Annotated in this window: 188 protein-coding genes, 4 pseudogenes and 1 other annotated feature (2 of these 193 only partly in view); of the genes and pseudogenes, 79 read left to right on the forward strand and 113 right to left on the reverse strand. The window is 53.8% G+C overall.

Annotated features, from left to right (window positions below):
- Positions 1 to 1133, reverse strand: partial view of a hypothetical protein gene (locus J9880_RS03620; protein ID WP_232770095.1) — the 5' portion only. 160 nt of this gene lie to the left of the window's left edge; only the first 1133 of its 1293 coding nucleotides appear in the window; the start codon lies at positions 1131 to 1133; its stop codon lies off the left edge, out of view.
- Between the two features lie 141 nt (positions 1134 to 1274).
- Between J9880_RS03620 and J9880_RS03625 the strand changes: the two genes are divergently transcribed.
- The 4 genes from J9880_RS03625 (at position 1275) to J9880_RS03640 (ending at position 4901) form a co-directional block, all read left to right on the forward strand.
- A complete protein-coding gene (locus J9880_RS03625; protein WP_095924740.1) occupies positions 1275 to 1934 on the forward strand; it encodes a DUF1345 domain-containing protein in 660 nt (219 codons plus the stop codon).
- 161 nt (positions 1935 to 2095) lie between these two features.
- Complete coding sequence (locus J9880_RS03630) at positions 2096 to 2914, forward strand: transporter substrate-binding domain-containing protein (RefSeq protein ID WP_119827004.1); 819 nt, start codon at positions 2096 to 2098, stop codon at positions 2912 to 2914.
- Positions 2914 to 3738 (forward strand): amino acid ABC transporter permease, encoded by an 825-nt coding sequence (locus J9880_RS03635; RefSeq protein ID WP_095924738.1) that lies wholly within the window; start codon positions 2914 to 2916, stop codon positions 3736 to 3738. Before J9880_RS03630 ends, J9880_RS03635 begins: the two co-directional genes overlap by 1 nt.
- Positions 3739 to 3764: 26 nt before the next feature.
- Positions 3765 to 4901 carry a pyridoxal phosphate-dependent aminotransferase gene (locus J9880_RS03640; RefSeq protein ID WP_232770096.1) on the forward strand — a complete coding sequence of 379 codons (1137 nt, stop codon included), beginning with the start codon at positions 3765 to 3767 and terminating at the stop codon, positions 4899 to 4901.
- Between the two features lie 93 nt (positions 4902 to 4994).
- Here the strand turns inward: J9880_RS03640 and J9880_RS03645 are convergent, their stop codons facing one another.
- The 4 genes from J9880_RS03645 to J9880_RS03660 form a co-directional block, all read right to left on the reverse strand.
- Positions 4995 to 6782 carry a chitinase gene (locus tag J9880_RS03645; RefSeq protein ID WP_232770097.1) on the reverse strand — a complete coding sequence of 596 codons (1788 nt, stop codon included), beginning with the start codon at positions 6780 to 6782 and terminating at the stop codon, positions 4995 to 4997.
- Between the two features lie 819 nt (positions 6783 to 7601).
- Positions 7602 to 8546, reverse strand: coding sequence for a LysR family transcriptional regulator (locus J9880_RS03650; protein ID WP_232770098.1), 945 nt, complete (start codon positions 8544 to 8546; stop codon positions 7602 to 7604).
- 137 nt (positions 8547 to 8683) lie between these two features.
- Complete coding sequence (locus J9880_RS03655) at positions 8684 to 9226, reverse strand: glycoside hydrolase family 108 protein (RefSeq protein WP_119827012.1); 543 nt, start codon at positions 9224 to 9226, stop codon at positions 8684 to 8686.
- A 21-nt stretch (positions 9227 to 9247) separates the two neighbouring features.
- Entirely contained in the window at positions 9248 to 9694 is a 447-nt protein-coding gene (locus J9880_RS03660; RefSeq protein ID WP_095924734.1) for a winged helix-turn-helix domain-containing protein, read from the reverse strand.
- Between the two features lie 448 nt (positions 9695 to 10142).
- On the opposite strand from J9880_RS03660, the gene J9880_RS03665 reads away from it, so the two are divergent.
- Positions 10143 to 12242, forward strand: coding sequence for a glycosyl hydrolase family 18 protein (locus J9880_RS03665; protein WP_131694414.1), 2100 nt, complete (start codon positions 10143 to 10145; stop codon positions 12240 to 12242).
- Between the two features lie 110 nt (positions 12243 to 12352).
- On the opposite strand, the gene J9880_RS03670 is transcribed toward J9880_RS03665, so the two are convergent.
- The gene (locus tag J9880_RS03670) at positions 12353 to 13231 is read right to left on the reverse strand and encodes a LysR substrate-binding domain-containing protein (RefSeq protein WP_232770099.1); all 879 of its coding nucleotides are present in this window, start codon (positions 13229 to 13231) and stop codon (positions 12353 to 12355) included.
- A gap of 116 nt (positions 13232 to 13347) precedes the next feature.
- On the opposite strand from J9880_RS03670, the gene J9880_RS03675 reads away from it, so the two are divergent.
- Positions 13348 to 14904: an MFS transporter gene (locus J9880_RS03675; RefSeq protein WP_095924731.1), complete on the forward strand. Its 1557-nt coding sequence runs from the start codon at positions 13348 to 13350 to the stop codon at positions 14902 to 14904.
- On the opposite strand, the gene J9880_RS03680 is transcribed toward J9880_RS03675, so the two are convergent.
- On the reverse strand, positions 14883 to 15659 hold the full coding sequence (locus tag J9880_RS03680) for a YdcF family protein (protein WP_232770100.1): 777 nt from the start codon (positions 15657 to 15659) through the stop codon (positions 14883 to 14885). The two genes, J9880_RS03675 and J9880_RS03680, sit on opposite strands and share 22 nt — an antisense overlap.
- Before the next feature lie 420 nt (positions 15660 to 16079).
- On the opposite strand from J9880_RS03680, the gene J9880_RS03685 reads away from it, so the two are divergent.
- From J9880_RS03685 to J9880_RS03710, 6 genes are all read left to right on the forward strand, one after another.
- Positions 16080 to 16625: a Csu type fimbrial protein gene (locus tag J9880_RS03685; RefSeq protein ID WP_095924729.1), complete on the forward strand. Its 546-nt coding sequence runs from the start codon at positions 16080 to 16082 to the stop codon at positions 16623 to 16625.
- A gap of 63 nt (positions 16626 to 16688) precedes the next feature.
- Complete coding sequence (locus J9880_RS03690) at positions 16689 to 17207, forward strand: Csu type fimbrial protein (RefSeq protein WP_095924728.1); 519 nt, start codon at positions 16689 to 16691, stop codon at positions 17205 to 17207.
- 8 nt (positions 17208 to 17215) lie between these two features.
- The gene (locus J9880_RS03695; RefSeq protein WP_095924727.1) at positions 17216 to 17758 is read left to right on the forward strand and encodes a Csu type fimbrial protein; all 543 of its coding nucleotides are present in this window, start codon (positions 17216 to 17218) and stop codon (positions 17756 to 17758) included.
- A gap of 19 nt (positions 17759 to 17777) precedes the next feature.
- Positions 17778 to 18590 (forward strand): fimbrial biogenesis chaperone, encoded by an 813-nt coding sequence (locus J9880_RS03700; RefSeq protein ID WP_095924726.1) that lies wholly within the window; start codon positions 17778 to 17780, stop codon positions 18588 to 18590.
- An 18-nt stretch (positions 18591 to 18608) separates the two neighbouring features.
- Complete coding sequence (locus J9880_RS03705; protein ID WP_232770101.1) at positions 18609 to 21143, forward strand: fimbria/pilus outer membrane usher protein; 2535 nt, start codon at positions 18609 to 18611, stop codon at positions 21141 to 21143.
- Positions 21140 to 22108, forward strand: coding sequence for a Csu type fimbrial protein (locus J9880_RS03710; RefSeq protein ID WP_095924724.1), 969 nt, complete (start codon positions 21140 to 21142; stop codon positions 22106 to 22108). The genes J9880_RS03705 and J9880_RS03710 overlap by 4 nt, the downstream gene beginning before the upstream one ends.
- Positions 22109 to 22163: 55 nt before the next feature.
- Here the strand turns inward: J9880_RS03710 and J9880_RS03715 are convergent, their stop codons facing one another.
- Together J9880_RS03715 and alkB are read right to left on the reverse strand one after the other, a co-directional pair.
- Positions 22164 to 22643: a cold shock domain-containing protein gene (locus tag J9880_RS03715; RefSeq protein WP_095924723.1), complete on the reverse strand. Its 480-nt coding sequence runs from the start codon at positions 22641 to 22643 to the stop codon at positions 22164 to 22166.
- Between the two features lie 108 nt (positions 22644 to 22751).
- Positions 22752 to 23405 carry a DNA oxidative demethylase AlkB gene (gene alkB, locus J9880_RS03720; protein WP_095924722.1) on the reverse strand — a complete coding sequence of 218 codons (654 nt, stop codon included), beginning with the start codon at positions 23403 to 23405 and terminating at the stop codon, positions 22752 to 22754.
- Positions 23406 to 23528: 123 nt separating this feature from the next.
- Here alkB and J9880_RS03725 point away from each other — a divergent pair, with 123 nt between their 5' ends.
- Positions 23529 to 24347, forward strand: a complete 819-nt coding sequence (locus J9880_RS03725; RefSeq protein ID WP_095924721.1) for a shikimate 5-dehydrogenase — start codon at positions 23529 to 23531, stop codon at positions 24345 to 24347.
- Between the two features lie 69 nt (positions 24348 to 24416).
- Here J9880_RS03725 and gudD read toward each other — a convergent pair whose 3' ends face one another.
- From gudD to dgt, 6 genes are all read right to left on the reverse strand, one after another.
- Complete coding sequence (gene gudD / locus J9880_RS03730; RefSeq protein ID WP_095924720.1) at positions 24417 to 25754, reverse strand: glucarate dehydratase; 1338 nt, start codon at positions 25752 to 25754, stop codon at positions 24417 to 24419.
- 28 nt (positions 25755 to 25782) lie between these two features.
- Positions 25783 to 27123 (reverse strand): enolase C-terminal domain-like protein, encoded by a 1341-nt coding sequence (locus J9880_RS03735; protein WP_408637216.1) that lies wholly within the window; start codon positions 27121 to 27123, stop codon positions 25783 to 25785.
- Complete coding sequence (locus J9880_RS03740) at positions 27123 to 28496, reverse strand: MFS transporter (protein WP_119827032.1); 1374 nt, start codon at positions 28494 to 28496, stop codon at positions 27123 to 27125. The genes J9880_RS03735 and J9880_RS03740 overlap by 1 nt, the downstream gene beginning before the upstream one ends.
- A gap of 226 nt (positions 28497 to 28722) precedes the next feature.
- Complete coding sequence (locus J9880_RS03745) at positions 28723 to 29883, reverse strand: CdaR family transcriptional regulator (RefSeq protein ID WP_095924717.1); 1161 nt, start codon at positions 29881 to 29883, stop codon at positions 28723 to 28725.
- Positions 29884 to 30122: 239 nt separating this feature from the next.
- A complete protein-coding gene (gene degP / locus J9880_RS03750; RefSeq protein ID WP_232770102.1) occupies positions 30123 to 31568 on the reverse strand; it encodes a serine endoprotease DegP in 1446 nt (481 codons plus the stop codon).
- A 206-nt stretch (positions 31569 to 31774) separates the two neighbouring features.
- Positions 31775 to 33289 (reverse strand): dGTPase, encoded by a 1515-nt coding sequence (gene dgt / locus J9880_RS03755; RefSeq protein WP_232770103.1) that lies wholly within the window; start codon positions 33287 to 33289, stop codon positions 31775 to 31777.
- A 182-nt stretch (positions 33290 to 33471) separates the two neighbouring features.
- Between dgt and mtnN the strand changes: the two genes are divergently transcribed.
- From mtnN to J9880_RS03770, 3 genes are all read left to right on the forward strand, one after another.
- Entirely contained in the window at positions 33472 to 34176 is a 705-nt protein-coding gene (gene mtnN / locus J9880_RS03760) for a 5'-methylthioadenosine/S-adenosylhomocysteine nucleosidase (protein WP_131694406.1), read from the forward strand.
- A gap of 10 nt (positions 34177 to 34186) precedes the next feature.
- Positions 34187 to 34999 (forward strand): vitamin B12 ABC transporter substrate-binding protein BtuF, encoded by an 813-nt coding sequence (gene btuF, locus J9880_RS03765; protein WP_232770439.1) that lies wholly within the window; start codon positions 34187 to 34189, stop codon positions 34997 to 34999.
- A gap of 325 nt (positions 35000 to 35324) precedes the next feature.
- Positions 35325 to 35570: a hypothetical protein gene (locus J9880_RS03770; RefSeq protein WP_095924713.1), complete on the forward strand. Its 246-nt coding sequence runs from the start codon at positions 35325 to 35327 to the stop codon at positions 35568 to 35570.
- A 138-nt stretch (positions 35571 to 35708) separates the two neighbouring features.
- Here J9880_RS03770 and erpA read toward each other — a convergent pair whose 3' ends face one another.
- Positions 35709 to 36068: an iron-sulfur cluster insertion protein ErpA gene (gene erpA / locus J9880_RS03775; RefSeq protein WP_013576932.1), complete on the reverse strand. Its 360-nt coding sequence runs from the start codon at positions 36066 to 36068 to the stop codon at positions 35709 to 35711.
- Between the two features lie 88 nt (positions 36069 to 36156).
- Entirely contained in the window at positions 36157 to 37620 is a 1464-nt protein-coding gene (clcA, locus tag J9880_RS03780; RefSeq protein WP_232770440.1) for a H(+)/Cl(-) exchange transporter ClcA, read from the reverse strand.
- Positions 37621 to 37806: 186 nt separating this feature from the next.
- On the opposite strand from clcA, the gene hemL reads away from it, so the two are divergent.
- Both hemL and J9880_RS03790 read left to right on the forward strand, forming a co-directional pair.
- Positions 37807 to 39087 carry a glutamate-1-semialdehyde 2,1-aminomutase gene (gene hemL, locus J9880_RS03785; protein ID WP_095924711.1) on the forward strand — a complete coding sequence of 427 codons (1281 nt, stop codon included), beginning with the start codon at positions 37807 to 37809 and terminating at the stop codon, positions 39085 to 39087.
- Between the two features lie 498 nt (positions 39088 to 39585).
- Positions 39586 to 40959, forward strand: a complete 1374-nt coding sequence (locus J9880_RS03790) for an IS4 family transposase (RefSeq protein ID WP_119822411.1) — start codon at positions 39586 to 39588, stop codon at positions 40957 to 40959.
- 167 nt (positions 40960 to 41126) lie between these two features.
- Here the strand turns inward: J9880_RS03790 and fhuB are convergent, their stop codons facing one another.
- The 6 genes from fhuB to hrpB all read right to left on the reverse strand — a co-directional run bounded on the left by fhuB (position 41127) and on the right by hrpB (position 52843).
- A complete protein-coding gene (fhuB, locus tag J9880_RS03795) occupies positions 41127 to 43115 on the reverse strand; it encodes a Fe(3+)-hydroxamate ABC transporter permease FhuB (RefSeq protein ID WP_131693865.1) in 1989 nt (662 codons plus the stop codon).
- Complete coding sequence (gene fhuD / locus J9880_RS03800) at positions 43112 to 44014, reverse strand: Fe(3+)-hydroxamate ABC transporter substrate-binding protein FhuD (RefSeq protein WP_095924709.1); 903 nt, start codon at positions 44012 to 44014, stop codon at positions 43112 to 43114. The genes fhuB and fhuD overlap by 4 nt, the downstream gene beginning before the upstream one ends.
- A 1-nt stretch (position 44015) precedes the next feature.
- On the reverse strand, positions 44016 to 44828 hold the full coding sequence (gene fhuC / locus J9880_RS03805; RefSeq protein ID WP_095924708.1) for a Fe3+-hydroxamate ABC transporter ATP-binding protein FhuC: 813 nt from the start codon (positions 44826 to 44828) through the stop codon (positions 44016 to 44018).
- Positions 44829 to 45036: 208 nt separating this feature from the next.
- Positions 45037 to 47265, reverse strand: a complete 2229-nt coding sequence (fhuA, locus tag J9880_RS03810) for a ferrichrome porin FhuA (RefSeq protein WP_232770104.1) — start codon at positions 47263 to 47265, stop codon at positions 45037 to 45039.
- A 293-nt stretch (positions 47266 to 47558) separates the two neighbouring features.
- Positions 47559 to 50192 carry a bifunctional glycosyl transferase/transpeptidase gene (mrcB, locus tag J9880_RS03815; RefSeq protein WP_119827045.1) on the reverse strand — a complete coding sequence of 878 codons (2634 nt, stop codon included), beginning with the start codon at positions 50190 to 50192 and terminating at the stop codon, positions 47559 to 47561.
- Positions 50193 to 50398: 206 nt separating this feature from the next.
- Positions 50399 to 52843, reverse strand: coding sequence for an ATP-dependent helicase HrpB (gene hrpB, locus J9880_RS03820; RefSeq protein WP_232770441.1), 2445 nt, complete (start codon positions 52841 to 52843; stop codon positions 50399 to 50401).
- Between the two features lie 96 nt (positions 52844 to 52939).
- Between hrpB and thpR the strand changes: the two genes are divergently transcribed.
- The 6 genes from thpR to folK all read left to right on the forward strand — a co-directional run bounded on the left by thpR (position 52940) and on the right by folK (position 58197).
- Complete coding sequence (gene thpR, locus J9880_RS03825; protein WP_131693868.1) at positions 52940 to 53482, forward strand: RNA 2',3'-cyclic phosphodiesterase; 543 nt, start codon at positions 52940 to 52942, stop codon at positions 53480 to 53482.
- A 41-nt stretch (positions 53483 to 53523) separates the two neighbouring features.
- Entirely contained in the window at positions 53524 to 54243 is a 720-nt protein-coding gene (gene sfsA / locus J9880_RS03830) for a DNA/RNA nuclease SfsA (protein WP_232770105.1), read from the forward strand.
- 229 nt (positions 54244 to 54472) lie between these two features.
- Positions 54473 to 54928: an RNA polymerase-binding protein DksA gene (dksA, locus tag J9880_RS03835; RefSeq protein ID WP_095924702.1), complete on the forward strand. Its 456-nt coding sequence runs from the start codon at positions 54473 to 54475 to the stop codon at positions 54926 to 54928.
- Positions 54929 to 54991: 63 nt separating this feature from the next.
- Positions 54992 to 55876 carry a tRNA glutamyl-Q(34) synthetase GluQRS gene (gene gluQRS, locus J9880_RS03840; protein ID WP_232770106.1) on the forward strand — a complete coding sequence of 295 codons (885 nt, stop codon included), beginning with the start codon at positions 54992 to 54994 and terminating at the stop codon, positions 55874 to 55876.
- A 519-nt stretch (positions 55877 to 56395) separates the two neighbouring features.
- Complete coding sequence (gene pcnB, locus J9880_RS03845) at positions 56396 to 57721, forward strand: polynucleotide adenylyltransferase PcnB (RefSeq protein ID WP_205948428.1); 1326 nt, start codon at positions 56396 to 56398, stop codon at positions 57719 to 57721.
- Positions 57718 to 58197 carry a 2-amino-4-hydroxy-6-hydroxymethyldihydropteridine diphosphokinase gene (folK, locus tag J9880_RS03850; protein ID WP_095924700.1) on the forward strand — a complete coding sequence of 160 codons (480 nt, stop codon included), beginning with the start codon at positions 57718 to 57720 and terminating at the stop codon, positions 58195 to 58197. Before pcnB ends, folK begins: the two co-directional genes overlap by 4 nt.
- Positions 58198 to 58202: 5 nt before the next feature.
- Here the strand turns inward: folK and qseC are convergent, their stop codons facing one another.
- Both qseC and qseB read right to left on the reverse strand, forming a co-directional pair.
- Complete coding sequence (qseC, locus tag J9880_RS03855; RefSeq protein ID WP_165497968.1) at positions 58203 to 59561, reverse strand: quorum sensing histidine kinase QseC; 1359 nt, start codon at positions 59559 to 59561, stop codon at positions 58203 to 58205.
- Between the two features lie 5 nt (positions 59562 to 59566).
- Positions 59567 to 60244, reverse strand: coding sequence for a quorum sensing response regulator transcription factor QseB (gene qseB / locus J9880_RS03860; protein WP_133823174.1), 678 nt, complete (start codon positions 60242 to 60244; stop codon positions 59567 to 59569).
- Positions 60245 to 60401: 157 nt separating this feature from the next.
- Here qseB and panB point away from each other — a divergent pair, with 157 nt between their 5' ends.
- The 3 genes from panB (at position 60402) to panD (ending at position 62554) form a co-directional block, all read left to right on the forward strand.
- Positions 60402 to 61196, forward strand: a complete 795-nt coding sequence (gene panB, locus J9880_RS03865) for a 3-methyl-2-oxobutanoate hydroxymethyltransferase (protein ID WP_119827057.1) — start codon at positions 60402 to 60404, stop codon at positions 61194 to 61196.
- Between the two features lie 14 nt (positions 61197 to 61210).
- Positions 61211 to 62065, forward strand: coding sequence for a pantoate--beta-alanine ligase (panC, locus tag J9880_RS03870; RefSeq protein ID WP_095924697.1), 855 nt, complete (start codon positions 61211 to 61213; stop codon positions 62063 to 62065).
- 108 nt (positions 62066 to 62173) lie between these two features.
- The gene (panD, locus tag J9880_RS03875) at positions 62174 to 62554 is read left to right on the forward strand and encodes an aspartate 1-decarboxylase (protein WP_015698614.1); all 381 of its coding nucleotides are present in this window, start codon (positions 62174 to 62176) and stop codon (positions 62552 to 62554) included.
- Positions 62555 to 62597: 43 nt separating this feature from the next.
- On the opposite strand, the gene J9880_RS03880 is transcribed toward panD, so the two are convergent.
- Entirely contained in the window at positions 62598 to 63368 is a 771-nt protein-coding gene (locus tag J9880_RS03880; protein WP_095924696.1) for an ABC transporter permease, read from the reverse strand.
- Positions 63368 to 64291, reverse strand: coding sequence for an ABC transporter ATP-binding protein (locus tag J9880_RS03885; RefSeq protein ID WP_095924695.1), 924 nt, complete (start codon positions 64289 to 64291; stop codon positions 63368 to 63370). Before J9880_RS03885 ends, J9880_RS03880 begins: the two co-directional genes overlap by 1 nt.
- 135 nt (positions 64292 to 64426) lie before the next feature.
- Between J9880_RS03885 and can the strand changes: the two genes are divergently transcribed.
- On the forward strand, positions 64427 to 65083 hold the full coding sequence (gene can, locus J9880_RS03890) for a carbonate dehydratase (protein WP_095924694.1): 657 nt from the start codon (positions 64427 to 64429) through the stop codon (positions 65081 to 65083).
- A 148-nt stretch (positions 65084 to 65231) separates the two neighbouring features.
- On the opposite strand, the pseudogene J9880_RS03895 reads toward can, so the two are convergent.
- Positions 65232 to 65357: pseudogene (locus J9880_RS03895) on the reverse strand (phage integrase); the annotation flags it as partial.
- On the opposite strand from J9880_RS03895, the pseudogene J9880_RS03900 reads away from it, so the two are divergent.
- The 3 genes and pseudogenes from J9880_RS03900 to J9880_RS03910 all read left to right on the forward strand — a co-directional run.
- Positions 65348 to 65880: pseudogene (locus J9880_RS03900) on the forward strand (replication endonuclease); the annotation flags it as partial. The pseudogenes J9880_RS03895 and J9880_RS03900 overlap by 10 nt on opposite strands.
- 453 nt (positions 65881 to 66333) lie before the next feature.
- Positions 66334 to 68502, forward strand: a complete 2169-nt coding sequence (locus tag J9880_RS03905) for an AAA family ATPase (protein WP_232770107.1) — start codon at positions 66334 to 66336, stop codon at positions 68500 to 68502.
- A gap of 241 nt (positions 68503 to 68743) precedes the next feature.
- Entirely contained in the window at positions 68744 to 68980 is a 237-nt protein-coding gene (locus tag J9880_RS03910; RefSeq protein ID WP_232770108.1) for a hypothetical protein, read from the forward strand.
- Positions 68981 to 69027: 47 nt separating this feature from the next.
- On the opposite strand, the gene J9880_RS03915 is transcribed toward J9880_RS03910, so the two are convergent.
- The 14 genes and pseudogenes from J9880_RS03915 to cueO form a co-directional block, all read right to left on the reverse strand.
- Positions 69028 to 69828, reverse strand: coding sequence for a hypothetical protein (locus J9880_RS03915; protein ID WP_232770109.1), 801 nt, complete (start codon positions 69826 to 69828; stop codon positions 69028 to 69030).
- A gap of 237 nt (positions 69829 to 70065) precedes the next feature.
- A pseudogene (locus J9880_RS03920) lies at positions 70066 to 71086 on the reverse strand (phage portal protein).
- A gap of 173 nt (positions 71087 to 71259) precedes the next feature.
- Positions 71260 to 71745 carry an Hcp family type VI secretion system effector gene (locus J9880_RS03925; RefSeq protein WP_232770110.1) on the reverse strand — a complete coding sequence of 162 codons (486 nt, stop codon included), beginning with the start codon at positions 71743 to 71745 and terminating at the stop codon, positions 71260 to 71262.
- 18 nt (positions 71746 to 71763) lie between these two features.
- Positions 71764 to 72120: a DUF1493 family protein gene (locus J9880_RS03930; protein WP_232770111.1), complete on the reverse strand. Its 357-nt coding sequence runs from the start codon at positions 72118 to 72120 to the stop codon at positions 71764 to 71766.
- A 5-nt stretch (positions 72121 to 72125) separates the two neighbouring features.
- Positions 72126 to 72284, reverse strand: a pseudogene (locus tag J9880_RS25175) (STM2901 family protein); the annotation flags it as partial.
- 355 nt (positions 72285 to 72639) lie between these two features.
- Positions 72640 to 73176, reverse strand: a complete 537-nt coding sequence (gene hpt / locus J9880_RS03935) for a hypoxanthine phosphoribosyltransferase (RefSeq protein ID WP_095924691.1) — start codon at positions 73174 to 73176, stop codon at positions 72640 to 72642.
- Positions 73177 to 73287: 111 nt separating this feature from the next.
- Positions 73288 to 74253 carry an arabinose-5-phosphate isomerase GutQ gene (gene gutQ / locus J9880_RS03940; RefSeq protein WP_119827059.1) on the reverse strand — a complete coding sequence of 322 codons (966 nt, stop codon included), beginning with the start codon at positions 74251 to 74253 and terminating at the stop codon, positions 73288 to 73290.
- Positions 74246 to 75019, reverse strand: a complete 774-nt coding sequence (gene srlR, locus J9880_RS03945) for a glucitol operon DNA-binding transcriptional repressor SrlR (protein ID WP_095924689.1) — start codon at positions 75017 to 75019, stop codon at positions 74246 to 74248. Before srlR ends, gutQ begins: the two co-directional genes overlap by 8 nt.
- Positions 75020 to 75097: 78 nt before the next feature.
- Positions 75098 to 75460 carry a transcriptional regulator GutM gene (gutM, locus tag J9880_RS03950; protein WP_095924688.1) on the reverse strand — a complete coding sequence of 121 codons (363 nt, stop codon included), beginning with the start codon at positions 75458 to 75460 and terminating at the stop codon, positions 75098 to 75100.
- Between the two features lie 69 nt (positions 75461 to 75529).
- Positions 75530 to 76309 (reverse strand): sorbitol-6-phosphate dehydrogenase, encoded by a 780-nt coding sequence (gene srlD, locus J9880_RS03955; protein WP_232770112.1) that lies wholly within the window; start codon positions 76307 to 76309, stop codon positions 75530 to 75532.
- A 22-nt stretch (positions 76310 to 76331) separates the two neighbouring features.
- Positions 76332 to 76694 (reverse strand): PTS glucitol/sorbitol transporter subunit IIA, encoded by a 363-nt coding sequence (gene srlB / locus J9880_RS03960; protein WP_232770113.1) that lies wholly within the window; start codon positions 76692 to 76694, stop codon positions 76332 to 76334.
- Between the two features lie 9 nt (positions 76695 to 76703).
- A complete protein-coding gene (gene srlE, locus J9880_RS03965) occupies positions 76704 to 77687 on the reverse strand; it encodes a PTS glucitol/sorbitol transporter subunit IIB (RefSeq protein WP_195816654.1) in 984 nt (327 codons plus the stop codon).
- Positions 77688 to 77718: 31 nt separating this feature from the next.
- A complete protein-coding gene (gene srlA, locus J9880_RS03970; protein ID WP_095924684.1) occupies positions 77719 to 78267 on the reverse strand; it encodes a PTS glucitol/sorbitol transporter subunit IIC in 549 nt (182 codons plus the stop codon).
- 253 nt (positions 78268 to 78520) lie between these two features.
- Positions 78521 to 80125: a multicopper oxidase CueO gene (gene cueO, locus J9880_RS03975; protein ID WP_232770114.1), complete on the reverse strand. Its 1605-nt coding sequence runs from the start codon at positions 80123 to 80125 to the stop codon at positions 78521 to 78523.
- A 213-nt stretch (positions 80126 to 80338) separates the two neighbouring features.
- Here cueO and J9880_RS03980 point away from each other — a divergent pair, with 213 nt between their 5' ends.
- The 5 genes from J9880_RS03980 to yddG all read left to right on the forward strand — a co-directional run bounded on the left by J9880_RS03980 (position 80339) and on the right by yddG (position 84879).
- Positions 80339 to 80686 carry a YacC family pilotin-like protein gene (locus J9880_RS03980; protein ID WP_095924682.1) on the forward strand — a complete coding sequence of 116 codons (348 nt, stop codon included), beginning with the start codon at positions 80339 to 80341 and terminating at the stop codon, positions 80684 to 80686.
- Between the two features lie 205 nt (positions 80687 to 80891).
- Entirely contained in the window at positions 80892 to 81767 is an 876-nt protein-coding gene (speE, locus tag J9880_RS03985; protein WP_095924681.1) for a polyamine aminopropyltransferase, read from the forward strand.
- Positions 81768 to 81795: 28 nt separating this feature from the next.
- Positions 81796 to 82590 carry an adenosylmethionine decarboxylase gene (gene speD, locus J9880_RS03990; protein ID WP_119827065.1) on the forward strand — a complete coding sequence of 265 codons (795 nt, stop codon included), beginning with the start codon at positions 81796 to 81798 and terminating at the stop codon, positions 82588 to 82590.
- 437 nt (positions 82591 to 83027) lie between these two features.
- A complete protein-coding gene (locus J9880_RS03995; protein WP_229920923.1) occupies positions 83028 to 83897 on the forward strand; it encodes a hypothetical protein in 870 nt (289 codons plus the stop codon).
- 103 nt (positions 83898 to 84000) lie between these two features.
- Complete coding sequence (gene yddG, locus J9880_RS04000; RefSeq protein ID WP_095924678.1) at positions 84001 to 84879, forward strand: aromatic amino acid DMT transporter YddG; 879 nt, start codon at positions 84001 to 84003, stop codon at positions 84877 to 84879.
- Positions 84880 to 84882: 3 nt separating this feature from the next.
- Here yddG and yacL read toward each other — a convergent pair whose 3' ends face one another.
- The 10 genes from yacL to pdhR all read right to left on the reverse strand — a co-directional run bounded on the left by yacL (position 84883) and on the right by pdhR (position 101071).
- Positions 84883 to 85248: a protein YacL gene (gene yacL / locus J9880_RS04005; protein WP_095924677.1), complete on the reverse strand. Its 366-nt coding sequence runs from the start codon at positions 85246 to 85248 to the stop codon at positions 84883 to 84885.
- Between the two features lie 77 nt (positions 85249 to 85325).
- Positions 85326 to 87923, reverse strand: coding sequence for a bifunctional aconitate hydratase 2/2-methylisocitrate dehydratase (gene acnB, locus J9880_RS04010; protein ID WP_119827069.1), 2598 nt, complete (start codon positions 87921 to 87923; stop codon positions 85326 to 85328).
- An 873-nt stretch (positions 87924 to 88796) separates the two neighbouring features.
- Positions 88797 to 89780 carry a fimbrial protein gene (locus J9880_RS04015; RefSeq protein ID WP_229920922.1) on the reverse strand — a complete coding sequence of 328 codons (984 nt, stop codon included), beginning with the start codon at positions 89778 to 89780 and terminating at the stop codon, positions 88797 to 88799.
- 8 nt (positions 89781 to 89788) lie between these two features.
- Complete coding sequence (locus J9880_RS04020; RefSeq protein ID WP_232770115.1) at positions 89789 to 92302, reverse strand: fimbria/pilus outer membrane usher protein; 2514 nt, start codon at positions 92300 to 92302, stop codon at positions 89789 to 89791.
- An 8-nt stretch (positions 92303 to 92310) separates the two neighbouring features.
- The gene (locus J9880_RS04025; RefSeq protein WP_095924674.1) at positions 92311 to 93009 is read right to left on the reverse strand and encodes a fimbrial biogenesis chaperone; all 699 of its coding nucleotides are present in this window, start codon (positions 93007 to 93009) and stop codon (positions 92311 to 92313) included.
- A gap of 123 nt (positions 93010 to 93132) precedes the next feature.
- On the reverse strand, positions 93133 to 93657 hold the full coding sequence (locus tag J9880_RS04030) for a fimbrial protein (protein ID WP_095924673.1): 525 nt from the start codon (positions 93655 to 93657) through the stop codon (positions 93133 to 93135).
- Positions 93658 to 93916: 259 nt separating this feature from the next.
- Entirely contained in the window at positions 93917 to 95341 is a 1425-nt protein-coding gene (gene lpdA / locus J9880_RS04035; RefSeq protein ID WP_162928680.1) for a dihydrolipoyl dehydrogenase, read from the reverse strand.
- A gap of 212 nt (positions 95342 to 95553) precedes the next feature.
- Complete coding sequence (aceF, locus tag J9880_RS04040; protein WP_119827072.1) at positions 95554 to 97461, reverse strand: pyruvate dehydrogenase complex dihydrolipoyllysine-residue acetyltransferase; 1908 nt, start codon at positions 97459 to 97461, stop codon at positions 95554 to 95556.
- A 13-nt stretch (positions 97462 to 97474) separates the two neighbouring features.
- Positions 97475 to 100138 carry a pyruvate dehydrogenase (acetyl-transferring), homodimeric type gene (gene aceE, locus J9880_RS04045; RefSeq protein ID WP_095924670.1) on the reverse strand — a complete coding sequence of 888 codons (2664 nt, stop codon included), beginning with the start codon at positions 100136 to 100138 and terminating at the stop codon, positions 97475 to 97477.
- A 162-nt stretch (positions 100139 to 100300) separates the two neighbouring features.
- Positions 100301 to 101071, reverse strand: coding sequence for a pyruvate dehydrogenase complex transcriptional repressor PdhR (gene pdhR, locus J9880_RS04050; protein ID WP_013576986.1), 771 nt, complete (start codon positions 101069 to 101071; stop codon positions 100301 to 100303).
- Positions 101072 to 101499: 428 nt separating this feature from the next.
- Between pdhR and aroP the strand changes: the two genes are divergently transcribed.
- The 3 genes from aroP (at position 101500) to J9880_RS04065 (ending at position 105493) form a co-directional block, all read left to right on the forward strand.
- Positions 101500 to 102870: an aromatic amino acid transporter AroP gene (gene aroP, locus J9880_RS04055; protein ID WP_232770116.1), complete on the forward strand. Its 1371-nt coding sequence runs from the start codon at positions 101500 to 101502 to the stop codon at positions 102868 to 102870.
- Positions 102871 to 103083: 213 nt separating this feature from the next.
- Complete coding sequence (locus tag J9880_RS04060) at positions 103084 to 104526, forward strand: glycoside-pentoside-hexuronide (GPH):cation symporter (protein ID WP_015698650.1); 1443 nt, start codon at positions 103084 to 103086, stop codon at positions 104524 to 104526.
- Positions 104519 to 105493 (forward strand): glycoside hydrolase family 43 protein, encoded by a 975-nt coding sequence (locus J9880_RS04065; protein ID WP_232770117.1) that lies wholly within the window; start codon positions 104519 to 104521, stop codon positions 105491 to 105493. Before J9880_RS04060 ends, J9880_RS04065 begins: the two co-directional genes overlap by 8 nt.
- Before the next feature lie 71 nt (positions 105494 to 105564).
- Here the strand turns inward: J9880_RS04065 and ampE are convergent, their stop codons facing one another.
- Complete coding sequence (gene ampE, locus J9880_RS04070; protein ID WP_232770118.1) at positions 105565 to 106419, reverse strand: beta-lactamase regulator AmpE; 855 nt, start codon at positions 106417 to 106419, stop codon at positions 105565 to 105567.
- A 61-nt stretch (positions 106420 to 106480) separates the two neighbouring features.
- Positions 106481 to 107053, reverse strand: coding sequence for a 1,6-anhydro-N-acetylmuramyl-L-alanine amidase AmpD (gene ampD / locus J9880_RS04075; RefSeq protein ID WP_232770119.1), 573 nt, complete (start codon positions 107051 to 107053; stop codon positions 106481 to 106483).
- Positions 107054 to 107147: 94 nt separating this feature from the next.
- Between ampD and nadC the strand changes: the two genes are divergently transcribed.
- The 4 genes from nadC to hofC all read left to right on the forward strand — a co-directional run bounded on the left by nadC (position 107148) and on the right by hofC (position 111495).
- Positions 107148 to 108041: a carboxylating nicotinate-nucleotide diphosphorylase gene (nadC, locus tag J9880_RS04080; RefSeq protein WP_131694279.1), complete on the forward strand. Its 894-nt coding sequence runs from the start codon at positions 107148 to 107150 to the stop codon at positions 108039 to 108041.
- Between the two features lie 294 nt (positions 108042 to 108335).
- Positions 108336 to 108785 (forward strand): prepilin peptidase-dependent pilin, encoded by a 450-nt coding sequence (ppdD, locus tag J9880_RS04085; RefSeq protein ID WP_232770120.1) that lies wholly within the window; start codon positions 108336 to 108338, stop codon positions 108783 to 108785.
- Positions 108782 to 110278, forward strand: coding sequence for a type II secretion system protein GspE (gspE, locus tag J9880_RS04090; RefSeq protein WP_232770121.1), 1497 nt, complete (start codon positions 108782 to 108784; stop codon positions 110276 to 110278). The genes ppdD and gspE overlap by 4 nt, the downstream gene beginning before the upstream one ends.
- Entirely contained in the window at positions 110275 to 111495 is a 1221-nt protein-coding gene (gene hofC, locus J9880_RS04095) for a protein transport protein HofC (RefSeq protein WP_232770122.1), read from the forward strand. Before gspE ends, hofC begins: the two co-directional genes overlap by 4 nt.
- A 66-nt stretch (positions 111496 to 111561) precedes the next feature.
- On the opposite strand, the gene J9880_RS04100 is transcribed toward hofC, so the two are convergent.
- Positions 111562 to 112605 (reverse strand): GMP reductase, encoded by a 1044-nt coding sequence (locus J9880_RS04100; protein WP_095924661.1) that lies wholly within the window; start codon positions 112603 to 112605, stop codon positions 111562 to 111564.
- A gap of 242 nt (positions 112606 to 112847) precedes the next feature.
- On the opposite strand from J9880_RS04100, the gene coaE reads away from it, so the two are divergent.
- The 3 genes from coaE to yacG are packed head-to-tail and all read left to right on the forward strand — an operon-like array spanning position 112848 to position 114429.
- Positions 112848 to 113444, forward strand: a complete 597-nt coding sequence (gene coaE, locus J9880_RS04105) for a dephospho-CoA kinase (RefSeq protein ID WP_232770123.1) — start codon at positions 112848 to 112850, stop codon at positions 113442 to 113444.
- Between the two features lie 25 nt (positions 113445 to 113469).
- Positions 113470 to 114222 carry a cell division protein ZapD gene (gene zapD / locus J9880_RS04110; protein WP_095924659.1) on the forward strand — a complete coding sequence of 251 codons (753 nt, stop codon included), beginning with the start codon at positions 113470 to 113472 and terminating at the stop codon, positions 114220 to 114222.
- Between the two features lie 9 nt (positions 114223 to 114231).
- The gene (yacG, locus tag J9880_RS04115) at positions 114232 to 114429 is read left to right on the forward strand and encodes a DNA gyrase inhibitor YacG (RefSeq protein WP_095924658.1); all 198 of its coding nucleotides are present in this window, start codon (positions 114232 to 114234) and stop codon (positions 114427 to 114429) included.
- Between the two features lie 67 nt (positions 114430 to 114496).
- Here yacG and mutT read toward each other — a convergent pair whose 3' ends face one another.
- The 3 genes from mutT to secM form a co-directional block, all read right to left on the reverse strand.
- Complete coding sequence (gene mutT, locus J9880_RS04120) at positions 114497 to 114898, reverse strand: 8-oxo-dGTP diphosphatase MutT (RefSeq protein WP_232770124.1); 402 nt, start codon at positions 114896 to 114898, stop codon at positions 114497 to 114499.
- A 113-nt stretch (positions 114899 to 115011) separates the two neighbouring features.
- Entirely contained in the window at positions 115012 to 117729 is a 2718-nt protein-coding gene (secA, locus tag J9880_RS04125; protein WP_095924656.1) for a preprotein translocase subunit SecA, read from the reverse strand.
- A gap of 80 nt (positions 117730 to 117809) precedes the next feature.
- Complete coding sequence (secM, locus tag J9880_RS04130) at positions 117810 to 118337, reverse strand: secA translation cis-regulator SecM (protein WP_131694286.1); 528 nt, start codon at positions 118335 to 118337, stop codon at positions 117810 to 117812.
- Positions 118338 to 118363: 26 nt separating this feature from the next.
- Between secM and J9880_RS04135 the strand changes: the two genes are divergently transcribed.
- On the forward strand, positions 118364 to 118888 hold the full coding sequence (locus tag J9880_RS04135) for a DUF721 domain-containing protein (RefSeq protein WP_095924654.1): 525 nt from the start codon (positions 118364 to 118366) through the stop codon (positions 118886 to 118888).
- Between the two features lie 12 nt (positions 118889 to 118900).
- Here J9880_RS04135 and lpxC read toward each other — a convergent pair whose 3' ends face one another.
- The 21 genes from lpxC to leuO all read right to left on the reverse strand — a co-directional run bounded on the left by lpxC (position 118901) and on the right by leuO (position 144263).
- Positions 118901 to 119818: a UDP-3-O-acyl-N-acetylglucosamine deacetylase gene (gene lpxC, locus J9880_RS04140; protein ID WP_095924653.1), complete on the reverse strand. Its 918-nt coding sequence runs from the start codon at positions 119816 to 119818 to the stop codon at positions 118901 to 118903.
- 98 nt (positions 119819 to 119916) lie between these two features.
- The gene (ftsZ, locus tag J9880_RS04145; RefSeq protein ID WP_013577005.1) at positions 119917 to 121071 is read right to left on the reverse strand and encodes a cell division protein FtsZ; all 1155 of its coding nucleotides are present in this window, start codon (positions 121069 to 121071) and stop codon (positions 119917 to 119919) included.
- A 71-nt stretch (positions 121072 to 121142) separates the two neighbouring features.
- Positions 121143 to 122399, reverse strand: a complete 1257-nt coding sequence (gene ftsA, locus J9880_RS04150; protein ID WP_009634688.1) for a cell division protein FtsA — start codon at positions 122397 to 122399, stop codon at positions 121143 to 121145.
- Positions 122396 to 123232: a cell division protein FtsQ gene (gene ftsQ / locus J9880_RS04155; RefSeq protein ID WP_232770125.1), complete on the reverse strand. Its 837-nt coding sequence runs from the start codon at positions 123230 to 123232 to the stop codon at positions 122396 to 122398. Before ftsQ ends, ftsA begins: the two co-directional genes overlap by 4 nt.
- Position 123233: 1 nt before the next feature.
- Entirely contained in the window at positions 123234 to 124154 is a 921-nt protein-coding gene (locus J9880_RS04160; RefSeq protein ID WP_133823186.1) for a D-alanine--D-alanine ligase, read from the reverse strand.
- Positions 124147 to 125622, reverse strand: coding sequence for a UDP-N-acetylmuramate--L-alanine ligase (gene murC / locus J9880_RS04165; RefSeq protein WP_095925276.1), 1476 nt, complete (start codon positions 125620 to 125622; stop codon positions 124147 to 124149). The genes J9880_RS04160 and murC overlap by 8 nt, the downstream gene beginning before the upstream one ends.
- Positions 125623 to 125700: 78 nt before the next feature.
- Positions 125701 to 126768: an undecaprenyldiphospho-muramoylpentapeptide beta-N-acetylglucosaminyltransferase gene (gene murG, locus J9880_RS04170; RefSeq protein WP_095924650.1), complete on the reverse strand. Its 1068-nt coding sequence runs from the start codon at positions 126766 to 126768 to the stop codon at positions 125701 to 125703.
- Positions 126765 to 127967, reverse strand: coding sequence for a cell division protein FtsW (gene ftsW, locus J9880_RS04175; RefSeq protein ID WP_408637228.1), 1203 nt, complete (start codon positions 127965 to 127967; stop codon positions 126765 to 126767). Before ftsW ends, murG begins: the two co-directional genes overlap by 4 nt.
- A gap of 5 nt (positions 127968 to 127972) precedes the next feature.
- Positions 127973 to 129289, reverse strand: a complete 1317-nt coding sequence (gene murD, locus J9880_RS04180) for a UDP-N-acetylmuramoyl-L-alanine--D-glutamate ligase (protein WP_095924648.1) — start codon at positions 129287 to 129289, stop codon at positions 127973 to 127975.
- Positions 129290 to 129291: 2 nt separating this feature from the next.
- Positions 129292 to 130374 (reverse strand): phospho-N-acetylmuramoyl-pentapeptide-transferase, encoded by a 1083-nt coding sequence (gene mraY, locus J9880_RS04185; RefSeq protein ID WP_095924647.1) that lies wholly within the window; start codon positions 130372 to 130374, stop codon positions 129292 to 129294.
- Positions 130368 to 131729 carry a UDP-N-acetylmuramoyl-tripeptide--D-alanyl-D-alanine ligase gene (murF, locus tag J9880_RS04190; RefSeq protein WP_095924646.1) on the reverse strand — a complete coding sequence of 454 codons (1362 nt, stop codon included), beginning with the start codon at positions 131727 to 131729 and terminating at the stop codon, positions 130368 to 130370. Before murF ends, mraY begins: the two co-directional genes overlap by 7 nt.
- Positions 131726 to 133213, reverse strand: coding sequence for a UDP-N-acetylmuramoyl-L-alanyl-D-glutamate--2,6-diaminopimelate ligase (murE, locus tag J9880_RS04195; RefSeq protein ID WP_232770126.1), 1488 nt, complete (start codon positions 133211 to 133213; stop codon positions 131726 to 131728). The genes murF and murE overlap by 4 nt, the downstream gene beginning before the upstream one ends.
- Positions 133200 to 134963, reverse strand: a complete 1764-nt coding sequence (locus J9880_RS04200; RefSeq protein WP_095924644.1) for a peptidoglycan glycosyltransferase FtsI — start codon at positions 134961 to 134963, stop codon at positions 133200 to 133202. The genes murE and J9880_RS04200 overlap by 14 nt, the downstream gene beginning before the upstream one ends.
- A gap of 27 nt (positions 134964 to 134990) precedes the next feature.
- On the reverse strand, positions 134991 to 135311 hold the full coding sequence (gene ftsL / locus J9880_RS04205) for a cell division protein FtsL (protein WP_095924643.1): 321 nt from the start codon (positions 135309 to 135311) through the stop codon (positions 134991 to 134993).
- Entirely contained in the window at positions 135308 to 136249 is a 942-nt protein-coding gene (gene rsmH / locus J9880_RS04210) for a 16S rRNA (cytosine(1402)-N(4))-methyltransferase RsmH (RefSeq protein ID WP_095924642.1), read from the reverse strand. Before rsmH ends, ftsL begins: the two co-directional genes overlap by 4 nt.
- A gap of 2 nt (positions 136250 to 136251) precedes the next feature.
- Positions 136252 to 136710 carry a division/cell wall cluster transcriptional repressor MraZ gene (gene mraZ / locus J9880_RS04215; protein WP_034787151.1) on the reverse strand — a complete coding sequence of 153 codons (459 nt, stop codon included), beginning with the start codon at positions 136708 to 136710 and terminating at the stop codon, positions 136252 to 136254.
- Positions 136711 to 137418: 708 nt separating this feature from the next.
- Positions 137419 to 138423, reverse strand: a complete 1005-nt coding sequence (gene cra, locus J9880_RS04220; protein ID WP_113876342.1) for a catabolite repressor/activator — start codon at positions 138421 to 138423, stop codon at positions 137419 to 137421.
- A 167-nt stretch (positions 138424 to 138590) separates the two neighbouring features.
- The gene (gene ilvN, locus J9880_RS04225) at positions 138591 to 139082 is read right to left on the reverse strand and encodes an acetolactate synthase small subunit (RefSeq protein WP_013577020.1); all 492 of its coding nucleotides are present in this window, start codon (positions 139080 to 139082) and stop codon (positions 138591 to 138593) included.
- Between the two features lie 2 nt (positions 139083 to 139084).
- A complete protein-coding gene (gene ilvI, locus J9880_RS04230; RefSeq protein WP_232770127.1) occupies positions 139085 to 140803 on the reverse strand; it encodes an acetolactate synthase 3 large subunit in 1719 nt (572 codons plus the stop codon).
- A gap of 419 nt (positions 140804 to 141222) precedes the next feature.
- Positions 141223 to 143019 (reverse strand): AMP-dependent synthetase/ligase, encoded by a 1797-nt coding sequence (locus J9880_RS04235; RefSeq protein ID WP_131694291.1) that lies wholly within the window; start codon positions 143017 to 143019, stop codon positions 141223 to 141225.
- 296 nt (positions 143020 to 143315) lie between these two features.
- Positions 143316 to 144263 carry a transcriptional regulator LeuO gene (gene leuO / locus J9880_RS04240; RefSeq protein ID WP_095924638.1) on the reverse strand — a complete coding sequence of 316 codons (948 nt, stop codon included), beginning with the start codon at positions 144261 to 144263 and terminating at the stop codon, positions 143316 to 143318.
- 742 nt (positions 144264 to 145005) lie between these two features.
- Here leuO and leuA point away from each other — a divergent pair.
- Genes leuA through leuD form a run of 4 tightly spaced genes read left to right on the forward strand, consistent with a single transcriptional unit; the run spans position 145006 to position 149704 of the window.
- Positions 145006 to 146595: a 2-isopropylmalate synthase gene (gene leuA / locus J9880_RS04245; RefSeq protein WP_095924637.1), complete on the forward strand. Its 1590-nt coding sequence runs from the start codon at positions 145006 to 145008 to the stop codon at positions 146593 to 146595.
- Between the two features lie 2 nt (positions 146596 to 146597).
- Entirely contained in the window at positions 146598 to 147689 is a 1092-nt protein-coding gene (gene leuB / locus J9880_RS04250; RefSeq protein ID WP_095924636.1) for a 3-isopropylmalate dehydrogenase, read from the forward strand.
- A gap of 1 nt (position 147690) precedes the next feature.
- Positions 147691 to 149091, forward strand: a complete 1401-nt coding sequence (gene leuC, locus J9880_RS04255) for a 3-isopropylmalate dehydratase large subunit (protein ID WP_119822519.1) — start codon at positions 147691 to 147693, stop codon at positions 149089 to 149091.
- A gap of 10 nt (positions 149092 to 149101) precedes the next feature.
- Positions 149102 to 149704, forward strand: coding sequence for a 3-isopropylmalate dehydratase small subunit (leuD, locus tag J9880_RS04260; protein ID WP_119822518.1), 603 nt, complete (start codon positions 149102 to 149104; stop codon positions 149702 to 149704).
- A 72-nt stretch (positions 149705 to 149776) separates the two neighbouring features.
- Here the strand turns inward: leuD and J9880_RS04265 are convergent, their stop codons facing one another.
- On the reverse strand, positions 149777 to 150940 hold the full coding sequence (locus tag J9880_RS04265) for an MFS transporter (RefSeq protein ID WP_095924633.1): 1164 nt from the start codon (positions 150938 to 150940) through the stop codon (positions 149777 to 149779).
- 180 nt (positions 150941 to 151120) lie between these two features.
- Entirely contained in the window at positions 151121 to 151306 is a 186-nt protein-coding gene (sgrT, locus tag J9880_RS04270; RefSeq protein ID WP_095924632.1) for a glucose uptake inhibitor SgrT, read from the reverse strand.
- A 102-nt stretch (positions 151307 to 151408) separates the two neighbouring features.
- On the opposite strand from sgrT, the gene sgrR reads away from it, so the two are divergent.
- The 4 genes from sgrR (at position 151409) to thiQ (ending at position 156667) form a co-directional block, all read left to right on the forward strand.
- Positions 151409 to 153070, forward strand: coding sequence for an HTH-type transcriptional regulator SgrR (gene sgrR, locus J9880_RS04275; protein WP_095924631.1), 1662 nt, complete (start codon positions 151409 to 151411; stop codon positions 153068 to 153070).
- Between the two features lie 333 nt (positions 153071 to 153403).
- A complete protein-coding gene (thiB, locus tag J9880_RS04280; protein ID WP_095924630.1) occupies positions 153404 to 154387 on the forward strand; it encodes a thiamine ABC transporter substrate binding subunit in 984 nt (327 codons plus the stop codon).
- Positions 154363 to 155973: a thiamine/thiamine pyrophosphate ABC transporter permease ThiP gene (gene thiP, locus J9880_RS04285; RefSeq protein WP_232770128.1), complete on the forward strand. Its 1611-nt coding sequence runs from the start codon at positions 154363 to 154365 to the stop codon at positions 155971 to 155973. The genes thiB and thiP overlap by 25 nt, the downstream gene beginning before the upstream one ends.
- Positions 155957 to 156667 carry a thiamine ABC transporter ATP-binding protein ThiQ gene (thiQ, locus tag J9880_RS04290; protein ID WP_232770129.1) on the forward strand — a complete coding sequence of 237 codons (711 nt, stop codon included), beginning with the start codon at positions 155957 to 155959 and terminating at the stop codon, positions 156665 to 156667. Before thiP ends, thiQ begins: the two co-directional genes overlap by 17 nt.
- Here thiQ and J9880_RS04295 read toward each other — a convergent pair.
- Positions 156657 to 157424: a DedA family protein gene (locus tag J9880_RS04295; protein ID WP_095924627.1), complete on the reverse strand. Its 768-nt coding sequence runs from the start codon at positions 157422 to 157424 to the stop codon at positions 156657 to 156659. The two genes, thiQ and J9880_RS04295, sit on opposite strands and share 11 nt — an antisense overlap.
- 301 nt (positions 157425 to 157725) lie before the next feature.
- Between J9880_RS04295 and J9880_RS04300 the strand changes: the two genes are divergently transcribed.
- From J9880_RS04300 to J9880_RS04315, 4 genes are all read left to right on the forward strand, one after another.
- Entirely contained in the window at positions 157726 to 160068 is a 2343-nt protein-coding gene (locus tag J9880_RS04300) for a DNA polymerase II (RefSeq protein ID WP_232770130.1), read from the forward strand.
- Between the two features lie 209 nt (positions 160069 to 160277).
- A complete protein-coding gene (gene rapA, locus J9880_RS04305; RefSeq protein WP_232770131.1) occupies positions 160278 to 163175 on the forward strand; it encodes an RNA polymerase-associated protein RapA in 2898 nt (965 codons plus the stop codon).
- 66 nt (positions 163176 to 163241) lie between these two features.
- Positions 163242 to 163943 carry a bifunctional tRNA pseudouridine(32) synthase/23S rRNA pseudouridine(746) synthase RluA gene (gene rluA / locus J9880_RS04310; protein WP_095924624.1) on the forward strand — a complete coding sequence of 234 codons (702 nt, stop codon included), beginning with the start codon at positions 163242 to 163244 and terminating at the stop codon, positions 163941 to 163943.
- A gap of 198 nt (positions 163944 to 164141) precedes the next feature.
- On the forward strand, positions 164142 to 167936 hold the full coding sequence (locus tag J9880_RS04315; protein WP_232770132.1) for a S6 family peptidase: 3795 nt from the start codon (positions 164142 to 164144) through the stop codon (positions 167934 to 167936).
- Positions 167937 to 168002: 66 nt separating this feature from the next.
- Here the strand turns inward: J9880_RS04315 and djlA are convergent, their stop codons facing one another.
- Positions 168003 to 168824 (reverse strand): co-chaperone DjlA, encoded by an 822-nt coding sequence (gene djlA, locus J9880_RS04320; RefSeq protein WP_095924623.1) that lies wholly within the window; start codon positions 168822 to 168824, stop codon positions 168003 to 168005.
- 181 nt (positions 168825 to 169005) lie between these two features.
- On the opposite strand from djlA, the gene lptD reads away from it, so the two are divergent.
- The 6 genes from lptD (at position 169006) to apaH (ending at position 175816) form a co-directional block, all read left to right on the forward strand.
- Complete coding sequence (gene lptD, locus J9880_RS04325; RefSeq protein WP_232770133.1) at positions 169006 to 171381, forward strand: LPS assembly protein LptD; 2376 nt, start codon at positions 169006 to 169008, stop codon at positions 171379 to 171381.
- A gap of 67 nt (positions 171382 to 171448) precedes the next feature.
- Positions 171449 to 172744: a peptidylprolyl isomerase SurA gene (gene surA, locus J9880_RS04330; RefSeq protein ID WP_095924621.1), complete on the forward strand. Its 1296-nt coding sequence runs from the start codon at positions 171449 to 171451 to the stop codon at positions 172742 to 172744.
- Entirely contained in the window at positions 172734 to 173741 is a 1008-nt protein-coding gene (gene pdxA / locus J9880_RS04335; protein ID WP_232770134.1) for a 4-hydroxythreonine-4-phosphate dehydrogenase PdxA, read from the forward strand. The genes surA and pdxA overlap by 11 nt, the downstream gene beginning before the upstream one ends.
- A 5-nt stretch (positions 173742 to 173746) precedes the next feature.
- The gene (gene rsmA / locus J9880_RS04340; protein ID WP_095924619.1) at positions 173747 to 174574 is read left to right on the forward strand and encodes a 16S rRNA (adenine(1518)-N(6)/adenine(1519)-N(6))-dimethyltransferase RsmA; all 828 of its coding nucleotides are present in this window, start codon (positions 173747 to 173749) and stop codon (positions 174572 to 174574) included.
- A 4-nt stretch (positions 174575 to 174578) separates the two neighbouring features.
- Positions 174579 to 174956, forward strand: coding sequence for a Co2+/Mg2+ efflux protein ApaG (gene apaG / locus J9880_RS04345; protein ID WP_095924618.1), 378 nt, complete (start codon positions 174579 to 174581; stop codon positions 174954 to 174956).
- Between the two features lie 5 nt (positions 174957 to 174961).
- Positions 174962 to 175816, forward strand: a complete 855-nt coding sequence (gene apaH / locus J9880_RS04350) for a bis(5'-nucleosyl)-tetraphosphatase (symmetrical) ApaH (protein WP_131693377.1) — start codon at positions 174962 to 174964, stop codon at positions 175814 to 175816.
- A 73-nt stretch (positions 175817 to 175889) separates the two neighbouring features.
- Here the strand turns inward: apaH and folA are convergent, their stop codons facing one another.
- On the reverse strand, positions 175890 to 176375 hold the full coding sequence (gene folA / locus J9880_RS04355; RefSeq protein WP_095924616.1) for a type 3 dihydrofolate reductase: 486 nt from the start codon (positions 176373 to 176375) through the stop codon (positions 175890 to 175892).
- Between the two features lie 413 nt (positions 176376 to 176788).
- Between folA and J9880_RS04360 the strand changes: the two genes are divergently transcribed.
- Positions 176789 to 177403, forward strand: coding sequence for a LysE family translocator (locus tag J9880_RS04360; RefSeq protein WP_095924615.1), 615 nt, complete (start codon positions 176789 to 176791; stop codon positions 177401 to 177403).
- Between the two features lie 56 nt (positions 177404 to 177459).
- Here the strand turns inward: J9880_RS04360 and kefC are convergent, their stop codons facing one another.
- The 5 genes from kefC to dapB form a co-directional block, all read right to left on the reverse strand.
- Complete coding sequence (gene kefC / locus J9880_RS04365) at positions 177460 to 179313, reverse strand: glutathione-regulated potassium-efflux system protein KefC (RefSeq protein WP_095924614.1); 1854 nt, start codon at positions 179311 to 179313, stop codon at positions 177460 to 177462.
- Entirely contained in the window at positions 179306 to 179860 is a 555-nt protein-coding gene (kefF, locus tag J9880_RS04370) for a glutathione-regulated potassium-efflux system oxidoreductase KefF (protein ID WP_095925275.1), read from the reverse strand. The genes kefC and kefF overlap by 8 nt, the downstream gene beginning before the upstream one ends.
- Positions 179861 to 180118: 258 nt before the next feature.
- Positions 180119 to 183343: a carbamoyl-phosphate synthase large subunit gene (carB, locus tag J9880_RS04375; RefSeq protein ID WP_119822509.1), complete on the reverse strand. Its 3225-nt coding sequence runs from the start codon at positions 183341 to 183343 to the stop codon at positions 180119 to 180121.
- Between the two features lie 16 nt (positions 183344 to 183359).
- Positions 183360 to 184511: a glutamine-hydrolyzing carbamoyl-phosphate synthase small subunit gene (carA, locus tag J9880_RS04380; RefSeq protein WP_119822508.1), complete on the reverse strand. Its 1152-nt coding sequence runs from the start codon at positions 184509 to 184511 to the stop codon at positions 183360 to 183362.
- Between the two features lie 477 nt (positions 184512 to 184988).
- Complete coding sequence (gene dapB / locus J9880_RS04385) at positions 184989 to 185810, reverse strand: 4-hydroxy-tetrahydrodipicolinate reductase (protein ID WP_232770135.1); 822 nt, start codon at positions 185808 to 185810, stop codon at positions 184989 to 184991.
- A gap of 689 nt (positions 185811 to 186499) precedes the next feature.
- Between dapB and J9880_RS04390 the strand changes: the two genes are divergently transcribed.
- Both J9880_RS04390 and J9880_RS04395 read left to right on the forward strand, forming a co-directional pair.
- On the forward strand, positions 186500 to 187645 hold the full coding sequence (locus J9880_RS04390) for a porin (protein WP_095924609.1): 1146 nt from the start codon (positions 186500 to 186502) through the stop codon (positions 187643 to 187645).
- 160 nt (positions 187646 to 187805) lie between these two features.
- A complete protein-coding gene (locus J9880_RS04395) occupies positions 187806 to 188681 on the forward strand; it encodes an SMP-30/gluconolactonase/LRE family protein (protein WP_095924608.1) in 876 nt (291 codons plus the stop codon).
- Between the two features lie 66 nt (positions 188682 to 188747).
- Here J9880_RS04395 and ispH read toward each other — a convergent pair whose 3' ends face one another.
- From ispH to ribF, 5 genes are all read right to left on the reverse strand, one after another.
- Positions 188748 to 189701 carry a 4-hydroxy-3-methylbut-2-enyl diphosphate reductase gene (gene ispH, locus J9880_RS04400; RefSeq protein WP_095924607.1) on the reverse strand — a complete coding sequence of 318 codons (954 nt, stop codon included), beginning with the start codon at positions 189699 to 189701 and terminating at the stop codon, positions 188748 to 188750.
- On the reverse strand, positions 189682 to 190152 hold the full coding sequence (gene fkpB, locus J9880_RS04405) for an FKBP-type peptidyl-prolyl cis-trans isomerase (protein WP_047605761.1): 471 nt from the start codon (positions 190150 to 190152) through the stop codon (positions 189682 to 189684). Before fkpB ends, ispH begins: the two co-directional genes overlap by 20 nt.
- 5 nt (positions 190153 to 190157) lie before the next feature.
- Positions 190158 to 190664: a signal peptidase II gene (gene lspA, locus J9880_RS04410; RefSeq protein WP_015698717.1), complete on the reverse strand. Its 507-nt coding sequence runs from the start codon at positions 190662 to 190664 to the stop codon at positions 190158 to 190160.
- Positions 190664 to 193480 carry an isoleucine--tRNA ligase gene (gene ileS, locus J9880_RS04415; protein WP_133823198.1) on the reverse strand — a complete coding sequence of 939 codons (2817 nt, stop codon included), beginning with the start codon at positions 193478 to 193480 and terminating at the stop codon, positions 190664 to 190666. Before ileS ends, lspA begins: the two co-directional genes overlap by 1 nt.
- A gap of 61 nt (positions 193481 to 193541) precedes the next feature.
- On the reverse strand, positions 193542 to 194480 hold the full coding sequence (gene ribF, locus J9880_RS04420; protein WP_119822504.1) for a bifunctional riboflavin kinase/FAD synthetase: 939 nt from the start codon (positions 194478 to 194480) through the stop codon (positions 193542 to 193544).
- A gap of 439 nt (positions 194481 to 194919) precedes the next feature.
- Here ribF and rpsT point away from each other — a divergent pair, with 439 nt between their 5' ends.
- Complete coding sequence (gene rpsT / locus J9880_RS04425; protein ID WP_013577064.1) at positions 194920 to 195183, forward strand: 30S ribosomal protein S20; 264 nt, start codon at positions 194920 to 194922, stop codon at positions 195181 to 195183.
- Positions 195184 to 195255: 72 nt separating this feature from the next.
- Here rpsT and nhaR read toward each other — a convergent pair whose 3' ends face one another.
- The 4 genes from nhaR to dnaK all read right to left on the reverse strand — a co-directional run bounded on the left by nhaR (position 195256) and on the right by dnaK (position 200722).
- The gene (gene nhaR / locus J9880_RS04430; RefSeq protein WP_095924603.1) at positions 195256 to 196143 is read right to left on the reverse strand and encodes a transcriptional activator NhaR; all 888 of its coding nucleotides are present in this window, start codon (positions 196141 to 196143) and stop codon (positions 195256 to 195258) included.
- Between the two features lie 39 nt (positions 196144 to 196182).
- Positions 196183 to 197358 carry a Na+/H+ antiporter NhaA gene (nhaA, locus tag J9880_RS04435; protein WP_095924602.1) on the reverse strand — a complete coding sequence of 392 codons (1176 nt, stop codon included), beginning with the start codon at positions 197356 to 197358 and terminating at the stop codon, positions 196183 to 196185.
- Positions 197359 to 197587: 229 nt separating this feature from the next.
- The gene (dnaJ, locus tag J9880_RS04440; RefSeq protein ID WP_095924601.1) at positions 197588 to 198721 is read right to left on the reverse strand and encodes a molecular chaperone DnaJ; all 1134 of its coding nucleotides are present in this window, start codon (positions 198719 to 198721) and stop codon (positions 197588 to 197590) included.
- 99 nt (positions 198722 to 198820) lie between these two features.
- Complete coding sequence (dnaK, locus tag J9880_RS04445) at positions 198821 to 200722, reverse strand: molecular chaperone DnaK (protein WP_119822503.1); 1902 nt, start codon at positions 200720 to 200722, stop codon at positions 198821 to 198823.
- A 319-nt stretch (positions 200723 to 201041) separates the two neighbouring features.
- On the opposite strand from dnaK, the gene satP reads away from it, so the two are divergent.
- Positions 201042 to 201641, forward strand: a complete 600-nt coding sequence (satP, locus tag J9880_RS04450; protein ID WP_095924599.1) for an acetate uptake transporter — start codon at positions 201042 to 201044, stop codon at positions 201639 to 201641.
- Positions 201642 to 201717: 76 nt separating this feature from the next.
- Here satP and J9880_RS04455 read toward each other — a convergent pair whose 3' ends face one another.
- The 3 genes from J9880_RS04455 to tal all read right to left on the reverse strand — a co-directional run bounded on the left by J9880_RS04455 (position 201718) and on the right by tal (position 204850).
- Positions 201718 to 203040: an MFS transporter gene (locus J9880_RS04455; protein ID WP_119822502.1), complete on the reverse strand. Its 1323-nt coding sequence runs from the start codon at positions 203038 to 203040 to the stop codon at positions 201718 to 201720.
- A 142-nt stretch (positions 203041 to 203182) separates the two neighbouring features.
- The gene (gene mog / locus J9880_RS04460) at positions 203183 to 203770 is read right to left on the reverse strand and encodes a molybdopterin adenylyltransferase (RefSeq protein ID WP_095924597.1); all 588 of its coding nucleotides are present in this window, start codon (positions 203768 to 203770) and stop codon (positions 203183 to 203185) included.
- Between the two features lie 126 nt (positions 203771 to 203896).
- Entirely contained in the window at positions 203897 to 204850 is a 954-nt protein-coding gene (gene tal / locus J9880_RS04465; RefSeq protein ID WP_119822501.1) for a transaldolase, read from the reverse strand.
- A 274-nt stretch (positions 204851 to 205124) separates the two neighbouring features.
- Between tal and J9880_RS04470 the strand changes: the two genes are divergently transcribed.
- The gene (locus tag J9880_RS04470) at positions 205125 to 206552 is read left to right on the forward strand and encodes an alanine/glycine:cation symporter family protein (protein ID WP_095924595.1); all 1428 of its coding nucleotides are present in this window, start codon (positions 205125 to 205127) and stop codon (positions 206550 to 206552) included.
- 113 nt (positions 206553 to 206665) lie between these two features.
- Positions 206666 to 207439, forward strand: a complete 774-nt coding sequence (gene yaaA, locus J9880_RS04475; protein WP_095924594.1) for a peroxide stress protein YaaA — start codon at positions 206666 to 206668, stop codon at positions 207437 to 207439.
- 66 nt (positions 207440 to 207505) lie between these two features.
- Here yaaA and thrC read toward each other — a convergent pair whose 3' ends face one another.
- From thrC to J9880_RS04500, 5 genes are all read right to left on the reverse strand, one after another.
- On the reverse strand, positions 207506 to 208795 hold the full coding sequence (gene thrC, locus J9880_RS04480; RefSeq protein ID WP_195816629.1) for a threonine synthase: 1290 nt from the start codon (positions 208793 to 208795) through the stop codon (positions 207506 to 207508).
- A 24-nt stretch (positions 208796 to 208819) separates the two neighbouring features.
- A complete protein-coding gene (thrB, locus tag J9880_RS04485) occupies positions 208820 to 209749 on the reverse strand; it encodes a homoserine kinase (RefSeq protein WP_095924592.1) in 930 nt (309 codons plus the stop codon).
- Between the two features lies 1 nt (position 209750).
- Complete coding sequence (gene thrA / locus J9880_RS04490; RefSeq protein ID WP_095924591.1) at positions 209751 to 212210, reverse strand: bifunctional aspartate kinase/homoserine dehydrogenase I; 2460 nt, start codon at positions 212208 to 212210, stop codon at positions 209751 to 209753.
- A gap of 34 nt (positions 212211 to 212244) precedes the next feature.
- Positions 212245 to 212360, reverse strand: a sequence feature (Thr leader region).
- Positions 212299 to 212367 (reverse strand): thr operon leader peptide, encoded by a 69-nt coding sequence (gene thrL / locus J9880_RS04495; RefSeq protein ID WP_232770442.1) that lies wholly within the window; start codon positions 212365 to 212367, stop codon positions 212299 to 212301. It overlaps the preceding feature by 62 nt.
- Positions 212368 to 212583: 216 nt before the next feature.
- A complete protein-coding gene (locus J9880_RS04500; protein ID WP_095924590.1) occupies positions 212584 to 213270 on the reverse strand; it encodes a tRNA/rRNA methyltransferase in 687 nt (228 codons plus the stop codon).
- 666 nt (positions 213271 to 213936) lie between these two features.
- Here J9880_RS04500 and arcA point away from each other — a divergent pair.
- Entirely contained in the window at positions 213937 to 214653 is a 717-nt protein-coding gene (arcA, locus tag J9880_RS04505) for a two-component system response regulator ArcA (RefSeq protein WP_013577079.1), read from the forward strand.
- A gap of 93 nt (positions 214654 to 214746) precedes the next feature.
- Here arcA and creA read toward each other — a convergent pair whose 3' ends face one another.
- A complete protein-coding gene (creA, locus tag J9880_RS04510; protein ID WP_232770136.1) occupies positions 214747 to 215229 on the reverse strand; it encodes a protein CreA in 483 nt (160 codons plus the stop codon).
- Between the two features lie 208 nt (positions 215230 to 215437).
- Here creA and robA point away from each other — a divergent pair, with 208 nt between their 5' ends.
- Complete coding sequence (gene robA / locus J9880_RS04515; protein ID WP_095924588.1) at positions 215438 to 216301, forward strand: MDR efflux pump AcrAB transcriptional activator RobA; 864 nt, start codon at positions 215438 to 215440, stop codon at positions 216299 to 216301.
- 12 nt (positions 216302 to 216313) lie between these two features.
- Here robA and gpmB read toward each other — a convergent pair whose 3' ends face one another.
- Complete coding sequence (gene gpmB, locus J9880_RS04520) at positions 216314 to 216961, reverse strand: 2,3-diphosphoglycerate-dependent phosphoglycerate mutase GpmB (RefSeq protein ID WP_095924587.1); 648 nt, start codon at positions 216959 to 216961, stop codon at positions 216314 to 216316.
- Positions 216962 to 217012: 51 nt separating this feature from the next.
- Here gpmB and yjjX point away from each other — a divergent pair, with 51 nt between their 5' ends.
- Positions 217013 to 217546, forward strand: coding sequence for an inosine/xanthosine triphosphatase (gene yjjX, locus J9880_RS04525; protein WP_095924586.1), 534 nt, complete (start codon positions 217013 to 217015; stop codon positions 217544 to 217546).
- A gap of 27 nt (positions 217547 to 217573) precedes the next feature.
- Here yjjX and trpR read toward each other — a convergent pair whose 3' ends face one another.
- Both trpR and sltY read right to left on the reverse strand, forming a co-directional pair.
- A complete protein-coding gene (trpR, locus tag J9880_RS04530; RefSeq protein WP_095924585.1) occupies positions 217574 to 217909 on the reverse strand; it encodes a trp operon repressor in 336 nt (111 codons plus the stop codon).
- 56 nt (positions 217910 to 217965) lie between these two features.
- The gene (gene sltY, locus J9880_RS04535) at positions 217966 to 219894 is read right to left on the reverse strand and encodes a murein transglycosylase (RefSeq protein WP_095924584.1); all 1929 of its coding nucleotides are present in this window, start codon (positions 219892 to 219894) and stop codon (positions 217966 to 217968) included.
- A gap of 590 nt (positions 219895 to 220484) precedes the next feature.
- On the opposite strand from sltY, the gene J9880_RS04540 reads away from it, so the two are divergent.
- The 3 genes from J9880_RS04540 to ettA all read left to right on the forward strand — a co-directional run bounded on the left by J9880_RS04540 (position 220485) and on the right by ettA (position 226096).
- On the forward strand, positions 220485 to 223223 hold the full coding sequence (locus J9880_RS04540) for a cation-transporting P-type ATPase (RefSeq protein ID WP_131693384.1): 2739 nt from the start codon (positions 220485 to 220487) through the stop codon (positions 223221 to 223223).
- 321 nt (positions 223224 to 223544) lie between these two features.
- The gene (gene rcsA / locus J9880_RS04545) at positions 223545 to 224225 is read left to right on the forward strand and encodes a transcriptional regulator RcsA (protein WP_095924582.1); all 681 of its coding nucleotides are present in this window, start codon (positions 223545 to 223547) and stop codon (positions 224223 to 224225) included.
- Positions 224226 to 224428: 203 nt separating this feature from the next.
- Positions 224429 to 226096 carry an energy-dependent translational throttle protein EttA gene (gene ettA / locus J9880_RS04550; RefSeq protein ID WP_095925274.1) on the forward strand — a complete coding sequence of 556 codons (1668 nt, stop codon included), beginning with the start codon at positions 224429 to 224431 and terminating at the stop codon, positions 226094 to 226096.
- A 65-nt stretch (positions 226097 to 226161) separates the two neighbouring features.
- On the opposite strand, the gene J9880_RS04555 is transcribed toward ettA, so the two are convergent.
- A complete protein-coding gene (locus tag J9880_RS04555) occupies positions 226162 to 227070 on the reverse strand; it encodes a LysR family transcriptional regulator (RefSeq protein ID WP_119822496.1) in 909 nt (302 codons plus the stop codon).
- A 100-nt stretch (positions 227071 to 227170) separates the two neighbouring features.
- Between J9880_RS04555 and J9880_RS04560 the strand changes: the two genes are divergently transcribed.
- Entirely contained in the window at positions 227171 to 228172 is a 1002-nt protein-coding gene (locus J9880_RS04560) for a zinc-binding alcohol dehydrogenase family protein (RefSeq protein ID WP_131693385.1), read from the forward strand.
- Between the two features lie 66 nt (positions 228173 to 228238).
- Here J9880_RS04560 and J9880_RS04565 read toward each other — a convergent pair whose 3' ends face one another.
- Together J9880_RS04565 and J9880_RS04570 are read right to left on the reverse strand one after the other, a co-directional pair.
- Positions 228239 to 229096 (reverse strand): DUF2950 domain-containing protein, encoded by an 858-nt coding sequence (locus J9880_RS04565; protein WP_131693386.1) that lies wholly within the window; start codon positions 229094 to 229096, stop codon positions 228239 to 228241.
- Between the two features lie 17 nt (positions 229097 to 229113).
- A protein-coding gene (locus J9880_RS04570; protein ID WP_232770137.1) for a DUF3300 domain-containing protein crosses the window boundary here: on the reverse strand, positions 229114 to 230686 show its 3' portion. Its footprint extends 38 nt past the window's final position; the window shows 1573 of its 1611 coding nt (coding positions 39-1611); its start codon lies beyond the right edge, outside the window; it ends in the stop codon at positions 229114 to 229116.

Raw genomic sequence — 230686 nt, forward strand, 5'->3', positions numbered from 1 at the left:
CTCATCAGACGGGTGAGGTCGGCCATTTGCCGGCAGAACAGTTCAGGATGGAAAACCACCGACTCCGCCGACAGTTCAATGCAGCCGTGCTCGCGCAAATAATTGAACTGGATCCACGCGGCACCGGCATCCGGATAACTCGCCGGACCCCGGCGCAGGTAGCGCAGCATTTCCAGGAAGTAGATCCGCGCCAGCACGGTAGGGTCGAGCTGCAACCCCCCGGCCACCTGCGGCGTCAGGCACATCAGCAGGCCAAACTGATCGGCCAGCGCTTCCTGCACCATCATCGATCCCCAGCGATCTATCTTGCTGATTTTCGGGAAGACGTTTTCGTTACGCACCAGCGAGTGCCCGAGATCGTGCCCGCGGAACCAGGCGATCAGATAACGCTGGCAGGTATGGCAGTCCGGCAGGGCGTCGTCTGCCCAGCCCATTTTTATCGCTTCATTACGCGAGAACAGTTCAAACAGCTGCAGATAGGTGTTGGCGAACACCACCGTGCGTTTGACCGGTGAATACTTCAGCCCCTCGTCTTCCGGGAAGAAATAGGCAAAATGTTTGGGATAGGTATTGGCCTCTCCGGCAATGCCGAACAGGTTGATGATTTTGTACGCGCAGCCCGGCATCGCCAGTAAATCGGCAGAAATTTCCTTTTGCAGATACAGCAGGCTTTCCGGGAACAGGCTGTCCATCACATCGGAGATTTCCTGCAACACAGGCGCCGGCTCGCCAAACCACGAGGAATAAAAGCTCTGTTTCGATTTTCCGACCCACGTCGAGGTGCGGCCAATGCCGAGCACCAGCTGCTGTTCATTCAGCCCGGCAATTTGCGGCAAGATTGTTTTTCCGCAACTGTCATCCGCCAGCATTTCCGCGCGCAAAAACAGCCCGCGCCGGGTATCGGGATCGTCAAACAGCGGCGCTAAACGGAAACACTGAATCGACATCTCCTCACGCAGTGCTTCCAGCAAACGGCTTTCGCAGGCCGCTTCCAGCTGGTTGATGGCTTCGGTCAGGCGCAGGCAGTAATGAATAGTTTGCAAAGCTTTGGGATTTAAATTTTCCGGGGCATCCAGATCCATCATTGAAACCTGATATGCCGCCGCGGCTGGCCAAAATGACGTTGTAAACATAGTGTCAAACCCTTGAGCGCAATGGAGAGGGTTCACTACATCACTCCCGCAGGATCGGGTATTGGAAGAAATTGCGCATCCCCCTGACGGCCAGCGTCTACAGTTAGGTTATCCGTTTCTTTTTGCCAGGTGCCTGACACCATGCGTTTTTCCCTGCTTCACTCTTTTCATGGCCGGAGCCGGTTACTGATTTCCCTCGTTGCCGGACTGCTGTGCTTTTTTGCCCTTCCCGGCCATCTGGGCGTGTTGCAGCGCCTGATGATTGGCTGGAATGTGCTGGCCTGGCTGTACCTGTTTTTTCTGTGGTTTCGCATGTTGCGCACGGAGGCGAAAGATATCCCGCATATCGCCAAAACGCAGGATGAAAGCGCCACGCTGGTGCTGACGCTGGTGACCATCACCTGTCTGGTGAGCATTCTGGCGATCCTGCTGGAACTGGGTTCGCTCAAGACGCTGACCGGCACCGCCAAAGGCTTACATATTCTGCTGACCGCCACGACGCTGATTGCCTCCTGGGCGCTGCTGCCGACCTCTTTCGCCATGCATTACGCCCATCATCATTACCTGCGGCGCAGCAAAGACGTGACGCCGATGATCTTCCCCGAAAAGCCGGACGCGCCGGGTTACTGGGATTTCCTGTATTTCTCGTTCACCATCGCCGTGGCGTCGCAGACCGCTGACGTGGCGACCGGCACCACCGACATGCGGCAAATCGCGCTGCTGCAGTCGGTGATTTCCTTTGTGTTTAATCTGGCCATTCTCGGGCTGTCGATTAACGTCGGCGCCGGATTACTCAGTTAGCAGGAGGGCGGGTTTGAAGTAATGCGCTGCCATGAGGGGGATTTTCCGCAGAGTTCACTGTAAGTCTGAAAACCCGGAATTTAGACTTCTATACGTCTAAAACTTAGTGTAGGTTTTTACAATATTTCCCCATTCTGGTTACGTTTAAGGAAACTTTGTTTATGCGCACTCCGTTTGTTGCTGTGACTCTCCTTGCCGCCACGCTGTTTTCCGCCGCCTCGTTTGCCGGTACCACGCTGGATCGCGTGACCAAAACCGGCGTGCTGCGTAATGCCATCGTCAACGACTATCCGCCGTTCGGTTTTATTGATGACAATAATCAGCTGGCCGGTTTTGACGTGGATGTGGCGAAAGCCGTGGCGCAGCGCATGGGCGTGAAGCTGGAACTGATCGCGCCGGGCTGGGAAACCATCGTCGGCGGCAAATGGCAGGGGCGCTGGGACACCTGTATCTGCTCGATGACGCCGAATACCGAGCGCGCCAAAGTGCTGGATTTCCCGACGCCGTATTACAACTCTCCGGCGGTGCTGGTGGTCAATAAGAAAGACGACAGCATCAAATCGGCCGCCGATCTCAGCAATAAAAAGATCGGCGTCGGTATCGGTTCGACTTACGAAACTTACCTGCAAAAAACGCTGGTGATCCCCGGCAGCAAACCGATCGTCTTCCCGTTTGATAACGTGCAGGTCATTCCGAGTGACGAAGAAGTGGCGTTCCAGAATCTGGCGCTCGGGCCGGGTGTCCGCCTCGACGGCGTGGTGTCCGATCTCGCCACCGCCAACGCCCGCATCAAACGCGCGCCAGTGTTTAAAATCGTCACCGAGCTTTATGCCGAACCGAACTGGATAGCGACCGACAAGGGCGATGCTGAATGGGATAAGAAAGTGGCGGACACCCTGAAATCGCTGCGCGACGACGGCACGCTGGCAAAAATCTCGCAGCACTGGCTGGGTGAAGATATTACGCACGAGGTTCCCTGATGCCGCAACTGCCGGACAGCCAGCCGAAGGTGGACACGCCTGCGCGCTGGCACCACGCACACGCGTTTACCTTTAAAACCGGGCTGACGTGGCTGATCCTGCTCAGCCTGCTGCTCGGCACCTTCAGCAAAATGGGGCTGGACTGGAGTCTGATCAGCCAGAAACTGCCGTTCCTGCTCGGCCTGCGCCTGTCGCCCGACGGTTTTATTCAGGGCGCGGCGCTGACCATTATGATCACCGCCTGCTCGATGTTTTTCTGTCTGCTGATCGGGCTGGTCACCGCGCTCGGCCGTATGTCCGGTAACGCGCTGGCGTTCGGCTGCGCCACCTTTTACGCCTCGCTGTTTCGCGGTACGCCGCTGCTGGTTCAGGTGCTGATTATCTATCTGGCGCTGCCGCAGTTCGGCATTGTGCTCGGTGCGCTCAGCTCGGGGATCATTGCGCTGTCGATGAACTACGGCGCGTATCTGGCCGAAACCATCCGCAGCGGCGTGTTGTCGGTGCCGCGTGGTCAGCAGGAAGCGGCGCTGGCGCTCGGCGTGTCGCGCTGGACAGTGGCGGTACATGTCACCGCGCCGCAGGCGCTGCGCATCATCATTCCTCCGGCCGGTTCGATGTTTATTTCGATGCTGAAAGATTCGTCGCTGGTGTCGCTGATGGGATTGTGGGAACTCAATTTTCTGGCGCAATCCTACGGGCGCAGCACTTACCGGTATATGGAAATGCTGGCCACCGCCGCCGCGATTTACTGGATCATGTCGATCGTGCTGGAACTGTTGCAAAGCCGTCTCGAGCGACGTTTTGCCCAGGGGCATCGCCGCTAACTTCTGACTTTTATCGCAGGTACGTCATGGCTTTTCCTGAAGATTTTCGTTTAATCAGCTACCTCTCACGTCTTGAGCACGCCGTGCGCTTTCCGCTGTCCTCGTCCTATCCGGAATCGATGAGCACCGACACGCTGTTTGCGCTGGCGGGCGAAGCACATCGCGCGCCATTTATGCAGGCCGTGCTGGATTACCCGCCGCTGCGCGGAACGCCGGAACTGCTGGCCGCCATCGCGACCACTTACGACCGCATCACGCCCGACGACATCATCAGCTTTGCCGGAGCCGACGAGGCGATTTACGCCTGCTTCCAGATGCTGCTGAACGCCGGTGATCACGCGGTGGTCATTACGCCCAATTATCAGTCGCTGGAAAGCGTGCCGCTGTCGCGTTGTGACGTCACCGGCGTGGCGCTCGATGAAAACAACGACTGGGCGCTGGACACTGAAAAAGTGCGCGCCGCCCTGCGCCCTGAAACCAAAGTGCTGGTGATTAACTTTCCGCATAACCCGACCGGCGCGCTGATCAGCCATCAGCAACTCAATGAACTGGTCGACATGTGCCGCGCGCGCGGGATCTGGATCTTCTCTGACGAAGTGTATCGCCTGACTGAGTTTGATCCGGCGGACCGGCTGCCACAACTGGCGGATATGTATGAGCGCGGCATTTCGCTGAATGTCACCTCGAAAGCCTACGGCTTGCCGGGTCTGCGGATAGGCTGGGTGGCGTGTCAGGATAAGGCGTGGATGCGGGACCTGGAGCGCATGAAGCAGTATCTGTCGATCTGCAACGCCCTGCCCGGTGAAATGCTCACCACGATTGCCCTGAATGCCCGCGCCCCGATCCTCGAACGGGTGATGCAGCGTTCACGTCATCAGCTCACCCTGCTGACCACTTTTCTGGCGCGGTATCCGCATCTGTTTCAGCTGTCTCTGCCGAAGGCCGGGGTGCTGGCGTTTGTGCGTTATACCGGTGCGGAAGGCGCACAAGCTTTTGCCACACAACTGGTGGAACAGGCTGGCGTGATGGTGATCCCTTCCGTGGCCTATGCCTCGGAACTGACCGCCGTGCCGGAAGATTTTCTGCGTATCGGCTTTGGCCGGGCGAACCTTGAGCAGGCATTAACAGAAATGGGTGCCTGGCTGGATCAACGGCCGTCATAAGATTGCCGTTCAGCGGATGAAAAAAATGGGCGCGGATATCGCACCCATTTTAGTTTTCCCCGATGAACGGAAACCGGACAGCTTACATAAAGGTTACTTACAGGCTTTGATCTCTTTCCACTGTGACCATTCACCGGTGAACGACGGGTTACCTGGCTCATTATTCTGAGTCCAGTAATTCGCCAGATACTCTTTACCTTTCCAGTTAACACTTTCGCCGCCGTTATACACTTTGCCGGCATCCCAGTTGTTGGCGCAGCTGGTGCTGGTGCCTTCATCCGGAATTGGCAGTACCTTCGGCGTGACGGTCAGAACATAGGTTGCCACACTGCTTTTCTTCGCGTCGGAAACGGTCAGGGTGAAGTTGAAGCTTTGTTTGCGGGTGACTACCGGTGCAACAAAACTCAGCGATTCACGATCAGCGCCCGCCAGCGTATTACCGTTCGGCAGCAACCAGCTGTAGGTCAGTTTGTCGCCATCCGCATCGGTAGATTCCGCTGCGTTGAGCGTGACATTCGCCTGACTTTCCACTTCGCCAATCGGACCGGACAGTTTTGCCACCGGCGCGGAATTGCCAGCTGGCGCAGGGGTCGGTTCCGGTGTTGGTGCTGGCGTCGGCGTTGGTTCAGGCGCTGGCGTCACCGCTTCTTCCTGACCGGCGTCATCCACCACTTTCACGTTAAAGAAGTGCTGGACGCAGCGTTTGTAATCGCCTTCCTTGAACGCCGAGAACGGCGTCTGGTAGCCGACCAGCTGACAGGAATAAGTCAGGCCGGTTGGCGTTTCTGCTGACCATCCCCAGTCCTGTTCCCAGTACTGTGGCAATGCGCCCGCGCCGCCTTCATCAAACTGCTTCATGTTTTTACAGCCCAGCACTTCATTGGCCGGAACCGGCACGTTCAGGTATTCGGCTTCACTTTTGTAATAGGAAATACGGTTCAGGCCCTGCGCGATTTCCTGTGCGCCACCGCATTCGACACCGCCGTTGATGATCTGAATGGTCACGCCGAACCCCGGGACCAGACCGTTGGCTTTATCCCGATCGTTTGGCTGCCAGGTGCCGTCGATGACATGCAACATGCTCGGTTTCGGCGCCTGCGGCGTCACGAAGAAGAACACCGCGCTGGCGAGGTTCAGCCAGGTATCTGCCACCAGCTCCGGTTTATCCAGCAGGGTTCTGACCGTGCCAAACATCGCATCGGAGAACGGTCCGTAGTTGTAGTTATAGGAGAGCTGTTTAGCACCGCGACCGAAGTAGCTGACGAAATCACCGTCGGCATCTTTGCCGCACGGCCAGGTTTGTCCCTGCCAGACGTTCGGATTACATTCACCGTTGTAGCCGCCTTTCTGTCCTTCCTGCCAGCCCATTTCCCGCAGGTAGACCAGCCCCTGACGCCATTCGGCTTCCGGACGCCAGCTTTCGTGGCCGCCGGTTTCCTGTGCAAAGTGCGCGAACATGGTGGCCAGCACCTTGCGGCAGATAGCATCGGAATCACGCCCGTCGGTGTAGGTGGCGCACACCGCCGGGAACTTACCAATCGCCTGCAGGAACCGGGTATAGGTGTAACTTGGTTCGCGCAGAGGGAAGATGTGCTCCCATTTATCGCTGCCCAGAATGCTGTCCACCCGCTTCACGTTGGCCGGGTTATCGCTGCGGCCGGGGGCGATTTTGTCTACCGCATCATTATCCAGCGTGCGGATAGAAGCCTTCACTTCCTGCATCAGCGGATTTTGGGTGAGGCTGTTTTCTTTTTTAATCAGGTCACTTTCTTTGATGACATAGGGGTCTGACGCATCCGCGGCTATTGCCGTCCCCGTACCCGCCAGCAGACAGGAAAGGGTAATAAGAGGAATAAGCGATGTATGTTTAATTCTGCGCATAAGGATAACCTTATATATTGAGAGACGGAGTTAAATGCTGAAAAACATTTTCTGCATACTGTTAACTGGCCAGAGTGACTGTCATGCGTCCCTGCCCTGTCAGAGAAAAGGCTAATCGCTTCAGCGCATCACCCCCTAATAAAATCAGAGTCATAAACATCATAAAAGCAGGATGATGTTTATCAAATAAAGCCTCTCACGTTCGTGCAGATTAAAAAAATGCGGACTGATCCACCAGGGATCAATCCGCATCATTTATAACGCAATAATAGACTTCCAGTTACTCAGTGCGTTTACTGTTGGGTAAACGTAAAGGTCGTTGCCCACTTTTTAACACAGCCAATCACTATTATTAATAATGGCCCACCTGATACACCTCCGGTCCCGGGGGAAATAAAAATCATATTGAAATGCTTTCCCTTTCAATAAGAACAACCCGTAAAGTAAAACCGGTAAAAAAACAATACAACATGTTGCGCAAAGTATTTATAAATATCATCCACCGCCGGTTTGGTTTTACAGCGCATAATATCATGCACAACCCCCTTCCGTGAACGATATAACTGATCCTGAAACTCATCATTCTAACCCGACAAACCCAACTTCTTTTGCCTGAAAACTGTTCGGATGAAAACCCTGCAGATAGATGAAGTGCCATTCATATAACTGTCACAATCATCATCGGGTTATCACGCAGTAATAATCATTTCACCTCAATAATTAATTTTAATCATCTGGTGCAGATTATCGATAAAACACACATTAAAAATTAAAATATTCTGTTGTTAATACGGTCAATCGTATTTCCTGCCACATGTTTCACACTGACTCGGGACTGTTAAGCTGAGACATCACCAGATGAACGTAACGCCGTTTGCTGCTGTTGGTGAGGTAGTTCATGTAGACGCTGGAGTCATTGATAGAAATTTCCTTAGGGAGATCAAAGCATTTTAATTTACAGTGCCGTTCCTTGATGAAGTAGTCCGCCAGTAATCTGGGAAGCACCGTGAGCATATCGCTGCGTTCAAGGGCGCTGATGATGCCGTTGATGGAAGAAGACCGGTAAATCACTTTAACCAGGCCAGCATAGGGCGTATTAATCGTCAGCGTGGTGCCCAACAGGCCGGTGAAATCATTATAAATACCGTCGTTATAAACTGCATGGGGTAATGCGTAGTAATGCATCAGGGCCAGCTCTTTCTGATTGGATAATAAACTGCTCGCACCGCACAGAATAACAAAATTATCCATGGAATCTATTTTCACCGAGGTGATTTTATCATGCTGCAGGGCATGATGCGAAATGACCACATCAATGTTTGCCTGCAACAAACTCTTTACCATTTCATCACTCTTAATATTATTCACATTTGAAAATTCAACTTTTACTGATTTCCCGCTATCGTTCTTATACATCCGGTTAAAATAATAATCTTCCAGGGCATCCGGGCACATCACCCGTAAAATTGGGCAGGAAGGACCTTCAGTACGGCTCGACTGTAAAACGTCTTCAATGATGGTGATGGCATTAACAAAAGAATCATGAATATCCAGCGCCGTGGCCGTCGGTTTCAGTCCGGTTGCCGTGCGGTAGAACAAATCCTCCCCCAGATGACGCCTGAGTTTATTTATCGATAAACTCACTGCCGAGGGTGTAAGGCTCAGATTCTCCGCTGCTTTTGAAATATTCCCGGATACAATCACTTCGTTCATTATCTTGATCAGATTGTAATCAAAATTAATTGCACTTCTTTGATTCATCATTCACTCTCCAGATAAAAGGGATAGTTTACTGCGAAATAAATAGCACAGTTCTTTATGCATTTTGTTTTCATAAAAATCTACCCTTTATAGACACAGGTAATGCACAGAGTTCAGAATAAAAAATATTGCGCCATATATTAAAGATTTATCCGTCCCTTCATCCAGCCATAGACAAAGCTTTCATTGGCCGTGCGACCTTCGGCCAGTTCCAGATAACGTTGCCCCTGGCTGCAGTTGAGAGAAGTGACCAGCACACCCGCCCCTTCGGCACCGCGCTTCTGGATGAACTGCTCAAGTGCCTTCAGCGTGCCGGGGCCGATCCTGCCGTCCACCGCGATATCGGCATACTGCGAGCCTCCCTGATTAAACACATTCAGCCAGCGTTGCAGCCATTTGATGCCGACCACCGGCCCCATGTTAGTGCCGGTATCGCACAGTTCCAGCGCCAGTACCGGCGCGATGACATAGACCTTGTCAAAACCCGGCTGATACCAGTAATTTTTCTCGAGGATCAGGTAGGCATCTTCTTTAGTGAAATCGGTCATTTTTCCGGTGTAGCCGTAACTGCGGGCGGTTTTTTCGGTGATCCCCCAGTGGGTCGGGCCGCCGGTATCGTCCGGGTGGTCCACATAACCCCCTTCGTTTTTCAGCACGGAATTGATCACAGGATTGGTAAACATAAGGTATTCCTCCGACAACGGTTAAAGTTGAAGCGTCAGGAACAACGCACTACCGAGCACCAGCAGTGAAACGACAACACCCAACAGCCACCACCACGGCCTGAACCTTTTACCGGGGGGCATTTTTTCCTCCATGACTTCAACCGTGGCTGACGTACTGACCCGTATTCCTGATTTCGGTACGGTGATGAAAAATTCATCCAGCCCGGCAAATTTAAGATCGCGTCGGATTAAATAAAGGGTTTGGGTCAGGCTGGCATCGCTGGTGAATTTACTTCGGCTTCCCCATAATGCTTGTGATATCGCCTCTTTCTCGATGACTTCATCTTTTGCATGCTCGATAATATAACTCAGACAGCGGGCTCTCATTGAGGTCAGTTTAATATTCACATCACTGTGAAGTTTTTTAAACTCCTTGGTTTTTTCATTAAACACATATTCACTGTTTATCAGGTACACAGCCATCATCTTCTCCCCTCCATTATTTCAGTCATCTGAGAAACCCCGCTAAATCTTTGCTGATGATTAAGCGTATCTGCTTTTATTATTTTCTCCACAGGCAATAGGAATAATATTAAGTATTTTAGTTAAGATGTGACTGAATCAATAAAAAACGGGGCCTATTGAGTCAGACTCAAAAACAATTTAATTCTCACTCAATATCATGACGGGGCACAACTTACTGAAAGATAGTGTTTTTAATGATCAATTTGGGATAACTCATTTTGTTATCAGCGTGATTATTGATACTGATAAAATTAGCCAACTTTTACCGCTCAAAAAGCAATCACAAATTTTAGCTTAGTCACTTTTATTTATATCTCAATGTGATTTGCCGGATTTTATTTCCAGGTCGAAGATATCCACCAGCAGCAAACGGCTGTTGATGTATTCATTCAAATCTTAGGAAAATACTATGCCTACCAGCAAAATTATTAAGACCGATGAGCTGACCCAGTCCTCCTATAAAGACGACGGATTTAATCCAGCCACAGAAACAGAGAAATACAGCTATACCTCCGCACGTGTGACTAAACCGGTTTATAACAAATATACTAAAGCTAATAAGCCTAAAGTATTTGGCTATTATACTGACTGGTCTCAATATGATGGCCGTTTACAAAACCCAAAGATTGAGGCAGATAAAAGGGGTCGTGGTTTTGATCTGGCAAATATCCCGCCAACCGCTTATGACAAAATCATCTTTGGTTTCGTCGGCATCGTCGGCGATCAGGGTGAAAAAGCCAATACCGTCGCAAGTGCCGCGCAACAACTGGGCAAATCCACTCATCAGGCAACGTTCCTGGATCCGTGGGGTGACTTTGCCTCCAGCGTCAACAACAATCTCGACAATCCGGGCTGGGTTGAGCTTTCTCCGACCAGCGCGACGCAAGCCAATGTAAAAGGGCTGGTTGGCGGGTTGCGTGATCTGCAAAAACGCGCCAAAGCCGTCGGGCATGATCTGGTACTGTCGATGAGTATTGGCGGCTGGACCCTGAGTAACGGTTTCCACAACATGGCGAAAAGCGCAGATGGACGTACCATCTTTGCCAAAAGCGTGGCCAGTCTGTTCACCCGTTTCCCGATGTTCAGCGAAGTGGATATTGACTGGGAATATCCGGGTAATGCCGGCAATAACAACCCGTATGACGATAATGATGGTGCAAACTATGCGTTACTGCTGGCTGAAATTACCAAAGAGATGAAAGCCATCAAGCGTTCTGATGTGAAAATCAGTATCGCCAGCTCCGCCGTTGTCGCCATTCTGGAAAAATCCAACGTTTCTGCCTTACTGGAAGCTGGTCTGTATGGTATTAACGTCATGACGTATGACTTCTTCGGGACACCATGGGCAGAAAAACTGGCTCACCATACCAACCTGCGTGCGCTGGTTGAAGGCGGATTTGGGGTCGATACTATCGTTGAATACCTGTTGGCTAAAGGCTTCCCGGCCGATCGTATCAACGTCGGTTATGCGGCTTATTCCCGTAATGGGCAGAATGCCGTGCTGGAAAGCTATTCTCCGCTGGAGGGCACTTACTCGCCAAATGAGGGGAAAACAACCGTCGGTTCATTCGAAAGTGGCACCACCGAATGGTACGACCTGGTGAATAACTATCTGGATCTGGAAAGTCAGTCAGGCCGCAACGGCTTTGAGGTGTACACCGACCAGGTAGCGGATGCGGATTACCTTTACAGCAAAGATTCCGGCCTCTTTATGTCCATTGATACCCCGCGTACCGTGCGTGAAAAAGGCCGTTATGTCATTGAAAAAGGGCTGGGTGCGCTGTTTACCTGGACCATCGATCAGGACAACGGTCTGCTGGTCAATGCTGCCCGTGAAGGCCTCGGTTACGCTATCGAGCAGAAAGTTATTGATATGTCACCTTTCTACTTTGAAGGCGTCAATGTCAGTGGTCAGGTGCCGGATGATGAAATCCCTGCAGAAAGCAATGTTGCACCCACCGGTGACATCACCCTGCAGGTGTTCAGCGGTGCGAAAGTGCGTCTGAGTGGGGCGGGTTCTGCCGATAAAGACAACGACAAACTGACTTATAAATGGACCGCGCCAGCCGCGATTGCGCTGTCCTCTTATAGCGCTGTATCGGCAGACTTCACTGCGCCGGAGCTGGTCAGTAAGTCTGACTTCAGCTTCTCTCTGGTCGTCACCGATGAGCATGGTGAGAAATCACTGACCAAATCCATCGTCGTGACGGTGCTGGGTGATGCAGCCATTGAGCCGGAACCAACGCCAGAGCCGACGCCGGAACCAACACCGGAGCCAACCCCTGAACCGACGCCGGAACCGACTCCGGAACCGGAGCCAACGCCGACGCCTACACCAACGCCGTCTCCGGCGGGCAAATATGCCACCTGGGATGCCAGCAAAGTGTACAACACGGGCGACAAAGTCAGTCTGAACGGCAAAGACTATCAGGCAAACTACTGGACTCAGAATAACCAGCCGGGCAAAGCCGAGTTTACCGGTGAATGGTCACAGTGGAAGCAAATCTGAACCTCGTCAGACTTGAGATAAATCTCTTCTGACCTGTAATAAACCTTTTTTGACCTGTATAAAAAGTACCACGGGGCCTGGTGCCCCGTTTTTTATGCGTGTGTGAGATCTCACAGAACTTTTTTTTCGGTCAGAAAATCAATAAATACCCGCACTTTTGGCAGCATATGACGGCTGCTCGGCCAGACCACTGAAAATTTCCCGCCCTCTTTCAGATAATCAGACAACACAGCAATCAGCTCACCGGATTCAAGATAAGGCCGCACGATAAATTCCGGTACATACGCCAGCCCCAGCCCCTGCACAGCCGCCTGTAAAATCGACTCCAGATTATTGCTGCTCAGAGCCAGCGGCAGCTCCGGCGGCGTCTCGCCGTTCATCGCCCATTCCTGCCATTGGCCGTTGCCGGGAAACCGGTAACGCAGGCAGGCGTGCTGATAAAGATCGTCAGGTCTTAGCGGCACCGGACGGCTGGCGAAATAGGCCGGACTTCCCACAATGGCAAACCCGAACGGCCCGAGACGGCGTGACATCATCTGCGAGTTGCTCAGATCTCCGCTGCGGATGGCGATATCAAACCCTTCATCGATGACATCGGCCATGCGGTCGCTGAAATCCAGATCTAGTTCCACCTCCGGGTAACGCTGGCGAAATTCCGGCAGATGCGGCAACAACATGCGGTAGCCGATAGCCGGGGCGGTGATGCGTAATTTGCCGCGCGGCACGGCGGAAATGCGCACCAGTTCCTGCTCGGCCTCTTCCAGTTGCGAAACGATATTCTGGCAGCGTTCAAAAAACAGCTGGCCTTCATCGGTCAGGCTGATGCGCCGCGTGCTGCGGTTAAACAACCGAACACTGAGTTTTTCTTCCAGCCGCGCCACGCTTTTGCCCACCGCCGAGGCGGAAATGCCCATACGTTCTGCGGCCGCGGCAAAACTCTGACTTTGCGCCGCCCGGACAAAGGCCAGCAGGCCATTAAGGTTTTCCATTCTTTACCCTCGTTTATTCGAGCGTTTTCGTCCTGAATCATCGGACTTGTGGCCTGTTTCCGCCAGATTGCCGACATTTTATCATCATCGTTAACCTTAACCCGTTGGGGAAACCAATGCACTCATCAACGACCACAACTCCGGCAGGCAGCCTGCGCGTTCTTTTTACCGTGTGTCTGGCGGCGGTCATATTGCCGCTGAATTTTGTCAGCGGCGCGGTGGCAACACCGGCTATCGCCCGCGAACTCGGCGGCAGCGCACAGGCGCTGAGCTGGGTAACCAATGCGTTTATGCTCACCTTCGGCTGTTTTCTGATGGCCGCCGGGGCGCTGGCCGATGAACTGGGACGCAAAAAAGTGTTCGTCAGCGGCGTCTCGCTGTTTGCGCTGCTGTCGTTGTTACAGGCGTTCAGCAACAGTTTGCTGTGGATTGATTTACTGCGCGCCGCACAGGGCATCGCCGCCGCAGGGGCGCTGGCGGGCGGCGCGGCAGCACTGGCTCAGGAATTCGACGGCGCAGCGCGTACCCGGGCTTTCAGCCTGATGGGCAGCAGTTTTGGCATCGGTCTGGCCTTCGGCCCGTTCCTTGCGGGGGTGCTGATCGCACACTTCGGCTGGCGTTCGGTATTTTTCTCCGCGACGGTGATTGCCGTACTGGCGCTGGTCACCGGTGCAGGCAAAATGCACGAAACCCGTAATCCGCAGGCGACGGGCATCGACTGGCCGGGCACGGCGTCCTTCACCGCCATGCTGGCGCTGCTGACCTGGGCGCTGATGGAAATCCCGCAATCAGGCCTTTACAGCACGCCGGTGCTTTCATTGCTGGCGGGAGCGGCGGTGTTGCTGGCGGTGTTTGTCGCCGTTGAAAGGCGCGTGAAAAACCCGATGCTGGATTTATCGCTGTTCCGTTACCTCCGTTTTATTGGCGTACAGGCACTGCCGCTGGCGACCGGTTTCTGTTTTGTGGTGCTGCTGGTGATCCTGCCGATGCTGTTTATCGGCGTCGCGGGTCTGAGTGAAGAACAGGCGGGGCTGATGATGATGGCGCTGTCCGTGCCGATGCTGGTGGTGCCGTTGCTGGCAGCGTGGCTGACACGCTGGATGTCGGCTGGCGTGTTATGTACTTCCGGTCTGGTGATTGCCGCCGCCGGGCTGGGCTGGCTGAGTCAGGCGGTGCTGGCGCAGCATGTCACAGGCATGATCGCGCCGATGCTGATTATCGGCATCGGCACCGGTCTGCCGTGGGGGCTGATGGATGGTCTTTCGGTCAGTGTGGTCCCGAAAGAACGGGCGGGCATGGCGACCGGTATTTTCAGCACCACCCGTGTGGCCGGTGAAGGCATTTCGCTGGCGATAGTCGGTGCCATTCTGTCGGCCTTAACGCACAGCGCACTGACGGCGCACTTTACCTCAGACGCGGTCAGTTCAGGGGCGATCGGTCAGGCCGCGCAACGGCTGGCGACCGGCAATCTGGCCGTGGCACAGCAACTGATCCCGCAGGCCAGCACGGCGCAGCTTCAGCAGATTTATGCCGCCTCGCTGCATCCGTTGCTGTTATGCCTGATGGCGATCACGCTGTTTTCCGCGCTGGTGGTATTACTGGCGCTGCGCGGCAATCATCAGCAAGACGCTGATACCGCGCCCGCCGTGTGTCAGAAGGATCTGTCACCGTAATCCGCTTCCAGCACCGGACGCAGCCGGGCATAAATGTCCTCAATCTCCGCCGGGATTGTCACCTCTGCAATAAAGCCCGCACCGCGCGGGCCATAACCGCCGGGCGCGTTGCGCAGACGCGGAATTTCGCCGAGCAGCAGTGATACAAAGCGCGGCAGCGACCATAAGCTGTGATGGCCGGTTCCGGCAATGCGCAACCCTTCCCCTTCGCGTTCAAGCTGTGGCACCAGCACCGGCCAGTTGAGGAACGTCACCTCAGGCCGGTCGCGCCAGACGTGGCGGAAACTGGCGTCGGTGCGTAACTGCATCAGCGGATCCTGCACCAGCGTGACAGCCGTATGCTGATCCCCCGCAGCCTCCAGCACCCGCCGCGCCTGTAAGGCATTGTCGCCACAATTGGTGGATGCGGTTTCCAGCAAAATCTGCGCCGGTGAACCCCCGAAGTGCTGCATGCCGATGTCATAAAGCACCTCAGCCTCGCTGCGTCCGGCCAGCGGAATGTGCTGATAATCGGGATGCTGGCGAACGGCGTCATACAGTAAATCCGTGGAATGCCCCACGCCACCGGCAATCAGTAAGCGTGAAACGCGCCCCTGCGCCAGCGCCCGAAACGCCGCTTCTGCCGTCGGTAAAATCGCATTACCCAGCAGGATCAGCAGCGAAGGCGTGCCGGTTATGCCCTTCCCACCGGTCTGGTCAAAAGACAGAAAACGCGCCAGCCGGTTCATATCGTTAATGACATCGTCAGAAAACATCAGTAGCTCCGTTGAAGGATTGCTCAGGGCTTATCGATAACAACACATTATTAATGGTTAAATGATCTCATCGTTTGGTTGATGTAACGCAATCATTATCAATGGAAAACAGGAATAAACGGGATAAAAATTGGATAATTTGTAATTTATAGAATTTTTATCCTTATTGAAGGAAATGGAGAAAAGATCCCCTTAAGGGAAATTTATTAACTTATATTTAACCATAACGGCGTTTTTCCTCAGTTGCATAAGGTCAGGGATTCATTCAGTTAACACTGAAAAACATAAGTCCCGGCCTGAACGCTGTTTATTACCCGCTTTTTTATCATTTTTAGCATCACTTACTGACCACCAGAGGATTTCCACATGCAACAACGTTGCATGCATACACAACCGTGTAAGCTGTTATTGGGAGTCATCATGGGCGAAAAAAATTCATTATTACTGGCCGTTCTTGCCGCTGCAACGCTGACATTAGCCGCAGGCGCACAGGCAGCCGGTACCTTAACAGGGCAGGTAGGCGTTCAGCTGACCATCAGCACCGGTTGTACTGTCGGTAACGGCACATCAACGGGGGGGACCAACCAGTGGGGTACCCTGAACTTTGGTAACTACGCGGATCTGACCAGCGTCATCAACGGGACGGTGTTTGGTGCCAATGGCACCGGTGCCGTGACCATCACCTGTAGCACCGGGCTGACCCCGACGCTGTCACTGAATGGCGGTCTGGCGGCAACCGGCGGGCTGCGTACCATGACCTCCAGCGGCACCAGCATTCCTTACCGCCTCTATTCCGACACCGCACGGACGACAGAGATCGCGATAAATACGCCGATCACGCTGACGACGGGCACCACTGCGCAAAATATCCCGATTTATGGTCGTGTGCTGCCTGCTGACCAGACCAGCACCACACCGGCTGCGGGGACGTATAACGATACCGTTGTTGCCACTCTTTCCTGGTAAGGCTGTTTTCCATCAGAGCCGGTTTCGGTTCTGACTGGCTTTTGTTTCAAGGAAGGAAAGATCATGGACATCAAGGTACTGCTGCTACTGCCAGCCGCACTGGTGGTGTCGATGCAGATGCGCATTCCCTTTAGTCAGGCAGCGACGATAGGCATCAGTGCCACGTTGCTGCCCGCCTGTGAAGCGGGAACCACGACGTCCGGCAGCACCAGTTTTGGTACGCTGAATTTTGGCAATTACGCCTCACTCACCAGCGCCATCAACGCCACCAGCGCCCAGCTGGCGGGATCGATCCGCGTCAAATGCGTGACCGGCCTGACCTACAAAATCGTGATGGATGGCGGCAGCAGCGGCGTGGTCACTGCGCGCCGGATGGTTAACACCACCAACAGCGCCTCCACCCTGCAATACAATCTCTACACCACGGCGGCGCGTACCACCGTCTGGGACAACACCACCGGCGTCAGCGGCACAGGTAACGGTGCGGATCAGTGGAGCACGGTTTATGGCCGCGTTCCGGCGCAAACCACGCCCGCCGCCGGGGTTTATCAGGATACGGTGAATGTCACCGTATCCTGGTAGAGGTGGCTATGTCCGGGCGTCTGCGCATTTCGCCGCTATGGCTGATGCTGCTTGTGCCGCTGATACCGTGCAGCACGGCGAATGCCGACACGGCGGTCGCCGCCTTTACCGTTTCGGCCTCCCTCACCAACGGCTGTGCCTTCGGCAGCTCGCTGTCCAGCCCGACCTCCAACCTCGGCACCCTCAATTTCGGCTCCATGTCGTCCATCACCAGCAACGTCGATACCGTCAGCAGCACCGGCGCAGGCTCGGTGGTGGTGACCTGTACGCCGGGCACCTCCGTCAGTATTGCCATGGATTACGGCACCCACGGCGGCACCGCCACGCGCCGCTTTATGCAAAACACCACCAATACCGATCAGCTGGGCTACCAGCTTTTCCGCGATGCCGCCCGCAGCCTGGTCTGGGGCAACGGCACGCTGGTGATGTCCATCCCCAGTTTTCCGGGCACCACCCAAACCTATCCGGTTTATGCCCGTTTATACGCTGTGACCACCCTGCCTTCCGCCGGGACTTATACCGATACCGTCACCGTAACGTTAACTTATTGAATCATCAGGATATGAAACCATGAAGAGACTGTTTTTACGCCCGACCCTTTCCCGCCTTTTCGCTGCCGCCGCACTGGGTTGCGCACTGCTTTCCTCCGTGACCGCGCAGGCCGCCAGTTCGGTGCTGGTCTGGCCGGTGTACCAGATTATTGAATCCGATCAGAACGGATCCGCCCTGTGGCTGGAAAACCGGGGCGCGGAGCCGGTCTCCTTGCAGGTGCGGGTGCTGGCCTGGAAGCAGGAAAATTACAATGAAAAGTATGCCGATCAGACCAATGTGGTCGCCAGCCCGCCTTTCGCGACCGTACCGCCGGGGCAACGCCAGCTGATCAGGCTTATCCGCAACACGCCGGTGCCGGCCAATACCGAGCAGGCGTACCGCATTATCATTGATGAAATCCCGTCGCCGCTGAACAGCGCCGGTGAGGGCAAAGACAAAGCCGTGGTCGGGCTGCAATTGCAGATGCGTTATCTGCTGCCGTTGTTTATGGATGGCGGCAGTTTGTGGACCAATGATCGCGCGGATATGAAACGCGATCCTGACACCGCAACGCGCCCGATCCTGACGTGGCAGACGGTGTCCGACGGCGGTAAAACCTATTTGCAGGTGCGCAATACCGGCATCGTGCATGCGCGGCTGAGCAACGTGTTCTGGTCAGCTAACGGCAATCAGAAACAGGGTGTGAAAACCATGGTCGGCGGCTTTATGGGGTATGTGCTGCCGGGGCAAAAAATGCGCTGGGCGGTGCCTGCCGGGGTGACGCCGGGCGCGCAGCTGAATGCGCAGATTGCCGATAACACGACACCGATTGTCATCCCGCGCGGCCAGTAACAGCAGGAGCCGCCACGGATGCCCATCAGACGCCTTCCCCGTGCAGGTCATCAACGACCGCTGTTGTTCCGGGGAAGCCTGTGCCTGTTATGCCTGAGTACGTTCAGCGCACAGGCACAGGAATATTCCTCGCTGCCCGATGCCCCGCGTGCGGCACCGGTGGTCACGGACGCCATGTTTTATCTGTCGATTGTGGTCAACGGCCAGACGGATAATCAGGTGGTGCCGGTGACGTACCGCAATAACGCCTACTTTGTTGAAGCGGGTGTGCTGGCAAAAAACCATATCCACATTAACGGCCAGCAGGGGCTGATCAACGTCGGCGAACTGCCGGACGTCAAAGCGAAATACGATTCGGCCAGCCAGCAACTGGTGTTAAACGTGCCGGATGCCTGGCTGCCGAACCAGAATGTCAGCGGCGACCCGCTGATGAATTACACGCCGTCGAAAAGCAGCACCGGCCTGTTGTTTAACTACGATGCCTATTACACCGATCCGCCGGGCGGCGCGAAATCCATCGCCACCTGGATGGAGCAGCGTTTATTCAGCAATCTCGGGCTGATCACCAATACCGGCACATACCGCTACAACATCGATAACGTCCCCAACAGCAACGGCGACCAGACCACGCAGGACGGCTATCTGCGCTACGACACGTTCTGGCGGTTCACCGACGAGAAAAACCTGATCAGCTATCAGGTCGGGGATTTCGTCAGCGATTCCCTGACGTGGAGTAACTCGGCGCGCATGGGCGGTGTGCGTATCAGCCGTAACTTCGGTGTGCGCCCGGACCTGGTGACGTATCCGTTGCTGCAATACAGCGGCACGGCGGCGGTGCCGACCACTGTCGATCTGTTCCTCAACGGCTATAAGGCCAGCAGCAATAATCTGAATTCCGGGCCGTTCACCCTGACCAACGTGCCTTATATCAACGGAGCCGGTGAGGCGACGATTGTCACCACCGATGCGGTCGGGCGGCAGGTCTCCACCAGCGTTCCCTTTTATGTTTCCAACACCCTGCTGCGTAAAAATCTCAGTGATTTCGATTTTTCACTCGGTGCGGTGCGCAACAATTATGGCGTGACCAACGGGGATTATTCCGACGGCGCGTTCAGTGGCATTTACCGTTACGGGCTGAGCAATTATCTGACGCTGTCCGGCCATACCGAACTGACGCAAGGTCTGGCGCTGGGCGGTCTGGGGGCAGATGTCGCGGTGGGTACCTGGGGGACGCTGAGCATTTCCGGCAGCCAGAGTAAGGCGAACCATCCGCCGGTGGACAGCAATAATCAGCTGAACAATCCGAACGGTTATCCCAACGGTCAGACGCCGGGCATTCCGGACTCCAGCGGACAAATCGATAATCCGCTGGGCGAAAATGTCACCGATAAAAAAGACGGCAGCCAGTACACGCTGGGTTATTCCTACTATTCGACGGTGTTCAGCCTCTCGGCGCTGCGTTCAAAACGCACGGTGGGTTATCAGGATCTGACGTCTTACACCAGCGACACGCGGTTAAGCCGTCAGGCCGATCAGATCACCTTCAGCACATCGCCGTTCGGATCCGCCAACGGCACCATGGGTATCGGCTATTACGACGTCGAAGCCTATGACAATTCGCATACCCGGCTGGTGAATTTCTCCTACAGCCGCTCGCTGTGGGGGCAAAGCAGTATGTTTTTATCGCTCAACAAAACGCTGGGCGATACCGGCTACAGCGCGCAGTTGCAGTTCATCATTCCGATTGGCACCAACATCAATATGAATGCCGGTGTACAACGTGACAGTTCGGGCAATTATCAGGAACAAATTGGCGCCAGCAAGGCGACGCCCACCGACGGCGGTCTGGGCTGGAATCTGGCTTACAGCGGCGGCAACAATCCGTATCAGCAGGCCGATGCGACCTGGAAATCCCATTACGCCACGATCCAGGGCGGCTTCTACGGCAATCAGGGCGATTACACCAACTGGGCCGATCTGAGCGGATCCGTGGTGTTTATGGCGAACGACTGGTTCCTGTCAGACAAGATCAATGATGCCTTTATCGTGGTGGATACCGACCATTACGCCGAGGTTCCGGTGCTGTTCGAGAATCAGAAAATGGGCAAAACCGATAAAAACGGCCACCTGCTGATCCCAACCGTCAGTTCGTATTATCCGGCCAAAGTGGAAATCGACACCCTGCCGCTGCCTGCCGACGTGGTCGCCAATAACGTCAATGACCGCATCGCCGTGAAGCAAGGCAGCGGCGTGGTGGTGAAATTCAATGTCGAGAAAGTGCTGTCCGCCAATATCACCCTGCACGACGCCGCCGGACAACCGCTCAAGCTGGGCACTCTGGTCACAGAGCAAAATACACAGCAGACCACCGTCACCGGCTATGACGGGCTGGTGTATTTCTCTCACTTACAGGAAAACAACGTGCTGAACATTCAGCAGGAAGATCATTCGGTATGCCGGGTCAGTTTCACCCTGGCCCCCCATCATCACAGCATTGAGCAGGTTGGCCCGCTGGCATGTCCGGGTGGCGCAACGGCAGGAGATAAATCATGAGAATTTTCAGGCGGTGGATAACGCAGGGATTACTGCTGATGCTGTTGCTGGGTGCGACATCGCTGGCGCGGGCGGGATGCACCACGGCGGCCACCACCATCACGCTGGGCACTCAAAATTCCTTTGCCGTCAGCTCTTCGCCACTGGTGACCGCAGGCGGCAGCGGCTTAAGTTGCACCGGCCCGTTGCTGAGTATCGGCGGCACCAACACCATCACCGCCACCATTGGTGCCACACTGCATCCGAGCGGCTCGCAGCCGCGCCTGTACAGCGCAGCGACCAACCAGTACCTGCCTTACAGCCTGTGTAAAGACGGCAGTTGCGGCACGGTGTATAACCAGGGCGATGTGATTAGCTGGAGCAGCACCACCGCCCTGGGATTACTGGGATTGTTCTCCGGGCCGAACGGTACGTTGCCCCTGTATGTCATGCCCCAAACGCTGTCCAATCTGGCGGCGGGCACCTATACCGATACCGTCCCTATCGCCTGGAGATGGAACATCTGCTCGGTGGCCGTCGGCACGTTGCTGTGTATCGCCGATACCGGCAATGTCAGTGGCAACGTCAACCTGACGCTCAACGTCACTAACTTTTGCTATATCGACAGCGCGCCGAACGTTGGTTTTGGCAGCGCGGCCCTGCCTTCCGGCCTGACGACGGTGGTGGCGAATACCATCAGCGTGCGCTGTACGCTGAACGCCAGTTATTCCGTTAACCTGACCAGCAGCGTGCCGGGTTCAGGCCAGTACCGGCAGATGGCGTCCACCGTCGGCAGCACCACCAGTTATCTGCAATATCAGATCTTTAAGGGCGACAGCACGGTCTGGACGGCCGCCACCAACAGCAGCGCGACCGGCACCGGCACATCACAATCGTTCCCGTACACCGCGTCGGTGAATCTGGCGCAAAGCAATCAGCCCGCCGGGAACTACAGCGACACGGTCACGGTGACGGTGACGTATTAACGAAGGGAGAAACAGACCCGGTGCGGCAGAGGCGCACCGGTTTTAAGGCAGGAAATTACAGGGCTTTCAGCGTTTTGACCGTCGCATCCACGTCGATTTCGTCTTCAGTGAAAACATAAGTGCTGTTCTGGAAAGTGGTGATCAGCAGCTTTTTCATGGTGCGGGTTTCGGCTTTTTTCTCTTCTTCCTGCGGGCGGATACGGTTCATCAGCAGCCCGACGGAAAGTACCGCGTTTTCTTTGTCGATCTTGGTTTCCGCAGGCACTTCTTCATTGAAGGCCAGGAAGGATTTGATGCTGGTGATTTTGATGCGCTCACCGGCAATAAAGATGTATTTGCTTTCCGGCTCGACCTTCACCGCAAAGGCGGAAAGCCCTTTGTTGTTGGTGGTCGGCTCAAAGGTCACTGTCGCATCTTTCTTAATCAGCTCAGGGTTTGCAACTTTAATCACGTGGAAATAACGGTTATCGCCGTTTTCATCTTTGATAAAACCGAAACCTTTATCTTCAAACCAGGTTGTGATTACGCCGTTCATCGCTTACCGCCTAAGTAATTATTTATTCAACATGTCAGTTTTTGCAGGGCGGCAGTGTAAAGCAGAATGAGGACAAAGTCCTGTGCTTTACGGCCTGATCACCCCGTTTTACGTTGCTTTTCTGAAAGTCAGGTTAAACCGGTACTGACCGGTCAGCGGATGCTCGCCCGCTTTCAGCGGCAATACGCCGTGATAACGCAGCCGCGACGGGCCGCCCCACACCACAATATCGCCGTGCATCAGCGGCACACGCTGCGTTTTGTCGCTGCGTTCCATACCGCCGAACTGAAATACCGCCGGTAAGCCCAGCGAGACCGAGACAATCGGCTGGCCGAAATCGTGCTCGTCTTTATCCTGATGCAGGCTCATTTTAGCGCCCGGCTGATAGCGGTTGATCAGGCACGCATCGGGCGCGAAACCGGGAAATCCGGCCTGCTCTGCGGCATTTACCGCAAGCTGGCGAAACAGGTCCGGCATCGGCGGCCATTGCTGATGGCTTTCCGGCGAGACGGCCTGATAGCGATACCCCGCCCGGTCCGTCACCCAGCCGACATCGCCGCAATTGGTCATCGCTACCGACATCGCGTAACCGCCCGGCGTGGCGCGATACTGAAAAGGCACCAGACCGGCGATGCGGTCGATCTCCGCCAGTAACGCCACATCTTCTGCCAGCGCCGCACCGCGTAACACTACCGCGCCGGGGCACAGATCTTCCCGCCAGTTCGGGTGAAAATCGGGATGATCAAAAAGATCCAAATTCATGTCAGCCTCCGCGTTCATGCCTGTGTTAAGTATAACAGCGGATTTGAGACAGACTCAGATTGTCGGGGCGGATCGTTTCAGCTAAGGTTCAGTAAGATCAATAAGCCCTTTCAGGAGAGCATCATGAGTCGGGAAATTAATAAAGATACACAGCTGTGTATGTCCCTTTCCGGTCGTCCGGGAAATTTCGGCACCCGTTTTCATAACAGCCTTTATCAGGCGTTAGACCTGAACTTCGTCTACAAAGCCTTTTCCACCAAAGACATCGAAGCCGCCGTGAAAGGCGTGCGCGCGCTGGGTATTCGCGGCTGCGCAGTCTCGATGCCGTTCAAGGAAGTCTGCATTCCGTTCCTTGATGAGTTGGATCCTTCCGCCACCGCCATTCAGTCCGTGAATACCATCGTCAATGACGACGGTTTCCTGCGCGCTTACAACACCGATTACATTGCCGTCGCCAAATTGCTCGACAGCCATCAGGTGCCGCGTGACGCCGTTTTCGCCCTGCGCGGCAGCGGCGGCATGGGTAAAGCGGTGGTCGCGGCCATCCGTGATGCCGGTTTCAAAAAGGGCTATATCATTGCCCGTAACGAAGCCAATGGTCGCGCACTGGCGGAAGAATACGGTTACGAATGGAAAGCCGACATCGGTGATCTGGCCGTCGATATGGTGGTGAACGTCACGCCCATCGGCATGGCCGGTGGCCCGGAAGCCGATTCGCTGGCCTTTGAACCGGCGGTGATTGACCGCGCCAGCATCGTCTTTGACGTCGTCGCGCTGCCGGCAGAAACCCCGCTGATCCGCTATGGCCGTGAACACGGCAAAAAAGTGATCACCGGTGCGGAAGTCGCCACCTTGCAGGCCGTCGAGCAGTTCGTGCTGTATACCGGCGTACGCCCGTCTGATGAGCAAATTGAAAAGGCGGCGGCACACGCCCGCAGCTGATCTGGCCTTCTGAACGTAAAAAGCCTCTCATGCGAGAGGCTTTTTTAAGGGTGCGGATCCCGCCGATGATCAGCGCACAAGACACGGCCTTTTCGGATCAAACGTCCAGTCCGGCACCAGGAACTGCATGCCCTGCGCATCGTTACGCGCGCCCAGCCCCATGCCTTTGTACAGCTCGTGCGCCTTCATTACCTGATCCATATCCAGCTCTACGCCCAGACCCGGCTGTTCCGGCACACGCACCTTACCGCCTTTGATCTGCAACGGTTCTCTGGTCAGGCGCTGATTGCCTTCCTGCCAGATCCAGTGGGTGTCGATGGCGGTGATTTTGCCCGGTGCCGCCGCCGCCACCTGCGTGAACATCGCCAGCGAAATATCAAAGTGATTGTTGGAGTGCGAGCCCCAGGTCAGCCCCCATTCGTGACACATTTGCGCCACGCGCACCGACCCCTGCATGGTCCAGAAATGCGGATCCGCCAGCGGAATATCCACGGATTTCAGCTGGATGGTATGCCCCATCTGACGCCAGTCGGTGGCGATCATATTGGTGGCGGTCGGCAGGCCGGTTGCCTGACGGAATTCCGCCATCACTTCACGCCCGGAGAAGCCCTGCTCTGCGCCGCACGGATCTTCGGCATACGCCAGCACGCCGCGCAGTTGTTTACCTAATGCGATCGCTTCATTCAGCGACCAGGCCCCGTTGGGATCAAGGGTAATGCGCGCCTGCGGGAACCGCTGCGCCAGCGCCGTCACGGCTTCGGCCTCTTCACTGCCTGCCAGAACGCCGCCTTTCAGTTTGAAATCGTTAAAGCCGTATTTGTCATACGCCGCTTCCGCCAGACGCACCACTGCCGCCGGTGTCAGCGCTTCTTCATGGCGCAGACGATACCAGTCACAGCGGTCATCCGGCTGGCTCTGATAGCCCAGCGAGGTTTTGTTGCGGTCGCCGACGTAGAACAGATAGCCAAGCATTTCGACTTCATCGCGCTGCTGTCCGTCGCCCAGCAATGACGCCACGGTGACGCCCAGATGCTTACCGAGCAAGTCCAGCATCGCGGCTTCAATCGCCGTCACGACATGAATGGTGGTGCGTAAATCGAAGGTCTGTAAACCCCGGCCGGAGGCATCGCGGTCAGCGAATTTTTCGCGCACCGCCGTCATCACATTCTTGTATTCACCCAGCGTTTTGCCGGTCACCAGCAACGCGGCATCATCCAGCGTCTGACGGATTTTCTCACCGCCCGGTACTTCACCGACGCCGGTGTTACCGCTGCTGTCTTTGAGGATCAGGATGTTACGGGTGAAAAACGGCGCATGCGCACCGCTGAGATTCAGCAACATGCTGTCGTGTCCGGCAACCGGGATCACCTGCATGGAGACAATTTTAGGTGTAGATGAAGAGGTCATGCTTACTCCTTAGTAACGTCAGATTCCGTTAACCGCGCCCCATGGCCGGGCGCTTGCGATCGAATGTCCAGCCGGGGATCAGATACTGCATCGCGGCGGCATCGTTACGCGCGCCGGTCGGCAATTTCCGGTGTAACTCGTGGGCGCGATGGATTTGATCCATGTCGATCTCCACGCCCAGCCCCGGTTTTTCTGGCACTTTGATTTTCCCGTTCACAATTTGCAGCGGCTCTTTGGTCAGGCGCTGGTTGCCTTCCTGCCAGATCCAGTGCGTGTCTATCGCAGTCGGTTTACCCGGTACGGCCGCGCCAACATGGGTAAACATCGCCAGCGAAATATCAAAATGGTTATTCGAATGGCAGCCCCAGGTCAGGCCCCATTCGTCGCAAAGTTGCGCGACGCGCACCGCACCGTGCAGGGTCCAGAAATGCGGATCCGCCAGCGGGATATCCACCGACTGCAACATCACCGCGTGCTGCATCTCGCGCCAGTTGGTGGCGATCATGTTGGTCGCGACCGGTAAGCCTGTCGCGCGGCGGAATTCGGCCATCACCTCGCGGCCGGAAAAGCCCTGCTCCGCGCCGCACGGATCTTCGGCGTAACTGAGGATCCCATGCAGGTCTTTGCACAGGTAGATGGCTTCATCCAGCAGCCACGCGCCGTTCGGATCGACAGTAATTCGCGCATCGGGAAAACGTTTTGCCAGCGCCTTGACCGCGTCGATCTCCTGTTCGCCCGGCAGCACGCCGCCTTTGAGTTTGAAATCTTTGAAGCCATAACGATCCTGCGCCGCTTCCGCCAGCCGCACCACCGCCTCACTGTTCATCGCTTCCTGATGACGCAGGAGATACCAGTCGTGCGTGCCGCGCTCGCCTTCCTGATACGGCAAATCGGTTTTCTGCCGGTCGCCGATATAAAAGAGATAACCGAGCACCGTCACTTCATCACGCTGTTTGCCCGGCCCGAGCAGTTCGCACACCGGCACGCCGAGGAATTTGCCCATCAGATCCAGCAGCGCGGCTTCCAGTGCCGCGACGGCGTTCACCCGCAGTTCAAACGTCCACGCGCCTTTGCCGAAAGAATCAAAATCCGACGACTGATTGCCGGCGTGGATCTGATGCACCAGCCGGTTCATGCGCGCCACTTCCTGACCCTTCACCTGCGCAATGGCTTCCACCAGCGTGTTGTAGATCACCTCTCCGCCCGGCGCTTCGCCGACGCCGGTATTTCCGGCGCTGTCTTTGAGGATCACGATATTGCGGGTGAAGTAAGCGCCGTGCGCGCCCCCGATATTCATCAGCATGCTGTCATGCCCTGCCACCGGAATAACCTGCATATCCGTGATGACCGGCGAGGATGGCGTACTCATTATCTTTCTCCTTTTACTGTGCCGGTAACGGCATACGGGCGAAGCTGGATGCGTTCGATTTTTCCGACAATAAACAGGTAGCTGACCACGGCGAGCAGCGCGTGGATGCCGACATAAATCAGCGCGCCGTTGAAGGAACCGGTGGTGCCGATAATGTAGCCGATGGCGATGGGGGTGATGATGCCGGAGACGTTACCGAACATGTTGAACAGCCCGCCGCTCAGCCCGCTGATTTCTTTCGGTGCGGTGTCGGCCATCACTGCCCAGCCCAATGCGCCCAGCCCTTTGCCGAAGAAGGCGAAGGCCATAATGCCGACCACCATCCATTCGGTGCTGACGTAGTTGCAGAAGATCATCGACATCGACAACAGCATGCCGACCACAATCGGTGCCTTGCGCGACAGCGTCAGGTTGTTGGTTCTGCGCATCAGCCAGTCGGAAATAACCCCGCCCAGTACGCCGCCGAGGAAGCCGCAAATTGCCGGTACCGAGGCCACCATGCCCGCTTTGAGGATCGACATGCCGCGCGCCTGCACCAGATACACCGGGAACCAGGTGATGAAGAAGTAGGTCAGCGCATTGATGCAGTACTGGCCGATGTAGATGCCAATCATCATGCGTGATTTCAGTAATTGTTTAAGTTGGAAGGCTTTTTCGCCTTTGACGACGGCTTTTTTGGTGGTCTTCTGATCCATGTTGATCAGTGCGCCACCGGCTTCCATGTAATCGAGTTCCGCCTGATTCACGCCCGGATGATCTTTCGGATCGTGGATCACTTTCAGCCAGATGAAACTCAGTACGATCCCCAGACCGCCCATAAAGAAGAAGACGTGTGACCAGCCCACTTCATGCGTCAGCCAGCCCATGATCGGGGCGAAAATTACCGTGGCGAAGTACTGCGCGGAGTTAAAAATTGAAACAGCGGTGCCGCGTTCCTGAGCCGGGAACCAGGCCGCGACGATACGGCTGTTGCCGGGGAAGGAAGGCGCTTCGGCCAGACCGACCAGAAAACGTAAGGCAAACAGCGAAACGACAATGCCGAAGCCGCTGAAGACATCGACGAAGCCCTGCAACAGGGTGAACAACGACCAGATGAAAATGCTGTAGAAATACACTTTTTTCGAGCCGAATTTATCCAGCAGCCAGCCACCGGGTATTTGCCCGATCACATACGCCCAGGAAAATGCCGAGAAAATATAGCCCATCCCGACGGAATCCAGTCCGATATCTTTGGCCATCGCCGAACCGGCAATGGATAACGTGGCACGATCGCCGTAATTAAATGAGGTGACAATAAATAACATCACCACTATCCAGTAGCGCGCGTTAGTTCTTTTTTTGACGGCACTGGCTGCTGAAACGGTAGTTTCCATGGTGTTCTCCGGAATTAATGACAACGCCTCTACACAGAGATAAAAGTCATTCCATTCACAGAACTGTAGGGTTCAGAGAGGAAGGAACGCAGCCAGTATATGAACAACATTCCTTTTACTCATTGGGCAATACAACAGGCTTGAACCGTCCTTTGCATTTATCCTGAGGCAAATGCCCAGCGCCGTGCGAGTTGTTTCACAAAAAATGAAACAGCTGTGATGGCTGTCACAACTGGTCGTTATCTAATTGCAGCGCGACATACAGCAATAAACGATCGTCGAAATTCCCCAGATCCAGACCGGTTAATTCAGAGATGCGGTTGAGGCGATATTCCAGCGTATTACGGTGAATATAGAGGGCTTTCGAGGTGGCGGTCGGCTGCACATTATTGTGGAACCACGAGGTCAGCGTGCGGCGCAATAATCCGTTGCCGTCAGTGGCTTTCAGACGGGCCAGCGGACGCACCAGTTCGTCGGCCTGCCAGCCGCCGCGCAGGCTGTCGAGCAGCACCGGCAGGATCAGATCCTGATAGAAATAGCAGCGTTGTTCCGGCATCCGCTGTTTACCGACGGTCATGGTGGTGCGCGCGGTGCGGTATGAACGGGCGATGCTGCCGGGGCCGGTAAAGAAGTTACCGAGGGAAATGCGTACGCGCAGACGACCGGTTTCGGTCATGCGGGAAAGCAGATGATCGATGCGCTGGCGGTGGCCGTCCGGATCCCAGCGATCGTAGCTGTTCAGCGCCGGTTTCAGCACCACCATTTCGGTGAGGGAGACAATGGCGATCAGGTTGTCGCGCTCCGGCGTGGTCAGCAGGGTTTGCAGCTGTTGCAGCTCGGCCATCGCGGAATCGACACCCAACTGGCCGCTGTCGACCTCCACCACCGCAGCGACGCGCGGCCGGTTCAGGTCGATGCCCAGACGCTGCGCCCATTCCATCAGCGCCGGAGAAAGCTCGTCCACGCGGATCAAATTCAGCACCAGTTCTTCACGCAGACGGCTGTCCTGCGCCAGCATATGCAGCAAACGCGCTTGTTCGAGCATCATTTCGGCGGTCATACACACCAGTTCGCCGTACTGGCGCAACTGAGACGGATTGCCCGTCAGACCAATGACGCCCACGATCTGGCCATCAATACGCAGCGGCAGGTTGATGCCCGGACGCACACCGTGCAAATGCCTTGCCACGCCTTCGTCGATATCGACAATACGTTCCTGCGAAATAGACAGTAAAGCCCCTTCGTGCAATTCACCAAGGCGCTGGTCGTCGCCACTGCCGATAATCCTTCCGCGGCCATCCATGACATTCACATTACTATCAATAATTTGCATTGTGCGGGCAACAATTTGTTGCGCCAGCTTTGCATCGAGATGATACGCCGACATGGAGCCCCTGCCTTGCCTGTTTTATCGTTGTAAAAACAGCATACTCAGGCCGGGACGGCCATACATTATGCAAATGCCCAAAGAGCGAAAGCGCCTGTTGAAGTTGCGGGGAAAGTCACATTTTTAAGCAAATGCCCAGACTTGCCTGCAAAAAACCGGTCATGGGTGGGAAACGCTGAACAGCAGACAAAAAAAAGCACGCCGGAGCGTGCTTCTTGTCGGGACACTGCGGGCAGAAATTACTGCGCCAGCAGGTAAATCGAGGTGTCGCCACGCTGAATATCCAGCGCCAGAACGTTTGGCTTGGTGTCGAGAATTTTACGCAGTTCGCCCAGATTGGCGACTTTCTGCTGATTCACGCCCAGGATCACGTCGCCTTTTTTCAGGCCGATGCGCGCGGCGGTAGAACCGGCTTTCACGTCATCCACTTTCACGCCTTTCTGGTCGCCCGCTGCGCCGTTGCTCAGTTCCGCCCCTTCGATACCGGTGTAAATGTTGCCGGATTCGACTTTAGGTGTCTGAGTACTTTGCTCAATGGTCACGTCCACGTTCATCGGTTTGCCTTCACGCAGCAGGCCGAGGGTGACTTTGGTGCCGATTGGCATGGTGCCGATATCCGCACGGAACGAAGCGAAGCTGCTGATCGGTTTACCGTTCATGCTCAGGATCACGTCACCGGCTTTGATGCCCGCTTTTTCAGCCGCAGATTTCGGCATCACCTGGCTGATGAATGCGCCACGTTGGGCGTCCACTTTCATGGCTTTCGCCAGTTCAGAGTTCAGCTCGGTGCCCATGATGCCCAGTTCGCCACGTTTCACCTGACCGAATTCGATCATCTGTTTGGACAGGTTTTTCACCATGTTACTTGGGATCGCAAAACCGATACCGATGTTGCCGCCGTCCGGTGCCAGGATCGCAGTGTTCAGGCCGATCAGTTCACCGTTCAGGTTCACCAGCGCACCGCCGGAGTTACCGCGGTTGATCGCCGCATCCGTCTGGATGAAGTTTTCGTAGTTTTCGATGTTCAGGCCGGAACGTCCCAGCGCAGAAACGATACCGGAGGTCACGGTTTCACCCAGACCGTACGGGTTACCGATCGCCACGGTGTAATCGCCGACGCGCAGCTGCTCGGAATCCGCCATTTTAATGGCCGTCAGGTTTTTCGCATTTTGTAACTGGATCACTGCAATGTCAGAACGCGGATCTTTGCCGATCACTTTCGCGTCGAACTTACGGCCATCGTTAAGCTGTACGCTGATTTTGGTGGCGTTATCCACCACGTGGTTGTTGGTGACCACATAACCTTTATCGGCATCAATGATCACGCCGGAACCCAGCGCACGGAAATCTTCTTTCTGCTCAGGCGCGGGCTGACCATCTGGCCCCTGACCGCCGCCCTGACAAACCGGCGAGCCCTGGAACGGTGAACCGTCCTGACACAGCGGAGAATTCTGACCAAAGAACTGCTGGAACTGCTGGCCCATACGCGGTGTTTTCACCGGTGCGCTGCCTTCGACGTTAACGCTCACCACGGACGGCATCACTTTCTCAAGCATCGGTGCCAGACTTGGCAGCTGCGTCGTGCTGGAAGACGCCGTTTCGGCGGCCAGCGCAGAAGAAACCGGGGCCATTGCCATACCGATACTTAACGCTAATGCGCTGAGGAATAAACTCGATTTTTTCATTTTTCAGGATCTCTTAAAATTATTGTGGCAACCAAAATAGTCGCATTGCTTGGTAGTCGTGATACTGAGATGTAATTAATAGCGTGAAGTTCATCAGGGTCGATCTGACAATGGTAAAAAAGTATTGTCAGCATTTACAAATGGCGTTTTTTCAGACAGTTCCGTAAAGAAAATTAAAGACATTTAAACTTTCCTTTTAATGAGAACTATTCCGCAGCCATGAGTCTTCTGTATTCATCATACGCATAAAGGTCGGTCATTCCGCTGATATAATCCTGAATCATTCGCGCCCGGTAATAAAATTCCTGCGCGGCATGTTCCGCCACCGGTAATCCTTCCAGCGCCGCCACCGCATTGTTGTAGGCCAGACGGTGTTTGGCAGAAATCTTATGCAACAGACGGGTTTCTATCGGATATTTCCGGTGCGTATCTTCCTGAACCAGCTGAGTAAAATCGGTCAGCGGCATATCCAGCAGCGGGCTGTAAATATCCAGCAATCCGCTGATCACCCGGTAGCCTTGTAATTCCAGCTCTTCCACTTCGGGATGGTTGAATACCTGTTTGAAGGCCACGCTTTTATAAATTTCTAACAACCGGTTGGCCTGACTGTCATCTTCAAGTAACGCGTGATTAAAGGTGCCCTGATAAATATCTTCTATATTATCAATGAACCGGCGGGCCGCATGCGGCACCAGTTGCTTGACGGTCTGCACGCGCAGTTCCATAAAGAAGTAATCCACCGGATTACGGAACGTTTTGGCGTTATCCATTTTTTCGTAGGCGGTACGTACCACTTTATCGAAGAAGTCATTTTTGCCGATCTCGCCCCATTCGCGGCACAGATACTTATATAGCTGATCCACGCTGAAAATACTTTTCTCCACCGCATCTTCCAGATCCGCAATACAGTAAGAAATGTCATCGGCCGCTTCCATAATGTAAGTCAGTGGAAAACGGTTAAATTCCCCCAGATCCAGCTCGCTGCGCAGTTTTTTGATGAAAGGTTCTTCCGCCAGATAAAACCCCGGCTTTTTCATCAGATAATCATGCGATGGCAGTTTGCTCAGCGAATACGCCGGACGGGTGTATTTCAGGATGCAGGCGGTCTGGCTGTAGGTGAGATTGAGTTTCAGCAGCGTAAACACCAGCCGGATAGCCTGCGCGTTGCCTTCAAAATTGCACAGGTCATAGCGGATTTTGCTGCGCAGGCGGTTGAGTTCAACGTCGCCGGACGTCAGGCGCAGACAGGCGACCAGACAGGCATCGGTTTCCGGCGGCGTTTCGCCACATCCGGCGGTATCCATGCGTCTGGCAAACCAGTTGTTAATGGCAGATTCGCCGAAATGGCCGAACGGCGGGTTGCCGATGTCATGCATCAGACACGCCATTTCCACCACGCTTTCAAAGGGATCGGTCACCTCGTCCAGCCCGTAAGCCTCAAGTTTTCCCTGACGGCGCAGACGGTGCAGAATTTCTTTGGCGATGTGACGCCCTACCTGCTGAACTTCCAGGGAATGGGTCAGGCGGCTGCGGACGGCGGCGTTTTTTTCCAGCGGAAACACCTGCGTCTTTTGTTGCAGGCGGCGGATGGCGGCGGAGTTAATAATCCGTCCGCGATCGCTTTCAAACTGACGGACGACGTCATAGGCATCGCGCGCCTCGATCGTGGCACTGAAAGGGCGTTGAAAATTGAATTTCGCTTTAAAATCGATCCCGGACATGATTTCCCACCTTTTCAGCCACTCACGCGTCTAAGTGACACGCGGTTGCGTTACAAACCCGCATCCCAAACGCATTATCTCTTGTCACTAGCCATGATAGACTATCGCGCATTGTTTTCGTGATTAAACCTTCAATTCCGCACCCGCTGCGGCTCATTCCACCCACATCTGCGAGTATTTATATGAAAGTAGGCATCATCGGCGCAATGGAGCAGGAAGTGACCCTGCTGCGCGACAAAATCATCAACCGTCAGACCATCGAACGTGCAGGCTGCGAAATCTACACCGGCCAGTTAAACGGCGTGGACGTGGCGCTGCTGAAATCCGGCATCGGTAAAGTGTCTGCCGCCATGGGCACCACGCTGTTACTGGAACATTGCCGCCCTGACGTGGTGATCAATACCGGTTCCGCAGGCGGTCTGGCGAAAACGCTGAAAGTGGGCGATATCGTGGTATCGGACGAAGTGCGTTATCACGATGCCGACGTCACCGCATTTGGTTATGAGCCGGGTCAGATGGCCGGTTGCCCGCCGGCCTTCACCGCCGATCCTGAACTGATTACGCTGGCTGAAAACTGCATCCGTGAACTGAACCTGAACGCCGTACGCGGTCTGGTGTGCAGCGGCGATGCTTTCATCAACGGCGCTGCGCCGCTGGCACGCATCCGCGCCACCTTCCCGCAGGTGGCTGCTGTCGAAATGGAAGCGGCGGCCATCGGCCACGTCTGCCATCTGTTTGGCACACCTTTCGTGGTGGTTCGCGCGATTTCTGACGTGGCGGACGGTGAATCTCACCTGAGCTTCGAAGAGTTTCTGGTGGTGGCTGCACAACAATCTACCCTGATGGTTGATGCAATGCTGACTGCGCTGGCCGCGTCAGAAGAGTAACCGTCACGTGATACTGCGCCGGTTCTGTCTCATGTTGCTTGGCCTGCTGATGCCTGCTGCGGTTATCGCGGCACCGGCGCAACGGGTGATCAGTCTGGCACCTAATCTGACCGAACTGGCGTACGCTGCCGGTCTGGGCGACCGGTTAGTCGGAGTTAGTGCTTACTCCGATTATCCGCCCCAGGCCAGCAAGACCGAACAGGTGGCGGACTGGCAGGGGATCAATGTCGAACGCATCGTGACATTGAAACCGGATCTGGTGCTCGCCTGGCGGGGCGGCAATCCGCAGCGCCCGCTTGATCAGCTCACTTCGCTGGGCATCCGCGTGGTTTATCTTGATCCGCAAAATGCCGGGCAGGTGGCGCAGGCGCTGGAACAACTGGCGATTTACAGCCCTTCTCCGGAAATGGCAAAGCACGCCGCCGCCGATTTCCGCCAGCAATGGCAGGCTCTCAAGCTGAAATATCACCGTGAAAAGCCGGTTCCGGCCTTTATTCAGTTCGGCACCCAGCCGTTGTTTACCGCCTCGTCTGCCACGATGCAAAGCGAAGTGCTGGACGTCTGTGGTGCAAAAAACATTTTCGCCGACAGCCGTGTGCCGTGGCCTCAGGTCAGCCGGGAACAGGTTTTAAGCCGTCATCCGCAGGTGATTGTTATATCGGGCGGAAAATCACAAAAACAGGTGATTGAGGATTACTGGCGTTCGTTGTTCAGCGTGCCGGTGATTGCGCTGGATGCCGACTGGTTCAGCCGTGCGGGGCCGCGGATCCTTCTGGCCGCCCGTCAGCTTTGCCCTCAGCTGGCAGCCTTGCCTCAGGGGTGAATGCTTACTAACTATTTAGCCCTGTCCCCGCAAATAACCGGCATGGCATTTTTCCGAATTGTTGCTTTATTAACCGAAATCAATAATTCTGCCCTGTCATCTGGTAGCATATCCGGCGTAAAATCCTACGTACGTTGCCAGCCCTCGCTTTAACATTATCTCTTTGTATTACAAACGAAATAATAAGAATAACGGCGCGATACACGATAAAAACGTGACTTATTTCCCGATCATAAGAAATCCGGATTAAAGGCCGTAAAATTTAGACCGATAACCTTTTCAGCCAGGCTGATTTTATCGTTCTACACCAGCAGGAATAACAATAATGAAAGCTCTTTTACTCAGCGCGCTGCTCGCCCTGAGCCCGTTGTTTGCGGTCGCGGGCATGGTGGGCGGCCAGATTGGTGTCAGTCTGACGATCCTGCCCAGTTGCAAGATTGATGCGGCACACAGCGGCACGTCCGTCACCTGCGCCAGCCGGACGATGATGCAGCCCCACATCAGCGAAATGATGCTCACCGCCGTTCCCGGCATCAGCATGGATTCGAAGCTGGTAACCGTCGAATGGTAACCCCCTTGTGAATGCTCACTTACCTGAGCGCCCTTCCCTCACAAAGTTTGACCATAAAAAAAGCCCGTCTGCTATCAGCAAACGGGCTTTTAATTTCTACAAAATCTTTACCCTAAATCATTCGGGCTTGAAGGGTAATCAGATGCTGAAGGAAGAGCCGCACCCACAGGTGGTTTTTGCATTCGGGTTAGTCACCACGAAACGTGAACCTTCCAGTCCTTCGGTGTAATCCACCGAACCGCCGACCAGATATTGCAGGCTCATCGGGTCAACCACCAGCGCCACACCGGCTTTTTCGATGGTCATGTCGCCGTCATTAATTTTGTCGTCAAAGGTGAAACCGTACTGGAATCCGCTGCAACCGCCGCCGGTGATGTACACGCGCAGTTTCAGGTTCGGGTTTTCTTCGTCGGAAATCAGGTTTTTCACTTTACGCGCAGCGGCCTCAGTAAACTGTAACGGCAACGCGGTTGTTTCATTCAACAATGCTTCACTCATAATTTCTCACTCCCAATCCGCATTTGTTCAGGCCGCCGGATTGACTGTCTGAATAATATACTCATTATCTTATACCTGAGTTAATGCTTCAAGTATGGGCATTTTTGGCTGCGCTGTCCTGCTTATTGATGCCTTCGGCGACGACATCTGCCTGCGCTTTTTCAGCATTCTCGCGTTCCTGCTTCTGTAAGGTGCGGGTCAATATGGCGGAATACAAGGGCTTACCGCCCAAAAACTGCGCCAGCAAGGTCGCGCCGAGACAGGTAATGATCATCGGTAAAATCAGCTGATAATTATCGGTCATCTCCAGCACCAGCACGATCCCGGTCAGCGGTGCGCGCACACTGGCGGCAAATAACGCGCCCATCCCGGCGATGGCAAAGGTGGCGGGCTGAATACCGTATTGCGGGAACCACGCCAGTGCCGCCGTGCCGAAAGCCGTACCGAGTAATGTTCCGAGCGCCAGCATCGGGGCAAAAATCCCGCCCGGCGCGCCGGAAGCAAAGCACAGCAGCGTGGTCACCACGCGGACAACAAAAATCACCAGCAGCATCATCAGGCTGTATTTCCCCGCAGCCGCCAGCGGGATCAGCGCGAAACCGCCGCCGGTCACTTCCTGATGTACCAGCCCGAGCAGGCCGCAGAAGCCGCCCAGTATGCCGCCGATAATCAGGATCTTGCGCAGATTTCCGCCATGTACGCGGGCAAACATGTCCTGCGTGCGGAAAATCAGGGCGTTAAAACAGACGCCGACCACACCAAACACCATGCCCAACACCAGATACAACCACAGCGTATTGAGCGGCGCATTCGCCAGCCTGCCGACTTCAATCACTGCGCCGTCGCCGTTAAAAATACGGAAAACGATGCTCGACATGATCACCCCGATAAACACCGCTTTTATCGAGATCAGGCTGTAACGGAACTGCAAACGCATCTCTTCGAGGATAAACAAGATCCCGGCCAGCGGCGCATTGAAGGCCGCAGAAAGCCCCGCTGCTGCGCCCGTCGCCAACAGAGAGTGCCGCGCTTCCGCGCTGCGCAGCCGGAAAATATCCACCATCATTTTCCCGACGTTTGCGCCCATCTGTACGGTCGGCCCTTCCCTGCCCAGCACCATACCCGCGCCGAGCGTGCCCATGCCGCCAAAGAATTTCACCGGGATCACCCGCCACCAGCGCACCGGCCGCAACTCCTCCAGCGCACCTTCAATTTCGGGAATGCCCGAGCCACCCGCTTCAGGGGCATAACGCCGCACCAGATAGTAGCCGACCATCGCCAGCGCGGCGGAGAACACAAACGTCAGCGGCCACAGCAGGATCCAGTAATCGCTGAGGACGCCCAGCCCGGAAAGCCGGATCGCCATCACCCAGTTCACCGCCTTCTCGAACGCCACGCCGAGTAAACCGGCGACCGTACCGACCACGGCAGCGACAAGCAAAATGGTGACCGGCGTTTTATCACGGCGCAGTACAAGACGCAGGATTTCGCTGCGTTTGCGGGGGCCACGCACCGGTGCATCCGCTAAAATTTCAGTGTCTGATTCATTCATCACGGAAAGGGATATACAGAAAAGGTTATGGAAGATGAATGAATTTAATCATACAAATTGCCGTCCTGACAGGATCTGCAACAAAATGCCGTACGGTTTACGGTTTGATAACGCCGCTCAGTTCACTAGAATGGGCGCATAAATTTTTCCGAGACATATTGAACCCAGCAATTCAGGAGCCGAATAATGAGTAAGTCAGAAAGTCTGTTCACGCAGGCGCAAGCGCTAATCCCGGGCGGTGTTAACTCGCCGGTACGTGCCTTCTCCGGCGTCGGCGGCGTCCCCTTATTCATCGCGCGCGCTGACGGCGCTTTCCTGTTTGATGCCGATGGCAAAGCCTATATCGATTATGTCGGTTCATGGGGGCCGATGGTGCTTGGTCATAACAATGCCGACATCCGCAATGCGGTGATCGAAGCGGCTGAACGCGGCCTGAGCTTTGGCGCGCCGACCGAGATGGAAGTGAAAATGGCCGAACTGGTGACCGGTCTGGTACCCAGCATGGACATGGTGCGCATGGTGAACTCCGGCACCGAAGCGACGATGAGTGCCATCCGTCTGGCGCGCGGCTTCACGCATCGCGATAAAATCGTCAAATTCGAAGGCTGCTATCACGGCCACGCTGACTGCCTGCTGGTGAAAGCCGGTTCCGGCGCGCTGACCCTCGGCCAGCCGAACTCCCCGGGCGTTCCGGCAGATTTCGCCAAACACACGCTGACCTGTACGTATAACGATCTGGATTCCGTCCGCGCTGCGTTCGAACAATTCCCTGACGACATCGCCTGTATCATCGTTGAGCCGGTCGCGGGCAACATGAACTGCGTGCCGCCACTGCCGGAATTCCTGCCGGGTCTGCGCAAGATTTGTGATGAATTCGGCGCGCTGCTGATCATCGACGAAGTGATGACCGGTTTCCGTGTGGCGCTGGGCGGTGCTCAGGAGTACTACGACGTTACGCCGGATCTGACCTGTCTGGGCAAAATCATCGGCGGCGGGATGCCGGTGGGTGCCTTTGGCGGTCGTCGCGACGTGATGGAGGCGCTGGCACCGACCGGTCCGGTCTATCAGGCGGGTACGCTTTCCGGTAACCCGATTGCGATGGCGGCGGGTATCGCCTGCCTGACGCAGGTCGCGCAGCCGGGCGTTCATCAGACCCTGACGGAGCGCACCACCCAACTGGCAGAAGGCTTGCTGGAGGCGGCGCAGGAAGAAAACATTCCGTTCGTGGTGAACCACGTCGGCGGCATGTTCGGCCTGTTCTTCACCGACGCAGAAACCGTGACCTGCTATCAGGATGTGATGAAATGCGACGTTGAGCGTTTCAAAAAGTTCTTCCATCTGATGCTGGAAGAAGGCGTGTATCTGGCTCCTTCCGCGTTTGAGGCAGGCTTTATGTCTCTCGCTCATACTCAGGAAGACATCCAGCGCACCATCGACGCCGCACGTCGCTGTTTCGCTAAGCTTTAAGATCTGGTCAAGTCGGCTCCTCCCCTTCGCAGGGGGAGGAGCATGACCAAAATCAGTTCAGGTTTTATTGCACCTGAGTGCGGAACACGATCAGCTCCCTCCCCTGCGAAGGGGAGGGCTGGGGTGGGGTATTAAGGTCAAAAACCAAATTCAAAGTGTGCTTTAACTCATTGCTTTGTATTTAAAATCCCCTCCCAACCTCCCCCTTCGCAGGGGGAGGAGCATGACCAAAATCAGTTCAGGTTTTATTGCAGCTGAGTGCGGAACACGATCAGCTCCCTCCCCTGCGAAGGGGAGGGCTGGGGTGGGGTATTAAGGTCAAAAACCAAATTCAAAGTGTGCTTTAACTCATTGCTTTGTATTTAAAACCCCCTCCCAACCTCCCCCTTCGCAGGGCTGTCTCTTATACACAAATCCCCGGCATGAATGCCCGGGATTTTTTTGAACTTTTTTCGTCTCCAGTGATCCTCTTTATATTCTCCTTCCTGGGTTTTTAGTATGGTGCTATCTGATTGTTATTCATGGGCTAAAGGGATTTTCGGGCTTGCTGCGCTTGGCGATTTACGCCGTACCCGCCGTCTCGTCACTCTGGCCACCTCACTTGCTCAACATGCCGGACTTTCTATCGTGAAATCATCCCATTCTCCTGCTGAAGTGGAAGGAGCATATCGCCTTCTGCGTAACCCTAATATCACACCTGACGCCATTGCTGACGCCGGATTCATCGCAACGGCAAAAGCCGCTCAGGCCTGTCCACTTCTTCTTGCCCTGGAAGATACAACGACGATCAACTTCAGCCACCCCAGCGCGTACGAAGACCTCGGAAATACCTCAACTCAGCAAAAAACGCATGGCCTGCTTGCGCACTCCGTTCTGCTATATGCGCCTGACACCGCCCGCATGGTCGGGCTGATCGCACAGCAACGCTGGACCCGTGACACCGCCGATTACGGAATGAAACATCTTAGAAAACAGCGACCTTACGAAGAGAAGGAAAGCTTTAAATGGCAACAGGCTTCTGAACTGATGGCACAGCGCCTCGGCGATACGCAGGCGCGCGTTATCTCAGTCTGCGATCGTGAAGCCGATATCTGGCAGTACCTCGATTATAAAATCAGCCACGGCCAGCGGTTCGTCGTCCGGGCGGCGCAAAATCGCCGGCTCGAAGGGGATGAAAATAAACTCTTCGACTTGCCTGATACCCTGACAGAAGCAGGCAGCCACACACTGAATGTGGTGCAAAAAGGCGGACGGGCTGCGCGGCAGGCACAGATGTTCGTCAGTTACAGTACGGTCCAAATCAAACATCCGAACGGGTCAGGAACCTTATTGCCCGTGACCTATATCTGCTGTCGCGAAGGCGTGGAAGGTGGTGCCTGCTGGCACTTACTGACGTCAGAACAGGTAGAAAATGCAGCACAGGCGCGGCAGATCATCAGCTATTACGAACGCCGCTGGCTGATCGAGGAATACCATAAAGCATGGAAAAGTGGCGGCACGCAGGTTGAAACACTGCGCATGCAAACGCGGGATAATCTGGAGCGAATGATGGTGATCCTTGCGTTCATCGCGGTACGCGTGCTGGCGTTAAGGCAAGGTGGCCTGAGTGAAGAAACGCTGAATGAGTCCTGTGAGCAGGTGCTGAGCCCAATAGAGTGGAAGTTGCTGTGGGTCAAACAGGAAGGAAAAACGCTGCCGAAAAAAGCACCGAACCTGAAATGGGCCTATCTGGCGCTGGCGAAAATGGGCCATTGGTATGACAGCAAACGTACGGGTCGCGCGGGTTGGATAGTAATGTGGGAAGGTTGGTTCAAGCTGCAGGATATCGTTGAAGGCTACAAACTTGCGAAGTCTCTTGATCAGGAGATCTGATCAAGAGACAGTTCGCAGGGGGAGGAGCATGACCAAAATCAGTTCAGGTTTTATTGCAGCTGAGTGCAAAACACGATTAACTCCCTCCCCTGCGAAGGGGAGGAAAAAAGCCACTTCCAAAGAAAGATCCGTTCTCAACATCTCCCTTTTTTATTCGCTGAAACTTTCTATTTCGCCTGCTTTCTCAGCAGATAAATAAAGTACGGTGCGCCGATAAAGGTGGCGAGCAAACCGGCGGGGATTTGATCCGGGAAGATGATCATCCGTCCGCACCAGTCCGCAAAGACCATCAGCAAACCGCCAAGCACACTGGCGACCATCCACTGCGGGATTGCCCTGCGGAACCCCATCATTCGGGCCATATGCGGTGCCATCAGGCCGACAAAACTCAGCGGCCCGACCGTCAGTGTCGCGGCAGCCGTCATCACCGCTGCCAGCAACAGGATCGCCACCCGGGTGGGTGTCAGCGCCAGACCCACCGATCTCGCCGTCACGCTGCCCAGCGGCAGGATGTTAATCCAGCGTCGGCAGAACGGCACAATCATCATGGTGACCGCAGCCAGAGCCAGCGTGCGCCACGCGGTGGCGGCAGTGACAGAATAAGTCGAGCCTGAGAGCCAGGTCAGCAGGCCGCCCATGCGCGGATCGCCGCTCGCCAGCAATAACGTCATCAACGTGGTGAACGCGGTACTGAGCGCGATACCGGTCAGCAACATGCGTTCGGCAGAGAAACTGCGCAATCCCGAGGTGACCATAATCACCAGCAACGTCAGCGCCGCACCGGCACTGCCCGCCGGCAACAGCCAGACAAACGCATCGCCCGGCACGATAAACATCATCACTACCACGCCGGTCGCCGCGCCGGAACTGATCCCCAGCACTTCCGGACTGGCCATCGCATTGCCGGTGAGTTTCTGGATCAGCACGCCGGACGAGGCCAGCATCACGCCCGCCGCCAGCGCCGCCAGCACGCGCGGTAAGCGCCACGGCAGCAGCGCCTGTAAATCGGCACCGGTTGACCAGCTCCAGCCGGTCGCGTTGCGTCCGGCCATCAGCGCGACCATCAGGCCGAGGAACAGCACGGCGAGCGCCAGCGACACCCAGCGCACCAGATGCTGACGTTCATCGGGCACATGGTCGCCCTGATCCATCGGCGGCGGTGTCATGTTATTGCGCAGACGCGGCAGCAGCCATAACAGCAGCGGCGCGCCCACCAGCGCCGTGGCGGCACCGGTCGGAATTTCCATCCAGAAGGGGGTGATAAACTGCATCACCTGATCGGTGAGCCACAACAGCAGCGCACCGATCACCGGTGCCAGAATAAGGCGCGCAGGCAGACGACGCGCGCCGAGCATTTTTGCCAGCAGCGGTGCAAACAGGCCGATAAAGCCGATGATGCCCACCGCATTGACCAGTTGCGCACTCATCAGGATCGCCAGCGTCAGGACAGCAAGACGCGCCGCTGACAGCCCGAGACCGAGGTTTTTGGCGACGCCGTCATCCAGCCCAAGCAGGGTCATCGGCCGCTGCAACAGAAACGCCAGCAGCCAGACAATAATCAGGCGCGGCAGCAGGAAATTCGCGACATCCCAGTCCTGCTGGTTCAGCGCCCCGCTGCTCCACATGTACAGGCTTTGCAGGTTCTGATAGTTGAAGATGCCGATCAGGCCGTTCACCGCACCGCAATACAAGCCGAGCACCAGACCGGCGAGGATCAGCGTGACCGGTGACATACGTTTGCCCCAGGCGATACCAAACACCAGCGCACCGATGACCACAGCCCCGGCCATGGCGGCAAACTGCTGAGTGATCATCCCGCCCGGCAGCGCCCACAACGTGGCGACGGTCAGGCCGAGCTGCGCGCCCGCCGAGACGCCAAGCGTCGCGGGTTCCGCCAGCGGATTGCGTAAAACCTGCTGAAACAACAGACCGACCAGCCCCAGTCCGGCCCCCGCCAGCAAGGCCACGGCGACGCGCGGCAGCAGGCTGTAGTGGAAAAGCATCTGCTGAACGTTATCGATATCCGGCTGCCACAATGCGCCGCGCCACTGCGCATAAGGCAGTTGCTGATGAAGGTTGTAAATGCTGAGCGCACCGGCGGCCAGCGTCAGAATAATCAGAAGGATCAGCGACACGCTGAGCGAACGGCGGCTCATAGGGGTTTCCCCAGGGTGCGGGTTAACAATTTGCAAAAATTCATCGCGCTGAAAGTGGCGCCGTAATACCACACGGCAGGCACGATGCTGAACTGGTTTGCGCGCACGAACGGCATGGATTGCCAGAGGGGCGTTTTCGCGACGGCGGCCATCATGTCGGCGTTGTCGTGTTCGAAACACAATACGCGGGCATTTTTAATGCTGGTCAGTCGCTCGACGCCGACCGAGACACTGCCCCAGAAACTGCCTTCGCCTTGCCAGGCGTTGGTCAGTCCGAGTTCGCTCATCACTTCATCGAACATGCAGCCCACACCAAACACCAGCACATGACGCGTATCGATAAAGGTGATCAGCAATAACGGCTGCTGCGCGACGGGCTTCAGTTGCTCGCGGGTCTGCGCCAGAGTGTCGCGGTAAAGCTGCAAATGCGTTTCCGCACGATCCTGTAAACCGAGGGTATCGGCCAGTTTATGCAGGGAACTGATCGCCAGATTGAGCGGTTTTGCCGAGCCGTCGTTAGCTTTAACGCCCAGCACCGGCGCGATGGATTCAAGCTGGCTGATGGTCGGGCCGTAACCGGTGGTGATCAGCAGCAGCGAGGGTTTCAGTTGCTGGATCAGTTCCATGTTCGGTTCAGTACGCTGACCGACGTCAATCACGCCCGGTGCCAGCGGCGGTTCAACCACCCAGGTGTTGTAATTGCGGATATCGGCAATCGCCAGCGGCATCACGCCGAGTGCTATCAGCAACTCGGTGGGCAACCATTCGAGGGTAACAATGCGGCTGAGATCGGGGCGCGACGCCGACAGCGCAGGCAGCGACGTCAGCAACGGGGAAAGCGCCATCATCTGCAACAGACGGCGACGGGTTAATCCGGAAAAGTTTGAAATATCAGACATATCAGTATACGAAGCTCACCGGCGCGCCACCCGCAGGATGCGGCAGGATACCCATCGGAATACCATAAATTTGTTCAAGCACATCGCCGCGCATCATCTCTTCCGGCGCGCCCTGTGCAATCATTTCGCCACCGCGCAACGCCATCAGCTGATCGCAATAACGGGCGGCCATGTTCAGGTCATGCAGCACCGCGATCACGGTTAAGCCTTTTTCACGGCTCAGACGCTGGATCAACGCCAGCACGTCTTTCTGATGCGCGATATCCAGCGCAGACGTCGGCTCATCCAGCAGCAGGCAACGGCTGTCCTGCGCCACCATCATCGCCAGCCAGGCGCGCTGACGTTCGCCGCCGGAGAGGCTGTCCACCAGACGGTGCGCGAAGGGTTTAAGGCCGACCAGCGCAATGGCTTCTTCGACCTTTTCTTTATCCTGATGTTTGAAACGCCCGAGCGCGCCGTGCCACGGGTAGCGGCCAATCGCCACCAGTTCCTGCACGGTCATACCTTCTGCGGCAGGAAGTTGCTGTGGCAGGTACGCCACCTGACGCGCAAAGGCTTTGCTGTCCCACTGCGCCAGCGGCGTTTCATTGAGGTAAATCGTTCCGGATGTCGCGGACTGATGCCGCCCGAGCATTTTTAACAACGTCGATTTCCCCGACCCGTTGTGACCGATCAGGCCACACACTTTGCCCTGCGCAAAGGTCAGGGATAATGGCGCGAGAAGCGTGCGTCCCGGGACGCTGAAACTCACGTCCTGCAGGCGGAAGACGCTGTCTGGCAGCGGGGAAGACGGATGTACGTTGTTATCAGGCATAAGATTTTCTACGTCGACATCTGGTTGAGAACAGGAAACGGGCACGACCTGCGTGCCCGGATTTTGGTGCTTACGACTCCATCGATATCCTCAGTAATTCTGGTTGCAGACAGCCGACAAGTGCGCGAATCCCCGGGCGCTTAGTCAACGAAGTGACCGGGGTGAACGAACGCCGTCAACGCATCTGCAGCCTGAAGTACGACGGATATCAGAAACGGAATGTGGCGGTGGCTACGACCTGGCGATCCGAACCCCAGTAACAGGCGTAATCGCGGTAGCAGCTGGCGACATATTCGCGATCCAGCAGGTTGTTAATGTTCAGGCCAACGGAAGAACCCTGCATGCCGAAGCGACCCAGATCGTATTTCACCGTCGCATCCACCAGCGTGTAGGAAGAGACGTTGAAGGCTTCATTGGCTTTGTCTGCATTTACGCCATTGGTGGTGTAGAAGCTGGAGCTGGCACCGACATAACGCACACCGGAACCGAGGGTCAGACCGCTGAGCGCCGTTTCGTGGAAGGTATAATCCGCCCACAGAGAGGCCATATTTGCGGGCACTTCAACAGGACGTTTGCCTTCGAAATTGGTGTCATGCGTGTATTTGGCATCGGTATAGGTGTAAGACGCCGTCACGTTAATGTTGGCGTTAACCGCCGCTTTGGCTTCCAGTTCCAGACCACGCGAACGAATTTCACCGGACTGAACGCTGAAGGCAGCATCAGACGGGTTGGCCGTCAGGTTTTTGTCTTTCGTCAGTTGGTAAACCGCTGCCGTCACGCTGATCGGACGATCGTTCGGAATGTATTTGATCCCGGCTTCGTACTGTTTACCCATGGAAGGATCGAACGGTTGCCCTTCTTTGGAAGCACCCGCGGTCGGTTCAAAGGATTCGCTGTAACTGAAGTATGGCGAAATACCGTTGTCGAACAGGTAGTTCAGGCCACCGCGCCAGGTGAACTGCTGGTCATTAATCTGCGACGCGCTGTCGGCCGTGCGGGTGTAGGTTGAGCTTTTCGCGAAGTCGTAACGGCCGCCGAGGGTCAGGATCCACTGGTTCCATTCAGCCTGATCCTGCGCGTACAGGCCAGTTTGTTCCTGACGGTTAAGGATCTGATACGGGAAGTACAGGGACACGTTGCCGTTGCCATATTGCGGATTCGCCAGATTCAGGTTACTTGCGCTGCCGTAATCGGCGTCAATGTCGTTACGCATACGCATGTAATCAACACCGACCAGCAGGGTGTGATCAACATCGCCGGTGCCGAATTTAGCCTGAGCCTGTGTATCGACGTCAAAGTTCGCCAGCTTCTCTTTGGACTGAACATAGCTGCGCGTAATGTTGCCGTTACCGAGGTAACCGAAGCCATAGACAGATTTATATTCAGTATCAAGTTTGGTGTAACGCAGGTTCTGACGAACCGTCCACGTATCATCAAACTGATGTGCGAAGCTGTAACCGACCATTTTCTGAGTGCGGGACATGCGGTTACCCGCTTCACCCTCGTTGAAATCGGTCGGCAACTTGTGGGCTTTCCCGTCGGCGTCGTAATACGGCACCACGGTGCCTTCACGCGGCAACCAGCCATAGTATCCCGCATCCGGATCGTTCTGGAAATTGCTCAGGAAGGTGAAGTCAGTTTTATCATCAGGACGCCATGAGAAAGACGGCGCAATCGAATAACGTTTTTCTTTCGCCATTTCCTGCTGTGCATCCTGACTGCGCGCCACGCCGGTCAGACGGTAGGAATAGACACCTGCGTCATCAATCGCATCGCTGAAGTCAAAACCGGTCTGGTACAGGTTGTCTGTACCCATTTTGAACTGCACTTCTTTCAGCGGTTCGGTGGTCGGACGCTTGCTGACCATGCTGACAACGCCGCCAGGGTTACTTTTGCCGTACAGGACAGAAGACGGTCCGCGCAGCAGTTCAACACGCTCAAGCATGTACGGATCCATCGAGACTTCGGAGTAGTTATCCCCCTGAAGTTTGATGCCGTCGAGATACTGGTTGGTGTTCACAGAAGTGAAGCCACGGATTGCCATGGCATCAATGGTGTTAGAGCTGCCGCGGCTGGCAAACACACCGGCTGTGTAGCCCAGCGCTTCTTTCACGGTGACAGGCTGCTTCATGTCCATTTCTTCGCGGGTGACCACGGAAATAGATTGTGGCGTCTTCACCAGTGGCGTGTCGGTTTTTGTGCCGGTCGCGCTGTGTTTTGCCGCGATAGTGGCCGCCGGCCCCCACGCAGATTCGGGTGCCGCTTCGGCCATTGCCGAGCTGGTCACGTTGATGGTGTCTTCAGTGGCAGGCGCTGTGGTCGCGGCACCTGCGTAGAACGCGGTGGCGCTGAGTGCTGCGGTAATGGTTAAAGCTAACGTCCGACGCTTGAATGCGCCTTTTTGGACTGAGTTTGAAAGCGAGCGTTGAGAAGCCATTGCATAATCTCTGGAGGAGTAATGGGAATGTAAACGATAATTATTATTATGACCGTCGCATATTATGCTCAATGCTTACGCGGCTGCAAGCCTATTTAATGCATAGATTGTCCGAATGAATAAAAAGTATCCCCATGTTAAACATGGGTAAAAACGCCTATAAATTAAACGGGAATGAATGTGACAAGCTTGCGGGAAATGTAAATTATGGCGGGTAAATTGGGATGAAGACCGGCAAATAAAAAAGGCGCAATTCTCATTGCGCCTTTTAGGTTTATTGAATCAATCGTTTATCAGTTGCCTGAGCCAAACATATCCTTGATCCAGCCCGCCACACCGTTGCTGTCTTTTTTCTCATCCTGAGACTGAGGCTGTTGCCCGGATTGCTGCTGTTGTTGCTGTTGCTGTTGCTGCTGCTGCATCTGTTGTTGCTGCTGTTGCTGAACCGCGCTCACTGACGCCTGACACATGGCATCCGGTGAATCAGTCCAGACCGGAATTGAACGCACCGCGCCACTCCCGCCCAGCAAGCCGCCGCTGTCGCCGCCGCAGACAAAGTTACCGCTGCCATCAATATTCATCGTATTGATGCCTTCCGGCATTTGCAGATCGAGCGGCTGAGGCGTGCCGTTTTCCAGATAGCGTCCGTAAAGCACCAGCGCACCGGTAGAACCCCACAGTTTAGACGGGCCGTTGTTATCGCGGCCAACCCAGGTGATCGCCACCTGATTGCCATCGATACCGGCAAACCAGCTGTCACGCAGTTCGTTGGAGGTCCCGGTTTTCGCCGCCAGATGCAGTTTCGGGAACTTGTTAGCTAATGCGCGGGATGTCCCTTCCTGCACCACCTGCTGCATCGCATACAGCGTCAGATACGCCGCCTGCGACGGGATCACACGGATGGCCTGCGGGAAGCTCTGATAAAGCACCGTGCCGTCTTCCGCAATCACCGAGCGCACCGCAGACAGTGGCGCTTTGTTGCCGCCGCTGGCAATGGTCTGGTATTCCTGCGCGACTTCCATCGGCGTCAGCGCAATCGCACCCAGCAGCATCGACGGCGTCTGGTTCAGGGATTCTTTCGGGATCCCCAAATCAATCAGCGTTTTGGTGATGTTATCCAGCCCGACTGCCATCCCCAGATTAACCGTCGGGACGTTCATCGAACGCGCCAGCGCATCCACCAGCAGCACCTGACCACGGAACTGATGGTCATCGTTTTTCGGCGACCAGGTCTGGCCGTTCGCCAGTTTCAGGGTCAGCGGCTGATCGGCAAGAATGGTATTCAGACGGTATTTATCCGGCTGAGACAACGCGGTCAGATAGGTCGCCGGTTTCGCCAGTGAGCCAACCTGGCGGCGTGCCTGCATCGCACGGTTGAAGCCCGCGAACTGCGTTTCCGCGCCGCCGACCATCGCCCGCACTTCGCCGGTATAACGGTCAACAATGACCATCGCCGTTTCAATGTCATTCAGGCCGCTTTTCTTACGCAGTAAAGGAATGCCTTCCTCGACCGCTTTTTCCGCCGCATCCTGAGAAATCGGATCCAGCGTGGTGAAGATTTTCACCCCGGACATGTCCTGAACTTTATCGCCCAGTTTCGCCTGAAGTTCCTGACGGACCATCTGCATAAACGCCGGTTGCGGCGAAATCACCCCGCCCTTCGGCTGTACGCCCAGCGGACGCGCGCTCAGCATGTCATACAGTTCCTGATCGATAACTTTCTGCTCGACCAGCAAACGCAGCACCAGATTACGGCGTTGCAGCGCCATCTGCGGGTTACGCCACGGGTTATACAGCGACGCGCCTTTCACCATACCGACCAGTAACGCCTGCTGATCCAGACTCAGTTCGTTCACCGGACGGCCAAAGTAATACAGGCTCGCCAGCGGGAAACCGCGGATCTGATCGGAACCGCTCTGGCCGAGATACACTTCGTTCAGGTACAGCTCAAGAATGCGGTCTTTGCTGTAATCCGCATCCAGCAGGATCGCCATAATCGCTTCACGCGCTTTACGGCTCAGTGAACGCTCGTTGGTCAGGAACAGGTTTTTCACCAGCTGCTGCGTCAGCGTTGAACCGCCCTGCACCGCATGACCGGCGGTCAGGTTCGCCAGCACCGCACGGCCGATGGAATAGAAGTTGATGCCGTCGTGTTCATAGAAATGACGGTCTTCCGTCGCCAGCAGGGTATCGACCAGCAAATCCGGGAAACCGGAACGCGGCACGAACAGACGCTGTTCACCGTTGGCATTAGATGCCTGCAACATGGTGATCAGACGCGGATCAAGGCGGAACAGCCCGAAATCACGCTGGTTATCCAGATTTTTGATCTCTGACAGGCTGTTGCCGTCAAACATCAGACGGGCATTCACCTGCCCTTCTTTCCCTTCCGGGAAATCAAACGGACGACGCAGCAAATCGATGTAATTCGCGTGCACTGTAAACTCGCCCGGACGGGTGATGCGCGTCACTTCGCGGTATTGCGTGCCTTCCAGCAGGCCGACCATTTCGGCTTTGCTGATCGACATATCCGGCTCAAGGTTGACCTGACGGCCATACACCGCCGCAGGCAGTTGCCAGACTTTACCGCCATCAATACGGTCGTGAATTTGCTTGTTGAGATAAACCGCGTAAATCCCCAGCAAAATGAGGAAGACGACAAACAGTTTGACTAACAACCAGAACAGACGGCGCTTCTTGCTTTTCTTGCCGCCTTTACTCGCTTTACGCGGCGGCGCTTTACGGCTCATGCGCGACTCCCGTTCTTCTTCGTAGTCATCATCATCTTCATACTCGTCATCGATTTCCTCTTCGTATTCTTCATAGTCGTCATCCCGACGGCTACGGCGAACGGGACGAGCCCGCGCAGGCTTGCGCCCGGCAGGTTTACCTTTACGGCCAATCGGCTCGCGATCATCGCCAGACATCAGTCAATCTCCCAACGTGCTGCTGTGTTCGTCATAATGATTCTGCTTAGCTGAGTCATTTTCATTTTAGCATTCAAAAAACGCGATATTTCAAACAGATAATCTCTCTGGCCTGAATTCAGGCCGCAAGGCGCTTACTCTGTGCCCCGCTTTAGATTTCGCACAGAAGAAATGTCTGAAAAATTGTGCTTTTCATGCACATTTCATCAGGGTGCTGAAGACTTCTTGGTGCGCCGCGTCGGCAGCGCTTGCGCCGGATTGTCCGGCCACGGATGTTTCGGATAGCGCCCTTTCATTTCTTTCTGCACTTCACGGTACGAGCCCTGCCAGAACGCCGCCAGATCGGCAGTGATCTGCAACGGACGCTGTGCCGGAGACAGCAGTTCCAGTACCACGGCAACGCGGCCTTCCGCCAGTTGCGGGCTGCGTTGCTCGCCGAACATCTCCTGCATTCTCACTGAAAGTGCCGGTGGCTGGTCTGCATGATAACGGATTGGCAGACGACTGCCAGTCGGCACGGTGTAATGGGTCGGTAACGCGCTGTCCAGACGCTGACGCTGTTGCCAGTCCAGCAACCTTAACAAGGCATCATGTAAATCAACCTGTTGCAGCGATTTTAACGAGCGGACGCCCTGTAAAGAAGGCTGTAACCAGCGTTCCAGACCGTCGAGCAAAGCCTGATCGTCAACCGCTGGCCAGTCCGCTTCCGGCAACCATTTTGCGGCGCAGAGAAGTCGCACGCGCAGTTGTTCTGCCGCCACCGACCAGTTCAGCGCCTGTAAACCCTGCGTGCGGATCCAGTCGATCAGCGCCTGTTGCAGCTCCTCATCGTCCGGTTTTGCCAGCGGGTTGGCTTTCAGCACCAGCCGTCCGATCTGCCAGCGTCGCCAGGCGCGCAACGTGCCTTTTTCCTCATCCCATTCCACCGCCGTCTGTTCTTTAACGACATCGGGCAGGCGTGACGGCAGTTGTGTGATGTCCAGCGCCATCGCCAGCAAAATGCGGGCATCCGGGCTGTTGTTGCCCTGCAATAACTGCGGCGCGACCAGCCACGGCGCCCGGGTTAATCCGTCATCCTGCGGCAGCGAGGCGCCGAGTCCGTTCGCCAGTAAATAGCGGCCGTCTTCACCGCGGCGTTGCGCAATACGATCACTGAATGCCCGCGCCAGTAACCACGGCGCGAGCGAGGCATCCGGCTCACCGCTTTTTGCACCGGTACGCTGCGCCAGCTGTTTTGCCCGCCGCTGCCAGTTGCCCTGCGGACGGCTGAACCAGTAGTCCAGATCCGGCAATCCGCCGCGTGGCGGTTCTTCGAGCATGGCCGCGAGCAGCGCCGCCGTGGCCAGCGCATCGGGGCTTTGTGCAGCGGCTGATATCAGCATCGCCGCCAGCCGTGGCTCACAGCCCAGTTGCGCCATACGCTGTCCGGCGGCGGTGAGTTTGCCCTGCGCACCGGTCGCGCCAAGTTGCTGTAACAGGTTTTTGGCGGCTGACAGCGCGGCGGCCGGTGGCGTATCCAGCCACTGAAGTTGTGCCGGATCCTGACAGCCCCACTGCAATAATTCCAGCCAGAAACTGCTCAGATCGCTTTGCAGGATTTCGGCTTCCGCCTGCGCGCTGGCACGTTCCGCCTGCTCCTTGCTGAACAAATGCCAGCACATGCCCGGCTCCAGACGTCCGGCACGGCCCGCGCGCTGGGTCATCGAGGCCTGACTGATGCGCTGCGTCACCAGCCGCGTCAGGCCGCTGCGCGGATCAAACTGCGCGCTGCGTTCCAGACCGCTGTCGACCACCAGACGGATGCCTTCGATGGTCAGACTGGTTTCGGCAATGTTGGTCGCCAGCACCACTTTGCGGCGTCCGGCGGGGGAAGGCTGAATGGCTTTTTGCTGCTGTTCTAACGACAGCGCGCCGTACAGCGGGCAGAGATCGACATCCTGCGCCAGCCTGCCGGTCAGTAAATTTTGCACGCGGGTGATTTCCGCCACGCCCGGTAAAAACAGCAGCATCGAGCCGTGATTTTCACTCATCAGGCGGCTGACCACGCGCGCGACGCCTTCGTCCAGCCGTTCGTGCGTGGCAAGAGAAAGGTACTGGCGCTCCACCGGAAAACTGCGGCCTGCGGATTCGATCACCGGCGCATCCGGCAGCAAGGAGGACAAACGCAGGTTGTCGAGCGTCGCCGACATAATCAGGATTTTCAAATCATCACGCAGGGCATTTTGCACGTCGAGCAACAGCGCCAGCGCCAGATCGGCCTGCAAACTGCGCTCATGGAATTCATCGAGGATCACCAGCGATACGCCGGTCAGTTCCGGATCCGCCTGCACCATGCGGGTGAGAATGCCTTCCGTCACCACTTCGAGGCGGGTCGCGCTGCTGGTTTTGCTTTCGGCACGCATGCGATATCCCACCGTTTGCCCCGGCGTTTCCCCCTGTTGCTGCGCCAGACGGAAAGCGACGTTTTTCGCCGCCAGACGGCGCGGTTCAAGCAGCAGGATTTTGCCCGGCAGGTTAGCCTGTTTCAGCAACTGCAACGGCAACCAGGTGGATTTACCGGCACCGGTCGGTGCCAGCAGCAGGACCTGGGGTGCCTGTTGCAGGGCGGCTAAAAGCGGTTCGAGTACGGCGCTGACCGGCAAAGAAGACAATGAATTCTCCATGAGAGTTAACATTAAACGGCGGGCATTGTAGCATTTAGCCCCACATCCGGCATGTTGCCGTGATTTGTCTGCCCAGGAAACGCTATGTCTGCCGAACGCCGCTTGTTTTTTGCTTTATCACTGCCTGCAAAATTGCAGAAACACGTGATTCAATGGCGTGCGGATCAGTTTCCGGCTGAAACAGGGCGTCCGGTCGCGGCGGCCAATCTGCACATTACGCTGGCGTTTCTCGGGGAAGTCAGCGCCATCAAAGAAGCCGCACTGACCCGCGTGGCGGGACGCATTCAGGGGCAGAAATTCAGCCTGCAACTCGATGATATCGGCCACTGGCCGGGATCCGGCGTGGTGTGGATTGGCACAAAGCGCGCGCCCAACGCCTTATTGCAGCTGGCGTCCGTTTTGCGATCTCACGCGGCACGCAACGGTTGCCATCAGAGTACACTGCCGTTTCATCCGCATGTGTCGCTGTACCGCAGCGCGACGCGTCCGGTCGCCATTCCCCCGACCACGCCCGGCTGGCCACTGGAAGCCACTGAATTCAGTTTGTACGAATCCCTGTTTGAGCGGGGGCGTACCCGTTACCGCTGCCTGCAATCCTGGCCGCTGGGCGAAACGTCGTCCGCCTGACGTTGCTTCATTTTACTCAAAGATTTCACACGGAAACTTTCATGCACTTCGAGCCTGCGCTTCAACCTGCCACTCTGGTCAAACGTTACAAACGTTTTCTCGCGGATGTGATCACGCCCGACGGCACGGAACTGACCCTGCACTGCGCCAACACTGGCGCAATGACCGGTTGTGCCACACCGGGCGACACCGTCTGGTATTCCACTTCCGACAATCTCAAACGCAAATATCCGCACAGCTGGGAACTGACCGAAACCCGGCAAAATCACTGGATTTGCGTCAATACGCTGCGGGCAAATCAGCTGGTGCGCGAGGCGATTCTTGAGCAGCGAATAGCGGAATTATCCGGTTACAGTAAATTAACCGCAGAGGTAAAATATGGCGCGGAAAACAGCCGTATAGACTTGATGTTACAGGCAGAAAATCAACCTGACTGCTATATTGAAGTGAAATCTGTCACGTTACTGCAACAGGAAGGGGGATTCTTTCCCGATGCAGTCACACTGCGCGGTCAGAAGCATTTACGCGAATTACAGTCGATGGCAGAACAGGGGCAGCGGGCGGTACTTTTCTTCGCTGTTTTACATTCAGGCATTGAAAGCGTGTCCGCAGCACACCATATTGATCCGCGTTATACCGAATTACTGACGTATGTTCAAAAGAAGGGTGTTGAAGTGATGTGCTACGGTGCTGAACTTTCTGCTGAGGGTATCCGCCTCACAAAAAGATTACCGCTGGTGACGACATCATTGAACGGATAACCCTGTATTAACCTGTCGGCGGCATAAAAAACAGGTCGCGAATACGCTTTTCCTCACAGGCTTGTCAAGCACCTGCGAGGAATAATTGCCAACCTCGTTGCCTTCTGTTATTTATAGCGGCCTGATTTTTTCCCCCGTTGGGGATCGAAATGTTCGAAGCCTGCATGTTGCAGTCATATGCGGCATAAAAAGCGGATGAACATAGTGCGTGTTATGTAGGAGAAGCATCATGCAAGAAGGCCAAACCCGTAAGACGTCGTCCTTGAGCATTCTCGCTATTGCTGGGGTGCAGCCATACCAAGAGAAGCCGGGCGAAGAGTACATGAACGACGCTCAGCTGGCTCACTTCAAAAAGATTCTTGAAGCATGGCGCAATCAGCTCAGGGATGAAGTGGATCGTACCGTTACGCACATGCAGGACGAAGCTGCGAACTTCCCTGATCCGGTCGACCGTGCCGCTCAGGAAGAAGAATTCAGCCTCGAACTGCGTAACCGTGACCGTGAACGTAAGCTGATCAAAAAGATTGAAAAAACACTGAAAAAAGTGGAAGACGAGGATTTCGGTTACTGCGATTCCTGTGGCGTTGAGATTGGCATCCGCCGTCTTGAAGCACGTCCGACTGCTGATTTGTGTATCGACTGTAAGACTCTGGCAGAAATCCGCGAAAAGCAGATGGCTGGCTAAGTCCCGGGTTCCACGCGGTGCGTCATGCACCGCGTTCCCTTTTAAACTCTGTCCCCCATTCTTATGCCGCAAGCACAACACTACACAGGCCGTTTCGCTCCCTCACCTTCCGGTGACCTGCACTTTGGTTCCCTGATCGCCGCCCTTGGCAGTTATCTGCATGCCCGCGCGCAAAATGGCATCTGGCAGGTGCGTATTGACGATATCGATCCGCCGCGTGAAATCCCCGGCTCTGCTGACCGTATTCTGGCGACGCTGGAACGCTACGGGCTGGAATGGGATGGCGAAGTGGTATGGCAATCCAGACGCCACGACGCATACCGCGCTGTGCTCGACGACTTGTTTCAGCAGCAGAAAAGCTATTACTGCACCTGCACCCGCCAGCGTATTGCGCAGAACGGCGGCACTTATGACGGCCACTGCCGTGACCTGAACCTCAGCCCGCAAAATGCCGCCATCCGCCTGCGTCAGACCCTGCCGGTGTACGGTTTTGATGATGATTTTCAGGGACATTTGCACGCCAATGCCAGATTGGCTGAAGAAGATTTTATTATCCGCCGCCGCGACGGGCTGTTTGCCTATAATCTGGCGGTGGTGGTCGATGACCATTTTCAGGGCGTCAATCATATCGTGCGCGGCGCGGATCTGATTGAACCCACCGTGCGCCAGATGTCGCTGTATCAGCATCTGGGTTATCCGCAGCCGGGCTATCTGCATTTGCCGCTGGCGCTTAATGAGCATGGCGACAAACTTTCCAAGCAAAATCACGCGCCTGCGCTGCCCGAAGGCGATCCGCGACCGGTGATCGTTAACGCCCTGAAATTTTTAGGCCAAACGCTGCCGGAAAACTGGCAGGATCACACTTTGCCTTTATTATTACGCTGGGCAACAACGCACTGGACGCCGTCGCAGATACCCCGTCAGCGCGCTAATGCGCAGCAGATGTGACTTCGGCATTCTCAAAGCGCCTGTCGTGAGCTATGATTAGCCGCTGTTTTTGCGTCACGCCAATTTTTTCAGTCACTATCGAGGTGTACCATTTTTACCCGAGTAGCCAATTTTTGCCGTAAGGTGCTAGTTCGTGAAGATAAAGTCGTTCGTGAAGAAAAGGCTGTTCATGACGACGCCGCGCTTCAAGGAGAACCCCGTCGCGAGGAGAATTCCCGTCGTGATCCGTCTCCTGTGGCCGAAGGCAATGTGAAGGCAAAAAATCCTGAACGTCGTGACGACGAACAACGCCGTGAAAACCGCGGCCGTCGGGAAGACAATGCGAACCGCGGTGAGCGCCGCAACAATAACAACCGCCGTTCCTCGCCGTATCAGCCGCGTGGCGAACGCACTGACGCCCGTGGCGATCGTCATAACGATCCGCGTGCCGGGCGCAACGAACCGCGCGCCCCGCGTTCTTCTGTCGAACATGTGCAGAAACCGCGTCCGTCATTTGATTACGCCGGTGAAACCCGCGCGATGACCATTATTCCCCGCGATGAGCACAACATCTCTCGTCGCGATATCAGCGAAAACGCCCTGAAAGTCCTGTACCGTCTGAACAAGTCTGGCTTTGAAGCCTTCCTGGTCGGCGGCGGCGTGCGTGATTTGCTGCTGGATAAAAAACCGAAAGACTTCGATATCACCACCAACGCCACGCCGGATCAGGTACGTAAACTGTTCCGCAACTGCCGTCTGGTCGGTCGTCGTTTCCGTCTGGCTCACGTGATGTTTGGCCCGGAAATCATCGAAGTGGCCACTTTCCGTGGTCACCACGAACAGCACGAAGAAACCGAAGACAAAAACGTTTCCCAGCAGGCCGTGAACGGTATGCTGCTGCGCGACAACATTTTCGGCACCATTGAAGACGACGCCCAGCGCCGTGACTTCACCATCAACAGCCTGTATTACGGTGTCGCGGACTTTACCGTGCGCGATTACACCGGCGGTCTGCGCGATCTGGAAAATGGCATCATCCGTCTGATCGGTGATCCGGAAACCCGTTACCGCGAAGATCCGGTGCGTATGCTGCGCGCGGTGCGTTTCGCAGCCAAACTGAACATGACCATCAGTCCGGAAACCGCCGGGCCGATCCCACGTCTGGCGACGCTGTTACAGGAAATCCCGCCGGCACGTCTGTTTGAAGAATCGCTGAAGCTGTTGCAGTCCGGTTACGGTCTGGAAACCTATAAAAAGCTTTGCGAATACCAGCTGTTCCAGCCGTTGTTCCCGCTGATTGCCCGCCAGTTTACTGAGCAGGGTGACAGCCCGATGGAACATATTCTGCTGCAGGTGCTGAAAAACACCGACCACCGTTTGCATAACGATCAGCGCGTGAATCCGGCGTTCCTGTTTGCGGCCATGCTGTGGTATCCGGTGATTGAGCATGCTCAGAAACTGGCGCAGGAAGGCGGACTGACTTATTACGACGCGTTCGCACTGGCGATGAACGATGTACTCGACGAGCAGTGCCGTACGCTGGCGATTCCGAAACGTATTACCACACTGGTGCGTGACATCTGGGCGCTGCAACTGCGTCTGTCACGTCGTCAGGGCAAACGTGCGCATAAGCTGATGGAACATCCTAAGTTCCGCGCGGCGTATGATTTACTGGTGCTGCGTGCTGAAGTCGAACAACACCGCGAATTGCAGAGTCTGGCGCAATGGTGGGGCGAGTTCCAGGAAGCGACACCGGCTTCGCAGAAAAACATGCTCGGTACGCTCGGTGACGACGCGGCACCGGCACGCCGTGCACGCACGCGCCGTCCGCGTAAACGGGCTCCGCGTAAGGACGGCGGTCAATGATCCGCGTTTACCTGGCGCTGGGCAGTAATCTTGCCCGTCCGCTTGACCAGGTAAACTGTGCGCTGGAGGCGCTGGCACATTTGCCGCGCACCCGCTTTGTGGCCGCCTCCCCGTTTTACCGCAGTAAACCGCTGGGGCCGCAAGATCAACCCGACTATCTGAACGCCGTCGTGGCGCTGGATACGTTATTACCGCCGGAAGAATTGCTCGATTGCACACAGGGGATTGAGCAAAATCAGGGCCGGGTCCGCAAGGCTGAACGCTGGGGACCCCGGACGCTGGATCTGGATATGCTGATTTACGGCGATCAGGTGATCAACACCGAGCGTTTAACGGTGCCGCATTACGACATGAAAAACCGCGAGTTTATGCTGTATCCGCTGGCCGATCTGGCACCTGAACTGGTGTTTCCGGATGGCGAAACGCTGCAAAGCCTGCTTGCCCGCGTTCCGCTGAATGGCCTGACGACATGGTAAGTCGCTCAGCGACTTACCCGCACTTCCAGTCCGCCCTCTGCCTTATTTTTATAAACCACCTTCAGATGATGTAACTGCGCGATCCGTTGCACGATCGAAATCCCTAATCCGCTGCCGGTTTGCTCCTGTCCCGGTGGCCGGTAAAAACGCTCTCCCAGACGCGCCAGATGTTCATCACTCATGCCCGGCCCCTGATCTTCCACGGTGATCCCCTGCCCGTCCAGCCGCACGGTGACGCAGGTTCCGGCCGCAGAATAGCGGATGGCGTTATCCAGCAGATTGCGCACCATCAGCGACAGCAGCAGCGATTGCCCGCGCACCGGGAACGGCACGCCCTGATCTTCAAACCGCAGTTCGATGCCTTTACGGTGGGCGCGGTGATCCTGCTCTGCCAGACTTTGGGCGATCAGCATTGACCAGTCGATACGTTCCAGTTCTTCCGGTCGGGAAAAGCTTTCCAGACGCGACAGGGTCAGCAACTGATCCACCAGCCGCGTGGCGCGATCAATACTGGTGGTCAGGTTCTCCAGCGCATGTTCGCGCATCAGGGCATCGTCGCCGGAAAGCTGCACCACTTCCGTCTGCACCCGCAAGGCGGCCAGCGGGCTGCGCAGCTCATGCGCCGCGTCCGAGGTAAACCGGCGTTCGCGCACCAGCATTTCACGGGTACGGTCAAACAGGGAATTCAGCGCGTTCGCCAGCGGCAACACTTCACCGGGCAGCTTTGCGGCATCAATCGGCGTGGCGTCTTCAGGCGAACGCTGACGCAGTCCTTCCGCCACGCGGCGCAGCGGCCGCAGTTCCAGGGTCACCATCACAATCAGCGCCAGTAACAATACCGGCAGCGAGGCCAGCCACGGCGTCAGCTGGCCGCTGACCAGACTCCATGCCATGTCATTGCGGTAATCCTGCTCCTGCCCGACGGCGACGCGATATTGTCCGTCCGGCGAGGTCAGCCAGACCATGCGCCAGGCATCGTCGTCTCCTCTCAGCCCGGCATCGCTAAAGCCCTGCGTGTCACCGTCAAAGCGGATGCGCTTGCCGTTTTCGCCGTCATTGAGCAGCATCCGCCCCTGAAGATTGAAGATGGCAAAGGTCAGCGCATCGTCATCGGTATGACCGCGCGAGCCTTTGCGGACCATTTTTTTGGTGTCCGGCAGTTCGGCATCTTTTTGCAGGTTGAGGCGGTCGCCCAGACCGGTGGCCGCCAGTCGCTTGGCGAACAGCATCTGCTGGGTATCAAAGACTTCGTTGATGTGTTTGCGGGTCTGATGCCAGGCCACACCGCTGGCGATCAGCCAGGTGAGCAGCGCCAGCACCGAAAACAGCAGGATCAGGCGCAGGCGCAGACTCAGGTTTCTCAGTTCCCTCACGCCGGTTCTCCTGCCGGTGCGTCGCCCAGCGTATATCCCACGCCATGCACGGTGCGGATAAAGCCTTTGCCGAGTTTGCTGCGCAGATGGTGGATATGCACTTCCACCGCGTTGCTGCTGACCTCGTCGTCCCAGTTGTAGAGTTTTTCCTGAATCAGCGTTCGCGCCAGCACGCGGCCTTTGTTGTTGAGAAACAGCTCCAGCACCGTCACTTCGCGCGGCGTCAGCGTCACCGTCTCGCCGTGAAGCGTCACACTGCGGGCAGCGGGATCGAATTCCACCGCGCCATGGGTCACTTTCGGGGTCACCACGCCGTGACGGCGGCGGATCAGCGCCTGCAATCGGGCGGCCACTTCCACCAGCGCGAACGGTTTACACAGATAATCATCGGCACCGGCCTGCAATCCGCTGACGCGCTCTTCCAGCGCATCGCGCGCGGTCAGGATCAGCACCGGCGTATCGCGACCGGCCTTCCGCCATTCGCGCAGCAACGCCATGCCGTCCATCCCCGGCAGGCTGAGATCGAGAACCACGGCATCGTAAGGCGCACTGTCGAGCGCCGCCTTGCCGGTCAGCCCGTCGGTAAACCAGTCGAGCGTAAAACCCAGTTTTGTCAGCCCGGCCCTGATGCCGTCGCCGATCATTTTGTCGTCTTCAATCAGTAGAATTCGCATGGTTCCCTCCGTTTTTTTCATTATAGGCGACGCTTCTTAATCACTTCTTAAGACGGGGATCACCCTGCCGCCTGTCGAACTTGCTGTCTGCCTTCCTGCTCATACAGTAGAATACCGGCATCATATTCATCCGATGAATTATTCAAAGGTACGTGTCATGAAACCCACCACATTGAGCCAGCTTCGCCAATGGAAGCAGGAAAAACATAAATTTGCGACCATTACCGCCTACGACGCCAGTTTCGCGCAGTTGTTTGCGGAACAGGGCATCTCAGTGATGCTGATCGGCGATTCTCTGGGCATGGTCGTTCAGGGGCAGGATTCCACGCTGCCGGTCACGGTAGAAGACATTGCTTATCACACCCGCTGTGTGCGCCGTGGCGCGCCTCAGGCGTTATTGCTGGCTGACCTGCCGTTCATGAGTTACGCCACGCCAGAGCAGGCGTTTGAAAGCGCCGCCGTGCTGATGCGCGCGGGCGGCAATATGGTCAAACTGGAAGGCGGCAGCTGGCTGTGTGACACGGTCCGTATGCTGACCGAACGCGCCGTGCCGGTGTGCGGCCACCTGGGGCTGACGCCGCAGTCAGTGAACATTTTCGGCGGCTATAAAGTGCAGGGTCGCGACGAAGTGGCGGCCAATCAGCTGATCAAAGATGCGATGATGCTGGAAGAAGCCGGGGCGCAACTGCTGGTGCTGGAGTGTGTGCCGGTGGATCTGGCGCGCCGCGTGACCGAAGAACTGAGCATTCCGGTGATCGGCATTGGCGCGGGTAATGTGACTGACGGGCAGATCTTAGTGATGCACGACGCATTCGGCATCACCGGCGGCCATACGCCAAAATTCGCCAAAGACTTCCTCAGCGAAGCGGGCGATATTCGTGGCGCGGTGCGTTTGTATGTCGATCAGGTCGCGCAGGGCGTGTATCCGGGCGAAGAACATTCCTTTAAATAAACGGGAGAAGGCTGGTGCTGATAATTGACAGCGTGGCGCTGCTGCGTCGCGAAATCCGTGATTTCCGCAAGAACAACAAACGCATCGCGCTGGTGCCGACGATGGGCAACCTGCACGAAGGCCACATGACGCTGGTGGAAGAAGCCAAAGCGCGTGGCGACGTGGTGGTCGTGAGTATTTTCGTTAACCCGATGCAGTTTGAGCGTCCGGATGATCTGGAACGTTACCCGCGCACCTTGCAGGAAGATTGCGAGAAGCTGAATAAGCGCGGTGTGGATCTGGTGTTCGCCCCTTCTCCGGCAGAAGTGTACCCGAAAGGGCTGGCGACCCAGACGCAGGTCGATGTGCCGGTGATTTCCACCATTCTGGAAGGCGCGAGCCGTCCGGGACATTTCCGTGGCGTCTCGACCATCGTCAGCAAGCTGTTCAATCTGGTGCAGCCGCAGGTGGCCTGTTTCGGCCAGAAAGACTTCCAGCAACTGGCGCTGCTGCGCACCATGGTGGAAGACATGGGTTACGACATCGAGATTGTCGGCGTGCCGATTGTGCGCGCCAAAGACGGTCTGGCGCTCAGTTCCCGTAACGGCTATCTGACGGCCGAAGAACGTAAGCTTGCGCCGCAACTGAACAAAATCATGAACGCGCTGGCGGAACGTCTGAGCCAGGGTGAACGTCATACCGACGAAATGTTGCAGGAAACCGCGCAGCAGCTTCGCGAAGCGGGCTTCACGCCGGACGAACTGTTTATCCGTGATGCGAAAACCTTGCAGGAATTGTCCGTCGACAGCACCTCAGCGGTGATCCTGATGGCAGCATGGCTGGGTAAAGCGCGACTGATTGATAATCAGGAGGTTGATCTGACGCAGTAGACAGCGCAGGTCAAATGGGCAACTATGTTGGCCGCCGGAAACTTCGGACTTTTCAGACCGTCCGACCGGCGGATCCCCAGACTTTTTACGCACGAAGGGTCATACGCAATGGTACGTACAATGCTGCAAGGCAAACTGCACCGGGTTCACGTCACTCAGGCAGATTTGCATTACGAAGGCTCCTGCGCCATCGATCAGGACTTTCTCGATGCCTCAGGCATTCTGGAATACGAAGCAATTGATATTTATAACGTTGATAACGGTCAGCGTTTTTCGACATACGCCATCGCGGCAGAACGCGGTTCGCGTATTATTTCGGTCAACGGCGCGGCAGCGCGCTGTGCCTGTGTCGGCGATCTGCTGATCATCTGTTCTTACGTGCAGATGTCAGATGAACAGGCCCGCCAGCACCAGCCGAAAGTGGCTTATTTCGAGGGTGAAAACCAGCTGAAACGCACTGCCAAAGCCGTGCCGGTTCAGGTGGCCTGATAAAACGCCTCCCCTTCGCAGGGGAGGCGGGAGCACAGAAAAATCAACTTCTCAGACCACGCCCGCGCTCAATCAGATACCACGCCAGCAAATAAAACACCGCAATAAACGCCACCAGTACGCTCATGGTAAACACCAGCGGCACGTCTGAAATCCCCAGAAAACCGTAGCGGAAACCGCTGATCATGTAGACGATCGGGTTCAGCTTGGACACGGCCTGCCAGATTGGCGGCAGCAGCGACAGCGAGTAGAACACACCACCCAGATAAGTCAGCGGCGTCAGCACAAAGGTCGGGATCAGGCTGATGTCGTCAAACGTGGTCGCAAACACCGCGTTCAGCAGACCGCCGAGCGAGAACAGGATCGCGGTCAGCAGAAGCGTCAGCGCAATGATCCACCAGGAGTGGATCACCAGGGGCACGAAGAACAGCGAGATCGCCGTGACCAGGATCCCCACGCAGATCCCGCGCGCCACACCGCCGCCGACATAACCGGCGATCACCACATGCGTTGGCACCGGCGCAACCAGCAGTTCTTCAATATTGCGCTGAAATTTGGCGCTGAAGAACGATGAAGCGACATTGGCGTAGGAGTTAGTGATCACCGCCATCATGATCAGACCCGGCACGATAAACTGCATGTAGGTGAAACCGTGCATGCTGCCAATCTGGGAGCCGATCAGATTCCCGAAGATGATGAAATACAAGGTCATGGTGATCACCGGCGGAACCAGCGTTTGGATCCAGATACGGCCAAACCGGTTGATCTCTTTCATCCAGATACTTTTAAGTGCCACCCAATACAATTGCGACATTATTTCTTTTCCTCACTGCCGTTCACCAGCGTGACAAACAGCTCTTCCAGACGGTTCGCCTTGTTACGCATACTCAATACCTGCACACCCTGCTTACTCAGCTGGCTGAACAGGGAGTTCAGCCCCTGCTCGCGCATTACTTCTACTTCCAGCGTTGAGGTATCCGTCAGTTGGCTGCGATAGCCTTCCAGCACCGGCAGCGGGCTTTTCGCACCTAAATCCAAAATGAAGGTTTCCGATTTCAGCTTCGACAGCAGCGCTTTCATGCTGGTGTTTTCCACCAGTTCACCGCCCTGAATGATGCCGATATTACGGCACAGCATTTCCGCTTCTTCCAGGTAGTGCGTGGTCAGAATGATGGTGGTGCCCTGCGCGTTCAGCTCTTTCAGGAAGCCCCACATCGAGCGGCGCAGTTCGATATCCACACCCGCCGTTGGCTCATCAAGGATCAGCAGTTTTGGCTCGTGCATCAGCGCACGGGCGATCATCAGACGGCGCTTCATCCCGCCGGACAACATGCGCGAACGCTCGTTGCGTTTGCCCCACAGATCCAGCTGCGTCAGGTATTTTTCTGCACGTTGCAGCGCCAGCGGACGCGGCACGCCGTAATATCCGGCCTGATTGACGACCACCTGCATGACGGTTTCGAACGGGTTGAAGTTAAATTCCTGCGGCACCAGCCCGAGCTGGCGTTTGGCGTTGACGATATCTTTATCGATGTCGTAGCCAAACACCTGCACTTTACCGGCGGTTTTATTGACCAGTGAACTGATGATGCCAATGGTGGTGGATTTACCCGCACCGTTCGGCCCAAGCAGGGCATAAAAATCGCCGGCTTCGACGCGCAGATCGATTCCACGCAAAGCCTGTACACCACCGGCGTAAGTTTTGGTTAACTTTTCCAGTTCCAATGCATAATTCATAAAGGGAGCGTACCTTCTTGTGAAAACCCTGTTGTAAGAATGAGTAGACGGAGATGCCGAATCAGTTTGAAAAGTCGGGGCATTGCCCTATATTACTCCATCGCAGTCAGCTCGTAATACAGGCTATTAACCTCAATGAACGACATAGAAAGACTCATCAGCAATAACGCAGCCTGGTCCAAAACCATGATTGATGAAGATCCTGGTTTCTTTGAGCGGCTTTCCCAATCTCAAAAACCCCGTTTCCTGTGGATTGGCTGTTCTGACAGCCGTGTTCCCGCCGAGCGCCTGACAGGGCTTGAGCCGGGCGAACTGTTCGTTCACCGTAACGTTGCCAACCTGGTCATCCATACCGACCTTAACTGCCTGTCCGTGGTGCAATATGCTATCGACGTGCTGGAAGTTGAACACGTGATTATCTGCGGTCACTACGGCTGTGGCGGTGTGCAGGCGGCGGTTGAAAACCCTGAACTGGGTTTGATCAATAACTGGTTGTTGCATATCCGGGACATCTGGTACAAACACAGCTCCCTGCTGGGCGAACTGTCGCCAGAAAAACGTCTCGATAAATTGTGCGAACTGAATGTGGTCGAGCAAGTGTATAACCTCGGTCACTCCACGGTGATGCAATCGGCCTGGAAACGCGGCCAGAAAGTCACGCTGCACGGCTGGGTATACGGCATTCTGGACGGACGTCTGCGCAACCTCGACGTCGATGCTACCAGCCGCGAAACGCTGGAACAACGCTACCGTCAGGGCGTCTCCGCCCTGCTCAACGGCGACCCGCAATAACAAGCCGCACTACTCTACAGAAATTCAAAAAACAAAAGGCACAAAAATGTGCCTTTTTTACCATTTATTTTTCCTGCACTTACAACGCGATCACTATAAATCAATGAGTTATATGCGGTGTAAGCAGCTACAAGCCCTACAAAGATGCTTAGGTGTGGACACTATGTGGACACTCCAGCCCCGCTTTTCCCCTCAGTGGATTGAAGGAAATCGCGTCCTGCAGGAAGTCCGGAGCGAAGTGAGCATAGACCATTGTTTGGTTAATATTCGCGTGGGTACATCGCGAAGAATATCGACGGTTACGCACAGGAAGGCGAACGCGTCCACGAAACCGGCGAGCTTCTGACGGACTCAGTTGCTGCTGTTACCGCCTGGGCTGCAACATGGCATACCGCAGTTTCATCCCATCGGTTTACCTACAATGGGTTCATACCGTGAGTGCCGCCGCATCCGTTCCATCAGTCTGACGGAAACCTTTGACGAAGAAGTGGAAGCCGTTCGCGCTGCTGCTGATGCCGGTGATTTTATGGCTTACATGTCAGCCCAGGGCGGAGCTAATATACCGCGTGAAGATCAGACGGTGCGCGTAGCACGTCGCGTTGCTAATGAACTGAATGCCTACGATGAAGAGGTGAAAAAGGTTGTGGAAATTTTCGCGCCCCACCTCGGCGAATCACATGTATATGAAACGCGCACCACTCAATGGCGCATCGTTGCTTCTGCCGTTGATTCTGAGGTTTTGACCGCAAAAAGCGCCTCCGGCACGCCTTGGAGTCCTGTAAATAACTGTGGAAAGGCTCAGGTAGTATTCGGGCCGGATTCCCCTACCATGCCTTCAAAGCTTGGTTGTGTGGTGATGAAATTAGGTGAGTTCGAGGAGATTGGATGGGGTTAACCAGATCTATTTAACGCAAATAAATCGTATTCATTAGACAACATTGTTCAATCAATAATAACTCTGAAGTTTTAATACTTTAAAGCAGGAGGCTAATCACTTATACATGAATTTCAATTTTACACTACTCAAGATTAAGCTATCTTCTTCGCGCGCAGTGTCATCTCTTGGCGCGCCCTCCCAGGAAAAGCGGATTGTAGAATGCTATATCCCCCCTAATCAGCCCATAGTCTGGTTTGACAAGCTCATACGATCACACAATCGTTACTCAACATTCTTCAACGATCACACATTTCACTTTTCTCGTGTGTTATAACAATTATATAAAATTATTTCTAAAGGTAAGGATGTTAATATGATTAGTGAAATCGTTCTCGATGGTGTAGCAAGTTATAAATTAAAGGCTAGTCTAAAAACCGATAAAAAGGTTAATATTATCTATGGGCTTAATGGCTCAGGAAAAAGCACCTTTTCAAACTTCTTATATAAACCTGATAATGGAGACCATAAATATAACAAATGCTCATGCACACATAATAACGATAATATATTGGTATACAACCAACAGTTCATAAAGGATAACTTTTATGAAGCAGGTAATCTGAAAGGAATATTTAGCTTATCCAAAGAAAACAAAGATGCAAAAGAAAAAATAGACGCTGTTACTGAAAGTTTGGAGGTAATTAAAAAGGAAAAGGCAAGACTGGAAGATCTAATTAAAAAAGAAAATGATATTATCATCGAAGCTAAGAAAATTGCTCAAAACACAACATGGAAAATTAAACAAGATTACTCTGGTGGTGATAGAGTTTTAGAATTTTGTTTAAAACGTTTAATGGGTAGTTCAGCCTCACTTTATGATCATATTAGTTCTATTGCGTTACCAGTCAATAAACCTACAAAAACAACTGATCAGCTTAAAGATGAAGCAAATGCTGTGGATGGGTCCACCGCTATAAAATTAGATTTTCTTAATCAAGTTGGATTAGAGGAATTATCATCTGATGATGTGATTATTTTAGATAAGATCATCATCGGTAGTGTAGATAGCCCAGTAGCTGATTTAATCAGCAAATTAAAAAACTCAGATTGGGTCAACGAAGGTTTGCAGTTCTTAGAACTAATTGAAGATAAAAAGTGTCCATTCTGCCAGTCAGAAACAATGACCACTGAGCTAATCACTAAAATAAAAGATTATTTCGATGAAACCTATCAAAACAATATAAAACACATTAAAACAGTTCAAACAAGATACAACGAAATTGTAAATAAAATACCTAAAATTGACGATTACAGTAATTGCCCTTATGCAAAAAAATTCCTTGCTGAATTAACACAGATACATGCAGAAATAGACAGATTAGCACAGGAAAATATTAATCTCATTAGAGAGAAAATTAATACACCCAGCCAAAAAACAAAACTTAATGAATTATCAGAAGAAATTAACGACTTCAACAAACTTGTCATTTCAATAAATTCCGAAATTAAAATCCACAATGACAAAATTGATAACTCAGATAAAGAATTAGAAAGGATAAAGATGGAGTTTTGGGATGTTTTGAGATTTGATTATGACCAAACCATCTCAGGTTTTGATTTGCAGAGCAAAGCATCTAAAAAGATAATAGACTCCAACAAACTTCTACTTGAAAAAATCATCGAAGATGAAAAAACAAAAAAACTTGAATTAATTGGGCATCAAAAATCGACAGTAAACATCAAGGAAGCAATAGAAAATATCAATCAAGGCCTTGCTGATCTAGGCATTACAGATTTTCACATTGAAAATTATAAAGATGACTTATATCAAATAATACGTGACGGTGCTACAAATGACGTTTTCTCATCGCTTAGTGAAGGTGAGAAAATGATTATTAGCTTCCTTTATTTCCGAGAGTTATTTAAAGGAAAACAGTCGACAATTGAAGTGAAGCAAAAAAAAATAGCCATCATAGATGATCCTGTTTCAAGTTTGTCTCATATCTTTGTTTATAACATCGGTCAGTTGTTAAAAAGTGACTTTTTTAATTCAGAAGATATCGAACAGGTTTTTGTATTAACTCACAGTCTTTATTTTTTTTACGAACTTACGGACTCAAACCATATAAGAAGAAAGGAAAATCAAAATCTATTTCGCTTATCAAAAAACTCAACAGGAACCTCAATTGAAAAGATGAAGTATGAAGAAATACAAAATGACTATCAATCATATTGGTCAGTGATAAATGATGACAAGCAACCACCAGCATTAATTGCAAATTGTATGAGAAACATTATCGAGTATTTTTTCAACTTCGTGCAAAAAGCTGATCTTAGTAATGTAATGCAAAAGCCAGAACTAAAGGAAGAAAAACTTCAAGCATTCATTAGATATATTAATAGAGAATCTCATTCTCTCGGACAAAACATTTTTGACTTTAAAGAATTTAATTACAATGACTTCAAAACAGGATTAAAACTAGTATTCGAACATACCGGATATGGTGACCATTATAAAAAAATGTCAACAATAAACTCCTAGAGATTCACAGTTATGGTCAAGTATCTTTAAGCTACTTGGCCATAAATTGATTTTCCATCGAATCTGATAATTATACCTTTCGCTTTGTTTTAAAATGAGATTATTTTCTGTGGAAATATATTTCAATATTGAGTAAATCCTGAATTTTAGTCAGCATTACCGACAAAATTCATGAGTTCTAACTTGTTGACTTCTGCAGGCATTCGCATGGATCACTTGCATGGTTTTGCATGATCGAAGCATGATTGAAAAACACCTAATCGTCCCTCTGGTTGCACTGTATCGTGTTCTGACTCATGCATTAAAAACAGTGAGCCAAGTCAGAAGCGGGCAGGCGGGTAACATTGCGCGCGGAGATATAAGTGATACAGCTTGCTGTGCATCAGCGCCTTTTATATTAATTTCGTTTTTTAGTGTGCCGACAACGATGACCAGTGACTCTTGTTTAGCAAGGAAAGATAAAGATAGCAGAGAATAAAATAGACACTTATGCCGATTTTATTAAAAAATCTTATTCTCTTACTACTACTGTTTCTTATTTGCACGTTCGAAGTAGTCAAGAACATCTCCAGGTTGCGACTTATAATCATCAATATATTTTAATAATTCTCTAGTGCTATTTATCATTGTATTTTCAAGGGATTCAATTTTTCCGAGCGTATCGTATAAATCACTCGGGCATTTTATGTTTTTTATGATGGGTAATAATGGATTAATATAGGAATTTAGATCAGACCTTGCTGTGACAACATTATTAATACTTTCACTTATGCAATTAATCTTGAACTGATTTTCACCAATAGGCTTCCATTGCATAAATCGTAGTCGTCGAAGTTTTTTTATTAAATCTATTTGATACTTAGCTAACTCGGAAAACGCCGTGAATTTAACAAACGATAATAATTCATTATAGTGGGCATCCACATCCTCGACATTTAGTTTTCTATTAATATCAAATATATCATATAAAATATTACTAAAGTGAGGGGTTTTAGTTCTATTAAAATATAGTATATTTCTTAACCTTGTGCTTTCATTGGCAATTTCATCATATAGAATAAAGTGTATATCTGTAGCCAAATACACTGATTCTTCATCGAGTTTCTTCCCCAACCATTCAGGGGCTTTTCTATAGACTAGATAAGCAACTATCAAAGTACCAAATGTGCTAACTGCACTAATCCAGTCAGTAATGCTTTTCTCAAATACTAATGCATCAAGAAAACAGATTGTAATAACCCCAAGAGAAAAGGCTATTAAGTGGGTAAGGTTTATATTCACTTTAATATATCCCCATAATTTAATAAAAAAATTTGGTGCGTCCATGGAAATCCTTTCGAAACATCAGGCAAATAAAGCAATTTACATGAACAACGGCAAGCTATCAAGCCACCTCATCTCTATAAATTGATATACAATCAATTGATAAACTTTTTTTTTTGATGTTTCAACATAAAGCATTGAACAAAAAAACATCTTATTTTTGAAGATATAAATATCATATCCAATGAATGAGGAGGCTCACACCAATAAGTAAAACCCCGGTTATCGGTGAGGACTACTCTACTCTGGAGTAAGCTGGTAAGCCTTAAACCTGATCACCTCCCCCCCAAACCACGCATTCAACTCCTTAAACCGTTCCTGCAATGGTGTCAGTTCGTTCCGGACAAATACCTACGATGCCTTCACCAAATCACCAAATCCGCCGCTGTTCTCAGGAATGATGCCCATCATCTGAGGTGGCACGCGGTGCGCGCACAGCAAATCATTCTGGCTGGCTTTCTTGATATTGAAGAAGTCGTCTTTCGTCGCAACCTCACTCAGCGGCAGAATCTTGATACCGTTCGGCGCGTACATGAACAGGTTGCGGAAGTTACTCAGACCTTTCGTGTCACGCATCGCTTTGCGCATCTGATCGATGTCTGAACTGCTTTGTGCCGCGTCGGTCATGTACAAGATATAACCGGCGTGCGCGCCGTTCTGGTAATACTTGCGGCGGAACAACGTGGCCGCCTCATTCAGCAAGGCGGAATTCAGGGCACTGAGATATTCCGGCAGGCCATACAGCTCATGATTAATATCCGGCTCGATCAGATGAAAGACACTACCCGCCGCAAACTGATGCGCGTCCTTCCACTGCTGCACAAACCAGTAAGTATCCTGCTCCACGCCCCGACGTGCATATTTGGCAGGCACGATTTTCATCACCACGACGTCACCGACGCTTGTTGCGGATTACCTCTAAAAACGCATTCCCGAATACCAGGTAATCCAGGGAAAACCGGCTGAACTCCTGCTGTGATAACAGCGGGTGCGGGACAAAGGTCGAAGCCAGAATATTACGTTTCACATACAGCGATGAGCTGTGATGCACGGCTGCCCGCGGCGTGCGGGCCAGTCCGTCAAAGCTGACCGGCGGTTCGTACCACTGGCCGTTACCCGTGCATTCGATGTAATCCAGAATTTCGCGGCGGTCTAACACCGGCGTCGGGTCGCCAAAGCAGAACGCCTCCGCGCCGCCGTTCTGCTGTGTGGTTGCAATGACCGTTGTCTGTGCCGCATTGCGGAATTTGCGCTTACTCATAATTAATGGTTGCGGAAATCCTCACTGCCGTTTTCCTGTTTCAGCCTGTCGACGTGGCTAGTGTCTGGATATTAAGATGAAAAAATACATTTAATTCATATTATTAAACTCGACTTTAGGCACAAAGATTATGCATTTCAGTGAGGTTTCTTACATCATCGGCTGTGCTGTGGCTATGCCGTCGCCCTTTCGTTCCAGGCATCTGCGTATTGGATATTACCATCCACATACTTCCAGGTGATTTTCTCATAACGTAAGGCAACGCTTTCCATATGGCCGGTACCCGGGGAATTGCGGGTGTCATGCATGGTTGGCGAAACGGAAATCACTTTCACATTTTCCAGAAGCGTATTGAAGTATTCAACTTCCTGTCCCGCATCACTAATGCGGTACCATTTAAATTCAGCGGATTTCATCGTCTGTCCGGTGGCGACAGCTTTATATAAGTAAGGGGATGCGCTGTCGATTTCTTTATCAAACTGGAAAGGGGCATGCTGACGTGAGCCGGTCAGTTTTCCTGTCATGACGTCGGTCGGAATACTCAGATCATGATTTATACCTCTCAGCTCGATACTGCCTTCACGATCCCTGATATCCGAACCACCACGAATAGCAGCGCCGCCATCATCTTTAAGCCATAAATGAACAGGTACAGCCATAGTTAAAATTCCTTTTAATTAATCGTATAACCAGCGACCCGCTTTCGCAGATTCAGCCAGCATTCTTAGTGTGAGTGGTTCAGGTTCTACCCATTTCCATCTTTTACCTTTAGGGCGTAAGAAGTTAAAGGGGAAAACGACTTCTTCGTTGGGCCAGTATTTTATAAACGAGAAATTTGTTTTATTAACTTCAAACTTCTCGAAATATTGTTCAAGAATATCCACAGCATCTTCATTTGCCCATGGGTATTCCCCAGATGACAGACTGGTATCCCATGTTAAGACAGGACGTCTAAAAAACGGAAGTACTCTCCCATTCCAGTTTTTTTGATACCAATCAAAAACTTGTTCTTCAATGTTCTCAGAATCATTCATGTCGGTTACCAGATCTGATCTGACGGGTAAGCAAGCGTATTGTATTTTCTCACTGCTTTATAAGAAATGATCCCTACATCCGAGGCCAAAATAACCCAACCAACCACTGGAATGGTGCGACCGACAAAAGTACCTAATTTTTTAGTCATTACTCGTTTGGCATTTGATTGCTATTTAATCATTAATTCCATTGACCGCTTTGAGTTATTAAAACCTGTAATAATCTAACCATAAACCAGAAATAACCTACGCCTAAAAATTATAGTTTTCAATTTTATTTTTACGCGGAAATATCAGGTAAGTTAATTAGATTACTTGTTATCTAATGAGAACGCCTAATAAACTTCTGCATACACAGAATCATTAAATGAGCGTTTAGTTGTCCTCTGCAAATCCGTTTGATTGCCCGATATTTTTCACAATAGGTTCCATAAAAAAACGGCCTCCAAATCTGAAGGCCGTTTTCATTTAAATTCACTGTGACCCGCGCCGGAAGTGGCTAAATCGGGTCGCTGTTCACTACTCGTCCAGCATCACAACTTTGCCGACATACGGCAGATGGCGGTAACGCTGGGCGTAGTCGATACCGTAACCGACAACGAATTCGTCGGGGATCGGGAAGCCGACGTATTCGACTTTAACGTCAACTTCGCGGCGTTCGGGTTTATCCAGCAGGGTGCAGATGGCAAGGGATTTCGGGCCGCGCAGTTGCAAGATTTCACGCACTTTGCTCAGCGTGTTACCGGAATCGATGATGTCTTCGACGATCAGCACATCTTTACCGCGAATGTCTTCGTCGAGATCTTTGAGGATCTTGACGTCGCGGGTGGTGGACATGCCGTTGCCGTAGCTGGAGGCGGTCATGAAGTCCACTTCGTGCGGCACATCCACGGCGCGACACAGGTCAGCCATAAACATGAAGGAACCGCGCAGCAATCCCACCAGCACCATTTCGCTGCCGCTGTTGCGGTAGTGTTCGGTGATTTCACGGCCCAACTCGGCAATTCGGGTTTTGACTTCCTCTTCGGAAATCATGACGTCAACGCGATGTTTCATATAAAGACTAACCACCTGATTTAAGAATATTTATCGCTGCTTTTCAGAAAAGCAGCGACCATATAGTGGAAAGGATTATAACAAAGAACCCGCCGATGAGTAACGCTGGCGTCAGCCAATACCGGCCTGATGCAGGTCATGCAGGTTGATCGCGCCGACCAGTACGCCTTCGCTGTCGACCACCGGCGCGGCACTGATGTGCTGCTGATGCAGGGCTTCAAGCGCCTCGCCCGCCCGCCATTGGGCAGGAAGCTGATACCCCGGACGGCTCATGGCGTCCACCAGCGGATCGTTCAGGCTGTGGCCTTTTACCAGCCAGCGACGCAAATCGCCGTCGGTGAATACGCCGACCACGCGCAGGCTGGCGTCGCAGACGGCGATCAGTCCCAGACCGGTGCGGCTCAGTTCCAGCATCGCGTCCATGACATTTTTCCGGCTGTCGACCACCGGCAGACGATCGCCGGTGCGCATCAGATGATGCACGCGGTTCAGCAGACGCGCGCCGAGGCTGCCGCCGGGGTGTGAACGGGCAAAGTCTTCCGCGCCAAAACCCCGGTGCCGCATCAGTGCCATCGCCAGCGCATCGCCCATCATTAAGGTATTCACCGCGCTCGAGGTCGGTGCCAGCCCCATCGGGCAGGCTTCACGCTCGACGCTGATATCCAGCACACAATCGGCTGCCAGCGCCAGCGGGGAATCTTTGCCGCCGGTGATGGCAATCAGACGGGTTTGGTTTTCTTTCAGCAGCGGCAGGATCAGATCCAATTCTTTTGCCCGGCCGGAATAGGAAATAAAAATCAGCACGTCTTCACTGCCGATCATCCCCAGATCGCCGTGCAGCGCCTCAGCGGGATGCACGAAAAACGCCGGTGTGCCGGTGCTGGCCAGTGAGGCGGCGATCTTCTTGCCGATATGACCGGATTTTCCCATGCCGGACACCACCGCTTTGCCGGTGCAGTTCAGCAATAAGCGGCAGGCGCAGAGGAAGTTATCATCCAGCCGCGTCAGTAACCGGCGGGCTTCTTCTATTTCGATTTCCAGCGTTTCACGTGCGTAATTCAGTAATGCGTCACTCATCGTCTTCCCCGACTAAAATTATGCGGATCCCCAGTTTTTCGATGGCATCACGATATTGAGCGCTCAGCCCGCTGTCCGTGATCAGCGTATCGACCTTGCCTAAATGACACACCACGTTCGGGCTTTTACGGCCGAATTTGGATGAATCCACCAGCAGGAAAATACGCTCAGCCGCTTTACACATCGCCTGACTGACGCCGTGAACTTCGTTGAAAGTGGTGACGCCGCCATCGAGATCGACGCCATCAGCGCCGATAAACAGCTTATCGAAATTGAATTTATCAAAGGCGCTTTCGGCCAGGCTGCCGTGGAAGGAGGAGGATTTTTTGCGGTAGGTGCCGCCGGGCATCAGGATCGTCTGGTCGTTGTCCAGTTCCACCAGCGCGTTGACGATATGCAGGCTGTTGGTCATGACGGTGATGTTATTGAACTGGCTGAGGAAAGGCACCATCTGCATCACGGTGCTGCCCGCGTCAAAAATCAGCGAGTCGCCGTCCTGAATTTCCTGAATGGCCGCGCGGGCGATGCGCAGTTTTTTGCCGGTATTGATGTGGGTTTTACGATCGATAGGCTGATCGCCTTCTTCACGGCTCAGCACTACGCCGCCGTAGGTGCGGATCACCGCGCCCTCTTCTTCCAGCAGGGTCAGATCTTTACGAATAGTGGTGCCGGTGGTGGCGAAATGCGCGGCGAGATCGTCCACCGCTGTCTTTCCAAATTGCTGCAAATGCGCCAGTATCGCCGCCTGCCGTTGCTTAGGTTTCATCACGATTTTCGCTCAAATTTTAAGATATATTCACGCCATCATTCTTTTTGAAAGATAATAGCTTTTAAAATGAAAATATCATGATTTCGGTTCAATCGCTAATGATAGTGCAGTTTGAATATTCGGATCTTTCGGGAAGATCACACCTGTCATCAATTCTTCCCGGCTCATGCCATTAAGCGAGGAAACCGGCTGAGGACGGGCGAAAATCGTCAGGCCACGCAGCAGGAATCCGTCACAAACTTTCTCCTGTTTATCAAATGCCAGCGCCAGCACCACTCTCGGTTTGAAACGTCCGCCGGAACGCCCGACGCCGACGTTTCCCTGTAGACACAATCTGTCGAATGCCCGGTTAAAGCGCTGTAACTGCCACCAGCCGAGCGCGATTTGCGCCATCCACGCCAGCACCGCACAGAGGATTAATGCCGAAGTCGGGGTCATCATTTTCTCCTTACCATGACTTTCTGCGTAACATCGTTACCCGCCCCTGCAAAACAGGGGCGGAAGACATCAGAACATCACCTGACCGCCGGTGATGTTAATCGACTGACCGGTGCAATAAGAGGCTTTGTCGCTGGCGTAAAACAGCAGCATATCCAGCACATCCTGATAGTCGCACCCGCGTTTCAGCGGCACTTTATCGATGTAAAACTGCTCGACTTCATCGGCCTTAAGGCCGAGTTTTTTGGCGTACTGCGGCAATAACGACTGGAACATCGGCGATTTGAGCAAATTACCCAGCATCAGCGAATGCACGGTAATGCCGTACTCCGCCAGATCCAGCGCCAGAGACTGTGTCAGCCCCACGCCGCCGAATTTAGCCGCGCTGTAACCGGCGTTGTGTTTGCTGCCCACTTTGCCGGATTTGGAGTTGATCTGAATAATCCGCCCCGGCACGCGGTCGCGGATCATCAGACGGGAAAACTCGCGGGCGCAGAGGAAATAGCCCACCAGATTGACCTGCAGGGAGAGGTCAAAATCGTTGAGGGCGAAGTCGGTGATCGGCGATGCCTTCGCCATTCCCGCGCTGTACACCAGCAAACTGACCCTGCCAAACGTCTGATCCACCGCTTTCGCCAGTTGTTCTACGCTGGCTTCGTTGGTGGCATCGACGGCAAAACCAAACGCCCGTTCCTCACCAAACTGCTGGTTGATTTGTTCTGCCACCGACGCGGCATTCTTCTCATTCAGATCCGCCACCGCCACGCGATAGCCGGATTCAGCCAGCCCCTGACAGAGAAATGCGCCCAGCGTCTGTCCCCCGCCGATCACGACTGCAACCTGTTCCATAACTGACTCCTGATTCTGATAGTTAATCGATAAATTTCAATATGCTGCCCAGCGGGATATCGTCGGGCGTGGTGCCTTTTACATGGACGCTGCCGGGAAATTCAGCTTCGGCGCTGCCGTCGAACCGCAGGGTGATATGCCCCAGTTCGCGCAGATTCTGCATCGCCACCTCGCCCACGGCGGTCACCGGATAACGCACATCCGCCAGCTCCATGTATGCGCCACGGTGCAATTCCCCTTCGGTTTTTCCGTGCTGATGAATGAAGCAATAATCCTGAATATCTGCCGGTGCGCCTTCGCGGAAGGTGATCAGCATCTGGTCGGTCAGCGCCTCACGGGCGAAGTCGCCGATGTGCGTAATGGTGGTTTGATAAATGGTTTGCACGATGACTCCTTACTGATAGATGAAAGCGGAAGCGGCCCAGGCGATAAGCACCGTCGGTGCGCCGGTCAGAAAACGGCTGACCAGCACCGAAGGCACGCCGACGCGCACGGTGTCCTGTTTGGCTTCGGCGAGCGAGAGGCCGACAGGAATGAAATCGCACGCCGCCTGCGCGTTAATGGCGAAAAGTGCAGGCAGCGCCAGATGTGGCGGGATATTGCCGAGTCCGATCTGCACCCCCACCAGCACGCCGATAACCTGCGCGATGACCGCGCCGGGGCCGAGGAAGGGCGAGAGCAGCGGGAAGGAGCAGATCAGCGCCAGCATTACCAGCCCGACGGGGCTTTTTGCCAGCGGCGTCAGCCCGTGCGCCACCAGATCGCCCAGCCCGGACGCCATGATGATGCCGATCAGCGCCGCCACGAAGGCCATAAACGGCAGGATAGTTTTGAGTACGGTATCGATGGTGTCGCGCCCGGCCTGGAATAACACCGCCACGCCGGATCCCATCCCCATGCCGACTTTCGCCAGCAGGCCGTCGCTCTGTTCGGTAATTTTTTTGGTGGTGTCGTAATCACGCCCTGCCGCAGCGGGTGCGGGCTTAGCCGCAGCCGGTTCAGCGCCGTCTGCCAGGTCGATCACAATGTCATCCTCACGCACGCCGGACACATAAATGTCTTCAGTAATGAACTGTGCCAGCGGGCCGGACTTGCCGGTCGAATGAATATTTACGGTAGGAATGCGGCGCTTGGGGTAGATGCCGCAACGCAGCGTGCCACCGCAGTCGATCACCGCCACGCCGATTTCTTCCGCCGGCGGCTCACCTTCTTTGAAGCCATCCACCGTTTCCCAGCCGGTCAGTGCCGCCAGTTTGTCGACAATCGCCGGGCGCGTGCCCGCCGTGATATACACCACTTTTTTGCCGGGTACCGCGTCAATCAACAACGGACCACCCCAGCCACCTTCGCCCCGGTTAATGCGGATCTTAACGCTCATTTTCTGCTCCGATTTTTAGAATTGGATCTGTTTACAGCTGAACCTGACGATCAAGCTGGATGCCCATCTTGCGTTCGAAGATGCGGGTGGTGAGATCCGTTACCCAGCCACGGAAGAAGTTGGTCACCATGCCCACCAGGAAATAACTGACGGCCAGCGGCCCGAGCGGTAAACCCAGTGTGGTCAGCCCGCTCGCCACGCCGAGATAGACAAACAGTTCACCGGGATTGATGTGCGGGAACAGGCCGTTCATGGAATGGCAGCTGTAAGAGCCTGCGGCGTAATAGCTGGGTTTGTAGATTTCAGGCATAAAGCGCCCGAGGCTGAGGGTCATCGGGTTGCAGAAAACAAAGGTGCCGATCACCGGCAGCAGCAGATAACGTGAAACCGGATTGCCCGCGCAGCGTTGCGCCAGACGTTCGATCCGCCGCTGTCCGACAAACACGATCAGCGCGTTCATGACCACCAGTAAGCTGATTAAGAGAGGCAGAATGCCGGTGACCATCCCGACAAACACCTCCCCGCCCTTTTGAAACAGGCCGATAAACCACTCGGCTCCGTGCGTTATTACGTCGATCATCATCTTCTCCTGTAGGGATACATGTGGGTTTACGCTTTCATGTTTTGTCACTCCACGCTAAAAATATAATCATTATGAATTTATATTAATTATATATTGATCACACTTTGAAAGTTTAATCTTTCAAAATGAAAGATTACTAAGCAAGGGGTATCACAGAGAAGGAAATGAACGGGCGGAAAGGGAGCGGAAGCTGGCCGGAGGATCGTCTCCGGCCTGTGGATTTTTAAGAGAGGAAGGAAAGAAAATCAGATCACTTTGATACGGTGAAACCCAGCATCATGCCGGTGTCTTCATGTTCCAGCAGATGACAGTGCGCCATATAAGCATGTTGTTTGTCGGCCAGATGGTTAAAGCGCACCAGCACTTCACTGCGTGCCCCTTCTACCCGAACGATATCTTTCCAGCCCTGACGGTGCGCTGCCACCGGCTGACCGTTTTCAGAAAGAATACGGAACTGCGTGCCGTGAATATGGAAAGGATGCAGCATCATGTCGCCTTCGCCCGAGATGGTCCATTTCTCGTACTGACCTTGTTTCACATCGAAAGCAGGTACATTCATGTCGTAGGCTTTGCCGTTGATTTTGTTGCCCTGCATGAAATCGTAGCCGCCAGCGGGTTTACTCATGTCCATTCCTGCCATGTTGCCATGACCGTCGTGGCCGGACCCGGACATCCCCGGCATCGCCGCCATCCCGCCGTCACCGTGATCCATGCTTATGCCTGCCATGGCGTTATGACCATAACGTTTCATTAATGCGGCCATGCCCTGCTGATCGAGTTGCGGATCCATCATCAGTTGCAGCCAGCGGGTCGGCAGATTGTCGACAGACACCAGCGCCGGAAGCGGCACCAGCGTATCCGGCAATGCCCCGCCGCTTTGGGTGAGCGTCGGCTGAATGCGCAGCACCGGCAACGGCTTATCGAACGGTGCCAGCGTCATGCCCATTTGTTTCACCGGCAGCGTGACCAGATCAAAGGCTTTGCCGTCGGTACACTCAATCAGCACTTCAAAACGTTCGCCCATCAGCATCGGCAAATCGCTGACTTTCACCGGTTCCGGCAGGAAACCGCCGTCGCTGGCGATGACATACATCGGACGATTATCGCTGGTGGCGATATGCAGCGAACGTGCGTTACAGCCGTTGAGCAGCCGCAGACGCAGCCAGCCACGGGAAATCCCGTGCTGCGGATACACCGCGCCGTTGGTCAGCATGTGCTGCCCGAACCAGCCGACGGCGGCGGTCATGACATCCATCTGATAATCGATCTGTCCGGCGTCGTTCAGGCGTTTATCCTGCAAAATGATCGGAATATCATCCACGCCCCAGCGTTTCGGGATCTGCAAAATATCGCTGCTTTCATCTTCAATCAGCACCATGCCCGCCAGCCCCATCGCCACCTGATGGCCGCTGGTCTGATGCGGATGCGGGTGGAACCAGCAGGTCGCCGCAGGCTGATCGAGCTGCAACGTCACTTTGCGTTTTTCGCCCGGAGCGATCAGTGCCTGTGGTCCGCCATCGACGTCACCCGGAATTTCCAGCCCGTGCCAGTGCACGGTACTGGCGACATTCAGCCGGTTATTGACGGTCACGCTGACCGGCTTGCCACGGCGGATACGCAGCGCGGGGCCGAGGAGATTACCGTTTACCCCCCAGGTCTCGGTGTTCACGCCGGGCAGAAACTGGCTCTGACCGCGCTGCAAGGTGAGCGTGAAGGCATTGCGGATATCGGGTTCGAGTAACGCGGGGATTGGCAAAGCCGGACGGTCAGCGGCGAGCGCGAAACGGCTCCAGCCGGGCAGCGTACTGGCGGCGCCCATCAGGGTCGTCCACTTTACGAAATCGCGACGGTTCATTTTTCAGTCCTTATGAGGGGCAATTGCCAGACGGATGGCGTAAGCGTGCCATAATAGTACAACAGCCTAAACCCTCTCCTTAGGGGAAGGTCAAGCGGCTGACGCGGGGAAAAGAAATTTGGTGCCACACAATGCAAATATGGTAACGTCATTTTAATGATTTGCGCGCCAGCGCTTTCCCCACTTTCTCTCTAAAAGAACAAGAACACGTCCATGAAAAAAACAACATTGTGTTTGCTGTTACTGTCGCTGCTCGGCTTTTCCTCCGCCAGTCAGGCACTGAGTGAATCAGAAGCGGAAGATCTTGCGGATCTGACGGCGGTCTTTGTGTATCTGAAAAATAACTGCGGCTACGAGCAACTGCCGAATACGCAAATCAAACGCGCGATCGTGTTTTTCGCCCAGCAAAACCGCTGGGATCTGAGCAATTACAACAGCTTTAATATGCAGTCGATGGGCGAAGACAGCTACCGCGATCTGAGCGGCATCGCCGTACCCAAACCGACCAAATGCAAATCTCTGGCGCGTGACTCGCTGAGTTTGCTGGCCTACACCAACTAAACCCTGTCAGCCGGTTTACCGGTCTTGTGCTCCGTCATTCTGCTGCCGGAGCCTGTCTTCTTCCCCCGACTTTCCGCGCCACGCCTGCCTCGTCTACACTTAAGCTAAATTGACCTGTCTGAAATTCAACCGTGCATGGACGGGCAGAGTTAGCTATCATGTGCGCCCATTTTTATGGCTGCGATTGATCAGGAGAAACAACGACATGTCCCGGAACTCGTCATCCAAAGAAATATGGTATGAGACGCTGCACGCCCATTTTGGCCAGTATTTTAGCGTCGAAAAAGAGTTATACCGTGAGAAAACCGATCATCAGGATCTGGTGATTTTCGAGAACGCGGCGCTGGGTCGCGTGATGGCACTCGACGGCGTTGTGCAAACCACCGAACGTGATGAATTCATCTACCACGAAATGATGACCCACGTACCGCTGTTCGCCCACGGCCACGCCAAAAAGGTGTTGATCATTGGCGGCGGTGACGGCGCCATGCTGCGCGAAGTGTGCCGTCATAAAGGCGTGGAAGCGATCACCATGGTGGAAATCGATGCCGGTGTGGTGTCGTTTTGCCGCCAGTATCTGCCGAACCATAATGCCGGAGCCTATGATGATCCCCGTTTCAAACTGGTGATCGACGACGGTGTGAACTTCGTTAATCAGACCAGCGAAACCTTTGATGTGATCATCTCCGACTGCACCGATCCGATCGGTCCCGGAGAAAGCCTGTTCACCTCGGCGTTCTACGAAGGTTGTGCCCGCTGCCTCAATCCGGGTGGCATTTTTGTGGCACAAAATGGCGTCTGCTTCCTTCAGCAGGATGAAGCGGTCAACAGCCACACCAAACTGAGCCACTATTTCAGTGATGTCAGTTTCTATCAGGCCGCGATCCCGACCTATTACGGCGGCATCATGACCTTTGCCTGGGCGACCAACAGCCCGGAATATCGCCAGATCGACAACCCGACTTTGCAGGCGCGTTTCGACGCCGCAGGGATCACCTGTCGCTACTACAATCCGGCGATCCACAACGGCAGCTTTGCCCTGCCGCAATATTTACTGAATGCCCTGTCAGCCGCGCGCTGATACGACATCCATAAGGGGGTGAACTAAATTGCAAAAGCTGAAACTGCATGGCTTCAACAACCTGACCAAAAGCCTGAGTTTTTGTATCTACGATATCTGCTACGCCAAGACCGCAGAAGATCGTAATGGCTACATTGCCTACATTGACAAAGAATATAACGCCAACCGGTTAACGGAAATTCTCACCGAAACCTGCTCCATCATCGGGGCAAACGTGCTTAACGTTGCGCGTCAGGATTACGAGCCACAGGGTGCCAGTGTCACGATTTTAGTGAGCGAAGAGCCGGTGGATCCGCGTGATGTGGACACCACTGAGCATCCGGGGCCGTTACCGAATTCCGTGGTCGCGCACCTGGATAAAAGCCATATCTGCGTGCACACCTATCCGGAAAGCCATCCGGAAGGCGGACTCTGTACCTTCCGCGCCGACATTGAAGTCTCAACCTGTGGCGTGATTTCACCGCTGAAAGCGCTGAACTATCTGATCCACCAGCTGGAATCCGATATCGTCACCATCGATTACCGTGTGCGCGGTTTTACCCGCGACGTGAACGGCGTGAAGCACTATATCGACCACTCGATCAATTCGATTCAGAACTTCATGTCGCAGGATATGAAAGCGCTGTACGACATGATGGACGTCAACGTGTATCAGGAAAACATCTTCCACACCAAGATGTTGCTGAAGGAATTCGATCTTAAGCATTATCTTTTCAATGCCAAACCGGAAGAACTGAGCGCGCAGGAGCGCAAGGATATTACCGATTTGCTGTACAAAGAAATGCAGGAAATTTATTACGGCCGCAATCTGCCGTCAGTCTGATCTGCGTTAAAAAATAAGAAAAGGCCGGGCAGCGTTAAATGTCCGGCCTTTTTTTGTATAGACAAATTCTGATAATAAATATTCTTCCCGCGCGAAACTCAATAAGCATTCCTTAAGTAAAATATTCTGGCACATCTGAAAACCCGCTATACTCCTTAAGACAAATTAATGTTAAACCAGTCATTAAATCCTTATTTAACTCAAATTATTGAACGATCGATCTCAGTATTAAGCCAAATTCCAGAAATAATACACAGGCTATAAATCAAATAAAATTCACGCATAACCAATAATTTAGCTTATGGCAGATCAAAAGATCGCTTTTTTCTTAAAAAGAGATAAATACCTTTATATCTCCCCCTCCGACTATTAGCATTCTCCTATTGCTTACTAAGCAACCAGCTCCATCCACCTGCAAGCAGAAATAAAAAATGAAAATGAGTAAATTAAAGACCGTATCCAGCCTGCTGGTCACGAGTTCTTTATTGGTTTCCGGGGTTTCCCGGGCCGGGGAAAATTTGTTAAGCAGCAATACTGAAGGGATGCGGCACTATGTCAGTTATGGTGCTGAATATTATAAGTGGGACGAAACCGTTGATAATATGGACGGTAAATATGTTGCTGAACATGGCCCGCGCCTGCGTGTTAATTTCGGATCCAATAATTACCTTGATGCCCCCGGCGGATTATTAAAAGCCTGGGACATGAGCGTGATGTTCGGGATCGTCAGTTATAAAGGCAGCACCCTCGACGATCAGGCCAACGTGCCAAACGGCACGCTGAAAGGAAAAACCTACTACACCGGCTACAGCGCGGACATGACACGCGGCTACCGTTACCGGGCATCCGACCGTGTTTCTTTCGATATGAAAGGCACACTCGGCGGTCAGGCATGGTTGCGTAACATCCGCTCTGATGATGTGTATATTGCGTCGGAGAATACCACCCGCAATTACAACGCGGTGGAAGTCACGCTGCAACCTTATGCCAAAGCGGCACTGGGGGCGAACTGGCAAATGACCGCAGATTCACGACTGAGTCTGGAAGGCGGTGCGCTGTATCCGATTAAAACCTGGACGCACAGCAATCAGGGCGCGGTCTGGCTTGAGCCGAAATCTACGCTTTCGCCTTTCACCAGCCTGACCTGGAACATCAACAAAGATGTCTTTGTGAAAGCCAGTTATGTGCATCAGAAATACGGTAAGTCGGACGAGAAACAGGGTGATCTGAACGGACGCACCGTCGGCTATTATCAGCCTGCGACCACCACTTCAACCGTGGGTCTGGAAGTCGGTTTCTACTTCTGATGATTTCAGCGAATAAGTCCCCCTCAAGCGGATTGTTCCGGTGTAAATAACCGGAACAATCGCTTATCTTAAAAGCCTCCTTTTCCAGAGGCTTACCTTTCATATGGATCGTTTTGCAACGCTGTCTGGCGTTCTCGCCATTTTATTGTGGAGCATGAGCGTGGCGCTCACCCGCAGTTTGTCCGAATCTCTGGGGCCTTTTGGTGCGGCCGCGTCTATTTATACTGTCAGCGGAATTATGGTGTGGATGGTCGGCGGCAAGCCAACGTTGCGCGGCGAATCTGCGGCCTATCTGATCATCTGCGGCCTGTTATTTATCTTTTATATGGTGGCGTTTTCGCTGGCGATTGGTCTGGCGCATACCCGGCAGCAAACGCTGGAACTCGGGTTGATTAATTATTTGTGGCCGAGTCTGACGCTGCTGTTTGCGGTACCGCTGCTGAAATTGCGCGTACGCTGGTGGATCTGGCCGGGCGTGGTGCTGGCGTTTGCCGGTGTGTTGTGGGCGATCAGCGGCGGTCACGGGCTGGATATGCATCAGCTGCTGCGTAATGTACGGGGTAATCCGGTGGCCTACAGTCTGGCGCTGGGCGCGGCCGTTTCATGGGCGCTGTATTCCAATCTGGTGCGGGTATTGTGTAAAGGCAAAGGCGTGCTGCCGTTGTTTCTGCTGGCGACCGGTGCCGTGCTGTGGGTGCTGTACTTTACCTATTCATCGAACCGCATCAGCCTGAGATTACCGGCGATTCTTGAACTGCTGGCAATGGGCGCGGTGACGGCCATTTCGTATCAGTGCTGGGATATCGCGATGAAAAAAGGCAATGCGACGCTGGTGGCCGCGTTGTCGTACTTCACGCCGCTGTCATCGATTCTGATTGCCGGGTTATGGCTGCACACGCTGCCGGGCGCGAGTTTCTGGCCGGGCGTGCTGATGGTGGTCGGCGGTTCGCTGCTGTGCTGGACCGCCTCGCGGGGTAAATAAGTTTTAGCGATAGGTCGTCACGAAAGCACGGTATTTGGCGAGGACTTGCAGAAAGTCCTCGACGCCGCAAAACGCCAGACTCTCTTCATCGTAATAACTCATGCCTTCTTCAATCTCATCACCGTCGAAATCCAGCTGATTGGCGCGGATCATCACTTCATCGTCGGCTAACAACAGCGTGTATTCATGGCCGACCATTTGCGTCTGGCGCTCGCTGCCTTTCAGTTCGCTCAGCGCGGCTTCGACATTATCGAGTACGCTCAGATCGCCCTTCACCTCTTCATTCAGCCAGTGACCAAGCACTTCATGGCCCATCGAGAAACGCACTTTGACCTCACCGGTGATGTCGCGCAAAAAATCGTAATCCATGGTGCAGTCCTCTGGAAAAATCACAATAAAAAAGGGAGCCGAAGCTCCCTTTTCAACACTGGCGCAAATATAACGATTTAGACTGCGGTTTGGAAGATCACGCCGTCAGCTTTATCGGTATATTCACTCAGCTTGTCGAAGTTCAGATAACGGTAAGTATCCGCCGCTGTCTTGTCCACTTCAGCCATATAGCCGAGATATTCTTCCGGCGTTGGCAGGCGACCCAGCAGTGACGCGACCGCCGCCAGTTCTGCGGAGGCCAGATAGACATTGGCACCGTTACCCAGGCGGTTCGGGAAGTTACGCGTTGACGTGGAAACCACGGTAGAACCGTCGGCCACACGCGCCTGGTTACCCATGCACAGTGAACAGCCCGGAATTTCGACACGCGCACCGCTCTTACCAAAGACGCTGTAATAGCCCTCTTCGGTCAGCTGAGCCGCATCCATTTTGGTCGGTGGCGCAACCCATAAACGGGTTGGCAACGCGCCTTTATGGCTGTCGAGCAGTTTACCGGCTGCGCGGAAGTGACCGATGTTGGTCATGCACGAACCGATGAACACTTCGTCAATTTTGCTGTTCTGCACGGAAGACAGCAGACGCGCATCATCCGGATCGTTCGGCGCACAAAGAATTGGCTCTTTGATGTCCGCCAGATCGATTTCGATGATCGCTGCATATTCGGCATCGGCATCGGCTTCCAGCAGGTTCGGGTTCGCCAGCCACTCTTCCATGCCCTTGATACGACGCTCGATGGTACGACGATCGCCGTAACCTTCAGAGATCATCCACTTCAGCAGCACGATGTTAGAGTTGAGGTATTCTTTGATCGGCGCCTGATCCAGTTTGATCGTACAACCTGCCGCTGAACGTTCTGCGGACGCATCCGCCAGTTCAAATGCCTGTTCGACTTTCAGTTCCGGCAAGCCTTCGATTTCCAGAATCCGGCCGGAGAACAGGTTTTTCTTACCTTTTTTCTCAACGGTCAGATGGCCTTCTTTGATCGCGTAGTAAGGGATCGCATGCACCAGATCACGCAGGGTGATGCCCGGTTGCATTTTGCCTTTGAAACGCACCAGAACGGATTCCGGCATATCAAGCGGCATCACGCCGGTCGCCGCAGCAAACGCCACCAGACCGGAACCCGCAGGGAAGGAAATCCCGATCGGGAAACGGGTATGGGAGTCACCGCCAGTGCCGACAGTGTCCGGCAGCAGCATACGGTTCAGCCATGAGTGAATGATGCCATCGCCCGGACGCAGTGAAACACCGCCACGGTTCATGATGAAATCAGGCAGCGTGTGGTGCGTGGTCACGTCAACCGGCTTAGGATACGCGGCGGTATGACAGAATGACTGCATCACCAGATCGGCAGAGAAGCCCAGACACGCCAGGTCTTTCAGTTCATCACGGGTCATCGGACCGGTGGTGTCCTGAGAACCGACAGACGTCATTTTTGGTTCGCAATATTCGTTCGGACGAATACCGGCAACGCCACAGGCGCGGCCCACCATTTTCTGCGCCAGCGAGAAACCTTTGGTGCTTGCCGCGACAGGTTTCGCAATGCGGAACACTTCGCTCTGTGGCAGTTTCAGCGACTCACGGGCTTTGGTGGTTAAACCACGGCCGATGATCAGCGGAATACGACCGCCTGCGCGCACTTCATCGAGCAGCACGTCAGTTTTCAGTTCGAAGGTGGCGATCACGTCATTGGTTTCGTGGTTACGCACTTCGCCTTTGTACGGATAGATGTCGATAACATCGCCCATATTCAGGTCAGACACATCCACTTCGATCGGCAACGCACCGGCATCTTCCATGGTATTGAAGAAGATTGGCGCGATTTTACCGCCGAGCACCACACCGCCGCCGCGTTTGTTCGGCACATGAGGAATGTCATCGCCCATGAACCACAGCACGGAGTTGGTGGCCGATTTACGGGATGAACCGGTACCGACAACGTCACCGACATAGGCCAGCGGGAAGCCTTTTTTGTTCAGTTCTTCGATCTGTTTGATCGGACCGACGCTGCCCGGTTGATCCGGATGAATGCCTTCGCGTTCATTTTTCAGCATAGCCAGCGCGTGCAGCGGAATATCTGGACGGGACCAGGCATCCGGAGCCGGTGACAAATCATCGGTATTGGTTTCGCCGGTCACTTTAAACACAGTGACGGTGATTTTTTCAGCCAGTTGCGGACGTGACAGATACCATTCGGCATCGGCCCACGATTGCAGGATTTTTTTCGCGTGTTCGTTGCCCGCATGCGCTTTTTCTTCCACATCGTAGAAGTTATCAAACATCAGCAGCGTATGAGACAGCGCTTTCGCCGCGATAGGCGCCAGCGTGTCGCTATCCAGTGCGTCGATCAGCGGGTGAATGTTGTAACCGCCCTGCATGGTGCCCAGCAGTTCAACGGCTTTTTCAGGAGTGACCAACGGGGAGGTAGTTTCGCCTTTGGCGACTGCGGCCAGGAACCCGGCTTTAACATAGGCGGCTTCGTCGACGCCCGGTGGAACACGGTTAATCAGCAGGTCTAACAGAGTGTCTTCTTCGCCTTGCGGCGGATTCTTCAGGGACTCAACCAACGCTGCCATCTGTGAAGCATCAAGTGGCTTAGGGACGATGCCCTCTGCAGCACGCTCGGCTACGTGCTTACGGTATTCTTCTAGCACGACTTTCTCCTCGCTCTCATTGTCATTTATTATGCCTGGCTTCCATCATCAGCCTCGCGTCATGCCTGTAGGGACAGGGGAATTCAACCGGTCTGATGAATCGGGGACACTGCGGGTATGGGGGTTTCTTGGTCTGAAACGATACGTCCTGAACCTGAGCACAGTGCCCTTTAGCGCCCGGGCAGCATAGCAGGATTTTGCCCGCTTGTTAATTCGTTCACATAAAAGCAACATTAAATCTTTGCTGAATCGTTGAGCACAGACGGATCGGCTGTTCATCCCAATTCGCCCTCTAGATCATCACAACAACCCTGCCCGCACAAGGGAATAAATGACGGGAAACGCAGAAAAAAGACACAAAAAAACCGCCCAAAAGGACGGTCGATTTGTATCTTCGTGGTGCTAGCAGTCACCAGGAAGAGAGTGCATTTGAAACAATAAAGCGCTACCAAGCGAATGCATCTTGAACAGAAAGTGAGTGAAAAGCAATCCGAAAAAATGACTTTGCGAGATGCTTTCCAGGAATATGCTGCAATCCTTCGGGCTCCCATATTTTGCGATAAGATCTCTACGGGCTGCTTCGCCGGCCTAGCAGCCGGTCACCGGGCTTCAGGAAGCGGGTTCATGAGTACTGCGGTTCAGGCGCTACCAAGCGCTTGTTTCACTGCTATTTTCCCGATGAGATGCCGGTGGTCGTGGTCCGTTACAGGAATCACGCAATGAAAAGGACGTCAATTTGTATCCTGCTCGTTGTACTGGGAAATTCGTTGAACACGGGCAATAGCGGGTGGTCAGTCTCACACGTGAATGTTCATATCAACGTGCTCTCCCGGAACAAGTAACGCTAAAGGTCGCCTTCCGGGGCGACCTTTTTCAGTAATAAATCATGGTAAATGTCGCCGTGCCGTTCGCTGCACCGCTGCTGAGTGTTTGTCCGTTGAGATAGTAGCGGGCGAAAAAGGGAATACTCAGGCTTCCTTCGCTGGCAGAAGGTGTCACTGCCCATTGTTGTCCGAGGATCACCGGCGACGTATCGCCTTTGAGTATCTGGATCCCGACGCCGGTTGCCTGCCCTTCTGCGCCGCTGCTGATTTCGATCACTCCCGCAGCCTGTGAATTATCGGCGGTGCCGTCGATACGGATATTCACATTCGCCCCGGCATCGCAATTGAGTTCAACGCTAAAGGGCACTTCCGGCGTGACGCCGCCCGCGGAGGCACTGGAAAACAACCCGGGCCAGACCGTACCCAGAGACACATTAATGGTGTTATTCAGCACATCACAGCTTTCGGTTCTGATATTGATATTGCCTGTGTAAGAGAGTGTGTTGGCACCCCCGCCCCCGATGCCTGATTTGCCATACACCCCCAGTCCGAAACGGGTCTGGCTTTGCTCCAGTGCCGTATCCGCAATGTCATTGGCGGTTTTGACTAATGATAACGTCACAGCTATCTGATAGCTGAGACTGCCGTCAAGGCTACCCAATGATGTGTTACGCGTATCGCAGCTTACCCCGCCGCCTACCACACGTTGTCCGCTGGAGTTAGTCAGGGCAATACCGATCCCTTCAACGCCGGTGGAGTAAACACCGGGGAAACCCGAAATTTCTGTACCCGTTCCGTAGTAACAGGCGATGACCGGGTCGCCGGAGAGTTCGTTGCTCCCGTTGGTACCGCAAGTACCGCTCACATTGAAAGTATGCTGACTTCCGGGAATATCAGCCCCAACAGGCAGAGAGGATGTTACCGCCAGTGAACTTAAATCCCAGGACTGCGGCATGGCCGGAGAAGTCGAGCAGGCCGCCCATAATTTGCTGGGAAAAAGGATAAGACAGACAAGCAGTATCATTATTTTCATAAAACGCCTCATCGACATACGCTGCTGGCCTGAGAGACCGCCGCCTTTTCGGCACCGGAGAAGGCAAACGGCGCGTCGCATTGCCCTCCGCCCCATATCACCCGGATACGCCCCTGCTCCGGCAAACCACTGAGATACACCTGTCCCTTTTCGCCCACAATGACGCGGTTGCGTTCATCGCCCACGGCAAAAGCTTCTGCGCCGAAAGGTACGGGTTGTCCGTTATAGGTCAGGGTGAGTAATAACCGGTTGCCAGCGCGCGTGGTAAACGAGGCCATCACCACGGCACCGGACGTCGGCACCACTGACAACACGTTGTCATCGATATCGATATTTTCATCCAGCGAGGTGGTATCCAGCGCCACGCGGGTGCGCTTGTAAGGGCTGAGATAATTCACTACCGCATAACCGCGCCAGTCGGTATAAACCCCGGTATTATTTTGCAGTTTTACCCCCGCCGCGCCCGGTGCACGGACAATCGCAATCGCCGAGACATCACTCACCAGCGGTTGCGAGAACGTGACGCCGAACGGATGGGCGACGATGGCGCCCTGCCAGCCGTAATTGATCTGATGGGTGTCCTGGTTATAGTTGTAACCTCCGCTGAGCTGGGCGGCGCTGCCCAGATAATTCAGGCTGGCACTGCCGCTGTTTCCCTGTCCGTCGGTGCCATAGCCTTCACTGACCGCGTAAGAAAGATTGTTATCCTCAAGAAGCATGCCATTGACGCCCGCCTGATAAAGCGTCCGGCCATGATCGGCACTGTTTACATTGAAAGTGGCACGGGCATTCGGCAGCCAGCGGCCGAGAGGGATACTGACATTGAAGGCGATCTGTTTATCGCTCTCCATGCCATAGCTTCGGTTATCCGTCACTGACAGGGCGTAATCAATACTGGCAATATTGACGTTATAACTGAGGCCCAGACTGCGCTGGTTGAACTGCGACTGGCGGTATTTTTGCTGATAGTAAGAAAGCGACAATGATCCCCACATTCCGCCGTTCAGCGACTGCGTCAGATTCAGACGATATTGTTCCTGCGGCGCACCGTAATACAGGTTATTACTGTCATCCTGCAGCCTGTTACCGGCCTCGCCGAAATGATAAAAATCACCGCGATAGCGGATCCCCGCCAGCGACAGCGTCGAGCCGGTAGCCGCCACACTTTTGGCATATTGCAGCCGGAACGCCTGCCCGCGCGCGGTGTGATTGCCGGTCAGTTCGCTGTCAGCAAAGGTGGTATCCAGCGACACAGAACCGAGATCCCCGATCATGCTGCCCATACCGGCATTCGCGGCGTGGTAGTTTTCCGCCACCTGACTGCCGCCAAACAGCGTGACGCCATAGCCCAGACCGTAAATCAGTGATCCCTGTACAAAACCCGGTTCATCCCCACCGTACTGATACGCCCGGTATTTCCCCAACGTCAGGGCGTATTTCAACCGGCCCTCACGTTGCATGATCGGGATGGCAGAAAAAGCTTGTATGAAATGACGCTCCTCCCCATTGCTTTCCCGGACCGTGATATCCAGATCGCCGGACGCTGACGTCGGGTACAAATCATTAATGCTGAAGGCACCCGGCGGCACATACGTCTGGTAGATCACTATACCGCTTTGTTTAATCGTCACCTGCGCATTGCTTCTGGCAATGCCACGGATCACCGGCGCATAACCGCGCAGGCTGTCCGGCAACATATTGTCATCGGAAAATACCTGCACGCCGCGAAAGGTAAAGCTGTCAAAGATATCCGCCGGGGTGGTGCTCTCCCCGGCGATAAACTGCCCTTTGATCACCGGCACGTCTCGCTGGAGGAAACTGTATGCCGAGTCCCAGTCCTGCTGTGATTGTCCGTCAATGTTGCGGCTGTAACGCCATGTGCTGTAGTTGCGCAGCCGCCATCCGCCCCAGTTAGCGCCACTTCTCAGGCTCAGAAACTGGTTCTGGTCACTGCCGCCCGCGTTTTGCCAGGTACGGGCGCCGCTGAGGTTGTAGTTGAGCAGCAAGGCCGGTGCGCCTTCATCCCATAATTCCGGACTGACCGCCCCTCTTGCCAGCGTGTCGAGTAATTCCTGAGGGATGGTGATCAGTAATTTCTGATGGGAAAAATCAAAATGGCCCACCACGCCGGGCATCAGGGTGGCGAAATCCCCCACCGGTTTTTGTGCAGGCCAGTCGCGTAATGCCGGGATGCTGCCGGTTCTCAGCCCCAGAGTCTGCCATTCTGCCGGGATAAAAAGCGGGGAAAGCGTCTTATCCTTCATGGCGATAAACGTCACATCCTGCCTTCCTTTCAGCACATTGTTGACCAGCACATCCACCCGATAGACACCCGGCGTCTGCCCGCCTGCGCGGGAGAATTGCGACACATCCACCGGCCCGCCGGGATGTTCTATTTCCAGCGCCTGCACATTGAAGCGGTCATCCGCGCAGGCTTCTGCGATACCCAGCGCACAACTCACCAGCAGCCATGACCGCAATGCAAAATAGGACCGGGGCGTAACGACATGATTTTTCTTCATAACATGCCTCAGCGCAGCCGGGTTTTTTCCACTGAACTGGCACCGCCATAATCATTCACCACCTGCCAGCTGACGTCATTCCCTGCCGCACCTGCCGGCCAGGGATAAGTGGCTTGCCCAAAGGGCGGCACCATGGTGTTACCCGTTGCCACGGCGCTGCTGCCGGTTTTCAGTTTAAAAAAGGTGAAGTAGAAAGGCGTGGGATTGGTCACCCGCAGTTGCCCCGCCTGACGGCTGAATTGCAGCTGCCGCCAGGCGCTTTGGCCTGCGGGGGTGAGCAACGCCGCTGGCCGGTAAAAAAGTTTGAGACGGGTCTTCACCACGATTTGCAATAAACCGGCAGGGGCGTTTTCAGGCAGACGGGGAATGGCTTTGATATTTAGCCAGAACAGGGATTCACGATCCTCGGGTAATATGCCGCCGGTGCGGATAATGCGCAGACTGTTATCCTCTCCGGCATTCAGACGAAATAAAGGCGGTGTCACTACAAAGGGAGGCGTAACAGAGGATTTTTGCAGCCCGTCAGGCCCGTTATTATCAACCCAGGACTGGATCAGATAAGGTTCGGCCTGTTTACCCTGATTACTGACGGTCAGAGAGGCTTCTTTTTTATTACCCGGATATATCACCCGCGTCGCTTCGGTAATCACACCGGCATAAACTGGAGGCGCAGAAAAAATAATAAATAACATACCTGATAACATCATAAAAAGAAGCCGCATATTTTCCTCTCATATTTCCGTCAATAAAAATAAAAGACATCCACGTCTGAAGGTCTGGCATCCTTGCCAGTTTAATGAGATTACGCTGAGGTTATTTTTTGGTTTTTATTATTGATAATTGATGGTGAACTGAGAGGTTGCGTTCGCCTCGCCTTCACCCACAGTTGCTGCCGTGCTTTTGTAGCGGGCGATAAAGTTCATATCCACGCCTGCGGCGGTGGCATCAATAGGATAAAAACGTGACGCGGTGTAGAGCGGAATTTGCGTTCCCTGATTGTCCGCAATTTCAATGCCGACGCCGGTTGCCCCGCCGGTGACTTCCAGCAACTCGTTATCGACCGCATCCGCTGTGCCATCAAATTTAACGGCAGCCGCCGTGAATGTTGTCGGGCAGTTGCTGAGTGAAATCGTAAACGACGTCGGAGAAGATGTGTCCCCGGCTGCTGTAAAAGAGGTCGCGGCGACTGTGCCTAAATCCACATTAATGGCATCGGTCGTTCCGCCATTCACATCGCACGTGGTGGCAACAATTTGTCCGGTGAAATTAATGGTACCATCCTCAGCATGAGCGACTGAATGGCTTAAGCACAGCACGGTGCCGAGAAGTAAAATAAAAGAATTACGCTTATTCATGAAAAAATACCTGAGATTAAAAGTAAACAGATCCCACCCGTTCCTTTCATCAGGAAGGGCGATATGCACTTACTTTAAACAGAGGTATTTATTTCCGGAAATCACATCACCTCACATTATTTTATCGACTGCATTGAGGTAAAGAAAATAAATGAATGAGGATGTAATGAGATAAATGAGAACAGGTATGGAGTGTGCCACAGAGGAAAAAAGGCAAAAAAAACGCCTCCGGAGAGGCGTTTATCAGCAAAGGAGAAAATTATTTTTTCTTCGCTTTCGGGTTTGGCAGGTCGGTAATGCTGCCTTCGTAGATTTCTGCTGCCAGACCCACGGACTCATGCAGAGTCGGGTGAGCATGGATGGTCAGCGCGATATCTTCTGCATCACAACCCATTTCGATCGCCAGACCGATTTCGCCCAGCAGCTCGCCGCCGTTGGTGCCGACAATCGCACCACCGATAACACGGTGAGATTCTTTGTCGAAGATCAGTTTGGTCATGCCGTCTGCGCAGTCGGAAGCGATAGCACGGCCGGAAGCTGCCCACGGGAAGGTGGCGGTTTCGTAGCTGATGCCTTTTTCTTTCGCTTCTTTCTCAGTCAGGCCAACCCAGGCAACTTCTGGCTCAGTGTAGGCAATGGATGGAATGACTTTCGGATCGAAGTAGTGTTTCTTGCCGGAGATAACTTCGGCAGCCACATGGCCTTCGTGAACACCTTTGTGCGCCAGCATTGGCTGACCGACGATGTCGCCGATAGCAAAGATGTGCGGCACGTTGGTGCGCATTTGTTTGTCGACGTGGATGAAACCACGGTCGTCAACTTCAATGCCTGCAGCGCCCGCTTCCAGCAGTTTACCGTTAGGTACACGGCCGATTGCCACCAGCACGGCGTCATAACGCTGTGGTTCTGCAGGGGCTTTCTTGCCTTCCATTGTGACGTAGATGCCATCTTCTTTGGCTTCTACCGCGGTCACTTTGGTTTCGAGCATCAGGTTGAATTGCTTGCTGATTTTCTTGGTGAACACTTTCACCACGTCTTTATCAGCCGCAGGGATCACCTGATCGAACATTTCTACCACGTCAATCTGAGAACCCAGCGCGTGATAAACGGTGCCCATTTCCAGACCGATGATACCGCCGCCCATTACCAGCAGACGCTCAGGAACGCTTTTCAGCTCCAGTGCATCGGTGGAGTCCCAGACACGCGGGTCATCATGTGGAATAAATGGCAGTTTGATTGGACGGGAACCCGCCGCAATGATGGCATTGTCGAAAGTGATGGTCGTCGGACCATTTTCGCCTTCAACAACCAGAGTATTCGCGCCAGTAAATTTGCCCAGGCCATTCACGACTTTGACTTTACGGCCTTTCGCCATCCCTGCCAGACCACCGGTCAGCTGGTTAATGACTTTTTCTTTCCAGACACGCACTTTATCGATGTCAGTTTTCGGCTCGCCGAAAACAATACCGTGTTCTGCCAGTGCTTTTGCTTCAGAGATCACTTTCGCGACATGCAGCAGAGCTTTTGAAGGGATACAGCCAACGTTCAGGCACACGCCACCGAGCGTGGAATAACGCTCAACCAGAACGGTTTCAAGACCTAAATCAGCGCAACGGAAAGCAGCAGAATAGCCCGCAGGGCCCGCCCCAAGTACCACGACCTGAGTTTTAATTTCAGTACTCATCATGACCTCTTAATTTATGTCCGGCGGGTCTGACGTCATTTTTATGTCGTAACGCCCATCATCCACCGGGTCGTTCTATCCGCCCGCAGTTTACAAAATTGTTAACAAATTTGAAACAACAAACGGCATACGATTTGTGCTTAGCGCCCGAAAATCCCAAACAGCATGAAGAGATTATCAGAAAAAAGCCGGCCGATTGGCCGGCTTTTCGCTTACATCACCAGACGGCGAATGTCAGACAACACGTTGTTGATGATGGTGATGAAGCGCGCACCATCGGCACCGTCGATAACACGGTGGTCGAAGGAGAGCGACATTGGCATCATCAGACGCGGTGTGAACTCTTTACCATTCCAGACTGGCTCAATGGCAGACTTGGAAACACCGAGGATGGCCACTTCCGGCGCATTAACGATTGGCGCGAAGTGGGTCGTCCCGATACCACCGAGGCTGGAGATAGTGAAGCAACCGCCCTGCATTTCGCCAGCAGTCAGCTTACCGTCACGGGCTTTTTTGGAGATCGCCATCAGCTCACGGGACAACTCGGCGATGCCTTTCTTGTTCACGTCTTTGAAGACCGGAACAACCAGACCGTTTGGCGTATCTACCGCCACACCGATGTTGATGTATTTTTTCAGCGTCAGTTTCTGACCGTCTTCGGACAGGGAACTGTTGAAGCGCGGCATCTGCTCAAGGGCAGCGGCAACGGCTTTCATGATGAAGACCACTGGCGTGAATTTCACATCCAGTTTACGTTTCGCGGCTTCATCGTTCTGCTGTTTACGGAACGCTTCCAGCTCAGTGATATCGGTTTTGTCGAAGTGCGTAACATGCGGGATCATTACCCAGTTACGGCTCAGGTTCGCACCAGAGATTTTCTGGATACGGCCCAGTTCGACTTCTTCAATCTCACCAAACTTGCTGAAGTCCACTTTCGGCCAAGGCAGCATGCCTGGCAGACCGCCGCCCGTGGCAGCAGCCGGTGCGGCTTCTGCACGTTTGACCGCGTCTTTCACGTAAGTCTGAACGTCTTCGCGCAGGATACGACCTTTACGGCCCGTCCCTTTCACTTTCGCCAGGTTAACGCCGAATTCACGGGCCAGACGACGGATAACCGGCGTGGCGTGAACGTAAGCGTCGTTCTCAGCGAATTCGCCTTTGCTTTCAGCTTTAGCAACTGCCGGAGCCGCCGCTTTTTGTTCCTGTTTCGCAGGCGCCGCCGCGTCTTCTTTCTTAGCCGCCGGAGCAGCAGGCGCAGCGCCTTCTACTTCGAAGACCATGATCAGAGAGCCGGTGCTGACTTTGTCGCCCGCAGCGATTTTGATTTCTTTCACGGTACCCGCGAACGGTGCCGGGACTTCCATTGAGGCTTTGTCGCCTTCAACGGTGATCAGTGACTGTTCTGCACTGATTTTGTCGCCGACTTTCACCATGATTTCAGTGACTTCAACTTCGTCGCCACCGATATCAGGCACGTTCACTTCTTTGCTGCCGGACTGAGCCGGAGCCGCAGGTGCCGCGTCTGATTGAGTTTCCGCAGCGGCGGCCGGTGCGGCTGCACCCGAACCTGCCACTTCGAAGACCATGATCAGGGAACCGGTGCTGACTTTGTCGCCCGCAGCGATTTTGATTTCTTTCACTTTACCCGCGAACGGCGCAGGGACTTCCATAGAGGCTTTATCGCCTTCTACGGTGATCAGCGATTGTTCTGCTTCAACGGTGTCGCCTACTTTGACCATGATTTCAGTGACTTCAACTTCGTCGCCACCGATATCAGGCACGTTCACTTCTTTGCTTTCGCTGGAAGCAGGGGCAGCAGCAGCGCTCTCTTGAACATTAGCTTCTGCTTTGGCTTCCTGTTTCGCAGGTGCTGCATCAGCAGCACCGTCAGCGGCTTCAAAGATCATGATCAGTTTGCCGGTTTCGACGGTATCGCCGACCGCAACTTTAATTTCTTTGACCACGCCAGCTTGTGGAGAAGGCACTTCCATAGAAGCTTTGTCGCCTTCAACGGTGATCAGCGATTGTTCAACTTCAACCTTATCGCCCACCTTCACCATAATTTCGGTGACTTCCACTGCATCTGCACCGATGTCCGGTACGTTAATTTCAATAGCCATCTGTCTTTACCTCTTATGCCAGACGCGGGTTAACTTTTTCCGGGTTGATATCGAATTTCTTAATGGCTTCAGCCACTACAGACGTTTCGATTTCGCCGCGTTTAGCCAATTCACCCAGCGCAGCAACCACAACGTAAGATGCATCCACTTCGAAGTGGTGACGCAGGTTTTCGCGGCTGTCTGAACGACCGAAGCCATCCGTACCCAGTACGCGATAATCGCTGGCCGGAACGTAAGTACGAACCTGTTCAGCAAACAGTTTCATGTAGTCAGTAGACGCCACCGCTGGCGCGTCGCTCATCACCTGGGCGATGTACGGAACGCGTGGGGTTTCAGTCGGGTGCAGCATGTTCCAGCGCTCACAGTCCTGACCGTCACGGGCCAGTTCAGTGAAGGACGTTACGCTGTAAACGTCAGAACCGACGCCGTAGTCTTTGGACAGGATCTCAGCCGCTTCACGTACGTGACGCAGGATAGAACCGGAGCCCAGAAGCTGCACTTTACCTTTGCTGCCTTCCAGCGTATCCAGCTTGTAGATACCCTTACGGATGCCTTCTTCCGCGCCTTCCGGCATGGCTGGCATGTGGTAGTTTTCGTTCAGCGTGGTGATGTAGTAATAAATGTTTTCCTGCGCTTCACCGTACATACGCACCAGACCGTCATGCATGATGACAGCCACTTCGTACGCGTAAGACGGGTCGTAAGAAATACAGTTAGGGATAGTCAGAGACTGAATATGGCTGTGACCATCTTCGTGCTGCAGACCTTCGCCGTTCAGGGTAGTACGACCTGAAGTACCGCCGATCAGGAAGCCACGCGCCTGTTGGTCACCCGCTGCCCAGCACAGGTCGCCGATACGCTGGAAACCGAACATGGAGTAGTAGATGTAGAACGGGATCATTGGCAGATCGTTGGTGCTGTACGACGTCGCTGCGGCCAGCCATGAAGACGCGGCACCCAGTTCGTTGATACCTTCCTGCAGGATCTGACCTTTCTCGTCTTCTTTATAGTAAGCAACCTGCTCACGGTCCTGCGGGGTGTATTGCTGGCCGTTCGGGCTGTAAATACCAATCTGACGGAACAGACCTTCCATACCGAAAGTACGCGCTTCATCGGCGATAATCGGGACCAGACGGTCTTTAATGGAGTCGTTTTTCAGCATCACGTTCAGGGCACGGACGAACGCGATAGTGGTAGAGATCTCTTTCTTCTGCTCTTCCAGCAGTTGTGAGAAGTCTTCCAGTTTCGGCATTTCCAGCTTCTGCGTGAAGTTTGGCAGACGGGTCGGCAGGTAGCCTTTCAGCGCAGCGCGACGTTCGTGCAGGTATTTGGATTCTGCAGAGTCTTTATCCAGAGTGATGTACGGCAGTTTTTCCAGATTTTCATCGGTCACTGGCACGCTGAAACGATCACGGATATAGCGCACGCCATCCATGTTCATTTTCTTCACCTGGTGAGCAATGTTTTTACCTTCGGCAGCGTCGCCCATGCCATAACCTTTAATGGTATGCGCAAGGATAACGGTCGGCTGACCTTTGGTGTTCTGTGCTTTGTTCAGTGCAGCGAAGACTTTCTTCGGATCATGGCCGCCACGGTTCAGCGCCCAGATTTCGTCGTCGGTCATGTCTTTGACCAGCGCAGCGGTTTCAGGGTATTTGCCGAAGAAGTGGTCACGAACGTATTTACCGTCGCGGGACTTGAAGGTCTGGTAGTCGCCGTCCACGGTTTCGTTCATCAGCTGGATCAGTTTACCGCTGGTATCTTTACGCAGCAGTTCATCCCAACGGTTGCCCCAAATCACTTTGATCACGTTCCAGCCAGCGCCTGAGAAGATGCCGTCGAGTTCGTTGATGATTTTGCCGTTACCGGTTACCGGGCCATCAAGACGCTGTAAGTTACAGTTGATGATGAAGCACAGGTTGTCCAGTTTCTCACGGGTCGCGATAGTGATCGCCCCTTTGGATTCTGGCTCATCCATTTCACCGTCGCCCAGGAACGCGTAAACGCGCTGCGCGGAGGTGTCTTTCAGACCACGGTGTTCCAGATATTTCAGGAACTTCGCCTGATAGATGGCACCGATCGGACCCAGACCCATGGATACGGTCGGGAACTGCCAGAATTCAGGCATCAGTTTAGGGTGCGGATAAGACGACAGACCCTGACCGTGAACTTCCTGACGGAAATTGTTCATCTGGTCTTCAGTCAGGCGGCCTTCAAGGAAAGCACGCGCGTACACGCCCGGAGAGATGTGGCCCTGGAAGTACACCAGATCGCCGCCGTCTTTCTCGTTGCGCGCACGGAAGAAGTGGTTGAAGCACACTTCGTACACGGTCGCAGAAGACTGGAAGGACGCCATGTGGCCGCCGAGTTCCAGGTCTTTCTTGGACGCACGCAGAACGGTCATGATGGCGTTCCAGCGGATAGCAGTACGAATGTTACGTTCCAGCTCCAGGTTACCCGGGTATTCAGGTTCGTCTTCAACAGCGATGGTATTGACGTAGTTACGGCTGGCTGCACCAGCAGCGACGCTCACGCCGCCCTTACGCGCTTCACTGAGAACCTGATCGATCAGGAACTGTGCACGCTCAACACCTTCTTCACGGATGACCGATTCGATCGCTTGTAGCCAGTCGCGAGTTTCGATCGGATCCACGTCATTATTTACACGTTCTGACATGGTGCTTTTCCTTATCTGTCTCTAATACGTTGGTTTAACTGGAGCCTGTCTTCCTGCGTTCTTTCTCAGACGATCTTCGTTGTCACAAAACGCACGAAGACAGGCCCGTCATGTAGTTGCCGCGAGCCCTCAAATGAAGGCTCTAAAAATTAACCCTGAAGGTTAACTTTCATCTTTTCGTTGCTGGAGCCGTCGTAAAGACCGATCCCGCCGGGTGTGTTCCCTGCTGAGATCCAGCAAAACTTCTTCAATGAACGCCAGGTGACGGTGTGATGCGGCACGCGCTATTTCTGGTTCCCGTGCAACAATCGCCTCGAAAATACTGGCGCGGTGGTTGCTTACCGTTGCCAGCATTTCCCGGCGTGAGTAAAGCAATTCAAAGTTCTGTCGAACGTTCTTCTCGAGCATCGGCCCCATACAGCGAACCAGATGCAGCAGCACCACATTATGGGCTGCTTCTGTTACAGCGACCTGATACTGCATAACCGCATCGGCTTCTGCGTCCAGATCTCCGCTGTCTTGTGCGGTCTGAATGACCACATGACAATCGCGAATGCGCTGCAAATCTTCCTCTGTGCCACGAAGCGCTGCGTAATAGGCAGCGATCCCTTCAAGGGCATGACGTGTTTCAAGGAGATCGAATTGTGATTCGGGATGGTCGGCTAGTAACTCGGCCAGCGGGTCACTCACGCTTTGCCACAGGTTACTTTGTACGAAAGTGCCACCACCCTGACGGCGCAGGAGTAGCCCCTTCCCTTCCAGGCTTTGGATTGCCTCTCTGAGAGAAGGTCGCGATACATCAAACTGTTTGGCCAGTTCGCGCTCTGGCGGAAGCTTTTCCCCGGGTCTCAAGGTGCCTTCGAGGATCAGGAACTCAAGTTGCTGCTCGATCACATCGGATAACTTAGGCTGGCGGATTTTGCTGTAAGCCATATATGTGCGGTTCTCTGCGAGTAGCGACTCTGTAAGTTGCCGGAGTCAATTGGTAATACCAATTTAAAAAACGTGGCCGTAAAGTAACAAAGTATTCACCTTGTGTCCATATGGCTACCCAGTAAATACGTCGACCCCGCACAATTTAACAAATTTTTATCATTTAGATTTTTTGCGCTGCGTGAGATCACATTTTAAAGATCCAGAACATATTTCCAGACAATTTGATTATTTGTTATGCAGATGACGCATAAACCCCGTGCAAACTTTTCCGCATAACATTATTCTTCCCCCAACGGTAGATGATGCTGATTTTTAGGCACAATCCAGCCGTAAATAAATAAATACAAAAAGTGTAATTATCGCCTTACATTCTTTTTAACACGCAGAATGCTAGGGGTTTTGCCCCAATGACAGAGGACAGGTAAATGGTTGATCAACAACAAGGCGATGAACTGAAGCGCGGCCTCAAAAACCGTCACATTCAGTTGATTGCACTAGGTGGGGCCGTCGGTACAGGGCTGTTTCTGGGCAGCGCTTCCGTCATTCAGTCCGCGGGGCCGGGGATTATTCTCGGTTACGCGATCGCAGGTTTTATTGCCTTTTTAATTATGCGTCAGTTAGGGGAAATGGTCGTTGAGGAGCCGGTTGCCGGTTCGTTCAGTCATTTCGCCTATAAATACTGGGGCGGGTTTGCCGGGTTTGCTTCCGGCTGGAACTACTGGGTGTTGTACGTTCTGGTCGCCATGGCCGAACTGACCGCCGTCGGTAAATATATTCAATTCTGGTGGCCGGAAATCCCGACATGGGTTTCTGCTGCCGCGTTCTTTGTGCTGATCAACGCCATCAACCTCACTAACGTTAAAGTCTTTGGTGAGATGGAGTTCTGGTTTGCCATCATCAAAGTGGTCGCCGTTGTGGCGATGATTCTGTTCGGCGGCTGGCTGCTGTTCAGCGACACCGCAGGTCCGCAAGCCACAGTGCGCAACCTGTGGGAGCAAGGCGGTTTCCTGCCGCATGGCATGACCGGGCTGGTGATGATGATGGCGATCATCATGTTCTCCTTCGGTGGTCTGGAGCTGGTCGGTATCACTGCGGCTGAAGCGGATAATCCGGAAATCAGCATTCCGAAAGCGACCAATCAGGTTATCTACCGCATCCTGATTTTCTATGTGGGCTCACTGGCTGTCCTGCTTTCCCTGATGCCATGGACCCGCGTCGGACCGGATACCAGCCCGTTCGTGCTGATCTTCCATGAACTGGGTGATGCGCTGGTGGCGAATGCCCTGAACGTCGTCATTCTGACAGCCGCGCTGTCGGTCTATAACAGCTGTGTTTACTGCAACAGCCGCATGCTGTTTGGCCTTGCCCGTCAGGGAAATGCACCAAAAGCCCTGCTGAAAGTCGATAAACGTGGCGTGCCGGTGGCTTCCATCCTCGTTTCTGCTGCCACCACCGCACTGTGCGTTCTGATCAACTACCTGATGCCGGGCGAAGCGTTTGGCTTGCTGATGGCGCTGGTGGTGTCTGCCCTGGTGATCAACTGGGCGATGATCAGCCTGGCACACATGAAATTCCGTCAGGCGAAGCGTCGCGAAGGCGTAGAACCTAAGTTCAAAGCGTTGCTGTATCCGGTGGGTAACTACATCTGCCTGCTGTTTATGGCCGCGATTCTGGTGATCATGGCGATCACTCCTGGCATGGCGATCTCCGTATGGCTGATCCCTGTCTGGCTGGTGATTCTGGGTATTGGTTACTGGATCAAAAATCAGCAAAGTGGGAAATCCGTTAACGCTTAAGCAAGAGTCATAATTTAAAATCCTCAGACGCCCCGGTTAAGTCATTTGCCGGGGCGTCTTGTTATACAGGTCACACTTTTTCTGAGATGACCAAATCGTCCATCTTCATGACTCTTACCTCCTGACTCTTATTCCCTTCTCCGGCCAATACTCTGGGCTAACAAACAGTTTTTTAACAAAATCCTTTTTACCCAATAGCCGGAGAGAACATCCATGAAGGAAGGCGCGCTGTCGTTCAAAGAGAAAGTAGCGTACGGAATGGGGGATGCGGGCTGCAATATGATTGGCGGCGCCATCATGCTGTTTCTTAATTATTTTTATACAGACGTTTTCGGTTTAGCCCCGGCGCTGGTCGGTGTATTGCTGCTCTCCGTGCGTGTTATCGATGCGGTCACCGACCCGATTATGGGCGCCATTGCCGACCGCACCACCACCCGCTGGGGGCGTTTCCGACCGTATTTGTTATGGGTTTCGGTGCCGTATGTTCTGTTCAGCGTGCTGATGTTCACCACGCCGGAATGGAGCTACAACAGCAAAGTTATCTATGCGTTTGTGACGTACTTCCTGATGTCCCTGACTTACACGGCCATCAACATCCCTTACTGCTCGCTCGGTGGCGTGATTACTGCCGATCCGCACGAACGTGTCGCCTGTCAGTCTTACCGCTTCTTTATGGTGGGTATCGCGACGCTGATCCTCTCTTCCACCCTGCTGCCAATGGCCGACTTCTTCGGTGGCGCGGATAAAGCCAAGGGCTATCAGATGTCGATGGGCGTGATGGCGATCATCGCGCTGTTTATGTTCCTGTTCTGTTTCAGCTCAGTGAAAGAGCGCATTCAGCCTGCGGTGCCGTCAAAACACGCATTAAAATCCGACCTGAAAGACGTGTGGAAAAACGACCAGTGGGTACGCATCCTGCTGCTGACATTCTGCAACGTCTGCCCCGGTTTTATCCGCATGGCGGCTACCATGTATTACGTGACGTGGGTGATGGAAAAATCCACCTCCTTCGCCAGTATGTTTATCAGCCTCGGCGTGGTCGGCATGATGATCGGCAGCGCGCTGGCAAAACCGCTCACCGATAAATACTGCAAACTGAAAGTGTTCTTCTGGGCCAACATCATCCTGACCATTTTCTCCTGTGGCTTCTATTTCCTCGACCCGCATGCCACAACCCTTATTCTGGTGGCGTACTTCATCCTCAACATCATGCACCAGCTCCCTTCCCCGCTGCACTGGTCACTGATGGCTGACGTTGACGATTACGGCGAATGGAAAACCGGTAAACGCGTGACCGGCATCAGCTTCTCCGGCAACCTGTTCTTCCTGAAATGCGGGCTGGCGGTCGCGGGCGCGATGGTCGGCTTCCTGCTTTCCGCTTACGGTTACAACGCCGGTGCAGCGCAGCAGAGCGATCATGCCATCAACGGGATTATGCTGCTGTTCACCATCATTCCGGGCGTGGGTTATCTGATTACTGCCGGTGTTGTACGTTTACTGAAAGTGGATCGCGAAACCATGCGCACCATTCAGGCCGATCTGGAAATCCGCCGCCGTAATTACCGCGAGCTGAATGAATATCACGATGCGAAAAATGCCGTGGACGCGGACACACTGAGCGTCCCACTGACCAGCAAGGAGCTGAAACATGAGTAATTATCCAAACCCGCTGATTGAGCAGCGCGCAGATCCGCATATCTGGCTGCACAGCGACGGGCACTATTACTTTATCGCGTCGGTGCCGGAATATGACCGGCTGGAGATCCGCCGTTCACCGACGCTGACCGGGCTTGCTGAAGCGCCAGCGACCGTCGTCTGGCACAAACCGGATACCGGCCCGATGAGCGCACTGATCTGGGCACCGGAGCTGCATTTTATCGACGGGCAATGGGTTATCTATTACGCAGCCGCCCCGTCGCAGGAGATTGTCGACGGGTTATTCCAGCACAGAATGTATGCGCTGGTGTGTGAAGATACCGATCCGCTGAGCGGCAAATGGCAGGAGAAAGGCCGGATCCAGACCCCGATCGACAGTTTTTCTCTGGATGCCACGCACTTTGCGCATCAGGGCAAAAGCTACTATTTGTGGGCGCAGAAAGACCCGAAAATTCGCGGAAACTCGAACCTGTATCTGGCCGAAATGGAAAACCCGTGGACGCTCAAATCACCGCCCGTCATGCTCAGCAAACCTGAACTGGACTGGGAGATCATCGGTTTCTGGGTCAACGAAGGCCCTGCGGTAATTACACACGGCGATAAGATTTTCATTACCTATTCCGCCAGCGCCACCGATGAAAATTACTGCATCGGCCTGCTCAGTGCAGACATCAACAGCAACCTGCTGGATCCTGCGAGCTGGCACAAATCCCAAAAACCGGTCTTCACCACTCAGACGCAAAACCGGCAGTTCGGACCGGGACATAACAGCTTTACCCATAATGAACAGGGCGAAGACGTGCTGGTTTATCATGCCCGAAATTACACGGAAATTGAGGGCGACCCGTTGTATGACCCGAACCGGCACACACGTATCAAGACCTTCCGCTGGGATGAAAACGGGATGCCCGATTTCGGAGAACCCGCTGCTGATAACCGTCCGCTGACCTTGCAAAAACAGCACTGACGGAAAGCAAAAAGCCCGGACACAGAAATGTACCGGGCTTTTTTATTGCGATATCTGAGCAGAAACACAGATTAAATCAGGGTGCCGTAAATCGTCAGCAGCGCCACAACCACCAGAATAATCATCGTCACTTTACGTGCCAGCCCGACGGCCGCACGAGGCGTCTGTACCGGATCCGTATGCGGATCACGCGCCAGAGAGAATTGCGCCAGCCGCGTTAACACCTGATATTGCGAAGAGTGGATATCCCCCAGCGAGGCAAACCAGGCTGGCAAAGCTTTCTCACCATGTCCGAGAAGAGCATAAGCGACACCCGCCAGACGCACCGGGATCCAGTCGAGAATATGCAGCAAGGCATCAACACCGGACTGTGAGCGTTTCAGCGGCGTCATATGCCGCGCCAGCCAGGTCTGATAACCACGCAACGCCGCATATCCGCCGAGTGCAACAGGCCCGTAAGGCCCGCATACCACGAACCAGAACAACGGCCCGAGGTAATAACGGAAGTTAATCCACAGCAGGGCATTTTGCAGTTCCCGCAGACGCGCTTCATCGCTGCAATCGGTCGGCAGGCCGTGGATCAAGGCCAGTTCCTCTGCCATTTCCTGACAGGCATCGGCATCGCCCTGACGGGCAGACTTCAGGTAAGCGCGGTAATGCTTACGTTTAATCCCGGCACCGATGCACAACAGGCATAAAATCACCCATAAAATCAGGCTGGGTACGCCAAAGAACAAACCTTGTACAACGCGCAATACCCCCCAGATAATCGCCATCCAGACAACGATAATGGCCAGTGTTTTCACCATCGAAGTCTGACGGCCACGGCGGAAAATCACCTCAAACCGATGATCCAGCTGCCAGTGTTCACCCAGTTTGAACAACCGTTCCCAAGCCAGCACCAGGAGTAAAGTAAATAACGTCATCGATTGTCACTCTCTCTCAACACATCACACGCTTAAAACAGAAACCGGAGAACAGGTTAATTCACTGGTCAGAAGGATTATTTTGCCCTACCGGCAACGTTAACAGCTTGCGATAAAATGCCCAGTCAAATTCAGGGCCGGGATCGGTTTTACGCCCTGGCGCGATATCACTGTGTCCGGTAATGGCATCCAGACTAATGGGATAGTGCTTAATTAACAACTCAGTAACCGCCGCCAGACTCCGATATTGCGCCGGCGTGAAAGGCTCGTCATCCGTACCTTCCAGCTCAATACCAATCGAGAAATCATTGCAACGCTCACGCCCCTGCCAGTTGGATACTCCGGCATGCCATGCCCGTTTATCGAAAGGGACATATTGCACAATCTCACCATCGCGGCGAATCAGACAATGCGCAGCCACCCGCAAATGACTGATCCCTTCAAAATACGGGTCATCCTGCGGATTGAGCGTGCCGGTAAACAGTTGATCAATATAAGGACCGCCGAATTTACCGGGCGGTAAACTGATGTTATGGATCACCAGCAATGAAGGCGTTTCATCTTCAGGGCGGAGATCAAAATGAGGGGAAACAACTTGCCGGGCTTCGGTGATCCAGCCTTGTTTTAAGTGCATCAAAGACCTCAATGATGTGCTCGGGTGGTACTTATCACAGCAACAGGGTAGCATGTTTTTTTGTCCTTCTTATCCGCCATTTCGGAGTATTTGTATGTCTACCCGCAGCTACAGCCCTGAAAGTCGCCGCGCACAGTTACTCGAACGTATCCAGAATGATATTCCTTCTCTTGTGACCCATGCGCTGGGTGAAGACCTTGGGGGTGAAGCCAATGCCAACAACGACTTAACCGCACAATTGTTGCCACAAGATAAAAACGCCAACGCCACAATCATTACCCGCGAAGCCGGTATTTTCTGCGGACAGCAATGGCTGGACGAGGTGTTCACCCAACTGGCGGGCGATAAAATCACCGTCAAATGGCATGTCAAAGACGGCGATCGCGTTTCTGAAAACCAGACCTTATGTGAACTTTCAGGCTCTGCACGCATGCTGCTGACTGGCGAGCGTACCGCGCTGAATTTCGTGCAGACCCTCTCTGGCGTCGCCACGGAAGTGAATCACTATGTGGCGATCCTCGAAGGCACAAAAACCCAGTTACTGGATACGCGTAAAACCCTGCCGGGCCTGCGCACTGCGCTGAAATACGCCGTGTTATGCGGTGGCGGCAGCAATCACCGTCTGGGTCTGGCCGATGCGTTTCTGATCAAAGAAAATCACATCATCGCCTGTGGCTCGATCAAGGCCGCCGTGGAACGCGCACTGTGGATCCATGCTGAAGTGCCTGTAGAAGTGGAAGTTGAATCCATCGATGAACTGCAACAGGCACTGGATGCAGGCGCGGACATTATCATGCTGGATAACTTCACCGTGCCAATGATGCGTGAAGGCGTGGCCCTGACAGCTGGCCGCGCGCTACTGGAAGTGTCAGGCAACGTGACTGAAAAAACGCTGCGTGAATTCGCGGAAACCGGCGTGGACTATATTTCGGTCGGTGCGCTGACCAAGCATGTCCGTGCCATGGATCTCTCTATGCGTTTTAGCTGATCCTGCTCTTCGCTGTTGCCCCTGAATTCCTTTCCGGGGGCAACACGACTGCTTCGGGATATTTCATCTTGCAGACTTACCTTCGCACTCTCCCTTTCTGACCGCCACCGTATTTTTCATCTCATCTTCATTGTTGCGAGACATCACGCAAAACAGTTGTCGCGTTGACTTATCACCATTTTTTTGCTGGAAGACATCGTGGAAAAACCGACGATGGTGCTGGAAGCCGGTTTTATCTGCGTTTAGTTTGCTGCCTGAGAAACAACAACGCAGTCTTACAAAACGGAGAACGCCATGTACCGGCAACAAGGATTTACCCTCATTGAACTGATGGTGGTGATCGCGATTATTGCGATCCTCAGCGCCATCGGCATACCGGCTTATCAAAGCTATATCCAGAAAGCCGCCCTGACCGACATGCTGCAAACCATGGTGCCCTACAAAACGGGCGTTGAATTGTGTGTGATCGACTCCGGCACCCTGACCGGTTGCAATGCAGGCTCTCAGGGCATTCCTGCAGCGACAACCAGCCGCTACGTCAGTCAGATACAGGTCAGCACAGGGATCATCTCACTCACCGGTCAGCAGGCACTGAATGGCCTAAGCGTAGTGATGACGCCGGTTCTGGATAATCAGGCAGGCGGCATTGTCTGGAGCAGAACCTGTTCCCATGCCAGCAGCGCCACAATGGTTGAAGCCTGCGAAAGCGTATTCCGCTTTGATACCACAGGAGCATCAAAATGAGTGATATGCCTCTGCGCCCGGTTTCGCCGGTCGACAACGATCGCCAGCAAAGCGAAGCCTCGCTGGATGCACTTTGCCAGCGTTATAAAGCGGTGATATTGCATCGTGACCATCAGATGATTCATGTGGCCTGCCATGAAGCAGAGCCGGATACCGAAACATTGAGCAACGTACTGCGCTTTGCCAGCGGCTTAAAAGTGCAACTGGAACGCTGGCCTCAGGCTCGTCTGGAACAGGTCATGCAACCGGAAAGCGCAGCAGCCGGAAAAGCAGCGACTGAAGAGGAAAACCGCCCGTCCAGCGCAAGAGATGAACACAATGAGCTGAACGATGAAAGTGATGCGCCGGTGATCAATGTGCTTAATCAGATACTCAGGCAGGCCATTACCCGCCGGGCATCGGATATCCACTTTGAACCCTATGAGCACAGCTTCAGGGTGCGTGTACGTATTGACGGTGTGTTGCAGGAAATTCCCGGCCCCGAATTTTCTCTGGCGGCGGGCGTATGTGCCCGGCTGAAGATCATGGGGCAACTGAACGTCGCCGAACGCCGTTTACCCCAGGACGGCCAGCTTTCAGTCATGCTGCAAAATAAACGCTATTCGATGCGGATCTCCTCGCTGCCCACCTTGCATGGTGAAAAGATCGTGCTGCGGATCCTGCATATGACACAGCAAGATCTCTCAATGCCGCAACTGGGTTTCACGCCCCGCGATCTGGATTATTTCAAAGCCGCGCTCAAAAATCCGCAGGGACTGATTCTGGTAACCGGCCCGACAGGCAGCGGAAAAACGGTGACCCTCTACAGCGGGCTGCGTCATCTGAACGCGATGACCCACAATATTTGCAGCGTAGAAGATCCGGTCGAGATCCCGGTAAGTGGCATCAACCAGACCCAGATCAACAGCAAAACGGATCTCAGCTTCGCCAGCGTCCTGCGCGCGTTGCTGCGTCAGGATCCTGATGTGATCATGGTGGGTGAGATCCGCGATAAAGAAACGGCCGAGATCGCCGTCAAGGCGGCTCAGACCGGGCATCTGGTGCTTTCTACGCTCCATACCAATTCCACCTGCGAGACATTAACCCGCCTGCGCCAGATGGGGATTGAAGGTTTCCATATTGCGGCCAGCTTACGTCTGGTGATTGCACAACGGCTGGTGCGAAAACTGTGCCCGCATTGCCGTAAACCGCATATTTCGTTGGTGGAGAAAGGGCCGGATGGCCGGAGCGGCCCTGTCCAGCTGTGGCTGCCTGCCGGATGCCATCAATGCTTTTCAGGCTATTACGGACGGACTGGCATTTATGAAGTACTGAATATCACCCCCAGACTGCAACAGGCATTGGTCGCCGAAGCGAGTGCGGATGAACTGAGTAAAATCGCCCGCGAACAGGGACAGAAGACCTTGCAGGAAGCCGGTATGTTACTGGTCGAACAAGGGATCACCTCTCTTGAGGAACTTTATCGCGTGACCGGCGAAGGTTCCGGCGCATGAACAGCACTGCTGATGTTTCTCAAACGTGGCGGTTATATCACTGGCAGGCCATCGACGCTCAGGGAAATATTCAGCAGGGCCACAACATTGAGTCGGGCAAAGACGACATTTACCAGCAACTTTTTGCTGCTGGGTTACAGCCGCTAAACATCCGCATGAGGCAGCGGCTTGGCAGAGGATTCTGGAAAAATCCGGAGCGCGTTGCGTTTGTCCGGCAGCTTGCGACTTTGCTTCAGGCGGGTTTGCCTCTGGTCAACAGCCTGACACTGCTGGCAAATGAGCATAGCAAACCGGCCTGGCAATGCGTCATGGGGAATATTGCCAAAGGCGTACGGGAAGGAAAGCCCCTGTCAGCCATGCTGGGGATTTATCCGGATGTATTTCCTGATATTTACCGGCAGATAATTTCTGTCGGCGAACTGACAGGGCAACTGGATAAATGCTGTCTGCAACTTGCCGCTCAGCAGGAACAACAGGCTGAATTAAGAAGCAAAGTGAAAAAAGCGCTGCGCTATCCGCTGATCGTCTGCGTTATCGCAACGGTTGTAACCCTGCTGATGCTGACGTTGGTGCTGCCGGAATTTGCCAAAATCTATGCCTCTTTTGATGCCCAACTGCCGTGGTTTACACGCATGCTGGTCAGTGCCTCTGATGCGTTGATACGCACCGGTCCGTGGCTCACGGGCCTGCTGCTGGCAGCTTGTATTGCCTATCGGCAAAAACTGCATCCGCATACGCGCTGGAAGTGGCGGGAGCAAATGTTACTGCTCAGGTTACCTCTGACGTCACGACTGGTAACAGACAGTTGCCTCAGCCAGATATTTCAAACGCTGGCAATGACGCAACATGCCGGAATGACCTTAATTACCGGACTGGCGGCAGCCTCTGCGTCGATGTCTAATCTGCATTTTCAGGCGGCTCTCAGCGAGATACGCGAGAAAATCATGCAGGGCACGCCTTTACACAGTGCCTTTATTCAGTCGCCGCTGTTCCCGACACTTTGCCATCAGTTAATAAAGATCGGCGAGGAGTCCGGTTCTCTGGACGAGCTGTTACTGAAGCTGGCGCAATTACATCACGACAAAGCCAACTCACTGGCGGATACCCTGGCACAAACGATTGAGCCGGTGTTGATGGCGGTGATGGGGATTATTGTTGGCGGGCTGGTGATTGCCATGTATTTGCCGATATTCCAGCTGGGATCGGTGATGGGATAAAATCAGTGCAAAATCAACGGGTGACAAAGCGGCGAAAACAAGTTCCGCCGCCATGATGAGGATCGCTTACTTGCTGCCGAACAGGCGGTTTTCCTGCTCTGCTACGCGGATAAAGGTTGTGCGTTTGGTCAGTTCTTTCAAACGCTCAGCACCGACGTAAGTACAGGCAGAACGCAATCCACCCAGAATGTCACGCACGGTGTTTTCAACCGGACCACGCAGAGGCAGTTTGACCGTTTTACCTTCTGCTGCACGGTATTCTGCAACGCCGCCGACGTGGCGTTTCATGGCCGATTCGGAACTCATGCCATAGAAGAGCATGAATTTTTCGCCGTTCTCTTCGACAACTGTGCCTTCACATTCTTCATGCGCGGCCAGCATACCGCCAAGCATAACGAAATCGGCACCGCCACCGAAGGCTTTCGCGACGTCACCCGGTACGGCACAACCGCCATCACTGACAATCTGACCGCCCAGACCGTGTGCAGCATCAGCACATTCGATAACGGCGGAAAGTTGCGGATAGCCCACGCCGGTTTTTACACGGGTCGTACACACTGAACCCGGACCGATGCCGACTTTTACGATATCCGCGCCTGAAAGGATCAGCTCTTCCACCATTTCACCGGTGACAACATTGCCTGCGCAAATAACTTTATCCGGGCAGGCTTCGCGTACGCGTTGCAGGAATTCCACGAAATGTTCGGAATAGCCGTTAGCCACATCCAGACAAACAAATTTCAGCAGCGGCGAGAGAGCAAGAATTTGCAGTGTTTTGACGAAATCCGCTTCTGACGTACCGGTAGACACCATCACATTGCGCAGGACGGATTCATCCGACGAGGTGACGAAAGCCTGCCATTGCTCTACGGTGTAGTGCTTATGTACGGCGGTGAGGAGGCCAAAAGATGACAGCACGGTCGCCATGCGGAATGTTCCGACGGTGTCCATGTTCGCGGCAATAATTGGCGTGCCCGACCAGCTGATACCAGAGTGTTTGAATGTAAATGTGCGCTCCAGTTCAACTTCGGAACGGCTTTTGAGGGTAGAACGTTTAGGGCGGATAAGTACGTCTTTGAAACCTAACTTCAAATCTTCTTCAATGCGCATGACGGGTTTGTCCTGGTTTGGCGACGGGTCGCTAGGGTGTACAACACATTTTTAGACACCCTTTCCAGTGGTTTTATCATACACAGGAAAATGACAACGGCAAGATGGCTTTTACAACTCACATCACAGACTTTTGATTGTGCAGCTGAATAATTTTCGCATGAAAAACCAAGACGACAGCGGCTTGCACTTACTCATAATCTCTTTATCATTTACCTAACTAATTTTTTCTGAGCATCAGTATGAGCTATATCGTTGCATTGACAGGGGGGATCGGTAGCGGGAAAAGTACCGTCGCCGAAAACTTTGCCCGCCACGGCGTAAATATTGTCGATGCTGATATCATTGCCCGTCAGGTTGTCGCCCCCGGCGAACCGGCTCTGGATGCTCTGACTGCACGATTTGGCGAAAGTATTCTTCTCGCTGATGGTTCGCTGAACCGTCCGGCGTTACGGGAACGTATTTTCACGTACCCGGTGGAGAAAGAGTGGGTTAACGCATTGCTTCATCCCATTATTCACGCCAGAACGCAGAAGCTGATTGCGCAGGCTGAATCGCCCTATGTGCTCTGGGTGGTGCCGCTGCTGGTTGAAAACGGATTACAGGCGCAGGCCAATCGCGTGCTGGTTGTCGACGTTGACCCGCAAACACAGCTTGCTCGCACGATGTCGCGCGACGGCATCAGCCGCCAGCAGGCTGAAAGTATTCTTGCTGCACAGGTCAGCCGTGAAAAGCGTCTGGCCTGTGCAGATGACATTATTGATAACAGCGGCGCTCCTGAAACGATCGAACCGCGTGTTGCCCTATTACATCGCCGCTATTTACAACTTTCGGCGTGAGTAAACAGACAGGATATTGCCAAGCATGACTGATGTAGCTGCAACCGTTCTCTTTGAACATCCACTGAATGAGAAAATGCGTACCTGGTTGCGCATCGAATTTTTGTTACAACAGATGCATTCCAATGCGCAGATCACTGCCGTGGCTTCTGCCCTGCTGTTTTTCCGCACGGTATCGGATTTACTCGATGTACTGGAACGCGGTGAAGTGCGCACTGACTTACTGAAAGAGCTGGAACGTCAGCAGCAAAAATTATCGCAATGGAAGGACGTCCCCGGCGTAGATTTATCCCGGATTGACGGGCTGCGCGCTGAACTCAAGCAATGCGCGTCCGTGCTGATGAAAGCGCCGCGAATTGGCCAGGCACTGAAAGAGGATCGTCTGATTGCACTGGTTCGCCAGCGTCTGAGTATTCCCGGCGGTTGTTGCAGTTTCGATTTACCGACGCTGCATATCTGGCTGCATCTGGCACAGGCACAACGGGATCGTGAAGTGCAAAACTGGCTGGAAACGCTGGCACCGCTGCATAATTCACTGACCATGGTGTTAGGTCTGATCCGCCAGTCGGGTGCATTCCGCAATCAAATCAGCCTGAATGGCTTTTTCCAGGACAACGCCGAAGGCGCAGATCTGTTACGATTGCAGCTCTCGATGGAAAACCAACTTTATCCGCAAGTATCCGGGCATAAAACCCGTTATGCCATTCGCTTCTTACCACTCGACAGCGAACATGGCGTGGTTCCCGCGCGACTGAATTTTGAACTTGCCTGCTGCTAGGAGTTGCAAATGGACCCTGAAATCATTGAAGTAAATTGCCCGACCTGTCAGAAAATCGTGGTGTGGGGCGAAGAAAGTCCTTTCCGCCCTTTCTGCTCCAAACGTTGCCAGTTAATCGATCTCGGCGAATGGGCCGATGAAGAAAAACGCATTCCAAGCAAAGGGGATGTGAACGATCTGGATGACTGGAGCGAAGAAGAGATTTAACGCAGGTATGAGGTAAGCAAAAGGGGCGTTGGCCCCTTTTCAATATGTTCTTATATTTCAGACGTCATCAGTACTGATTATTTTTGAGCGCAGTCACAATGGCTTCGTTGGCAGGAGGAAATTCCTCCTCTTTCAAATCGGACTGCGCAATCCAGCGCTTCGGTTGTCCTTCTTTACCATACGGCTCGCCCTGCCACTCTTCCACCAGAAAGAAATAGAGCGTAATGATGCGATCCGGGAAGCGATGCTCCAGTGTTTTCAGCAGCACAGGAGATTTCGCATCAATACCGACTTCTTCATGCAATTCACGAATAACTGCCTGCTCCGGCGTTTCGCCCGCTTCAATCTTACCGCCCGGAAATTCCCAGAAACCCGCCATATGTGACGAAGCATCACGCTGAGTGATAAAGATTTCATTGCCGGCATTACGGATAATGCCTGCGGCGATATTCAGTTGTTTAAGCGTCACAGTTTCCACCTTTCCGCTGACTCAATGACTGTTCTTATGGGGACTTTTAAGACAAAAATAAAGGCGGCAATTACGCCGCCTTCAAGATTAACACGATGACTTAGCCCGAGATCTTACTTTTGCAGGCTGCCATGGCATTGTTTGTATTTTTTACCGGAACCGCATGGGCAGAGATCATTACGACCGACTTTGCGGTCGCCAGATGAGGCAAGACGCGCCGCTTCAGCCACTTCGATTTCCAGCTGATCCTGATGGCTAAGCTGCTGCTGGCGAGCCAGACGCTCAGCTTCTTCACGACGCTGAATTTCCATCGCTTCCACTTCTTCAGGCATACGCACCTGAACTTTGCTCAGCACGCTGATCACTTCGTATTTCAGGGATTCCAGCATGGCAGCAAACATCGCGAAGGATTCACGCTTGTATTCCTGCTTAGGATCTTTCTGCGCATAGCCGCGTAAGTGGATGCCCTGACGCAGGTAATCCATTGCCGCCAGATGCTCTTTCCACAGGGAATCCAGTGTTTGCAGCATCACGCCTTTCTCGAAGTTACGCATCATTTCAGCGCCGACCACTTCTTCTTTGCGTGCGTAAGATTCTTTCGCGATTTCCATGATGCGTTCGCGCAGGGTTTCTTCGTGCAATTCAGGTTCTTTATCCAGCCATTCAGCAATCGGCATGTCGAGTTCGAAGTCTTTCTTCAGGCGCTCTTGCAGACCCTGCACATCCCACATTTCTTCCAGAGACTGTGGCGGAATGTAGCTGTCGATGGTTGCCTTGAACACATCTTCACGGATGCTGGCAATGGTTTCGCTCACGTCAGATACGTCCAGCAGTTCGTTACGCTGGCTGTAGATAGCACGACGCTGATCGCTTGCCACATCATCGTATTCCAGTAATTGCTTACGGATATCGAAGTTACGGCTTTCTACTTTGCGTTGCGCATTGGCAATCGCTTTGGTCACCCATGGGTGCTCAATCGCTTCGCCCGGTTTCATACCCAGTTTGCGCATCATGCTGGAAACACGGTCTGAGGCGAAGATACGCATCAGGGCATCTTCCATAGACAGGTAGAAGCGGGATGAACCGGCATCACCCTGACGACCCGCACGGCCGCGCAACTGGTTATCGATACGGCGGGATTCATGACGCTCGGTACCAATGATGTGCAGACCACCTGAAGCCAGAACCGCGTCGTGGCGGATCTGCCACGCGGCTTTGATTTCAGCGATTTGCTCGTCAGTGACGTCTTCGCCCATGTTTTCCACTTCAACCTGCCAGCTGCCGCCCAGCACGATATCGGTACCACGACCGGCCATGTTGGTGGCGATAGTAACAGCACTTGGCTGACCTGCCTGAGCAACGATATCCGCTTCTTTGGCGTGGAACTTGGCGTTCAGAACGCTGTGTGCGATGCCCGCTTTGGTCAGTTCGTTAGACACCACTTCGGATTTTTCAATGGAAATCGTACCCACCAGAACCGGCTGGCCTTTGGCAGTACACTGGCGGATATCTTCGATGATCGCGCCAATCTTTTCCATTTCAGTCATGTACACCAGGTCGGCCATGTCTTTACGCACCATAGGGCGGTTAGTTGGCACAACAATGGTATCCAGCTTGTAGATAGAACTGAATTCGAATGCTTCAGTGTCCGCAGTACCGGTCATACCGGCCAGTTTTTCGTACAGACGGAAATAGTTCTGGAAAGTGATAGAAGCCAGCGTCTGGTTTTCGTTTTGAATATCAACGCCTTCTTTCGCTTCCACCGCCTGATGCAGGCCATCGGACCAGCGACGCCCCTGCATGGTACGGCCGGTGTGTTCGTCGACGATGATCACTTCGCCGTCTTTCACGATGTAATCAACATCGCGGGTAAACAGAACGTGCGCGCGCAGTGCGGCGGTCACGTGGTGCATCAGCATAATGTTGGTCGGGGAATACAGTGATTCGCCCTCTTCCATGATGCCTGCTTCCACCAGCAATTCTTCAATCAATACCAGACCGCGTTCTGTCAGGTGAACCTGACGCGCTTTCTCATCAACAGAGAAGTGGCCTTCACCCTGGAAGGTGTCGGAATCTTCTTTTTCCTGACGGATCAGTTTAGGGATCAGTTTGTCTACACGGGTGTACATTTCTGAGCTGTCTTCGGCCGGGCCGGAGATGATCAGCGGGGTACGGGCTTCATCGATCAGGATGGAGTCGACCTCATCCACCAGCGCGTAGTGAAGTTTGCGTTGTACGCGTTCTTCAGGGCTGAACGCCATGTTGTCACGCAGGTAGTCAAAGCCGTATTCGTTGTTTGTGCCGTAAGTAATATCCGCAGCGTAAGCAGCGCGTTTAGCCGGAGAAGGCATGCCCGGCAAGTTGATACCGATGCTCAGACCAAGGAACTCAAACAACGGACGGTTGTTTTCGGCATCACGCTGTGCGAGGTAGTCGTTGACGGTCACAACGTGAACGCCCTTGCCGCTTAATGCGTTCAGATAAGCAGGCAGGGTTGCAGTCAGCGTTTTACCTTCACCGGTACGCATTTCTGCGATGCAACGTTCGTTCAGTACCATACCGCCCAGCAGCTGCACGTCGAAGTGACGCATGCCAAACACACGTTTACTGGATTCACGCACCACCGCAAAGGCTTCCGGGATCAGGTTTTCAAGCACTTCACCTTTAGCCAGACGCTCGCGGAATTCATTGGTTTTCGCCTGCAGCTGCTCATCAGTCAGCTTTTGAATGTCAGGTTCCATGCGGTTGATCAGTTCAACCACTTTACGCATGCGGCGCAATGTACGGTCGTTACGACTACCAAAAACTTTGGTCAATAATTTGATTAACATAATGCTTAATATCTCTTGGAGGCCACCAGATGCAGCCAATAATTTGTTGATTTATAAATAGAGTTTAAAGTGACAGTCTGTTAAATCAGAGTGGCCGGGCCGGCACGAATGCCTTGCACCTGTGCTAACCACAGGCCGGTTTGATGCGATGAAGCAAGAGGGAGGAAAGGTTGTTGCGTCTGACGAATGATAACCGGTGGTTTAGACTCATGAGTCAGTAAGGCATTTAGGGTAACCAGCAGGGCAAGCTGCTGCACATGCAGCGGTTCGGCCTGCTGAATTTTGGCTTCCGGCTGCGCAACGGTGTAAACCACCTGCGGGGCCAGAGCAAAAGAAAGATGACGGATGACCGTGCGTAATGCATGCTGTTGCCAGTAATCCACACCAAAAGACGGGCGGCGGTTCGCCTGGAGTAACGCAAGATTACTCAGCCCTGTACTGCTGATGTTAAGACGGTTTAGACTTGAGGACGTATTGGAAACCGCAGGCAGTTCCGTTTGCGACAGGTTCGTTGACACGCCAAGGCTAGCCGCGACCATCCCCAACAGGAGATGCGGCCAAAAATACCTTCTGCCAAATTGTCGCCAACGATTTAGAATGCCAATCACAAGTTTACAATCCGCCGGAGCCCATCATGCGCGATAGTCGCCCACAATTATTAGATATCCTGTTCGATGATGCCTCTTCGACTGAACAAAGCCCGCTGCGTATTGTTCAACAGCGCGCTGCGGCGTTACTGAAACTCAACCGCGCAGTGAAAGGTCTGCTACCGGCACCCATGCAACCATGGTGTCGCGTCGGTAATTATCGACAGGGAGTGTTAGTGCTTGAAATAGCTAATGCCAGCTGGATGATGCGATTACGCTATGAACAACCCGCATTACTCTCTGCACTTCGAGCGCAAATTCTACCATCATTGTCATCAATCGACATCAGGATTAATCCTTCGCTCATGGCGAAAATGGAAAATGCTTCGCAGATCGCGATTAAAAATAAAGCGATCGCGTCTGAATCGATGCCGGTGAGACACTTGAGTGCGCAGAGTGCGGAAGAATTAAGAGGACTGGCGAGCCGTAGCCCGGAGAAACTCAGAAAAGCGTTAGAACGACTGGCTGAATTGGCCGGAGAGAGTGCCAAGCCAACCAGTCGTAATAAGTAATATCAGTACCGATTACGCCAATACTGTAGACGGTGCTTTAAAAGCCAGTGGCATTTCTGCCTCATCCTGGAACGTCACTAATTCCCAGGCTTCCTGCTTAGCCAATACCGCTTGCAATAACTTGTTGTTCAACGCGTGGCCAGACTTGAATGCGGTAAACGCACCAATGATGTTATGCCCACACATGAACAGGTCACCGATAGCATCCAGCATTTTGTGACGAACGAATTCATCTTCAAAACGCAGACCATCTTCGTTAAGCACGCGGTAATCATCCACAACAATCGCGCAATCAAAGCTGCCACCCAGGCACAAACCACGTGACTGCAGGTACTCGATATCACGCATGAAACCAAAAGTACGTGCGCGGCTAATTTGGCGAACAAATGCTTCAGCGGAGAAGTTCATTTTGTAGCGCTGTGAACTGGAATCAATCGCCGGGTGATTGAAGTCGATAGTGAAGTCGAGAGAGAAACCATTGAAAGGTTTGAACTCAGCCCATTTATCACCGTCTTCAACACGCACAGTGTCTTTGATGCGCAGGAATTTCTTCGCGCTGTTCAGTTCTTCAATCCCTGCATCCATCAACAGATAGACGAAAGGTGCAGCACTACCGTCCATAATCGGCACTTCAGGCGCATCGACTTCGATAACAATGTTATCAATGCCCAGGCCCGCTAATGCCGCATTAAGGTGTTCTACCGTAGAAATGCGTACGTCATGCTCATTAACCAGGCAAGTACAGAGCATGGTATCACGCACGGATTTTGCATCTGCCGGGAAATCAACCGGTGGATTCAAGTCAGTGCGACGATAGATGACCCCGGTATTTGCCGGTGCAGGACGCAGAGTCAGGGTGACTTTCTTGCCGGTATGCAAACCGACGCCCGTCGCCTGAACGATACGTTTTAATGTACGTTGTTTGATCATCGTATTTATCTCGCAATGTTATCCATCCAACCGACCTAAGCATACCTTAAGGTCGGCGGGACAGTTTAGCACAAAGAGCGGAGATCCTACAATTCGGACTAGTCTGCCTGCTTACGCAGGAAGGCCGGGATGTCCAAATAGTCGGGCTCTTTATTAGATTGCGCGCTTTGATCATTCACCACTTTGGCAGCTGGCTTCGTTTCCTGCGGCAACGGAGACATCCCGTGCTGCTGGTAACGATGGTCCATAACCGGCTGGCTGGCAGGCTTATTGGTCACCAGTGTGATCTCAGGACGTTTGTCCATGCCGATGCCGGTTGCCACCACGGTAACACGCAATTCGTCATTCATTTCTGGGTCAAGGGAAGTCCCGATCACCACGGTCGCATTGTCGGATGCGAAAGCACGGATAGTGTTACCCACGGTTTCGAATTCATCCAGACGCAGGTCGAAGCCCGCAGTGATGTTGACCAGAACGCCGCGCGCGCCGGACAAATCGATGTCTTCCAGTAACGGGCTGGAAATCGCCATTTCAGCGGCTTCTTCAGCACGGTCTTCACCGCATGCCACACCGGAGCCCATCATGGCATAACCCATTTCGGACATCACGGTACGCACGTCGGCGAAGTCGACGTTCATCAGACCCGGACGGGTGATCAGTTCAGCGATACCCTGCACCGCACCTTTCAGCACGTCGTTGGCCGCACCGAAGGCGTCCAGCAGAGAGATACCGCGACCCAGAACTTTTAACAGCTTGTCGTTCGGGATGGTGATCAGGGAGTCCACATGTTTGGACAGTTCAGCGATACCCTGCTCCGCGAATGCCATGCGCTTTTTGCCTTCAAAGTTGAAAGGCTTAGTCACCACAGCAACGGTCAGAATACCTAAATCTTTAGCTACTTCAGCAACCACTGGCGCTGCACCGGTCCCGGTACCGCCGCCCATGCCCGCTGCGATAAAGACCATGTCAGCACCTTCAAGCGCAGCGCGCAGGGCTTCACGGTCTTCTTCAGCAGAATTGCGACCCACTTCCGGGTTCGCACCAGCACCCAGACCTTTGGTAATACCACTACCGATCTGAATCGTCTGGCCTACTGCCGTTTTACGCAACGCCTGAGCGTCTGTGTTAACGGCAAAGAATTCAACACCTTCGATGCGCTCACGCACCATGTGTTCGACAGCGTTGCCACCGCCACCGCCGACGCCGATGACTTTAATCACCGCGTCATTGGTCAGTTCCATAGGTTCAAACATAGTTTCTCTCCGTTTTGTGCCTGTCGCGTCGGGATCAAAAACCTTAACAGCATGATCCCGTTGTTAAAACATTAAAACTCTTTTCTCAGCCAGCTGTTGATTCGTTTGAACCAGTTGCCCACTGAGGCGCGTTTTTCCACTTCGGCCTCACCGCTCAGGTGAGACTCCTTCCCGTAGTGCAGCAGCCCTACAGCCGTTGAGTAGTAAGGTTCCTGCGCATAATCTGTCAGCCCGGTGATGTTCAGGGGTTGCCCGATACGCACCTGGGTATGGAATACCCGCTGCGCACAAGCTGCCAGACCATCAATTTGTGCTGCACCGCCTGTCAGAACAATACCGGCGGCCAGATGATGTTTTACGCCTTGCTGACGTAACTGCTCCTGCAATTGCAAAATTTCGTCGTTCACTAAATTCAGCAATTCTGTGTAACGAGGCTCGATCACTTCAGCCAGTGTCTGACGTTGCAGACTGCGTGGTGGACGTCCACCGACGCTCGGCACTTCGACGTTTTCGTCTTTGCCGACAATCGACCCTAATGCACAACCGTGGCGAACTTTGATGGCTTCGGCATCAGTCGGTGGCGTACCAAACGCATAAGCGATGTCGCTGGTGACCACATTCCCTGCATAAGGGATAACCTTAGTATGACGTAGTGCGCCGCCGGTATAAACCGCGATATCCATGGTTCCACCACCAATATCGACAACACAGACGCCTAATTCGCGTTCATCTTCGGTCAGAACCGCATAACTGGCCGCCAGACCGGCAAAAATCAGCTGGTCAACTTTTAAGCCACAGCGTTCAACCGCCTTCACAATGTTCTTCGCCATATCGTTATGGCAGGTAATCAGGTGAACCTTGGCTTGCATACGCACGCCGGAAAGTCCGACCGGGTTTTTAATCCCTTCCTGATAATCAATGGCATATTCCTGAGGGATCACATGCAGTACCCGATGTTCGTCACGTACGCGGACCGATTTCGCGGTATGCACAACGTTCTCTACATCTTCCTGCGTGACTTCCTCTTCTGAAATAGGAACCATCCCTATTTCATTCTGACAACTGATATGTTTACCAGACAAAGCAAGGTAAACAGAGGAAATCTGGCAATCTGCCATCAGTTCAGCCTGATCGATGGCGCGCTGTACGCACTTCACCACCGATTCCAGATCATTCACGCCACCCTTGTCCATGCCACGGGATGGGCAACTGCCCACGCCGATAATATTGACCATGCCATCGGGCAGAACTTCCCCCACCAATGCGGCGACCTTTGCCGTACCGATCTCCAGCCCAACTACCAGTTTTCTGTCCGTCGACTTGATCATTGTTGTTTAGCCTGTGCCTGATTCTGTTGCTGATTACTGTTTTGCTGGTCAATAAACTCTGGCGCCCAACCTACTGACGCACCGCTGTCATAACGTAAATCGACATAAGTGATGCGCTTCTTATCGGCTTCTGCCTGTTGCTGGAATCGCGGGTAGAGTTCGATAAAACGTTGTAAACGCCCCATCCGGTCATCTCTGCCCAATTCCAGCCGGACGTCATTATCCAGAGTTAACTGCCACGAGTGACGTGCACTCATTGCCACTGCTTTCAACGTGAACTTGCCGGCGGCCAGCGCCTGACTCATCGTTTGAAAACCCAGCAAAACATCCTGTTCGCTGCCTTCCGGACCGTAAAGCAACGGCATTTTCTGTTTGACCATACGCTCGGCGGGTATGCTGAAAGATTTGCCCCCGGCATCAACCATGTGCAAATCATTCCAGTGTGCGACCGGCACATACTCCACCAGATGTATCTTCAGTTCATTCGGCCATTGCTTGCGTACGCTGACCTGTTTTATCCAGGGTAAACGCTCTATCTGCTGCTGAATGACGTTTACATCCTGCGTCATGAACGTTCCTGGTGCCCCTAAGGACAGAATCGCCTGACGAATATCATCGTTGGTCGTGTAATGCCGTTCTCCGGTCACCACTAACTGGGACAACGGCAATCGGTTCGCATCCTGCATCCAGCCAACAACGGCCCACGCACTCCATAAAATCGTTCCTACTACCAGCAACAGAAACACGATCCCTGCCAGCTGGCCACCGTTACTGCGACGGCCATTGTTCTCGGCCGTCTCACGCTCTCGGGTATTCAGGGCGGCTTGAGACATATCAGTCAGCCAGTTCCAGAATACGGAATACGAGTTGCGGGAAACTCAGTCCGGAATGTTTCGCCGCCATCGGCACCAGACTGTGGCTGGTCATGCCCGGCGAGGTATTCACTTCCAGCAGGTTAAAGCTGCCATCACCGTCCTGCATGACGTCAACCCGTCCCCAGCCGCTGCAATCGAGCGCCTGATAAGCCTGCAAGGCCAGTGCAGACAACTGCTGCTCCTGTGCTTCACTTAAGCCGCTCGGGCAAAAATATTGTGTTTCATCAGACAGATATTTTGCCTGATAGTCGTAAAACGTTCCGGCTGGCTGGATACGGATCGAGGGCATCACCTGATCGCCCACGATGGCTACTGTGTATTCCGGGCCGCTCAGCCATTTTTCGATCAGTACGTTATCGTCATGTCGGAAGCCTTCCTGCAGGGCTGGCAGCAACTCTTTTTCAGTAGTCACTTTGCTCATCCCGACGCTGGAACCTTCGCGGCTTGGTTTGACGATCACCGGCAGGCCTAATTCAGCGATTTTTGCTGCCAGCGCGCCCTGCCCTGCCGCTTCGATTTGCGAACGATGCAGTGCCACAAACGGGGCGACCGGTAATCCCAGAGCCTGCCACACCAGCTTGGTGCGGAACTTATCCATGGTCAGCGCAGAGGCCATCACGCCGCTGCCGGTATACGGCAAACCGATTTGCTCCAGTAGTCCCTGCAACGTGCCGTCCTCACCACCGCGACCGTGCAGTGCGATAAAGACTTTGCTGAACCCTTCTTCTTTGAGAAGCGCCACATTAAACGTTTTGGTATCAATGCCGTGGGCATCCACACCGGATTCACGCAAGCCGGCCAGCACCGCGGCGCCTGACTGTAATGACACATCGCGTTCTGCGGAAGTACCACCCAACAATACTGCGACTTTCTCAGACATGATGTTCTTCACCTTTCTTCACTGGTTGCAGCTTTTGATCAGCCAATTTGCGGGCCACTCTGCCAACATTACCGGCGCCCTGAACCAGAACTAAATCGTCACCTTCGAGGATCTGCGCCAGACTTTCCGGCACGGCTTCAATATCAGAAACCAAAATCGGATCCAGTTTGCCGCGTGCGCGGATAGTGCGGCACAACGAACGGCTGTCTGCGCCCGGAATCGGTGCTTCACCCGCCGGATAGACATCAAGCATGATCAGCACATCCACCTGCGAAAGCACATTGGCGAAATCATCGTACAAATCACGGGTACGGGTATAACGGTGCGGCTGGAAAATCATCACCAGACGCTTGCTCGCCCAGCCCGCACGTGCAGCTTTGATGGTTGCATCCACTTCAGTCGGATGGTGACCATAGTCATCGACCAGCATCGCACTACCGCTTTTGCCGTTCACATTCGCCAGCGCATATTCGCCGAGGAAATCGAAACGACGTCCGGTACCCTGGAAGCCTGCCAGCGCACGCAAAATTGCGTCATCACTGATGTTCTCATCGGTGGCGACTGCCACCGCTGCCGCAGCGTTTAAGGCGTTATGACGGCCCGGCGCATTCAGCGTCACACTGATCAGCGGCAGGTCCTGACGACGCAAGGTAAAATGCCCCTGCGCGCCAACCTGACGGTAATTTTCAATGATCACATCCGCATCTTCGCTGAAGCCGTATGTGGTCATGTGACGACCAACCCGCGGGATCAGCTCACGGATCACCGGATCATCGATACACATCACTGCACGTCCGTAGAATGGCAGGTTGTGCAGGAAATTAATGAACGTTTGCTTCAGGATTTCAAAGTCACCCTGATACGTATCCATATGATCCGCTTCGATGTTGGTCACAATCGCCACCATCGGTTGCAGATGCAGGAACGACGCATCACTTTCATCTGCTTCTGCAATCAGAAAACGGCTTGAGCCCAGACGCGCATGGGTGCCTGCCGCTTTCACCAGTCCGCCGTTAACGAACGTCGGATCCAGACCGGCTTCAGCATAAATACTGGTGACCATCGCGGTGGTGGTCGTTTTACCGTGCGTACCTGCCACGGCGATGCCGTGACGAAAACGCATCAGCTCAGCGAGCATTTCCGCGCGGCGGATCACCGGAATACGGGCTTCGCGTGCGGCAACGATTTCCGGGTTATCGGAAGAGATCGCCGTGGATACCACCACCACGCTGGCATCCAGCACGTTCTCAGGACGGTGATTAAAATAAATCGTCGCGCCCAGAGCCGTCAGTTGCTGTGTCACTGCGTTCGGTGCTAAATCAGAACCGCTGATCTGATAGCCTTCATTGGCCAACACTTCGGCGATACCACCCATGCCGGCACCACCGATGCCAACAAAGTGAATGTGCCGGACACGATGCATCTCGGGCACGAAGGTACGCAGTTTCGCCAATTGTTGTGTATTCACGTTTTTATTCACTATTTCAGGTTACTGATTAATCCGTTTCTTACGGCTGGGACCACACACTGCGTGGCCCGTTCAATTTCATTTTTTGCTTGCGGCAACCACTTCTGCGGCAACACGCTCGGTCGCATCGGGAATGGCGGCGGCACGTGCGGCCATCGCCATTTCCATCAGATGGGTTCTGTCCCATCCGGCCATCAGATCAGCGACGGCTGCGGCACTAAAATCTTTCTGTTCGATAATCTTTGCGGCACCGGCTTTTTCCAGCGGCAGTGCGTTCCAGTACTGCTGGCGATCTTTATGCTGAAAAGGCACAAAGATTGCCGGTAAGCCTGCAGCGGCAATTTCACTGACCGTTAATGCGCCGGAACGGCAAACGACCACATCAGCCCAGGCATACGCCTCTGCCATGTCATCAATGAATTCGGTAACGTTATGCTGCGTCTGACCGGCCTTTTCGTAAGCCTGATTCACTGACGCCAGCGCACCTTTTCCGACCTGATGCCACAACGTAATTTTTTCACCCATCAGCGCCGCCACTTCCGGCATGCTCTGATTCAGCACGCGCGCGCCCTGACTGCCGCCGATGACTAAAACTCGGATCGGGCCTTCGCGTCCGGCAAGGCGGGTTTGCGGTAATTCCAGCGCCAGCACGTCGGTACGTACCGGATTCCCCACCACATCGGCCTTCGGAAAAGCACCGGGAAACGCCTGCAACACTTTGGTCGCAATGTGAGACAAGCCTTTATTGGTCATGCCCGCAATGCCGTTTTGTTCATGCAGAACCACCGGAATACCCAGTGACCATGCCGCCAGACCGCCAGGGCCTGACACATAACCGCCCATGCCTAACACCACATCGGGCTGAAACTTTTTCATGATGGCCTTCGCCTGACGCCACGCATGATATATGCGAACCGGGGCGGTGAGTTGCGCTTTCAGACCTTTCCCACGCAATCCGGCGATTTTAATGAAATCAATCTCGATGCCGTGTTTTGGCACCAAATCCGCTTCCATCCGGTCTGCTGTACCCAGCCAGCGAACTTCCCAACCTTGCGCGATAAGATGATGTGCCACGGCAAGTCCGGGGAAAACATGCCCGCCGGTACCGCCAGCCATCACCATTAAACGCCGGGTATTGCCACTCATCGGGCACTCCTTACAAACGCCTGGGCTTTTGCCAGCCGCGTTTCAAAATCCACTCGCAGCAATAACACGATTGCCGTCGACATAATGATCAGGCTCGAACCACCGTAACTGATCAGCGGCAGTGTCAGACCTTTGGTTGGCAACATACCTGCCGCCGCGCCCACGTTGACCAGTGCCTGAAAACTGAACCAGACGCCGATTGAACAGGCTAAAAAGCCTGAAAAACGCTGGTCGATTTCTAATGCACGACGCCCGATAGACATCGCACGAAAAGCGACGAAGAATACCATCAACAGGGCTAAAACCACACCGAAATACCCCAGTTCTTCGCCCAAAATAGAGAAGATAAAGTCGGTATGCGCTTCCGGTAAATATTCCAGTTTCTGAACTGAATTTCCTAAACCTTGTCCCCAGAACTCACCCCGGCCAAACGCCATCAGTGACTGGGTTAACTGGTAACCGCTGCCGAACGGATCTGCCCACGGATTCCAGAAGGATGTCACGCGGCGCATACGGTACGGTTCAGCAAGCACCAGCAGCACAACAGCGAACACGCCCGAGCCGATAATGGCCAGGAACTGCCACATTTTCGCCCCTGCCAGAAACAGCATCGCCAGCGTGGTGATGAACAGCACAACCACGGTACCGAGGTCAGGCTGAGCCAGCAGCAACACAGCCAGCACGACCATCACGCCCATCGGTTTACAGAAGCCCCAGAAGTTACTGCGCACTTCATCCACTTTGCGCACCAGATAACTGGCGAGATAGCAGAACAGTGACAACTTCGAGAATTCGGCGGGCTGAATACGCAGTGGCCCGAGGGAAATCCAGCGCGATGCGCCGTTTACCGAGCTACCCACAACCAGCACCACCAGCAACATAATCACTGACAGCAGCAGCAAAACGTTGCTGTATTTCTGCCAGACAGCCATCGGCACACGCAGTGTCACCAGCGATAAACCAAACGCCAGCCCGAGATAGATAGCATCACGTTTCGCAAACAAAAACGGGTCGTCTGCCAGACGCTGACCAATCGGCATGGACGCCGAGGTCACCATCACAAAGCCGACGATCGCCAGACCAAAGGTCAGCCACAGCAATGTTCGGTCGTACAGCACCAGCGTGACGGAGTCGCTTTCTTTGGCACCCATCACCCAGTCATTAAATTTGCCGACCAGGCTCAGCCCCGGGATACGGATCCGCATCAACCCAGCTCCTTCGCCAGTGCGGTAAAGACATCACCACGTTGTTCAAAACTGCGGAACTGATCCAGACTCGCGCAGGCTGGCGACAGTAAAACCATGTCGCCGGAAGCCACGTGCGTACTGATATCCCGCATCGCCTGTTCCATCGTCTCAAACAGAGAAGACACCTCAGGACGCAAATCCGCCAGCTCTGCACCGTCACGACCGAAGCAGTAAATACGCAGGTTATCGCCCTGCAGGTAACGCGTCAGCGGTGAGAAATCAGCAGATTTTCCGTCGCCGCCCAGTAACAGATGCAGCGTGCCATCGACGTGAAGCCCGTTCAGTGCCGCTTCGGTGCTGCCGACGTTGGTCGCTTTAGAATCGTTTATCCAGCGCACGCCGTTATGCTGCCAGGCGACCTGGAAACGATGAGCCAGACCGGTAAAGGTCGTCAGAGCCTTCAGGCTGGAAGCATGTGGAATACCAACAGCATCCGCCAGCGCCAGTGCCGCCAGCGCATTGGTGTAGTTGTGACGGCCGGTCAGCGGCATCTCACGGGTATTCAGGACTTTTTCGCCACGAACACGCAGCCAGATATCGTCCTGCTGGCGGGTCAGATGATAATCCCCCACATCGACACCAAAGCTTACGCAGCGTTTATCCGCGCCACGCACCGGCATGGTCAGGGCGTCATCGGCATTGACGACACATAGCGCGGCGTTTTCATACACTTTCAGTTTTGCCGCACGGTATTGCTGCAAACCAAACGGATAGCGATCCATATGATCTTCAGTCACGTTGAGAATGGTGGCCGCCGCCGCATGCAGACTGTGCGTGGTTTCGAGCTGGAAGCTAGAAAGCTCCAGCACAAACAAATCGTATTCGTGATCCAGCATCGTCAGCACCGGCAAACCAATATTGCCACCGACGCCCACGCGCCAACCGGCGGCTTTCGCCATTTCACCGACCAGCGTGGTCACGGTGCTTTTGCCGTTCGACCCGGTAATCGCAACGACCGGCGTCTGGGTTTCACGACAAAACAGTTCGATATCGCCGACAATTTCCACGCCAGCATCAGCCGCCGCACTCAGTGCCGGTGTTGCCAGCGCAACGCCCGGACTGGCGATAATCAGATCAGCGTCCAGCAGCCAGTCTTCATTGAGCGAACCGAGGTGACACTCAATATTTTCCGCCAGTTTATCCAGTCCCGGCGGGCTGACGCGGGTATCAATGACACGCGGCGTCACGCCACGAGCAACAAAGAAATCAACACAAGACAGGCCGGTGAGACCCAACCCGATGATGACCACTTTTTTACCCTGATAGTCAGCCATAATTACCGTACCTTCAGCGTCGCCAGGCCAATCAGCACCAGCATCAGCGAAATAATCCAGAAGCGCACGATCACGCGCGGTTCCGGCCAGCCTTTAAGTTCGTAGTGATGGTGAATCGGCGCCATGCGGAAAATGCGCTGCCCACGTAACTTAAAGGACCCGACTTGCAGGATCACCGACAGGGTTTCGACAACAAACACGCCGCCCATGATCACCAGTAAAAATTCCTGACGCAGCAGTACCGCGATGGTGCCCAGCGCACCGCCCAGAGCCAGAGAGCCGACGTCGCCCATGAAAACTTGTGCCGGATAGGTGTTGAACCACAGGAAGCCAAGCCCCGCGCCAACAATCGCGGTACAGACGATCACCAGTTCACCCGCGTGACGCAGATAAGGTATATGCAGATAGCTGGCGAAATTCATGTTACCGGTCGCCCATGCCACCAGCGCAAAACCCGCCGCGACGAAGACCGTTGGCATAATCGCCAGGCCGTCCAGACCATCGGTCAGATTCACCGCGTTACTGGTCCCGACAATGACGAAATAACTCAGCAGTATGTACAGCAAACCCAGCTGCGGCATGACGTCTTTAAAGAACGGCACAACCAGCTCAGTGGCTGGCGTGTCTTTACCAATGGCATACATCGTGAAGGCCGCAGCCAGCGCAATAACGGACTGCCAGAAGTATTTCCAGCGGGCAATCAGCCCTTTGGTGTCTTTGCGAACCACTTTGCGGTAGTCATCGATAAATCCAACGATGCCGTAACCAATCAGCACAAACAGCACGCACCACACATACGGGTTAGACGGATAGGCCCACATCAGAACGGAAATGGTAATCGAGGCCAGAATCATCAGGCCGCCCATCGTTGGCGTACCGCGTTTGCTGAAATGTGATTCCGGACCGTCGTTACGCACAACCTGACCGAAAGACATTTTTTGCAGACGGGCGATCATACGTGGCCCGATCCACAGCGATAGGAACAACGCGGTCAGCAGGCTGACAATGGCGCGAAACGTCAGATAGGAAAAGACGTTGAAGCCGGAATAATATTTGACCAAGTGTTCGGCCAGCCAAACTAACATGTTGCATTCTCCTGTAACGCGCGTACTACCTGCTCCATTGCGGCACTACGTGAACCTTTAATCAAAACGGTAATTACCGCATGTTCAGACAGTAAGCTCGTTAAACGGGCCGTCAGGGCTGCCTTATCCTCTAAATGCTCACCACATCCGCTGGCATCACTGATGATGCGGCTGTCATGGCCAATACTGAATACTTTGTCGATACCCGCGTCGCGAATCGCTTCGCCGACCTGACGGTGGCAGCTTTCGCTTTCCGCGCCCAGTTCAGCCATATCGCCGACCGCCATCACGCGGTAGCCCGGCATCTCTGCCAGTACCTGCGCCGCGGCGGTCATCGAACCGACATTGGCGTTATAGCTGTCATCGAGGAGGGTTTTGCCTTCGCTGAGCGCAATCGGGAATAAACGCCCTTTCACGGATTGCAGCGTCGCCAGACCGGCGCGTACGTTTTCCGGTGAGGCACCGACAGACAACGCCAGTGCAGCCGCAGCCAGTGCGTTAGCGATATTGTGACGACCCGGAACCGGCAGCGACACGTCGATACGGCCCTGAGGAGAATGCAGAGTGAACGCCGTATTGAGCGGGCTGAGGCGGATGTCGGAAGCACTGAAATCAGTCTCTGCCCCTTGCACCGGAGAGAAACGCCAGACCGTCTTGCCGGTCAGCTTGTGCTGCCAGTTCGCCCAGTCATTGTTATCAGCGTTGATCACCGCAATGCCGTTTTCAGGCAGACCTTCGAAAATCTCGCCTTTGGCACGGGCCACACCCGCCAGAGAACCAAAGCCTTCCAGATGGGCGGCAGACAAGTTATTCACCAGCGCCGTTTCAGGTTTGGCCAGCGCAGTGGTGTAGGCGATTTCACCCGGATGATTCGCACCCATTTCGATCACCGCAAAATCATGTTCTGCGGTCAGGCGCAGCAATGTCAGCGGAACACCGATGTCATTGTTAAAGTTGCCTGCGGTGTACAGCACGTTGCCGCACTCGCGCAAAATCGCCGCCGTCATCTCTTTCACAGACGTCTTGCCGGATGAACCGGTCAGGCCGACGACACGGGCCGGAACCTGCTGACGCACCCAGCCGCCCAGTTGCCCGAGAGCAATGCGGGTGTCCGCCACCACTAACTGCGGAACGTCCACCGGTAAGCGCTTACTTACCAGTAAAGCCCCTGAACCGGCTTTAACCGCATCAGCGGCAAAATCGTGAGCATCGAATTTTTCGCCTTTCAGCGCAACAAACAGACAGCCTTCGGTGACCTGACGGGTGTCCGTCGTCACGCTGTCGATTTGGGTATCGGTACCGATAAGCTCAGCGTTGAGCGCATCTGCCAGTGTTTGCAGGGAAACGCGGATCATGCGATCACCCCCAGCAAACGTGCGACCGTCACGCGGTCGGAATAATCGAGACGCTGATTACCGACGAGCTGGTAATCCTCATGCCCTTTACCGGCGATCAGGACCACGTCGTCTTCTTTCGCCTGCATGATGGCGCTGGTCACCGCTTCGGCACGGCCGTGGATTTCCTGCGCACGCCCTGCGTCCAGCAGACCGGCAAGGATATCCGCCACAATGGCGCGAGGCTCTTCGCTGCGCGGATTATCGTCAGTGACGATCACGCGATCAGCGTATTGCTCAGCAATGCCGCCCATCAGCGGACGTTTACCTTTATCGCGATCGCCGCCGCAACCAAATACACACCACAGCGTGCCACGACAATGCAGACGGGCTGCCGCCAGTGCTTTTTCCAGTGCGTCAGGGGTATGGGCATAATCAACCACCGCAGTAGGTTTACCCGGCGCGTTGAAGACTTCCATGCGGCCGCAAACCGGTTGTAGCTGAGAAGCCGTAGCCAGTAATTGCGTCAGCGGATAATCGAGGGAAAGCAGCGTTGCCAGCGCAACCAGCAGGTTGCTGACGTTGAACGCGCCCATGAGGCGACTATCAAACTTACCTTCGCCCCAGCTTGAATCGATATTTACGGTCGCGCCGTTGTCGTGATAATTCACGCTGCGCGCCACCAGCCAGCGGCCACTCCAGCCTGCCGGGATTTTGTCTTCCATGCTGACCGCAATTGCGCCCGGCGTTTTCGTTAGCCAGCGCGCTCCGACGTCATCGTCAGCATTAATGATTTTCTGACCGACCTGATGCGAGGAGAAAAGCTGCCATTTGGCCTCTTCATAACTTTGCATATCGCCGTGGTAATCAAGGTGATCACGGCTCAGGTTGGTGAATGCGGCAGCGGCAAACGGCAAGGCAGCGACACGATGCTGAACCAGTCCGTGAGAAGAAACTTCCATCGCGGCAAAGGTTGCGCCCTGCGTCACCAGATCCGCCAGAATGTGCTGAACCTGTACCGCAGAACCGGTGGTGTTTTCCGCCGGTACGACGCTGTCCAGCAGGCCATTACCCACGGTACCCATCACCGCACTGGTTTCCCCCAGCAACTGACTCCACTGCGCCAGCAGTTGCGTGGTGGTGGTTTTGCCGTTGGTGCCGGTCACGCCTACCAGGCGTAATGCTTTGCCCGGCTGCTGGTAAAAACGCCCCGCCAGTTCTGACAGCAGAACATTCAAATTTTCAAGATAAATCACCGGTACACCATGCATCTGGCAGACCGTTCCGTGCTCTTGTTCACCCTTTGCCTCGGCCAAGACGGCAGCGACGCCCTGGGCAATTGCCTGGGGAATAAAACGACGCCCGTCACTGGTATGGCCTGAAACCGCGACAAACAGATCGCCGGCAGCCGCGATGCGGCTGTCCAGAATCATGTCTTTTAGCGCTACCGCCGGGGCATCACTCACCCAGGGCGCTAAGATGTCGCGCAAATTACGATCTGCCACCTGAAGCCTCTTTTTGATTATTCACTATGTCTGCGTTTTCATCGGCAGTCAGCGCATCCGGTTCAACGTTCATGGTGCGCAATACACCGCCCATGATGGCGCCAAACACCGGTGCGGAAACGGCCCCACCGTAATATTTCCCTGCCTGCGGATCGTTAATGACCACCACAAGGGCAAATCTTGGATTGCTTGCGGGCGCAACGCCGGCGGTATAGGCAATGTATTTGTTAACGTATTTACCGTCCGGCCCGACTTTCTTCGCGGTACCGGTTTTAATCGCAATACGGTAGCCCTTGATCGCCGCCTTCACGCCACCGCCGCCAGGCAGTGCCACGCTTTCCATCATATGTACGACGGTACGTACCAGCGGTTCAGGGAAAACACGTTCGCCGGAAACCGGCGGATCAACTTTGGTGATCGACAATGGGCGATAAACGCCCATGCTGCCGATCGTTGCGTAGACTCGCGCCAGTTGGAGAGGTGTCACCATTAGCCCGTAGCCGAAAGAGAAGGTGGCCCTCTCTATGTCAGACCACCGTTGTTTTTTAGGGTATAAGCCACTGCTTTCTCCAACCAGCCCCAAATTGGTCGGTTTTCCCAGTCCGAATCGCGAGTAAGTATCTACCAGCTCAGCGGATGGCATCGATAACGCCAGTCGTGAAACACCGACGTTACTCGACTTCTGCAAGATGCCCGTCACGGAAAGCTCCGCGTAACGGGCAACATCTTTAATCTCATGACCGTTAATCCGGTACGGCAAGGTATTCAGTACGCTGTTCTCGCGCACCACGCCGTTTTTCAGCGCCGTCATCACCACCATCGGCTTGACGGTGGAACCCGGCTCGAAGATGTCGGTGATGGCACGGTTACGCATCACGTCTTTCGGCGTATCCGGCATATTGTTTGGGTTGTAAGACGGGCTATTGGCCATCGCCAGCACTTCGCCGGTTTGCACATCAACCAGTACCGCCGTGCCTGATTCCGCTTTGTTGAACGCCACGGCGTTGTTTAATTCGCGGTAAACCAGCGCCTGTAAACGTTCGTCGATGCTCAGCGCCAGATTGTGGGCAGCCTGGCTGTCAACGGTGGAGATATCTTCAATAACACGGCCAAAGCGGTCTTTACGGATAGTCCGTTCGCCCGGTTTGCCGGTCAGCCAGCGGTCAAAACTCTTCTCAACGCCCTCAATGCCTTCGCCGTCGATGTTGGTCACACCGATAACGTGGGATGTCACCTGCCCGGCCGGATAATAACGGCGGGATTCCTGACGCAGGGAGATTCCCGGCAGTTTGAGTTTGTGAATGTATTCGCCGACCGCAGGGTTAACCTGACGCGCCAGATAGACAAAACGTCCGTTGGGATTGGCATTAATACGGGAGACAAGTTGATCGAGTGGCATATTCAGCGCATCCGCCAGTGCTTTCCAGCGGGTATCGACGGTAATGCCACCGCGATCTTTCACTTCTTTGGGATCTGCCCAGATCGCATTCACCGGTACGCTGACCGCCAGAGGACGGCCGGAACGATCGGTGATCATGCCACGGGAGGTCGGGATAGTTTGTACACGCAGGGAGCGCAAATCGCCTTCTTTAACCAGTTTGTCCGGGTTAATGACTTGCAGGTAGGCCACACGCAACATCAGGCCAACCAGTGCCAGCAGGATACAGGCGCACAACAACGCAAAACGCCAGCTGATAAAGCTGGCTTGATCTTCGGGACGCTTTAACTTCGCGGTGCGTGTTGCTTTCATTAGCTGCCTGTATTCTCCGTGCGCATTTTAAGGCTGAACCACAATAATTTCTTGAGATGGATCAACGTGCTGCATCTGCAATTTCTCCGTTGCGATGCGTTCTACCCGGCTGTGATCGCCGAGGGCATTCTCTTCAAGGATCAGGTTGCGCCATTCGATATCCAGCGCATCCCTTTCCAGCACTAACTGTTCGCGCTGAGCCGTCAGTAAACGCGTACGGTGAGCGGTAGTGACCACAAAAATTGCACTGACCAAAACGGCGATCAGCAGAATCAACGGGATTTTGCCGTTGCGAAGAATATCGCTGGCGATCACTCCCACTAATCCGTGGCGTTCGTTGCCTATCACGCTGTAGTTCTCTCAGCAAAACGCAGCACTGAGCTACGTGCCCGCGGGTTTTCCGCCACTTCCGCTTCAGAAGGCATCATTTTCCCGACTGATTTCAGTGAACGTCCGCCAAGCTCCGCGATTTGTGCTTCCGTCATCGGGATACCTGCCGGTACCTGTGCGCCACGGCTATGCTGGCGGATAAAGCGTTTCACAATGCGGTCTTCCAGAGAGTGGAAGCTGATCACAGATAAACGGCCTTCAGGAGCCAGAATTTCCAGCGCACCGTCGAGGGCGCGTTCAATTTCTTCCAGCTCGCTGTTGATGTAGATACGGATCGCCTGGAAGCTGCGGGTGGCCGGATGTTTGTGTTTTTCGCGTACCGGCGATGCGTTGGCGATCAGATCAGCCAGTTCTTTGGTCCGGGTCATTGGCAGTTCACGGTTGCGCTCGACGATCGCGCGCGCGATACGTTTGGCAAAACGCTCTTCACCGAAGGTTTTCAGTACCCAGGCAATGTCTTCGGCTTCCGCTTTCATCAGCCATTCAGCAGCTGAATAACCACGGGTAGGATCCATGCGCATATCCAGAGGTCCGTCACGCATGAAGGAGAAGCCACGTTCAGGATCGTCCAGCTGCGGAGAAGAGACGCCTAAATCCAGCAGCACGCCGTCGATCTTGCCTTCAAGGCCACGATCGCGCACATATTCCGCCAGATCAGAAAAGGGGCCATGAACGATAGAAAAACGCGGATCATCAATAGCTTCTGCGGCTTTGATCGCCTGTGGATCGCGGTCAATCGCCAGCAAGCGTCCTTCCGGCCCAAGCTGGGACAGAATCAGACGTGAGTGGCCACCACGGCCAAAAGTTCCGTCTATGTAAATGCCGTCCTGACGAATGTTGAGGCCGTTGACGGCTTCATCCAGCAAAACGGAAGTGTGTTTGTAGTTTTCAACCATGCTTATAATGACAAGTCCTGTAATCGGTCAGAAAGAGGTTCCTGAGACGATTGTTCAGCGTCGATGTCTTCCTTAACTTGTTGATACCAGGTCTGTTCATCCCACAGTTCAAACTTATTGAACTGCCCAACCAGCATCACTTCTTTTGCGAGCCCGGCATGCTGACGCAATGTCGTTGCAATCAGCAAACGCCCGGCGTTATCCATCTGACATTCACTGGCATGCCCGAGTAACAGGCGCTGAATACGGCGCTCAACGGGATTCATGCTCGACAGACGGGACAATTTTTGTTCGATAACTTCCCACTCAGGGAGGGTGTAAAGGAGGAGACATGGGTGATGGAGGTCTATGGTGCACACCATTTGACCTTGCGATTCTTCGCTCAGCAAATCCCGATAACGGGTGGGTACGGCAAGTCGCCCTTTGCTGTCGAGGTTAACCATCGTCGCGCCACGAAACATGACCGATCTACCCCTCTGTGACCCTTTTCACCACTTTCCCCCACAAATTCCCACAGAAAAGAGTTTACGGATGGTTTTAAAACCTTGTCAAGCCAGAGCGGAGACGGTTTGGCAATATTTACGCAGCTACACAAATGCTTAGCGCAATGTGATGAGGTTTTTTAGAGGGGGAATAGAAAATAACGTCATGATTAGTTGAAGAAATTTCGGAGGGTTAATAATTTCGTTTAAAAAAAAGCCAAACTGAACATTATTTAACTATTTATATTCTTCTGCTATCTAACTCTCATTTCCTGACCGTTTTGCCATAACAAAAATCATTTTCAATTTTTTTCAGGCGATCACGTCTAAATCATCATCATTTTATCTGCCAACCCGCACGGCATAAGCCCTGAAGGAAGTTTAAAAAGCCATCAGCACCGCAGTAAACCCGGACTGTTGGAAATTAAGCGAGGAATTCTACAGCACTTTTGCGGGGAGCATTAACGTATTTTAGAAATTGATGGGAAGGTTTATATCAGCCACGGAAAGGAGAAAACATTTGTTAATAATTCAGCATGCTGGGAATGCTCCTAAATTACCCACGGAACGCCTATGGGAATTTTCGTATTTGATTATCACCCCCGGTAAGACACTTTATTCGTTTGGTTTAAACGTCACTCGCCGCTGGAAAAGAGACGGGCATTCGGATGAATCCCCGTCGGCGGATTATTTGCGGCTCAGACGCCCGCGGCGGAACAAATTGCGCCGGATGCGGGTCAGCCCGGCTTTCGGTTTCTTCGGCTCATCGAGACAGGCCAGTACCAGCTCCAGCACACGTTCAGCCACATCGCGATGACGCTGCGCCACCGCCAGAACCGGACACTCGAGGAAATCGAGCAGCTCATTATCGCCAAACGTGGCAATCGCCAGATCGACCGGCAACCGCCCTTCCGTTTTCAGCGTCACGTCCATGACACCCTGCAACAGCTGGAATGAAGTGGTGAACAGCGCCTGTGGCATCGGATTGGTTTTCAGCCATTCAGCAAACACCACCGCAGCGGATTCGCGATCGTAGGCATTGGCGTAAAGGTATTTCGGCTGACGGGGATCATCAGCCCAGGCCTGGCGAAATCCCTGTTCACGCAGGAAGCTCACGGAAAGCTCCGGCAATGCGCCCAGATACAAGACCGATTCAGCCGGGAAGGTTCGCAGTTCCTGCGCCAGCATCAGTGCGTCCTCCTGATCGGCACCGACCACACTGATAAAATGCTCAGGATCCAGCGCGCGGTCGAGCGCGATGATTGGGAAATCGTCATTGGCCCAGCGTTGGTAGAAAGGATGTTCCGGCGGCAGCGACGTGGAAATAATGATCGCATCCACCTGACGTTGCAGCAGATGCTCGATGCAGCGCATTTCATTGTCAGGCTGATCTTCCGAACAGGCGATCAGCAGCTGATAGCCACGCTGACGCGCCTGACGTTCCAGAAAGTTGGCGATTTTTGTGTAGCTGGTATTTTCCAGATCAGGGATCACCAGGCCAATAGAACGGGTGCGACCGGCGCGTAAGCCCGCTGCCACCGCATTCGGGTGATAGTTATGTTCCTTCACGACAGCCATGACTTTTTCGACTGTCTTATCGCTGACACGATATTGCTTCGCTTTGCCATTAATCACATAACTGGCCGTTGTACGCGAAACGCCCGCTAACCTCGCGATCTCATCCAGCTTCACTGAGAAAACCCCTTAATAAAGATAATGCTTTATCTAACCGCAGAAGCCCCTGCCGGGCAAGGTGTTTTACCGAATCGCTTCACCTGAGGCGCAAAAAAGAAAGCCCGGCTCAGGAGCCGGGCTTTCATCTATCAGAAAAATTTCACATCTTGCTGATTATTTACGCTTTAGCGCATGATTTTGTCGCCGCGCGAAACACCCACCACACCGGAACGTGCCACTTCCACGATTTCAGCCACATCACGGATGCTGGCTAAAAATGCGTCAAGCTTGTCGCTGGTTCCGGCCAGCTGAACGGTGTAAAGCGTCGCCGTAACATCCACGATCTGTCCACGGAAAATCTCGGTGGAACGCTTCACTTCTTCACGGCCATAGCCGGAAGCCTGTACCTTCACCAGCATGATTTCACGCTCAACATGAGCGCCCTGCACCAGTTCCGTGACGCGCAGAACATCCACCAGCTTATGCAGTTGCTTTTCGATTTGCTCCAGCACCTTGGCATCGCCGACGGTCTGAATCGTCATGCGTGACAGGGTCGGATCATCGGTTGGCGCAACGGTCAGACTTTCAATGTTGTAGCCACGCTGAGAGAACAGGCCGACTACGCGGGACAACGCGCCCGATTCGTTTTCCAGTAATACTGATAAAATCCGGCGCATGATCAGGTCCTCTCCGTTTTGCTTAACCACATTTCGTCCATCGCACCGCCACGGATGTGCATCGGGTAAACGTGTTCTGTTTCATCCACGCTGATATCAACAAATACCAGACGATTTTTCTGTTCCAGCGCCAGCGCCAGTTTGCTTTCCAGTTCTTCAGGAGAACGGATGGCGATACCCACATGCCCGTAAGCTTCCGCCAGTTTGACGAAATCAGGCAGGGATTGCATATAGGATTGTGAATGGCGGCCGGAGTAAATCATGTCCTGCCACTGTTTCACCATGCCAAGGTAGCCGTTGTTCAGGTTCACCACGATCACCGGCAAATCATATTGCAGCGCGGTCGACAGCTCCTGAATATTCATCTGGATGCTGCCGTCACCGGTGACACAAATCACCGTTTCTTCCGGCAGGCCGAGTTTCACACCCAGTGCAGCCGGCAGGCCAAAGCCCATCGTGCCGAGGCCACCGGAGTTGATCCAGCGACGAGGTTTGTCGAATTTGTAATACAGCGCGGCAAACATCTGATGCTGGCCGACGTCGGAGGTCACGTAGGCATCACCTTTGGTCAGACGGTGCAGCGTTTCGATCACCGCCTGCGGTTTGATGGTGCCGGTATTTTTGTCGTAGCTCAGGCACTCGCGCCCGCGCCAGTTCTCAATATTTTGCCACCAGTCGCGCAGCGCACCGAATTCCTGCTTCTCATCGCTTTGTGCCAGCAGTTCCAGCATCTGAACCAGCGTCTGCTTCGCATCGCCCACAATCGGAATATCTGCATTCACCGTTTTGGAAATCGACGTCGGGTCGATATCGATGTGCATCACCGTGGCATTTGGGCAGTACTTCGCCAAATTGTTGGTGGTACGGTCGTCAAAACGCACACCCACACCGAAGATCAGATCTGCGTTGTGCATCGCCATATTGGCTTCATAAGTGCCGTGCATGCCGAGCATACCGAGGCTCTGACGATGAGTGCCCGGAAACGCACCCAGCCCCATCAGCGAACTGGTGACCGGCAGATTAAGTTTTTCCGCCAGCTGTAACAGTTCAGCGTCACACTCAGAATTAATCGCACCGCCGCCGACATAAAGCACCGGTTTTTTCGCCGCCAGCAGGGTTTGTACCGCGCGTTTAATTTGCCCGCGATGGCCTTGCACCGTCGGGTTATAGGAGCGCATCGCGACCTGTTCCGGATAGGCATAAGGGAGTTTAACCTGCGGGTTCACCACGTCTTTTGGCAGGTCGACCACCACCGGACCCGGACGGCCCGTTGACGCCAGATAAAACGCCTTTTTCAGGACTGTCGGAATATCTTCCGCACGTTTTACCAGAAAACTGTGTTTCACCACCGGGCGGGAAATCCCCACCATGTCGCATTCCTGGAACGCGTCATAACCAATGAGTGAACTGTGTACCTGGCCGGATAGCACCACCAGCGGAATGGAATCCATATAAGCCGTGGCAATACCGGTGATCGCATTGGTTGCGCCGGGACCGGAGGTCACCAGCACCACGCCCACGTCTCCCGTGGCACGCGCATAACCGTCAGCCATATGAACAGCACCCTGTTCATGTCTCACCAGCACATGATCTATCCCACCGACCGTATGCAGGGCATCATAGATATCCAACACCGCACCGCCGGGATAACCGAATACGTGCTTAACGCCCTGGTCGATTAACGACCGGACGACCATCTCGGCTCCTGACAACATCTCCATGGTTTTGCCTCCAGGCTTTTTGCTTCTTCTATAGGATGACTTTTGTTTCAGCTAGCTGTTCTATCAGCAACGATTTAAAGATAAATCGCTGAATTTTATGACTTTCTATCGGGCTCACAAAACCCTGCTGTTCTTATTGGCGTTCAAGAATCTAACTCAGTACCTTAGCGTCAGAACCGGAGTCAGGCAAACGCCAAAAAATGCCGCCACGGCGCCTTTTATCGGCTCGCACTGCCTTCATTCTTCCGGTCGGAACAAAACACTGCCTGCGTACGCTAACCAGTCAGAAATATCAGGAAGGCCGGAAAAATTACAGTATTAAATTATGTCGGTGACGGGCATCACGATGACAGGAAAACCGGTCAACACATGTTCACCGGTGATCTGCAAGGCAAAGACGGGATACTACGGGGGGAGAATTACTCGCGGTACAACTGTTCGATTTCTTTCTGGTAGCGGCTGAAGATGATCTTGCGGCGCAACTTCAGGGTCGGGGTCAGTTCCCCCGCTTCCATCGTGAAAGGTTTGATCAATAAGACAAACTTTTTGACCTGCTCAAAGCCCGCCAGATCATGTTGGATCTCACGTAACTGATGAGCAAACAGTGAAAGGATCTGTTCGTTTTTCACCAGCCCTTCACGGTTGAAGTAATCGATATGGTGCGCCTGGGCATAAACATTCAGCACATCAAAATCCGGAACGATCAGTGCTGAGACAAAATGCCGTTCATCGGCAATCACCGCGGCCTGCTCGATATAGCGGTCCTGCACCAGCGTGCCTTCGATACGCTGCGGGGCGATGTATTTTCCGCCCGAGGTTTTCATCAGATCCTTCAGCCGCTCGGTGATAAACACATTTCCCTGCGCGTCCATTTTCCCGGCGTCACCGGTTTTAAACCAACCGTCAGCAGTGAAGCTGGCCGCCGTTTCTTCGGGCTTATTGAAGTAGCCGCGCAGTAATGTCGGGCCACGAACCTGAATTTCGTTTTCGTCCCCGATGCGCACTTCGATTTCAGGCAAGGCGGTGCCGACAGAACCAAAGCGGAAGTCGTTTTCTTCCCAGCAGGTAACCGTCGCGCAGGTTTCAGTCAGGCCATAACCGTATTTGATTTTCAGCCCTACAGACTCGAAAAACAGGATGACATTATCATCCAGACTCGCACCGGCAGCGGGCAGGAATCGCAGATTACCGCCAAGTAAATCACGCAATTTTTTCAGTACCAGCTTGTCGGCCAGAAAATGGGCGGGGGCCAGCCAGAACGGGTAACGCTCACCCCGGCGCTCGGTTAAAAACTTTTCTTTTCCCTGTGCGACCGCCCAGTGGAACAGGCGTTTTTTGATCGTTCCGGCGCGGGCGACTTTGTCATGGATGGCGCTGAACACCTTTTCATAGAAGCGCGGAACGGCGCACATCACAGTGGGTTTGATGGCCTGCAAGGCATCACGCACCCGATCCGTTTCACGCAGGAAAACATTTTGTGCGCCGCAATGCATGACAAAGAAACTCCACGCGCGCTCAAACACGTGCGCCAGCGGCAGGAAGCAAAGGGAAATATCACGGTCCGTAATGCTCAGTCGCTTTTCATGTTGCTTAAGTTGCGTCGCCATACTGCGGTAATCCAGCATCACACCTTTCGCCTCTCCGGTTGTGCCCGACGTGTAGATCAGGGTAAACAGATCACTCAGATCGCAGGCATTGACCCGGACTTCACGCTCCGCGGCCAGCGCCGCATCCTGAGGAATGAGGCCAGACACATGGCGGGCAATCGGCACACCCCGCAAATCGACATCGTTATCCAGCACCAGAATATGTTTCAGCTGCGGGCAAAGCTCACGCAACGCCACCGCCGTGTCATATTGCTTCTGTCCGACCACGAACATAATGCGGATGTCGGCGTCATTGAGCACATAGGCGGATTGAGCAGGCGTATTGGTGGCATAGACCGGCACGGTAACCGCACGCAGTTGCAGGATCGCCAGATCCGCCATCGCCCATGCCATCGCGTTATTGCCGCAAATCGCGATCCGTTCCTGAACGCCCACCTGCTCCTGCAATAATACGTCGGACAGCGCATCGACTTTCTCGCCAAGCTCGCGCCAGGTCAGCGCGGTTTCCGCCACGGGCGACCATTCGCGAAACGCAGTCTGCTCAGGACGGGCACTGACTTGTTGGCGAAAACGGGTAATCAGATGATAGTCATTTAAGGTTGGATTCATTGCGCGTTTATACCGGCGTTCAGCGCAGTCAGAAAAGGGGGCGCTGACTGCATTGCTCTGTTACAAAGATTTAACGCAGTCTACCGGCAAATATTGCACGGTGAAATGAAATTGTGGGGGATGAGGCAGGCTTCCATTCAGTCACACCGTCATTTTCTGGCGGCGAAAAAAACCCACATGGCTTTAACGAGGTGCAAAAACCATGCAGGATAAAAAACTACAAAGGGGATTTTAACCAGCCGTTTTTACCTGGTCGCATTCCGAAGTAAAAACGGCTTTCATTCAGCAGTGTCGGACTAGAGGGAGACGACACATTGGCTTAATAAGGATTTCATCCACATATTGCCTTTATCTTTACTGGAGGATTCATGCCAAGAAAGGTAGCAGGTCAGATTATTTTTCATCCACGGCAAAGGGATAACGGAAAGACTGAGCATGCCGGCATTCGCCTGCGCCAGCCAGCGCGGCACCAGAGCAACCATATCGGTTTTCGACACCACTTCCATTACGCTCACCAGATCAGTGCCCTGATAAGCAATTAACGAGTGTAATTCCGGGTCGTCGTAATAAGACGAACTGAAAGAATAAAAACGATCCAGCATCATGACCGCATGTTTTTCTTTCATGTATTTTTCATCAGACATGTGCGGACTGATGCGCGGATGATGTTGTGAAGCAACCAGAACCAGCTCATCATTAAATAATTCATGATTACAAAAATCCGCACGTTCAAATTTACGATAGCTGATCATAAATTCTATATTCTGATAGCGCAGCTGATGTTCAATATTGTCATTAACGATGGTTTGTAATTTAACGCTGACGCCTGTCGCCAATGCCTCTACCGCATTCAACACATGCGTGGTCAGACGTTTATCCAGCGGGCTGCAAATTGCCACATTAAACTGACGCATGCTGACGTTAGGGTCAAAACCCGCCCCCGGCAGTTCATTCATCACCAGCTGCAAAGCCTGTCTGACCGGCCCGAACAACTGACGCGCACGCATTGTCGGCTGGATCCCGCGCCCGAAGCGGACGAACAGGTCATCGTTAAACATCACTTTCAAACGGGCAACGGCATTACTTACCGCAGGCTGGGACATGCCCAACATATTCGCCGCGCGGGTAATATTCTGCAATTGCATCACGGCATCAAACACCGTGAGTAAATTTAAATCGACATTGCGAAGATGTGTTTCTGTTTCAGCAACTTTTGCTGGGTTTTCAGTAGAGGTATCGGACATGACATTCCCCATCGAAGGCATTTCATTCTCAATAAGAGTGATTACCTTTAATTATTTGATTTATAAATACGGCACAGAGATGACATCGGGCGAGCAGAAAGACCGACAGATAAAATGCGCACATTTTCATGCTGTTATTTAAGGAGGGAGATAATCTAAATCGATTTAATAATCAGAACCGGTAATACAAACTTCATTTCTCTCCATAAAAGTGATGATATAAGACATTAAAATATTTATAGAAACAACATGCAAAAAATGAATAATAAATTAAGCCCGACTAAATCATCTCCAATTACCTGTATTACAAAGACAAATTATTCGTTTAGCCCAAACCGCTTTCTATTTTTTGTGTTTTTTGTTCCGCTTCGCGCAGAAAATCTTCACCCGGCAAGCACTTTATTAGCCAGTGTTTTATGCTAAATGAAACAAAATGTCATCTTAGCGATTTTCCGGAATTTCCACACAGCGAAGGTTGACATACCGCACACATTCCCGTATCACTTTAAGCACTGTTTGAACGATATCCGTTCTGACCACCCATTACGAGAAGCTGAAAACACATGTTCATGATGACCCGTCTCCTAGGCCTACTACTCAACGCAGAAAATTTGCGCGGTAAGCCAGTGGGCGAAAATCAGAACTGATTTCAACTTCCACAGACAATAAACCCGCGCCGATGCGCGGGTTTTTTTTTACCTCCCCGCAGGGCGCGAAAATAAAAGCAGACAAGGAACAACCCATGAGCGAGCAAGTCATTATTTTCGATACCACGCTGCGTGACGGTGAACAGGCGTTACAAGCCAGCCTGAGTGTTAAAGAGAAGATTCAAATTGCAATGGCGCTGGAAAGAATGGGCGTTGACGTGATGGAAGTCGGCTTCCCGGTCTCTTCTCCCGGCGATTTCGAGTCTGTACAAACTATTGCGCGCCAGATTAAAAACAGCCGTGTTTGCGGTCTGGCCCGTTGCGTGGATGGGGATATCGACGCCGCTGCCGAAGCCTTACGCGTTGCAGAAGCTTTCCGTATCCACGTGTTCCTGGCGACCTCAACCCTGCACATTGAATCCAAACTGAAGCGTTCGTTTGATCAGGTGCTGGAGATGGCCACGCATTCCGTGAAACGCGCCCGTAATTACACCGACGACGTGGAATTCTCCTGCGAAGATGCCGGTCGTACGCCGCTGGATAATCTGTGTCGCGTGGTAGAAGCCGCGATCAAAGCCGGTGCGACCACCATTAATATCCCGGACACGGTGGGTTACACCACCCCGGTGCAGTTCGGCGGCATCATCACCAATCTGTATGAGCGCGTTCCAAACATTGATAAAGCGATTATCTCCGTACACTGCCACGACGATCTGGGCATGGCGGTCGGTAACTCCATCGCGGCTATTCAGGCCGGTGCACGTCAGGTGGAAGGCACGCTGAACGGTATCGGTGAACGTGCCGGGAATACCGCGCTGGAAGAAGTGATCATGGCGATCCGCACCCGCAGCGACTACATGAACGTGCACACCAACATCAATCATAAAGAAATCTACCGCACCAGCCAGATTGTCAGCCAAATCACCAACATGCCGATCCCGGGCAACAAAGCGATTGTCGGTTCTAACGCCTTCGCGCACTCCTCCGGCATTCATCAGGACGGCGTGCTGAAAAACCGCGAAAACTACGAAATCATGACCCCGGAATCCATCGGACTGAATCAGGTGCAGCTGAACCTGACCTCCCGCTCCGGTCGTGCTGCCGTTAAGCATCGTATGGAAGAAATGGGCTACAAAGAAGCCGATTACAACCTGGATCATCTGTATGCCGCATTCCTGAAGCTGGCCGACAAAAAAGGGCAGGTTTTCGACTACGATTTAGAAGCACTGGTGTTCATTAATAAGCAGCAGGAAGAGCCTGAATTCTACCGTCTGGATAATTTCAGCGTGCAGTCAGGGTCCAAAATTACCGCGACCGCGTCAGTCAATCTGGCCTGCGGCGAAGAAATCATCACCGAAGCCGCCACCGGCAACGGTCCGGTGGATGCCGTCTATCAGGCCATCAACCGCATCACCGGTTATCAGATTGAACTGGTGAAATACCAGCTGAGTGCGAAAGGACAGGGCCGCGATGCACTGGGCCAGGTCGACGTCGTCGTCTCCTTCAATGGCCGCCGCTTCCACGGTGTTGGTCTGGCGACCGACATTGTCGAATCCTCCGCAAAAGCGATGGTACACGTACTGAATAACATCTGGCGCAGCAAACAAGTTGAGATTGAAAAACAACGTTTGCAGCAGGCAGGTCAGCAACACAACAACATTCAAAATAATCAGGAAACGGTGTGAACATGAGCAAGACCCATCATATTGCCGTCTTACCCGGAGACGGAATTGGCCCGGAAGTTATGGCCCAGGCATATAAAGTTCTGGAAGCAGTACGTCAGCGTTTTGGCCTGAAGATCACCACCAGCGAATACGATGTCGGTGGCGCAGCCATCGACAAACACGGCAGCCCGTTGCCGGAAGCGACCGTTGCCGGTTGCGAACAGGCGGATGCGATTTTGTTCGGCTCGGTCGGTGGCCCGAAATGGGAACATCTGCCCCCTAACGATCAGCCTGAGCGTGGCGCATTGTTGCCACTGCGCAAACATTTCAAACTGTTCAGCAACCTGCGCCCTGCCCGTCTGTATCAGGGACTGGAAGAGTTTTGCCCGCTGCGTGCTGACATCGCCGCAAAAGGTTTCGATATTCTGTGTGTGCGTGAACTGACCGGCGGTATTTATTTCGGTCAGCCCAAAGGCCGCGAAGGTCAGGGTATGCACGAGAAAGCCTTTGATACCGAAGTGTATTACCGCTTTGAGATCGAACGTATCGCCCGCATTGCCTTTGAATCTGCGCGCAAACGCCGCAGCAAAGTGACTTCCATCGATAAAGCGAACGTCTTGCAGACCTCGATCATGTGGCGCGAAGTGGTTAACGAAATCGCCAAAGATTACCCGGACGTCAGCCTGAGCCACATGTACATCGATAACGCGACCATGCAGCTGATTAAAGATCCGTCTCAGTTTGACGTGCTGCTGTGTTCCAACCTGTTCGGCGACATCCTGTCCGACGAATGCGCGATGATCACCGGTTCCATGGGTATGTTGCCCTCCGCGAGCATGAATGAGCAGGCATTTGGTCTGTTCGAACCTGCGGGCGGTTCCGCACCGGATATCGCGGGCAAAAATATTGCTAACCCGATTGCCCAAATCCTGTCTGCTGCGCTGTTATTGCGTTACAGCCTGGGTGCGGATGACGCGGCCAACGCCATCGAGCAGGCCGTCAATAAAGTACTGGAAGCAGGTCACCGTACCGGCGATCTGGCTAACGGCCAGCAGGCGCTGGGTACCAGTGAAATGGGCGATATCATTGCCCGCTTTGTGAAAGAAGGGGCATAACATGGCCAAGACGCTGTATCAGAAATTGTTTGATGCCCACGTGGTTTACGAAGCGGAAAACGAAACGCCATTGTTGTACATCGACCGCCATCTGGTTCACGAAGTGACCTCGCCGCAGGCATTCGACGGTCTGCGTGCGATGGGCCGTCCGGTGCGTCAGCCGGGCAAAACCTTTGCGACCATGGACCATAACGTGTCCACGCAAACCAAAGACATCAATGCGAGCGGCGAAATGGCACGCATCCAGATGCAGGAATTAATCAAAAACTGTGCCGAATTCGGTGTGCAGTTGTATGACCTGAATCACCCGTATCAGGGCATCGTTCACGTTATCGGCCCTGAGCAGGGCATGACCTTACCGGGCATGACCATTGTCTGCGGCGATTCCCATACCGCCACGCACGGTGCGTTTGGCTCACTGGCCTTTGGTATCGGGACGTCGGAAGTGGAACACGTTCTGGCAACGCAAACCCTGAAACAGGGTCGCGCCAAAACCATGAAAATCGAAGTGACCGGCGATGCCCCGGTGGGTATCACGGCGAAAGACATCGTTCTGGCGATTATCGGTAAAACCGGCAGCGCAGGCGGTACCGGTCACGTGGTGGAATTCTGCGGCAAAGCGATTGAAGCCTTAAGCATGGAAGGTCGTATGACCCTGTGCAACATGGCGATCGAAATGGGCGCAAAAGCCGGTCTGGTTGCGCCGGATGAAACCACCTTTGCCTACCTGAAAGGTCGTCAGTTCGCACCAAAAGATCAGAACTGGGACGCGGCGGTTGAATACTGGAAAACCCTGAAAACCGAAGATGGCGCGACGTTCGACAGCATTGTCACGCTGGATGCCTCTGAAATCGCGCCACAGGTCACCTGGGGTACCAATCCGGGTCAGGTCATGGCGGTGAATCAGACCATCCCGAATCCGGCCTCCTTTGCCGATCCGGTAGAACGTGCCTCTGCTGAAAAAGCGCTGGCGTATATGGATCTGCAACCGGGCATTAAACTGACCGACGTGGCGATCGATAAAGTCTTCATCGGTTCCTGCACCAACTCCCGTATCGAAGATTTACGTGCTGCGGCAGCCATTGCCAAAGGCCGTAAAGTGGCGAACGGCGTACAGGCGATTGTCGTGCCAGGTTCCGGCCCGGTAAAAGCACAAGCCGAAGAAGAAGGCCTGGATAAGATCTTTATCGAAGCCGGTTTCGAATGGCGTCTGCCGGGCTGCTCAATGTGTCTGGCGATGAACAATGACCGTCTGGAACCGGGCGAACGTTGCGCGTCAACCAGCAACCGTAACTTCGAAGGCCGTCAGGGTCGTGGCGGGCGCACGCATCTGGTCAGCCCGGCAATGGCTGCGGCAGCAGCGGTCACTGGCCGTTTCGCTGATATCCGTGAACTGAACTGAGGAAAACACCATGGCTAAATTTACCCAACACATCGGTCTGGTGGTTCCGCTGGATGCAGCTAACGTCGATACCGATGCCATTATCCCGAAACAGTTTTTACAGAAAGTCACCCGTACCGGTTTCGGCCAGCACCTGTTCAACGACTGGCGTTTTCTGGACGATGCCGGCCAGGTGCCAAACCCTGATTTCGTGCTGAACAAGCCGCGCTATAAAGGCGCGAGCATTTTGCTGGCGCGCGAAAACTTCGGTTGCGGCTCTTCCCGTGAACATGCGCCGTGGGCGCTGACCGATTACGGCTTCCATGCGGTGATCGCGCCAAGCTTTGCCGATATCTTCTACGGTAACTCTTTCAATAACCAGTTGCTGCCGATCACCCTGAGCGAAGCGCAAGTGGATGAATTGTTCGAACTGGTTAAAAACAACGAAGGCATTCAGTTCGAAGTAGATCTGGAAGCGCAAACCGTGAAAGCGGGCGATAAAAGCTATCCGTTTGTCATCGATAGCTTCCGCCGTCACTGCATGATCAACGGTCTGGACAGCATCGGCCTGACGTTGCAGCACGAAGAAAATATCTCCGGCTACGAGAAGAACCAGCCTGCGTTTATGCAGTAATTTCCGGAGACTGAGCATAAAAAAACCCGCGGATTTGCGGGTTTTTCTTTATCTGAAAAGCGACGGGTTATGTCAGACGTCTTTGACTTTATACATCAGCCCGAGCGCCACCACCGCCAGCACAGTCGCCGCCCAGTAGACCGGAAAGTGGCCGAAGTTCTCCACGATAAAGCCCTGCAACAAACCAGCGCAAATCACACCGGTAGAAATGCTGTTAGTGAACAATGTGGTTGCTGACCCCGCCCTGCCCGGCATCAGATCCTGAAAATACAGCATGCCGATCCCCGCCACGATACCGATGAAAATCGCATTGAACAGTTGCAGGATCATCAGCGCCGCCTTGAACTGAAACGCCACCAGTCCGGCATAGAAAATGACGCCGCTCGCCACGGCATACAGCATCAGCTTACGTTTGCCGGTACGTTTCACCAGATAGCCTGCCAGCAACATTGCCGGGATTTCCAGCCCGGCGGCTGTCCCCATCAGCAAACCTGCCAGCCCTTCCGGTAAACCTAAATCACTGGTGATGTACAACGGCATATCAATGACATACATGATATTGCAGGTCCACATCAGCAAAGAGGAAAAGAACAGCAGACGCACATCTTTGTTGCGCCAGGCGCTGACGTGTACCACTTTTTCATCCACCGGTTGTTCGAGGCGCGGCACCGACGGTAGGAAAAACAGGATCATCAGAATACTGCCGACAAACACGGCGGCGGCGCTCAGGTACATCGGAGTAAAACCGTAATTCAGCGCCAGCATGAATGACAGCGGCGGGCCGAGCACCCAGGCCAGCGACAACATCGCACGCATCATTGAGCTGAACATCACCACTTCACTGGCGGAGCGGTCGGCATGTTCACGCGCCAGCGCAAACAACTGCGGCATTGATGCATTCCCTATCGCCGCCAGCAATACGCCGACGGTGATCAGCACCAGATAATCACGGCTGAAGGCGAAAACCAGGCTGTTCCCGAGCGCCATCAGGCAGCAAAACATCAGCAGTTTTCGCCGGTCACCTTTGTTATCCGAACGGTTGGCCAGCAGGAAACTGATGGCAATCCCGGCCACCGCATTGACGGTATAGAACAGACCGACCCACATTGGCCGGACTTTCACTTCATTGGTCAGAAACAAGCTGAGTGTGGGCGCCTGCAACGCTCCCGCGATACCACACAGCAAAGACACCACCAGAAAGGTGACATAAATGGCATTAATACGAGGTTTTGACATGACGCCGTCCCTGAGAAATGAAAGCCCATAAAACAAGACAGACAGTGTAGCGAAGTTTCAGGAAGTTCTGGGGAATGAACAAAAAAAGCGTGTAAAAAAACCAGTGAGTTTCCTCACTGGCTGGTGACATTACACCATTACTCAGAAAATCGAATTTTGACGGGCCTGCCATGAGCCGGATTACAAATGCTGGCGATAGTCTTTTTCATCCACAGAATCTAAATCCCACTGCGTGAGACGGGACAAAATATCCAGGCGGTATTGCACCGGCACCCAGGACAACCAGTCAGCATGATTTTTAGAGGCGTTCCTCTTAATGGCTTCAAAATAACGCTGGTAAAAACGGGCGTTCAGACTGCGTTTCATGCTGACCTCCGGTCATTCACAACAGGCTTTCGTTGAGAAACAGTATCGGAGTATTATGAGGAAAGATAAATTGATGAAGATCGCCCACGGAGTTCCTCTTTTATGTCCTCGTCCCGTTTGCAACAGCAGTTCATCCGCCTGTGGCAAAGCTGCCACGGTGAAGAAACCGAAACCACGTTGCAGGCGTTGTCTGAGGTTCTCAATTGTTCACGCAGACATATGCGATCCTTGCTCAGTACCATGCAGGAACAGGGCTGGCTGCAATGGGATGCCGAAGCCGGACGCGGCAAACGTTCCACGCTGAAATTCCTGTATACCGGGCTGGCTCTCCAGCAACAGCGCGCCGAAGAGCTGCTGGAACAGGACCGGATTGATCAGCTGGTGCAACTGGTCGGCGATAAGGATCGGGTGCGTCAGATGTTGCTGTCCCAGCTCGGACGCAGCTTCCGTCAGGGTAAACATATTCTGCGCGTGCTGTATTACCGCCCGCTGATTAACCTGCTGCCCGGCACCATGTTACGCCGTTCAGAAACGCATATTGCCCGGCAAATTTTCAGCGGCCTGACACGCATAAATGAGGAAAACGGGGAAGTAGAAGGGGATCTTGCCCATCACTGGCAGGAAATTTCTCCGTTGCACTGGCGTTTTTATCTGCGTCCGGCCATTCATTTTCATCATGGCCGTGAACTGGAGATGGCCGACATCATCGCCACGTTCACCCGCCTGACCGCCCATCCGCTGTTCAGCAACCTGAAAACGGTCACCACGCCCACGCCGAATGTCATTGATATCCATCTGAATGCCCCTGACCGCTGGCTGCCGTGGCTGTTCGGCAATATCCACGCGATGATCCTGCCGCAGGAATGGCAATCCCTGCCTGATTTTGCCCGTCATCCGGTCGGTACCGGCCCTTACGCTGTGGTGCGTAATCTTAAAACACAACTGCGCATACGCGCCTTTGATGAGTATTTTGGCTTCCGGGCGCTGATAGACGAAGTGAATATCTGGGTGCTGCCGGAACTGAGTGAAGAACTGGTGCATTCCGGCGTACAGCTTCAGGCCGATGAATCCGGCAAAAGTGAGCTGGAAAGTCGTCTGGAAGAAGGCTGCTATTTCCTGCTTTTTGACCAGCGTTCGCCGGTCGGACAATGCGATGCAACGCGCCAGTGGTTGTGCGATTTACTGAATCCCATCGCCCTGCTGAACAATGCAGAACCGATTTATCAGCGCTACTGGTCTCCGGCGTATGGCTTGTTGCCGCGCTGGCACCATAAAGCCCCGCAGCCGCGTCCGCCCCGACCGCAAGGTCTGACACAGGTGACCCTGACCTTCTACGGCGAGCATTCTGAACATCAGGCAATTTGTAATGCCCTGCAACCGCTGCTGGCGGCGGAAGGCATCGAACTGATCATTCAGGTGGTGGATTACGCCGTCTGGCACCGCGGCGACGCCAAAAGTGATCTGTGGCTCGGCAGTGCCAACTTTACCCTGCCGCTGGAATTCTCACTGTTTGCGCATTTCCATGAATTGCCGCTGGCGAAACATTGCTTCAGTGAAGGAATGGAAGAGGACGCCGCGCAGTGGCACGCGGGCAATTTGTCGATGGCGAAATGGAGTCAGAAACAGACAGTCAGCCATCAGATCCACCCGCTGTTCCATCACTGGCTGGTGTTGCAGGGGCAACGAAGCATGCGCGGCGTACGCATGAATACCCTCGGCTGGTTCGACTTTAAATCTGCCTGGTTTGCGCCACCGGACAGTTAATCGGACTATCGCATCGCGCCGTTAATCTCTAGAATGACATCCGTTCTCAACGGGGTGCCAGAGTGATTTCTTTTTTAAGAAGAATGAACTCGATCTTTAAACGCCGCGAGCGCGTGTTCAGCGGGTGAAGTCCAGCGCACAGAAAGCGGAGCGTACACAAAGTACGTGAGCATTTCGAGCACTGCACGACGCCCGATCAACACACGCACAGCAAGTTTAAAAGGCTGAGAGTATACCCGTCGAACCTGATCCGGTTAACCCCGGCGGAGGGATTTGAGACTGCGCGATGCTTACTCAAAATCCTTTGCCCTTTCATTTTTTTGGAGCGCAAAGTTGAAAAAATTATTGTCCTGCCTGCTGTTACTTTCTGCACCTGCCTTCGCGGCAAAACCTGTTCTGACGGTTTATACCTATGATTCTTTCTCTGCCGACTGGGGTCCGGGTCCGGCGATCAAAAAAGCCTTTGAAGCCCAATGCGGCTGTGAGCTGAAATACGTCGCGCTGGAAGATGGTGTGTCTTTGCTGAACCGTTTGCGGATGGAAGGTAAAAACAGCCAGGCCGACGTCGTCCTCGGGCTGGACAACAACCTGTTGCAGGCGGCTGAACAAACCGGTTTATTCGCCAAAGCGCCGAAAACCGACGCCGTACTCACCGTCCCCGGCGGCTGGAATGACAGCACCTTCGTGCCTTACGATTACGGCTATTTCGCCTTCGTCTATGACAAAAACAAACTGAAGAACCCGCCAAAAAGCCTCGATGAGCTGATCAACAGTGACCAGAACTGGAAAGTGATTTACGAAGATCCGCGCACCAGTACGCCGGGTCTGGGCCTGATGCTGTGGATGCAAAAAGTCTACGGCGATAAGGCACCGCAGGCGTGGCAAAAACTGGCGAAGAAAACCGTCACCGTCACTAAAGGCTGGAGCGAGGCCTACGGGTTATTCCTCAAAGGCGAAAGCGATCTGGTGCTGAGCTATACCACTTCTCCGGCGTATCACATCGTCGAGGAGAAGAAAGATAATTACGCGGCAGCGGATTTCACCGAAGGGCATTACATGCAGGTGGAAGTGGCGGGTCAGCTGGCGAACAGTAAGCAACCGAAACTGGCTGAAGCCTTCATGAAATTCATCACCACGGAAGATTTCCAGAAAGTGATCCCGGCCGGCAACTGGATGTATCCGGTGGTGGATACGCCGCTGCCAGACGCCTTTAAACAGCTGACCGTACCGGCCAAATCTCTGCAATACAGCGCGCAAGACGTCGCGACTCACCGTGCACAATGGATCCAGGCATGGCAGAACGCCGTCAGCCGTTGATCCCGCGCTGGCTGTGGCCCGGTGCCATCGCCTCACTGGCTATGCTGCTGGTGGCGGCGCTGGCACTCGGCTCTCTGTGGCGTCATGCGCCACAGATCAGCGGTGCCTCGCTGTGGCAGGATCCCTATCTCTGGCATGTGATCCGCTTTACCTTCTGGCAGGCGCTGCTGTCGGCGCTGTGCTCGGTGCTGCCCGCGATTTTACTGGCACGCGCCTTGTTCCGCCGCCGTTTTCCCGGCCGTCAGCTGTTACTGCGTTTATGCGCGATGACGCTGGTCTTGCCGGTTTTAGTCGCCGTGTTTGGCATCCTCAGTGTTTACGGAAGACAGGGCTGGCTGGCGCAAATTTGCGGCTGGCTGGGCATGGATTATCGTTTCTCGCCGTACGGTTTACAGGGCATTTTGCTGGCGCATGTCTTTTTCAATCTGCCGCTGGCGACACGTCTGTTATTGCAGGCGCTGGAGAATATCGCCGTTGAGCAGCGCCAGCTCGCCGCGCAACTGGGCATGAACGTCTGGCAGCAATTCCGCTTTGTGGAGTGGCCCGCGCTGCGCAGGCAGATTTTCCCCGCCGCCGCCTTAATTTTCATGCTGTGTTTCGCCAGTTTCGCCACCGTGCTGTCGCTGGGCGGCGGTCCGCAGGCGACCACCATTGAACTGGCAATTTATCAGGCGCTGAGTTACGACTACGATTTAAGCCGCGCCGCGACACTGGCGCTGATCCAGCTTTTTTGTTGTCTGGCGCTGGTGTTGCTCAGCCAGAAACTCAGTCAGGCGTTGCCGGTCGGACAAACGCATGCTCAGCGCTGGCGTAACCCGGATGACTCGCCGCTGCGTCGCATCGCCGACGGCGTGCTGATTGCCCTCGCGTTGCTGCTGATCCTGCCGCCGTTGCTGGCGGTGATCGCCGATGGCATCAACCGCGCGGTGGTCAGCGTATTACAACAGCCTGCATTGTGGCAGGCGTTATGGACGTCAGTGCGTATCGCGGCCGGTAGCGGGATCTTATGTGTGCTGCTGACCATGATGTTGCTGTGGAGCAGCCGCGAGCTGCGTTTACGCCAGAGAAATGGCTGGGCGCAGGCGATGGATCTCAGCGGCATGCTGATCCTCGCCATGCCGGGCATTGTACTGGCGACCGGCTTTTTCCTGCTGCTCGGCGATACCACCGGTTTACCGCAATCGCCGTGGCCGCTGGTGATCCTCACCAATGCGCTGATGGCGGTGCCATACGCCCTGAAAGTGCTGGATAATCCGATGCGCGATGTGGCGGAACGCTACACGCTGCTGTGCCTTTCGCTGGATATGCGCGGCTGGCAGCGGTTGCGCCGGGTGGAACTCAGCGCGCTGAAACGCCCGATTGCCCAGGCGCTGGCGTTTGCCTGTGTGCTGTCGCTGGGGGATTTCGGCGTGATTGCCTTGTTCGGCAATGAAAATTTCCGCACCTTACCGTTTTATCTGTACCAGCAGATTGGCTCTTACCGCAGCCAGGACGGTGCGGTGACGGCGCTGTTATTACTGCTGTTATGCTTTCTGTTATTCACCCTGATTGAGAAACTGCCGGGCCGCCATGCTGACGCTGAATAAACTGACGTATTTGTATGAACATCTGCCGATGCGCTTCGATTTACAGATCGAAGCCGGTGAACGGGTGGCGATCCTCGGCCCGAGCGGCGCGGGAAAAAGCACCCTGCTCAGTCTGGTCGCCGGTTTTCTGGCACCGGTCAGCGGACAAATCCGGCTTAACGGCGCGGATCACAGCGCCACGCCACCGGCGAAGCGCCCGGTCTCGATGTTATTTCAGGAAAACAATCTGTTCTCGCATCTGACGGTGCGCCAGAACATGGGGCTGGGACTGCATCCGGGGCTGAAACTCACCCCGCAACAGAAGCAGGAACTGGAAGACATCGCCCGGCAGGTCGGGCTGGAAGAGTGTCTGGATCGCCTGCCATCGCAGCTTTCCGGCGGCCAGCGTCAGCGCGTGGCACTGGCACGCTGCCTGCTGCGCAGCCAGCCAATCTTATTGCTCGACGAACCCTTCTCCGCACTGGATCCGGCGCTGCGCAGTGAGATGCTGAATTTGCTGGACAGGGTGTGCGGACAGCGCAACCTCACGTTGCTGATGGTGTCGCACAATCTGGATGACGCCGCGCGGATTGCGCCACGGACATTACTGATCGTCGATGGCCGGATTTTTTACGACGGACCGACGCAGGCACTGGCCGACGGCAGTGCGCCGGAAGCCAGAGTTCTCGGGATTATGCCGGGGCTTAGCGGGTGATCACTTTCCACAGCAAATGACCGTAAACCGGCATCATGGGTTGCTGGCTCAGCATCACCAGGCTGACCACTGTCGCGATCAGACTCAGTACGCACACCACGCGTAAACGCGGCAAGGGCAGCCATTTGCTCATCGCATCAGGCGAGGCTTTGCCAGCACGGAACCAGCGCCACAGCAGCCACGCACTCAGCCAGATCAGCACAACCGCGGTAAACAGCAACCATTTGAAGACCGAGCTGTTATGGCTGGCGGGAATATCAATGGCGACACCGGCCAGAATGCCGGGCAGGAAGTAAACAGGTGGCCAGCAAAGACAGCCGATGATATTCGGCGGCGCAAATTTATACGGCGGCAGATTCAGCATACCTGCGACCATCGGCACCAGCGGACGGGTCGGACCAATAAAACGCCCGATAATCACCGTGGCAAAACTGTGGCGATCCAGCGCATAACCGGTTTTATCCAGTAATGACTGGTAACGTTTGAGGAAACGCCAGCGGTGCAGCGGCTCCTTGAACCCCCGGCCGATAAAATACGAGGTCCAGTCGCCAAAGAAACAGCCCAGCCCTGCCGCCAGCCAGGCTTCGTACAACCCCACCTGACCGCTGCCGATCAGCGTCCCCAGCGTGGCCATCATGACAGTGCCGGGCAAAATCAGCCCCACCAGCGCCAGCGACTCGAAGAAAGCCACCACAGCGACAATAATTAATGCGAAGCCCACCGACTGAGCGACCAGATGTTGTAGATAGGCTTCCATAAATTCCCAGAATTCTGTTACGCCAATTGCGTAGATAAATGAGACAACTGTGAGTTTTACGCCTTCTCATTGTAGTAAATACATCAAGCGGCTGAATTGTCAGCGCATGAACTATCACAGTCAACCGGGTAATTGTATGCGTATTTGGCAGAGTCCGGAGTCGTAGACAAAGACTGTATAAATAACCATACTCTGTTTCTGATCTTTATCTGTTCATCTCTACCGTTCCGAGGCGCTTATTACTTCCACCATTGCCCGTCCCGCTGCTGCCAACACTGACACCCCGCCGCGTCAGGGATTTGTGCTGACCCGCCACTGGCGCGACACGCCGCGCGGTACGGAGGTGGAATTGTGGCTGGCGACGGACGCAGGCCCGCAGAAAGTGCGCCTGCCGTTACAGGAATCGGTAGCGTTTATTCCGGCGGAACAGCGTGCGACAGCGGAACGCCTGCTGGCCGATGAAAAAAATGTCAGCCTGCGTGAATTGCCGTTACAGGATTTCCGCTCGCGGCCGGTTCTCGGCCTGTATTGCCCGCAACACCGGCAGCTTATGCGGATGGAAAAACTGCTGAAAGAAGGCGGTGTCAACATTTTCGAAGCCGATATCCGTCCGCCGGAACGTTTCCTGATGGAACGCTATATCACCGCGCCGGTGTGGTTCAGCGGCAAACCGGGGCCGGGAAATCTGCTGGTGGAGACCAAAATGAAGCCCGCCGACGATTACCGTCCGCCGCTGAAACTGTGTTCGCTGGATATCGAAACCAGCGGCAACGGCGAGCTGTACTGCATCGGTCTGGAAGGCTGCGGCCAACGCCACGTGTATATGCTCGGCCCGCCAAACGGTGCGCCTGACGCGCAGTTTGATTTCAACATGGTGTACGTCGACAGCCGTCCGCAGTTGCTGGAAAAACTCAATGAGTGGCTGGAGAGGTACGATCCCGACGCCATTATCGGCTGGAGCGTGGTGCAGTTTGACCTGCGCGTTTTACAGAAACACGCGGATCGTTACAAAATTCCGCTCAAATTCGGGCGCGGCGGCGGTGAACTGGAATGGCGCGAGCACGGCTTCAAACAGGGCCACTTTTTTGCGGCGGCCGCCGGACGCCTGATCATCGACGGCATTGAAGCCCTGAAATCAGCATTCTGGAACTTCAACTCGTTCAGTCTGGAATTTGTCTCGCAAAGTTTATTGGGCGAAGGCAAAGCCAGCGACAATCCCTATCAGCGGCTGGCCGAAATCGAACAGCGTTTTCGTGAAGATAAACCGGCGCTGGCACGCTATAACCTGAAAGACTGCGAACTGGTCACGCGGATTTTCGCCAAAACCGAGCTGATGCCGTTTTTGCTGGAACGCGCCTCGGTGACCGGTCTGGCGGTCGACCGCAGCGGCGGGTCGGTGGCGGCATTCACCCATCTTTATTTACCCCGCATGCACCGCGCCGGTTATGTCGCGCCCAATCTGGGCGAATTAGAGGGCGAAATGAGTCCCGGTGGCTTTGTGATGGATTCGCGCCCCGGCCTGTATGATTCGGTGCTGGTGCTCGATTATAAAAGCCTGTACCCGTCGATTATCCGCACCTTTCTGATCGACCCGGTCGGGCTGGTCGCCGGACTGCAACAACCGGATGACGAACATTCCGTGCCCGGCTACCGTAACGCCCGCTTCTCGCGGGAAAAACATTGTCTGCCGGAAATTGTCCGCCAGATCTGGATGGGACGCGAAGACGCTAAAAAGCAAAAAAACAAACCGCTGTCTCAGGCACTGAAAATCATCATGAACGCCTTTTATGGCGTGCTCGGCTCCAGCGGCTGCCGTTTCTTTGATCCGCGCCTTGCGTCCTCCATTACCCTGCGCGGTCACGACATCATGCGTCAGACCCGCGAGCTGATTGAAGCCGAAGGCTTTCAGGTGATTTACGGCGACACCGATTCCACCTTTGTCTGGCTGAACAAAGCCCATTCGCAGGAAGAGGCCGACGCGATTGGCCGCCGTCTGGTTGAACAGGTGAATGCGTGGTGGAAAGGCCATCTGCAACAGGAATACGGGCTGGAAAGCGCACTGGAACTGGAATTCGAAACGCATTATCAGCGTTTCCTGATGCCGACCATTCGCGGCTCGGAAACCGGCAGCAAAAAACGTTATGCCGGTCTGGTGAAAGACGCCGACGGCGAGCACATCGTTTATAAAGGGCTGGAAACGGTGCGCACCGACTGGACACCGCTGGCGCAGGAGTTTCAGCAGGCGCTGTATGAGCGGGTGTTTCACCGCCAGCCGTATCAGGATTACGTGCGCGATTACGTGGCGCGCACGCTCAGCGGCGAGTTTGATGACAAACTGGTGTACCGCAAACGCCTGCGCCGCAAGCTGAGCGATTATGAGAAAAACGTCCCGCCGCATGTCCGCGCGGCGCGGCTGGCGGATGACTATAATGTGCTGCACGGTCGCGCCAAACAGTATCAGAATGGCGGCTGGATCAGCTACGTGATGACCACGTCCGGCCCTGAACCGCTGGAAAACCGTCAGTCGCCCATCGACTATGACCATTATATCGAGCGTCAGCTGGAGCCGGTCGCCGATGGCATTTTACCTTTCCTTCACGACGATTTTGCTACACTCATTACAGGGCAGATGGGATTATTCTGAGCAAAAAACGGGGCACTTTGGGATTCACAGGTGACGAAACGCTTACCTTCCATTACCATAGCGCCCTTTCCCATTTCTGAATCATCCTCACACAGTGAACAACTCCGCGCCATCTGGCGGGGAAAGAAAACTATTGCCCGTGAAACATCGCGGGCTGAGCAAGCATTGCGCAGTCGCCGTATACAGAGCACACAACACAGAGAGAGATTATGCCGTTTACATTGGGTCAACGCTGGATAAGCGATACGGAAAGCGAATTAGGATTAGGAACCGTGGTCGCGCTGGATGTGCGCATGGTCACCCTGCTTTTCCCCGCCACCGGTGAAAACCGTTTGTATGCCCGAAATGATTCCCCGATCACCCGCGTGATGTTCAATCCCGGTGATACCATCAGCTGTCACGAAGGCTGGCAGTTGCAGGTCGAAGAAGTCGTTGAAGACAAAGGTCTGTTGACCTATATCGGCACCCGTCTGGACACCGAAGAAACCGGCGTCGCCATGCGCGAAGTGCTGCTCGACAGCAAACTGACTTTCAGCAAACCGCAGGATCGCCTGTTCGCCGGTCAGATCGACCGCATGGACCGCTTCGCCCTGCGTTTCCGCGCCCGTAAATACCAGCGTGAACAGTTCCGTCTGGAATTCGGCGGCCTGCGCGGTATGCGTGCCAGCCTGATCCCGCATCAGTTGCACATCGCTTACGAAGTCGGTCAGCGTCATGCGCCACGCGTTTTACTGGCCGATGAAGTGGGTCTGGGTAAAACCATCGAAGCAGGCATGATTATCCATCAGCAACTGCTGTCCGGCCGTGCCGAGCGTGTGCTGATCGTGGTGCCGGAAACCCTGCAACACCAGTGGCTGGTGGAAATGCTGCGCCGCTTCAACCTGCGTTTCTCTCTGTTTGATGACGACCGTTATGCCGAGTCCGTCCACGAAGCGACGAATCCGTTCGAAACCGAACAGCTGGTGATCTGCTCGCTTGATTTCGTGCGCCGCAATAAATCCCGTCTTGAGCAGCTTTCCGATGCGGCGTGGGACATGTTGGTGGTCGACGAAGCGCACCATCTGGTGTGGAGCGAAGATGCGCCGAGCCGCGAATATCAGGTAATCGAGCAGCTTTCCCAGCAAATCCCGAGTGTTCTGTTGCTGACCGCCACGCCGGAACAATTGGGTCAGGAAAGCCACTTTGCGCGTCTGCGCCTGCTGGATCCGGATCGTTTCCACGACTACGAAGAATTCATCGAAGAACAACAGCAGTATCAGCCGGTGGCCGATGCCGTCACGCTGTTACTCAACAAAGAACCGCTGACGCCGGAAGCCCTGGCGTTGCTGGGTGAAAGTGTCGGCAACGCCGATACCGATGCCCTGCTGACCGCCGCCAATAAAGGCGACGAAGCCGCAGCGAAACAACTGGTTTCCATGCTGATGGATCGCCACGGCACCAGCCGCGTGCTGTTCCGTAACACCCGTAACGGTGTGAAAGGTTTCCCTGAGCGTCACCTGCATGCGGTGAAACTGCCGCTGCCGACCCAGTATCAGACCGCAATTAAAGTCTCGGGCATCATGGGCGCGAAGAAAACCGCCGAAGCCCGCGCCCATGACATGCTGTATCCGGAGCAGATTTATCAGGAATTCGAAGGCGAGAACGCCACCTGGTGGAACTTTGATCCGCGCGTCGAATGGCTGCTCGGTTATCTGACCGCCAACCGCGACGAGAAAGTGCTGGTGATCTGTGCCAAAGCCGCCACCGCCTTGCAGCTGGAACAGGTACTGCGTGAGCGTGAAGCGATCCGTGCCGCCGTATTCCATGAAGGGTTGTCGATCATCGAACGTGACCGCGCGGCAGCCTATTTTGCCTCGCAGGAAGAAGGCGCGCAGGTGCTGCTGTGTTCTGAAATCGGCTCCGAAGGCCGTAACTTCCAGTTCGCCAGCAAAATGTTGATGTTCGACTTGCCGTTTAACCCGGATCTGCTGGAGCAGCGTATCGGGCGTCTGGATCGTATCGGTCAGCAAAACAATATCGACATCATGGTGCCTTACCTCGAGCAAACCGCGCAGTCGGTGCTGGTGCGCTGGTTCCATGAAGGTCTGGACGCGTTCGAACATACCTGTCCGACCGGCCGTACCATTTACGACAGCGCCTACGAGCAGCTGATCGCCTTCCTGGCCACGCCTGCCGAGCAGACGGGTCTGGACGAATTTATCCTCGAATGTCGCGCAGAACATGACGCGCTGAAAGAGAAGCTGGAAAATGGCCGTGACCGTCTGCTGGAGATGCATTCCAACGGCGGCGAACGTGCGCAGCAACTGGCGAAGGAAATCGGCGAGCAGGATAACGACGTTAATCTGGTGAACTTTGCGCTGAATCTCTTCGATATCGTCGGCATTAATCAGGAAGACCGCAGCGATAACCTGATCGTGCTGACGCCGTCCGATCACATGCTGGTGCCGGATTTCCCGGGCCTGCCGGAAGATGGCTGTACCGTGACGTTCGATCGTGAACAGGCGCTGTCCCGTGAAGATGCGCAGTTCATCAGCTGGGAACATCCGATCGTGCGTAACGGTCTGGATCTGATCCTGTCCGGCGATACCGGCAGCTGTGCGGTGTCGATCCTGAAAAACAAAGCCCTGCCGGTGGGTACACTGCTGGCGGAACTGGTTTACGTGGTGGAATGTCAGGCGCCGAAACATCTGCAACTGACCCGTTTCCTGCCTCCGACACCGGTGCGTATGCTGATGGATCGCAAAGGCACCAATCTGGCGGCTCAGGTCGAATTCGAAAGCTTTAACCGTCAGCTGAACGCCATTAACCGTCATAACTCCAGCAAGCTGGTCAACGCGGTGCAACAGGACGTTCACGCCATGCTGCAACAGGCGGAAGCCGAAATTGCTGAGCAGGCGCGTGCGCTGATCGAAGCGGCCAAAGTGGAAGCCGACGAGCAGCTGACCCAAGAGCTGGATCGCCTGAAAGCGCTGAAAGAGGTCAACCCGAACATTCGCGATGACGAACTGGAATCGGTAGACTCGAACCGTAAGCAAGTGCTGGCGAATCTGAACGATGCCAGCTGGCGTCTGGATGCGATCCGCCTGGTGGTGGTCAGCCATCAGTAAGCCCGACGGGATGCAGCCGGTCTGCATCCCTCCTTTATTTCACCCCGAACGCAGACTGAAACCGCTATGAGCGAACATCAACCGACTATCCCTGAACCATCGAAAACCCGGCCGCTGGAGAATTACAATCCGCCGACCGATCCCTGGTTACAGGTGATTTTTCAGGATGAACACATCATGGTGGTCAATAAGCCAAGCGGGCTGCTTTCGGTGCCGGGCAAACTGGCCGAGCATCAGGACAGCCTGATGACGCGCATTCAGCAGCAATTTCCTGAAGCCGAATCTGTCCATCGTCTGGATATGTCCACCAGCGGCGTGATCGTGGTGGCGCTGACAAAAGACGCTGAGCGTGAGCTGAAACGTCAGTTCCGTGAACGCGAAACCAAGAAAGTGTATATCGCGCGGGTCTGGGGACGGGTTGAAGAAGATTACGGCATTATCGATTTGCCGCTGATTTGCGATTATCCCAACCGGCCGAAACAAAAAGTCTGTCATGAGACCGGCAAGAAAGCGCTGACGCAGTATGAAGTGATGTCCTGGGACGATGACGGCACCACCCGCGTCAAACTGCGGCCAATAACCGGACGTTCTCACCAGTTGCGCGTACATCTTCTGGCACTCGGGCATCCGATTCTGGGCGATAAATTCTATGCTCATCCGCAGGCGCTGGCGGCGGCAGACCGTTTGCAACTGCATGCGCAGGAATTATCGTTCTATCACCCGATAACGGATACACCGCTGGTTTATCACTGCGAGCCTGACTTTTAACCATTTAAATAATACATATTGCTTCAATCATTATTAAGTAATATGTATTACATTACCATCGCGTTGTTTTATCAGAATTTACTTTCCCAAAAAATATAATACCCGCTCCTGTTCTTATTTCATGCCCTGTCATTATTACCCGCACGCCTGATAACATCGCTTCCTTTTTTAATTATTTCCACCCTCAGGGAAAATATAATGGCATGGAAACCAAAGCTACTCAGTAGCTTAATTGCATTGGCGATTTTTGACGCCGATGCAGGCATTATGCGCGAGGATGTTGCCGTACAGGATTACCGGGACTTTGCTGAAAATCTGGGCAAATACCTCCCCGGTGAAGAAAACATCGAAGTTTTCAAAATGGATGGCACGTCCGCGGGTATTCTTAATTTCCCTATGCCTGATTTTGGCGCCGTCAACAGCCTAGGATTCGCGACATTAATTTCTCCCTCTTATGTTGCCAGCGTCGCCCATAATACCGGTTATACCTCTGTTGATTTTGGCAATCACGCCAAATACAGAACCACCTATAAGTTAATCAGCCGAAATATTCACCCAGCTTATGAAACATGGGATAAAGACTTTCATGTTCCCCGCCTGAATAAAGTCGTGACCGAAGCCGCACCCGTGCCAATGGTGGATACGCAGCAAGTACGTAATAACCCTGAGCGTTATGTTTACTTTGCGCGGGTTGGCTCAGGCACGCAGTATCAGGTCGATCCGGTCACCAGGAAACCCGTCTATATCACCGGGGCTTACGATTGGAAAAGCGGCGGCACGATGGTTAATCCCACCTTTGAACCGTCACGTCTGCGCTGGGTAAACTACGGGCCGCCGGACACACGTGCTCAGCCATTCAGTTCTGCGATACAAGCCGGCGACAGCGGAAGCCCACTTTACGTGTATGATAACCTTGAAAAAGAGTGGAAAATCTATGGTGTCTCACCCTGGGGTGGCACAGGGAAGACTGGGTATGAGTACACCAGTTATACGCTGGATATGCAGCTGAATTTCCTCAAGGGGGTTATCGCTGAAAATACCGATCCGGATGTGACCGATATCGCCGCCGATGGCGACATTCACTGGACGGCGGCCAATATTACCCAGGGCGAAAACAGCTGGCAGTGGCACGGCGTTAACACGGCACTCCCTTCGCAGGCCAGCAATGATGAACTCGATGCCTCCAAAGACCTGCGCTTTGCCGGTGATGGCGGCCTGATCGTACTCGACAGCGCGGTGAATCACGGCGCGGCAAAACTGCAGTTTTCCAACGATTACCGCGTCGTCTCTGCCGACGGGGCGGACAGCACCTGGGTGGGCGGCGGGATCGAAGTCGATGCGGGGAAAACCGTCGACTGGGAAGTCAATGGATTAGACGGAGACACCCTGCATAAAATCGGTGAAGGCACGCTGTACGTCAATGCCGTGGGGAATAACGGCGGTGGGCTGAACGTCGGCGACGGGCTGGTGGTGTTGGCCCAGCAGGCCAATGAAGCCGGTGAGCAAAAAGCCTTCTCCAAAGTCACCATTGTCAGCGGTCGCCCGACCGTGCAGATCGGCGGCGAAAACCAGATTGCCGGCAGCGACATTTACTTTGGTTATCGCGGCGGCAATCTGGATCTCAATGGCTATGACATGGCTTTCAGCAGCATCAATCACAGTGATTCCGGTGCCGCCATTATTAACGGCAATGCAGACCAGATCAGTACCCTGACGCTGAACAACAGCAGTAACCAGACCTTCGTCGGCCATCTCGGCAGTCAGGAAACGGCGTCAAATTTAAACGTCGATTATGCGCCGGACTCCTCCGCAGGCGTCTGGGAACTGGCGGGCGGTGCCGATCTGAATCAGCTCTCCGTGCAAAATGGCATTATGAGACTCGCCGGTCGTCCGACCCCGCATGCCGGTGACGTCGTGTTCAGCGACGACTGGATTGATGAAACCTACACGATAAACAATGTGGATGTGGCCAGCCGCGCCACCCTGCGCGTGAACGAGCACGCCACGCTGGATGCCAACGTGACGCTCAACGAGCGGGCAAACCTGATGCTGAACAGTAAATCGCATCTGAGCGGCAAGGTGGAACTCGCCGCTGACAGTGTGATTTCTGTCGATCAGACCGACAGCAAGACCACCAGCACCGACGGCAATAATGACGTGGTGATTGACGCCACGATTTCCGGTCACGGCACCCTGAAGAAAATGGCGCCGGGCGCGCTGTACATCAACAGCGAGAATACCTTCACCGGTGACACCCATATCTACAGCGGCGCGCTGATCCTCAACGGCTCCCTTGCCTCCACCGTCACGATGGAGAAAAACACCGTTCTGGCCGGTAACAACACCGTCGCCGATCTCATCCTGAAAGATGACGTGCAGCTTCTGCCGCACTGGCCAGCCGAAAACGAGAGCGAGAGCGACACCTTTGTTGCGGCCACGCAAACCGTTAACGGCACCCTGGCGGCGGGCAGCAATAACCTGCTCAGCCTGCGCACGCATTTCGATCCGGCGTTCACTCAAACCGACAAGCTGCTGATCAACGGCGACATGGTTTCCTCCGGGCCGGTGACTGTTCAGGTCACGCCGTCAGGGGCGGGTTTCTTCACCGATACGGATAACGATGGCGCGGCGGATAATCAGGAAGGCATGTCGCTGATCCAGGTGGCCGGTAAGGCAACCAAAGACAGCTTCAGACTGGCGGGCGAGTACGTGGCGCGCGGCGCTTATGCGTATAACCTGTATGCCTTCGCACCGGGGCGCAGCTCTGAAGAACAGCGTGACGTGGCGGGCAGCGGCGATCAGTTCTGGGATTACCGTCTGCAAAACAACATGCTGACCGAAGGCGACAATACGGTGCCGGTCGATAACACGCCGGTTCCGCCAGAACCGACGCCGGATGATGAAGACGATGGCGGGGACGACGATACGCCGGTTCCTGAGCCAACGCCGGATGACGGTGACGATACGCCGGATGAAGGCGATGACACACCGGTTCCGCCGGCACCGACGCCAGATGATGACAGCGGGAAAAATGCACGTCCGGCCGTCACGCCGCAGGTGCCTTCTTATCTGTCCCTGCCTTCGGCCCTGCTGAGCTACAACAGCCGCGTCAGTGAAACCTTCCGCAATCAGGTGCTGGCGCAGGATGATAAGAAACTGAATATCTTCTTCCAGTATCTCAACGGGGAAGATAACTATCATTCATCACTCGGCTTTATGAATTATGGCTACGACTACACCCAGAAAGAAGAAGGCTGGCTGTTCGGTGCCAAAGTGATGCAACTGGGGAATGACACCCATTCGCTGGGCCTGAGCCTCGGCCTGTCCAGCGCCAATCTGGATGTCACGCCGGATGCCGCCGACGGCAACAGCAAAACGCAATACACCACCTGGGGACTCTCTTCGCTGCTGTCGTATCAGTACGTGAGCGGTCTGACGGTGGATGTGGCGTCCGACGTCGCCATCTACGACGGCAATGTGTCGACCGACCTGCGCGGCAGTGAAGTGGCGGACATCAGCGCGACCTCCTTCGGCGGCTCTGTGGATGTGGGCTATAAAATCAAAGCGGGAAATCATGAATTCACACCTTTAGCCGGTCTGGGTATTCAGCGCCTGCAGGTGGATGATTTCACTGATATCGATAATACGACCGTGCATTACGACGATATTACCCGTCCGACCGCCCGTCTGGGGATGCGTTACCGCTATGACTGGGATACCACAAGTACCGGTAAATGGGCGGTGACGGCGAATACACTGTTCATTAAAGACCTGAGTGATGACGCTGCGGTGGATATCGGTGACAGCTACAGCAACGTCAGCAACAGCTTCCGCAGCGGTGCGACCGGCAGTTCCGGCATGATTGATCTGGGGATTATCAATAACCCGACGCCGAACGTGTCACTGAACACCGGCGTGCAGTATCAGCACAGAATTGAAGATGAAGGGGTTGATTACTGGCAGGCCGTCGCAGGCGTGAAGGTAAGTTTCTGATCACTGACCGACGGTGAAGCGATAAATAAAAGGCGTCCTGCAACGGACGCCTTTTTTATAACGATGTTATTTAAAACCTTTCTCGCGTTTGATCAGGTCATACGCGGCCTGAATCGCCTGCGCTTTCTCTTTAGCCATTTCCATCATTTCCGGTGGTAAACCTTTCGCCACCAGTTTATCCGGATGGTGTTCGCCCATCAGCTTGCGATAGGCGCGCTTAATGGTGGTCGCATCATCGGTGGCGCTGACGCCCAGCACTTTACAGGCATCGGCCAGTGTCGGCCCCTGCTGTGTCCGGTGATAACCGCCGCCATAGGAATGACCGCCCTGCTGACTGCCGCCGAACTGCTGTCCGCCTTCCATCATGCGCAGGAACTGATCGAACTGCATGCGGGAAATCCCCAGTTCTTCAGCAATCACATACAGCACTTCACGTTCATTGGGATGCAATGAACCGTCGGCGTACGCGGCCTGGATCTGAATTTCCAGAAAAGTCCGTATCAGGTCGAAACGACCAAAACATGCACTGCGCAGTTCACGCATTTTTTCCCGCAAAGGATAATTCGCTTCTTTGCCATCGCGGAAGGCACGCTGCGCGGCTTCACGCTGTTCGCCGTGCAACTGCATACGTTCCATGTAAAGACTGGCGATCTGAATATCCGCCTCGGTAACTCTGCCTTTTGATTTAGTCAGATTCCCCATCACTTCAAACGTGGTGCGGAAAAAGATGGTTTGACGTGTCTGTTGATCGGCAAAATAGCCCCGGCGTTTCGCGGAACGCGCGGTGTCAAACATGTGCCCTATCAACAGCCCTGAAACAATTCCCCAGAAGCCTAAACCAGACCATAAGCCCAGGATAAGTCCGAGCAGTTTTCCCCAATACTGCATATACTCCTCAATTCGCCATGCCGTCGCTGAAAAATTGCTTTATCATAACCGGCATTTATCGTTGTGCCTAACGGCGGCAACGTAACCGGTGGGATTTAACACTAGCGCAACCATGATGAGTGAGATAGTCTCTGACCGTTTGCCGGCATGATGCCTCTGATGACGGAACACCATTTTACGTATGAAAAACAGACGTCTGAAAACACGCTTACCGACAATGCTGGCCGCCACAATCTGGTCAGTATTGTACAGTCACGGCGCAATGGCCGACCTTGCAGCGCAATGTATGCTCGGCGTTCCGACCTATGACAAACCTCTGGTGCAGGGTGATCCTAATTCACTGCCTGTCACCATCAACGCCGATAAGGCGACCGGTAACTATCCTGACAGCGCACTGTTCAGCGGCAACGTCAATGTTGTCCAGGGCAACAGCACGCTGGATGCCGATCAGGTTCAGCTCAATCAAATCGCCAATCCCAATCAGCCAACGCCCACCCGTACCGCCACGGCGACCGGGAACGTGCGTTATAACGATAACCAGATCAAGCTGAATGGCCCGAAAGGCTTTGCCAACCTGACCACCAAAGATACCGATGTGCAGGACGGTACCTATCAGATGGTAGGACGTCAGGGTCGTGGTGATGCTGACAAGATGAAGCAGCGTGACAACAACCGCTACACCATCATGGACAACGGCACCTTTACCACCTGTCTGCCGGGTGATAATAGCTGGAGCGTTGTCGGCTCAGAAGTGATCCAGGACCGTCAGGAAGAAGTGGCGGAAATCTGGAACGCCCGCTTCCACATCGGCCCGGTGCCAGTGTTTTACAGCCCGTATATGCAGTTACCGATTGGTGACCGCCGCCGTTCCGGTTTCCTGATCCCGAACGCTAAATACAGCAGCAATAACGGCTTCGGGGCCACCGTTCCGTTTTACTGGAACATCGCGCCAAACTACGACGCCACCATTACCCCGAACTACATGAGTACCCGTGGTCTGCAATTGCAGAACGAATTCCGTTATCTGACTGTGGCCGGTGCCGGTCTGATGGAGTTCGATTATCTGGGTAACGATAAGAAAATCGATCAGCAGTTTGTAGATGATGAAAACCGCAGCAGCGATAACACCAAACGCTGGATGTACTACTGGCGTCATGCCGGTGTCTACGACAAGGTGTGGCGTTTCAACGTTGACTATACCAAGGTCAGCGACCCGTATTACTTCACCGATTTCGATTCCACCTACGGTTCCAGTACGGACGGCTACGCCACGCAGAAATTCAGCGTGGGTTACGCCAATGAGAACTGGGATGTCACGCTGGCCAGTAAACAGTTCCAGGTGTTCTCGAACGCCGGTAACCAGAACGCCTATCGTGCGCAGCCACAGCTGGACATCAACTATTACAAAAATGACCTGGGTCCGTTCGACCTGCACCTTTATGGTCAGGCGGTGAAATTCACCAGCGTTAACCCGGATAACCCGGAAGCGGTGCGAACGCACTTCGAACCGACGCTCAGCCTGCCGCTCAGTAACGGTTGGGGAAGTCTGGATAACGAAGTGAAGCTGATGGCGACACACTATCAGCAGGATATTCCTGACAATTATTACGAGGATAATCCGGACACCAAACTGCGTTCCTCCGTGAACCGTGTGATGCCTGAGTTTAAAAGTGACGGCAAAATGGTCTTCGACCGGTCAATGGACTGGAACGCAGACTATACCCAGACGCTCGAACCGCGCGTGCAATACCTGTACATCCCGTACCGTAACCAGAGCTCGATCAATACCTATGACTCGACCCTGTTGCAGTCCGACTATACCGGTCTGTTCCGTGATAAGAGTTACAGTGGCCTTGACCGTATCGCCTCAGCGAACCAGGTGGCCGGTGGGTTAACCACCCGTATTTACGACGACAATCTGGAAGAACGCTTTAACGCCTCGGCCGGTCAGATTTATTACTTCCAGCCGCCGCGTACCGGCGATCAGGACAGCGTGCTGGATAAAAATGATGACACAGGCAGCCTGGTGTGGGCCGGTGACACCTACTACAAAATCGATAATTTCTGGGGCATCCGTGGCGGTATTCAATACGATACCCGTCTCGATGCGGTTTCCCTGGGTGATGCGGTGCTTGAGTACCGTGCTGACTCAGAGAAAATGATCCAGCTGAGTTATCGTTACGCCAGCCCGGAATATATCCAGGCGACATTGCCAAGCGTCAGACATCCGGGTTATCAGGACGGTATCTCTCAGGTCGGCGGTATCGCCAGCTGGCCGATTGCTGACCGCTGGGCCATTGTCGGTGCCTATTATTACGATACCAAAGCACAGCAACCGGCTGACCAGCTGATTGGTCTGCAATACAACACATGCTGTTGGGCTATCAATGTTGGCTATGAACGTAAGATCACCAACTACGATTCTGTGAAGTCAGAAAGTAAGTATGACAATAAGATTGGATTCAATATTGAACTTAGAGGCCTTGGGAACAATCAAACACTCGGAACGAAAGAAATGTTGGCCAGCGGCATACTGCCTTATCAACGCGCTTTCTAGACCCGACGACAATTTAAACTCAGTGAACTTGAAACCCGCGCTTGCGGATTAGACAAATGGAAAAAGTATGAAGAACTGGAGAACACTTCTCCTCGGCGTGACGCTTTGTGCCAGCACTGCGTTTGCAGCCCCTCAGGAAGTTGATAAAGTTGCTGCCGTCGTGAACAACGGCGTGGTGCTGCAAAGTGACGTAGACAGTCTGTTTAATTCCGTGAAACAGCAGGCTCAGCAGGCTAAACAACAGCTGCCGGATGATGCGACATTACGTCACCAGATCCTTGACCGTCTGATCATGGATCAGATCCAGTTACAGATGGCCAGCCGGATGGGCATCACCCCGACCGATCAGGATGTGGATAAAGCCATTGCCGGTATCGCACAGCAAAACAACATCTCTGTTGATCAGCTGCGCAGCCGTCTGGCTTACGACGGCATGAACTACAACACTTACCGCGCTCAGATCCGCAAGGAAATGATCATCAGCGAAGTACGTAACAGCGAAGTCCGTCGTCGCGTCACCATTTTGCCGCAGGAAGTGGATCAGTTGTCTAAACAGGTCGCGGCACAAAACGGCGGCAGTGCTGAATTCAACCTCAGCCACATTCTGTTGCCATTGCCGGAAAACCCGACGCAGGATCAGGTCGATGCTGCGGAAGAACTGGCGAAGAAAATCGTGACCGATCTGAACAACGGTGCGGATTTCGGCAAGCTGGCTATCACCTACTCTGCCGATTCCCAGGCGCTGAAAGGCGGCAACATGGGTTGGGGCAAATTGCAGGAACTGCCTTCCCTGTTTGCGCAGGCATTAAGCACCGCGCAGAAAGGTCAGGTTATCGGCCCGATCCGCTCAGGTGTGGGTTTCCACATCCTGAAAGTGAATGATATCCGTGGCGATAACAAAACCGTTTCGGTGACTGAAGTTCATGCCCGTCACATCCTGCTGAAACCGTCTGTCGTCATGACCGATGCGCAGGCGCGTGCCAAACTTGAACAGGTTGCAGCGGATATTAAGAGCGGCAAAGCCACCTTCGCGGATGAAGCGAAACAGCTTTCTCAGGATCCGGGTTCTGCCAATCAGGGCGGCGATTTAGGTTGGGCGTCTCCGGACATGTACGATCCGGCGTTCCGCGATGCGTTGATGAACCTGAAAAAAGGTGAAATGAGCGCACCGGTTCACTCGTCGTTCGGCTGGCATTTGATTCAGCTGATGGATACCCGTCAGGTTGATAAAACCGATGCTGCTCAGAAAGAACGTGCTTACCGCATGCTGTTCAACCGTAAATTTGCAGAAGAAGCGCAGACCTGGATGCAGGAACAACGTGCTGAAGCTTATGTGAAAATTATGGATGGTAATGGAAAATAATACTTCCGTGACAAAATCTGTGGTCATCACCCCCGGCGAGCCAGCCGGGGTTGGGCCGGATCTGGTACTGGCGCTGGCTCAGCAGGCATGGCCTGTTGAGTTAGTGGTATGTGCCGATCCGGCCTTACTGCTTGAACGGGCCGCTAAACTGGGTCTGACGATCCGCCTGCGCGATTATCAGTCAGGCAGACCGGCAGAGCCACAGGCCGCCGGAACATTGACGATATTACCCGTTAAGCTCGCCGCTCCGGTCACCGCCGGACAACTCAATGTCGCCAATGCGCCCTATGTGGTAGAAACGCTGGCGCGAGCCTGCGACGGTGCCATTAAAGGCGAGTTCGCGGCGCTGATCACCGGTCCGGTTCAAAAAAGCATTATCAATGATGCTGGCATTCCCTTCATCGGCCATACCGAATTCTTTGCTGACCGCAGCCATTGCGACCGTGTTGTGATGATGCTGGCGACAGAGGAATTACGTGTGGCGCTGGCGACCACGCACTTGCCTTTACTGGCTGTGCCGGGTGCGATTACGCGCCAGTGCCTGCATGAAGTGATCACCATTTTGCATCATGATCTGAAAACGAAATTTGGTATTACCGAGCCGCAAATTTATGTGTGTGGTCTGAATCCACATGCGGGCGAAGGTGGCCACATGGGGCACGAAGAGATCGACATTATCATTCCTGCACTGGACGAACTGCGCCAGCAAGGGATAAATCTCATCGGCCCGCTGCCCGCTGATACGTTATTCCAGCCTAAATATCTGCAACATGCCGATGCTGTTTTATCGATGTATCACGATCAGGGCCTTCCGGTGCTAAAATATCAGGGATTCGGTCGCGCAGTGAATATCACGCTTGGCCTGCCTTTTATCCGGACTTCCGTTGATCACGGTACCGCCCTTGAACTCGCCGCTACCGGCACCGCTGATGCGGGCAGTTTCAAGACAGCAATAAATCTCGCCATTCACATGGCAAATAACAGCAACGATAAATAACAACAATGAATAGTAGAGTCCACCAAGGTCACTTTGCCCGTAAACGTTTTGGGCAAAACTTCTTAACCGATCAGTTTGTTATCGACAGCATCGTATCGGCCATTCACCCTATGCCGGGCGAAGCTGTGGTAGAAATCGGTCCGGGTCTGGCGGCATTAACTGAGCCGGTCGCTTCACGTCTGGACAGCATGACGGTGATCGAACTCGACCGCGATCTGGCTACGCGCCTGGAAAATAATCCTAAGTTTCAGGGCAAGCTGCGCGTCATCCAGTCCGATGCAATGAAAATCAATTTCGGCGAACTGTCTGAAGAACTCGGCCAGCCACTGCGCGTTTTTGGTAACCTGCCGTACAACATTTCTACGCCGCTGATGTTCCACCTGTTCACCTATACCAACGCCATCAAAGACATGCACTTTATGTTGCAGAAGGAAGTGGTTAATCGTCTGGTTGCAGGCCCGAACAGCAAAGCGTATGGTCGTTTAACGGTGATGGCGCAATATTACTGTAACGTGATCCCGGTGCTGGAAGTGCCACCTGAATCCTTCACACCGGCGCCTAAAGTCGAATCCGCCGTGGTGCGTTTAGTGCCGCATGAAGTGATCCCGTATCCGGTACCGGATATTCGCATTCTGAGCCGCCTGACGACTGACGCCTTTAACCAGCGTCGTAAAACCGTGCGCAACAGCCTCGGCCACCTGTTCACTCCGGAACAAATGACCGAACTGGGCTTAGATCTCAGCATGCGTGCTGAAAATATTTCTGTAGAGCAATTCTGTAAACTGGCTAACTGGTTATCCACACGACCTAAGAATCCGGAACCTCAGGAGTAGCGTTATGCTTAATTCGCCCCGTGTTTGTGTTCAGGTGCAAAGTATCTACGTTGAGTCACAGTCGATACCGGAAGAAGAACGCTTTGTCTTCGCTTACACCATTACCATCCGCAATCTGGGGCGTTTTAACGTGCAACTGCTGCGTCGTTACTGGTTGATCACCAACAGTAATGGCCGCCAGACTGAAGTCCAGGGTGAAGGGGTCATCGGCGAACAGCCGCTGATCCTGCCTGGCAATGAATTTCACTATACCAGTGGCGCGATTTTAGAAACGCCGCTGGGCACGATGGAAGGCCATTATGAAATGGTCGCACAAGACGGTGAATCCTTCCGTGTGCCGGTTCCGGTCTTCCGCCTCGCCATCCCTACGCTGATCAATTAATCCTCATGTCGACATATCTTATTGGTGACGTTCACGGTTGCATCGATGAACTCAAGGCGCTATTGGCGCAGGTGGATTTTAATCCGCAACATGACGTGCTCTGGCTGACCGGCGATCTGGTCGCAAGAGGGCCGTCCTCTCTCGAAGTGCTGCGGTTTGTCAGCGGCCTGGGCGACGCCGTGCGTATGGTGTTGGGTAATCACGATCTGCATTTACTGGCGGTGTACGCCGGCATCAGTTTCAACAAGCCGAAAGATCGCATCACGCCTCTGCTTGAAGCCGGGGATGCGGATGAGCTGATCAACTGGTTACGCCGTCAGCCGGTGTTGCAGGTAGACGAGGAACTGAAGCTGGTCATGGCGCACGCCGGGATCACGCCTCAGTGGGACCTCGAAACGGCGCAGATGTGCGCCCGTGAAGTGGAATCCGTGCTGAGCAGCGACACCTATCCGCTGTTTCTGGATGCAATGTACGGCGATATGCCGAACAACTGGCATCCTGAACTGACCGGTCTGGCACGTTTGCGTTTCAGCACCAATGCCTTCACGCGCATGCGTTACTGTTTCCCGAACGGTCAGCTGGATATGATCTGCAAAGATGTGCCGGAAAATGCGCCGAAACCGCTGAAACCCTGGTTTGATATTCCGGGTCCATTGCAGGAAGCGGGCTACAGTATCGCTTTCGGACACTGGGCCTCGCTGGAAGGAAAAGGGGCGCCGGAAGGCATTTATGCGCTGGATACCGGCTGCTGCTGGGGCGGTGATCTGACGATGTTGCGCTGGGAAGACAAAACCTATTTCACTCAGCCTTCAAACCGCCAGAGCGAAAAAGAACACGCTGAGATCCCGAAAGCGATTTAACCCCCTCGCTGTTCCTCAGAAAGCAAAAAGGCACCGTGACAGGTGCCTTTTTCTGTTTTACGCGATCCTGAAATCAGACGCGACGATCGAGGATTTCGAAGCAATAACCGTGTGAGTTTTGCTCATCGGCATCATGGAATTCGCTGAAGGTGCTTTCCCAGTCATCCGGCTCGTAGTCAGGGAAATGCGTGTCCCCTTCCACTTCCGCATCAATGTGGGTCAGATACAGACGGTTGGCTTTTGGCAGTAACTGTTCGTAAACCCGTCCCCCGCCCATCACCATCACTTCTTCGACATCACCGGCAGCCGCCAGTGCAGCGTCAACAGAGGTTACCCAGGTCACGCCGTCATGCTCACCAGGGTTTGAACTGATGACGATATTCAGCCGGCCAGGCAAAGGGCGTCCGATTGACTCAAACGTCTTGCGTCCCATGATGACAGGTTTGTTGAGCGTATTACGCTTAAACCAGGCCAGATCACCAGGTAAATGCCAAGGCATAGCGTTTTCCATGCCAATAACGCGATCGGTCGCCAGTGCGGCGATCAGGCTAATAATCATTGTGAAGCCCTGTGTAGATAAGGAATTTGTGCGTGACCCCAAAAAAGAGCTGCCACTATACGGAAAGCCCCATCAGCCGTCGATAGGAAGACTCACGCTTTACAAAGATATAAGAGAGCAATGACCTGTGCGGGATATTCCCCCTCAAAAGCACCAGCCCATCCGCCAAATCTCGGTCATAAACCGGCAGTATTGCGGATAATTCAGAGGATCACTCTGCTTGCGCTCACCGGCTTTTGCATTATCACTCCGCGATGTACAACGGGGCTTACACGCCGGGGCGATAACGGTACAGCCGCGCGAAAGATCAGTATAGCTGCCTGCAAAAAAAGCCCTAAGAGTGATTTAACTTACGGAGGATTGGCGTATCATGCCGCCTTCTTTTGTTCTGAACATTGACGACGGTTATTTTCATGCTTGAAACCACCCTTTTTGTTGCCAGTATCGCCTTCCTCGGCATGCTCTCTCCCGGCCCTGATTTCTTTCTGGTGATCAAAAATGCGGCCCGCTATCCGCGTATCGCGGCACTGATGACCTCGCTCGGTGTGATTTGTGGCGTGATTACGCACATGTCTTACTGCGTGGCAGGTCTGGCGGTGGTGATCACCACCACACCGTGGTTATTCGATTTGCTGAAATATGTCGGCGCGGCCTATCTGATCTGGGTGGGGATTCAGGCGTTGTTCTCACGCAGCAACAGCAAGATGAACCTTGATGGTCTGGAACCTCAGCAGGTGAAACTGCGTACCGCGTTCGTGCAGGGTTATCTGTGTAACCTGCTGAATCCCAAGGCGACGTTGTTTTTCCTGGCGATGTTCACACAGGTCTTGCAGATCAATTCCACCTTCGGTGAGAAACTGTGGTACGCCTCGATTATCGTCGGATTGTCGGTCATCTGGTGGCCATCGCTGGCGTTGCTGATCCAAAGCCCGCCGGTGCGCCGCGGTCTGGCGAAAGCACAGAAACTGATTGATAAACTGCTGGGCGGGGTATTGATTGGGCTGGGCATTAAAGTCGCCCTGAGCTGATATCCGGAAGAAAAAAACCGGTGCATCAGGCACCGGTTTTCTGTTTTTACGCGTCTTTATCCCTTCGCCTCAATCACCTCTTTTTCCGGCGCTTTTCCGTCAATACTGCCGCGCCAGCCCTGCTGCTGACCGGAAGCCAGACGTTCCTGATCCTGCTCAATGGCGGCTGTCAGCATATCTTTCGCACGCTGCATGCTGGCGATACGGAACTCGGTATCTTCATAATTCTCGATCGTCGCTTCCAGCATTTTCAGGTTATAGCGGCGGAACAGATCGGCTTTCTCGCGGGCTTCATAGGCATCCAGCCCCAGCGCTTCCAGCACATCGCGGCCCACGCGCAGCGAGCCTTCAAACAGTTCACGTTCCGGCGCTTCCACGCCCAGCTGACGCAACTGATACCAGTGATCGACATCGCGGGCACGGGCAATGATTTTCAGGTTCGGGAAATGTTCTTTCGCCAGTGCGGTCAGCTGAAGGTTAGCTTCCACATCGTCGATGGCGTTAATCAGTACTTTGGCCTGCGCGGCACCGGCCGACTCCAGCAAGTCCACCCGGGTGGCATCGCCGTAAAAAACTTTAGTGCCAAACTTACGCAGCGTTTCGATATGGTCCGGGTCGTGATCCAGTACCACGGTGTGCACATTGTTCGCCAGCAACAAACGACCGGCAATCTGACCAAAACGTCCGAAACCGGCGATAATCACCTGCGCGTTTTCATCATCAATGGTGTCATGCGGACGGTCATCTTTCGGTGCATTACGCTCAAGCCGTGCGGATACCACCAGCAGTAATGGCGTGACGGCCATTGACAGCGCCACGGCCAGCGTCAGGGCTTTCGACCACTCCACCGGCAATACGCCCGCCATTTGCGCCGTACTGAAAATCACAAATGCAAACTCACTGCCCTGCCCGATCAGGATGGCAAACAGGCCGCGCTGCTTTTTCGGCACACCCAGCCACGGCGCAACCAGCCACAGCAAAGCGGCTTTCAGCGCCATAAATCCGACCAGCAACGTGGCGATCAGCAACGGCTGATGGACCAGCGTGCCGAAGTCGATCGACATACCGACACCGATAAAGAACAAGCCGAGCAGCAGACCTTTGAACGGCTGGATATCGCTTTCCAGCGCGTGACGGTATTCAGAGCTTGCCAGCAATACGCCCGCCAGAAACGCGCCCATCGCCATCGACATACCTGCCATTTCCAGCAAAATACCGAAACCGAAAACCAGAAACAGCGCGACGGCACTGAACACTTCGCGCATACCGGAGCGGGCGACAAAGTGCAGCAAGGGCCGCGTGACATAGCGTCCGAGCAGGATAACCAGCACCAGCGCACCGGCCACTTTTGCGGCGGACAAACCAAAACTCATCAGCGTTGTCGCTTCACCGGTGCTCGCCAGTAAAGGGATCATCGCCACCAGCGGGATCGCGGCAATATCCTGGAACAGCAACACGGCGAACGAACTGCGGCCAATCGGTGAAGGCGTCAGGCTGCGCTCACTCATCGCCTGCATGGCAATCGCCGTGGAAGACAGCGCCAGCGTCAGACCAATCAGCAGCGCAATTTTCCAGTCCAGTCCGAGGAAATAACAGAATACGCTGAGCACCACGCCGCAGCCAACCATCTGAATGCTGCCGCCGCCAAAGACCGAGGCCCGCATCGTCCACAGCCGTTTAGGATCCAGCTCCAGCCCGATGACAAACAGCATCAGCACCACACCGATTTCGGCAAAGGTCAGAATCGACTCCGCGTCGGAGACCAGTTTCAGCCCCCACGGCCCGATAATGCAGCCCGCAATCAGGTAACCGAGCACCGACCCCAGTCCCAGGCGCACAGCAATCGGCACAAACAGCGCCGCCGAGCCGAGATAAATCAGCCCTTCAATCATCAGGTTATGATTATCCAAGACTCACCTCCGGCGGACAGCCTTCTTTCAGGCTGAGACAGGCGGTCAGACGGCGGCGGTATTCTTCGCCCGCCGCTTTCAGCGCTGCCTCATCGCAAATAAACGTATTGTGCACAGCGAAATATGGCAGCCAGTGCATACCGCAATAAATGGCTGTCGCCTGTAACGGCTGCGCCAGCACGTCAAAATCAGGGTGATCGCCCAGCTCAAAATGATGCTCGTTACCGCCCGTGGTCACCGCCCACAGACAATGTTTGCCGTTGAGCGCGTTGCCTTCATGGCCGTACGCCCAGCCGTGTTCGAGCACTTTGTCGATCCACAGTTTCATCAGCGGCGGCAGGCTGTACCACTGGATTGGATGCTGAAAAACCACCAAATCCGCGCGTTCAACCGCTTTCTGTTCAGCGGCGATGTCGATATTGAAATCGGGATACAGGTCGTAGAGCGAACGCACTTCGACGTTGGGCAAATCACTGACTGCCGACAACAGCCCCTGATTGGCTCTTGAATGACGCGGATAAGGATGGGCGTAAATTATTAAAATCATGCAGGTCTCTTGTCTTATTAGCTTTACTTCAGCATACGCAATTTTGGGCTTTCTGGTAAAAAGTGCACGTGTTATCACCAAATAATTCGAATCGCAGGAAGGCGGCAAGTAAAGAAATACCGATGAGCTTACACAGGTAAGTCATTCGGGTGACTGAATGCAGCCAGCGCATTTGCGAAAGGAAGTATGACGGGCATAAAAAGAAAAGGCGCAGCTTCCGCCACGCCTTTTGCCGACTGTTACCGGTCGATTATGCCATTAGCCTTTGATTTTGGCGTGCATCTCCTGCACTGAGATCACCTGTTCAGTCGGGTCAGATGACAGCGCCATCGCCGTAGCGAAACCACCGTTCAGCGTGGTGTCGTAATGCACTTTGTATTGCAGTGCGCTGCGACGGATAAGCTTGGAGTCTTCAATCGCCTGACGTCCCGCCGTGGTGTTCACGATATACACATATTCACCGTTCTTGATACGGTCCTGAATATGCGGACGGCCTTCATGCACCTTGTTGACCAGACGCGGGTTTATCCCGGCTTCGCCCAGTACCACTGCGGTGCCGTGCGTCGCATCCAGCTCGAAACCGCGTTTCAGCAGTTTCGCGGCTAAATCCACCACGCGGCCTTTGTCGCCTTCACGAACCGACAACAGTGCGCGACCGGCTTTCTTCATACCGGAGTTGCTTCCCAGTTGCGCTTTGGCAAAGGCTTCGGCGAAAGTACGGCCCACGCCCATGACTTCACCGGTAGAGCGCATTTCCGGCCCCAGAATCGGGTCAACGCCAGGGAATTTGTTGAACGGCAGCACCACTTCTTTTACGGAGTAGTAAGGTGGGATCACTTCTTCGGTGATGCCCTGCTGCGCCAGAGTCTGCCCCGCCATCACGCGCGCCGCCACTTTCGCTAGCGCCACGCCGGTCGCCTTGGAGACGAACGGTACGGTACGCGCAGCACGCGGGTTGACTTCAATCAGGTAGACTTCGTTGTTCTTCACAGCGAACTGGACGTTCATCAGACCGCGAACACTCAGCTCAAAGGCCAGTTTCTCGACCTGCTGACGCATCACATCCTGAATTTCCTGGCTCAGCGTGTAGCAAGGCAGTGAACATGCGGAGTCACCGGAGTGCACGCCAGCTTGTTCGATGTGTTCCATGATGCCGCCAATCAGCACGCGCTCGCCGTCGCAGATGGCATCAACGTCAACTTCTACGGCGTCGTCAAGGAAGCGGTCCAGCAGCACCGGCGCATCGTTAGACACGCTGACGGCATTCTGGAAGTAACGACGCAGGTCGATTTCGTCGTAAACGATTTCCATCGCACGGCCGCCCAGCACATAAGAAGGACGCACCACCAGCGGATAACCGATACCCGCCGCTTTTTCGACAGCCTGTTCGATGGTCGCGACCGTGGCGTTTGCCGGTTGTTTCAGACCCAGACGGTTAACCGCCTGCTGGAAACGTTCACGGTCTTCGGCGCGGTCAATCGCATCCGGGCTGGTGCCGATAATCGGCACGCCAGCGGCTTCCAGTTCACGCGCCAGTTTCAGCGGAGTCTGGCCGCCATACTGAACAATCACGCCTTTCGGCTGTTCGATACGCACGATTTCCAGCACGTCTTCCAGCGTTACGGATTCAAAGTACAGACGGTCGGAAGTGTCGTAGTCGGTAGACACCGTTTCCGGGTTACAGTTAACCATGATGGTTTCGTAACCGTCTTCGCGCAGCGCCAGTGAGGCGTGTACGCAGCAATAATCGAACTCGATACCCTGACCGATACGGTTTGGACCGCCGCCCAGCACCATGATTTTTGGCTTGTCGTTGGTCGGGTTGGATTCGCACTCTTCTTCATACGTTGAATACATGTAGGCGGTATCGGTTGAGAATTCCGCCGCACAGGTATCCACACGTTTGTAGACCGGATGCAGGTTGTATTTGTGGCGCAGTTTGCGCACTTCGCTTTCTGAAACGCCGACCAGTTTCGCCAGACGGAGATCCGCGAAGCCTTTACGCTTGAGCATGCGCAGGTAATCGTGGGTGAGGATGTTGAAGCCGCCTTCGGCCACTTCATTTTCCAGTTTCACCAGTTCTTCAATCTGCACCAGGAACCAGCGGTCAACGTTGGTCAGGTTGAAGATTCCGTCAACCGACATACCGGCACGGAAGGCATCAGCGATGTACCAGATACGCTCGGCACCGGCTTCTTTCAGCTCGCGACGGATTTTGGTCAGTGCTTCAGGGTCATCCAGACTCACTTTCGGGTCGAAACCGCTCGCGCCCACTTCCAGACCGCGCAGGGCTTTTTGCAGAGATTCCTGCTGAGTGCGGCCAATCGCCATTACTTCGCCGACAGATTTCATCTGCGTGGTCAGACGGTCGTTGGCACCGGCAAATTTCTCGAAGTTGAAGCGAGGAATTTTGGTCACTACGTAGTCGATAGACGGTTCGAAAGAGGCCGGGGTTTTGCCGCCGGTGATGTCGTTCATCAGTTCATCGAGGGTGTAACCGACGGCCAGTTTCGCCGCCACTTTGGCAATCGGGAAACCGGTCGCTTTAGACGCCAGCGCGGAAGAACGTGATACGCGCGGGTTCATTTCGATAACGATCAGACGGCCGTTTTTCGGGTTCACCGAGAACTGGACGTTAGAGCCGCCGGTTTCTACGCCGATTTCACGCAGTACCGCCATCGAGGCGTTACGCATGATTTGATATTCTTTGTCGGTCAGGGTCTGCGCCGGGGCGACAGTGATGGAGTCACCGGTGTGAATGCCCATCGCATCGAAGTTTTCGATAGAGCAGACGATGATGCAGTTGTCGTTTTTATCACGCACCACTTCCATCTCGTACTCTTTCCAGCCAATCAGCGACTCATCAATCAGCAGCTCTTTGGTCGGGGAAAGATCCAGACCGCGTTCGCAAATCTCTTCAAACTCTTCACGGTTGTACGCGATACCGCCACCGGTGCCGCCCATGGTGAAGGAAGGACGAATGATGCACGGGAAGCCGACGTCAGCGGCAACCGCCAGCGCTTCTTCCATGGTGTGTGCGATACCGGAACGCGCGGTGTCCAGACCAATCTTTTTCATCGCCACGTCGAAACGGCGACGGTCTTCGGCTTTATCAATGGCGTCTGCGGTCGCGCCAATCATGGTCACGCCGAATTCTTCCAGCACGCCCTGACGTTCCAGTTCCAGCGCACAGTTCAGTGCGGTCTGGCCGCCCATGGTTGGCAGCACGGCGTCCGGACGTTCTTTCTCAATAATCTTGCGCACCACTTCCCAGTGAATTGGCTCGATATAGGTCGCGTCCGCCATTTCAGGGTCAGTCATGATGGTGGCCGGGTTGGAGTTCACCAGAATGACGCGGTAACCCTCTTCACGCAGCGCTTTACACGCCTGTGCACCGGAGTAGTCAAATTCACAAGCCTGGCCGATAACAATCGGGCCGGCGCCCAGAATCAGGATGCTTTTTATGTCTGTACGTTTTGGCATTTTTTATTCGCTCCTGTTATCTGGCGTTGTTTGTGCGAAAAGCTTCAATCAGTTCGATAAAGTGGTCAAACAGCGGTGCCGCATCGTGCGGGCCCGGGCTGGCTTCAGGGTGGCCCTGGAAGCTGAACGCCGCTTTATCGGTACGGTGGATACCCTGCACCGTATGGTCAAAAAGAGATTTGTGGGTCACGCGCAGGCTGGCTGGCAGGTCAGATTCATCCACCGCAAAGCCGTGGTTCTGTGCGGTGATCATCACGATATCTTTATCGAGATCTTTCACCGGGTGGTTACCGCCGTGGTGGCCGAGTTTCATTTTCACCGTCTTCGCGCCGCTGGCCAGTGCCAGTAACTGATGTCCGAGGCAGATGCCAAAGACCGGAATGTCGGTTTCCAGGAAAGTTTTGATGGCCGCGATAGCGTAGTCGCAAGGCTCCGGGTCGCCCGGTCCGTTGGACAGGAAGATGCCGTCCGGATTCATTTTCAGCACGTCTTCTGCCGGGGTCTGCGCCGGAACCACCGTCAGGCGGCAACCGCGATCCACCAGCATGCGCAGGATGTTGCGTTTCGCGCCGTAGTCATAAGCCACTACGTGGAATGGCAGGTCTTCAGCTTTCTTCACTTCAGGCAATTCGCCTTCCAGCGTCCAGCTTCCTTGTTGCCAGCTGTAAGATTCCGTCGTGGTCACTTCTTTCGCCAGATCCATGCCTTTCAGGCCCGGGAACGCTTTGGCTTTTTGCAGCGCCAGTTCAGCATCCGGTGAATCGCCCGCGATAATGCAGCCGTTCTGTGCGCCTTTTTCACGTAACAGACGGGTCAGTTTGCGGGTATCAATATCGGCGATGGCTACGATGTTATTGCGCTTGAGGTAATCAGAAAGGTTTTCTTCACTGCGGTAGTTGCTGGCAATCAGAGGTAAATCGCGAATGACCAGGCCCTGAGCGTGTACTGCGGAGGATTCTTCATCAGCGGCATTGGTGCCGACATTACCGATATGGGGATAAGTGAGAGTGACAATCTGGCGGGAATAGGAAGGATCAGTGAGGATTTCTTGATAACCGGTCATCGACGTATTGAAGACCACTTCCCCCACTGCCGACCCTTCTGCCCCGATGGCCCGACCGTGGAATTGGGTTCCGTCTTCCAGAACCAATAGCGCTGACTTTATCAAAGCATCCTCCAAGAATAATAAATCACAATATCTGCATATTAATTCAGATAACCCGATCTAAATCAATGCAAAAATCGCTCCCAAAGCCAATTTTTGGCAAATTGCGCGCATTCTAATGATGGCCGTCGGGTTTGTCTACCAAAAGCACCAATATTTCTCTGTTTTTTGCACCACTCAGCGAAAACGCGCGCTTACCGCCATAAAAAGACAGTCTAAGTAAGCATAGTAACCGTTTGCGGAACAGGATGTCTGAAAAATGACGAAGAAAGCGGATTTGTAACAAGACGGGGAAGTCGCGGCGTTCAAAAAACAAGCAACCCACACTTCATAATTGACGAAAAGAATGAAAAATACGGGTTACAGCTAAAAATAAACACCAGGACGATATTTTCAATAAAAAAGAGAAGGGCAATCAAGGAACTGCCCTTTTATCAAAAGATTATGATCAAAACAACCACATCACATCTAAACTATGGATTACAAATCATCTAAACCCAGCACATCCCGCATGTCATAAAGACCGCTTTTATGGGAAGAAAGCCATTTACCCGCACGAACAGCGCCATTTGCGAATGTCATGCGGCTGGAAGCCTTGTGAGTTATCTCAACACGCTCCCCGATATCTGCAAACATCGCGGTATGTTCCCCGACGATATCGCCTGCACGGATGGTGGCAAACCCAATGCTTTTTGGATCACGCTCACCGGTATGCCCTTCCCGTGCGTACACCGCGCAATCTTTCAGATCACGCCCTAAGGCATCGGCAATCGCTTCACCCATCGCGAGCGCAGTCCCTGATGGTGCATCAACTTTATGACGGTGGTGCGCTTCCACGATTTCAATATCTGTATAGTCGCCCATGACTTTGGCGGCTTTTTCCAGCAGCTTGAGGACCACATTCACGCCCACGCTGAAGTTGGCCGCGAAAACCACCGGGATCACCTCTGAAGCCTCTTTAATTGCGGCCTTCCCGGCGTCATCAAAGCCCGTAGTGCCGATAATCATGCCTTTATGGTGTTTCTGGCAAAATTCCAGATGCGCCAGTGTGCCTTCGGGACGGGTGAAGTCGATCAGAATATCGAAGTCATCCGCCACGGTTTCCAGATTGTCATGCACCGTTATGCCCGCTGAACCGACACCCGCCAGTTCGCCTGCATCGGCGCCCACTAAGGAAGAACCGGAACGTTCCAGCGCTGCGCCCAATACCACGCCTTCGGTATCAGTGACGGCCTGAATCAGCTGGCGGCCCATACGGCCACCGGCACCAACAATGGCCATGCGAATATCAGCGTTACTCATAATTACTCTCTTCTTATTGTGGTTCTGCCGTGAAACAGAATCAGGTTATCGACCCCGCAATCAGGGAGCCAGCGAAATTGCCTCATAATTAGAAAATTATGATACAGACCCGTTAATATCAGTAAAAGCCATCTGGTTTCAGGTTACGCAATCGATGATTTTGTGTTAACCGGTTGACGCAACTGGAACTGGTTAAGGAAAAACGGTCAAAAAGTCCTGAAAAACGCCCTTCGCATAATCATGCAATTTCATGCATAAGTCCCCGCTTAGCTACGCCCTTCATGCATCATGCCGCACGCCACTGATTTTACCACCGTCCCGCAGGGCACCCCCTGACAATATGTCTCACCGGATAAAAGCGATGATGAGCGCGCGAGACGAAACGCGTATTCCCTTCCCCCGATGAATGACAAATAAGCAGCGAACCGCGTATTTCTTAGATCTGAAACATTAAATTTTTATTATATGTAGTGAAATAATATTGATAAAACCAATGATTGTGGTAATAAATAGCAACCTAATTTTAACTGCCGAAATTTGATTTAACGACAGTAAAATAAGTAGCCTGGCTCCATAAGGCGCGTCTTCACCCTTACCAGACAGTCATCAGTAAGGGGAAAATAATAAATAGCTATCGCCAATTTTGTTGCTGGTTTTTTCCGATCAGTATATTGGCGCAGGGACTTAACATGAAATTCAAACTGAACAACGTCACGCAAGTGGCGACCGCAGGCCTGTTGTTTGGCTTAGCGTCTTTTGCTGCACACGCAGAAATCACCCTGATTAAACAAGATCCACAGCCTAACGATCCGCTGAGCCGCCTGAACTTCCAGGTCGGCGGCAGTATTCGTCCACAGTTCCAGTTCCAGAACGGCGTGAAAAACTACAAAACCAACGGTTTTGACGGCGGTACACGTTTCCGTTTCTCTGCTGATTATTATCTGTTTGATGACATCAGCTGGATCAACTACTACGAGTTGGGTGTCAATATTCCTGCCCTGACCGGCTGGGACAATCACCACGCCGATGGCGCGCATAACACCTCCCGCCGTATGCTTTACACCGGTCTGAAAAGCAAAACTTACGGCCAGTTGACCTTCGGTCAGCAAAACAGCGTGTATTACGATGTGGTCGGGGCGAAAACCGATATCTGGGATTACGACATGCTCGCTCAGGCACCGGGTAACGGTGTTAACGGCGACTACGACGGATCTTACCGTTCCCGTAAGATGCTGAAATACAAAAACACCTTCGGCGACGCGGATGTTTACGCTTCTTACCTGTTTGAAGACAGCGAACTGCTGACCGGCAAAAATGGCCTGCGTTACAAACGTAACGGCGGCGGTTCTGTCGGTGTGGATTACCACATCACCAAAGACCTGACATGGGGTACAGCGTACAACTACACCGACGCAGAAATGAGAAATCCGGGTGATAACACCTCGAAAGATTACAACCAGAGCATCGTCGGTACGGCGCTGAGCTGGAAACCAGGCAACTGGACAGCATCCTTCGGCGGCGGTTACTACCATGACTTCCTGACCACTGGCGTGAAAACCGAAGATCAGTTCTTCGCGGGCGACGCATACGGTCTGGAATACTTCCTGGGTTATACCTTCCCAATCAATCAGCTGGCAGTGAAAACCATTCAGCCATACTTCATGGGTGACCGTCTGAGCTACGTGACTGGCCGTGATTACCAGCGTATTGATAACGGTCTGGGTGTCTCCTTCCAGCTTGATTACGGCTTCCGTGTGGATTACGAACACGTGTTCACTTCCTCTACCGATAACCTCGGCGACATGAACCTGATCCGTCTGCGTTACGACTTCTAAGCCTTAACGACTGCACTTCCGGGGCCAGCTTTACGTCTTATTGACGGGCTGGCCCTTTCTTTTTACGCCATTTCTTCTATCCTCCGCGACCAAAGCCAGACTAGACTGAATACAGACTGTTTTCGCTATATCCATTTTGTAACCGCAGGAGAGCTTTGCGATGTCAGCATTTTTCCGGTCCGACATAACAGCCATTGGCGACTATCGAGCCGAATTGGGTGAAACCCCCGTCTGGTGCCAGCGCACACAATCTTTGCTTTGGGTCGATATTCTGGCTCAGCGTGTTTTGCGTTACTGGCCCGATACCAGGCAAACTGAAATTCATGAGCTTCCCGCGCTGACCAGCGCCGTGTTGCTGACGGAAAAGAGAAATCAGTTTCTGCTGGTGTCCGTCGACGGGATCCATCTCTACGATTACTCACAGAAAAGCCGCCAGAAGCTCTGCGATTATCCGGGTGCGGAAGGTACGCGTCCGAACGAGGCCGCCATCGCGCCCGACGGTTCACTGTGGTTTGGTACGCTGGATATAAAAGAAGAAAAAGATAACGGAGAATGGTTCCGCTATGAAGCGGGGGCTGAAAAGCCCGAGATGATGCTCGATAAGGTCGGCTGCACGAATACGCTGGTCTGGTATGAAGGCAAAGTCTGGTTCGCCGACAGCAAGAAAAAACGTTTCTTTTCTGCCAACGCCCGCAGGATCAATCCGCTGAAAATATCCTGTTTTTCTTCCGGTGATAAGATCCCTGACGGTTCCGCACTGGCTCAGAATGGCTGGCTGATCACCGCCTGCTGGGGCTCGAAATGTCTGCTCCGTCAGCAGATCAATCAGGGCGAATTACTGACCCTGGATACGCTGCCGGTGCCGGTCACGCAACCGAGCTGCTGCACCTTTGGCGGCCCGGACATGACGGAGTTATTCATCACCTCGGCACGTAAGAACCTCGATGCGCCACATGCGCTGGAGGGGGCGTTGCTGCACGTCGACACCACGACGGTCGGTGCGCCGCAAAATTTATTCAAATTTGAGATTCATTAATTCTGCCAACACGCAGGCACAAAAAAACCGGCTACAGTGAGCCGGTTTTTCATTTTGAGTCAGCCATCAGTCGATCTGTTTTACATCTACGCGCAGCTCTTTCGGCACTTCGAACACGATATTTTCCTCGCGTCCTTCAATGTTGATCACATCAAGGCCACCGAATGTTTTCAGCTTGCTGATCACGTCCTGCACCAGAATATCCGGTGCGGATGCGCCTGCCGTCACGCCAATGCTTTTCGCATCTTTCAGCCAGCTTTCCTGAATATCTGCCGCAGAGTCAATCAGATAGGAAGGCACGCCGACACGTTGCGCCAGTTCGGCCAGACGGTTGGAGTTCGAGGAGTTCTTCGAACCGACCACCAGCACGACATCCGCGCCATCAGCCAGCGTACGCACGGCTTCCTGACGGTTGGTCGTCGCGTAGCAAATATCGTCTTTACGCGGCCCGATGATTTTCGGGAAGCGATCGCGCAGCGCATCAATCACCGCAGACGTATCATCAACCGACAGTGTCGTTTGCGTCATAAAACACAGGTTGTTTTCATCTTTGACCTGCAATTTATACACATCTTCAGGCCCTTCAACCAGATACATGCCGCCTTTCGGGTTGCTGTACTGCCCCATGGTGCCTTCGACTTCCGGGTGCCCGGCGTGACCAATCAGAATCGCTTCCGTGCCTTTACGGCTGGCACGGGCCACTTCCATATGCACTTTGGTCACCAGCGGACAGGTCGCGTCAAACAACATGGTCAGATCACGCGCTTTGGCTTCCGCGCGCACCGCCTGAGAGACACCGTGAGCCGAGAAAATCAGAATCGAGCCATCAGGCACTTCGCTGATTTGCTCAATGAAAACAGCACCGCGCTGGCGGAGACTGTCAACCACATAGCGGTTATGTACCACTTCATGGCGAACGTAGATAGGTGCGCCGTACAGCTCCAGCGCACGTTCTACAATACTGATTGCGCGGTCAACGCCCGCACAAAACCCTCGCGGATTAGCCAGCAATATCTGCATGTTTCCCCTCAAGCTCCGGGTCAATTTCCAGCACTTCAATATCGAAATCGATATGTTGCCCTGCCAGCGGATGGTTGAAATCTACAGTGATGGAATCTTCTGTCACTTCACGGACGACGCCCGGCATTTCGCTGCCATCACGACCGCTGAACAACATGATGGTGCCGACATCCGGCACCCCAGTTTCCTGAAAATCACGACGGGAGAAGAACTGAACCAGATCCGGGCTTTTGCTACCGAATGCCGATTCAGGGGCTAACGTGAATGCCCGTTTATCCCCGACGCTCAGCCCTAACAGCTGATTTTCCAGCGCGTCAGACAAGCTGCTGTCGCCAAGGCGAAACAGTGCAGGTTTGCCATTGGCGCGGGTTGATTCCGCCGTCGAGCCATCTTCCAGCTTCAACGTAAAATGCACCAGTACAGCGCTGTCGTGTTTCACCTGTTGAGACATAAACCTTATCCTTTACTCTTTGTGGCTTCAGAGGGTTTTGCCAGAAAACCTTCCAGCACCACCATGGCTGCGCCGACACAGATAAAGCTGTCGGCCAGATTGAACGTCGCAAAATGCCAGTTACCGACATAAAAATCGATAAAGTCGACCACAAAGCCGTGATACAAGCGGTCAAACAAGTTGCCCAGCGCACCGCCGATAATCATCGCAAACGCGATGTTATTGAGCTTTTGCTTCGCGCTGCCGCGATACATCAGCACGACCAGCGCCACGACGATCACCAGCGCGATTAACGCGAAGAACCAGCGCTGCCAGCCGCCTTTGTCTGCCAGGAAACTGAACGCAGCACCGTGGTTCTGGGCGTAGAACAGATTCAGATACGGGATCAAAGGCATAGATTCACCGAGCTGGAAGTTTCCCATAATGAGAAACTTACTGCCGAGATCCACGATAATGACCACGACCGCCAGCCAGAGCCAGCGGAGTCCGGTGGAACAAATCGATTTACTCATTATGCAAACTTACGCTCTTCGCCGTCGCCAGCAATGTTAGTGACACAACGGCCGCAGATATCGCTGTGTTCCGCGTTCTGGCCGACATCGGTAGTGTAATGCCAGCAGCGCGGGCACTTGTCGCCTTCTGCTTTCGCCAGACCAATCTTCAGGCCTTTCAGCAATTCACTCGACTGAGCCGCGTCATCCGCATCACTCAGTGCGGCAACTTTCGCCCCTGACGTCAGCAGCACAAAGCGCAGTTCATTGCCCAGAGAACGCAGGTCTGTTGCCAGCGCATCATCAGCAAACAGCGTGACCGCTGCTTCCAGAGAACCGCCCAGACGTTTATCCGCACGCGCCTGTTCGATCACTTTGTTCACTTCGCCACGCACTTTCAGCAGTTCATCCCAGAACGCATCGTTCATGGATTCGTTGCCTGCGAGACTGAACAGACCATCGTACCACTCTTCAGTGAAGACGAATTTCTCACGGCTTCCCGGCAGTTCCGCCCAGATTTCATCGGCTGTGAACGACATGATCGGTGCCATCCAGCGAACCAGCGCTTCACTGATGTGATACAGCGCGGTCTGACAGCTGCGACGTGCAACGCTGTCGCTTTTCGCGGTGTACTGACGATCTTTAATGATATCCAGATAGAAGGAACCCATTTCGATCGAGCAGAACTGCATCAGACGCTGAACAACGCCATGGAAATCATAGGCTTCATACGCAGCAATGATTTCTTCCTGAGCGGCTTTCGCACGGCCAACCGCCCAGCGATCCAGCACCACCATGTCCTCCGGAGCCACGCTGTGCAGCGCCGGATCGAAACCGTTAAGGTTCGCCAGCAGGAAGCGTGCGGTGTTACGGATACGGCGGTAAGAATCAGCAGCACGTTTGAGGATTTCGTCGGACACGGCGATTTCGCCAGTGTAATCCGTCGACGCGACCCACAGACGCAGAATGTCGCCACCCAGCTTGTTCATCACGTCTTGCGGCGCGATGGTATTGCCGATGGATTTAGACATTTTGCGGCCCTGACCATCCACGGTGAAACCGTGAGTCAGCACTTGTTTGTAAGGCGCTTTGCCTTTCATTGCCGTCGAAATCATCAGGGAAGACATGAACCAGCCGCGATGCTGGTCAGAACCTTCCAGATACAGATCAGGAGAATGCCCGTTGAACTCAGGACGCACATCCACAACGGAAGAATGCGTTGAACCGGAGTCAAACCAGACGTCCAGCGTGTCCGGTACTTTGACGTAATCTGCGGCGTCTGCACCCAGAATGTCTTCCGGATTCAGATCCCACCACGCCTGAATGCCATCCACCTCAACACGTTTCGCCACTTCTTCCATCAGCTCAAGGCTGCGCGGATGCAGCTGCTCAGTGTCTTTGTGAACGAACAGAGACATCGGCACGCCCCAGGTACGCTGACGGGAGATACACCAGTCAGGACGGTTAGCGACCATGTTTTCGATACGTGCCTGACCCCAGTCCGGGATCCACTGCACGCCTTTGATCTCTTCCAGCGACTGCTGACGCAGGCCTTTCTGATCCATGCTGATGAACCATTGCGGCGTCGCGCGGAAGATGATTGGCGTTTTGTGGCGCCAGCAGCAAGGATAGCTGTGCGTGATTTTCTCAACGTGCAGCAATGCGCCTTTTTCACGCAGCAACTCAACGATCAGGTCGTTGGCTTTAAAGACAAATTTACCGTCCAGCGTCGGGTAAGTGCCCGGCAGGTAGCAACCGTTCGGCCCTACCGGATTCGCCACTTCCAGACCGTATTTCTGGCCGATAACAAAGTCGTCAGGGCCGTGGCCTGGTGCGGTATGCACGGCACCGGTACCCGCATCGAGCGTCACGTGATCGCCCAGGATCGCCGGAACGTCGAAACCGAGGAACGGGTGTTTGAAGCGCAGCAGTTCGAGGTCTGCGCCTTTGCACTCGCCCAGAACGGTCCATCCGGCAATACCGGCACGTTTCATGACGCTTTCAACCAGATCGGTTGCCAGGATCAGACACTGACCTTCGACCTGAACCAGCTGATAAGCAAACTCAGGATTCAGTGAAATGGCGCGGTTAGCGGGCATAGTCCACGGTGTTGTGGTCCAGATAACCAGCGAGATCGGGCCATTAAAGGCAGTAACGCCAAATTTCGCTGCCACGGCTGCGGCATCCGTCGCGTTGAACGCCACATCAATAGAAGGCGAGGCTTTGTCGTAATATTCGACTTCGGCTTCGGCCAGCGACGAACCGCAATCTGTACACCAGTGCACCGGCTTGGCGCCTTTATGCAGGTGGCCGTTACCGATGATTTTGCCCAGCGCACGGATGATGTTGGCTTCGGTTTTGAAATCCATCGTCAGGTACGGATGATCCCAGTCGCCCAGCACGCCCAGACGGATGAAGTCTTTCTTCTGGCCTTCAACCTGTTCTGCGGCATATTTACGGCAGGCTTCACGGAATTCCGCCGCCGTGACTTTCTCGCCCGGCTTACCGATCAGTTGTTCGACTTTCAGCTCGATCGGCAGACCATGACAATCCCAGCCCGGCACATACGGCGCATCAAAGCCCGCAAGTCCTTTGGACTTGATAATCATGTCTTTAAGAATTTTGTTTACTGAGTGACCAATATGAATGCTGCCGTTCGCATACGGAGGGCCGTCATGCAAAATAAAGGTTTTTTTGCCTTTCTTGGCAGCACGAATAATCCCGTACAGATCCTGGTCATACCAATTTTTCAGCATGTCAGGTTCACGCTTGGCCAGATCGCCACGCATCGGGAACCCTGTTTCCGGCAAATTCAGGGTGTTCTTGTAGTCACTCATAGATTCTCGGTTCCGTTTTCGGCTGGATTCCAGGCGTTGTGACACGCCTGTCAGTACATGTTTAGCGTAGTGTCTTTAACCCGAAGAACTCACGGGCCGTCACTTCATCGTTCGCAATTTGTTGCTTTAAAGCATCAAGCGAGGAGAAACGCTGTTCGTTGCGCAATTTCGCGCGGAGCACCACATCAATGTGGCGCCCGTATAAATCTAATGTGGTGTCGAGAAGGTGCACTTCCAACTGCTTGCGCACGCCACCGACCGTCGGACGTATTCCAATATTGGCCACGCCCGGCAGAGGTTCAGGTCCGAGCCCTAACACATCCACCGCATACACGCCGCGCACCGGCGACACGACCCGCTTCAACGGCACGTTCGCCGTCGGGAAGCCAATGGTACGCCCCAGCTTATCGCCGTGTACGACACGGCCTGAGATGCTGAACGGGTGACCGAGTAAATTCGCGGCCAGCGCTAAGTCATCATCGCGCAACGCATTACGGATCGCGGTGCTGCTGATGCGGTTCCCGCCTTCCCGGAAAGTTTGCGTGCTGATCACTTCGAAGCCGTATTCTTCACCGGCTTTCTGTAATAGCTCAAAATCCCCAAGACGACTGGCACCAAAGCGGAAATCATCCCCGACCGTCAGGAATTTGACGCCCAGTTTTTCCACCAGCAGTTGCGAGATAAACGCCTGCGCCATGTGTGCCGCGAAACGTGGCTCGAAACGGACACATAAAAGGTAATCAACCCCGCACTCCGCCAGATATTTGGCTTTGTCGCGTAAACTGGTTAAACGTGCAGGTGCTTTATCACCGGCAAACAGTTCCAGAGGTTGTGGCTCAAAAATCATGACCATCACCGGCAGTCCCAGACGTTGACCTTCCAGCTTCAGCTGTTCAATCAGGGCCTGATGACCACGGTGTACACCATCAAAATTGCCAATAGTCAGCACACATCCATGATGACGTGCTCGAATATTGTGTATTCCGCGAATTAGCTCCATAGCTGGCTCAAATCCAATGCTGACTCATAACGATGGAAATCGGCGGATTATACCTTGTACAGCCTCCAAGGTTAACCAGCGATTAGCAGGATCACACCATTCTCTCTTGCATACGGCAGATATTGCGGTTCAAATGGCGGCGTGGCGATGAAAATCTTTCGTTGCATACAGGGAATGCGTGACTTTTCGCATAAACAAAGCGTTAATGGCCGTAGTGGGCAGTTTGTACACTCTCCTGTCGATTTTTCTCGCGAAAGACTGTATTCCGATGCCGGAAGCTGTTAAAATCCTGCGCCATCACAACGTAACAAGCGACGAGTAAAGTTCACTCTTTAAAACGCCGCTTATTTGCACAAATCCGTTGACAAAAGAAGACCGAAAAGGCATATTCCTCGGCCTTTGAATTGTTCATCAATAGAAAAATATTTGGGAGTTGGCCTTGGCTAATATCAAATCAGCTAAGAAACGCGCCGTACAGTCAGAAAAACGCCGTAAGCACAACGCGAGCCGTCGTTCTATGATGCGTACCTTTATCAAGAAGGTATACGCGGCTATTGCAGCAGGCGACAAAGCTGCTGCACAAAACGCATTTAACGAAATGCAACCAATCGTGGACCGTCAGTCTTGCAAAGGCCTGATCCACAAAAACAAAGCAGCGCGTCATAAGTCAAACCTGACTGCGCAAATCAACGCAATGCAATAATCGCATTACGCTGAAATGCTTGATAAAAAAACCGGCTCACGCCGGTTTTTTTATATCTGAAATTCAGGCGGGTTATTCAAACAACGCCGAAAAGTCGGTATGACAAATCTGCTGTACTGAAGGATGCTGAATCATTCTCTCAGCAAAAATGACGTAATACTCTTCCATGATCCCTTCTACACGCCCGACTTCCTCAATTTTCTCATCCTGAAATTCTGTTGAAGAATAGATCGCCGGTGCGACAAAAATCGCGTCGTTGTTCATTCCGAATGCTTTCATCAACGCAGCATCATCAAACTCGCCCAGAATGTTTACCTTCAGTCCCTGGGTATTAAACCAGTTCAGCAATTTGCGGCCGAGCATTGAACGGCGACCGGGGATCAGCAAAGGACGCTGTTCCAGACAGGCAGGAAAATCCACACCTGTCGGCGGAGTACAGCAGAAGAAGCTTATCGGGCTTTCACCCAGTTTTACCGAGAACAGCCCCTCCTGCTGGGTGGAATCCACCGGGCAGTCAGACAAAATCATATCCAGTTTATGCAGGCTCAGTTGTTCGAGCAGCATTTCGTGCGTCGATTCAAAACAGCGCAGGTGAATTTGCGCATTGTCCGGCACCGCCGCTTCCAGTACCCGGCTGACCAGTCGTTTGGATAACGCATCCGCCACGCCCACATCAAACAGCAGACTCGACTCTTTGCGGTAATTCACGATATCCAGCATTTCCTGGCTGAGCGTAAACATCTTATCGGCATAACGGTAAATCAGTTGTCCCAATTCAGAAGGCACCAGACCGCGCCCCTGACGCTTAAACAGTTTGCCGCCCAGCCTTTCTTCCAGCGATTTAATCTGCCCGGTGATGGTCTGCGGAGTCAGATACAACGCCTCTGCGGCTCCCACAACAGAACCTGATTTACACACGTGCCAGAAATAATACAAATGGTTGTAATTAATATGAGGCATGCTTTCATCCTTTCCTGAAGTATCGAACCCACCTGACGATTATCGGGTGATTTTCTTCGGTAATGCGCGACTCAGTAACAGGTAACCCAATACGGCTGACGCCACCGACCCCATCAGGATGCCCATTTTCGCGTACGTCAGCAGTGCCGCATCCAGCTCAGCAAACGCCAGTGAACCGATGAAAATCGACATGGTAAAACCAATACCGCACAGCACGGAGACCGCAGCGATCTGGCTAAACGTAATGCCGGATGGCAAACGGGTAATCCCGGATTTCAATGCCAGACCCCCGAACAAAATGATGCCCAGTGGTTTGCCCAGCAGAAGCCCCGCTGCGATGCCCATCGGTAACAAAGAAAATGCACCGGCAGCCGTTGCGCCCTGCAACGAAATTCCCGCATTGGCGAATGCAAACATTGGCAAAATAAACCAGGCCACATACGGATGGATCCCGTGCTCCAGACGGCGCGCAGGTGAAGCCTTATTGCTCCGGGTATTTAGCGGGATCAGGAAGCCGAGGATCACACCGGCTAATGTCGCGTGAATACCTGACTTCAGCACACAGACCCAGAATACCGCGCCAACCAGCAGGTAAGGCGTCAGCTTTGTCACGCCACGCCAGTTCAGTAACGCCAGCACCGCGATGCACGCCGCTGACAGTCCCAGCGCCATCATCGATACATCGTGGCTGTAAAAAAGCGCGATGATCACAATCGCACCCAGATCATCAATAATGGCCAGCGCCAGCAGGAACACTTTCAGGCCGGTCGGCACGCGGGAACCCAGCAAAGCCATCACACCCAGCGCAAATGCAATATCCGTTGCGGCCGGAATCGCCCAACCCTGACGTGCAATCTCATCGCCGCCGTTAAACAGTAAATAAATTAAGGCCGGAACCACCATGCCGCCGAGCGCAGCAATCGCCGGAAACATCGCCTGCTCGCGGTTCGCCAGTGCGCCTTCGCACAACTCACGTTTCACTTCGAGGCCGATCATCAGAAAGAACACCGCCATCAGGCCGTCGTTAATCCACAGCAACAGCGGTTTGTCGATCAGCAACTCAGAGAAACGCAGCGTGACCGGGATATCCAGAAACGCCTGATAGGCGCCCTGCAACGGGCTGTTCGCCATCACCAGCGCGATAACAGCGGCAACGATCAGGACGATACCGCCCGCCGCTTCCATACGTAAAAACTGACGGATTACATTCGGCATTCTGACTCTCCTGTAGAAAAAACCGTGGCGCAAAAAGGATTGCCACAATGGAATGCGAATTGTACGCAGCTCATCACTTCGTAAAAAGTCGATTATTTCTGCAGTATACCTCGGTTTTTACGAATCATTTATTTTAAACACTGACTTAAAATCCCATAAAAAAATCCCCGGAGCGTGAACCGCTGCCGGGGATTTCATCTGGCTTTCCACCGCTGTATTCAGCGAAGGATTAGCGGGTCAGATCATCAAAGAACTTTTTCACGCCATCCAGGAAGCTTTTAGAGCGCGGGCTGTTTTTTTCACCAGACACGCCACCAAAACTTTCTTCCAGATCACGCAACAGCTGTTTCTGTTTTTCGCTCAGGCTGACCGGCGTTTCCACGACCACACGGCACATTAAATCGCCCTGCACACCGCCACGAACAGATTTCACACCGCGTCCGCGCATACGGAACATCTTACCCGTTTGCGTTTCAGCCGGAATTTTCAGGTTCACGCGGCCATCCAGCGTTGGCACTTCGATTTCGCCGCCTAAAGCTGCCATGGCGAAATTGATCGGCACTTCGCAGTACAGGTTATTGCCTTCACGCTCAAAGATTTTGTGCGCTTTGACCTGAACCTGAACGTACAGATCGCCTGACGGAGCGCCATGCTCACCGGCTTCGCCTTCACCTTCCAGACGAATACGGTCGCCGGTATCCACACCCGCAGGAATTTTCACCGACAACGTTTTAGAACGTTCTACACGGCCATGACCATGACATTTGTTGCACGGGTCTTTAATGACTTTCCCGCGTCCCTGACAGGTCGGACACGCCTGTTGCACCGTGAAGAAGCCCTGACGCATCTGCACCTGACCCGCACCGTGACAGGTCGGACAGGTGGTCGGAGAGCTACCCGCTTTCGCGCCGCTGCCGTGGCAGACGTCACATTCATCCAGCGTCGGGATGCGGATCTCTTTGGTGACACCACGAACGGCCTCTTCCAGAGTCAGATCCATGTTGTAACGCAGGTCTGAACCCCGGCTGGCACGCTGACGGCGACCGCCGCCAAAGATGTCGCCAAAGACGTCACCAAAGATGTCGCTGAAATCTGCACCGCCGCCGTAACCACCGCCGCCACCGCCCATGCCACCCTGTTCAAAGGCTGCATGACCGTACTGGTCGTAGGCCGCACGCTTTTGCGCATCGGTCAGAATTTCATAAGCTTCTTTAATTTCTTTGAATTTGCTTTCAGATTCTTTATCGCCCTGATTTCGGTCAGGGTGATGTTTCATCGCCAGGCGCTTATAAGCCTTTTTGATTTCACGCTCATCCGCTGTTTTGGATACGCCTAAAATCTCGTAATAATCTTGCTTCGCCATGCTTTAACCTACCCTCAACATGCGTGCACGGGCGTAGAGTTTCCTCGACGCCCGTGCTGGTTATCAGTAAAACTTCTTACTGTGCCCGCTTAAGGGCGATTATTTTTTGTCTTTGACTTCTTCGAATTCAGCGTCAACAACGTCGTCATCTTTCTGCGCGCTGGTGTCGCCGCCTTCGGCCTGGCCTTGCTGCTGAGCCATTTCCATCAGTTTGCCGGAAACCTGTACCAGCGCCTGGATTTTCGCTTCGATGTCAGCCTTGTCTTCACCTTTAGCAGAAACTTCCAGTGCTTTCAGGGCTTCTTCTACCGCGGTTTTGTCTTCAGCTGGCAGTTTATCGCCGGCTTCTTCCAGTTGCTTACGGGTACCGTGGATCAGGTGGTCCGCCTGGTTGCGGGTCTGAACCAGTTCTTCAAACTTACGGTCAGCTTCAGCATTGGCTTCGGCATCGCTTACCATTTTCTGGATTTCTTCTTCGCTCAGACCAGAAGATGCCTTGATGGTGATCTTCTGCTCACGGCCGGTATTTTTGTCTTTCGCAGACACATGCAGGATACCATCGGCATCAAGGTCGAAGGTAACTTCGATCTGAGCCTGGCCGCGTGGTGCTGCCTGAATACCGTCCAGGTTGAATTGACCCAGAGATTTGTTGTCACTTGAACGCTTACGTTCACCCTGCAACACATGGATGGTCACTGCAGACTGGTTGTCTTCCGCAGTAGAGAACACCTGGCTGTGTTTCGTCGGGATAGTGGTGTTTTTGGTGATGAGCGGAGTCATCACGCTGCCCATTGTTTCGATACCCAGAGACAACGGGGTAACGTCCAGCAGCAGAACGTCTTTCACGTCACCGGCCAATACACCACCCTGAACTGCTGCACCGATTGCCACAGCTTCGTCCGGGTTCACGTCTTTACGTGGTTCTTTACCGAAGAAATCAGCAACTTTCTTCTGAACCATTGGCATACGGGTCTGACCACCCACCAGGATAACGTCCTGAATGTCAGAAACTGACAGACCTGCGTCTTTCAGCGCCACTTTCAGTGGTTCGATAGAACGGTTTACCAGGTCTTCAACCAAAGATTCCAGTTTTGCACGGGTCACTTTGATGTTCATGTGTTTAGGACCTGTCGCATCAGCAGTGATGTACGGCAGGTTCACGTCAGTTTGCTGAGCAGAAGACAATTCAATCTTCGCTTTTTCAGCGGCTTCTTTCAGACGTTGCATCGCCAGTGGATCGTTACGCAGATCCATGCCTTGCTCTTTCTTAAACTCTTCAACCAGATAGTTGATCATACGGCTGTCGAAGTCTTCACCACCGAGGTGAGTATCACCGTTGGTTGCCAGAACTTCGAAGGTTTTTTCGCCGTCAACTTCATCAATTTCGATAATAGAGATATCGAAAGTACCACCACCGAGGTCATAAACCGCGATAGTACGGTTACCGATTTCACGATCCAGGCCGTAAGCCAGTGCCGCTGCAGTCGGTTCGTTGATGATACGTTTGACTTCCAGACCTGCGATACGGCCAGCATCTTTAGTTGCCTGACGCTGAGCATCGTTGAAGTATGCAGGTACAGTGATAACAGCTTCAGTCACTGGTTCGCCCAGATAATCTTCAGCGGTTTTCTTCATTTTCTTCAACACTTCAGCAGAGATCTGCGGAGGTGCGATTTTCTGACCTTTAACGTCGATCCAGGCGTCGCCATTGTCAGCGCCTACGATCTGGTAAGGCATGATGCCTTTATCACGTTGTACTTCTTCATCCTGGAAGCGACGGCCAATCAGGCGCTTAATCGCGAACAGTGTGTTCTGTGGGTTAGTCACAGCCTGACGTTTAGCCGGAGAACCCACCAGAGTCTCGCCATCTGCCGCATAAGCGATGATGGACGGAGTGGTGCGGTCGCCTTCAGCATTCTCCAGTACACGAGCAGTCGTGCCATCCATGATAGCTACACAAGAGTTGGTGGTGCCCAGGTCGATCCCAATAATTTTACCCATCTAAAACGTCTCCACTTAAATTCATATTCGTTCAGGTTGCTACTGTATATGCGGCCAATCTTATCGATTTCAATAGCCCCATATTACGGATTTCCCGACGGTAACAACTGCGGTTGGGAATAAGATGGGGCCATGCTGCTCAGCATCAAGGGGCAAAGTGAAAAAAAATCTTCAATTGCTGTTACGCCAGATCAATGTTTACTGACGCGACCCTCCTTATGATGCCGCGCGCTTCCAAAGATATGCGGCTTTTTTACCCATTTCCCAAGCGTTTCTTCCCCCGATTATCAATGAATAATAAATCTGATACAGAGGATCTATGCACAGCAAAACCCTGGCAAATCCAGGCCCGCTTGGGCTGATGGGATTTGGTATGACCACTATCTTATTGAATTTACACAACGCAGGCTTTTTTCCCCTGACCGCAGTCATTGTCAGCATGGGGATTTTTTATGGTGGTTTGATTCAGATCCTTGCAGGGATGATGGAATTTAAAAAAGGGAATACCTTCGGTACCACCGCATTCACGTCTTACGGTGCGTTCTGGTTGAGCCTGGTCGGCATCTTAATGCTGCCACGCATGGGCATGGCTGACGCCAGCAGTGAAAGTTTCCTCGGCGCTTACCTTGGCATCTGGGGCGTGTTCACATTATTTATGTTCTTTGGCACCCTGAAAGCCAACCGGGGTTTACAGGTTGTTTTCGGCAGCCTGGTGATTTTGTTCGCACTGTTATGTTTCGGCAACATGACCGGTAACACCGCGGTACTGCACTTTGCCGGTTTTGAAGGCATCTTCTGCGGTGCCAGCGCGATTTATCTCGCCATGGCCGAAGTGCTGAATGAACAATATGGCCGTACTGTTTTGCCTGTCGGCGAACCGAAAAGCCACTCCCCACAAGGAGAGGCAGTGACGGCATAACCGCCCCGCTGTCAGACGACAAAGCCCTGCATCGCAGGGCTTTTTTATGCATCGCGTAAGGCAAAAGGAGCGGGATTTACTGACCTGAAGAGGCACCTTCGGCAAATTTTGCCGCGCGGGTCGTCTCACTGTTCAAATCACGGCTGAGATAAATACCGGTCAGCAACCCAATCGCGGACAAGGCCAGCACATAATATGCCGGTGCCATCGGGGTCAGGCGCATAATCAGCGTAACGAAAACCGGTGTCAGCCCGCCGAAAATCGCGTAGGCCACGTTGTAAGAGAAGGAGATGCCGGTAAAACGCACTTCTGCCGGGAATGCCCGCACCATCACATACGGCACCGCGCCGACCACACCGACGCTCAGTCCCGCCAGGGCATACATGCCCATCAGCACCGAGGCATCCGCCGCGACCATATGATAGAAAGACCAGCTGCAAATCCCGAGGAACAGGCTGCCGAAGATGAAGGTTTTGCTGGCACCGAGGCGGTCCACAATGCTGCCCGAGATAATGCAGCCAAACATCAGCGCGATGGTGGCCAGACAGTTTGCCTGCAATGCCGCTGCCGCCGGAATGCCAAACTGTTTCTGCAACCAGGTCGGCGTCATCAGGATCACCACCACGATGCCGGCCGATAACAGCCAGGTCATCAGCATCGAGACCACGATTTCTTTTTTATGATTGGCCACCACGGCTTTCAGCGGTAACTCTTCCGCCAGCGCTTTGTGCGCTTTCATCTCCATAAAGACAGGCGTTTCCTGTAACCAGCGGCGCAGGTACATGGCGATCAGACCGAAAATCCCACCAATAAAGAAAGGAATACGCCAGCCATACTGGCTGATGGTCGCAGGTGTCATGCTTGTGTTCAGTAAAGTTGCCACCAGTGAGCCCAGCAGGATCCCCAGGGTTAACCCGGCGGTGAGTGTACCGCAGGCAAAACCAATGCGGTTACGCGGCACATGTTCTGCCACGAAGACCCATGCGCCCGGCACCTCGCCCCCGATCGCCGCGCCCTGTAACAGCCGCATCAGCAGCAGTAGTAACGGTGCCGCCATACCGATCGAGGCGTAGGTCGGTAACAATCCCATCGCCAGCGTCGGCAAAGCCATTAATAAAATGCTCAGGCTGAACATCCGCTTACGGCCCACCAGATCGCCAAAGTGCGCCATGATGATGCCACCCAGGGGCCGCGCCAGATATCCGGCGGCGAAAATACCAAAGGTCTGAACCTGACGCAGCCAGTCGGGCATGTCTGCCGGGAAGAAGAGATCGCCAATCACCGCAGCGAAGAAGACGAAAATAATGAAGTCGTAGAATTCGAGAGCGCCGCCCAAAGCCGCAAGGGAGAGCGTTTTGAAGTCCTGCCGGTTCAACCGGCGCGATTGTGCGTGTTGCATAGGATACCGTCAGACACCAGAGAGAAGAATGGAAAAAGGCTTTGCCACCTCATGTAAAGTAATCATTACTATAACGGCAAATATTTTTCACACCAGTGGTGTCTGACGCATAACTACGCTTAATGTTAAAAATGATCGCTATTCAGCTTTTTGTATCGCGGCGGGCACTTTTGGGACGGAAAGCTGCTACCACGTTGTCATGGGTCTCGATATAAGGGCCGTCGAGCAACTGGATGCAGTAAGGCACGCTGGCAAAAATGCCGGAAACAATCACTTTACCGTCGGCATCTTTCAGCCCTTCCAGCGTTTCCTGAATGGATTTCGGCTGGCCGGGTAAATTAAGGATCAGCGCCTGTTTGCGGATCACGCCAACCTGCCGCGACAAAATCGCCGTCGGCACAAAATGCAGGCTGATCTGGCGCATCTGTTCGCCAAAGCCAGGCATCTCCCGGTCAGCCACAGCCAGCGTGGCATCCGGCGTGACATCACGGCGCGCAGGCCCGGTTCCGCCGGTGGTCAGCACCAGATGACACCCGCTTTCATCCACCAGTTCACTGATCGCCTGTTCAATTAACGGTTGCTCGTCGGGGATCAGTTTTTTCTCCAGCTTAAAAGGCGTAATGAGCGCTTTTTCCAGCCACGCTTCCAGCGCCGGAATGCCTTTGTCCTGATAAACACCGTTCGACGCGCGGTCCGACACCGATACCAGACCAATTCGTAATGTATCCATGCTATTTCTCCACAGCATTTTTCTTCATTGTCACAGCCCTCAGTATATCGGTAACCGGCCGGTGGTTTTATCGCAGGCACAAAAAAAGCGGCTGATTAGCCGCTTTTTGCTGAAACTGAGTGCTGATTACAGCAGGTCAGAAATCATTTTTTCCAGTTTGCCCTGATCGACTGCAAACTTACGGATGCCATCCGCCAGTTTGTCGACAGCCATTGGATCCTGGTTGTGCTCCCAGTAGAACTGAGGTTCAGTCAGTGGCGCCGGACGTGGTTTGGTTTCACCGGAGAAGGACAGTTTGCGCTCCAGCGGGCCTTCGCTTTCTGCCAGCTCTTTGAGCAGCGCAGGGGCGATGGTCAGACGGTCACAGCCAGCCAGTTCGATGATTTCGCCGATGTTACGGAAACTTGCACCCATCACGACAGTTTCGTAGCCGTGTTGTTTGTAGTATTCGTAGATTTCAGTCACGGACACAACGCCCGGATCTTCATGCGGTGCGAATTCTTTTTTGTCGCCATTGGCTTTGTACCAGTCGAGGATACGGCCAACGAACGGAGAAATCAGGAACACACCAGCTTCCGCACACGCACGAGCCTGAGCGAAGGAGAACAGCAGGGTCAGGTTACAGTTGATGCCTTCTTTTTCCAGTTTCTCTGCAGCGCGGATGCCCTGCCAGGTAGAAGCCAGTTTGATCAGGATACGGTCGTTGGTGATGCCTGCATCGTTGTAGAGTTTGATCAGGCGTTTAGCTTTCGCCACGCTGGCATCGGTGTCGTAGGACAGACGCGCGTCAACTTCTGTTGAAATACGGCCCGGGACCAGTTTCAGGATTTCCAGACCGATATTTACTGCCAGTTTGTCAGCGGCATCAGTGATCTGCTGGTCATGATCGCTGCTCTGGTCACGTGCCCAGGCGATAGCTTCGTCGATCAGTTTACGGTATTCAGGAATTTGCGCAGCGCTGAGGATCAGTGACGGGTTAGTGGTCGCATCCTGCGGCTGGTACAACTTCATTGCCGCGATATCTCCGGTGTCAGCAACAACCTGAGTCATTTGGCGTAGGGAAGTCAGTTTATCGGTCATTATGGCATATCTCATCGTTTGGACGTTTTCGTATAGGCATTTTCATGCCTTGCCTTTGGCTGATGATAACATGCAAAAAGCCAGGCGCAAGGCGCATATCACGGCATGCTCGGCTACGAACATCTATGGATTTCTCACCTTCTAAAACACACAAATTCAGCCAAAATGCATATGTTACCGGTTCGATAAAAAAGGTATGTTAGCCCTCCGAAGTGGTCATTGCCCTGAAGGAAAACCATAAAAACGATGAAGGGTAATCAACCAAGGATAACTCATGAATGATCTGCTGGATTTTTTCGACACCATTCTCTGGAGTTCGATCCTGATTTACCTGCTGTTTGGCACCGGCATTTATCTGACCTTCCGTCTGGGCCTGATTCCGCTACGCCGCTTTGCCCATCTGTTCTCCCTGTCCCATTTTGCCTCCAACCATGATCCGCGCGGCGTTTCCCCCTGGCGCATTTTGTGTCTGAGTCTGGCTTCGCGCATCGGGACCGGCAACCTGACTGGCGTCGCCATCGCCATTACGCTCGGCGGGCCGGGCGCCGTCTTCTGGATGTGGGTCATTGGCGTGTTCAGCATGGCGACCGCACTGATAGAAAATACGCTGGCGCAGATTTATAAAGGCATCGGGACCCGTGGAAAATTTCGCGGCGGTCCGGCCGATTATATGGAGAAAGGGCTGGGCATGCGCTGGATGGGCGTCCTGTTTTCGCTGCTGATGGTGCTGTCCTGCGGCTTTATTTTCAGCGCGTTACAGGCCAATTCCATTGCGCAGGCGTCTTTCCATCTGCTGCATGTTCCGGTGCTGACGACCGCCTTTATTTTAGCCTCGCTGGTCGCCCTGATGATCTTTGGCGGAATACGCGCCATTGTCTGGCTTTCCAGCTGGCTGATCCCGCTGATGGCCTTCGCATTTTTGCTGCTGGCCCTGTGGGTCATCGGCCATCACATTGGACAGTTGCCCCGCGTTCTGATGCTGGTGTTTAAAAGCGCGTTCGGTCTGCAGGAAGCGGCCTCCGGCGCGCTGGCATACGGTGTCACACAGGCCATCACTCAGGGCATGCAACGCGGCGCGTTCGCCAGTGAAACCGGGGTGGGTTCCTCACCAAACGCGGCGGCGATGGCGTCGGTCAGCCATCCGGCGGCCATGGGGTTTAACCAGATGCTGGCCGTGTTTATCGATACCGTGGTGATCTGCACCGCCACCGCGCTGATCGTACTGACCTCCGGCGTGCTGGATAATCCCGACGCGCCCTCGGGTATCCGGCTCATCCGGGAAGCGATCAGCCCGTCTATGCCCGGCTGGAGCCACATTGTGCTGGCGGTGCTGGTGTTCTCTTTTGCGTTCACATCCATTGCCGGTAACTATGTGTATGCCGAAAATAATCTCAGCTTCGTGCACCGTGCAGCGCCAGTTAAGCTGCTGATTTTCCGCCTGCTGGTGATTGCGATGGTGTTCTGCGGCTGTCTGATGGAACTGCAACTGCTGTGGAAACTGGCCGATATTTTCATGGCCCTGATGGCGATACTCAATCTCACCGCCTTACTGCTGCTGTCGGGCGTCGCGGTCAAGGTGGTGAAAGATTACGATCGCCAGCGGCGCATGGGGAAAACACCGGTGTTTAATCCCGATCATTACCCTGAATTACGCGGTCAGCTGGATCCGGGTATCTGGGATAAACGCCCTCCTCCGCGCTGATTTTCTACGCTTTTACCTATTGATATCATGCCTCCATCGTCGTGGCTTTTTTGCTACAGTAGGGCAACTCATCATTCCTGAATGTGAACCGTCACTGACCAACGGACGAGACTATGCTGACCATTATTTCACCTGCCAAAACGCTCGATTACGAAAGCCCGCTTGCGACAACGCGCTATACCCAACCGGAACTGCTGGATAAATCCAGCCAGCTGATCACCGTGGCGCGCAAAATGTCCCCTGCGCAGATCTCTTCACTGATGGGGATCAGCGATAAACTGGCCCATCTCAATGCCGAACGTTTCAATGACTGGCAGCCGGATTTCACGCCGGAAAATGCCCGTCAGGCGCTGCTGGCCTTTAAAGGCGATGTGTATACCGGTTTGCAGGCAGAAGATTTCAGCGAAAAAGACTTTGATTTTGCACAGAAACATCTGCGGATGTTGTCGGGTTTATACGGCCTGCTGCGCCCGCTGGATTTGATGATGCCGTACCGTCTGGAAATGGGTATCCGTCTGGAAAATCCCCGGGGCGCGAACCTGTATGCCTTCTGGGGCGAGTTACTGACTGACAAACTCAATCAGTTGCTCAGCGAACAAAAAAGCAAAGTGCTGGTGAATCTGGCCTCCGATGAATACTTTAAAGCGGTGAAACCGAAACGGCTGGAAGGCGAAATCATTAAGCCGGTGTTCCTCGACGAGAAGAACGGTAAATACAAAGTCATCAGTTTCTATGCCAAAAAAGCGCGTGGGCTGATGAGCCGCTTTATTATCAAGGAACGCCTCGATAAGCCGAAACAACTTCAGGATTTCAATCTGGAAGGCTATGCCTTTGACGAATCACGTTCGCAGGGCAATGAGCTGGTGTTTACCCGCCCTGAACGCTGATTTACCCGAACGGCAGGCATAAAAAAGCCCTCGTGAAGAGGGCTTTTGCATTTCAGCTCACAGCGTTTATTCAGGCAGCGCCATCAGGAATGCGCGCATTTCGCTGAAATCAGCCGGCAGGTTGTGCGACAGCAACGGCAGGTCAGCGCGATCCGCCAGTTCTTTCGGCAAACCGATATCCTGATCCAGAATCGCTTCCACGCTTTCCTTAAATTTCGCCGGATGTGCGGTGCCGATAAACAGACCGAACTCGCCCGGTTGCAGCTGATCGCGCAGCACGCGGTAGGCGATAGCGGCGTGAGGTTCTGAGATATAACCGATATTCGCCAGCTCACGCATCGCGTCTTCGGTGGTGTCATCGCTGACCGCGCCGAAGCCCAGATCTTTCAGCTGCCAGGTTTTACGGCGATAGAGTTCTTCCACGCGCGGCCAGTTGTTTGGCTGGCTGACATCCATCGCGTTCGACAGCGTCGCAACGGTTTTCTTCGGTTCCCACTCGCCGTTTGACAGGAAACGCGGCACCGTGTCATTGGCGTTGGTCGCTGCGATAAAGCGTTTCACCGGCAGGCCGAGAGATTTCGCCAGCAGACCGGCGGTCAGATCACCGAAGTTACCGCTTGGCACAGAAACCACCAGCTGATTGCGCGCTTCCTGCGGCAACTGGGCCACCGCTTCAAAGTAGTAACAAATCTGCGCCAGCAGACGGCTGATGTTGATGGAGTTGGCCGAGTTCAGCTTCAGCGCCTGTTTCAGTTCTTCATCATCAAACGCCTGTTTCACCAGCGCCTGACAGGCATCAAAGTCGCCGTCGATGGCGACAGTATGGATGTTGCCGCCAAGGGTACAGAACAGTTTTTCCTGCAACGGGCTGATTTTGCCGCGCGGATAGAGGATCACCACACGGACATTCTTCAGGCCGTGGAAGGCATGCGCCACTGCCGCACCGGTATCACCGGACGTTGCGGTCAGAATGGTCACCGGCTCGTCACCTGAAACCTGAGTCAGGATCTGCGCCATGAAGCGGCCGCCGAAATCTTTAAAGGCCAGGGTCGGGCCGTGGAACAGCTCCAGACAGGCAATGTCTTCTTCTACTTTGGCAACCGGCGCCGGGAAGGCAAACGCATTTTTCACGCGCTGATGTAACTCTTCTTCCGGGATCTCATCGCCGATGAAAGCAGAGAGAATACGGCTGCTGCGGGTGACGAAATCCAGTTCCAGCAAGCGGTCGATTTCAGTCAGTTCAAACTCAGGCAGCTCCAGCGGGAAGAATAAACCCTGCTGTTTTCCAAGACCTTGTTTGACGGCCTGAGCAAAGCTGACCTGCTCGTTGTGATCCTTCAGGTTGTACAGTTTCATTAGTTATCCCAATAAATTATCGAGTTATCCCAATACCCGCGCGCCCGCGGTATCAAGACGACAAATATGAACAAAGCCTTCGTCATTTTGCAGATAATGCGTCTGCAACCAGTCAGCCATACGTTTCGCTGTCGCGCTGTCGTTACATACTGCAAACAGCGTCGGGCCGGAACCGGAAATCCCGCACGCCAGTGCACCAATTTCTTCTGCGGCACTGCGCGCCTCGGCAAAGCCCGGCAACAAACGGGTGCGGTAAGGTTCAGCAATCACATCTTTCATCAGTTTCGCGGCCAGCATCGGTTGCTGCGTATGGCAGGCGTGAATAAAGCCTGCCAGATAGCGCCCGTGGCTGATGCAATCCTGACGGCGATACTGCGCGGGTAAAATAGCGCGCGCTTCCGCGGTCGAGACTTTAATGCCCGGATACGCCATCACCCACAGCCAGTCGTCAAAACAGGGCACGTTCTGGCTGATGATATCGTGCTCTTCCAGCATCAGCTGAATGCCGCCCAGGTAGCATGGCGCCACATTGTCGAAATGCACGCTGCCGGAAATACGCCCTTCCAGCTCGCCCATCAGCAACAGCATCTGGTTTTCATTCAGCGGCTTACCGCAAAATTCATTCATCGCCATCAGACCGGCGACCACCGAACAGGCGCTGGATCCCAGACCGGAGCCAATCGGCATGTTTTTTTCCAGCGTCATCGCCACCGGCACTTCCCTGCCGATTTCCTGACAGAAACGCTGCCAGCACTGATAAACGATATTGTCTTCCATGCGGTCAGGCAGTTTGGAGACAAACTTGCCTTCGTTTTTCAGACTGAATGCTGTGGCCGCTTCCACGGAAACACAGTCGCCCAGCAGCGTGCCATCCACCGGAGACACCGCTGCGCCCAGAACATCGAAGCCGACGCTGACGTTCCCGATTGAAGCCGGGGCATACACCTTAACCATATTAAACTCCTAACTTCCATGACAGCGTTCTCAAAAGATCGGCAAACACACCTGCCGCCGTCACATCATTACCTGCACCGTAGCCACGCAGAACCAACGGCAATGGCTGATAATAGCGGCTGTAAAACGCCAGCGCATTCTCCCCATTTTTTACTTTATAAAGCGGGTCATTACCATCGACGGCATCGATTTTTACTTTGCACTGACCGTCTTCGATAGCCCCGACATAACGCAATACTTTTCCTGCGGCGGTCGCCTCTGCCACACGCTGCGCAAATTCAGCATCCAGTTCCGGCAGACGCGCCACAAAATCGTTCACTGAGCCTTCTGAATTGAAAGACGGCGGCAGAACAGATTCCACATCGATATCGGTCAGTTCCAGTTTGTAACCGGCCTCACGCGCCAGGATCAGCAATTTACGGGCGACGTCCATACCGGACAGGTCATCACGCGGATCCGGTTCGGTGTAGCCCATCTCCTTCGCCTGCAAGGTGGCGGCAGACAACGACATGCCTTCATCCAGCTTACCGAAAATGAAGGACAGCGAGCCGGACAGAATACCGGAGAAACGCACCAGTTCATCACCGGCATTCAGCAGGTTTTGCAGGTTCTCAATGACCGGTAAACCCGCGCCGACGTTGGTGTCGTAGAGGAATTTACGGCGTGAACCATCCGCCGCTTTACGCAGCTGATAGTAATAATTCATGGAGGAAGTGTTGGCTTTCTTGTTTGGCGTCACGACGTGGAAACCGTCGGCCAGGAAATCGGCGTATTGATCGGCCACTTCCTGACTGGACGTACAGTCAACGATCACCGGGTTCAGCAGGTGATACTCTTTCACCAGACGGATCAGACGGCCCAGATTCAGCGGCTCTTTGGCGGCACCCAGCTCATCACGCCAGGTTTCCAGCGCAATGCCGTGCACGTTGGTCAGTAACGCGCGGGAGTTGGCGATACCGCAGACGCGCAGATCGATATGTTTGGTTTTCAGCCACGCCTGCTGACGGCGGATCTGTTCGATCAACGCCCCGCCGACACCACCGACGCCAATCAGGAAGACTTCGATCACCTGATCGGTATTGAACAACATCTGGTGGCTGACACGCACGCCGGTCGTCGCATCGTCATTATTGACGACCACGGAAATGGAACGTTCGGAAGAGCCCTGCGCGATCGCCACAATATTGATATTGGCGCGCGCCAGTGCAGAGAAGAATTTCGCCGAAATGCCGCGCAGTGTGCGCATACCGTCGCCGACCACGGAAATAACGGCCAGCTTCTCCATCACATCCAGCGGCTCAAGCAGGCCGTCTTTCAGCTCGAGGTAGAATTCATCTTCCAGCGCTTTACGGGCGCGCTCCAGCTCGCTCTGCGGTACGCAGAAACTGATGCTGTATTCGGAAGAAGACTGGGTGATCAGCACCACGGAAATGCCTGAACGGGACATCACCGCGAACACACGCGCCGCCATGCCGATCATCCCTTTCATTCCCGGACCGGAAACGTTGATCATCGCCATGTTGTTCAGATTAGTGATGCCTTTCACCGGCGTGTTATCGCCGAGGCTTTCGCTGCCAATCAGGGTGCCCGGCGCCTGCGGGTTGGTGGTGTTTTTGATCAGGCAAGGGATCTGGAACTGAGCAATCGGCAGGATGGTACGCGGGTGAAGGACTTTCGCCCCAAAATACGACAACTCCATCGCTTCCTGATAGGACATCGATTTCAGTAAGCGGGCATCCGGCACGGTGCGCGGGTCACAGGTATAAACGCCGTCGACGTCGGTCCAGATTTCGCAACAGTCGGCGCGTAAACAGGCGGCCAGCACGGCGGCAGAATAGTCGGAACCGTTGCGTCCGAGCACCACCAGTTCCCCCTGCTCGTTACCGGCAGTGAATCCGGCCATCAGCACGATGTGATCGGCAGGAATGGCGCTGGCGGCGATGCGGCGGGTGGATTCGTTGATATCCACGGTGGATTCGAGGTAATGCCCCTGCGCGAGCAGTTTTTCGACCGGGTTAATCACGGTGACGCCAAAACCTTTGGCACGGAACACCGCTTCCATGATGGCAATAGACAGTTTTTCGCCGCGACAGATGATGGAAGCATTGACGCTGTCCGGACATTGCCCCAGCAGGGTGATGCCATGCATCAGCTGTTTCAGCTGAGCGAATTCATGATCGACGAAGGCTTTCACTTTCGGTAAATCAAAGCCGGGCTGGGCGGCTGCGAGGCCGGTGATCAGCTGACCAAAAATGTTTTCTGCATCACTCATGATGGTCTGAATGTCCTGTCCTGCGACAGTTCGCTCAATCATGGCGACCAGATAGTTGGTGATTTTGGCAGGCGCGGATAATACCGTCGCGACCTGTCCCTGACGCGCATTGCTTTCCATAATGTCCGCAACCCGCAAGAAGCGTTCTGCGTTTGCTACCGAGGTCCCGCCAAATTTCAACACTCGCATTTCTGGTTCTCTCCTGAAGCTCTCGTTAAAAGGTAAAAAAAAAGCCCGCACTGGTTAGGTGCGGGCTTTTTTCTTTTTCCTGTACGCGTCAGCCCGCCCCGTTACCTGTGGTATCGGTGGTGGTAATAATTGTTGTGTTCAGGCTGAAGATTCGCATTTTTATTTTCTGTCTGTCTTTAGGTTTGTACTCTGTCTGCCTCTATTAGCTAAAGCATAAGGCACAATAAGTCAATTTTTTTCTGTTTTCGCCCGGTTTATCACGCACAGAATCAAAGGGGTAATGCTCTGCCATCGCAACCCATTCCAGTGGAATCGCCAGGCCTGCGCATCACTCACCGGATATCAAACTGTCGCTGCAAAGATTCCCCTCACATCATTGGGTCAGCTTTTTTTCGATGTCATGCAGCAAAGTATGCAGCATCGCCGCGTCCCGTTGCTGCAAAAGGCCCAGGCGCTGATGCAGCCAGTCGGACAATTTTTGGTCATCTTCTGCCCCGACATTTTCCAGTAAGCGTCCGACGCGCGCACGCAATGCGGACAACTGTCCGGCTTCGGCATTTTCAGGTTTGGCTGACGTCACCTGGTTAAGCGAAGAGAGCTGATAGCAGAACACCATCACCGCCTGCCCGAGATTGAGCGACGGGTAATCCGCCACCATCGGCACGCCGGTCAGCACGTCGGCCAGTTCCAGTTCCTCATTGGTCAGCCCGGAATCCTCGCGCCCAAACACCAGCGCCGCATGGTTCACCCACTGGCTTTTCTCTTCGAGCTGCACCTGCAGTTCCTGCGGCGTGCAGTAATAGTGAAACTTCGCCCGGCTGCGCGCCGTCGTGGCTACCGTGAAATCGATACCGGCCAGGGCTTCTGCCAGCGTGTCGAAATGCAGGGCATTTTGCAGGATCTCCTGGGAGCCGTGAGCGACCCAGCCCGCTTCCGGCTTGAGGTGCGCTTCGCTGTCAACAATCCGCAAGGAAGCAAAACCCATGGTTTTCATGGCACGGGCTGCCGCACCGACATTTTCCGGCCGCGCCGGGGAGACTAAAATAATATGAAGTTGCATATCGCGCCTTTGCAGGGAGAGGGAAGAATTTGTCGCCTGTATTTCAGCGATGAAATTTTATCCTGTTTCAGACCTATTCATCGTTTATATTCTTCACAAGAACTTAACAGTCTACTGGATATATTCCTTTATTTTATCGGAAAAGCTTAGCCGGCAGGTAAAAAAGCTGCTGGCGCGGTTAAGCACATTTCCTTAAAAAATTAGTCATTATTTTTCATATGGATATATAATAATGACCCATACAGATTTTGCATTTATCTTTCGTTTCATGAGGATTTGCTGAATCGTGTACAATAAAGGCCGAAATGTGACTCAAGCGTGCATTCTTGTAAGTGTTTTTCACTGTTCTGTTACCGTGCTACAATTGAACTTGATATATGTCAACAAACCGTAATTTTGTTGGGTGGTAATTTCGGCACTCGCTGTTATATTGCTGTTAATAGGGTTAGGATATGCGCCGCTTTAGGACCCCGTGGAACTGCAGAAAGTGGAATCCCTGACCGAGCTTGCGATGTTGTTGCCGTTGATGGAAATTGCATCGAGAACGCGTTTACGTACTTTAGTCATGTAACGAGTGAGATGGCCAATAAGGCATCATAATTCATTGGGATAACAAGGACTTCTGTACTCCTATTTTCTATTTGTTGGCAATCTTAGGTAGCAATCATGCAGACCCCTCACATTCTGATCGTCGAAGACGAGTTAGTGACACGTAATACGTTAAAGAGCATTTTTGAAGCAGAAGGCTACATGGTACATGAAGCTAATGATGGCGCTGAAATGCACCACATTCTGTCCGAAAATGACATCAATCTGGTTATCATGGACATCAACCTGCCAGGCAAAAACGGCCTGCTGCTGGCACGCGAACTGCGCGAACAAGCCAGCGTTGCTCTGATGTTCCTGACCGGCCGCGACAACGAAGTTGATAAGATTTTAGGTCTGGAAATCGGCGCTGATGACTACATCACCAAGCCATTCAACCCGCGTGAACTGACCATCCGCGCCCGTAACCTGCTGTCCCGCACGATGAACCTGGGCACTACCGGTGAAGAACGTCGTCTGGTTGAAAGCTACAAATTCAATGGCTGGGAACTCGACATCAACAGCCGTTCACTGATCAGCCCGCAAGGCGAACAGTACAAATTACCGCGCAGTGAATTCCGCGCCATGCTGCATTTCTGCGAAAACCCGGGCAAAATCCAAACCCGTGGCGATCTGCTGAAGAAAATGACCGGCCGCGAACTGAAACCGCATGACCGTACCGTTGACGTGACCATCCGTCGCATCCGTAAGCATTTCGAAGCTACGCCGGATACGCCTGAAATTATCGCCACCATTCACGGCGAAGGTTACCGTTTCTGCGGCGATCTGGAAGACTGATACAGAAGGTTGCCAACCGCTGTGTAGTCGATGTGATCCAACGTTAAAGGCCAGCGAAAGCTGGCCTTTTGTTTTGTGCATCATGCTGAAAATTCAGGGTGTGCTGTGCGCCCACGGAATAATCGGCACCGCGCTGAGCGCATTTTTCGGTGAGCCATCGACGACTTTATCGGAATAGCTCAGGTAGATAAGCGCGTTACGTTTTTCATCATAAAAACGCACCACCTGCAGCTTTTTGAACACCAGCGATGTCCGTTTCTGGAAAACCACGGTGCCCTTATCTTTCCCCTGCTTAATCTTGTCACTGAGATCAATAGGGCCGACCTGCTGACAGGAAATCGCCGCATCCGACGTATCTTCGGCCAGACCTAATCCGCCCTTAATTCCACCGGTTTTTGCGCGACTGATATAACAAGTTACATTTTTAATATCAGGATCATCAAAGGCCTCGACCACGATTTTGTGGTCCGGACCGAATAACTTGAAGACCGTATCGACAGACCCGACCTGCTCTGCCTGTGCTGCTCCCGAACAAAAAGCAAACATCCCAAAAACAAAAATCCAACATTTATTCATTAAGTTACTCCACGTCATGAGCATGACGTTGTTTTCTAAAGAAACCCCAATCAGAAAGCGTGTATTCACACTTTCGGAATGAAATACTCTGTAACACCTGTAAATAGCACAGATAGCCAAAAAATTCTTAGGAAGTCTTCTCAGGAAAAAGTTGTTATTATGCCGCCCATCATTCTGTGCATTTATCTTAGTTCAACGAGGACGATCTATGGATCAAGCAGGAATCATTCGTGACCTTCTTAGCTGGTTAGAAACCCATTTAGACCAGCCCTTGTCACTCGACAATGTCGCAGCCAAGGCCGGCTATTCCAAGTGGCACCTGCAGCGCATGTTTAAAGATGTCACTAATAATGCCATTGGCGCTTATATTCGTGCCCGCCGCCTGTCAAAAGCGGCTGTCGCTTTACGCCTCACCAGTCGCCCGATTTTAGATATCGCTCTTCAGTACCGTTTTGACTCTCAACAGACGTTTACCCGGGCGTTCAAAAAACAGTTCGCGCAAACGCCGGCCTTATATCGTCGTGCTGAAGACTGGCATTCCTTCGGTATCTGCCCGCCGATCCGTCTGGGTGCCTTCATTTTGCCGCAGCCTGAGTATATCTCGTTGCCGGAACAGCATCTGGTCGGCATGACGCAAAGCTACGCCTGTACGCTGGAGCAAATCACCACCTACCGCAACGAGATGCGTCGTCATTTCTGGCGTCAGTATATCGGCGAGGCGAAAACGCTGCCGCCGATCCTTTATGGCCTGCACCATTCGCGTCCAAGCCAGGAAAAAGATGACGAGCAGGAAGTATTGTACACGACCGCACTGGAAGCCCAGCATCTGCCGGAAAACGTTGAAGGTCAGCCGATTGTGTTGCAGCACGGTGAATATGCCATGTTCCATTACAATGGCACGCCGGAGCATTTGCAGGAATTTATTCTGACGTTGTACAGCACCTGTCTGCCAACATTAAAACTGACCCGCAGAAAGGGACAGGATATCGAACGCTTTTACACGAATGGCCGTGCCCCCGGCACGACGCCAACCGAATTACAGTGTGATTACCTGATCCCTATCCGCCGCTAACGCCTTCTGGCGTTAGCGTTGCAACTCGTCTAACGCGGGCAAATCAAGATGTGAGACATCGCCCGCCGTTTCCACAATCCAGCCATTCGCCAGCCAGGCGCTTTTCTGGTGATCGACACGCGACAGTGAACAGTTACGCAGACGCAGACGGCGCTCCGCATACGCCGGTAATCCGAGGATCGTGCTGATCAGGCAACCCAGCGCGATGCCGTGGCTGACCAGCAGCGGTTTGCTTCCCGGCGGTAAATCCAGGCAGCTGTCGAGCGCGGCACGCATACGCGCGGCCAGTTCGGTCATGGTTTCGCCTTCGGGGATACGCCCTTTCGGTGAGCCATCGACCATCTGCTTACGCCAGCCTTCTTCCTGTTCCGTCAGGCCATCCAGAATACGTTCTTCCAGCACCCCCATATGCAATTCGCGCAAACGCGGCTCATTGATGACTTCACAGCCACAGGCATCAGCGATAATCTGCGCCGTGTGGCGGGTACGTCCTAAATCACTGGTGATAACGTGAGTGATCCCTTCATCGCGCACGCGCTGAGCAACCTGACGGGCCTGATACAGACCTTTTGCTGTCAGCGGGCTGTCTGACTGCCCCTGAATACGGCGTGCGGCGTTCCATTCTGTTTCGCCATGACGGACGAGATATACCTGTAACATGAGTGTTTTCCGTTATACTGCGTGAAATTTGCTAAAGGATGCTAAAACTCTATGTACCATGTTGTCGCTGCAACCACTAACCCGGCAAAAATTAAAGCTATCGCCATGGCTTTTGAAGATATTTTCGGCGCTGAGGCATTTCGCATTGAAGGCGTTGACGTCGACAGCGGTGTTCCCAGTCAGCCTATCGGCAGTAATGAAACCCGTACCGGAGCACGTCACCGCGTAATCGGCGCACGTCAGGTTCGTCCCGAAGCAGACTTCTGGGTCGGCGTGGAAGCGGGTATCGAAGACAATATGACCTTCGCGTGGATGGTGATTGAGAATATGCACCAGCGCGGCGAATCACGTTCAGCCAGTTTAATGTTACCTGAAATCATTTTACAGGGGATCAACCAGGGCAGTGAACTGGGGGATGAGATGGAAAAACTGACGGGTATCGCAGAAGTGAAACGCAAAGGCGGTGCTATTGGTGTCTTTACCGCCGGTAAACTGACCCGCACCAGCGTCTATCATCAGGCACTGGTTCTGGCTCTGGCGCCTTTCCATAATACGGTTTATCAAACCCGCGCCCAGACCCATTGAAATGAATGAAAGACAGAAACGGGCGCTTCAGTCGTCCGTTTTGTCTGTCAGCAGTTGCTCACCCAGCCAATCCTTCAGCGCAGCCGGTGCCGTTTTCAGGCCATTGGATCCGCGTGTAATCGTCGCGATGCCTGCACCCAGCTGGCTTTTCAGCTCACGCTGACTCATCTCTCCCCGCATCAGCTCCTGAATAATGCGCACCCGCGTACCCAGCGCCGCACGTTCGTCGGGCGTAAGCAGCAGTTGCAGCAGATCCTGATGCAGATTTTCAGCAAAAGATTGCTGTAGCAGTGCCAGAAAGCACTGCCAGTCCTCATTGCCTTGTTGGGAAAGAGCAGGGTCAGTGATTGGTCGTTGAGTCATGAGAAGGCTGCCATACTATTAAACTAGTACAGCAGCTTACCATAAACGATCCGGGATCAGTAACGCCTCTGCCATTCGGCATCGGTCAAAATCTTGGCCGGTTGATGTAAAAAATAGCGATAAAACGCATCATATGCCAACACATTTTTAACATATCGGCGCGTTTCGGAGAAAGGGATACTCTCGATGAAGGCCACCGAATCCACCCTGCCCGCACTGTTACCCAGCCAGGTATTCACGCGGGAAGGCCCGGCGTTATAGGCTGCGCTGGATAAAATACGGTTGCGGCCAAACATCTGATAGACATATTCCAGATAGCTGGTGCCGATGGTGATGTTCATTTGCGGATCCAGCAGTTGCGCCGGATTGCTGTAACCCTGCAGACCAAACATATCCACGGTATGCTGCGCGGTCGCAGGCATCACCTGCATCAGACCCGACGCGCCGACCGGTGAACGGGCTTTCGGGTTCCACGCACTTTCCTGACGGGCGATCGCCATCGCGTAACTTTGCGTGATGCCTTTATCATTGGTGGCACGACGGAATTCATCCGGCCACGCCAGCGGGAAACGCTCTTCCAGATAATCCCACAGCTTGCCGGTAATGGTCGCCTGCACGCTGAGATCCGGCCATTTCTGTTCGAAGGCATACCGCGCCAGTGCCGACTGCTGGGATTCCGTGCGGCTGCTGACCAGATAGCTCCATTCGGTACGCGCCAGATTGTCCATCTGCCAGTACATCAGTTCACGAACGCGCGCCACTTCCGGCAGTTTCGCAATGCTGGCATCAGGCGTCGCAGCCACAGAAATCTGCATCGGATAGGTGACGTTCAGCTTTTGCGCAGCGGCCATCGGATAGAATCCGCGCCCCTTCATTAACGTACGCAACATCGCTTCACCCTGCGTGCGCTGACCCTTATCGATCATCACCGACGCACGCCAGTATTGCCATTCATCCGCCTGAAGCGCATCAGATGGCAAACGATCCAGCCACTGACTCAGCCCCTGACGGTCGCCGGCTGCCAGCGCCATGCGGATACGGCGCTCAACAAGCGTGGTGGAATGGCTGCGCAAAATGACGTTGTCGCGCCATGCTGCCTGCTCCGGCGTGGCATCGCTGCCCATATAACGCCAGGCCACGGCTTCTTCCAGATCCAGACGCTCGCTGTCGCTCATTTTCTGTAAACGTGCCAGCACCGGGATCATCGAACGGGCATTATCCGCATCGTCACGGGCGATACGGGCGAAGGTAATGCTGGTGGCGTTGCGGGTAAAATCGGTCGGACCGACGCCGCGCGCAAAGCTTTCAATGGTATTCGGGTTGTTTTGCAGATCCAGCAGCGCATCGCGCATGGTCTGATAATCCGGCGGTAACTGCTTCGCCAGATAATTCACCAGATTGGTGTTGCCGGTTTTCATCGCCAGACCGATACGTTGCAGCGTGGTCAGCGCGGTCTGATTACCTGCGCCCTGCCAGACGGAAAACAGTTTGTCGCAGGTATTGGGCAGCGAGGTGCCGGTCAGCCAGATGTCTTTTGCACCGTCAAACGCGGTTTTCTGATCGCCCGTCGCCCATTTGGCGTAATAGTAGTTACAGCGCGCGGCGACCGGTTTCGGCGGCTGCGGGCTGAAAGAAAGCAAACTGTTCCAGTCCTGACGGCGTGCCAGTTCATTCACATAACGGGCAGGCAGGGATCGTGCGGGCGGCAATGTCGGGTTCGCTTTGACAAAAGCATTCACCTGCGACGGCGTCGCGTCAGCCAGATCCTGCGTCAGTTGCCGGTATTCCAGATAAGGATAAAGCGGATAATCTTCCAGCGTGGGCATCAGCTGGCTGACGACATCCAACTGATTGTTATCCCACGCCTGTTTAATCTGCATATAGTGCTGACGTTGTGCGTCCAGCGAGTCAGCTTTCGCCACGCCCGATACCGTTACCAGCAATACGCTCATTGCCAGAGAGTGCCATTTGTCCACCTTGACCATACTTACCTTTATCCTCACGGGTTGTGCCGAAACTGTTCTGCATTGTGTAGACAGCCACTACGCTAATCGATTCATTTTTAAAATTGAAGCGATGCGGGGACGGCATCACAAACTTTACACAGTGTGGTGCAAGCGACGGGCAGTTACCAGACAGCGGCAGATCTATTTTCTGTCACAGAACGTCGCGGCGGAGATCATTTTCAGTGCGGAATATCCGCAATTAAATAGCGGGTATTTCCCGCTATTTGACAGTTAATTAGCAGCCTTACTATTTCAGTAAAAATAACCACACTGACAAAACTCAGCTTTATTTACGTCTCTTTACGTTGATATTTACTTTCTAAACAAATGTTAAATAACATGTAAATAATAACGAAATTCCTAATGCATTTATCAGTATGATTTTAATAGACATTTATTATTAAACTTAACGCAACAAAGTATTTATTGGCTCAGATCAAATTTATTACCGGATAAGTCTTTATTATCAGAGTCTATTGAAAACATGTTTTATTTGATATTCGCTATTTCACCGTCCGGATTGAAATAAATATTAATAGCGCACTTGTTCATCGCTTATGGAAAAGTATATGACTCATTCACGTTCATCTGTAAAAACGAATGCCAGCCCTTCCTCATCGGTCAGGGCAGAAAACAAAGCCTGGTATCAGATCAGTGGTAGTGATGCCATGCAACGTCTGGATACCGGCGAAAATGGCCTGAGCCAGCAGGATGCCAGCGCGCGTCTGAATGAATATGGCCCGAACGCATTGCCGGAAAAAGCCGCCAAAAGCGCGCTGATGCGTTTTCTGGCGCACTTCAATGACGTCCTGATTTATATCCTGCTCGCGGCTGCGGTGGTGACCGGTGCCATGGGGCACTGGGTTGATACGCTGGTGATCCTGGGCGTCGCCGTCATCAATGCCCTGATTGGTTTCCTGCAGGAAAACAGCGCCGAGAAGTCGCTGAAAAGTATTCAGAATATGCTCTCCAGTCAGGCCGTGGTGGTGCGTGACGGGCAGGTGCAGACCATTAATGCCGACCAGCTGGTGCCCGGCGATATCGTGCAACTGCGTCCGGGAGACAAAATTCCGGCGGACCTGCGCATTGTCAGCGCGCATAACCTGCAGGTCGAAGAAGCGATCCTGACCGGTGAATCCACCGTGGTGGTCAAAAATGCCCAGACCATTGACGATGAAGTCATGATCGGCGACCGCCACAACCTGCTGTTCTCCGGCACCATGATCAGTGGCGGCACCGCAACCGGTGTGGTGTACGCCACCGGTAAAGACACCGAACTGGGTCATATCAACCAGATGATGTCGTCGATTACGCCACAGCGTACCCCGCTGTTGCAGCAGATCGACAAACTGGGCAAAGGCATTTTCGCCCTGATTCTGCTGATGATGGCATTCCTGTTTGTCTTCGCTTTCATCCTGCGCGACATGCCGCTGGGCGAACTGCTGCTCTCGTTAATCAGTCTGGCCGTCGCCTCGGTTCCTGAAGGCTTACCGGCGATTATCTCGATTATCCTGTCGCTGGGCGTGCAGTCGATGGCGCGCAATCACGCCATTATCCGTAAGCTGCCGACGGTGGAAACCCTCGGTTCCATGACCGTGATCTGCTCGGATAAAACCGGCACGCTGACCATGAACGAAATGACCGTGAAAGCCGTCATTCTGGCCGACCGCGCGTATCAGGTAGAAGGTGAAAGCTACCAGCCGAAAGGCCGGATTGTTGACGCGCAAACCCGGAAACAGATTGATGTCATCAATACGCCGGTGCTCAACACCTTCATCACCGCCGTGGATTTGTGCAACGACAGCCAGCTGATGCAGGACGACAAAGGCCACTGGGGCATTACCGGCGGGCCGACTTCCGGCGCGCTGAAAGTGCTGGCCGCCAAGTCCAGCCTGAATATCGGCAAAGTCGAACCGCTGGATAAAATCCCGTTCGATTCTAAGCACAAATACATGTCCACGCTGCAACGTATCAACGGCAAAACCCGTCTGTTCGTGACCGGTGCGCCGGATGTGCTGTTCTCGCTGGCTGCGTTTGAACTGACCGAAGACGGCGTGCGCCCTTTCCGTCGTGAGTACTGGGAAGAAGAGATGGCGCGCTACGCCCGTCAGGGTCTGCGCATGGTGGCGGCGGCGCTGAAAGATGAGCCGGAGATCGACGGCGACCTGAATCACCGCCATCTGCAACAGGGTCTGATTTTTGCGGGTATCGCCGGCATGATGGATCCGCCGCGCCCTGAGGCTATCGATGCCATTGCGCAGTGCCAGCAGGCCGGGATCCGCGTGAAGATGATCACCGGTGACCATCAGGAAACCGCCATGGCCATCGGCAAAATGTTAGGGATTGGCAACAGCGGCGACTCGATCACCGGTTACCAGCTCGAGCACATGGATGACGCCGAACTGGCCGTCGCGGCCAGCCAGTACGACATCTTTGCCCGTACCAGTCCTGAGCATAAATTGCGTCTGGTCAAAGCCTTGCAGGATAACGGCGAAGTGGTCGGCATGACCGGCGACGGCGTTAACGATGCGCCTGCGCTGAAACAGGCGGACGTCGGTATCGCGATGGGGATCAAAGGCACCGAAGTCACCAAAGAAGCCGCTGACATGGTGCTGACCGATGACAATTTTGCCACCATCGCCAGCGCGGTCAGGGAAGGTCGTCGCGTTTACGACAACCTGAAGAAAACGATTCTGTTTATTCTGCCGACTAACCTCGCGCAGGGGCTGCTGATTATCCTGGCAATTCTGGCCGGAGCGGTCATTCCACTGACGCCGGTTCAGATTTTATGGATGAACATGGCGACGTCGACCACGCTGTCGTTCGGTCTGGCCTTCGAGCCGGGTGAAAAAGGCATGATGCGTCGCCGTCCGCGCGCGCCGGGTCAGCACGTTCTCGACCTGCATGCGGTCTGGCGCATCGCGTTTGTCGGTATCCTGATTGCCTGCAGCGCCTTCGTGCTGGAAGCCTGGATGCAGCCACGGGGCTACAGCAGCGATTTGATCCGCACCGTGCTGTTGCAGACGCTGGTTACCGCGCAGTGGGTGTACATGTTTAACTGCCGCGTGATGGACCGCTTCCCGCTGACCCGCGAAGTGTTCGTTAACAAAGGGTTGTGGATTGTTTCCGGCGTGCTGCTGCTCCTGCAACTGGCGCTGATTTACCTGCCGGTGATGAACCAGCTGTTCGGCACCGTGCCGATGCCGCTGAAATTCTGGGGCATTACGCTGGTGGTCGGTGCGATGATCTTCGTGATTGTCGAAATCGAGAAGTGGCTGGTTAACCGCTTCATTCGCAAGAAAGTCTGACCTTTTCCTGCCGCCGGGTGACCTTGTGTGACCCGGCGTTTTACGATAAAAAACATCATCATTCTGAAACTTTAGCCTCTCCCGCACTCAATTCGTCTCAAAGATCTCACAAAACGTCCCAAAGCCCGTTCTGCTGATTTACATCAATCCTTGACCGCCTTATTACTCTCTCCAGGGCTATCCCTTTTCACAGCAATGTTAGTTTTGCCGATGACCGGCAACTTTTACGGGAATGCCCCATCGCGACACGGTAAGTTTTATAAAAACGAGCTCTCTGGCTGTTTTGCAGTCAAACAGAGGCCAAAAAATAGGTAAAAAACAATGTCATCGCTCATTGTAGATAAGTGCTATTACACACAGCTGGCATTGCATTCGCTCTTGCAATTAAACGGACAACACCCGAAAGACATTCTTTCGCTTAAGGACATCAATGAACTGCAAGCGACATGCAATTCCCTGACGCCTGAAATCATCTTCGTGAATGAAGATTGTTTTACGTCGGATGCGCAATCCGGCCACGCCCTGCGTGCCGTGATCGACGCGCATCCCGGCACACTGTTTTTTGTTTTCATTTCCAAAGAAAACCTGAATTATCAGAACTATGTGCCGATCCGCAAAAACATCATTATTTTGTCCAAATCCATCCGGACGACCACCATTTATCAGCTGATCGCCCACAATCTGCATCTGTCACGCTCGGGCGATAACGGACTGCCGCTGGATCTGACCCCGGTCAGCCTGAGCCGCACCGAGTCCAGCATTCTGAAAATGTGGATGTCAGGGCTGAACACGGAAAATATTTCCCAGCACCTGAATATCAAACAGAAAACCGTGGCCTCGCATAAAGGCAATATTAAGCGCAAGGTAAAAACCCAGAACAAACAGGCGATTTATCATGTGGTTAAGCTTACTGACATCCTGACCTCAGGGATGTTTGTGGGCCGCATTCAGCCGCTGCGCCCCACCAGCGAGCCGGATGAATTCACGGTTCCTTTCGGCTGATTTTTCTCCCTTCTGCGGCTGGCCGGTCACATTCTTGCCTTACTGTGAACCTGATGGTTGGGAACCCGACTGAAACACGCTAAACTTCCCAGTCGGAACCCTTATCAGTCATGCCGCAGTCAGGCGGGGCTGGCTTTAATTTGCCGCAGCGCCTGCCCTTCGCAGACAGCGCGCGGCCCGCAGAGAAAGAGGCTCAAAACAACGTGGCTCAATACGTATATTCCATGCATCGCCTCGGCAAAGTTGTTCCGCCGAAGCGTCATATTCTTAAGAACATCTCCCTGAGTTTCTTTCCTGGCGCCAAAATCGGTGTTCTGGGTCTGAACGGTTCAGGTAAATCCACCCTGCTGCGCATCATGGCCGGTATCGATACCGACATCGAAGGTGAAGCACGTCCGCAGCCTGATCTGAAAATCGGTTATCTGCCGCAGGAACCTCAGCTGAACATGGAACACACCGTGCGTGATTCCGTGGAAGAAGCGGTATCTGAAGTCGTTGGTGCCTTAAAACGCCTTGATGAAGTCTATGCACTGTACGCAGAGCCGGAAGCTGATTTCGATAAACTGGCCGCTGAACAGGGCAGACTGGAAGAGATCATTCAGGCACACGACGGCCACAACCTGAACAGCCAGCTGGAACGCGCCGCTGATGCGCTGCGTCTGCCAGACTGGGATGCAAAAGTGGCGACCCTCTCCGGGGGTGAACGTCGCCGTGTGGCACTGTGCCGCCTGCTGCTTGAAAAACCTGACATGCTGCTGCTCGACGAACCGACCAACCACCTGGATGCAGAATCCGTGGCCTGGCTGGAACGCTTCCTGCACGACTTCGAAGGCACCGTAGTGGCGATTACCCATGACCGTTACTTCCTCGATAACGTCGCCGGCTGGATCCTTGAGCTTGACCGTGGTGAAGGTATTCCGTGGGAAGGTAACTATTCCACCTGGCTGGAACAGAAAGACGAGCGTCTGGCGCAGGAAGCCTCTTCCGAAGCGGCCCGCCGCAAGTCTATCGAGAAAGAGCTGGAGTGGGTTCGTCAGGGCGCGAAAGGCCGTCAGTCTAAAGGCAAAGCCCGTCTGGCACGCTTTGAAGAGCTGAACAGCACCGAATACCAGAAACGTAACGAAACCAACGAACTGTTCATTCCACCGGGTCCACGCCTGGGCGATAAAGTCGTTGAAGTGAAAAACCTGAGCAAGTCTTATGGTGATCGCGTTCTGATCGACGACCTCTCCTTCTCCGTGCCGAAAGGCGCGATCGTCGGCATTATCGGCCCGAACGGTGCCGGTAAATCGACCCTGTTCCGCATGATGTCGGGTCAGGAAGAAGCCAACAGCGGCACCATCGAGCTGGGCGATACCGTGAAACTGGCGTCTGTGGATCAGTTCCGTGATTCCATGGATAACAGCAAAACCGTATGGGAAGAAGTGTCCGGCGGTCAGGACATCATGCGTATCGGCACCACCGAAATGCCAAGCCGTGCTTATGTCGGCCGCTTCAACTTCAAAGGTGTTGATCAGGGCAAACGCGTGGGCGAGCTGTCGGGTGGTGAACGTGGCCGTCTGCATCTGGCAAAACTGCTGCAGGTTGGCGGTAACATGTTGCTGCTCGATGAACCGACCAACGACCTCGACATCGAAACCCTGCGCGCACTGGAAAACGCCTTACTGGAATTCCCGGGCTGCGCGATGGTCATTTCCCATGACCGCTGGTTCCTTGACCGTATCGCCACTCACATCCTCGATTATCAGGATGAAGGTAAAGTCGAATTCTTCGAAGGTAACTTCACCGAATACGAAGAATACAAAAAACGTACTTTAGGTGCCGAAGCGTTAGAGCCGAAGCGCATCAAGTACAAAAAGATGATCAAGTAATCGTCCTGACGAAAACAGATAAGGCCCGGAAACGGGCCTTTTTTATGACGTCACGCCAGTGAAATCTACCCTGCCAGCGCCTCACTATAACTCTTCGCAAAGCCGTACTCTTCCAGCATAAATTCAATAAAGCAGGCCAGCGCCGGTGAATTCAGTTTCCGCCCCGGATAGACCAGATACAGATCATTGCCCTCGGCTTCCCATTCCGGCAATACGCGCACCAGCGAGCCTTTCGCCACCTCGTCATGACATAAAAACGCCGGTAACAACGTGATGCCTGCGCCTGCCAGCGCACACTCGCGGGCATACAGCAAATTGTCGGTGGTATGCGCCGAAGGCAGCAGCCAGCGATGATAAGTGTCACCGCGATGCAGTACCCATTCCGACCAGGCGCGGTGCGCAATACAGTGATGCGACGCCAGTTGCTGCGGCGACTCAAGAGCCGGATGCTGCGCCAGATAGTCCGGTGACGCCAGAAGATAGCGCGGGCTGTGCCCCAGTTCACGGCCAATCAGTGAGGAATCCTGCGGTTTGCCGGTACGCAGCGCGATATCAAATCCTTCCTGTACCAGATCCACCAGCGCATCGGACACGGACACTTCCAGCGACACATCGGGATAACGCTTCTGAAACTCGACGTTCATGCGTGCCAGCAAGGTCGCGCCCAACCCCGCCGGGCTGGTGATCCGCAACCGCCCGCTCGGGTTATCACGCAACCGGCGGATGGCCAGTTCCGCCCGTTCGCTGGCCTGCATCATTTCCTGACAGTGGATCAGATAGCGTTCACCGGCAAACGTCAGATTCAGTTGCCGCGTGGTGCGGTTAAGTAAGCGCAGGCCGACAGATTTTTCCAGCTGGCTGATACGCTGGCTGACACTGGATTTCGGCAAACCGGCGCGGCTGGCCGCCTGAGTAAAACTGCCGCATTCAGCCACCAGCGCAAACAGCGCCATATCCTGCAATTGCTTAAACATGATTGTTCACCTCAGACGAACACTTTGTTAGTTATTGTCCATCTTATCAGCTTCCGTGATGAGGACTACACTGTCTGCATACCTAACGGAGGCAGAAAACATGACCATTAAAGCAATCGCAGTAAACCCGAAAGACCCGGCACATTTCATCGCCGTCGAATTACCCCAACCGGTGGCGAAAGATTACGATCTGCTGGTGGAAGTGAAAGCCGTGTCGGTCAATCCGGTCGATACCAAGGTGCACAAAGGCGTGCAGAAAAGCGGTCTGGATGCGCCAAAAGTGCTGGGCTGGGATGCCAGCGGCATCGTGAAATCCGTCGGCAGCGCGGTGAAAAATTTCAAAGCGGGCGATGAAGTCTGGTACGCCGGGGATATCACCCGTTCCGGCAGCAACGCCACCGAACAACTGATCGACTCGCGCATTGTGTCAGTTAAACCGAAAAGCCTCGACTGGGCACAAGCCGCTGCCATGCCACTGACCACGCTGACCGCCTGGGAAGCCCTGTTCGAACATCTGAAAATTCAGGATGCGTCTGCCGATAAAACCCTGCTGATCATCGGCGGTGCCGGTGGCGTGGGATCGCTGGCGATCCCGTTCGCCGCATTGCGCAGCAAAGTGAAAGTAATTGCCACCGCGTCACGTCCGGAATCAGCGCAATGGTGTCTGGATCGCGGTGCGGATCTGACCGTGAATTACAAAGATCTGAAAGGTGAACTGGCGAAACATGACATCAAACAGGTGGATTTCATTCTGTGCCTGAATGACACCGACGGTCACTGGGAAGCCATTTCTGATCTGATCGCACCGATGGGGCATATCTGTACCATCGTTGAAAACGAACATCCGCTGGATATGAACAAGCTGAAGCTGAAAAGCGCCGCACTGCACTGGGAACTGATGTATACCCGCAGCATGTTCACCACACCGGATATTGCCGAACAGGGCGAGATCCTCAAACAAGTCGCCGCGCTGGTGGATGAAGGTAAAGTACAAACCACACTGAGCGAAACCCTTCACGGCCTGACCGTGGAAAGCATCGAAGCGGCCCACGCCAAAGTGCTCGACGGCCATATGCAGGGCAAAGTCGTCGTCGCTTTCTAAATACGCTGTCGCCTAAAAAAAGCCCCGTCACTTTCATGCCGGGGCTTTTTCATTCACATATTTCCACTATTCGCCGTCGTCCACTTTCTGCCATTTGGCATCGGGGTCAAATGTCGTGATCGCTTTTGCCGCGGCATCAGTATTCTCGCCTAAATCCTGCTGATACACCTCGCCCTGCTGATTGATCATAAAACTGGTGACACCGGTATGACCGTACGCCGCCGGCCAGGCGATCAGCGCAAAACCTTTGGTCATCTTGCCATTTTCGATATAACTCAAGGCACCGCCGCTGGCATTCGCCCCCTGCGACGTCAGAATGCGATAGTAATAGCCGTGATAATCAGACCCCGCCTTCGCATCACCAAAGGCTGGCCCCAGCGGACTTGGCGCTTCGCCCTCTTTCACCGGCCAGTAAAGGCCATCGTGTTGTCCTTCAGTGCTGACAAAGCGCTGGGCATATTGCCCGGTAATCTGCTGATACTCGTGCTGGGCATCGGCGTAGGCAGACACCGCCTGAATGGCGGAAAGCTCATTGCGTCCAATAGTGCGGGTTTCTATTTCAGCGGCACCGGCGACCATATCAAATGACCAGCCCTGCGCCGTGTGTTTCATCGGGATCGGTAACTGCCAGTTCTCCGGCCCGACATTCAGGTGGGCGGTATCGCCGTGTTCGGCGATCGTATGGCTGATATTCCAGTCACGCAGAAAACGCGCCACTTCGTCGGGATCCACATCCTTTTTCGGCAGATAAACCCGCCAGTCGTCGCCCAGAAGCTGCTGCATCGAGGCATCATCGTGCGTCTGAATGGCTTTCACCAGTGCCTGTGAAGCCAGCTCCGGGCTGGTAAACATCTGCTGCGCGAAGCCGGTAAGAGGCAAAAGCAGCAGGCTGGTAGAAATCAAAAAATCACGCAATCTTTTCATTACCTTTCCTCGTCAGTCTAGCGACGGTGTAAATGGCCGGATTCTGCATTCGCAGGACGTGACCGCTGAACGTTCTGCATATGCTCACGGCTCCGGTTGCCCCGGGATTGCTGCTGTTGCCACGACGGCCCGCGGCTGGAATTCCCGCTGAACGCCGTGCTGCGGGATGCATTCAGATTCTGCCGCTGCTGATGTTGCTGATTATGGTTGAACTGCTGAGCAGGCTGACGGTTCGCATTATGCTGAGACAGTGCCTGCTGATGCTGCGGCAACGTGCGGCCGGTGACATTGTGCGTGCCGCTGTGGTTTCCCACACTGCCAGCGGAGGCAGAACGCGCCAGATTTTGCTGTTGCGAATGCCCGGTGCTTTGCGGCGTATTCTGATGATGATTCATCACCGATGCCGCCTGCTGACGGCGCTGATCCAGATTCTGATTCTGAACACCGCCATTATTGCGCCCGACTGCGTTATGGCTCAAACCCGCCGTGTTGCTGTCAAAACCCCGGTAGTTATTACGCTGCGCCGCGTTGCTCAGCGCCTGGTTTTGCGTCGCGCCGTTAAGGTTATTGCTGTGGTTTGGCAAACCGGCGTTGAAGGCCGGATTGTGCTGCCAGCCCGCGGTATTCCCGTTGCCCGGGTGGTTCAGCCCGGTGTTATTGTTGCCGGAGATACGGTTGTAATTGTTGACGTTCACGTGGACGTAATTGTTCTGCGAACCGCCGTGATGCCCGTCGTCATGGTGATCATAATCGTCATGATGATGATCGTCGTCATCCCAGTCAATACCGCCAAAAATGGCGTAGGTGGCGGCCACGCCGACACCAAACCCGATACCCGATGCCATGCCGTTAACGAACTGTTGCCCCGGAGGCGGTGGCAGGTAAACCGGCGGATAGGCCGGTGTCGGCCATGTGCCATACACCACATTCGGGTTGTAGCTCGGCACGTAAACCACCTGCGGATCCGCGGATTCAATCACGATGGTTTGCTGTGCGGGTGCGGATTTCACGACGGTGGTTGAGCTGCCCTGCGCTGCCGCTTTCGGTTTTACAGTGACCGTCTGCTGCGGCGTGCTTTTCAGCGCCCCGCTGCTTTGCGCGACCTGGCGGAATTTCTGCACGGTATTCATCACATCGTCCGGCTGCGCCAGAAACGCGTTACCCAGATTCTGCACCCAGGCCGGATCTTCGCCCATCAGCGCCAGCAATTGCGGGAAAGCCACCAGCGATTTCACGCTCGGATCCCAGGGTTCATTCGCGACCTGAGTGACCGCGGCATCACCCTGACTTTGCGGATGGTCGCGTGACCATTGCACCGCCTGAATGACGTTCATCGGGTAAGTGGAAGCCATCAGCACTTGTGAAAGCAGGCTGTCAGGATAGAGCGCTACGGGCGCGACCCACTGATCGAGCTGAGCCTGCGTAAACGCCGGTGGTGTTACCGCAGCAGCAGGGACAGGCGCGGCGGGAGGAACAGCAACAGGAGCTGGCACAGGCGCAGTCTGTGCCGTGGTTTCGGCCTGACTGCTGACCGGAAGCCAGCCTTGCATAAACATGACACTGGCCAGAGCAAATGCCCCCACGCCGCAC

Source organism: Rahnella victoriana (assembly GCF_021276285.1).
Classification (GTDB): domain Bacteria; phylum Pseudomonadota; class Gammaproteobacteria; order Enterobacterales; family Enterobacteriaceae; genus Rahnella; species Rahnella victoriana.

What these genes read in the sequence shown, in the direction of transcription:
- J9880_RS03735 (WP_408637216.1), bottom strand. Translation starts at nt 27,123, where the DNA reads ATGAGTACGCCATCCTCGCCGGTCATCACGGATATGCAGGTTATTCCG.
- nhaR (WP_095924603.1), bottom strand. Translation starts at nt 196,143, where the DNA reads ATGCCTCATATTAATTACAACCATTTGTATTATTTCTGGCACGTGTGT.
- J9880_RS03925 (WP_232770110.1), bottom strand. Translation starts at nt 71,745, where the DNA reads ATGGCTGTACCTGTTCATTTATGGCTTAAAGATGATGGCGGCGCTGCT.
- J9880_RS03690 (WP_095924728.1), top strand. Translation starts at nt 16,689, where the DNA reads ATGGACATCAAGGTACTGCTGCTACTGCCAGCCGCACTGGTGGTGTCG.
- aceE (WP_095924670.1), bottom strand. Translation starts at nt 100,138, where the DNA reads ATGTCAGAACGTGTAAATAATGACGTGGATCCGATCGAAACTCGCGAC.
- lspA (WP_015698717.1), bottom strand. Translation starts at nt 190,664, where the DNA reads ATGAGTAAATCGATTTGTTCCACCGGACTCCGCTGGCTCTGGCTGGCG.
- J9880_RS04500 (WP_095924590.1), bottom strand. Translation starts at nt 213,270, where the DNA reads ATGCAACTTCATATTATTTTAGTCTCCCCGGCGCGGCCGGAAAATGTC.
- J9880_RS04265 (WP_095924633.1), bottom strand. Translation starts at nt 150,940, where the DNA reads ATGTCAAAACCTCGTATTAATGCCATTTATGTCACCTTTCTGGTGGTG.
- panD (WP_015698614.1), top strand. Translation starts at nt 62,174, where the DNA reads ATGGTACGTACAATGCTGCAAGGCAAACTGCACCGGGTTCACGTCACT.
- ftsZ (WP_013577005.1), bottom strand. Translation starts at nt 121,071, where the DNA reads ATGTTTGAACCTATGGAACTGACCAATGACGCGGTGATTAAAGTCATC.
- sfsA (WP_232770105.1), top strand. Translation starts at nt 53,524, where the DNA reads ATGCACTTCGAGCCTGCGCTTCAACCTGCCACTCTGGTCAAACGTTAC.
- J9880_RS03885 (WP_095924695.1), bottom strand. Translation starts at nt 64,291, where the DNA reads ATGAATTATGCATTGGAACTGGAAAAGTTAACCAAAACTTACGCCGGT.
- mraY (WP_095924647.1), bottom strand. Translation starts at nt 130,374, where the DNA reads ATGTTAGTTTGGCTGGCCGAACACTTGGTCAAATATTATTCCGGCTTC.
- apaG (WP_095924618.1), top strand. Translation starts at nt 174,579, where the DNA reads ATGCTTAATTCGCCCCGTGTTTGTGTTCAGGTGCAAAGTATCTACGTT.
- rluA (WP_095924624.1), top strand. Translation starts at nt 163,242, where the DNA reads ATGAGCGAACATCAACCGACTATCCCTGAACCATCGAAAACCCGGCCG.
- J9880_RS03655 (WP_119827012.1), bottom strand. Translation starts at nt 9,226, where the DNA reads ATGTTTACCAATCCTGTGATCAATTCCGTGCTGAAAAACGAAGGGGGT.
- kefF (WP_095925275.1), bottom strand. Translation starts at nt 179,860, where the DNA reads ATGATTTTAATAATTTACGCCCATCCTTATCCGCGTCATTCAAGAGCC.
- J9880_RS04560 (WP_131693385.1), top strand. Translation starts at nt 227,171, where the DNA reads ATGACCATTAAAGCAATCGCAGTAAACCCGAAAGACCCGGCACATTTC.
- yacL (WP_095924677.1), bottom strand. Translation starts at nt 85,248, where the DNA reads ATGGATTACGATTTTTTGCGCGACATCACCGGTGAGGTCAAAGTGCGT.
- J9880_RS03905 (WP_232770107.1), top strand. Translation starts at nt 66,334, where the DNA reads ATGATTAGTGAAATCGTTCTCGATGGTGTAGCAAGTTATAAATTAAAG.
- J9880_RS03670 (WP_232770099.1), bottom strand. Translation starts at nt 13,231, where the DNA reads ATGGAAAACCTTAATGGCCTGCTGGCCTTTGTCCGGGCGGCGCAAAGT.
- thpR (WP_131693868.1), top strand. Translation starts at nt 52,940, where the DNA reads ATGTCTGCCGAACGCCGCTTGTTTTTTGCTTTATCACTGCCTGCAAAA.
- J9880_RS03915 (WP_232770109.1), bottom strand. Translation starts at nt 69,828, where the DNA reads ATGGACGCACCAAATTTTTTTATTAAATTATGGGGATATATTAAAGTG.
- ftsA (WP_009634688.1), bottom strand. Translation starts at nt 122,399, where the DNA reads ATGATCAAGTCGACGGACAGAAAACTGGTAGTTGGGCTGGAGATCGGT.
- thrA (WP_095924591.1), bottom strand. Translation starts at nt 212,210, where the DNA reads ATGCGAGTGTTGAAATTTGGCGGGACCTCGGTAGCAAACGCAGAACGC.
- J9880_RS04065 (WP_232770117.1), top strand. Translation starts at nt 104,519, where the DNA reads ATGAGTAATTATCCAAACCCGCTGATTGAGCAGCGCGCAGATCCGCAT.
- fhuD (WP_095924709.1), bottom strand. Translation starts at nt 44,014, where the DNA reads ATGTCTGATATTTCAAACTTTTCCGGATTAACCCGTCGCCGTCTGTTG.
- erpA (WP_013576932.1), bottom strand. Translation starts at nt 36,068, where the DNA reads ATGAGTGAAGCATTGTTGAATGAAACAACCGCGTTGCCGTTACAGTTT.
- srlR (WP_095924689.1), bottom strand. Translation starts at nt 75,019, where the DNA reads ATGAAACCTAAGCAACGGCAGGCGGCGATACTGGCGCATTTGCAGCAA.
- J9880_RS03700 (WP_095924726.1), top strand. Translation starts at nt 17,778, where the DNA reads ATGAAGAGACTGTTTTTACGCCCGACCCTTTCCCGCCTTTTCGCTGCC.
- trpR (WP_095924585.1), bottom strand. Translation starts at nt 217,909, where the DNA reads ATGACTCAACGACCAATCACTGACCCTGCTCTTTCCCAACAAGGCAAT.
- J9880_RS03630 (WP_119827004.1), top strand. Translation starts at nt 2,096, where the DNA reads ATGCGCACTCCGTTTGTTGCTGTGACTCTCCTTGCCGCCACGCTGTTT.
- J9880_RS04025 (WP_095924674.1), bottom strand. Translation starts at nt 93,009, where the DNA reads ATGATGTTATCAGGTATGTTATTTATTATTTTTTCTGCGCCTCCAGTT.
- J9880_RS03650 (WP_232770098.1), bottom strand. Translation starts at nt 8,546, where the DNA reads ATGATGAATCAAAGAAGTGCAATTAATTTTGATTACAATCTGATCAAG.
- qseB (WP_133823174.1), bottom strand. Translation starts at nt 60,244, where the DNA reads ATGCGAATTCTACTGATTGAAGACGACAAAATGATCGGCGACGGCATC.
- fkpB (WP_047605761.1), bottom strand. Translation starts at nt 190,152, where the DNA reads ATGTCTCAACAGGTGAAACACGACAGCGCTGTACTGGTGCATTTTACG.
- robA (WP_095924588.1), top strand. Translation starts at nt 215,438, where the DNA reads ATGGATCAAGCAGGAATCATTCGTGACCTTCTTAGCTGGTTAGAAACC.
- ribF (WP_119822504.1), bottom strand. Translation starts at nt 194,480, where the DNA reads ATGGAGCTAATTCGCGGAATACACAATATTCGAGCACGTCATCATGGA.
- srlD (WP_232770112.1), bottom strand. Translation starts at nt 76,309, where the DNA reads ATGGAACAGGTTGCAGTCGTGATCGGCGGGGGACAGACGCTGGGCGCA.
- sgrR (WP_095924631.1), top strand. Translation starts at nt 151,409, where the DNA reads ATGTCCTCGTCCCGTTTGCAACAGCAGTTCATCCGCCTGTGGCAAAGC.
- leuC (WP_119822519.1), top strand. Translation starts at nt 147,691, where the DNA reads ATGGCCAAGACGCTGTATCAGAAATTGTTTGATGCCCACGTGGTTTAC.
- nadC (WP_131694279.1), top strand. Translation starts at nt 107,148, where the DNA reads ATGTCTACCCGCAGCTACAGCCCTGAAAGTCGCCGCGCACAGTTACTC.
- lpdA (WP_162928680.1), bottom strand. Translation starts at nt 95,341, where the DNA reads ATGAGTACTGAAATTAAAACTCAGGTCGTGGTACTTGGGGCGGGCCCT.
- J9880_RS03695 (WP_095924727.1), top strand. Translation starts at nt 17,216, where the DNA reads ATGTCCGGGCGTCTGCGCATTTCGCCGCTATGGCTGATGCTGCTTGTG.
- gpmB (WP_095924587.1), bottom strand. Translation starts at nt 216,961, where the DNA reads ATGTTACAGGTATATCTCGTCCGTCATGGCGAAACAGAATGGAACGCC.
- leuA (WP_095924637.1), top strand. Translation starts at nt 145,006, where the DNA reads ATGAGCGAGCAAGTCATTATTTTCGATACCACGCTGCGTGACGGTGAA.
- aceF (WP_119827072.1), bottom strand. Translation starts at nt 97,461, where the DNA reads ATGGCTATTGAAATTAACGTACCGGACATCGGTGCAGATGCAGTGGAA.
- J9880_RS03980 (WP_095924682.1), top strand. Translation starts at nt 80,339, where the DNA reads ATGAAAAAAACAACATTGTGTTTGCTGTTACTGTCGCTGCTCGGCTTT.
- J9880_RS03710 (WP_095924724.1), top strand. Translation starts at nt 21,140, where the DNA reads ATGAGAATTTTCAGGCGGTGGATAACGCAGGGATTACTGCTGATGCTG.
- srlE (WP_195816654.1), bottom strand. Translation starts at nt 77,687, where the DNA reads ATGAGCGTTAAGATCCGCATTAACCGGGGCGAAGGTGGCTGGGGTGGT.
- leuD (WP_119822518.1), top strand. Translation starts at nt 149,102, where the DNA reads ATGGCTAAATTTACCCAACACATCGGTCTGGTGGTTCCGCTGGATGCA.
- dapB (WP_232770135.1), bottom strand. Translation starts at nt 185,810, where the DNA reads ATGAGTAACGCTGATATTCGCATGGCCATTGTTGGTGCCGGTGGCCGT.
- J9880_RS03880 (WP_095924696.1), bottom strand. Translation starts at nt 63,368, where the DNA reads ATGTCGCAATTGTATTGGGTGGCACTTAAAAGTATCTGGATGAAAGAG.
- J9880_RS04030 (WP_095924673.1), bottom strand. Translation starts at nt 93,657, where the DNA reads ATGAATAAGCGTAATTCTTTTATTTTACTTCTCGGCACCGTGCTGTGC.
- ampE (WP_232770118.1), bottom strand. Translation starts at nt 106,419, where the DNA reads ATGACGTTATTTACTTTACTCCTGGTGCTGGCTTGGGAACGGTTGTTC.
- thrC (WP_195816629.1), bottom strand. Translation starts at nt 208,795, where the DNA reads ATGAAACTGTACAACCTGAAGGATCACAACGAGCAGGTCAGCTTTGCT.
- J9880_RS03660 (WP_095924734.1), bottom strand. Translation starts at nt 9,694, where the DNA reads ATGATGGCTGTGTACCTGATAAACAGTGAATATGTGTTTAATGAAAAA.
- J9880_RS03770 (WP_095924713.1), top strand. Translation starts at nt 35,325, where the DNA reads ATGAAAGCTCTTTTACTCAGCGCGCTGCTCGCCCTGAGCCCGTTGTTT.
- rsmH (WP_095924642.1), bottom strand. Translation starts at nt 136,249, where the DNA reads ATGGTTGAAAACTACAAACACACTTCCGTTTTGCTGGATGAAGCCGTC.
- rsmA (WP_095924619.1), top strand. Translation starts at nt 173,747, where the DNA reads ATGAATAGTAGAGTCCACCAAGGTCACTTTGCCCGTAAACGTTTTGGG.
- J9880_RS04020 (WP_232770115.1), bottom strand. Translation starts at nt 92,302, where the DNA reads ATGAAGAAAAATCATGTCGTTACGCCCCGGTCCTATTTTGCATTGCGG.
- J9880_RS03645 (WP_232770097.1), bottom strand. Translation starts at nt 6,782, where the DNA reads ATGCGCAGAATTAAACATACATCGCTTATTCCTCTTATTACCCTTTCC.
- gluQRS (WP_232770106.1), top strand. Translation starts at nt 54,992, where the DNA reads ATGCCGCAAGCACAACACTACACAGGCCGTTTCGCTCCCTCACCTTCC.
- gutQ (WP_119827059.1), bottom strand. Translation starts at nt 74,253, where the DNA reads ATGAGTGACGCATTACTGAATTACGCACGTGAAACGCTGGAAATCGAA.
- J9880_RS04455 (WP_119822502.1), bottom strand. Translation starts at nt 203,040, where the DNA reads ATGCAACACGCACAATCGCGCCGGTTGAACCGGCAGGACTTCAAAACG.
- aroP (WP_232770116.1), top strand. Translation starts at nt 101,500, where the DNA reads ATGGTTGATCAACAACAAGGCGATGAACTGAAGCGCGGCCTCAAAAAC.
- panB (WP_119827057.1), top strand. Translation starts at nt 60,402, where the DNA reads ATGAAACCCACCACATTGAGCCAGCTTCGCCAATGGAAGCAGGAAAAA.
- degP (WP_232770102.1), bottom strand. Translation starts at nt 31,568, where the DNA reads ATGAAAAAATCGAGTTTATTCCTCAGCGCATTAGCGTTAAGTATCGGT.
- tal (WP_119822501.1), bottom strand. Translation starts at nt 204,850, where the DNA reads ATGACCGATAAACTGACTTCCCTACGCCAAATGACTCAGGTTGTTGCT.
- folA (WP_095924616.1), bottom strand. Translation starts at nt 176,375, where the DNA reads ATGATTATTAGCCTGATCGCCGCACTGGCGACCGATCGCGTTATTGGC.
- cueO (WP_232770114.1), bottom strand. Translation starts at nt 80,125, where the DNA reads ATGAACCGTCGCGATTTCGTAAAGTGGACGACCCTGATGGGCGCCGCC.
- J9880_RS04160 (WP_133823186.1), bottom strand. Translation starts at nt 124,154, where the DNA reads ATGTCTGAGAAAGTCGCAGTATTGTTGGGTGGTACTTCCGCAGAACGC.
- J9880_RS04295 (WP_095924627.1), bottom strand. Translation starts at nt 157,424, where the DNA reads ATGGAAGCCTATCTACAACATCTGGTCGCTCAGTCGGTGGGCTTCGCA.
- J9880_RS04565 (WP_131693386.1), bottom strand. Translation starts at nt 229,096, where the DNA reads ATGAAAAGATTGCGTGATTTTTTGATTTCTACCAGCCTGCTGCTTTTG.
- J9880_RS03930 (WP_232770111.1), bottom strand. Translation starts at nt 72,120, where the DNA reads ATGAATGATTCTGAGAACATTGAAGAACAAGTTTTTGATTGGTATCAA.
- ispH (WP_095924607.1), bottom strand. Translation starts at nt 189,701, where the DNA reads ATGCAGATATTGCTGGCTAATCCGCGAGGGTTTTGTGCGGGCGTTGAC.
- gspE (WP_232770121.1), top strand. Translation starts at nt 108,782, where the DNA reads ATGAGTGATATGCCTCTGCGCCCGGTTTCGCCGGTCGACAACGATCGC.
- creA (WP_232770136.1), bottom strand. Translation starts at nt 215,229, where the DNA reads ATGAATAAATGTTGGATTTTTGTTTTTGGGATGTTTGCTTTTTGTTCG.
- surA (WP_095924621.1), top strand. Translation starts at nt 171,449, where the DNA reads ATGAAGAACTGGAGAACACTTCTCCTCGGCGTGACGCTTTGTGCCAGC.
- rcsA (WP_095924582.1), top strand. Translation starts at nt 223,545, where the DNA reads ATGTCATCGCTCATTGTAGATAAGTGCTATTACACACAGCTGGCATTG.
- J9880_RS03665 (WP_131694414.1), top strand. Translation starts at nt 10,143, where the DNA reads ATGCCTACCAGCAAAATTATTAAGACCGATGAGCTGACCCAGTCCTCC.
- J9880_RS03910 (WP_232770108.1), top strand. Translation starts at nt 68,744, where the DNA reads ATGATTGAAAAACACCTAATCGTCCCTCTGGTTGCACTGTATCGTGTT.
- lptD (WP_232770133.1), top strand. Translation starts at nt 169,006, where the DNA reads ATGAAAAACAGACGTCTGAAAACACGCTTACCGACAATGCTGGCCGCC.
- hpt (WP_095924691.1), bottom strand. Translation starts at nt 73,176, where the DNA reads ATGAAACATCGCGTTGACGTCATGATTTCCGAAGAGGAAGTCAAAACC.
- ppdD (WP_232770120.1), top strand. Translation starts at nt 108,336, where the DNA reads ATGTACCGGCAACAAGGATTTACCCTCATTGAACTGATGGTGGTGATC.
- ftsQ (WP_232770125.1), bottom strand. Translation starts at nt 123,232, where the DNA reads ATGTCTCAAGCCGCCCTGAATACCCGAGAGCGTGAGACGGCCGAGAAC.
- carB (WP_119822509.1), bottom strand. Translation starts at nt 183,343, where the DNA reads ATGCCAAAACGTACAGACATAAAAAGCATCCTGATTCTGGGCGCCGGC.
- J9880_RS03995 (WP_229920923.1), top strand. Translation starts at nt 83,028, where the DNA reads ATGAGTAAATTAAAGACCGTATCCAGCCTGCTGGTCACGAGTTCTTTA.
- pdhR (WP_013576986.1), bottom strand. Translation starts at nt 101,071, where the DNA reads ATGGCTTACAGCAAAATCCGCCAGCCTAAGTTATCCGATGTGATCGAG.
- murF (WP_095924646.1), bottom strand. Translation starts at nt 131,729, where the DNA reads ATGATCCGCGTTTCCCTGCAAACACTGGCAGATGCGCTCAACGCTGAG.
- lpxC (WP_095924653.1), bottom strand. Translation starts at nt 119,818, where the DNA reads ATGATCAAACAACGTACATTAAAACGTATCGTTCAGGCGACGGGCGTC.
- J9880_RS04360 (WP_095924615.1), top strand. Translation starts at nt 176,789, where the DNA reads ATGCTTGAAACCACCCTTTTTGTTGCCAGTATCGCCTTCCTCGGCATG.
- J9880_RS03715 (WP_095924723.1), bottom strand. Translation starts at nt 22,643, where the DNA reads ATGAACGGCGTAATCACAACCTGGTTTGAAGATAAAGGTTTCGGTTTT.
- yjjX (WP_095924586.1), top strand. Translation starts at nt 217,013, where the DNA reads ATGTACCATGTTGTCGCTGCAACCACTAACCCGGCAAAAATTAAAGCT.
- mraZ (WP_034787151.1), bottom strand. Translation starts at nt 136,710, where the DNA reads ATGTTTCGTGGCGCGACGATGGTTAACCTCGACAGCAAAGGGCGACTT.
- pcnB (WP_205948428.1), top strand. Translation starts at nt 56,396, where the DNA reads ATGACCATTATTCCCCGCGATGAGCACAACATCTCTCGTCGCGATATC.
- J9880_RS03790 (WP_119822411.1), top strand. Translation starts at nt 39,586, where the DNA reads ATGGTGCTATCTGATTGTTATTCATGGGCTAAAGGGATTTTCGGGCTT.
- dgt (WP_232770103.1), bottom strand. Translation starts at nt 33,289, where the DNA reads ATGTCCGGGATCGATTTTAAAGCGAAATTCAATTTTCAACGCCCTTTC.
- fhuA (WP_232770104.1), bottom strand. Translation starts at nt 47,265, where the DNA reads ATGGCTTCTCAACGCTCGCTTTCAAACTCAGTCCAAAAAGGCGCATTC.
- J9880_RS04540 (WP_131693384.1), top strand. Translation starts at nt 220,485, where the DNA reads ATGACTCATTCACGTTCATCTGTAAAAACGAATGCCAGCCCTTCCTCA.
- alkB (WP_095924722.1), bottom strand. Translation starts at nt 23,405, where the DNA reads ATGAATTTGGATCTTTTTGATCATCCCGATTTTCACCCGAACTGGCGG.
- J9880_RS04470 (WP_095924595.1), top strand. Translation starts at nt 205,125, where the DNA reads ATGAATGATCTGCTGGATTTTTTCGACACCATTCTCTGGAGTTCGATC.
- clcA (WP_232770440.1), bottom strand. Translation starts at nt 37,620, where the DNA reads ATGAATGAATCAGACACTGAAATTTTAGCGGATGCACCGGTGCGTGGC.
- leuO (WP_095924638.1), bottom strand. Translation starts at nt 144,263, where the DNA reads ATGTCCGATACCTCTACTGAAAACCCAGCAAAAGTTGCTGAAACAGAA.
- J9880_RS04395 (WP_095924608.1), top strand. Translation starts at nt 187,806, where the DNA reads ATGTCAGCATTTTTCCGGTCCGACATAACAGCCATTGGCGACTATCGA.
- arcA (WP_013577079.1), top strand. Translation starts at nt 213,937, where the DNA reads ATGCAGACCCCTCACATTCTGATCGTCGAAGACGAGTTAGTGACACGT.
- J9880_RS04200 (WP_095924644.1), bottom strand. Translation starts at nt 134,963, where the DNA reads ATGAAAGCAACACGCACCGCGAAGTTAAAGCGTCCCGAAGATCAAGCC.
- thrB (WP_095924592.1), bottom strand. Translation starts at nt 209,749, where the DNA reads ATGGTTAAGGTGTATGCCCCGGCTTCAATCGGGAACGTCAGCGTCGGC.
- murG (WP_095924650.1), bottom strand. Translation starts at nt 126,768, where the DNA reads ATGAGTGGCAATACCCGGCGTTTAATGGTGATGGCTGGCGGTACCGGC.
- ilvI (WP_232770127.1), bottom strand. Translation starts at nt 140,803, where the DNA reads ATGGAGATGTTGTCAGGAGCCGAGATGGTCGTCCGGTCGTTAATCGAC.
- mtnN (WP_131694406.1), top strand. Translation starts at nt 33,472, where the DNA reads ATGAAAGTAGGCATCATCGGCGCAATGGAGCAGGAAGTGACCCTGCTG.
- nhaA (WP_095924602.1), bottom strand. Translation starts at nt 197,358, where the DNA reads ATGCCGAATGTAATCCGTCAGTTTTTACGTATGGAAGCGGCGGGCGGT.
- gutM (WP_095924688.1), bottom strand. Translation starts at nt 75,460, where the DNA reads ATGACCCCGACTTCGGCATTAATCCTCTGTGCGGTGCTGGCGTGGATG.
- J9880_RS03675 (WP_095924731.1), top strand. Translation starts at nt 13,348, where the DNA reads ATGCACTCATCAACGACCACAACTCCGGCAGGCAGCCTGCGCGTTCTT.
- J9880_RS03685 (WP_095924729.1), top strand. Translation starts at nt 16,080, where the DNA reads ATGGGCGAAAAAAATTCATTATTACTGGCCGTTCTTGCCGCTGCAACG.
- J9880_RS04390 (WP_095924609.1), top strand. Translation starts at nt 186,500, where the DNA reads ATGAAATTCAAACTGAACAACGTCACGCAAGTGGCGACCGCAGGCCTG.
- J9880_RS04315 (WP_232770132.1), top strand. Translation starts at nt 164,142, where the DNA reads ATGGCATGGAAACCAAAGCTACTCAGTAGCTTAATTGCATTGGCGATT.
- sltY (WP_095924584.1), bottom strand. Translation starts at nt 219,894, where the DNA reads ATGGTCAAGGTGGACAAATGGCACTCTCTGGCAATGAGCGTATTGCTG.
- J9880_RS03740 (WP_119827032.1), bottom strand. Translation starts at nt 28,496, where the DNA reads ATGGAAACTACCGTTTCAGCAGCCAGTGCCGTCAAAAAAAGAACTAAC.
- can (WP_095924694.1), top strand. Translation starts at nt 64,427, where the DNA reads ATGAACGACATAGAAAGACTCATCAGCAATAACGCAGCCTGGTCCAAA.
- gudD (WP_095924720.1), bottom strand. Translation starts at nt 25,754, where the DNA reads ATGACCTCTTCATCTACACCTAAAATTGTCTCCATGCAGGTGATCCCG.
- J9880_RS04555 (WP_119822496.1), bottom strand. Translation starts at nt 227,070, where the DNA reads ATGTTTAAGCAATTGCAGGATATGGCGCTGTTTGCGCTGGTGGCTGAA.
- thiP (WP_232770128.1), top strand. Translation starts at nt 154,363, where the DNA reads ATGGCAGAACGCCGTCAGCCGTTGATCCCGCGCTGGCTGTGGCCCGGT.
- zapD (WP_095924659.1), top strand. Translation starts at nt 113,470, where the DNA reads ATGACTGATGTAGCTGCAACCGTTCTCTTTGAACATCCACTGAATGAG.
- leuB (WP_095924636.1), top strand. Translation starts at nt 146,598, where the DNA reads ATGAGCAAGACCCATCATATTGCCGTCTTACCCGGAGACGGAATTGGC.
- J9880_RS03625 (WP_095924740.1), top strand. Translation starts at nt 1,275, where the DNA reads ATGCGTTTTTCCCTGCTTCACTCTTTTCATGGCCGGAGCCGGTTACTG.
- yaaA (WP_095924594.1), top strand. Translation starts at nt 206,666, where the DNA reads ATGCTGACCATTATTTCACCTGCCAAAACGCTCGATTACGAAAGCCCG.
- coaE (WP_232770123.1), top strand. Translation starts at nt 112,848, where the DNA reads ATGAGCTATATCGTTGCATTGACAGGGGGGATCGGTAGCGGGAAAAGT.
- yddG (WP_095924678.1), top strand. Translation starts at nt 84,001, where the DNA reads ATGGATCGTTTTGCAACGCTGTCTGGCGTTCTCGCCATTTTATTGTGG.
- J9880_RS04060 (WP_015698650.1), top strand. Translation starts at nt 103,084, where the DNA reads ATGAAGGAAGGCGCGCTGTCGTTCAAAGAGAAAGTAGCGTACGGAATG.
- folK (WP_095924700.1), top strand. Translation starts at nt 57,718, where the DNA reads ATGATCCGCGTTTACCTGGCGCTGGGCAGTAATCTTGCCCGTCCGCTT.
- secA (WP_095924656.1), bottom strand. Translation starts at nt 117,729, where the DNA reads ATGTTAATCAAATTATTGACCAAAGTTTTTGGTAGTCGTAACGACCGT.
- yacG (WP_095924658.1), top strand. Translation starts at nt 114,232, where the DNA reads ATGGACCCTGAAATCATTGAAGTAAATTGCCCGACCTGTCAGAAAATC.
- ilvN (WP_013577020.1), bottom strand. Translation starts at nt 139,082, where the DNA reads ATGCGCCGGATTTTATCAGTATTACTGGAAAACGAATCGGGCGCGTTG.
- srlA (WP_095924684.1), bottom strand. Translation starts at nt 78,267, where the DNA reads ATGATCGACGTAATAACGCACGGAGCCGAGTGGTTTATCGGCCTGTTT.
- mrcB (WP_119827045.1), bottom strand. Translation starts at nt 50,192, where the DNA reads ATGTCTGGCGATGATCGCGAGCCGATTGGCCGTAAAGGTAAACCTGCC.
- thiQ (WP_232770129.1), top strand. Translation starts at nt 155,957, where the DNA reads ATGCTGACGCTGAATAAACTGACGTATTTGTATGAACATCTGCCGATG.
- J9880_RS04100 (WP_095924661.1), bottom strand. Translation starts at nt 112,605, where the DNA reads ATGCGCATTGAAGAAGATTTGAAGTTAGGTTTCAAAGACGTACTTATC.
- speE (WP_095924681.1), top strand. Translation starts at nt 80,892, where the DNA reads ATGTCCCGGAACTCGTCATCCAAAGAAATATGGTATGAGACGCTGCAC.
- J9880_RS03640 (WP_232770096.1), top strand. Translation starts at nt 3,765, where the DNA reads ATGGCTTTTCCTGAAGATTTTCGTTTAATCAGCTACCTCTCACGTCTT.
- hofC (WP_232770122.1), top strand. Translation starts at nt 110,275, where the DNA reads ATGAACAGCACTGCTGATGTTTCTCAAACGTGGCGGTTATATCACTGG.
- J9880_RS03705 (WP_232770101.1), top strand. Translation starts at nt 18,609, where the DNA reads ATGCCCATCAGACGCCTTCCCCGTGCAGGTCATCAACGACCGCTGTTG.
- J9880_RS04135 (WP_095924654.1), top strand. Translation starts at nt 118,364, where the DNA reads ATGCGCGATAGTCGCCCACAATTATTAGATATCCTGTTCGATGATGCC.
- hemL (WP_095924711.1), top strand. Translation starts at nt 37,807, where the DNA reads ATGAGTAAGTCAGAAAGTCTGTTCACGCAGGCGCAAGCGCTAATCCCG.
- rapA (WP_232770131.1), top strand. Translation starts at nt 160,278, where the DNA reads ATGCCGTTTACATTGGGTCAACGCTGGATAAGCGATACGGAAAGCGAA.
- ampD (WP_232770119.1), bottom strand. Translation starts at nt 107,053, where the DNA reads ATGCACTTAAAACAAGGCTGGATCACCGAAGCCCGGCAAGTTGTTTCC.
- ileS (WP_133823198.1), bottom strand. Translation starts at nt 193,480, where the DNA reads ATGAGTGACTACAAGAACACCCTGAATTTGCCGGAAACAGGGTTCCCG.
- dnaJ (WP_095924601.1), bottom strand. Translation starts at nt 198,721, where the DNA reads ATGGCGAAGCAAGATTATTACGAGATTTTAGGCGTATCCAAAACAGCG.
- J9880_RS04015 (WP_229920922.1), bottom strand. Translation starts at nt 89,780, where the DNA reads ATGAAAATAATGATACTGCTTGTCTGTCTTATCCTTTTTCCCAGCAAA.
- djlA (WP_095924623.1), bottom strand. Translation starts at nt 168,824, where the DNA reads ATGCAGTATTGGGGAAAACTGCTCGGACTTATCCTGGGCTTATGGTCT.
- dksA (WP_095924702.1), top strand. Translation starts at nt 54,473, where the DNA reads ATGCAAGAAGGCCAAACCCGTAAGACGTCGTCCTTGAGCATTCTCGCT.
- dnaK (WP_119822503.1), bottom strand. Translation starts at nt 200,722, where the DNA reads ATGGGTAAAATTATTGGGATCGACCTGGGCACCACCAACTCTTGTGTA.
- J9880_RS04235 (WP_131694291.1), bottom strand. Translation starts at nt 143,019, where the DNA reads ATGAATCCAACCTTAAATGACTATCATCTGATTACCCGTTTTCGCCAA.
- fhuC (WP_095924708.1), bottom strand. Translation starts at nt 44,828, where the DNA reads ATGCCTGATAACAACGTACATCCGTCTTCCCCGCTGCCAGACAGCGTC.
- fhuB (WP_131693865.1), bottom strand. Translation starts at nt 43,115, where the DNA reads ATGAGCCGCCGTTCGCTCAGCGTGTCGCTGATCCTTCTGATTATTCTG.
- J9880_RS03680 (WP_232770100.1), bottom strand. Translation starts at nt 15,659, where the DNA reads ATGTTTTCTGACGATGTCATTAACGATATGAACCGGCTGGCGCGTTTT.
- J9880_RS03725 (WP_095924721.1), top strand. Translation starts at nt 23,529, where the DNA reads ATGAGTCGGGAAATTAATAAAGATACACAGCTGTGTATGTCCCTTTCC.
- pdxA (WP_232770134.1), top strand. Translation starts at nt 172,734, where the DNA reads ATGGAAAATAATACTTCCGTGACAAAATCTGTGGTCATCACCCCCGGC.
- mog (WP_095924597.1), bottom strand. Translation starts at nt 203,770, where the DNA reads ATGGATACATTACGAATTGGTCTGGTATCGGTGTCGGACCGCGCGTCG.
- J9880_RS03745 (WP_095924717.1), bottom strand. Translation starts at nt 29,883, where the DNA reads ATGTCGGCGTATCATCTCGATGCAAAGCTGGCGCAACAAATTGTTGCC.
- satP (WP_095924599.1), top strand. Translation starts at nt 201,042, where the DNA reads ATGCACAGCAAAACCCTGGCAAATCCAGGCCCGCTTGGGCTGATGGGA.
- murD (WP_095924648.1), bottom strand. Translation starts at nt 129,289, where the DNA reads ATGGCTGACTATCAGGGTAAAAAAGTGGTCATCATCGGGTTGGGTCTC.
- sgrT (WP_095924632.1), bottom strand. Translation starts at nt 151,306, where the DNA reads ATGAAACGCAGTCTGAACGCCCGTTTTTACCAGCGTTATTTTGAAGCC.
- J9880_RS03635 (WP_095924738.1), top strand. Translation starts at nt 2,914, where the DNA reads ATGCCGCAACTGCCGGACAGCCAGCCGAAGGTGGACACGCCTGCGCGC.
- apaH (WP_131693377.1), top strand. Translation starts at nt 174,962, where the DNA reads ATGTCGACATATCTTATTGGTGACGTTCACGGTTGCATCGATGAACTC.